Origin of the sequence: Streptomyces sp. NPDC102278 (assembly GCF_044766345.1) — a bacterium.
Taxonomy (GTDB): domain Bacteria; phylum Actinomycetota; class Actinomycetes; order Streptomycetales; family Streptomycetaceae; genus Streptomyces.
Window position 1 is genome coordinate 399,603 of the sequence record NZ_JBIWLV010000003.1, and the last position, 227,621, is coordinate 627,223.

Annotated in this window: 199 protein-coding genes, 4 tRNA genes, 1 other RNA gene, 3 pseudogenes and 1 riboswitch (1 of these 208 only partly in view); of the genes and pseudogenes, 93 read left to right on the plus strand and 114 right to left on the minus strand. The window is 72.9% G+C overall.

Going from position 1 to position 227,621, the window contains the following annotated elements:
- Window positions 1-2,041, minus strand: the 5' portion of a protein-coding gene (nirB, locus tag ACIRO3_RS10850) for a nitrite reductase large subunit NirB (protein ID WP_404134799.1). Its footprint begins 503 nt before the window's first position; only the first 2,041 of its 2,544 coding nucleotides appear in the window; it begins with the start codon at window positions 2,039-2,041; the stop codon falls past the left edge of the window.
- Window positions 2,042-2,342: 301 nt separating this feature from the next.
- Between nirB and ACIRO3_RS10855 the strand changes: the two genes are divergently transcribed.
- Window positions 2,343-3,119, plus strand: a complete 777-nt coding sequence (locus ACIRO3_RS10855; RefSeq protein WP_404134802.1) for a sulfite exporter TauE/SafE family protein — start codon at window positions 2,343-2,345, stop codon at window positions 3,117-3,119.
- Between the two features lie 212 nt (window positions 3,120-3,331).
- Here ACIRO3_RS10855 and ACIRO3_RS10860 read toward each other — a convergent pair whose 3' ends face one another.
- Window positions 3,332-3,778, minus strand: coding sequence for an anthrone oxygenase family protein (locus ACIRO3_RS10860; RefSeq protein ID WP_404134804.1), 447 nt, complete (start codon window positions 3,776-3,778; stop codon window positions 3,332-3,334).
- Window positions 3,779-3,869: 91 nt separating this feature from the next.
- Between ACIRO3_RS10860 and ACIRO3_RS10865 the strand changes: the two genes are divergently transcribed.
- A complete protein-coding gene (locus tag ACIRO3_RS10865; RefSeq protein WP_365999185.1) occupies window positions 3,870-4,448 on the plus strand; it encodes a TetR/AcrR family transcriptional regulator in 579 nt (192 codons plus the stop codon).
- A 33-nt stretch (window positions 4,449-4,481) separates the two neighbouring features.
- Here the strand turns inward: ACIRO3_RS10865 and ACIRO3_RS10870 are convergent, their stop codons facing one another.
- Together ACIRO3_RS10870 and ACIRO3_RS10875 are read right to left on the minus strand one after the other, a co-directional pair.
- Entirely contained in the window at window positions 4,482-5,114 is a 633-nt protein-coding gene (locus tag ACIRO3_RS10870; protein WP_404134808.1) for a class F sortase, read from the minus strand.
- 172 nt (window positions 5,115-5,286) lie between these two features.
- Window positions 5,287-5,829 (minus strand): hypothetical protein, encoded by a 543-nt coding sequence (locus ACIRO3_RS10875; protein WP_404134810.1) that lies wholly within the window; start codon window positions 5,827-5,829, stop codon window positions 5,287-5,289.
- A 329-nt stretch (window positions 5,830-6,158) separates the two neighbouring features.
- Here ACIRO3_RS10875 and ACIRO3_RS10880 point away from each other — a divergent pair, with 329 nt between their 5' ends.
- Window positions 6,159-6,602, plus strand: coding sequence for a gamma-glutamylcyclotransferase family protein (locus ACIRO3_RS10880; protein WP_365999183.1), 444 nt, complete (start codon window positions 6,159-6,161; stop codon window positions 6,600-6,602).
- Window positions 6,603-6,639: 37 nt separating this feature from the next.
- On the opposite strand, the gene dnaG is transcribed toward ACIRO3_RS10880, so the two are convergent.
- The 4 genes from dnaG to ACIRO3_RS10900 form a co-directional block, all read right to left on the minus strand.
- Window positions 6,640-8,550, minus strand: coding sequence for a DNA primase (gene dnaG / locus ACIRO3_RS10885; protein WP_404134812.1), 1,911 nt, complete (start codon window positions 8,548-8,550; stop codon window positions 6,640-6,642).
- Window positions 8,551-8,584: 34 nt separating this feature from the next.
- Entirely contained in the window at window positions 8,585-9,859 is a 1,275-nt protein-coding gene (locus ACIRO3_RS10890) for an FAD-dependent oxidoreductase (RefSeq protein ID WP_351376021.1), read from the minus strand.
- A 108-nt stretch (window positions 9,860-9,967) separates the two neighbouring features.
- On the minus strand, window positions 9,968-11,281 hold the full coding sequence (locus tag ACIRO3_RS10895; protein WP_361780256.1) for a deoxyguanosinetriphosphate triphosphohydrolase: 1,314 nt from the start codon (window positions 11,279-11,281) through the stop codon (window positions 9,968-9,970).
- A gap of 56 nt (window positions 11,282-11,337) precedes the next feature.
- The gene (locus ACIRO3_RS10900) at window positions 11,338-12,051 is read right to left on the minus strand and encodes a sirohydrochlorin chelatase (RefSeq protein ID WP_404134815.1); all 714 of its coding nucleotides are present in this window, start codon (window positions 12,049-12,051) and stop codon (window positions 11,338-11,340) included.
- 391 nt (window positions 12,052-12,442) lie between these two features.
- Here ACIRO3_RS10900 and ACIRO3_RS10905 point away from each other — a divergent pair, with 391 nt between their 5' ends.
- The 3 genes from ACIRO3_RS10905 to ACIRO3_RS10915 all read left to right on the plus strand — a co-directional run bounded on the left by ACIRO3_RS10905 (window position 12,443) and on the right by ACIRO3_RS10915 (window position 15,292).
- Entirely contained in the window at window positions 12,443-13,147 is a 705-nt protein-coding gene (locus tag ACIRO3_RS10905; protein WP_404134818.1) for a vancomycin high temperature exclusion protein, read from the plus strand.
- A 30-nt stretch (window positions 13,148-13,177) separates the two neighbouring features.
- Window positions 13,178-13,984, plus strand: a complete 807-nt coding sequence (locus ACIRO3_RS10910; protein ID WP_404134821.1) for a glucose 1-dehydrogenase — start codon at window positions 13,178-13,180, stop codon at window positions 13,982-13,984.
- 225 nt (window positions 13,985-14,209) lie between these two features.
- Window positions 14,210-15,292 carry an RNA polymerase sigma factor gene (locus ACIRO3_RS10915; RefSeq protein ID WP_404134824.1) on the plus strand — a complete coding sequence of 361 codons (1,083 nt, stop codon included), beginning with the start codon at window positions 14,210-14,212 and terminating at the stop codon, window positions 15,290-15,292.
- Between the two features lie 84 nt (window positions 15,293-15,376).
- On the opposite strand, the gene ACIRO3_RS10920 is transcribed toward ACIRO3_RS10915, so the two are convergent.
- The 4 genes from ACIRO3_RS10920 to ACIRO3_RS10935 form a co-directional block, all read right to left on the minus strand.
- Window positions 15,377-17,299 carry an ABC transporter ATP-binding protein gene (locus ACIRO3_RS10920; protein WP_366148117.1) on the minus strand — a complete coding sequence of 641 codons (1,923 nt, stop codon included), beginning with the start codon at window positions 17,297-17,299 and terminating at the stop codon, window positions 15,377-15,379.
- A complete protein-coding gene (locus tag ACIRO3_RS10925; protein ID WP_404134827.1) occupies window positions 17,296-19,029 on the minus strand; it encodes an ABC transporter ATP-binding protein in 1,734 nt (577 codons plus the stop codon). Before ACIRO3_RS10925 ends, ACIRO3_RS10920 begins: the two co-directional genes overlap by 4 nt.
- Before the next feature lie 137 nt (window positions 19,030-19,166).
- On the minus strand, window positions 19,167-20,615 hold the full coding sequence (locus ACIRO3_RS10930) for an FGGY family carbohydrate kinase (protein ID WP_404134830.1): 1,449 nt from the start codon (window positions 20,613-20,615) through the stop codon (window positions 19,167-19,169).
- An 85-nt stretch (window positions 20,616-20,700) separates the two neighbouring features.
- Window positions 20,701-21,006: a YtxH domain-containing protein gene (locus ACIRO3_RS10935; RefSeq protein WP_361780235.1), complete on the minus strand. Its 306-nt coding sequence runs from the start codon at window positions 21,004-21,006 to the stop codon at window positions 20,701-20,703.
- Between the two features lie 146 nt (window positions 21,007-21,152).
- Here ACIRO3_RS10935 and ACIRO3_RS10940 point away from each other — a divergent pair.
- The 3 genes from ACIRO3_RS10940 (at window position 21,153) to ACIRO3_RS10950 (ending at window position 21,560) form a co-directional block, all read left to right on the plus strand.
- Window positions 21,153-21,225: transfer RNA gene (locus tag ACIRO3_RS10940), tRNA-Asn, on the plus strand.
- Between the two features lie 5 nt (window positions 21,226-21,230).
- A tRNA-Asn gene (locus ACIRO3_RS10945) sits at window positions 21,231-21,303 on the plus strand.
- A 180-nt stretch (window positions 21,304-21,483) separates the two neighbouring features.
- Window positions 21,484-21,560 (plus strand) — tRNA-Ile (locus tag ACIRO3_RS10950).
- A gap of 123 nt (window positions 21,561-21,683) precedes the next feature.
- Here ACIRO3_RS10950 and ACIRO3_RS10955 read toward each other — a convergent pair.
- The 3 genes from ACIRO3_RS10955 to ACIRO3_RS10965 all read right to left on the minus strand — a co-directional run bounded on the left by ACIRO3_RS10955 (window position 21,684) and on the right by ACIRO3_RS10965 (window position 25,870).
- A complete protein-coding gene (locus ACIRO3_RS10955; protein ID WP_404134833.1) occupies window positions 21,684-22,655 on the minus strand; it encodes a hypothetical protein in 972 nt (323 codons plus the stop codon).
- A gap of 191 nt (window positions 22,656-22,846) precedes the next feature.
- A complete protein-coding gene (locus ACIRO3_RS10960) occupies window positions 22,847-24,463 on the minus strand; it encodes an MFS transporter (protein WP_404134836.1) in 1,617 nt (538 codons plus the stop codon).
- Window positions 24,464-24,682: 219 nt separating this feature from the next.
- Window positions 24,683-25,870: a glutamate--cysteine ligase gene (locus ACIRO3_RS10965; protein WP_404134838.1), complete on the minus strand. Its 1,188-nt coding sequence runs from the start codon at window positions 25,868-25,870 to the stop codon at window positions 24,683-24,685.
- Between the two features lie 215 nt (window positions 25,871-26,085).
- Between ACIRO3_RS10965 and ACIRO3_RS10970 the strand changes: the two genes are divergently transcribed.
- Window positions 26,086-27,348 (plus strand): MFS transporter, encoded by a 1,263-nt coding sequence (locus ACIRO3_RS10970; RefSeq protein WP_404134841.1) that lies wholly within the window; start codon window positions 26,086-26,088, stop codon window positions 27,346-27,348.
- A gap of 57 nt (window positions 27,349-27,405) precedes the next feature.
- Here ACIRO3_RS10970 and ACIRO3_RS10975 read toward each other — a convergent pair whose 3' ends face one another.
- Window positions 27,406-27,858, minus strand: coding sequence for a cupin domain-containing protein (locus tag ACIRO3_RS10975; RefSeq protein ID WP_404134844.1), 453 nt, complete (start codon window positions 27,856-27,858; stop codon window positions 27,406-27,408).
- Window positions 27,859-27,906: 48 nt separating this feature from the next.
- On the opposite strand from ACIRO3_RS10975, the gene ACIRO3_RS10980 reads away from it, so the two are divergent.
- The 3 genes and pseudogenes from ACIRO3_RS10980 to ACIRO3_RS10990 form a co-directional block, all read left to right on the plus strand.
- On the plus strand, window positions 27,907-28,788 hold the full coding sequence (locus ACIRO3_RS10980) for an AraC family transcriptional regulator (protein ID WP_404134847.1): 882 nt from the start codon (window positions 27,907-27,909) through the stop codon (window positions 28,786-28,788).
- Window positions 28,789-28,964: 176 nt separating this feature from the next.
- Entirely contained in the window at window positions 28,965-29,222 is a 258-nt protein-coding gene (locus tag ACIRO3_RS10985; protein ID WP_404134850.1) for a hypothetical protein, read from the plus strand.
- A gap of 159 nt (window positions 29,223-29,381) precedes the next feature.
- Window positions 29,382-29,876: pseudogene (locus ACIRO3_RS10990) on the plus strand (esterase-like activity of phytase family protein); the annotation flags it as partial.
- A gap of 4 nt (window positions 29,877-29,880) precedes the next feature.
- Here the strand turns inward: ACIRO3_RS10990 and ACIRO3_RS10995 are convergent.
- The 3 genes from ACIRO3_RS10995 to ACIRO3_RS11005 form a co-directional block, all read right to left on the minus strand.
- Window positions 29,881-31,227, minus strand: a complete 1,347-nt coding sequence (locus ACIRO3_RS10995; RefSeq protein WP_404134853.1) for a carboxyl transferase domain-containing protein — start codon at window positions 31,225-31,227, stop codon at window positions 29,881-29,883.
- 172 nt (window positions 31,228-31,399) lie between these two features.
- Window positions 31,400-32,266, minus strand: coding sequence for an AraC family transcriptional regulator (locus ACIRO3_RS11000; RefSeq protein WP_361780208.1), 867 nt, complete (start codon window positions 32,264-32,266; stop codon window positions 31,400-31,402).
- A 152-nt stretch (window positions 32,267-32,418) separates the two neighbouring features.
- Entirely contained in the window at window positions 32,419-33,090 is a 672-nt protein-coding gene (locus tag ACIRO3_RS11005) for a LysE family transporter (protein ID WP_404134856.1), read from the minus strand.
- Between the two features lie 70 nt (window positions 33,091-33,160).
- Here ACIRO3_RS11005 and ACIRO3_RS11010 point away from each other — a divergent pair, with 70 nt between their 5' ends.
- Complete coding sequence (locus ACIRO3_RS11010; RefSeq protein ID WP_365999230.1) at window positions 33,161-33,598, plus strand: Lrp/AsnC family transcriptional regulator; 438 nt, start codon at window positions 33,161-33,163, stop codon at window positions 33,596-33,598.
- Window positions 33,599-33,636: 38 nt separating this feature from the next.
- Here the strand turns inward: ACIRO3_RS11010 and ACIRO3_RS11015 are convergent, their stop codons facing one another.
- Both ACIRO3_RS11015 and ACIRO3_RS11020 read right to left on the minus strand, forming a co-directional pair.
- Window positions 33,637-35,211 (minus strand): GAF domain-containing protein, encoded by a 1,575-nt coding sequence (locus ACIRO3_RS11015; protein WP_361780198.1) that lies wholly within the window; start codon window positions 35,209-35,211, stop codon window positions 33,637-33,639.
- The gene (locus ACIRO3_RS11020) at window positions 35,208-36,245 is read right to left on the minus strand and encodes a rod shape-determining protein (protein WP_361780195.1); all 1,038 of its coding nucleotides are present in this window, start codon (window positions 36,243-36,245) and stop codon (window positions 35,208-35,210) included. Before ACIRO3_RS11020 ends, ACIRO3_RS11015 begins: the two co-directional genes overlap by 4 nt.
- 221 nt (window positions 36,246-36,466) lie before the next feature.
- On the opposite strand from ACIRO3_RS11020, the gene ACIRO3_RS11025 reads away from it, so the two are divergent.
- Window positions 36,467-37,168 carry a triacylglycerol lipase gene (locus ACIRO3_RS11025; RefSeq protein ID WP_366148107.1) on the plus strand — a complete coding sequence of 234 codons (702 nt, stop codon included), beginning with the start codon at window positions 36,467-36,469 and terminating at the stop codon, window positions 37,166-37,168.
- A gap of 57 nt (window positions 37,169-37,225) precedes the next feature.
- Here the strand turns inward: ACIRO3_RS11025 and ACIRO3_RS11030 are convergent, their stop codons facing one another.
- Entirely contained in the window at window positions 37,226-37,810 is a 585-nt protein-coding gene (locus ACIRO3_RS11030) for a hypothetical protein (RefSeq protein WP_404134860.1), read from the minus strand.
- 78 nt (window positions 37,811-37,888) lie between these two features.
- Between ACIRO3_RS11030 and ACIRO3_RS11035 the strand changes: the two genes are divergently transcribed.
- Window positions 37,889-38,836, plus strand: coding sequence for a hypothetical protein (locus tag ACIRO3_RS11035; RefSeq protein ID WP_404134863.1), 948 nt, complete (start codon window positions 37,889-37,891; stop codon window positions 38,834-38,836).
- Between the two features lie 18 nt (window positions 38,837-38,854).
- On the opposite strand, the gene ACIRO3_RS11040 is transcribed toward ACIRO3_RS11035, so the two are convergent.
- Entirely contained in the window at window positions 38,855-39,277 is a 423-nt protein-coding gene (locus ACIRO3_RS11040) for a MarR family winged helix-turn-helix transcriptional regulator (RefSeq protein ID WP_267797901.1), read from the minus strand.
- 110 nt (window positions 39,278-39,387) lie between these two features.
- On the opposite strand from ACIRO3_RS11040, the gene ACIRO3_RS11045 reads away from it, so the two are divergent.
- The 3 genes from ACIRO3_RS11045 to ACIRO3_RS11055 all read left to right on the plus strand — a co-directional run bounded on the left by ACIRO3_RS11045 (window position 39,388) and on the right by ACIRO3_RS11055 (window position 41,810).
- Window positions 39,388-40,410, plus strand: a complete 1,023-nt coding sequence (locus tag ACIRO3_RS11045) for an NADP-dependent oxidoreductase (protein ID WP_365999159.1) — start codon at window positions 39,388-39,390, stop codon at window positions 40,408-40,410.
- 64 nt (window positions 40,411-40,474) lie between these two features.
- Complete coding sequence (locus tag ACIRO3_RS11050) at window positions 40,475-40,897, plus strand: organic hydroperoxide resistance protein (RefSeq protein WP_053677825.1); 423 nt, start codon at window positions 40,475-40,477, stop codon at window positions 40,895-40,897.
- Between the two features lie 67 nt (window positions 40,898-40,964).
- Window positions 40,965-41,810 carry an EI24 domain-containing protein gene (locus ACIRO3_RS11055; RefSeq protein WP_404134867.1) on the plus strand — a complete coding sequence of 282 codons (846 nt, stop codon included), beginning with the start codon at window positions 40,965-40,967 and terminating at the stop codon, window positions 41,808-41,810.
- 64 nt (window positions 41,811-41,874) lie between these two features.
- Here ACIRO3_RS11055 and ACIRO3_RS11060 read toward each other — a convergent pair whose 3' ends face one another.
- From ACIRO3_RS11060 to ACIRO3_RS11070, 3 genes are all read right to left on the minus strand, one after another.
- Window positions 41,875-42,513, minus strand: a complete 639-nt coding sequence (locus ACIRO3_RS11060; protein WP_366148104.1) for a CatB-related O-acetyltransferase — start codon at window positions 42,511-42,513, stop codon at window positions 41,875-41,877.
- Entirely contained in the window at window positions 42,510-43,223 is a 714-nt protein-coding gene (locus tag ACIRO3_RS11065; protein WP_404134870.1) for a carbon-nitrogen hydrolase family protein, read from the minus strand. Before ACIRO3_RS11065 ends, ACIRO3_RS11060 begins: the two co-directional genes overlap by 4 nt.
- Window positions 43,224-43,288: 65 nt before the next feature.
- On the minus strand, window positions 43,289-43,870 hold the full coding sequence (locus tag ACIRO3_RS11070) for a TetR/AcrR family transcriptional regulator (RefSeq protein WP_365999155.1): 582 nt from the start codon (window positions 43,868-43,870) through the stop codon (window positions 43,289-43,291).
- A gap of 182 nt (window positions 43,871-44,052) precedes the next feature.
- Here ACIRO3_RS11070 and ACIRO3_RS11075 point away from each other — a divergent pair, with 182 nt between their 5' ends.
- Complete coding sequence (locus ACIRO3_RS11075; protein WP_404134875.1) at window positions 44,053-46,509, plus strand: beta-glucosidase; 2,457 nt, start codon at window positions 44,053-44,055, stop codon at window positions 46,507-46,509.
- 78 nt (window positions 46,510-46,587) lie between these two features.
- On the opposite strand, the gene ACIRO3_RS11080 is transcribed toward ACIRO3_RS11075, so the two are convergent.
- On the minus strand, window positions 46,588-47,484 hold the full coding sequence (locus ACIRO3_RS11080) for an SGNH/GDSL hydrolase family protein (RefSeq protein ID WP_404134878.1): 897 nt from the start codon (window positions 47,482-47,484) through the stop codon (window positions 46,588-46,590).
- 249 nt (window positions 47,485-47,733) lie between these two features.
- On the opposite strand from ACIRO3_RS11080, the gene ACIRO3_RS11085 reads away from it, so the two are divergent.
- Window positions 47,734-48,228: a DUF3145 domain-containing protein gene (locus ACIRO3_RS11085; RefSeq protein WP_361780164.1), complete on the plus strand. Its 495-nt coding sequence runs from the start codon at window positions 47,734-47,736 to the stop codon at window positions 48,226-48,228.
- Between the two features lie 115 nt (window positions 48,229-48,343).
- On the opposite strand, the gene fabF is transcribed toward ACIRO3_RS11085, so the two are convergent.
- From fabF to fasR, 5 genes are all read right to left on the minus strand, one after another.
- Window positions 48,344-49,609 carry a beta-ketoacyl-ACP synthase II gene (gene fabF / locus ACIRO3_RS11090; RefSeq protein WP_361780161.1) on the minus strand — a complete coding sequence of 422 codons (1,266 nt, stop codon included), beginning with the start codon at window positions 49,607-49,609 and terminating at the stop codon, window positions 48,344-48,346.
- Window positions 49,610-49,688: 79 nt separating this feature from the next.
- Window positions 49,689-49,937: an acyl carrier protein gene (locus ACIRO3_RS11095; RefSeq protein WP_053677848.1), complete on the minus strand. Its 249-nt coding sequence runs from the start codon at window positions 49,935-49,937 to the stop codon at window positions 49,689-49,691.
- Between the two features lie 55 nt (window positions 49,938-49,992).
- The gene (locus tag ACIRO3_RS11100; RefSeq protein ID WP_361780158.1) at window positions 49,993-50,997 is read right to left on the minus strand and encodes a ketoacyl-ACP synthase III; all 1,005 of its coding nucleotides are present in this window, start codon (window positions 50,995-50,997) and stop codon (window positions 49,993-49,995) included.
- A 19-nt stretch (window positions 50,998-51,016) separates the two neighbouring features.
- Window positions 51,017-51,934: an ACP S-malonyltransferase gene (locus ACIRO3_RS11105; RefSeq protein ID WP_361780155.1), complete on the minus strand. Its 918-nt coding sequence runs from the start codon at window positions 51,932-51,934 to the stop codon at window positions 51,017-51,019.
- An 89-nt stretch (window positions 51,935-52,023) separates the two neighbouring features.
- Window positions 52,024-53,193 (minus strand): fatty acid biosynthesis transcriptional regulator FasR, encoded by a 1,170-nt coding sequence (fasR, locus tag ACIRO3_RS11110; RefSeq protein WP_267797948.1) that lies wholly within the window; start codon window positions 53,191-53,193, stop codon window positions 52,024-52,026.
- Between the two features lie 164 nt (window positions 53,194-53,357).
- Between fasR and ACIRO3_RS11115 the strand changes: the two genes are divergently transcribed.
- Window positions 53,358-54,014 carry a pirin family protein gene (locus ACIRO3_RS11115; protein WP_361780152.1) on the plus strand — a complete coding sequence of 219 codons (657 nt, stop codon included), beginning with the start codon at window positions 53,358-53,360 and terminating at the stop codon, window positions 54,012-54,014.
- A gap of 23 nt (window positions 54,015-54,037) precedes the next feature.
- On the opposite strand, the gene ACIRO3_RS11120 is transcribed toward ACIRO3_RS11115, so the two are convergent.
- Window positions 54,038-54,853, minus strand: coding sequence for a serine hydrolase domain-containing protein (locus tag ACIRO3_RS11120; RefSeq protein ID WP_404135318.1), 816 nt, complete (start codon window positions 54,851-54,853; stop codon window positions 54,038-54,040).
- 63 nt (window positions 54,854-54,916) lie between these two features.
- On the opposite strand from ACIRO3_RS11120, the gene ACIRO3_RS11125 reads away from it, so the two are divergent.
- Both ACIRO3_RS11125 and ACIRO3_RS11130 read left to right on the plus strand, forming a co-directional pair.
- Window positions 54,917-55,309: a MerR family transcriptional regulator gene (locus tag ACIRO3_RS11125; protein ID WP_404134884.1), complete on the plus strand. Its 393-nt coding sequence runs from the start codon at window positions 54,917-54,919 to the stop codon at window positions 55,307-55,309.
- Window positions 55,306-56,328, plus strand: coding sequence for an aldo/keto reductase (locus ACIRO3_RS11130; RefSeq protein WP_404134886.1), 1,023 nt, complete (start codon window positions 55,306-55,308; stop codon window positions 56,326-56,328). Before ACIRO3_RS11125 ends, ACIRO3_RS11130 begins: the two co-directional genes overlap by 4 nt.
- A gap of 26 nt (window positions 56,329-56,354) precedes the next feature.
- Here ACIRO3_RS11130 and ACIRO3_RS11135 read toward each other — a convergent pair whose 3' ends face one another.
- The 3 genes from ACIRO3_RS11135 to ACIRO3_RS11145 all read right to left on the minus strand — a co-directional run bounded on the left by ACIRO3_RS11135 (window position 56,355) and on the right by ACIRO3_RS11145 (window position 59,336).
- Window positions 56,355-57,185 (minus strand): DUF4429 domain-containing protein, encoded by an 831-nt coding sequence (locus ACIRO3_RS11135; protein ID WP_404134889.1) that lies wholly within the window; start codon window positions 57,183-57,185, stop codon window positions 56,355-56,357.
- A 94-nt stretch (window positions 57,186-57,279) separates the two neighbouring features.
- Entirely contained in the window at window positions 57,280-58,428 is a 1,149-nt protein-coding gene (locus tag ACIRO3_RS11140) for an alpha/beta hydrolase (protein ID WP_404135321.1), read from the minus strand.
- A gap of 245 nt (window positions 58,429-58,673) precedes the next feature.
- Window positions 58,674-59,336: a TetR family transcriptional regulator gene (locus ACIRO3_RS11145; protein ID WP_365999148.1), complete on the minus strand. Its 663-nt coding sequence runs from the start codon at window positions 59,334-59,336 to the stop codon at window positions 58,674-58,676.
- 238 nt (window positions 59,337-59,574) lie between these two features.
- On the opposite strand from ACIRO3_RS11145, the gene ACIRO3_RS11150 reads away from it, so the two are divergent.
- On the plus strand, window positions 59,575-61,062 hold the full coding sequence (locus ACIRO3_RS11150) for an MFS transporter (protein ID WP_404135324.1): 1,488 nt from the start codon (window positions 59,575-59,577) through the stop codon (window positions 61,060-61,062).
- Window positions 61,063-61,258: 196 nt separating this feature from the next.
- The gene (locus tag ACIRO3_RS11155) at window positions 61,259-61,654 is read left to right on the plus strand and encodes a peptidase inhibitor family I36 protein (RefSeq protein ID WP_361780134.1); all 396 of its coding nucleotides are present in this window, start codon (window positions 61,259-61,261) and stop codon (window positions 61,652-61,654) included.
- Here the strand turns inward: ACIRO3_RS11155 and ACIRO3_RS11160 are convergent.
- Window positions 61,635-62,468: a potassium channel family protein gene (locus tag ACIRO3_RS11160; protein WP_404134893.1), complete on the minus strand. Its 834-nt coding sequence runs from the start codon at window positions 62,466-62,468 to the stop codon at window positions 61,635-61,637. The genes ACIRO3_RS11155 and ACIRO3_RS11160 overlap by 20 nt on opposite strands.
- Before the next feature lie 131 nt (window positions 62,469-62,599).
- A complete protein-coding gene (aceE, locus tag ACIRO3_RS11165) occupies window positions 62,600-65,332 on the minus strand; it encodes a pyruvate dehydrogenase (acetyl-transferring), homodimeric type (RefSeq protein WP_361780128.1) in 2,733 nt (910 codons plus the stop codon).
- Between the two features lie 461 nt (window positions 65,333-65,793).
- On the opposite strand from aceE, the gene ACIRO3_RS11170 reads away from it, so the two are divergent.
- From ACIRO3_RS11170 to ACIRO3_RS11195, 6 genes are all read left to right on the plus strand, one after another.
- On the plus strand, window positions 65,794-66,228 hold the full coding sequence (locus ACIRO3_RS11170) for a DUF3052 domain-containing protein (RefSeq protein WP_404134896.1): 435 nt from the start codon (window positions 65,794-65,796) through the stop codon (window positions 66,226-66,228).
- 189 nt (window positions 66,229-66,417) lie between these two features.
- Window positions 66,418-66,876 carry a peroxiredoxin gene (locus ACIRO3_RS11175; protein ID WP_351376132.1) on the plus strand — a complete coding sequence of 153 codons (459 nt, stop codon included), beginning with the start codon at window positions 66,418-66,420 and terminating at the stop codon, window positions 66,874-66,876.
- Window positions 66,877-67,049: 173 nt separating this feature from the next.
- Window positions 67,050-67,625, plus strand: a complete 576-nt coding sequence (locus ACIRO3_RS11180) for a TerD family protein (RefSeq protein ID WP_053677874.1) — start codon at window positions 67,050-67,052, stop codon at window positions 67,623-67,625.
- A gap of 124 nt (window positions 67,626-67,749) precedes the next feature.
- The gene (locus ACIRO3_RS11185; RefSeq protein WP_361780119.1) at window positions 67,750-68,325 is read left to right on the plus strand and encodes a TerD family protein; all 576 of its coding nucleotides are present in this window, start codon (window positions 67,750-67,752) and stop codon (window positions 68,323-68,325) included.
- A 25-nt stretch (window positions 68,326-68,350) separates the two neighbouring features.
- Window positions 68,351-69,466, plus strand: a complete 1,116-nt coding sequence (locus ACIRO3_RS11190) for a DUF475 domain-containing protein (RefSeq protein ID WP_361780116.1) — start codon at window positions 68,351-68,353, stop codon at window positions 69,464-69,466.
- A 143-nt stretch (window positions 69,467-69,609) separates the two neighbouring features.
- Window positions 69,610-70,362, plus strand: coding sequence for a Tellurium resistance (locus tag ACIRO3_RS11195; RefSeq protein ID WP_361780114.1), 753 nt, complete (start codon window positions 69,610-69,612; stop codon window positions 70,360-70,362).
- A 118-nt stretch (window positions 70,363-70,480) separates the two neighbouring features.
- On the opposite strand, the gene ACIRO3_RS11200 is transcribed toward ACIRO3_RS11195, so the two are convergent.
- Window positions 70,481-71,248 (minus strand): TerD family protein, encoded by a 768-nt coding sequence (locus ACIRO3_RS11200; RefSeq protein WP_361780111.1) that lies wholly within the window; start codon window positions 71,246-71,248, stop codon window positions 70,481-70,483.
- Window positions 71,249-71,441: 193 nt separating this feature from the next.
- On the opposite strand from ACIRO3_RS11200, the gene ACIRO3_RS11205 reads away from it, so the two are divergent.
- The 4 genes from ACIRO3_RS11205 to ACIRO3_RS11220 all read left to right on the plus strand — a co-directional run bounded on the left by ACIRO3_RS11205 (window position 71,442) and on the right by ACIRO3_RS11220 (window position 76,776).
- A complete protein-coding gene (locus ACIRO3_RS11205; RefSeq protein WP_404134901.1) occupies window positions 71,442-72,608 on the plus strand; it encodes an HpcH/HpaI aldolase/citrate lyase family protein in 1,167 nt (388 codons plus the stop codon).
- Between the two features lie 92 nt (window positions 72,609-72,700).
- A complete protein-coding gene (locus ACIRO3_RS11210) occupies window positions 72,701-75,277 on the plus strand; it encodes a phosphoribosyltransferase (RefSeq protein ID WP_404135327.1) in 2,577 nt (858 codons plus the stop codon).
- Window positions 75,274-76,095: an HAD family hydrolase gene (locus ACIRO3_RS11215; protein WP_404134903.1), complete on the plus strand. Its 822-nt coding sequence runs from the start codon at window positions 75,274-75,276 to the stop codon at window positions 76,093-76,095. The genes ACIRO3_RS11210 and ACIRO3_RS11215 overlap by 4 nt, the downstream gene beginning before the upstream one ends.
- An 18-nt stretch (window positions 76,096-76,113) precedes the next feature.
- Entirely contained in the window at window positions 76,114-76,776 is a 663-nt protein-coding gene (locus ACIRO3_RS11220; protein WP_361780102.1) for an O-methyltransferase, read from the plus strand.
- Between the two features lie 57 nt (window positions 76,777-76,833).
- Here the strand turns inward: ACIRO3_RS11220 and ACIRO3_RS11225 are convergent, their stop codons facing one another.
- The 3 genes from ACIRO3_RS11225 to ACIRO3_RS11235 all read right to left on the minus strand — a co-directional run bounded on the left by ACIRO3_RS11225 (window position 76,834) and on the right by ACIRO3_RS11235 (window position 79,339).
- On the minus strand, window positions 76,834-77,058 hold the full coding sequence (locus ACIRO3_RS11225; protein ID WP_361780099.1) for a zinc ribbon domain-containing protein: 225 nt from the start codon (window positions 77,056-77,058) through the stop codon (window positions 76,834-76,836).
- 159 nt (window positions 77,059-77,217) lie between these two features.
- Window positions 77,218-77,865, minus strand: coding sequence for a DUF4383 domain-containing protein (locus ACIRO3_RS11230; RefSeq protein ID WP_404134907.1), 648 nt, complete (start codon window positions 77,863-77,865; stop codon window positions 77,218-77,220).
- A gap of 226 nt (window positions 77,866-78,091) precedes the next feature.
- Window positions 78,092-79,339 carry a hypothetical protein gene (locus ACIRO3_RS11235; protein WP_361780093.1) on the minus strand — a complete coding sequence of 416 codons (1,248 nt, stop codon included), beginning with the start codon at window positions 79,337-79,339 and terminating at the stop codon, window positions 78,092-78,094.
- A gap of 105 nt (window positions 79,340-79,444) precedes the next feature.
- On the opposite strand from ACIRO3_RS11235, the gene ACIRO3_RS11240 reads away from it, so the two are divergent.
- The 3 genes from ACIRO3_RS11240 to ACIRO3_RS11250 all read left to right on the plus strand — a co-directional run bounded on the left by ACIRO3_RS11240 (window position 79,445) and on the right by ACIRO3_RS11250 (window position 80,989).
- Window positions 79,445-79,516: transfer RNA gene (locus tag ACIRO3_RS11240), tRNA-Val, on the plus strand.
- A 585-nt stretch (window positions 79,517-80,101) separates the two neighbouring features.
- The gene (locus ACIRO3_RS11245; protein ID WP_404134910.1) at window positions 80,102-80,749 is read left to right on the plus strand and encodes a hypothetical protein; all 648 of its coding nucleotides are present in this window, start codon (window positions 80,102-80,104) and stop codon (window positions 80,747-80,749) included.
- Window positions 80,750-80,764: 15 nt separating this feature from the next.
- Window positions 80,765-80,989 (plus strand): DUF2277 domain-containing protein, encoded by a 225-nt coding sequence (locus tag ACIRO3_RS11250; RefSeq protein ID WP_361780078.1) that lies wholly within the window; start codon window positions 80,765-80,767, stop codon window positions 80,987-80,989.
- 135 nt (window positions 80,990-81,124) lie between these two features.
- On the opposite strand, the gene ACIRO3_RS11255 is transcribed toward ACIRO3_RS11250, so the two are convergent.
- The 6 genes from ACIRO3_RS11255 to ACIRO3_RS11280 form a co-directional block, all read right to left on the minus strand.
- Window positions 81,125-81,619, minus strand: coding sequence for a hypothetical protein (locus ACIRO3_RS11255; RefSeq protein ID WP_404134916.1), 495 nt, complete (start codon window positions 81,617-81,619; stop codon window positions 81,125-81,127).
- Window positions 81,620-81,910: 291 nt separating this feature from the next.
- On the minus strand, window positions 81,911-82,543 hold the full coding sequence (locus ACIRO3_RS11260) for a DedA family protein (RefSeq protein WP_404134918.1): 633 nt from the start codon (window positions 82,541-82,543) through the stop codon (window positions 81,911-81,913).
- Window positions 82,544-82,702: 159 nt separating this feature from the next.
- The gene (locus tag ACIRO3_RS11265) at window positions 82,703-84,370 is read right to left on the minus strand and encodes an alkaline phosphatase D family protein (protein ID WP_404134921.1); all 1,668 of its coding nucleotides are present in this window, start codon (window positions 84,368-84,370) and stop codon (window positions 82,703-82,705) included.
- Window positions 84,371-84,628: 258 nt separating this feature from the next.
- Window positions 84,629-85,273 (minus strand): HNH endonuclease family protein, encoded by a 645-nt coding sequence (locus ACIRO3_RS11270; protein ID WP_404135330.1) that lies wholly within the window; start codon window positions 85,271-85,273, stop codon window positions 84,629-84,631.
- A gap of 841 nt (window positions 85,274-86,114) precedes the next feature.
- Complete coding sequence (locus ACIRO3_RS11275; RefSeq protein ID WP_404134923.1) at window positions 86,115-86,804, minus strand: HAD-IA family hydrolase; 690 nt, start codon at window positions 86,802-86,804, stop codon at window positions 86,115-86,117.
- Between the two features lie 687 nt (window positions 86,805-87,491).
- Window positions 87,492-87,665, minus strand: a complete 174-nt coding sequence (locus ACIRO3_RS11280) for a peptidoglycan-binding domain-containing protein (RefSeq protein ID WP_361781259.1) — start codon at window positions 87,663-87,665, stop codon at window positions 87,492-87,494.
- Window positions 87,666-88,938: 1,273 nt separating this feature from the next.
- On the opposite strand from ACIRO3_RS11280, the gene ACIRO3_RS11285 reads away from it, so the two are divergent.
- On the plus strand, window positions 88,939-91,203 hold the full coding sequence (locus tag ACIRO3_RS11285; RefSeq protein ID WP_404134927.1) for a DHA2 family efflux MFS transporter permease subunit: 2,265 nt from the start codon (window positions 88,939-88,941) through the stop codon (window positions 91,201-91,203).
- Between the two features lie 31 nt (window positions 91,204-91,234).
- Here the strand turns inward: ACIRO3_RS11285 and ACIRO3_RS11290 are convergent, their stop codons facing one another.
- Entirely contained in the window at window positions 91,235-91,753 is a 519-nt protein-coding gene (locus ACIRO3_RS11290; RefSeq protein WP_404135333.1) for a GNAT family N-acetyltransferase, read from the minus strand.
- A 176-nt stretch (window positions 91,754-91,929) separates the two neighbouring features.
- Between ACIRO3_RS11290 and ACIRO3_RS11295 the strand changes: the two genes are divergently transcribed.
- A complete protein-coding gene (locus ACIRO3_RS11295; protein WP_361781268.1) occupies window positions 91,930-92,325 on the plus strand; it encodes a nuclear transport factor 2 family protein in 396 nt (131 codons plus the stop codon).
- 215 nt (window positions 92,326-92,540) lie between these two features.
- On the opposite strand, the gene ACIRO3_RS11300 is transcribed toward ACIRO3_RS11295, so the two are convergent.
- Window positions 92,541-92,870, minus strand: coding sequence for an antibiotic biosynthesis monooxygenase family protein (locus ACIRO3_RS11300; protein ID WP_404134930.1), 330 nt, complete (start codon window positions 92,868-92,870; stop codon window positions 92,541-92,543).
- Between the two features lie 166 nt (window positions 92,871-93,036).
- Between ACIRO3_RS11300 and ACIRO3_RS11305 the strand changes: the two genes are divergently transcribed.
- Window positions 93,037-95,031: a bifunctional glycosyltransferase 87/phosphatase PAP2 family protein gene (locus ACIRO3_RS11305; protein ID WP_404135336.1), complete on the plus strand. Its 1,995-nt coding sequence runs from the start codon at window positions 93,037-93,039 to the stop codon at window positions 95,029-95,031.
- Between the two features lie 96 nt (window positions 95,032-95,127).
- On the opposite strand, the gene ACIRO3_RS11310 is transcribed toward ACIRO3_RS11305, so the two are convergent.
- Complete coding sequence (locus ACIRO3_RS11310; protein WP_361781271.1) at window positions 95,128-95,493, minus strand: DUF6193 family natural product biosynthesis protein; 366 nt, start codon at window positions 95,491-95,493, stop codon at window positions 95,128-95,130.
- Between the two features lie 188 nt (window positions 95,494-95,681).
- Window positions 95,682-96,926 (minus strand): cytochrome P450, encoded by a 1,245-nt coding sequence (locus tag ACIRO3_RS11315; protein ID WP_404134934.1) that lies wholly within the window; start codon window positions 96,924-96,926, stop codon window positions 95,682-95,684.
- 242 nt (window positions 96,927-97,168) lie between these two features.
- Here ACIRO3_RS11315 and ACIRO3_RS11320 point away from each other — a divergent pair, with 242 nt between their 5' ends.
- Entirely contained in the window at window positions 97,169-98,338 is a 1,170-nt protein-coding gene (locus ACIRO3_RS11320; RefSeq protein ID WP_404134936.1) for a steroid 3-ketoacyl-CoA thiolase, read from the plus strand.
- Window positions 98,339-98,578: 240 nt separating this feature from the next.
- Here ACIRO3_RS11320 and ACIRO3_RS11325 read toward each other — a convergent pair whose 3' ends face one another.
- The 7 genes from ACIRO3_RS11325 to ACIRO3_RS11355 form a co-directional block, all read right to left on the minus strand.
- Window positions 98,579-98,983 (minus strand): transglycosylase SLT domain-containing protein, encoded by a 405-nt coding sequence (locus ACIRO3_RS11325; protein WP_361781280.1) that lies wholly within the window; start codon window positions 98,981-98,983, stop codon window positions 98,579-98,581.
- Between the two features lie 386 nt (window positions 98,984-99,369).
- Window positions 99,370-100,275 carry an ECF transporter S component gene (locus ACIRO3_RS11330; protein WP_404134939.1) on the minus strand — a complete coding sequence of 302 codons (906 nt, stop codon included), beginning with the start codon at window positions 100,273-100,275 and terminating at the stop codon, window positions 99,370-99,372.
- A complete protein-coding gene (locus ACIRO3_RS11335; RefSeq protein WP_404134942.1) occupies window positions 100,272-102,080 on the minus strand; it encodes an ABC transporter ATP-binding protein in 1,809 nt (602 codons plus the stop codon). Before ACIRO3_RS11335 ends, ACIRO3_RS11330 begins: the two co-directional genes overlap by 4 nt.
- Entirely contained in the window at window positions 102,077-103,354 is a 1,278-nt protein-coding gene (locus ACIRO3_RS11340) for an energy-coupling factor transporter transmembrane component T (protein WP_404134945.1), read from the minus strand. Before ACIRO3_RS11340 ends, ACIRO3_RS11335 begins: the two co-directional genes overlap by 4 nt.
- Window positions 103,351-104,052 carry an SCO2322 family protein gene (locus ACIRO3_RS11345; RefSeq protein ID WP_404134947.1) on the minus strand — a complete coding sequence of 234 codons (702 nt, stop codon included), beginning with the start codon at window positions 104,050-104,052 and terminating at the stop codon, window positions 103,351-103,353. The genes ACIRO3_RS11340 and ACIRO3_RS11345 overlap by 4 nt, the downstream gene beginning before the upstream one ends.
- On the minus strand, window positions 104,052-105,302 hold the full coding sequence (locus ACIRO3_RS11350) for a prenyltransferase/squalene oxidase repeat-containing protein (protein ID WP_404134950.1): 1,251 nt from the start codon (window positions 105,300-105,302) through the stop codon (window positions 104,052-104,054). Before ACIRO3_RS11350 ends, ACIRO3_RS11345 begins: the two co-directional genes overlap by 1 nt.
- Before the next feature lie 132 nt (window positions 105,303-105,434).
- Window positions 105,435-105,514, minus strand: a riboswitch (cobalamin riboswitch).
- 92 nt (window positions 105,515-105,606) lie between these two features.
- Window positions 105,607-106,647, minus strand: coding sequence for an MBL fold metallo-hydrolase (locus ACIRO3_RS11355; RefSeq protein ID WP_404134953.1), 1,041 nt, complete (start codon window positions 106,645-106,647; stop codon window positions 105,607-105,609).
- Window positions 106,648-106,872: 225 nt separating this feature from the next.
- Between ACIRO3_RS11355 and ACIRO3_RS11360 the strand changes: the two genes are divergently transcribed.
- Together ACIRO3_RS11360 and ACIRO3_RS11365 are read left to right on the plus strand one after the other, a co-directional pair.
- On the plus strand, window positions 106,873-108,354 hold the full coding sequence (locus tag ACIRO3_RS11360) for an aldehyde dehydrogenase (protein WP_361781301.1): 1,482 nt from the start codon (window positions 106,873-106,875) through the stop codon (window positions 108,352-108,354).
- A complete protein-coding gene (locus ACIRO3_RS11365; protein ID WP_361781454.1) occupies window positions 108,354-108,587 on the plus strand; it encodes a ferredoxin in 234 nt (77 codons plus the stop codon). The genes ACIRO3_RS11360 and ACIRO3_RS11365 overlap by 1 nt, the downstream gene beginning before the upstream one ends.
- A 98-nt stretch (window positions 108,588-108,685) precedes the next feature.
- Here the strand turns inward: ACIRO3_RS11365 and ACIRO3_RS11370 are convergent, their stop codons facing one another.
- Complete coding sequence (locus ACIRO3_RS11370; protein WP_404134957.1) at window positions 108,686-109,357, minus strand: TetR family transcriptional regulator; 672 nt, start codon at window positions 109,355-109,357, stop codon at window positions 108,686-108,688.
- A gap of 227 nt (window positions 109,358-109,584) precedes the next feature.
- Here ACIRO3_RS11370 and ACIRO3_RS11375 point away from each other — a divergent pair, with 227 nt between their 5' ends.
- The 3 genes from ACIRO3_RS11375 (at window position 109,585) to ACIRO3_RS11385 (ending at window position 112,784) form a co-directional block, all read left to right on the plus strand.
- Window positions 109,585-110,898 carry a glycosyltransferase family 4 protein gene (locus ACIRO3_RS11375; protein ID WP_404134959.1) on the plus strand — a complete coding sequence of 438 codons (1,314 nt, stop codon included), beginning with the start codon at window positions 109,585-109,587 and terminating at the stop codon, window positions 110,896-110,898.
- A gap of 72 nt (window positions 110,899-110,970) precedes the next feature.
- The gene (locus tag ACIRO3_RS11380) at window positions 110,971-111,705 is read left to right on the plus strand and encodes a class I SAM-dependent methyltransferase (RefSeq protein ID WP_329445540.1); all 735 of its coding nucleotides are present in this window, start codon (window positions 110,971-110,973) and stop codon (window positions 111,703-111,705) included.
- The gene (locus ACIRO3_RS11385; protein ID WP_404134962.1) at window positions 111,702-112,784 is read left to right on the plus strand and encodes a prenyltransferase; all 1,083 of its coding nucleotides are present in this window, start codon (window positions 111,702-111,704) and stop codon (window positions 112,782-112,784) included. Before ACIRO3_RS11380 ends, ACIRO3_RS11385 begins: the two co-directional genes overlap by 4 nt.
- A 36-nt stretch (window positions 112,785-112,820) precedes the next feature.
- On the opposite strand, the gene ACIRO3_RS11390 is transcribed toward ACIRO3_RS11385, so the two are convergent.
- Window positions 112,821-113,123 (minus strand): hypothetical protein, encoded by a 303-nt coding sequence (locus ACIRO3_RS11390; RefSeq protein WP_404134965.1) that lies wholly within the window; start codon window positions 113,121-113,123, stop codon window positions 112,821-112,823.
- A gap of 114 nt (window positions 113,124-113,237) precedes the next feature.
- Here ACIRO3_RS11390 and ACIRO3_RS11395 point away from each other — a divergent pair, with 114 nt between their 5' ends.
- Together ACIRO3_RS11395 and ACIRO3_RS11400 are read left to right on the plus strand one after the other, a co-directional pair.
- Window positions 113,238-113,891 (plus strand): hypothetical protein, encoded by a 654-nt coding sequence (locus ACIRO3_RS11395; protein ID WP_366000247.1) that lies wholly within the window; start codon window positions 113,238-113,240, stop codon window positions 113,889-113,891.
- 103 nt (window positions 113,892-113,994) lie between these two features.
- Window positions 113,995-114,384: a hypothetical protein gene (locus ACIRO3_RS11400; RefSeq protein WP_404134967.1), complete on the plus strand. Its 390-nt coding sequence runs from the start codon at window positions 113,995-113,997 to the stop codon at window positions 114,382-114,384.
- 14 nt (window positions 114,385-114,398) lie between these two features.
- Here ACIRO3_RS11400 and ACIRO3_RS11405 read toward each other — a convergent pair whose 3' ends face one another.
- From ACIRO3_RS11405 to ACIRO3_RS11430, 6 genes are all read right to left on the minus strand, one after another.
- Window positions 114,399-115,409: an LLM class F420-dependent oxidoreductase gene (locus ACIRO3_RS11405; RefSeq protein WP_361781322.1), complete on the minus strand. Its 1,011-nt coding sequence runs from the start codon at window positions 115,407-115,409 to the stop codon at window positions 114,399-114,401.
- A gap of 146 nt (window positions 115,410-115,555) precedes the next feature.
- Complete coding sequence (locus tag ACIRO3_RS11410) at window positions 115,556-116,383, minus strand: hypothetical protein (RefSeq protein ID WP_404134971.1); 828 nt, start codon at window positions 116,381-116,383, stop codon at window positions 115,556-115,558.
- 137 nt (window positions 116,384-116,520) lie between these two features.
- Window positions 116,521-117,507, minus strand: coding sequence for an N-acetylmuramoyl-L-alanine amidase (locus ACIRO3_RS11415; RefSeq protein WP_404134973.1), 987 nt, complete (start codon window positions 117,505-117,507; stop codon window positions 116,521-116,523).
- A gap of 111 nt (window positions 117,508-117,618) precedes the next feature.
- Window positions 117,619-118,260: a class I SAM-dependent methyltransferase gene (locus tag ACIRO3_RS11420; RefSeq protein ID WP_404134975.1), complete on the minus strand. Its 642-nt coding sequence runs from the start codon at window positions 118,258-118,260 to the stop codon at window positions 117,619-117,621.
- Window positions 118,261-118,370: 110 nt separating this feature from the next.
- The gene (locus ACIRO3_RS11425; RefSeq protein WP_404134978.1) at window positions 118,371-120,188 is read right to left on the minus strand and encodes a protein kinase; all 1,818 of its coding nucleotides are present in this window, start codon (window positions 120,186-120,188) and stop codon (window positions 118,371-118,373) included.
- A gap of 95 nt (window positions 120,189-120,283) precedes the next feature.
- Window positions 120,284-120,700 (minus strand): ATP-binding protein, encoded by a 417-nt coding sequence (locus ACIRO3_RS11430; protein WP_404134980.1) that lies wholly within the window; start codon window positions 120,698-120,700, stop codon window positions 120,284-120,286.
- A gap of 84 nt (window positions 120,701-120,784) precedes the next feature.
- Here ACIRO3_RS11430 and ACIRO3_RS11435 point away from each other — a divergent pair, with 84 nt between their 5' ends.
- From ACIRO3_RS11435 to ACIRO3_RS11455, 5 genes are all read left to right on the plus strand, one after another.
- Window positions 120,785-121,633 carry a helix-turn-helix domain-containing protein gene (locus tag ACIRO3_RS11435; protein ID WP_404134983.1) on the plus strand — a complete coding sequence of 283 codons (849 nt, stop codon included), beginning with the start codon at window positions 120,785-120,787 and terminating at the stop codon, window positions 121,631-121,633.
- Complete coding sequence (locus ACIRO3_RS11440) at window positions 121,593-121,850, plus strand: DUF397 domain-containing protein (RefSeq protein ID WP_404134986.1); 258 nt, start codon at window positions 121,593-121,595, stop codon at window positions 121,848-121,850. The genes ACIRO3_RS11435 and ACIRO3_RS11440 overlap by 41 nt, the downstream gene beginning before the upstream one ends.
- A gap of 395 nt (window positions 121,851-122,245) precedes the next feature.
- Entirely contained in the window at window positions 122,246-124,393 is a 2,148-nt protein-coding gene (locus ACIRO3_RS11445; RefSeq protein ID WP_404134989.1) for an acyl-CoA dehydrogenase family protein, read from the plus strand.
- A gap of 16 nt (window positions 124,394-124,409) precedes the next feature.
- Window positions 124,410-125,615 (plus strand): lipid-transfer protein, encoded by a 1,206-nt coding sequence (locus tag ACIRO3_RS11450; RefSeq protein WP_404134992.1) that lies wholly within the window; start codon window positions 124,410-124,412, stop codon window positions 125,613-125,615.
- Between the two features lie 119 nt (window positions 125,616-125,734).
- The gene (locus ACIRO3_RS11455; protein ID WP_404134995.1) at window positions 125,735-127,936 is read left to right on the plus strand and encodes an FG-GAP repeat domain-containing protein; all 2,202 of its coding nucleotides are present in this window, start codon (window positions 125,735-125,737) and stop codon (window positions 127,934-127,936) included.
- Window positions 127,937-128,047: 111 nt separating this feature from the next.
- On the opposite strand, the gene ACIRO3_RS11460 is transcribed toward ACIRO3_RS11455, so the two are convergent.
- Window positions 128,048-128,407 (minus strand): DNA-binding response regulator, encoded by a 360-nt coding sequence (locus tag ACIRO3_RS11460; RefSeq protein ID WP_361781352.1) that lies wholly within the window; start codon window positions 128,405-128,407, stop codon window positions 128,048-128,050.
- A gap of 265 nt (window positions 128,408-128,672) precedes the next feature.
- On the opposite strand from ACIRO3_RS11460, the gene ACIRO3_RS11465 reads away from it, so the two are divergent.
- From ACIRO3_RS11465 to ACIRO3_RS11475, 3 genes are all read left to right on the plus strand, one after another.
- Entirely contained in the window at window positions 128,673-129,527 is an 855-nt protein-coding gene (locus ACIRO3_RS11465; RefSeq protein WP_404134997.1) for a MaoC/PaaZ C-terminal domain-containing protein, read from the plus strand.
- A gap of 76 nt (window positions 129,528-129,603) precedes the next feature.
- Window positions 129,604-130,680, plus strand: a complete 1,077-nt coding sequence (locus ACIRO3_RS11470; protein WP_404135000.1) for a Zn-dependent alcohol dehydrogenase — start codon at window positions 129,604-129,606, stop codon at window positions 130,678-130,680.
- Between the two features lie 23 nt (window positions 130,681-130,703).
- Window positions 130,704-131,675: a 3-oxoacyl-ACP reductase gene (locus ACIRO3_RS11475; RefSeq protein ID WP_404135003.1), complete on the plus strand. Its 972-nt coding sequence runs from the start codon at window positions 130,704-130,706 to the stop codon at window positions 131,673-131,675.
- 74 nt (window positions 131,676-131,749) lie between these two features.
- Here ACIRO3_RS11475 and ACIRO3_RS11480 read toward each other — a convergent pair whose 3' ends face one another.
- Complete coding sequence (locus tag ACIRO3_RS11480; RefSeq protein ID WP_404135006.1) at window positions 131,750-132,898, minus strand: hypothetical protein; 1,149 nt, start codon at window positions 132,896-132,898, stop codon at window positions 131,750-131,752.
- Window positions 132,899-133,176: 278 nt separating this feature from the next.
- On the opposite strand from ACIRO3_RS11480, the gene ACIRO3_RS11485 reads away from it, so the two are divergent.
- The 3 genes from ACIRO3_RS11485 (at window position 133,177) to ACIRO3_RS11495 (ending at window position 136,081) form a co-directional block, all read left to right on the plus strand.
- Window positions 133,177-134,034, plus strand: a complete 858-nt coding sequence (locus ACIRO3_RS11485) for a Nif3-like dinuclear metal center hexameric protein (RefSeq protein WP_404135009.1) — start codon at window positions 133,177-133,179, stop codon at window positions 134,032-134,034.
- Window positions 134,035-134,378: 344 nt separating this feature from the next.
- Window positions 134,379-134,774: a C4-type zinc ribbon domain-containing protein gene (locus ACIRO3_RS11490; protein ID WP_361781366.1), complete on the plus strand. Its 396-nt coding sequence runs from the start codon at window positions 134,379-134,381 to the stop codon at window positions 134,772-134,774.
- Window positions 134,774-136,081, plus strand: a complete 1,308-nt coding sequence (locus ACIRO3_RS11495; RefSeq protein WP_404135013.1) for a bifunctional RNase H/acid phosphatase — start codon at window positions 134,774-134,776, stop codon at window positions 136,079-136,081. Before ACIRO3_RS11490 ends, ACIRO3_RS11495 begins: the two co-directional genes overlap by 1 nt.
- An 82-nt stretch (window positions 136,082-136,163) precedes the next feature.
- Here ACIRO3_RS11495 and rnpB read toward each other — a convergent pair.
- Window positions 136,164-136,565, minus strand: an RNA gene (rnpB, locus tag ACIRO3_RS11500) — RNase P RNA component class A.
- 77 nt (window positions 136,566-136,642) lie between these two features.
- Between rnpB and ACIRO3_RS11505 the strand changes: the two genes are divergently transcribed.
- Window positions 136,643-137,377 (plus strand): MerR family transcriptional regulator, encoded by a 735-nt coding sequence (locus ACIRO3_RS11505; protein WP_366000262.1) that lies wholly within the window; start codon window positions 136,643-136,645, stop codon window positions 137,375-137,377.
- Window positions 137,374-138,213, plus strand: a complete 840-nt coding sequence (locus ACIRO3_RS11510) for a hypothetical protein (protein ID WP_404135017.1) — start codon at window positions 137,374-137,376, stop codon at window positions 138,211-138,213. Before ACIRO3_RS11505 ends, ACIRO3_RS11510 begins: the two co-directional genes overlap by 4 nt.
- An 84-nt stretch (window positions 138,214-138,297) precedes the next feature.
- On the opposite strand, the gene ACIRO3_RS11515 is transcribed toward ACIRO3_RS11510, so the two are convergent.
- Both ACIRO3_RS11515 and ACIRO3_RS11520 read right to left on the minus strand, forming a co-directional pair.
- A complete protein-coding gene (locus ACIRO3_RS11515; protein ID WP_404135020.1) occupies window positions 138,298-138,540 on the minus strand; it encodes a helix-turn-helix domain-containing protein in 243 nt (80 codons plus the stop codon).
- A gap of 619 nt (window positions 138,541-139,159) precedes the next feature.
- On the minus strand, window positions 139,160-140,602 hold the full coding sequence (locus ACIRO3_RS11520) for an RNB domain-containing ribonuclease (protein ID WP_404135023.1): 1,443 nt from the start codon (window positions 140,600-140,602) through the stop codon (window positions 139,160-139,162).
- Window positions 140,603-140,704: 102 nt separating this feature from the next.
- Here ACIRO3_RS11520 and yaaA point away from each other — a divergent pair, with 102 nt between their 5' ends.
- Window positions 140,705-141,505, plus strand: coding sequence for a peroxide stress protein YaaA (gene yaaA / locus ACIRO3_RS11525; RefSeq protein WP_404135026.1), 801 nt, complete (start codon window positions 140,705-140,707; stop codon window positions 141,503-141,505).
- 91 nt (window positions 141,506-141,596) lie between these two features.
- On the opposite strand, the gene ACIRO3_RS11530 is transcribed toward yaaA, so the two are convergent.
- Together ACIRO3_RS11530 and ACIRO3_RS11535 are read right to left on the minus strand one after the other, a co-directional pair.
- Window positions 141,597-142,346, minus strand: a complete 750-nt coding sequence (locus ACIRO3_RS11530; protein ID WP_404135029.1) for a bifunctional DNA primase/polymerase — start codon at window positions 142,344-142,346, stop codon at window positions 141,597-141,599.
- A 155-nt stretch (window positions 142,347-142,501) separates the two neighbouring features.
- Window positions 142,502-143,170 carry a TetR/AcrR family transcriptional regulator gene (locus ACIRO3_RS11535; protein WP_361781387.1) on the minus strand — a complete coding sequence of 223 codons (669 nt, stop codon included), beginning with the start codon at window positions 143,168-143,170 and terminating at the stop codon, window positions 142,502-142,504.
- Window positions 143,171-143,273: 103 nt separating this feature from the next.
- On the opposite strand from ACIRO3_RS11535, the pseudogene ddaH reads away from it, so the two are divergent.
- Window positions 143,274-144,110 (plus strand): annotated as a pseudogene (ddaH, locus tag ACIRO3_RS11540) (dimethylargininase); the annotation flags it as partial.
- Between the two features lie 75 nt (window positions 144,111-144,185).
- Here ddaH and ACIRO3_RS11545 read toward each other — a convergent pair.
- Both ACIRO3_RS11545 and ACIRO3_RS11550 read right to left on the minus strand, forming a co-directional pair.
- On the minus strand, window positions 144,186-145,205 hold the full coding sequence (locus tag ACIRO3_RS11545; protein ID WP_404135032.1) for a small ribosomal subunit Rsm22 family protein: 1,020 nt from the start codon (window positions 145,203-145,205) through the stop codon (window positions 144,186-144,188).
- 85 nt (window positions 145,206-145,290) lie between these two features.
- Window positions 145,291-146,625: a multidrug effflux MFS transporter gene (locus tag ACIRO3_RS11550; protein ID WP_404135034.1), complete on the minus strand. Its 1,335-nt coding sequence runs from the start codon at window positions 146,623-146,625 to the stop codon at window positions 145,291-145,293.
- Between the two features lie 107 nt (window positions 146,626-146,732).
- On the opposite strand from ACIRO3_RS11550, the gene ACIRO3_RS11555 reads away from it, so the two are divergent.
- The 3 genes from ACIRO3_RS11555 (at window position 146,733) to ACIRO3_RS11565 (ending at window position 149,036) form a co-directional block, all read left to right on the plus strand.
- A complete protein-coding gene (locus tag ACIRO3_RS11555) occupies window positions 146,733-147,494 on the plus strand; it encodes an SDR family oxidoreductase (RefSeq protein WP_404135037.1) in 762 nt (253 codons plus the stop codon).
- A gap of 111 nt (window positions 147,495-147,605) precedes the next feature.
- Complete coding sequence (locus ACIRO3_RS11560; protein ID WP_361781398.1) at window positions 147,606-148,469, plus strand: PhzF family phenazine biosynthesis isomerase; 864 nt, start codon at window positions 147,606-147,608, stop codon at window positions 148,467-148,469.
- A gap of 6 nt (window positions 148,470-148,475) precedes the next feature.
- Window positions 148,476-149,036 (plus strand): GNAT family N-acetyltransferase, encoded by a 561-nt coding sequence (locus ACIRO3_RS11565; protein ID WP_361781401.1) that lies wholly within the window; start codon window positions 148,476-148,478, stop codon window positions 149,034-149,036.
- 11 nt (window positions 149,037-149,047) lie between these two features.
- Here the strand turns inward: ACIRO3_RS11565 and efeU are convergent, their stop codons facing one another.
- The 4 genes and pseudogenes from efeU to ACIRO3_RS11585 form a co-directional block, all read right to left on the minus strand.
- A complete protein-coding gene (gene efeU, locus ACIRO3_RS11570) occupies window positions 149,048-149,932 on the minus strand; it encodes an iron uptake transporter permease EfeU (RefSeq protein WP_404135041.1) in 885 nt (294 codons plus the stop codon).
- A gap of 27 nt (window positions 149,933-149,959) precedes the next feature.
- A complete protein-coding gene (gene efeB, locus ACIRO3_RS11575; RefSeq protein WP_404135044.1) occupies window positions 149,960-151,276 on the minus strand; it encodes an iron uptake transporter deferrochelatase/peroxidase subunit in 1,317 nt (438 codons plus the stop codon).
- Between the two features lie 33 nt (window positions 151,277-151,309).
- Window positions 151,310-152,446: an iron uptake system protein EfeO gene (gene efeO, locus ACIRO3_RS11580; RefSeq protein ID WP_404135047.1), complete on the minus strand. Its 1,137-nt coding sequence runs from the start codon at window positions 152,444-152,446 to the stop codon at window positions 151,310-151,312.
- Between the two features lie 256 nt (window positions 152,447-152,702).
- Window positions 152,703-152,921, minus strand: a pseudogene (locus ACIRO3_RS11585) (hemin ABC transporter ATP-binding protein); the annotation flags it as partial.
- A 278-nt stretch (window positions 152,922-153,199) separates the two neighbouring features.
- Between ACIRO3_RS11585 and ACIRO3_RS11590 the strand changes: the two are divergent.
- Complete coding sequence (locus ACIRO3_RS11590; RefSeq protein ID WP_404135050.1) at window positions 153,200-153,856, plus strand: PhzF family phenazine biosynthesis protein; 657 nt, start codon at window positions 153,200-153,202, stop codon at window positions 153,854-153,856.
- A 111-nt stretch (window positions 153,857-153,967) separates the two neighbouring features.
- On the opposite strand, the gene ACIRO3_RS11595 is transcribed toward ACIRO3_RS11590, so the two are convergent.
- Both ACIRO3_RS11595 and map read right to left on the minus strand, forming a co-directional pair.
- Complete coding sequence (locus ACIRO3_RS11595) at window positions 153,968-154,615, minus strand: biliverdin-producing heme oxygenase (protein ID WP_361781418.1); 648 nt, start codon at window positions 154,613-154,615, stop codon at window positions 153,968-153,970.
- A gap of 141 nt (window positions 154,616-154,756) precedes the next feature.
- Window positions 154,757-155,614 (minus strand): type I methionyl aminopeptidase, encoded by an 858-nt coding sequence (gene map, locus ACIRO3_RS11600; protein WP_361781421.1) that lies wholly within the window; start codon window positions 155,612-155,614, stop codon window positions 154,757-154,759.
- Window positions 155,615-155,685: 71 nt separating this feature from the next.
- Between map and ACIRO3_RS11605 the strand changes: the two genes are divergently transcribed.
- A complete protein-coding gene (locus tag ACIRO3_RS11605) occupies window positions 155,686-155,919 on the plus strand; it encodes a hypothetical protein (protein WP_361781424.1) in 234 nt (77 codons plus the stop codon).
- A gap of 67 nt (window positions 155,920-155,986) precedes the next feature.
- Here the strand turns inward: ACIRO3_RS11605 and ACIRO3_RS11610 are convergent, their stop codons facing one another.
- Complete coding sequence (locus tag ACIRO3_RS11610; protein ID WP_361781427.1) at window positions 155,987-156,592, minus strand: hypothetical protein; 606 nt, start codon at window positions 156,590-156,592, stop codon at window positions 155,987-155,989.
- A 95-nt stretch (window positions 156,593-156,687) separates the two neighbouring features.
- On the opposite strand from ACIRO3_RS11610, the gene npdG reads away from it, so the two are divergent.
- Window positions 156,688-157,392: an NADPH-dependent F420 reductase gene (npdG, locus tag ACIRO3_RS11615; RefSeq protein ID WP_404135054.1), complete on the plus strand. Its 705-nt coding sequence runs from the start codon at window positions 156,688-156,690 to the stop codon at window positions 157,390-157,392.
- Window positions 157,393-157,491: 99 nt separating this feature from the next.
- On the opposite strand, the gene ACIRO3_RS11620 is transcribed toward npdG, so the two are convergent.
- Window positions 157,492-159,561 carry a TerD family protein gene (locus tag ACIRO3_RS11620; RefSeq protein ID WP_404135057.1) on the minus strand — a complete coding sequence of 690 codons (2,070 nt, stop codon included), beginning with the start codon at window positions 159,559-159,561 and terminating at the stop codon, window positions 157,492-157,494.
- A 195-nt stretch (window positions 159,562-159,756) separates the two neighbouring features.
- Here ACIRO3_RS11620 and ACIRO3_RS11625 point away from each other — a divergent pair, with 195 nt between their 5' ends.
- A complete protein-coding gene (locus ACIRO3_RS11625; RefSeq protein WP_366000279.1) occupies window positions 159,757-159,942 on the plus strand; it encodes a hypothetical protein in 186 nt (61 codons plus the stop codon).
- A 35-nt stretch (window positions 159,943-159,977) separates the two neighbouring features.
- Here ACIRO3_RS11625 and ACIRO3_RS11630 read toward each other — a convergent pair whose 3' ends face one another.
- Complete coding sequence (locus ACIRO3_RS11630; protein WP_404135060.1) at window positions 159,978-160,775, minus strand: site-2 protease family protein; 798 nt, start codon at window positions 160,773-160,775, stop codon at window positions 159,978-159,980.
- Between ACIRO3_RS11630 and ACIRO3_RS11635 the strand changes: the two genes are divergently transcribed.
- Entirely contained in the window at window positions 160,774-164,196 is a 3,423-nt protein-coding gene (locus ACIRO3_RS11635) for an AfsR/SARP family transcriptional regulator (protein ID WP_404135063.1), read from the plus strand. The genes ACIRO3_RS11630 and ACIRO3_RS11635 overlap by 2 nt on opposite strands.
- A 64-nt stretch (window positions 164,197-164,260) precedes the next feature.
- On the opposite strand, the gene ACIRO3_RS11640 is transcribed toward ACIRO3_RS11635, so the two are convergent.
- The 3 genes from ACIRO3_RS11640 to panB form a co-directional block, all read right to left on the minus strand.
- Window positions 164,261-165,115 carry an ABC transporter permease gene (locus ACIRO3_RS11640; protein ID WP_361781442.1) on the minus strand — a complete coding sequence of 285 codons (855 nt, stop codon included), beginning with the start codon at window positions 165,113-165,115 and terminating at the stop codon, window positions 164,261-164,263.
- Window positions 165,112-166,143: an ATP-binding cassette domain-containing protein gene (locus ACIRO3_RS11645; RefSeq protein ID WP_361781445.1), complete on the minus strand. Its 1,032-nt coding sequence runs from the start codon at window positions 166,141-166,143 to the stop codon at window positions 165,112-165,114. The genes ACIRO3_RS11640 and ACIRO3_RS11645 overlap by 4 nt, the downstream gene beginning before the upstream one ends.
- A 102-nt stretch (window positions 166,144-166,245) precedes the next feature.
- The gene (gene panB, locus ACIRO3_RS11650; protein ID WP_351756859.1) at window positions 166,246-167,106 is read right to left on the minus strand and encodes a 3-methyl-2-oxobutanoate hydroxymethyltransferase; all 861 of its coding nucleotides are present in this window, start codon (window positions 167,104-167,106) and stop codon (window positions 166,246-166,248) included.
- A 298-nt stretch (window positions 167,107-167,404) separates the two neighbouring features.
- Between panB and ACIRO3_RS11655 the strand changes: the two genes are divergently transcribed.
- Entirely contained in the window at window positions 167,405-168,433 is a 1,029-nt protein-coding gene (locus tag ACIRO3_RS11655; protein WP_366149695.1) for an endonuclease/exonuclease/phosphatase family protein, read from the plus strand.
- A gap of 31 nt (window positions 168,434-168,464) precedes the next feature.
- Here ACIRO3_RS11655 and ACIRO3_RS11660 read toward each other — a convergent pair whose 3' ends face one another.
- From ACIRO3_RS11660 to ACIRO3_RS11675, 4 genes are all read right to left on the minus strand, one after another.
- The gene (locus tag ACIRO3_RS11660) at window positions 168,465-170,240 is read right to left on the minus strand and encodes an NAD+ synthase (RefSeq protein WP_366149694.1); all 1,776 of its coding nucleotides are present in this window, start codon (window positions 170,238-170,240) and stop codon (window positions 168,465-168,467) included.
- Window positions 170,241-170,310: 70 nt separating this feature from the next.
- Window positions 170,311-171,687 (minus strand): DUF4352 domain-containing protein, encoded by a 1,377-nt coding sequence (locus ACIRO3_RS11665; protein ID WP_404135069.1) that lies wholly within the window; start codon window positions 171,685-171,687, stop codon window positions 170,311-170,313.
- Between the two features lie 146 nt (window positions 171,688-171,833).
- Window positions 171,834-173,438: a multicopper oxidase family protein gene (locus ACIRO3_RS11670; protein ID WP_404135072.1), complete on the minus strand. Its 1,605-nt coding sequence runs from the start codon at window positions 173,436-173,438 to the stop codon at window positions 171,834-171,836.
- 97 nt (window positions 173,439-173,535) lie between these two features.
- Complete coding sequence (locus ACIRO3_RS11675) at window positions 173,536-174,012, minus strand: hypothetical protein (protein WP_404135075.1); 477 nt, start codon at window positions 174,010-174,012, stop codon at window positions 173,536-173,538.
- Window positions 174,013-174,084: 72 nt separating this feature from the next.
- Between ACIRO3_RS11675 and ACIRO3_RS11680 the strand changes: the two genes are divergently transcribed.
- Together ACIRO3_RS11680 and ACIRO3_RS11685 are read left to right on the plus strand one after the other, a co-directional pair.
- Complete coding sequence (locus tag ACIRO3_RS11680; RefSeq protein ID WP_404135079.1) at window positions 174,085-174,786, plus strand: DUF998 domain-containing protein; 702 nt, start codon at window positions 174,085-174,087, stop codon at window positions 174,784-174,786.
- Window positions 174,783-175,841 carry an alpha/beta fold hydrolase gene (locus ACIRO3_RS11685; RefSeq protein ID WP_404135082.1) on the plus strand — a complete coding sequence of 353 codons (1,059 nt, stop codon included), beginning with the start codon at window positions 174,783-174,785 and terminating at the stop codon, window positions 175,839-175,841. The genes ACIRO3_RS11680 and ACIRO3_RS11685 overlap by 4 nt, the downstream gene beginning before the upstream one ends.
- A gap of 115 nt (window positions 175,842-175,956) precedes the next feature.
- On the opposite strand, the gene ACIRO3_RS11690 is transcribed toward ACIRO3_RS11685, so the two are convergent.
- The 5 genes from ACIRO3_RS11690 to ACIRO3_RS11710 all read right to left on the minus strand — a co-directional run bounded on the left by ACIRO3_RS11690 (window position 175,957) and on the right by ACIRO3_RS11710 (window position 179,075).
- A complete protein-coding gene (locus ACIRO3_RS11690) occupies window positions 175,957-176,367 on the minus strand; it encodes a VOC family protein (protein WP_053682920.1) in 411 nt (136 codons plus the stop codon).
- A 10-nt stretch (window positions 176,368-176,377) separates the two neighbouring features.
- Complete coding sequence (locus ACIRO3_RS11695) at window positions 176,378-176,818, minus strand: helix-turn-helix transcriptional regulator (RefSeq protein WP_361785789.1); 441 nt, start codon at window positions 176,816-176,818, stop codon at window positions 176,378-176,380.
- Window positions 176,819-177,231: 413 nt separating this feature from the next.
- The gene (locus ACIRO3_RS11700) at window positions 177,232-177,942 is read right to left on the minus strand and encodes a DUF305 domain-containing protein (protein WP_404135087.1); all 711 of its coding nucleotides are present in this window, start codon (window positions 177,940-177,942) and stop codon (window positions 177,232-177,234) included.
- Window positions 177,939-178,592, minus strand: coding sequence for a DUF3105 domain-containing protein (locus ACIRO3_RS11705; RefSeq protein WP_361785792.1), 654 nt, complete (start codon window positions 178,590-178,592; stop codon window positions 177,939-177,941). Before ACIRO3_RS11705 ends, ACIRO3_RS11700 begins: the two co-directional genes overlap by 4 nt.
- A gap of 243 nt (window positions 178,593-178,835) precedes the next feature.
- Window positions 178,836-179,075 carry a hypothetical protein gene (locus ACIRO3_RS11710; RefSeq protein WP_404135090.1) on the minus strand — a complete coding sequence of 80 codons (240 nt, stop codon included), beginning with the start codon at window positions 179,073-179,075 and terminating at the stop codon, window positions 178,836-178,838.
- Window positions 179,076-179,410: 335 nt separating this feature from the next.
- Between ACIRO3_RS11710 and glnA the strand changes: the two genes are divergently transcribed.
- Both glnA and ACIRO3_RS11720 read left to right on the plus strand, forming a co-directional pair.
- Complete coding sequence (glnA, locus tag ACIRO3_RS11715) at window positions 179,411-180,772, plus strand: type I glutamate--ammonia ligase (RefSeq protein WP_053682889.1); 1,362 nt, start codon at window positions 179,411-179,413, stop codon at window positions 180,770-180,772.
- A gap of 272 nt (window positions 180,773-181,044) precedes the next feature.
- A complete protein-coding gene (locus ACIRO3_RS11720; RefSeq protein WP_361785838.1) occupies window positions 181,045-181,641 on the plus strand; it encodes a histone deacetylase in 597 nt (198 codons plus the stop codon).
- A gap of 216 nt (window positions 181,642-181,857) precedes the next feature.
- On the opposite strand, the gene ACIRO3_RS11725 is transcribed toward ACIRO3_RS11720, so the two are convergent.
- Window positions 181,858-183,927, minus strand: coding sequence for a PIG-L family deacetylase (locus ACIRO3_RS11725; RefSeq protein ID WP_366001024.1), 2,070 nt, complete (start codon window positions 183,925-183,927; stop codon window positions 181,858-181,860).
- Between the two features lie 394 nt (window positions 183,928-184,321).
- Here ACIRO3_RS11725 and ACIRO3_RS11730 point away from each other — a divergent pair, with 394 nt between their 5' ends.
- Window positions 184,322-187,309, plus strand: coding sequence for a bifunctional [glutamine synthetase] adenylyltransferase/[glutamine synthetase]-adenylyl-L-tyrosine phosphorylase (locus tag ACIRO3_RS11730; protein WP_366001025.1), 2,988 nt, complete (start codon window positions 184,322-184,324; stop codon window positions 187,307-187,309).
- A gap of 65 nt (window positions 187,310-187,374) precedes the next feature.
- Here ACIRO3_RS11730 and ACIRO3_RS11735 read toward each other — a convergent pair whose 3' ends face one another.
- Complete coding sequence (locus ACIRO3_RS11735) at window positions 187,375-187,998, minus strand: TetR/AcrR family transcriptional regulator (protein ID WP_404135096.1); 624 nt, start codon at window positions 187,996-187,998, stop codon at window positions 187,375-187,377.
- Between the two features lie 120 nt (window positions 187,999-188,118).
- Between ACIRO3_RS11735 and ACIRO3_RS11740 the strand changes: the two genes are divergently transcribed.
- Window positions 188,119-189,669: an APC family permease gene (locus tag ACIRO3_RS11740; protein ID WP_404135099.1), complete on the plus strand. Its 1,551-nt coding sequence runs from the start codon at window positions 188,119-188,121 to the stop codon at window positions 189,667-189,669.
- Complete coding sequence (locus ACIRO3_RS11745; protein ID WP_404135102.1) at window positions 189,591-191,177, plus strand: amidohydrolase; 1,587 nt, start codon at window positions 189,591-189,593, stop codon at window positions 191,175-191,177. Before ACIRO3_RS11740 ends, ACIRO3_RS11745 begins: the two co-directional genes overlap by 79 nt.
- Before the next feature lie 31 nt (window positions 191,178-191,208).
- Here ACIRO3_RS11745 and ACIRO3_RS11750 read toward each other — a convergent pair whose 3' ends face one another.
- The 3 genes from ACIRO3_RS11750 to ACIRO3_RS11760 form a co-directional block, all read right to left on the minus strand.
- Entirely contained in the window at window positions 191,209-192,096 is an 888-nt protein-coding gene (locus ACIRO3_RS11750; RefSeq protein WP_404135104.1) for a phosphatase PAP2 family protein, read from the minus strand.
- 95 nt (window positions 192,097-192,191) lie between these two features.
- Window positions 192,192-193,223, minus strand: coding sequence for a LacI family DNA-binding transcriptional regulator (locus ACIRO3_RS11755; protein WP_366001028.1), 1,032 nt, complete (start codon window positions 193,221-193,223; stop codon window positions 192,192-192,194).
- Window positions 193,224-193,248: 25 nt separating this feature from the next.
- Entirely contained in the window at window positions 193,249-194,880 is a 1,632-nt protein-coding gene (locus ACIRO3_RS11760; protein WP_404135108.1) for a glycoside hydrolase family 13 protein, read from the minus strand.
- A 222-nt stretch (window positions 194,881-195,102) separates the two neighbouring features.
- Between ACIRO3_RS11760 and ACIRO3_RS11765 the strand changes: the two genes are divergently transcribed.
- The 7 genes from ACIRO3_RS11765 to pulA all read left to right on the plus strand — a co-directional run bounded on the left by ACIRO3_RS11765 (window position 195,103) and on the right by pulA (window position 208,914).
- Window positions 195,103-196,377, plus strand: coding sequence for an extracellular solute-binding protein (locus tag ACIRO3_RS11765; RefSeq protein ID WP_361785822.1), 1,275 nt, complete (start codon window positions 195,103-195,105; stop codon window positions 196,375-196,377).
- Between the two features lie 8 nt (window positions 196,378-196,385).
- A complete protein-coding gene (locus tag ACIRO3_RS11770; RefSeq protein WP_361785825.1) occupies window positions 196,386-197,423 on the plus strand; it encodes a sugar ABC transporter permease in 1,038 nt (345 codons plus the stop codon).
- Window positions 197,420-198,292, plus strand: a complete 873-nt coding sequence (locus tag ACIRO3_RS11775; protein ID WP_404135112.1) for a sugar ABC transporter permease — start codon at window positions 197,420-197,422, stop codon at window positions 198,290-198,292. The genes ACIRO3_RS11770 and ACIRO3_RS11775 overlap by 4 nt, the downstream gene beginning before the upstream one ends.
- A 49-nt stretch (window positions 198,293-198,341) precedes the next feature.
- Window positions 198,342-199,943: an alpha-amylase family glycosyl hydrolase gene (locus tag ACIRO3_RS11780; RefSeq protein WP_404135114.1), complete on the plus strand. Its 1,602-nt coding sequence runs from the start codon at window positions 198,342-198,344 to the stop codon at window positions 199,941-199,943.
- Entirely contained in the window at window positions 199,931-200,947 is a 1,017-nt protein-coding gene (locus ACIRO3_RS11785) for a LacI family DNA-binding transcriptional regulator (protein WP_361785832.1), read from the plus strand. Before ACIRO3_RS11780 ends, ACIRO3_RS11785 begins: the two co-directional genes overlap by 13 nt.
- A 792-nt stretch (window positions 200,948-201,739) precedes the next feature.
- Complete coding sequence (locus ACIRO3_RS11790; RefSeq protein WP_404135119.1) at window positions 201,740-203,467, plus strand: carbohydrate-binding module family 20 domain-containing protein; 1,728 nt, start codon at window positions 201,740-201,742, stop codon at window positions 203,465-203,467.
- Window positions 203,468-203,562: 95 nt separating this feature from the next.
- Entirely contained in the window at window positions 203,563-208,914 is a 5,352-nt protein-coding gene (pulA, locus tag ACIRO3_RS11795; protein WP_404135121.1) for a pullulanase-type alpha-1,6-glucosidase, read from the plus strand.
- Between the two features lie 99 nt (window positions 208,915-209,013).
- Here pulA and ACIRO3_RS11800 read toward each other — a convergent pair whose 3' ends face one another.
- The 7 genes from ACIRO3_RS11800 to ACIRO3_RS11830 form a co-directional block, all read right to left on the minus strand.
- Complete coding sequence (locus tag ACIRO3_RS11800; protein ID WP_404135124.1) at window positions 209,014-209,538, minus strand: GNAT family N-acetyltransferase; 525 nt, start codon at window positions 209,536-209,538, stop codon at window positions 209,014-209,016.
- A 37-nt stretch (window positions 209,539-209,575) separates the two neighbouring features.
- Window positions 209,576-210,286 (minus strand): TetR/AcrR family transcriptional regulator, encoded by a 711-nt coding sequence (locus ACIRO3_RS11805; RefSeq protein ID WP_361786001.1) that lies wholly within the window; start codon window positions 210,284-210,286, stop codon window positions 209,576-209,578.
- A 102-nt stretch (window positions 210,287-210,388) separates the two neighbouring features.
- Window positions 210,389-211,438 carry a PDR/VanB family oxidoreductase gene (locus tag ACIRO3_RS11810; RefSeq protein ID WP_404135128.1) on the minus strand — a complete coding sequence of 350 codons (1,050 nt, stop codon included), beginning with the start codon at window positions 211,436-211,438 and terminating at the stop codon, window positions 210,389-210,391.
- Complete coding sequence (locus tag ACIRO3_RS11815) at window positions 211,435-212,331, minus strand: metal-dependent hydrolase (RefSeq protein WP_404135130.1); 897 nt, start codon at window positions 212,329-212,331, stop codon at window positions 211,435-211,437. The genes ACIRO3_RS11810 and ACIRO3_RS11815 overlap by 4 nt, the downstream gene beginning before the upstream one ends.
- Before the next feature lie 270 nt (window positions 212,332-212,601).
- Window positions 212,602-214,530: a hypothetical protein gene (locus ACIRO3_RS11820; RefSeq protein WP_404135133.1), complete on the minus strand. Its 1,929-nt coding sequence runs from the start codon at window positions 214,528-214,530 to the stop codon at window positions 212,602-212,604.
- 247 nt (window positions 214,531-214,777) lie between these two features.
- The gene (locus ACIRO3_RS11825) at window positions 214,778-215,578 is read right to left on the minus strand and encodes a tyrosine-protein phosphatase (protein ID WP_361785989.1); all 801 of its coding nucleotides are present in this window, start codon (window positions 215,576-215,578) and stop codon (window positions 214,778-214,780) included.
- Between the two features lie 129 nt (window positions 215,579-215,707).
- Window positions 215,708-216,337, minus strand: coding sequence for a rhomboid-like protein (locus tag ACIRO3_RS11830; protein WP_404135136.1), 630 nt, complete (start codon window positions 216,335-216,337; stop codon window positions 215,708-215,710).
- 203 nt (window positions 216,338-216,540) lie between these two features.
- Between ACIRO3_RS11830 and ACIRO3_RS11835 the strand changes: the two genes are divergently transcribed.
- Window positions 216,541-217,227 carry a hypothetical protein gene (locus ACIRO3_RS11835; protein ID WP_404135139.1) on the plus strand — a complete coding sequence of 229 codons (687 nt, stop codon included), beginning with the start codon at window positions 216,541-216,543 and terminating at the stop codon, window positions 217,225-217,227.
- Between the two features lie 74 nt (window positions 217,228-217,301).
- On the plus strand, window positions 217,302-218,747 hold the full coding sequence (locus ACIRO3_RS11840) for a PepSY-associated TM helix domain-containing protein (protein WP_404135142.1): 1,446 nt from the start codon (window positions 217,302-217,304) through the stop codon (window positions 218,745-218,747).
- Between the two features lie 129 nt (window positions 218,748-218,876).
- Here ACIRO3_RS11840 and ACIRO3_RS11845 read toward each other — a convergent pair whose 3' ends face one another.
- The 3 genes from ACIRO3_RS11845 to glnII all read right to left on the minus strand — a co-directional run bounded on the left by ACIRO3_RS11845 (window position 218,877) and on the right by glnII (window position 221,880).
- On the minus strand, window positions 218,877-219,455 hold the full coding sequence (locus tag ACIRO3_RS11845) for a winged helix-turn-helix domain-containing protein (protein ID WP_404135145.1): 579 nt from the start codon (window positions 219,453-219,455) through the stop codon (window positions 218,877-218,879).
- Window positions 219,456-219,815: 360 nt separating this feature from the next.
- A complete protein-coding gene (locus ACIRO3_RS11850; protein WP_404135147.1) occupies window positions 219,816-220,739 on the minus strand; it encodes a DUF6891 domain-containing protein in 924 nt (307 codons plus the stop codon).
- 121 nt (window positions 220,740-220,860) lie between these two features.
- A complete protein-coding gene (gene glnII, locus ACIRO3_RS11855; protein ID WP_361785972.1) occupies window positions 220,861-221,880 on the minus strand; it encodes a glutamine synthetase in 1,020 nt (339 codons plus the stop codon).
- Window positions 221,881-222,168: 288 nt separating this feature from the next.
- Here glnII and ACIRO3_RS11860 point away from each other — a divergent pair, with 288 nt between their 5' ends.
- Entirely contained in the window at window positions 222,169-223,098 is a 930-nt protein-coding gene (locus ACIRO3_RS11860; protein WP_404135339.1) for a Gfo/Idh/MocA family protein, read from the plus strand.
- A 131-nt stretch (window positions 223,099-223,229) separates the two neighbouring features.
- On the opposite strand, the gene ACIRO3_RS11865 is transcribed toward ACIRO3_RS11860, so the two are convergent.
- Entirely contained in the window at window positions 223,230-223,601 is a 372-nt protein-coding gene (locus ACIRO3_RS11865) for an ArsC/Spx/MgsR family protein (protein WP_404135150.1), read from the minus strand.
- A gap of 118 nt (window positions 223,602-223,719) precedes the next feature.
- Between ACIRO3_RS11865 and ACIRO3_RS11870 the strand changes: the two genes are divergently transcribed.
- Window positions 223,720-223,974, plus strand: a complete 255-nt coding sequence (locus tag ACIRO3_RS11870; RefSeq protein ID WP_404135153.1) for a hypothetical protein — start codon at window positions 223,720-223,722, stop codon at window positions 223,972-223,974.
- A 336-nt stretch (window positions 223,975-224,310) separates the two neighbouring features.
- Here the strand turns inward: ACIRO3_RS11870 and ACIRO3_RS11875 are convergent, their stop codons facing one another.
- On the minus strand, window positions 224,311-225,399 hold the full coding sequence (locus ACIRO3_RS11875; protein WP_404135156.1) for a PP2C family protein-serine/threonine phosphatase: 1,089 nt from the start codon (window positions 225,397-225,399) through the stop codon (window positions 224,311-224,313).
- Between the two features lie 1,029 nt (window positions 225,400-226,428).
- On the opposite strand from ACIRO3_RS11875, the gene ACIRO3_RS11880 reads away from it, so the two are divergent.
- On the plus strand, window positions 226,429-227,355 hold the full coding sequence (locus ACIRO3_RS11880; RefSeq protein WP_404135159.1) for a TIGR01777 family oxidoreductase: 927 nt from the start codon (window positions 226,429-226,431) through the stop codon (window positions 227,353-227,355).
- Window positions 227,356-227,621: the final 266 nt, after the last annotated feature.

The following is a 227,621-nucleotide window of genomic DNA, read 5'->3' on the forward strand; positions in this document are numbered from 1 at the left end:
CGGACACCGCCGACTTCAGCTTGTGCGGGGCCCGCAGGCCCCGGTAGCGCAACTCCAGGTCGATGGCCATCCGGACGCTGTCCTGCACCCCGTAGCGGCACCAGGTCTGCCCGACGCAGGACTTCACCGTCCGCAGGGCCTTGCCGTAGGCGTGCCCCGACTCGAAACCCGCGTCGACCAGCCGCGCCCAGATCCGCGGGAGCTGGTCCACGCTCGCCCCGAAGAGGTCGATGCGCTGCCCGCCGGTGATCTTCGTGTAGAGACCGAAGTCGCGGGCCACCTCGCCGATCACGATCAGCTTGTCGGGGGTGATCTCCCCGCCGGGGATGCGCGGGACGACCGAGTACGAGCCGTTGCGCTGCAGGTTCGCCAGGAAGTGGTCATTGGTGTCCTGGAGGGCGGCCTGCTCCCCGTCCAGGACGTAGCCGCTCGCGCCGAGCAGCGGGGCCAGGGAGGCGATGATCGACCCGACGGTCGGCTTGCAGACCTCGCAGCCGTCGCCGCCCCGGGCGTCCTCGCGGCCGTGGGCGTCCAGGATCTCCCGGTACGAGGTCAGCCGGCGGGTGCGGACGATCTCGTACAACTCGGCCCGGGTGAAGGGGAAACAGCCGCACAGGCCCTTGTCGGCGGCGGCCGGCAGCAGCTGTCCGATGACCTTGAGGCAACTTCCGCAGCCGGTGCCCGCCTTGGTGCACTTCTTGACCTCGGGGAGGTCGGCGCAGTCGGCGATGGTCTTCTTCGTGACGTTGTGGCAGGAGCAGATCACCGCCCCGTCCGGGAGCGCCGACGGGCCGAGCGCGACGGGCGCGCCGACCCCCGCGGGCAGCACCAATTGCTCCGGGGTGACGGGCGGCACGCTGCCGGTGAGCGGGCGCAGCAGCCCGTAGGAGTCCGCGTCCCCGACCAGGACCCCGCCGAGCAGCACCCCGTCGGGGGCGACGACCAGCTTCTTGTAGACGCCGGACCGGGCGTCGGAGTAGACGACGTCGAGGCAGCCCGGGGTGGTGCCGTGCGCGTCGCCGAAGGAGGCCACGTCCACACCGAGCAGCTTCAGCTTGGTGGACAGGTCGGCGCCGGTGAACTCCCTCGCCCGCCCCAGCAGGTCGTCGGCGGCCGTCTCCGCCATCTCGTAGCCGGGCGCGACCAGCCCGTAGACCCGGCCGTCGCAGGCCAGCGCGCACTCGCCGATGGCGTAGACGCGCGGGTCGGAGGTACGGCAGCGGGCGTCGACGCCGATCCCGCCGCGCTCCCCGACGGCCAGCCCGCTGTCACGGGCCAGTTGGTCGCGGGGACGCACCCCGGCGGAGAAGACCACGAGTTCGGTGTCCACGGTGGATCCGTCGGAGAGCCTCATGCCGGTGACCGAGCCGTCCTCGCCGGTGAGCACCTCCTGGGTGCCGACGCCGGTGTGCACCGTCAGCCCCATGTTCTCGATGGTGCGCAGCAGCGCCCCGCCGCCGCCGTCGTCGACCTGCACGGGCATCAGGCGCGGGGCGAACTCGACGACGCGGGTGACCAGCCCCAGCCCCTGCAGGGCGCCCGCCGCCTCCAGCCCGAGGAGCCCCCCGCCGACGACCGCGCCCGCGGTACGGGTCTTCGCGTACTCCTCGATGGCCAGCAGGTCCTCGATGGTGCGGTACACGAAGCAGCCGGGGGCGTCGTGGCCGGGGACGGGCGGCACGAAGGGGAAGCTGCCGGTGGCCAGGACGAGCACGTCGTACGGGAACACCCGCCCGGAGCGGGAGACGACGGTGCGGGCTTCCCGGTCGATGCGCTCGGCCGGGTCCCCGAGGTGCAGGTCGATCCCGTGCTCGGCCATGAACCCGTCCGGGACCATCGACAGGTCCTCGGGGGTGCTGCCGGAGAAGTACGAGGTCAGGTGGACCCGGTCGTAGGCGGGTCGGGGCTCCTCGCACAGCACGGTGACCCGGTGCGTGGCCGTGGCCCCGCGCTCGGCGAGGGCCTCCAGGTAGCGCTGGCCGACCATGCCGTGGCCGATGAGGACGATGGCGGGGGTGGGCGTGGGCGTGGCTGCGGCCATGATCAGGAGCCTCCGTCGTCGGTGGGCAGCTCGGTGAGCAGGGGGGACGGGCCGCTGCGGATCACCGCCGTGCACTGCCGCTTCGCTGTCATGGCACGAGCGTGCGCGGCCGCTGTTTCCCCGCCGCATCGCCGCTGTTACCCGGACGGAACGCGCACCTCAGCGCCGGGGGCGAGGGTCGGTGAGGCGTTCCTCGACGCCGCCGGCTCCCGACCGGGCGCCGAGTCGGCAAAGCTCAACCTTTGCGCAAGTTTCCGGCGATCGATGGTTCGTGCACCCATCCGTTGCCTAGGGTCGGGCCGTGCCTGACATATCCACGACCATGATCGTCGTCCTCTGCGTGGCCGCCGCCGCGGCCGGCTGGATCGACGCGGTGGTGGGCGGCGGCGGCCTGCTGCTCCTGCCCGCCCTGCTGCTCGGCCTGCCGAACGCCCACCCCGCCACCGTCCTCGGGACGAACAAGGCGGTGGCCATCGTCGGCACGGCGGGAGCCGCCGTGACGTACGTCCGCAAGGCGCCGGTGAACGTGAAGGTGGCCGTCCGCATCGGGCTCGCCGCGCTCGTCGGGTCGATGGGCGGCGCCGCGCTGGCCGGCGGCATCAGCAAGGACGCGCTGCGGCCCCTGATCATGGGCGTGCTGGTCGTGGTCGCGGGCGTGGTCATCTTCAAGCCGGGCTTCGGCGCCGCCCCCTCCACGGCGCCCGTGAGCCGACGCCGCGTGCTGCTGGCCATCGGCCTGGCGGGCCTCGGCATCGGCTTCTACGACGGCCTCATCGGCCCCGGCACCGGAACCTTCCTCGTGCTGGCCCTGACCGCGCTGCTCCACCTCGACCTGGTGACCGCCTCGGCCACCGCCAAGATCGTCAACTGCTGCACGAACGCGGGGGCGCTGGCGATGTTCGCGTACCAGGGAATGGTGCTGTGGCAGCTCGCCGCCCTGATGGCGGTCTTCAACCTGGTGGGCGGCATGATCGGGGCCCGGATGGCCCTCAGCAAGGGCAGCGGATTCGTCCGTGCCGTGCTGCTGACGGTGGTCGGGGCGCTGGTGGTGAAGCTCGGCATCGAGCAGTGGGGCTGAGCGGCCGCCCGGCCCGCGGAGCGGACGCCCCGGCCCCCTCAGCGCCCCGCCCGCAGAGCGCCCCGGGGCGGTGGGCGACCGCCGGCCCGGGCCGCACTCCCGGCCCGGGCCACACACCGTGTCCGGCCGCCCCGGCCGACCCGGGCCGCCCCGGGCCGTCCCGGCGACCCGCGCGGGATCGTGCGCCACCCGCGTGGTGTCGGCCCGCGGGCTCAGGCGAGGGCGGCGACCATCAGGGCGAACGCGGCGATGATGACGGCGACGCGGACGTAGTGGTAGCGGTCCCAGCGGTTCATCTGCTCCTTCCAGTCGGCGGGCCGGTTCTCGGCGGTCCACGTCTTGCCCCGGTTGTTGATCGGGACGAGCAGCAGGAGCGACATGACCACGCTGAGGATCAGCAGCGCGCCGGCGGTGACGAGGAGTCCGGCGCCGTCGTGGTTCCGTGCGGCGAAGGCCCAGATCGCGACGAGGACGAGCGAGCCGATGTACCAGACCGGCATGACGGCGCCGAGCATCCGGCCGCCGTGGCTCCGCCCGCGTTGGTTGCTGTCGTCGGGGAGGGCGTTGAGGATCGGGTTGATGACGAAGGCGACGGAGAACTCCACTCCCACCATCAGACCGACGATCACGGTGGTGACGATCTCAAGTGCGTCGAGCATGACTACCTTTCCTGGGACCTAGCGTTGCTAGATGATGAGGCAAAGCTAATACTGGCGCCGCTTGATTGTCTAGCGATGCTAGGATCGAATCATGTCGGTACAGGAACGCAAGGAGCGCGAACGAGCGGTCCGCGAGCGCCTCATCGTGGCGACGGCCCGCGAACTCGCCGAGCAGCAGGGCTGGGACGCGGTCACCACCCGCCGGCTCGCCGAGCGCATCGAGTACAGCCAGCCCGTCCTCTACAGCCACTTCCGCGGCAAGCGCGAGATCATCGGGGCCGTCGCCCTGGAGGGCGCCGCCGAGATGGCCGCGGCGCTGCGGGCCGCGGCCTCCGCCGCGGCCGGTCGGCGCGCCCGGGTCGCCGCCCTCGCCCGCGCCTACCTCGGCTTCGCCGAGCGCAATCCGGCGGTCTACGACGCGATGTTCCAACTCGACGGCGGCCTGGCGTTCGCCGACGAGAAGACCCCGGAGCCTCTGAAGGACGCCTTCGCCGCCCTGCTGGAGACCCTCGGCGAGGTCGCCGGGGAAGGCGTCCACCCGGGGCTGTTCACCGAGGTGTTCTGGGCGGCCCTGCACGGGCTGGCGACCCTGACCCGGGCGGGACGGCTCCCCGTGGAGGACGCCGAACGGAGAGCCGAGCTGCTGGTGGACCGGCTCGCCGTGCTCTGACGCGCCGTGGGGCGAGCAACCCCGCTACGCGCCCTAACGGGTTCCCGTCAGGTGCGCGAAGACGACCACGTTGCCCCGGTAGCCGGTGCGGGGGGAGAAGCCGCCGCCGCAGGTGATCACCCGGAGTTCGGCGCGCGGCGAAGGACCGTACACGCGGGCGTCGGGGAAGTCCTCGGCGGCGTGGACCTCCACGGCGTGGACGCTGAACACGGCTGTTTGTCCGTCCGCGCGCGCCACCTCGATCGCGGCTCCGCGGTGCAGCGCGCCCAGGTGGTAGAAGACGGCCGGACCCGTGGTGTGGTCGACGTGTCCGGCGACGACGGCCGTGCCGACGGCGCCCGGGGTGACGCCCTCCCGATACCACCCCGCGAGGTTGCGCCGGGCGGGCGGCGGCACTTGGAGGCTGCCGTCGCGCTCCAGGCCCAGCCCGGTCAGCGGGGAGTCCACGCGGATGGCGGGGATCCGGATCCGGGTGGGCGGGGAGCCCGGGAGCGGATCGATGCCGCCGGGGTACGAGGCCTGGGCGCTCAGCGTGTTCAGGGCCTCGGCGGGGGAGGGCAGCGGGGGTCCCACGGTCTCGGCGGAGCCGCTGGAGACGAGCCAGACGCCGACGCAGGCGGCCAGGGCGAGGAGCCCGCCGCGGCCGGCGGCGCGGGAGGTGTCCATGTCTGCCCCCTTGCGCTCGGCGCGGTGATCCCGCGCGCGGGGCGGCTGTGGCTGACGCGCGGCGATCCTGTGGCTGAGCCGTCGCCCGGCCCCGCGAACGGGGGGACCTCGCGGGGCGGGCGACGGTATGCGGTACCGGTCGGACCGCGGCCGAAGCCGCGGCGGGCCTCCGTCAGCTCTGCGTGCCGCTCGCCCGGCGACGCAGGAGCCAGGTACCGCACACGGCGGCCGCGGCCAGGACGGCCGCTCCCGCCGTGATCTTGGCGGGGTTGGCGGTGGTGGTCGTCCCACCACCCACCCCGGTGTTGACGTGACCCTGGGGGCCGCGTTCGGTGACGACCAGATCGCCGCTGGCGAACTTGCCGTTGGCACAGGTCACACCGATGTCGTAGGTGCCGGGCCGGTGGTGGCGGGAGACCTGGAACTGCCCCACGACGACCTCCTTGTGAGTGCCCGGGACCAGCTTGAAGCGGCCGCCGCCGACGGTGGTGGCGTCACCGTCGGCGGTACTGCCGGGACCGCACGCGTCGGTGTTCACGGTGACGGTGGCCCCGGCGGCGGCGGACTTGGGCCACACCTCCAGCGGGGCGAAGTCGCCCGCGACGAAGCCGGGCATGCCGAGGTCCGCGGCGGCGACCGCTCCGGCGACCGGGCCGGTGAAGGCGACGGCGGTCAGCGCGGTGGCGGTGAGCACGTGTGCGGTGCGTCGGCGCATGGGGACTCCTCGGGACGCGGGGTCGTGATCCCGAGGTAACCCGGGGTGGCGCCGTCGTGCCTGCTGATGCTGTGTCAGGTATGCCGGTCTGGCGGGCATCACCGCAGGTCAAGGCCGGTGTCGTGGGCATCGACGGCGCCCGTCCGGACGGGTGAACGACCTCCGATCCGCCCGTCCGCGGGCCGGCCCTCGGCGTCCCCGCGCCGGACGCCCCCGCGCCGGGAGATGGTGAGACGGCGGTGCGTACGGTGGGATCGGGCGGGGAAGTCGGGCCCGTCGGCCCGGGGCGGCCCCCGTCGAACGTCCAGTGGAACCCGAAGGAGCACCCCGTGACATCGGTCGATCGGCCGGAATCGGTCGGATCAGCCCTGCCGTTCTTCGTGTACGGCACCCTGCGGCCCGGCGAGGTCAACCACGGCCTGTTCCTGCGGGGCCGCGTCGCCGCCGAGGCCCCCGCCACGCTGGCGGACGCCGTCCTCTACCAGGGCCCCGGCTACCCCTACGCCGTCGCCCGGCCCGGCTCCGCGATACGCGGCGAGCTGATCACCCCGGCCCCGGGGCGGTACGCGGAACTGCTGGTCGCGCTGGACCTGCTGGAGGAGTACGAGGGCCCGGGCCGGCCGGGAAACATGTACGACCGGGTCGTCCGCGAGGTCCTGCTCGCGGACGGCGCCCGGGTGCCCGCGTGGGTGTACCTGGCCTCGCCGCTGGTGGCCCGGGACCTGGCGGCCTCCGGCACCGAGATCCCGGGCGGCGACTGGCTCGGCCAGTGACCGGTTACGCCCGCCCGCCGGGCGGGGCATCGAGGCGCTACAGCCCCTCGGCACCCCGGTTGCGCAGCCGCTGACCGTACTGCTGGAGCACCCACAGCTCCTCCTGGACCGCCGCCAGTTGCTCGGGCGCAGCCTGCGGGCCCAGGCGGGACAGGGTGCCCTGGATCTCGTGCACCCGGCGGTCGACCGCGCGCAGCCGGACCTGCACCAGCTGCATGCCGGCGTAGATCTCGTCCACCGTCTTCGCGTGGATGGCCTCGACCGCGAGTTCCGTGACGAGCGCCCGAACCGTGTCGTTCGGGGCGGCCTCGCGGACCCGGGCCAGATAGTCGTCGGTGTCCTGGGAGGCACCGCCGGCGTCCTGGACGGCCTGGCGGACCGCCGCGTAGGGCGGGGCGGTGAACTCGTCGATCCCGTACGCGTCGAACGCGGGGGAGACCAGGGCCGGGCGCTGGAGGGCCAACTTGAGCAGCTCGCGCTCGGTGCGGTGCGCGGGGCTGCGCAGGTTCAGCGCGGGGCCGCCCGCGGGGGCGGTGGGCGTCGGGCCCGCCTCGTACGATCCGCGGCCGCGGCCCTGTCCCTGCTGCGGTCCGCCGGGCTGGTTGCCGCGCTCGCGCGCCCAGCGGGCGAGCTGCGCGACCCGCTTGACGACGAACTGCTCGTCGCGGATGCCGAGCATGCCGGCCAGTTGGACCGCCGACTCGTGCTGGATCGCGATGTTCTTGATGTTCGCGACGACCGGCGCGGCCTCGTCGAGGGCCGCCGCCCGCCCCGCCGGGTTCTCCAGGTTGTGCCGGGACACGATGTGCCGCAGGGCGAACTCGAACAGTGGGGTGCGGGCCTCCACCAGCCCCGACACGGCGGCGTCGCCCTGCGCCAGGCGCAGGTCACAGGGGTCCATGCCGCCCGGGGCGACGGTGATCGAGGTCTCGGCCGCGAACTTCTGGTCGTCCTCGAAGGCGCGCAGCGCCGCCTTCTGGCCCGCCGCGTCGCCGTCGAAGGTGAAGATCACCTCGGCCGTGGCGTTGTCCATCAGCAGGCGCCGGAGGATCTTGATGTGGTCCCCGCCGAAGGCGGTGCCGCAGGTCGCGATGGCCGTGGTGACCCCGGCCATGTGGCAGGCCATGACGTCGGTGTAGCCCTCGACGACCACGGCCCGGGAGGTCTTCGCGATCTCCTTCTTGGCCAGGTCGATGCCGTAGAGGACCTGCGACTTCTTGTAGATCGCGGTCTCGGGGGTGTTCAGGTACTTGGGGCCATTGTCGTCGTCGCGCAGCTTGCGCGCGCCGAAGCCGACCACCTCGCCGCTGATGTCGCGGATCGGCCACATCAGCCGGCCGCGGAAGCGGTCGATGGGCTTTCCGCTGCGGCTGTCCTGGGCCAGCCCGGACGTGATGAGTTCCTTGTCGGTGAAGCCCTTGCCGCGCAGGAACCGCGTCAGGTGGTCCCAACCGGCCGGGCTGTAGCCCACGCTGAAGTGCGTGGCGGCAGCCTGGTCGAAACCGCGCTCCGCCAGGAACTTGCGGCCGATCTCGGCCTCGGCGCCGTCGAGCTGGTCGACGTAGAACTGTGCGGCGGCCTTGTGCGCCTCGACCAGGCGGATCCGCTCGCCGCGGCCGCTGGTGCCGGCGGTGTAGCCGCCCTCCTCGTACCGCAGGGTGATGCCGGCCTGGCCCGCGAGCCGTTCGACCGCCTCCGAGAAGGAGAGGTGGTCGATCTTCATGACGAAGTCGAGGGTGTCCCCGCCCGCCTGGCAGCCGAAGCAGTGGTACAGCCCCTTGCTGGGGCTGACCTGGAAGGACGGGGACTTCTCGTCATGGAAGGGGCAGAGGCCCTTGAGGTTGCCCCCACCCGCGTTGCGGAGCTGGAGGTAGTCGGAGACCACGGCGTCGATCGGGACCGCGTCCCGTACCGCCTTCACGTCGTCGTCGTTGATCCGTCCTGCCACCCGTGAAGTCTACGGCCGGGCGGCGGCAATCCCGTCAGGCCCCCTCCGCCACCACCAGGGAGGAAAGCGGAACCGACGGGTCCGAGAGCCTGCCCGGGTCCACCGGGGCCTTCGACCTGATCAGGGCCTGGATGTGCTCGGTGACATCCCACACATTCACGTTCATACCGGCCAGCACCCGGCCGTCGGACAGCCAGAACGCGATGAACTCCCGCTTCCCCACGTCCCCGCGGATCAGCACCTGGTCGTACCCGCCGGGCGGCGCGTACCCCGAGTACTCCAGGCCCACGTCGTACTGGTCGGAGAAGAAGTACGGCACCCGGTCGTAGGAGACCTCCTGCCCCAGCATCGCCCGCGCCGCGGCCGGACCGCCGTTGAGGGCGTTCGCCCAGTGCTCCACCCGCAGCCGGGTCCCGAGCACCGGGTGGTGCGCCGCCGCCACGTCCCCGACGGCGAAGACGTCCGGGTCGGAGGTGCGCAGGGACGCGTCCACCGCGATCCCGCCGCCGTGCTCCCGGTCGATCAGGGCCAGCCCCGAGGTCTCGGCCAGCGCGGTGCGCGGCGCCGCGCCGATCGCCGAGAGCACCGCGTGCGCCGGGTGCTCCTCGCCGTCGTCGGTACGGGCGGCCAGCACCATCCCGTCGTGCCCGACGATCTCGGTGAGCCGGGAGCCGAAGTGGAAGCGGACCCCGTGCTCGGCGTGCAGGTCCGCGAAGAGCCGGCCGATCTCCGGGCCGAGCACCGCGTGCAGCGGAGTGGCCTCCGGCTCGACCACGGTCACCTCGGCGCCGTAGCCGCGGGCCGCCGCCGCGACCTCCAGGCCGATCCAGCCCGCGCCCGCGATCAACAGGTGGCCGTTGTCCCGTCCCAGGCCCGCCAGGACGTTGCGCAACCGTTCGGCGTGCGCGAGCCGACGCAGGTGGTGCACGCCGGCGAGGCCGGTGCCCGGGATGTCGAGGCGGCGCGGCTCCGCACCGGTGGCCAGCAACAACTTGTCGTAGTGCAGCGCGGTGCCGTCGCCCAGCACCACCTTCTTCGCGTCCCGGTCGAGCTGCACCGCGGGCTGCCCCAGATGCAGCTCGATGTCCGAGCGCGCGTACCAGGACGGCTCGTGGACGAAGACGCTCTCGCGCTCCTCCTTGCCCGCCAGGTAGCCCTTGGACAGCGGAGGCCGTTCGTAGGGATGCTCACGCTCGTCGCCGATAAGGATCACCCTGCCGGTGAACCCCTCGGTCCGCAGCGTCTCGGCCGCCTTTGCCCCGGCCAGTCCCGCGCCGACGATGACGAATGTTCGGTGTGCGTCGACCACCTGATGCCTCCTCATAACCTCTCCGCCACATGCGACCACATGCGAGCGTCCCGCACTGAGCCTGCCCCGTGAAGGGGGAATGGCCCGATCGACTCACCCTTCGGAGCGTCAGGGCCGTCTGGTGAGACGGGCGTGAAGGGAGCGCGCGGACGCGTCGGTGAGGCAGGCGATCTGGTCGACGACGGCGCGCTTGCGGGCCTTGTCGTCCGCCGCCGCGTCGAAGGTCGCCCTGAACTGCGGCTCCAGGCCCTCGGGCGCGCGGGCGCTGAGCGCCTCGGCGAGCTCGGCCAGGACGACGCGCTGGTCGGCGCGGACCCGCTCCTGCTCGTCGCGCTGCATCACGTACAGGTCCGCGACCGCCTTGAGGACGGCGCATTCGTTGCGGGCCTCGCGCGGTACCACCAGCCCGGCGCTGTAGCGGGTCAACCGGCCCGGCCCGTACGCCTCCCGGGTCGCGGTCTCGGCGGCCGTGCAGAAACGGCCGATCAGCTGGCTGGTGGCGTCCTTCAACCGGGCCTGGGCGATGGCGGAGCCGTCGTAGCCGTGCGGCCACCACTCCTGCTCCATGAGTCTGTCCAGGGCCTCGCGCAGCTCCTCGGGCGCGGTGTCGGCCGGGACGTACCGACCGATGGCGACCTGCCAGATCGTGGCGCGCTCGGGTTCCGAGAAGAGCAGGTTCGGGTCGAGGTGACCGGCGTGCAGACCGTCCTCGAAGTCGTGGACGGAGTACGCCACGTCGTCCGCCCAGTCCATGACCTGCGCCTCGAAGCACTTGCGGTCGGCGGGCGCGCCGCGGCGCAGCCACTCGAAGACGGGCAGGTCGTCCTCGTACGCGCCGAACTTGACGGAGTCCGGGTCGGTGGGGTGCTCCCCGCGGGCCCAGGGGTACTTGGTGGCGGCGTCCAGGCAGGCCCGGGTGAGGTTCAGACCCACGCTGACGAGCTCGCCCGACGCGGCATCGGTCACGAAGCGCTTGGGCTCCAGCCGGGTGAGCAGGCGCAGCGACTGGGCGTTGCCCTCGAAGCCGCCGCAGTCCTTCGCGAACTCGTTCAGCGCCTCCTCGCCGTTGTGGCCGAACGGCGGGTGGCCCATGTCGTGCGAGAGGCAGGACGCCTCGACCAGATCGGGGTCGCAGCCGAGGGCCAGCCCCAGCTCCCGGCCGATCTGGGCGCATTCCAGCGAGTGCGTAAGGCGCGTACGGGGGCTCGCGTCCCAGTCGTACGAACGCGTACCCGGGGTGACGACCTGCGTCTTGCCGGCGAGCCGGCGCAGCGCGGCGGAGTGCAGCACACGGGCGCGGTCCCGCTGGAAGGCGGTCCGGCCGGGCCGTTTGTCGGGCTCGGTGGCCCAGCGCTCGGTGTCGGCCGGGTCGTACGGGTCGACGGGACGGGCGGGTGCGGTGGTGCCTTCCAAGCCTTCCATGGTCAGACGGTAACCGGAACCACCGTCAAGGCGGGCGATCCGACCGAACCCGGCCCCTACGCGACGGCCCGCTCCAACGGTCGTTCCCGGCGGGCCAGGGCCTCCTCGTACCGCCGCACCACCAGCCGGGCCAGCGCCGGGTGCGCGCCCAGCGGGGCCGCGGCCGGCCCGCTCGCGGCGGCCGCGCTCGCGGTGGCGAACCGGCCGGGCGCGGTGAAGTACGAGGCGACCGCGACCCGGCGCTGGCCCCCGGCCGACAACGCCCGTACGGCGTCGGGAACGCTCGGCGCGGCGGCCGAGGCGTAGCCCGGGACCACGGTGACCCCGCCGAGGCGTTCGGAGAGCAGGGCCGCGGCGAGGCGGACGTCGGCGGCGGCCTCCGGGTCGCGGGAGCCGGCGGCGGCCAGCACGACGGGCGTGCCGGGGCTCCAGCCGGCCTGCGACAGCCGCTCGTACAGGGCCTCGACCAGCAGCGGATGCGGACCCAGCGGCTCGGCGACCCGGGTCCGCAGATGGCCGGCCCGGGCGGCGGTCGCGGGGAGGTCCCGCTTGACGTGGTGCCCCCGGCTGAGCAGGAGCGGCACCAGGACGGCCTCGCCGGTGGCGCGGTCGAGGGTGTCGCCGAGCAGGGGCGGGTTCAGTTCAACGTGCCCCAGCCGGACGTCGAGCCGGGGGCGCAGCTCGCGGACCCGTTCGAGCAGGGCCTCGACGGCGGGCAGGGCACGAGGGTCGCGGCTGCCGTGGGCCACGGCGACGAGGGTGGGCTGCATGCGTGGACTCCGTGGTGCCGGGCCCCCGGGCCGTGCCGGGGGCGCAGTCCGCCGAGCTGCGTGCCGAGCTGCGCGGTGATCCGCGTCAGCAGTTCCGCGGCGGTGGCGGGAGGGAGGGGGATGGACTGGTACTCGGGAGGGTGCGCCGACTCCGTCATGAACCGATCCTGCGGGGCCGAGATTGCCGGGGCGTTGCGCAGGGGTGACGGGTCTTTACCGGGTGCTCACCGGCGGCCGTCGCAGGCTGTGCTTTCCCGTCGGTCGGGCGCCGTCCCTCCCGCCCGGCGGCCGCCGGGCGGCGCACGCCCCCGGGGCGGCCGCTGAAACCGCGCGCCCCCGCGACGCGTCCTGACACGCGACGCGTCCGACGGCACCACCGGGGGGAACACTCATGCGCGGGATCGGGAAACGGCTGCGCGGGAAACGGCTGCGGCTGCCGCTGCGCACCGTACGGGCCAGGCGGCGGGCCGTACAGGCCGTCATGGTCGGCTGCGTGCTGGCGCTGCTGCCCTCGGCCTGGACGCACGCGGCCGCCGCGCCGCGGCTGCGGACCACCGCCGACGCACCGGCGGCCGAGGTGGCCGTGGTGTTCGGAGCGGGGTTGTGGAACGGCAGGCCCACCCCGTACCTGGCCTACCGGCTCGACGCGGCCGCCGAGTTGTACCGCGCCGGCAAGGTCAAGGTCGTCCTGGTCACCGGCGACAACAGCCGGACCGGATACGACGAGCCGAACGCGATGCGCACCTACCTCACCGGGCACGGGGTGCCGGGCGACCGGATCGTCAGCGACTACGCCGGCTTCGACACCTGGGACTCCTGCGTCCGCGCCAAGGAGATCTTCGGGGTGCACCGCGCGGTGCTGATCAGCCAGGGCTTCCACATCCGCCGGGCCGTGGCCCTGTGCCAGGCCGCGGGCGTGGACTCGTACGGGGTCGGGGTCGACGACGTACACGATTCCACCTGGTACTACGGCAGCACCCGCGAGGTCTTCGCGGCCGGCAAGGCGGCGCTGGACGCTGCCCTGAAGCCCCAACCGCGCTTCCTGGGCCCGAAGGAGGAGGGGGTGTCGCGGGCCCTGGCCGCTCTGGCAGACTGACGCCACCGCCGGCGTATGCCGATTAGTCATATGCCGATCCGTTGTACGCGTCAGGGGTGTGGAACCGTGGCAGTTGTGGATCTGACCGGCAAGGTCGTCGTCGTCACCGGCGGAGCCCGGGGGCTGGGCGCGGCCGCCGCACAGACCGTCGTCGACGGCGGCGGCAAGGTGCTGATCACCGACGTGCTGGAGGCGGAGGGCGCCGAGACGGCCGCCAAACTGGGCGACGCCGCCCGCTTCCTGAGGCACGACGTGACGAGCGAGGCCGACTGGACGGCGGCGCTGGACCACGCCCTCGCCGAGTTCGGTCGCGTCGACGGCCTGGTCAACAACGCCGGCATAGCCACCGGCCAGTTCCTGGAGCACGAGAGCGTCGAGCACTTCCGCCGGGTCGTCGAGATCAACCTGGTCGGCACCTTCATCGGCATCAAGACCGCGATCCCGCTGCTGCGCGCGAACGGCGGCGGCTCCATCGTCAACATCTCCTCCGCCGCCGGCCTCACCGGCCTCGCCCTGACCGCCGGCTACGGGGCCTCCAAGTGGGGCGTGCGCGGCCTGTCGAAGATCGGCGCCGTCGAACTCGCCGAGGCGCGCATCCGCGTCAACTCCGTGCACCCCGGCATGACGCTCACCCCGATGACCGCCCAGGTCGGCATCGAGACCGGCGAGGGCAACTACCCCGGCGCCCCGATGGGCCGCGTCGGCGTCCCCGAGGAGATCGCCGCCGCCGTCGCCTTCCTGCTCTCCGACGCCGCCGGCTACATGACGGGCGCCGAACTCGCGGTGGACGGCGGCTGGACGGCCGGTCTCACGGTGAAGTACCTCACCGGCCAGTGACCCCACGCGGCGGGGCGGCCCCGACGGGTCGCCCCGCCGCGGCGTTTCCACGACCGCCGGCCTTCTCGGACATGCGTCCGATCCGCATCGGGGTTCCCGCCAAGGGGTAACCATCGGTCACGCACCGGACTCAGAAAGTGCTCGCACGCCCCTCGTGGCGGCGATGTGTCGTACCCCACACTGAGGTGCGGTGCCCCCGTCCTCGGAGCCCTGGAGGTCGCCCCCGTGCAGACCCGGACCCTGACCGTGAACGTGAGTCACCCCGCTCGGGCCGACGAAGCCGTCGAGGCAGAGGCCGAGGCCGAAGCAGTGGACGACGAGCCCGAGGTCTTGGAGCTGATCGAACAGGTGCCGGAGCAGCGCAGGCGCAGCGCGGACGGCGGGAGCGGTGGAGCGAGCCCTTCCGCCGACCTCTTCCGACAGTACCTGCGCGAGATAGGCAGGATCCCGCTGCTCACCGCCGCGGAGGAAGTGGACCTGGCACGACGCGTCGAGGCCGGACTGTTCGCCGAGGAGAAGCTGGGGAACACCCCCGGCCTCGACCTCCAACTCACCCTCGACCTGGACAAGCTCGTCGTCATGGGGCGGATGGCCAAACGCCGCCTCATCGAGTCCAACCTGCGGCTCGTCGTCTCCGTGGCCAAACGCTACGTGGGTCGCGGGCTCACCATGCTCGACCTGGTCCAGGAGGGCAACCTCGGGCTGATCCGCGCCGTCGAGAAGTTCGACTACGCCCGCGGCTACAAGTTCTCCACCTACGCCACCTGGTGGATCCGGCAGGCCATGTCCCGGGCTCTCGCCGACCAGGCCCGGACCATCCGCGTCCCCGTCCACGTCGTGGAACTGATCAACCGCGTGGTGCGCGTACAACGCCGCATGCTCCAGGAACGCGGGTACGAACCCACCGCCGAAGAGGTCGCCGCCCACCTCGAACTCACCCCCGAGCGGGTGCTGGAGGTGCTCCGCCTCGCGCAGGAACCGGTCTCCCTGCACGCCCCGGTGGGCGAGGAGGACGACGTCGCCCTCGGGGACCTCATCGAGGACGGGGACGCCACCTCGCCCATGGAATCGGCCGCCTTCTTCCTGCTCCGCGAGCACCTGGAAGCCGTGCTCTCCACCCTCGGCGAGCGCGAACGCAAGGTCGTCCAACTGCGCTACGGCCTGGCGGACGGCCGGCCGCGCACCCTGGAGGAGATCGGGCGGATCTTCGGCGTGACCCGCGAGCGGATCCGGCAGATCGAGTCCAAGACGCTCAACAAGCTGCGCGACCACGCCTTCGCCGACCAACTGCGCGGCTACCTCGACTGACGCGCGACCCCCGGCCGGTCGGACAAGCCGAAGGGGTGCCCCTTGACAAGGGCACCCCCGACACGACCGCGACGACCCGGCCGGCTAGTCGACCTCGGCCACCGCCTGCGCGAACTGCGCCGCGTACAGACGCGCGTACGCGCCGTCCGCCGCCAACAGCTCCTCGTGCGTGCCCTGCTCCACGATCGAGCCGCTCTCCATCACCAGGATCACGTCGGCGTCGCGGATCGTGGACAACCGGTGCGCGATGACGAAGGACGTACGGCCGTGCGCCAGACGCGCCATCGCCTTCTGGATGAGCACCTCGGTCCGGGTGTCCACCGAGCTGGTCGCCTCGTCGAGCACCAGGATCACCGGGTCCGACAAGAACGCCCGGGCGATGGTGATCAGCTGCTTCTCGCCCGCGCTGACCCCCGCGCCCTCGTCGTCCAGCACCGTGTCGTAGCCGTCCGGCAGGGTACGGATGAACCGGTCCGCGTGCGCCGCTCGCGCGGCCTCCTCGATCTCGGCGCGGGTCACCTCGCGCGAGGCCCCGTACGCGATGTTCTCCGCGATGGTGCCGCCGAACAGCCAGGTGTCCTGGAGCACCATGCCGATCCCGCCGCGCAGCTCCTCGCGGGTCATCTTGGCTATGTCCACCCCGTCCAGGGCGATCTCGCCGCCGGTGACCTCGTAGAACCGCATCAGCAGGTTGACCAGCGTGGTCTTGCCGGCGCCCGTCGGGCCGACGATCGCGACCGTGTGCCCGGGTTCGACCGTGAGCGAGAGGTTCTCGATCAGCGGCCTGTCCGGCTCGTAACGGAAGGCGACCTTGTCCAGGGTGACCTGGCCGCGCAGGGTCTCCGGACGCTCCGGGACCTCCGCGTCCGCCTCCTGCTCCTCGGCGTCGAGCAGCTCGTACACCCGCTCCGCCGAGGCCACGCCGGACTGCACCAGGTTCGCCATCGAGGCGACCTGCGTCAGCGGCATCGAGAACTGGCGCGAGTACTGGATGAAGGCCTGCACGTCACCGATCGACAGGGTGCCCGAGGCCACCCGCAGACCGCCGACGACCGCGATCAGCACGTAGTTGACGTTCGAGATGAAGAACATCACCGGCTGCATGACGCCGCTGACCAACTGCGCCTTGAACGAGGCCTTGTACAGCTCCTCGTTCTCCGCGGCGAAGACCGCCGCCGACTCCTTCTGCCGTCCGAAGACCTTGACCAGGTTGTGCCCCGAGTACATCTCCTCGATGTGCGCGTTGAGCGTGCCCGTGGTCTTCCACTGCGCGACGAACTGCGGCTGCGACTTCTTGCCGATCTTCGCCGCGACGAAGATCGAGACCGGTACGGTCACCAGCGCGACCAGCGCCAACAGCGGCGAGATCCAGAACATCATCGCCAGCACGCCGACGATCGTCAGCAGCGAGTTCAGCAACTGACCCATCGTCTGCTGGAGGGTCTGCCCGATGTTGTCGATGTCGTTCGTCGCCCGGCTCAGCACCTCGCCGCGCTTTTGCTGGTCGAAGTACGACAGCGGCAACCGCGACAGCTTCGCCTGGAGCTCCTCGCGCATCCGGTACACGGTGCCGTTCATGACGTGGTTCGACAGCCGCGTCGCGACCAGCATCAGCAGACCGGCGAGGGTGAAGACCACCAGCGCCCAGATCGCCACGACCCCGACGGCACCGAAGTCGATGCCCTGCCCCGGGGTGAAGGCCGTCCCGGACAGCATGTCCGCCATGCCACCCTGACCCCTGGCCCGCAGGTCGTCCAACGCCTGCTGCTTCGTGATCCCGGCCGGCATCTCCCGGCCGACGATCCCCGCGAACACCAGGTCGGTGGCATGCCCCAGGATCTTCGGGCCGACCACCGTGAACGCGACGCTGCCGATGACGGCGACGACCATGCCCCACAGCTTGACCCGGTCCTGCGCGAGCTGCCCCAGCAGCCGCTTGCCCGACCCCTTGAAGTCCATGGACCGCTGGGCCGGCCCCATCATCATTCGTCCTCCGGGCCCGCTCACGCCGCCTCCGCCTCCGTCAGCTGGGAGAGCACGATCTCCCGATAGGTCTCATTGCCGGCCATCAACTCGTGGTGGCGCCCCTCGCCCACCACCCGGCCCTCGTCGAGGACGATGATCCGGTCGGCGTCACGGATCGTGGACACCCGCTGGGCGACGATGACCACGGTCGCCTCCTGCGTCTCGCGGGCGAGCGCCGCGCGCAGCGCCGCGTCCGTCGCGTAGTCCAGCGCCGAGAAGGAGTCGTCGAACAGGTAGATCTCCGGGCGCTGCACCAGCGTGCGGGCGATCGCCAGCCGCTGCCGCTGACCGCCGGAGACATTGGTTCCGCCCTGGGCGACGGGGGCTTCGAGGCCACCCTCCAGCGCGGACACGAAATCCTTGGCCTGGGCCACCTCCAGCGCCCGCCACAATTCCTCGTCCGTGGCGTCCGGGCGCCCGTAGCGCAGGTTGGAGGCCACGGTGCCGGAGAACAGGTACGGCTTCTGGGGCACCATGCCGACCGTCTTGGCCAGCAGCTCCGGATCCAGCCGGCGCACGTCCTCGCCGTCGACCAGCACCTCGCCGCCGGTCGCGTCGAACAGGCGGGGAACCAACCCCAGCAGCGTGGACTTGCCGCTGCCCGTGGAGCCGATCACCGCCGTCGTCTCGCCGGGGCGGGCCACCAGGTCCACCCCGCGCAACACCGAGGCCTCGGCGCCGGGGTAGCGGAAGTCGGCGCCGCGCAGCTCCAACCGCCCGTGCCGCCGCAGCTCGCGCACCGGGTCGGTGGGCGGGACCACGCTGGACTCGGTGTCCAGGACCTCCTGGATGCGCTCGGCGCAGACCTCCGCGCGCGGCACCATCATGAACATGAAGGTGGCCATCATCACGGACATGACGATCTGCATCAGGTAGGCCAGGAAGGCCGTCAACTGGCCGATCTCCATGCCGCCGCTGTCCACGCGCATGGCGCCGAACCAGATGACGGCGACGCTGGAGATGTTCACCACGACGATGACGACGGGGAACATCAGCGCGAGCAGCTTCCCCGAGGCCAGCGACACACCGGTGAGCTCGGCGTTCGCCTCCCGGAAGCGCTCCTTCTCGTACGCGTCGCGCACGAAGGCGCGGATCACGCGGTTACCGGTGATCTGCTCGCGCAGCACCCGGTTCACGATGTCCAGGCGGGTCTGCATCTTCCGGAACAGCGGCCGCGTCCTGAAGACGATCGCACCGACCGACAGGCCGAGGATCGGGACGACGGCGAGCAGGACGCCCGACAGCTTCACGTCGAGGGAGAGCGCCATCGCGATGCCGCCGACGCACATGATCGGCGCCGAGACCATCAGCGTGAAGGTCATCAGCACCAGCATCTGGACCTGCTGGACGTCGTTCGTCGTACGGGTGATCAGGGAGGGGGCGCCGAAGTGGCCGAGCTCCCGCGCGGAGAAGCTCTGCACGCGGTCGAAGACGGCGGCCCGGACGTCCCGGCCGAACGCCGCCGCGGTGCGGGCGCCGTAGTAGACGGCCCCGATGTTGCAGGCGAGCTGGACGAGCGAGACACCGAGCATCAGCGCGCCGAAGCGCAGGATGTAACCGGTGTCACCGTTGACGACACCGTTGTCGATGATGTCGGCGTTCAGCGTGGGCAGGTAGAGGCTCGCACTGGTCTGCAGCAGTTGCAGCAGCACCAGCAGGGCGATGGGTTTCCGGTACGGACCCAGGTGGGTCCGCAGAAGTCGTATGAGCACGCGCAGGCTCCGGTCGGCAAGATCGAGGGGGGTTCGCTCCATCTTCGGCCAATCGGGTGCCGATCCCCACCTGTTTTCGCAAAGGCAGGTCAAAGGAGGAGGCCCCCGAGACCCGGCCAACCTTTCCGGTCGCAGCCCTAGAACGCCCCGGGGTGGATCTGGTCGCGCGTCGCGACGTACTGCCGGCGCACCGCCTGCCAGGCCGGGTAGTCCTCGTCCGGCTCGAAGACCTGCGCCGCCGGACCCGGCCAGACCGGCGGGGTGTGCGGGGCCAGGGTGCCCCGCGCCACTCCGAGGGCCCACGCCGCCTGGCGGGCCGCGCCCAGCGCCGCGTAGTCGGCCGGGGCCGGAACCACGATCTGCGTGCCGAACAGGCCCGGCGCCGCCGCCTGCACCGCGGGCAGCTCGGCCGCCGCGCCCAGCAGGAACACCCGACGGATCTCCACCCCGCGGTGCCGCAGCACGTCGAGGGCGTCGGCCAGACCGCACAGCATGCCCTCGAAGGCGGCCCGCGCCAGGTGTTCGGGCTTCATGGAGTCCCGCCGCAACCCGGACAGGGTCCCGGCGCTCTGCGGCAGGTTCGGGGTCCGCTCGCCTTCCAGGTACGGCAGGAGTACGAGGCCGTGCGCACCCGGAGTCGACTTCAACGCCAGCGCGCTCAACCCCTCCAGGTCGGTGCCCAGCAGCTCGGCGGTGCCGCGCAGGGCCCGTACGGCGTTGGAGACGTTCACCACCGGCAGGTGCATGCCACCCGCGTCGGCGAGCGAGGTGATCAGGCCGCCCGAGTCGGTCAGTGCCTGGTGGTGCACGGCCATCACCGAGCCGGAGGCGCCCAGCGACACGACCGCGTCGCCCAGGCCGAGGCCCAGCCCGAGGGCGGCCGCCATGGTCTCGCCGGTGCCGGCGGATATCAACAGCCCCTCGGGGGTGGTCCCGGCGGCGTCGGCCGGGCCCAGCACCTCGGGCAGCAGCGCCTGATGGCCCAGGGCCAGTTCGACGAGGTCGGGGCGGTAGGTGCCGGTGGCCGCCGACCAGTAGCCGGTGCCGGACGCGCCGCCCCGGTCGGTGGTGCGGCGGGCGGGCCGGCCGAGCAACTGCCAGACCAGCCAGTCGTGCGGGGACATCAGCACCGCCACCCGGCGCGCCGCCTCCGGCTCGGTACGCGCCAGCCAGGCGAGCTTCGCGATGGGCTGCGCGGAGTGCGGGACACAGCCCACGGCCTCGGCCCAACCCCGGCGACCGCCGAGCACCTCGATCAGCTCGGCCGCGGCGACCTGCCCGCGCTTGTCGTTGCCGACCAGCGCCGGACGCACGAGGGCGCCCTGCGCGTCCAAGGGGAGCAGGCCGTGCTGCTGCGCGGAGACCCCGATGGCCTGGACCCCTTCGAGGAGTCCGCCGCCGGCCGCCTCGCCGAGCGAGAGCAGCCACGCCTGGGGGTCCGTCTCGTGGGGGTTCGCGCCCCCCGGTTCGCCCGTTGGCTGCGGATGGGGCGCGTAGCCCTGGCGCAGCACGGCACCCGTGTCGGCGTCACAGACGACGATGCGAGTGAAGGTGGAAGAGCTGTCCAGCCCGGCGACTATCCCCATGCGGAGAATTCTGCCGCACGGCCCGGCGAACTCCGCCGTCGAGGAGGCCTCCCGGCCACGGGCCGACGGAGGCCTCCAGCCGGCCTCAGGTGTTGCTGGTGCCCCAGTCGTCCTCGCCGCCGGCGCCCGAGCCCCGACCGCGCAGGTTCCGGACCCGCTCGGCGAACCCCTCCGGCACCGCGTCGCCGACCTTGTCGCTCACCGCCGCGAAGGCCTTGCCCGCGAACTGGCGACCGCTCTGACCGGCCGTCTCCGCGGCATTGCGGACCGCCGGGTTCTGCGCGATCTCGCGGGCGGACTTCTTCAGCTGCTCGTACCGCTCGCGCCCGGCCCGGGTCCCGAGCACGTACCCGAGGGCCAGTCCGACCGCGAACGTGACCTTGTACCGCATGCCTGTCACCCTTCGTCGTGTGGTGCCCGGCCTGCCACCGATACCGATTGGCGGAGCACCCCCCTGCTTGCGCTAATCTATGACTCGCAACGGGCGCTCGCCCCCCGGCAAACGCCGGAGGTGGGCTGTTCGGTGCAACGCAGCAATCCCCTGTAGCTCAATTGGCAGAGCAGCCGACTGTTAATCGGCAGGTTACTGGTTCGAGTCCAGTCGGGGGAGCGCGGTCCCCTGTAGCTCAATTGGCAGAGCAGCCGACTGTTAATCGGCAGGTTACTGGTTCGAGTCCAGTCGGGGGAGCAAAGAAGAGGAGGACCCGGGAGGGTCCTCTTTTTTTGCCCTGATTCCGGAACCGGGCAGCGCTCGGCGCGGTCTCTCTGGACAGCGAAGCCGATCATGCGAGGCATCCGAGGCAGGAGATCGTATGAGCGGCTATGCTGCGGCAGACGGCGCGCACACATGTACGCGCCACGCCGTAAAGGGGCGGTAGCTCAGCCGGTTAGAGCAGCGGACTCATAATCCGTCGGCCGTGGGTTCGAGTCCCACCCGCCCCACCACAGGGCTGGTTCGCAGAAACGTTGCGACCGGCCAATCCGGTGCCTCGCCCAGCCTGCTGGGCCGAGGCACCTTCTCGTTCCAGGCCCTGTGCGCGGCCACGGCGTGGAAGACCGGCCGGGTGCTCAGTCGGGCGGGCAGGCGGTGGCCGGGTCGTCGTGGACGAGAGCGCAGACCATCTGGGCGCCGCGTCGGTGGTCCGGGTATGCCGCGAGCAGCCCTGCCTCGAAGTCGTTCCACTGGCGGGTGATCTCGGCGGTGGCGCCGGCCGTGGCGTGCCGGAAGTTGTCGCCCGTCTTCGAACGGGCGGACACGGCGGTGTCCTTGTTCAGGGCCCGGTTGTGGGCGACGCGGCCGGCGCAGTCGGCGGGTTTGACCCCGGTGGAGTCCATGTCGGGATAGCAGCCGGTGGTGAGGTCCCGGGGGATGCGCGCCCGCGCCTCCCGGGTCCACTCGGCGTCCTCCATGGCGCTGTGGCGGCGGATGTCGAGGAACGGCGCGACGTCCGTGCGTCCCAATCCGGGCGGGTTGTCGAGGCCGATCGGACCGGGGGCCGGCCGGTCCACCCAGTTGGAGTGCGAGTAGAAGTCCTCGATCTGGTGCCAGCCGCGGCCGAGCTGTTCGAGGACGGCGCATTTGGCCCGCCCCGGCTTCCCGTCCCACGCGCAGGGGGAGGACAGGTCGCTCTGGTCCGCGCGCACCTTGCCGTCGGCGTCGACGAGGCCGTCCGCGGCCCGGATCGCGCCGCGGAAGCGGGCGACGGAGGTACGGACGCAGGCGAGGAGCTCGGTGGTGGCCTCGTCCCGGGTGCGGGGGTAGTCGCGGGAGTCGAGGTAGTCGGCGTTGTCGCAGTGCAGGGGGCCGACGTCGAAGTAGGGGCGGTGGTCGTTGGCGTTGATCGCCCCGTCCCGGGCATCGGCCATCGCGGTCAGGGTCACCGGCTCCCAGGGCAGCGCGGCCCGGGTGATGGCCTCGTGGTTGGCGCCGGTGAAGGCGTGGGCGGGGCCGCTCGGCAGGGCGACCAGGGCGGCCGCCAGGAGCGCCGCGGCGACCGCGGGGACGGGCCGGCGCCGGCCGGCGAGCGGAGGAGGGGACATGTGGGGGCTCCAGGCGTCCGGGGGAGCTCTCCTGGTCGACGCCCGCGGGGCGGGCGTTCGGCGGGGATCCCGGTCCACGGCGGACGCGGTGGGCACGGCCGCCGGCGGGCCGTTCCCGGCGGCGGGAGGACAGCCCCCTTCCATGCTGCGCGCCCGCTCCGGGCTCCGCACGCGCGCGGGACGGCGGGCGGCTACGGCTCCGTCGAGCGGGGCTGGCTCGGCGGGATCCGTCGGGTGAAGAACAGGGCGAGGAGGGCGGCGAGGGCCAGGATGGCGAGCGCCGCGCGCAGGCCGTCGAGCCTGGCGTCGGCATTGGCGGCCATGGCCGCCTCGGACACCTCCGGGCTCGTGCCGGCCTCCTCCAGGGCGGTTCCCAGCTGGGCGTCGGACAGGAAGGGCGCACCGCTCTGGAGCTGGACGGTCGCCTGGCTCTTGACGCTGTCCGGGACCGCGGGGTTCGCCTCGACGTTGGTCAGGAAGGAGGCCGTGAGCGCGCCGATCATGATCGATCCGGCGAGTGCCGTGCCGATCGAGGCGCCGAGGTTGGTGACGGCGTTCTGTACGCCGCCGACCTCCGCGCTCTGGGCCTGCGGCACCGCGGACACGGTGACCGACCCCAGCTGGGACGCCAGCGCGCCCATGCCCAACCCGATCAGCAGCAGGGGGAAGGTGACGATCTCCGCCCCGGCGCCCGCGTCGAGCGCCGCCATCAGGACCACCGCTCCCGCGAGCAGCGCGAGGATCCCGAGCCGCACCACCCGCCGCGGGGAGACGTCCGGGAGGAAACGCGGGATCAGGGTCGCGGCCGCCAGCAGGCTAACCGACAGCGGCAGGAGCCGGGCGCCGGTCTCCAGCGCCGACAGGCCGAGGGCGACGGAGAGGTAGAGCGGAACGACGAAGAAGACGCCCATCTGCACGAGGTACTGGAAGAAGAACATCGTCAGGCCGCCGGTGAGCTGCTTGTTCCGCAGCATGTCGGGATCGACGAGGGGGTCCCCGTTCCGCTCGACGACCCTGGCCTCCCAACGCAGGAAGAGCCGGATCAGCAGCAGGCCGGCCAGCATCAGCCACGTCGTCAGGGAGACCCCGATCCACGAGGGCGTGTCCGCCTTCGGCTGGAACCAACCCCACTCGTCGGACCGGAGCACGCCGTAGACGAAGATCCCGAGGCCGAGCGCGGAGAGGACGGCGCCCACGTGGTCGATGCTCCGGCGCTCACCGGGCGGGGCGTCCGCGATGCGGCGTGCGAGGACGAGGATGCCCAGCACCACCACCACCTCGCCCGCGAAGACCCACCGCCATGAGAAGTACGTCGTCGCGACCCCGCCGATGAGCGGCCCGACCGCGATGGCGACGGCCCCGGCCGCCACGACGAGCCCGTAGGCGGCGGGACGGCGTTCGACGGCGAAGTTGCCGGCGACGAGCGCCACGATGGCGGGCAGGATGAGCGCCGCTCCGATGCCCTCCAGGAACGCCCAGCCCACCAGCAGCACGGGCAGGTTCGGCGCGAGCGCCGTGGTGAGGGAGCCGGCCCCGTAGATGCAGCAGCCGATCATGAACGCGCGCTTGCGGCCGATCAGCGCCCCGACCTTGCCACCGGGGATCATGAACATGGCCATCACGAGGGTGTAGGCGGTGATCGCGCCCTGGATCCCCGTCACGGTCGTGCCCACGTCCTCGGCCACCGTCGCGATGGAGACGTTCATGACGGAGCTGTCGAGCGCCATCAGGAACTGACCTGACGCGAGCGTCAGCAGGACGATTCGCGCCTTGGCCGAACTCTCGGCCGTGCTTGCCCGGGACACCATCGACGCATGGTTCCAGCCGGGCCGGGGCCCGGGGGGCTGACGCGCCCGACGGGTCGACCGGACGGAGGCGGCCGTCCCCGTGCGCGAGGTACGGGCGCGGCCCGCCGATCCGCGGCCCGCGGCCCGGGGGCCGACCCGACCCCGACCACCGACCCGGCGTCCGGGGCCGCCGGCCGGGGGCCGGCGGTTCGGGGTCGGTGGTCGGGGGGCGGCCCGTTCCTAGACGTCCTCCGTTTCGTCCGCCACGAGGCGCAGTACGTCCATCAGGTCCTGGCGGCGCGCGTACGCGACGCGTTGGCGATGGGCGCCCGAGCCGTCGCGGAGCAGGCCCGCCAGGGTCTTGGCCGCGTGGTCGAGGTCGCCGGCCGCCGCCAGTTCCGGAGCGATCCGGTCGAACAGGGCTTCCGCCAGGTCGGCCGCGGGGAGTTCGGTGCCCGAGTACGGGTCCAGGCCGAAGCCCTCCAGGCCGTCGTGGGCCGCACGCCAGCGGGCCAGGCGCAGTACGTCGTCCCGCACCGGTGGGTCGGGGAGGTGTTCCGCGATCTCGCGCAGGGCCGTGGCCACCAGGGCGCGGGCCAGTTCCGCCTGGAGGATGGCCGCGTCGATGTCCCAGGACATGTCGGGCGCCCGGATTTCGAGCGTCGGCCAGTGCCCGGACGGGCGAAGGTCCCAGTAGACCATCTTGGTGTCCAGGGCCGCCCCGGAGCCGAGCAGGGTCTGTACCGAGCGCCGGAAGTGGGCCGTGGACGTGAAGTGCGGGGGCAGGCCCGCCGAGGGCCACCCCGCCCAGGCCATCGCGCGCCAACTGGAGTGGCCGGTGTCACGGCCGCCCCAGAAGGGCGAGTTGGCCGCCAGCGCGATCAGCGTGGGCAGCCAGGGTCTGACCCGGTTGGACACCGCCACCGCGGTGTCCACGTCGAGCGTTCCGATGTGGATGTGGCGTCCGCAGCTGACCAGGGTGTCGGTCAGCGCGCCGAACCGGCGGTGCTGTTCGCGCTGGCGGGGTTCGTCGTCGGTCAGGTGCAGCGGTCCCTCCACGGCCAGGATCGGCGAGGGCGCCGCCAACAGCCGACAGCCGTGGGCGCGAGCCGCCGCGCCGAGCGAGCGCCGCAGGGCGGCGAGCTCCGCGCGCAGGGTGACCGCCGAGTCCGCGATCGGGGTGGCGATCTCCACCTGGTAGCGGGTGCCCTCGGGGTGCAGTTCGTGCGGAAGCCCCGCGGCGGTGGCGAGGACGAGGGGTGCGGCCGGGACCACGCGCAGGGTGCGGGCGTCGACGAGGAGGAACTCCTCCTCGACCCCGAGCGTGAGGGGCGCCGTGTCGCCGCCCATGAGGTGCAGCCCCGCCTTGCCCGCGGTGCGGATGCCGGTGTGACTGGTGCTCGTGGTGCTGTTGCCAGGTTCGATCACTACGCCTCCCTGGACATACGAGTCTTTTCATCATGAGTCGAGCGGGAGGCGAGGAGGGTACGCCGATTCGGTCAAATGTCCGGTGCCGATGGCGAGTTAGCGGCAAGCTCCGACTCGGGGTGGGGTGCCCGCTTCGCGTGGGACCGCTGTTGCGCCGGCGTGAACAGGCGGGAAAAGGACGAGGGCCGCGCGCGCGTCGCTGGTTATCATCCGATGTGACCGGTACGACGTCCCCTCCCCGACCCGAGCGGCGCATATTCGCCGACCTGACCCCGCTGCGCACCTCCCCGGACTACCGGCGGCTGTGGGTCGGCGGGACCATCTCCTGGATGGGCCAGGCGATGACCGCCCTGGCCATCTCCCTCCAGGTCTACGAGATCACCGGGTCCAGCTTCTCGGTCGGGCTCGTCGGGCTCTTCTCCCTCGTACCGCTCGTCGTCTTCGGTCTCTACGGCGGCGCCATCGCGGACACCATGGACCGGCGCAAGCTCGGCCTCCACAGCTCCACGGGACTGGCGGTCCTGTCCGTCGCGCTGGCCGCCGCCGCGCTCCTCGACTACCACCGGGTCTGGCTGCTCTACACGATCGTCGCGCTCCAGGCGGTCTGCGGGGCGCTCAACGGGCCGGCCCGGTCGGCGATGATCCCGAGGCTGCTGCCCCCCGAGCAGCTTCCGGCGGCCAACGCGCTGGGCTCCGTCACGATGACCTCCGGCACGATGATCGGGCCGGTGCTGGGCGGGCTCGTCGTCGGCTGGTGGGGGTACCAGGCCGCCTACCTGCTCGACGCCGTCACCTTCTGCGCCGCCCTCTACGCGATGTGGCGGCTGCCCTCGATGAAGCCCGACCGGGCCGAGGGGGTCCGGGGCCGGGCCTCCGTGCTGGACGGCCTGCGGTTCCTCGGGACCAGGCCCAACATCCGGATGACCTTCTTCTCGGACATGGCGGCCATGGTGCTGGCGCACCCCCGAGCGCTGTTCCCGGCGATCGCCGGACTCTGGTACGGCGGCGACGCCAAGACCGTCGGCCTGTTGGTGGCGGCTCCGGCCGTCGGGGCGCTGCTGGGCGGGGTGTTCTCCGGCTGGTTGGGACGGATCCGGCGGCACGGCCTGGCCATCCTCCTGTCCGTCGCCGCCTGGGGGCTGGCCATCGCCGTCTTCGGGCTGACCCGCAACCTGTGGCTCGGGCTGTTCTTCCTTGCCCTCGCCGGCTGCTCCGACACCATCTCCATGGTGTTCCGCTCCACGATGATGCAGGCCGCCAGCCCCGACGAGATGCGGGGCCGGCTCCAGGGGGTCTTCATCGTGGTCGTCGCGGGCGGGCCCCGGCTCGGGGACTTCCTCGCCGGGACCGTGGCCGACCTGACCTCCCCCGCCGTGGCCATCACGGGCGGGGGACTGGCCTGCGTCCTGGTGGTGGGGCTGCTGGCCGCGTGGTGGCGGGGGTTCGCCCGGTACGACGCCAGGTCGCCGCAGGCCTGAGCGCGGGCCCGGGGCCGGGTCGGGGCCGGTGCGGGGTCGTGGGCGGCGCCGGCCGGTTCAGGCGTCCAGCGGCTCACGGGTGCGGGGGCCCGGACGGTCGCCGGTGTTGGTGGTGCCGGTCGGCTCGAACAGCAGGATCGACACCTCCTCGGCCGCCGTCGGGCAGTGCTCGACGCCGCGCGGGACGACGTACAGCTCGCCCGGTCCGAGGACGACGTCCCCGTCGCGGAGGCGGATCGTGAGCGTGCCGGCGACGACGAGGAACAGCTCGTCGGTGTCCTCGTGCGCGTGCCAGACGAACTCCCCCCGCAGCTTGGCGATCTTGACCTCGTAGTCGTTGACCCGGGCGATCCGGCGCGGGGCCCAGTGCTCGGTGAAGGCGGCCAGCTTCCGCGCGATGTCCACCGTGCCCGTCGTGGTCGTGGTCGTGGTCGCGGGCGGCTTCGGCGTCGCGGCCGCGTTCGTGGTCGGGGCGGGAGCCGGTGTCGGGTGGGGCGTCGGTGTCGTCATGCGCCCAGGCTGCTCCTCGCGGACGGGCCGGTCTTGTACGTTCCTGACATGGCCGCGATACGTCCGCGCAGCACCGTCACCGCCTGGCAGCCGCAGGTCGAGGGGATCGCCGAGGTCTTCCACGCCCGGTTCACCGAGCACGCCTACCCGGCCCATGTCCACGACACCTGGACCCTGATGATCCTGGACGGCGGGCGGGTGGACTTCGCGCTCGACCGCGCACGGCACGGCGCCGGGGTCGGCGACTGCGTCATCCTGCTGCCGCCCGCGGTGGCGCACGACGGGCGGACCGTCACCGAGATCGGCTTCCGCAAACGGGTGTTGTACGTGGACACCTCCGTGCTGCCGCAAGCGCTCACCGGGGCGGCCGTGGACTCCCCGCTGCTGCGGGACCCGGCGCTGCGGGCGCGGGTGCACGGACTGCACCTGGCGCTGGGGGAGCCGGACCCCTTCGAGGCGCAGTCCCGACTGGCCTTCGTGGGCGAGCGGTTGCGCGCCCGGCTCGTCGGACACGGCGCGAGCCCGCGCGAGGAGCCGGGCGGGGCGGGGGTCGCCGCGCGGCTGCGCGAGCTGCTCGACGCGCGGATCCAGGAGGGGATCACCCTGGAGGAGGCCTCCGCCGTCCTGGGGCACGTCCATCCCACCGCGCTGATCCGCGGCTTCCGGAAGGCGTACGGGCTGCCGCCGCACCGCTACCTGACGGGGCGGCGGGTGGAGCGCGCGCGCGGGCTGCTGCTCGCGGGCATGCCGGCGGCGGACGTGGCGACCGCGGCCGGTTTCCACGACCAGGCGCACCTGACCAGGCACTTCCGGCGGCACGTGGGGACCAGCCCGGTGCGGTTCGCCCGGTCCGGGCCGGCCGGCGGTACCGGGCCCGGCGTCGGACCCGCCGGTTCCGGCGTCGGACCCGCCGGTTCCGGCCGGATGTGAAGGGAAGTTGGCGGGTTCGTCGCCATCGTGTTGCCGGGGCCTCCCCTTCCTTTCGATTCGGCATAGGGCAGTTCGGCAGTCCACTCCGCGCGGCTTCGCCCACCCCGCAGCTCCGCCCACCCCCGCCGCTTCGCCCTGCCGCTTCGCCCCCGCCCGGTTCGGGAGGAAGGCCTCCCATGCGCCTTCGCACGCTCGTCACCACCGCGGTCGCCACCGCCGCGCTCTGCGCGGTGCTCGTCCCGCCCGCCGTCGCGACCACCCCGGCCGCCCGGGAGCGGGCGGCCTGCTCGCCCCGCATGTCCGTCGCGGGCTACTCGGACGCGCTCGACAAGACCACCGTCGACGGGAGGTTGGTCGGTGGTCTGTCCGGACTCTCGCTCGACAAGTACGGCAGGATCGCCGCGATCTCCGACAAGTCGGGGCTTACACGCTGAAGGTCGGGCGCGGGAACACCCCGACGGCCACCGCCACCGCACGGCTGCCGCTCACCGACGGCGCCGGAAAGGTTCTGGACTAGGAGGGCGTCGTCGTCGACCGCGACGGCAGCTACCCGGTCACAGACGAGTTCGCCCCCGCGATCCGGCGCCCCGGTCGGGACGGCCGGCCCGCAACGGATCCAGACCTGGGAGCGCGGCCGGAACGGGCGGTTCGTCCTGGGCCGGCAGTACGCGTACCCCGTGGACGCCGGACACGGGCTCGTGGAACTCGCGCCGACCCGAGACGGCCGCCTGATCGTGCTGGAGCGGGGCTTCACCCAGCAGTTCGCGATCACCGTACGGCTGTACGTGGCCGACCCGCTCGGGGCGACGGACACCTCGAAGGTGGACACCCTGGGGGCCGGGCCGGGGCTGCGGGTCGCGCGCAAGACCCTCCTCGGCGACTTCGACGACTGCCCGACGCTCGGGGCCCCCTCGAAGCTGCCGCAGAACCATCCCCTCGTGGACAACATCGAGGGAATGGTGGTGAGCGACCACGACGGGTTCGGGCGACTGCGACTGTTGCTGGTCAGCGACGACGACGAACTGCCCCAGCAGGTCACCCGGTTGTACGCGGTCGACGTGCGGTTGCCCGCACGCACCCGGCGCTGATCCCTCAGGGTCGCGCCGCGACCACGCCGCGCGCCACCCCCAGGGCCACCAGGTCCTGGGGGCGGACGCGGAGCTGGTCCGCGGTGGCCGGGGCCTGGTCGGCGGGACGCTTGAGGATGGCCGCCGCCAACTCCGGCGCGATCACCGAGAAGTAGCTGTCGGGGGTGACCCAGGTGTTCCCCGGCGCGGCCAGGGCGAGAGCCCCGCCCGAGCCGCCCTCGCCGATCAGCAGGGTGGTCACCGGCACCGCGGCCCCGGCCACCGCCGCGAACGTGTCCGCGATGGCCGCGCCTGCGCCCGCGTGTTCGGCGGCGGCGTCGTTGGCCGCGCCGGGGGTGTCCACCAGGGTCAGCACGGGGATCCCGAGCCGGTCCGCGAGGCGGATGACCCGGGCGGCCGTCCGGTAGCCCGCCGGGCGGGTGGCGGTGCCGCACTGGGCGGCGTACGCGACGGCCCGCCCCTCCCGCAGTCCGAACCCGCACAGCATCCCGGGATCCGTGCCGCCGGCCCGGTCCCCCGACAGGGGCAGGCGCAGCGCGAAGTACGCGTCGAGGTACGCCCGGGCGCGGGGCCGGTCCGGGTGCCGGGCCTGGCCGACCGCCTCCCAGCCGGTCGCGGGCGGCGACGCGTCCGCCAGCGCGGCCGGGGGCTCCACCGGCTCCGTCGACCGGGGCGCGGCCAGCAGACGCAGCCAGTCCGTCACGGTGGCGGGCAGCGACGCCGCGGGCACCACGGCGTCCACGTGCCCGGCCGCGTACTGCCCCTCGGCGGTGTAGGCCGCCGGGTCCGCGTCGGCCGGCCGTACCCGGGAGCCGGCGAAGCCGACCTGTGCCCCGGGAAGCGCGAGCACCACGTCGGCGCCCGCCCCCAGGGTCGCCCAACCGCCGCCCGTGGTCGGGTCCCGCAGGACCGCGATCTGCGGAAGTCCGGCGGCGCGGGTCAGCACGGACTGCCCGGCCACCCGCTGGAGTTGGGTCAGGGCGAGCATCCCCTCCTGCATCCGGGAACCACCGGTGGCGATCAGGGACACCAAGGGGAGCCGGTGCGTGCGAGCGTGGCTGTACGCGGCTTCGAGCCGGTCTCCGGTGCGCTCGCCCAGGGACCCCCCGAGGAAGCCGAACTCGAAGGAGATCAGGGTCGCCTCGTGCCCGCCGATGCGGACGGTCCCGGTGACGACGGACTCCCGTTCGCCGGTCCGCAGCTCGGCGCGGGCGCGGGAGTCGTCGTACCCGCTCCACGCCAGGGGGCCGTCGGCCGGCGACTCCCGCGGCGGAACGGGGAGTTCGACGAAACTGCCGGGGTCGGCGAGGGAGGCGATGGCCGCGCGGGCCGAGAGGCGGGTCGTGGTCACGGGCTCACCCTAGAGGGTGGGGAAGATCCCCGCCGGGCCGGACCGGGCGATCTCCGCCGGGCCGGCCCGGACCGGATCAGTCCCTGAGCGGCCCGGCCTTGAGCGGCCCGGCTTTGAGCGGCCCGGCCTTGAGCGGCCCGGCCTTGAGGGGCCCGGCCTTGGCCGGCCCCGGTCAGGAGCCGGAGCGTTCCACCGGGATCCACAGCTCGGCGTCCGCCCGCTCCCCGTCCGGCGACAGCCGCACGCGCAGGATCTCCGGTCCCGGCCTGCTCCGGTACGGGTTCGACGGGAACCACTGCGTGAACACGTCCCGCCACAGGTACTGGAGCGCGTGCGGGAACGGGCCGGAGTTCTCGAAGACGGCCCACGTACCCGCCGGCACGTCCAGGGCGTCCAGGTCCGGCGGCACCTCGCCGCCGGTCACCACCCCGTGGTAGTAGTCGAGTTCGGTGCCCTCGGCCCGGCTCGGGTCGAGCTGGTCGCTCACCGCGACGATCCCCGCCGGCTCCTGGTCGGACAGCTCCGCGACCCGTCGCAGCGTCCGCGGGTCGATGCCGCGGATGAACGCGGCGATGGCCGGGTTCGCCCCCTCGTGGACGAGGGGCACGCGGGCCTTGAGGCCGGCCACCCGGAACTCCGTCTTCTCCGTGATCCTGTACCGCATGCTGCTGCTCCCTTCGACGATGAGGCGGAAGGACATCCGGGGCTGGGAACTCAGCGTCGCGCCCGTCCGACGGGCTTCACCCGGGCCGACGCCGTGCACGGCGCGGAACGCGCGCGCGAAGGCCTCGCCCGACCCGTAGCCGTGGCGCGTGGCCACGTCCAGCAGGGTCCGTTCGCCGGCCAGTACCTCGGCACCCGCCAGGGTCAGCCGTCTGCGGCGCACGTACTCCGAGAGCGGCATGCCGGCCAGCGCGGAGAACATGCGCCGGAAGTGGTACTCCGACGTCACCGCCACGCGCGCCAGTTCGGCCATGTCGATCGGCTGGTCGAGGTGCGACTCGATGTGTTCCATGGCCTGGTTCAGGCGCTCCAGCATTCCCGGACTCCTTCCCTTACGAGGACTCACGCTAGGGCGGGGCCATCCTGTCGCACCCGACATCCTGTGCCCGTCCCGGTCTGCCCGCCCCGCCCGGACCGCGCCCCCGGACCGCCCGCCCGCCCGGGCCGCCCGCCCGGATCGAGGTCGGCTCAGGTCCGGGGGAGGGGGAAGGCGATCCTCAGCGCGTAGGCGGCGACGAGACCGTGACCGAGGCGGAAGGTCCAGACGCGGACGGCGGGGGAGACCCGGGCCCCGGCGAACGAGCCGAGGGCGACGAGGAACTGCTGCCAGAGGAGGGAGGCGAGGGCGACGCCCGCGAGGAAGGCCGCCCCGGTCGGGCCGGTGCGCAGACCGCCGCCCTGGGCGGTGGTGAGGGCCGCGAAGTAGAGCGCGGTCGTGGGGTTCACGGCGGTGAGGGCGACATACCGGCCGAAGGTCCTGGCCGGCCGGGAGGGCCCCGCCCCGCCCACCGACGGGACCGGTGCGGCGGGTGCGGCGGCAGCCGTGGGCGCCGTGGATCCCGCGGGCGCGGCCGTCGCGGAGCGCAGCCCCCGCGCGGCGATGACCAGCAGGATCAGAGCCGACGCCAGGCGCACCCAGGCCTCGACGGGCTGGACGTGGGAGGCGACCCAGGGCCCCAGGGCGGTGGCGAGCGCCGCGTAGCCGAGGTCCACCGCCGCGATGCCCGTCGCCGCGGCGACGGCCGCACGGCGGCGCCGCATCGCCTCCTGGAGCAGCAGCACGCTCATCGCGCCCATCGGCATCGCCACGCCCAGGCCCGCCACCGCCCCCGCCACCGCGGGGCCCGTCAGTTCGCTCATGCCCGTGAGGGTGCGTCGGGTGGCCCCGCGCACGGCGGCGGACATCGGCCCGCGCTGCGACAATCGCGGCATGGACCGTCTCGACAGGGAGATCCTCGGCATCCTGCAGCAGGATGCGCGGATCTCGTACCGCGATCTCGGCGTCCGCGTCGGACTCAGCGCCAACGCCACCGCCGACCGCGTGCGCCGGATGCGCCGGGACGGGGTGATCCTCGGATTCACCGTCGTCGTCGACCCGGCGGCCGACACCCGGGGCGGGCTCGTCGTCTTCATCGACCTCACGCTGCGCCAGGACGTCACCAACGAGGAGTTCGAGCAGCGGGTCGCCAGGCTGCCCGGCATCACCGAGGTCGTGCACGTCACCGGGGAGTACGACTACCTCGTACGGGCCCGGGCCGCCGACGCGACGGCACTCGACACGCTGTTGCGCCGCCTCAAGCGGGAGACCGGGGTGGCCCAGTCCAGCACCCGCATCGCCCTGCGCGCCGCGAACACGCCGGCGAGCTGAAACGACGGAACACGTTCGGCGAGCTGAAACGACGGAACCTAGAGCGGGGACTCCCACGTCAGCGTCGTGCCCCGGGCGCCGGTCTCCGTGCGGCCGTCGTCCGAGACCGTCAGCCTGACCCGGTTCGAGGCGGCGTCCACCCCGACCCGGATGGAGGTGACCTCGGCCCGGCGGTGGGCCGCGGCCAGCGCCCCGCGCAGGGTGGACAGCAGGTCTCCGGCCACCGGTTCCGTGAGCAGGGCGTCCACGGCGCCCTCGAAGTGCACGGACGGTTGGAAGCCCAGCAGCACCGCCGCGCCGCCCGTCTCGCGCAGTACCCGGCCGCGGAAGGTGGTCGGGGCGTCGGTGGGCGGTTGCTGGAGGGCGAAGATGGCCGTGCGGACCTCCTGGATCGTGGAGTCCAGTTCGTCGACCGCCCGGCCGAGTTCGTCGCCGACGGTGTCCCCGGCGGGGGCGGCCGCCGAGCGCTTCTTGGTGCTCTCCAGCATCATCTCCGTCGCGAACAGCCGCTGGACCACCAGGTCGTGCAGGTCCCGCGCGATCCGGTCGCGGTCCTCGTACACGGCCAACTGCTCCCGGTCGTGCTGCGCGTCCGCCAGTACGAGCGCCAGCGCGGCCTGGGAGGCGAACTGCGAGGCCAGCAGCCGGTCCACCGCGTCGTACGGCCGTCCGTCCCGCTCCCGGGGCAGGGCCAGCGTGCCGATCAGCCGGCCGCCGCTCTGCAACGGGAGCATCATGCTGGGGCCGAACCGCACCCGCACGTGCGTGGTCATCCGCGGATCCGTCGCCGAGTCCTCTATGAAGACCGGTTCACCGCTCAGGAGTTGCTCCAGGACCGCCGAGCCGGGGGCGATGGCGGTGCCGATCATGTCGCCGGCGTCGCCGGGCGTGGAGGCCGCCACGATCTCCATGCCGCCCTCGGGGGTCGGCTGGAGCACCACGCCGGCCGCCGCGTCCGCGAGCAGGCGGGCCCGTTCGGCCACGCACATCAGCGCGTCCGCCGCCGGACGGCCCGCCAGCAGGGCCGTGGTCACGGCGGCGGCGCCCTCGATCCAGCGTTCCCGGCGGCGCGCGGTCTCGTACAACCGGGCGTTGCCGATCGCTATCCCCGCCTGCGAGGCCAGGACGCGCAGCAGCGCCAGGTCCTCGTCCGTGAACGGGCCGCCGCCGTGCTTCTCGGTGAGGTACAGGTTGCCGAAGACCTCGGTGTGCACCCGGATGGGCACCCCGAGGAAGCTGCGCATGGGCGGGTGGCCGGGCGGGAAGCCCACCGAGCGGGGGTCGCGGGTGAGGTCGTCCAGCGCCAGGGGCCGGGCGTCGCCGATCAGCACTCCGAGCACCCCGGAACGGCCGTCGGGCAGCCGGGGGATCGCGGCCCGTTCGGCCTCGGTCAGTCCGGCGGTGAACAGCTCGGTCAGCCGGGCGCGCTCGGGGTCGACGACCCCGAGCGCCCCGTAGCGGGCGCCGCACAGTGCGGCGGCCGACTCCACGATGTGCTGGAGGGTGGTGCGCAGCTCCAGTTCGGAGCCGACCGACAGCACCGCCTCCAGCAGGGCGGGCAGGGCGGACCGTTCGGCCGCGTCGGCCGCGGTCTCCTTCGGATCCAGCGTCATCCGGCCAGCGGGTTGAGAACCATGGGGGCGATCTTTCCTTCGAGCATCGCGCCGAGACCCAGTACGGCGCACACGTCCGGCCGTTCCGCGATGGCGACGGGCATCCCGGTCGCGTCCCGCAGCATCTGGTCCAGGCCCGGCAGCAGGGCGCTGCCTCCCACCATCATGATCCCCCGGTCCGTCAGGTCCGCGACCAGGTCCGGCGGGCAGTCCCGCAGGACCTTGCCGATCCCGTCGAGCACGGCGGTCAGCGGGGTGAAGATCGCGTCGCGGACCGCGGCGGTGTCCACCTGTACCGAGCGGGCGAGCCCGGTGGCCACGTCGCGGCCGTGGATGAGGGTGGAGGCCGGGCCGTCGGGGGTGATGCCGTTGCCGTGCAGGGCCAGCTGGAGCGGCCGGACGGCCTGACTGGGCAGCATCAGCTCGTGCGCGTGCCGCAGGTGCTGGACGATGGCGTGGTCGATGGCCTCGCCGCCGACGGGGATCCGTTCGGCCGTGACGATCGAGCCGAGGGAGAGGACGGCCACCTGCGTGGCCGCCGCCCCGCACACCATGATCATCGTCGCGGTCGGCTGCTCCACGGGCAGGCCGCAGCCGACGGCTGCCGCGATCAGGGTGTCGACGAGTTCGACACGCCGGGCACCGAGCCCGACGAGCGTCTCCACGGTGGCCCGCTGGGCCAGGGGGTCGGCGTCGTGCGGAGTGCAGGCGGCGGCCCGCAGCCGGGGCTTGCGGCGCAGCGCGCGCCGCAGCTTCTCGCCGAGGAGGTGACGCAGCATCCGCTGGGCCATCTCGATGTCGACGACGGTGCCGCCGGAGACGGGGCGCACGACCCGGATGTAGTCGGGCGTGCGGCCGGTCATCCGTTCGGCGAAGGTGCCCACGGCGATGAGTGCACCGGTCCGGGTGTTCACCGCGGCGCAGCTGGGCTCGTCGACGACGAGGCCGGCGCCCTTCACGTACACGCGGGTCCTGGCCGCCCCCAGGTCGACGGCGACGTGGCAGCGGCGCAACTGCTCAAGGCTGACGGTCACGGCGGATCCTCCCGAGTGCGCTGACGCAAGGAGACCGGCGGGTGCCGGTCGCATTCCATATCTTCTCGGGTAAATGGGGTATACCGCCCGTTGGAATGCTCCGGGTGGGGTGTGCCTGATGGGCCGAGAGGTGCTGCACGGGGGTGGATTTCTGTACCGACAGGCAGCACGATGCGCGCACCGTCCGCGCTACTCGCGCGTAACAAGGTAAGGGGGACCCGATGCTGACGCCCCGCCAGAGATTCCTGGCGCTCCTGACGCTCTGCCTGGCCCTGCTCGCACCCTTCCCGGCCCAGGCCGCCGACCGGGCCGCCCCCCGGCAGGCCCCCACCCGGAATCCGGTGGTCCTGGTGCACGGTTACAACGCCGACCCCGGCGTCTGGGGCTCGCTGCGGGAGGACCTGCGCGCCGACGGGTACGCCGACGCGGAGCTGTATTCCTGGGGGTACGACACCCACCAGTCCGTCAACGAGGTCCTCTCCGGCAGGCTCGGCGCGTACGTCGAGCAGGTCCGCCGGGAGACCGGCGCCGCCCGCGTGGACATCGTGGCGCACTCCTTCGGATCCCTCGTCAGCCGTTGGTACGTCACGTACGGCGGCGGCGGCGCGACCGTGGACCACCTGGTCTCGCTGGCCGGCCCCAACCACGGCACCTCCATCGCCTGGGGCTGCGCCCTGTGGGACCAGGCGTGCCGGGACATGACGCCCGGTTCGTACGTCGTCAAGAACCTGGCCGCCGGCGACGAGACACCGGGGGCGGTCGGCTACGCCACCTTCTGGTCGAACTGCGACGAGGTCGTCAACCCCGACAACAGCGTCCCGCTGACCGGGGCCGCCAACACCCCCGTCGGCTGCCTGGGGCACAACGACCTGCTCGGCGACGACGCCACCTCGGCGGGCGTCCGGGCCTTCCTGCGCTCCTGACCCCGGCCTTCCTGCGCTCCTGACCCCGGCCGTCCCGCGCTCCTGACCGCGCCCCGGTCAGCTCCCGCCGGGCCGGACCTCCTGGAGCAGTCCGTACGTGAACTCCGCGACGTACGGCGCCCCCGACGCGGCGAACGCGAGCCGCCACCGCGTCGGGGCGGTTCCCTCCATCGGCCGAACCGGGGCGAACGCCCGCGCCACCTCGTCCACCGTCGCGGACCAGGGCAGCAGGTCCGCCGCCGTCTCCAGGACGGGCGCCGGCGCGCCCGGGGCCCGAATCAGCCACTCGTTCCACACCGCCCCATCGGGCGCGGCCAGCACCTCGAAGCGCAGGTCGGGCCAGAGCGGCACCGGCCACAGCAGGGCCTCGCACTCCAGGTCGCCGATCCTGCGGCGCCCGGTGGACTCCGCCGGGCCCAGCACCGACCGGTAGCGGGCCAGCGCCCCGCGCGAACGCGGCGACCTGACCATGGCCTGCCAGCGCCTGTTCGCCTCCCGCTGCTCGGCGAGCGAGGCGCCGAGGCGCAGCCGGGCCTCCTCGGCGAGGTCCGGCCGGAAGTCGGCCATCCTGCGCAGCAGTACCAGTTGGAAACCGGCCGCGCCGAAGGGGGCCGGGGCGCTCGGACCGTGGTTCAGCGTCATGGAGTCAACGATTCCACACAGAATCCTTACGTTCCCGGGACCCGGATGTGCTCCCTCGCCGCATAACCTGCGGGCGCCATGAACTTCTGCCACGCCTGCCGGAGACACCTCAATGGCGCACTGGCGTGCGCCGGGTGCGGAACCCCGGCCGAATACCTGACCCCCGCGGCCCCGACCGCCCCCGCCGCCCCGGCCGGGTACGACCCGCAGGTCGCCCCGCCGCAGCCCGGGTACACCGGGTACGCCGATTCCGGCCACCCGGAGCCGGGACACGCGCCGCAGTACGAGCAGCCGCAGTACGCGCAGCCGGGGTACGGGCAGCCGGGGTACGCCGAGCCCGGGTATCCGGCGTCCGAGTACGCGGCGTCCGAGTACGTCGACCACGCGGCGCCCGGGTACGTCGAGCCCGGGTATCCCGAGCCGGTCCGGGAGCGGCCCGAGGCCTCCGACGTGTACGTCGACTCGCTCGTCACCCTGTCCGGCCCGCCCGACGGCCGGTCCGCCGCACGGCGCCGCACCGCGAACCGCAGGAGCCGGACCGTCCTCGCCGTCGGGCTCGGGCTGGCGCTGGCCACCGGCGGGTCCGTGGCACTGGCCCGGATGGTGACGGACGAGGAACGCACCGACCGGGCGACCGAGGTCGTGCTGACCGACGACGCGGGACCGCAACAGCCGGTCCCGGCGCCCGCCCTGCCGAGCACGGACGCGCCCTCGGCGCCGTCGAAGGGCACCGGAGGCACGAAGGCCTCCGTGATCGCCACCAGGACGGCCGGGTCCACCGCCTCGCCGAGCGGTTCCGCGGAGCCGGGGCCCGAGGTGAGCGCGTCCGCTTCCCGGGAGTCGTCGCCGTCACCGTCCCGCACCGGCGGCCCGGGGCCGGGGCCGTCCGCGAAGCCCTCGACCTCGGGGCAGCCTTCGCCGAGCACGTCGTCCGGGACCGCGCAGCCGAAGCCCACGGCGACCCCGAAGCCCACCCCCACGCCGACGCCCACCAAGAGCGAGTGCTGGATCTGGTTCCTCTGCTGAGGGGCGGGGAGCCGGGCCTCAGCCCAGCATCCTCCTGAGCAGGTCCCGCAGGGCCGTCCGCTCGGCCGTGGACAGGCCGGCCAGCGGCTCGCGCGCGAAGTCCAGCGACTCGCGCAGCCGGTCCGCGGTCTGAAGGCCCTTCTCGGTGGCGGCGGCCAGCTTCACGCGGCGGTCGGCCGGGTCCGGGCGCCGCTCCACCAGGCCGCGGCTCTCCAACCGGTCCACGATGCCGGTGACGTTCGACGGCTCGCACTTCAGCTTCTGCGCGATCTTGCGCATGGCCGTCGGCTCCAGGGAGAGCAGGTTCAGCACTCTGGCCTGGGCTCCTGTGAGCTGGTGGCTGGCTGCCGCGTGCTCGTATTCCTGGTGGTAGCGGGCCACGACGTCGCCGATGAGCTCGACGACCTCAAGGGTCAGTGGGTCTGCGCGACGACTGGGCATGGATCCAGCGTACCCATTTACTTGACAACATGAAATATCCAGGAGCATGGTTGTTTCAGGTTGTGAAGCATTTCTTCCGTTCTCTTCACCCCGAGCGTCTGGAGCCCACCATGTCCGAGATCCCCGCCGTGAGCCGCGAGTGGCACCTCGTCCGCCGCCCGCAGGGCTGGCCCGTCGCCGAGGACTTCGCCCTGCGCGAGGTCCCCGTGAACGCGCAACCCTCGGCCGGCCGGATCCTGGTGCGCAACCTCCACATGTCCGTCGACCCGTACATGCGCGGCCGGATGAACGACGTGAAGTCCTACGTACCGCCCTTCCAGCTCGACAAGCCGATGGACGGCGGCGCGGTCGGCGAGGTCGTCGCCTCCGCCGACGAGCGCTTCGCGGTCGGTGACCACGTCCTGCACGGCCTGGGCTGGCGCGAGTACGCCGACCTGGACGCCAAGCACGCCACCAAGGTCGACGGCTCGCTCGCCCCGCTCTCCACCTACCTCGGCGTGCTCGGCATGCCGGGCCTGACCGCCTACGCCGGCCTCTTCGAGGTCGCCTCCTTCAAGGAGGGCGACGCCGTCTTCGTCTCCGGCGCGGCCGGCGCGGTCGGCAGCCTGGTCGGCCAGTTCGCGAAGATCAAGGGCGCGTCCCGGGTGATCGGCTCGGCCGGCTCGGACGAGAAGGTGACCCTCCTCACGGAGAAGTACGGCTTCGACGCCGCCTTCAACTACAAGAACGGCCCCGTCGCCGAGCAGCTGAAGGAAGCCGCCCCCGAGGGCATCGACGTCTACTTCGACAACGTCGGCGGAGACCACCTGGAAGCCGCGATCTCCTCCCTCAAGGTGCACGGCCGCGCCACCCTCTGCGGCGCCATCGCCCAGTACAACGACACCGAGCCCGCCCCCGGCCCGCGCAACCTCGTGCAGGTCATCGGCAAGCGCCTGCGCCTGCAGGGCGTGCTGGTCGGCGACCACGCCGACATCCAGGAGCAGTTCGTCCAGGACGTCGCCGGCTGGCTGCGCTCGGGCGAGCTGCGCTACGACGAGACCGTCCAGGAGGGCGTGGAGAACGCGACCGAGGCCTTCCTCGGAATGCTGCGCGGCGAGAACACCGGAAAGATGATCGTTTCTTTCACCGGTTAGGCTCACTGCACACCGTCGTGATCGTGGGCGCGAGTCACGGCGATTACCAGGAGGATCTTCTTACATGTCCATCCAGCAGTCCGATGTCGCGTACACCGCTGTCGCCACCGCCGAGAACGGCCGTGACGGCCGCGTCGCCACCAACGACGGCAAGCTCGACGTCGTGGTGAACCCGCCGAAGGAGCTCGGTGGCAGCGGCGCCGGCACCAACCCGGAGCAGCTGTTCGCCGCCGGCTACAGCGCCTGCTTCCAGGGCGCCCTGGGTGTCGTCGCCAAGAACGAGAACGCCGACATCTCCGGTTCGACCGTCACCGCCGAGGTCGGCATCGGCAAGAACGACGACGGCTTCGGCCTGATCGTCAAGATCTCGGCGTCGATCCCGAACGTGGACGCCGCCACCGCCAAGGACCTCATCGAGAAGGCCCACCAGGTCTGCCCGTACTCCAAGGCGACCCGCGGCAACATCACGGTCGAGCTGGCCGTCTGATCCGCACCCCGCACGTCGCGAAGGCCGCGCCCTCAAGGGGGCGCGGCCTTCGCCGTAAACTGCGCGCATGAGTGCTTTCGCGGGGGGATTGCGGTACCTGCTCGCCGGACAGCGGTGGGTCTTCGGCCACGGACGGTGGTTCGGCGTCGGCCTGCTGCCGGGACTGGTGGCGCTGGTGCTGTACGCGGGCGCCCTCATCGGGCTGGGATACGGGGCCGACGACCTCGCCGGTTGGCTGACCCCCTTCGCCGACGACTGGGGTTCGCCCTGGCTGAGCCTGTTCCGGGGTTTCCTGACCGCGCTGGTCTTCAGCCTCGGACTCTTCCTCGCGGTGATCACCTTCACCGCCGTGACCCTGCTGGTCGGCCAGCCCTTCTACGAGTCCCTGTCCGAGCAGGTCGACCGGGCCGAGGGCGGCGAGGTCCCCGAGTCGGGCCGCACCCTGTGGCAGGACCTGTGGATCTCCGCCCGTGACAGCGTCCGGCTGCTGGGCCGGGTGGTGCTGTACGGGATCCTGCTGTTCGCCCTCGGGTTCATCCCGGTGATCGGGCAGACCGTGGTCCCGGCGATCGGCTTCTGCGTCTCCGGCTACTTCCTCACCCAGGAACTCACCTCGGTCGCCCTCCAGCGCCGTCGCGTCGACCTCGACGAGCAACTGGTCCTGCTGCGGGGCCGGCGCGCGATGGCGCTCGGCTTCGGCGTGCCGCTGGTGCTGGCGTTCCTCGTCCCGCTGGTGGCCGTGTTCCTGATGCCGGGCGCCGTGGCCGGGGCGACCCTGATGGCCCGCGACCTGGTGGGCGCGGACACCGGCCCAGAGGGCCCCGAGGGGGGAACCGGCACCGACGAACCCGCCCAGGGTCCTGCGGCGCCGCAGGCCACCGGCTTCGGCCCGCCGCCGCCCGCCTACTCCTAGGCCGTCTCTTTCGGATCTTGCCGGGGCCGACAAGATCCGAGAGAGACGACCCAGGCCGGGCGAATCAGGGGGCGGCCGCCTCCAGCGCGTCCACACTGCCCGACATCACGGTCCGCACGTGCCGGGTGAGGTGTTCGACCGGCCAGTCCCACCAGGCGATCGCGAGGAGCCGGGCGACGTCCGCCGCCTCGTACCGGGAGCGGATCAACCGGGCCGGATTGCCGCCGACGATGCCGTAGTCCGCGACGTCGTCCACCACGACCGCGCCGGAGGCGATCACGGCTCCGTGGCCGATCCGCACTCCCGGCATCACCATGGCGCCGTGTCCGAACCAGACGTCGTTGCCCACCACGGTGTCCCCGCGCCCGGGCAGGTCTGTGATCAGGTCGAAGTGCTCGGCCCAGTCGCCGCCCATGATGGGGAACGGGAACGTCGAGGGCCCGTCCATCCGGTGGTTGGCGCCGTTCATGATGAAGCGCACCCCGGTGCCCAGCGCGCAGAACCTCCCGATGACCAGTCGCTCCGGCCCGTAGTGGTAGAGCACGTTGCGCGTCTCGAACGCCGTCGCGTCGTCCGGGTCGTCGTAGTAGGAGTAGTCGCCCACCTCGATCAGCGGGGACGTCACCAGCGGCCGGAGCAACACCACGCGCGGCTGTCCCGCCACGGGGTGGAGCACCGACGGATCGGGCGGAACGGGGCTCACGCCGGCACCTCCGCCGTCACCACGCCCTGCGTGTGGTCGTCCGCCTCGACCAGCGCCGAACCGTCCGGGGCCCAGACGGCCGCCCCGCCGCAGCCGGTCCACGGGCCGGCCGGCCCGACGTGGTTGGCGAGGACCACGTACAGGCCGTGCTCCTTGGCGATCCCCGGGTAGACGGTGGTCCGCTCCGCGACCCCGGCGCCCGTCCCGTAGAGGGAACTCGCCAGGTGGACCGAGCAGCCGTCGGCCGCGCCCCGGCCGGGCAGGTCGGGGAAGTGGTTGTCGAAGCAGACGCCCAGGCAGAAGCGGACCCCGCCGAGTTCGAAGCGCCCGTCGACGGAACCGGGCGCGAAGGCGTCCCCCTCGTGCTCGAACAGGTGCTGCTTGGCGTACGTCGTCACGTGCGCGCCGTCGGCGTCGTGGATCAGGGTCGCGATGGCCGGCAGCGGTCCGTCGGTGCGCAGGGCGGCGTTGACCGCGGTGGCGATCCCGACGGAGCGCAAGGGGTCCAGTCTCGGATCGTCGGGGCCCGTCAGCCACAGGCCGGGGTCGGCGGTCAGCGCCTCGATCTCGTAGCCGGTCAGGGCCAGTTCGGGCAGGACGACGAGTGCGGCGCCCTGGTCGCGGGCCGCGGCCGCGAGGGCGGCGGCCTTCGCGGAGTTGGCCTCGACATCGGCCGGGACGCAGGTCATCTGGGCTGCGGCTATCCTCATGCGCTCAGCATGCCGGCCCGGCCGCCGTCCCGTCCGGCGGGGCCGTGCGGGTCGCCGGGGGGCCGCTAGGGGGTCGCGGAGGTCCCCCGAAGCAGCGTCAGGAACGAGCGGAACGCGGCCGGCATGTCCACCGACTCGGGGGAGAGCAGCCACTGGTACTGGAGGCCGTCCATCACCGCCGTGAGCAGGGGCGCCGCCTGCTCGGGGGTGAGGCCCGAGGGCAGCCGGTCCCCGAACTCGGCCCGCAGCACCGCGGCCATCTCGCCCCGGACCTGCGCGTACCGCTCGGTGAAGAACCGCCGGGCCGGGTGCCCGTCGGTGACGCTCTCGCCCAGCAGCGCCGAGAAGGTCTGCACGATGCCCGGCCGCATCGCGTTGTAGTCCACCAGCGAGGCCAGCAGGTCCAGCCGCCAGGTGTCGGCGGAGGCGCGCGAGCCGCCGCCGGTGTCCCAGCGGTCGCGTTCCTCCAGCACCGCGACGAGCAACGCCTCCTTGGTGGGGAAGTGGTGCAGCAGCCCCTGTTGGGTCAGACCCACCCGTTCCGCCACGGCGCCGAGCGACGCCCCCCGGTAGCCGCGTTCGGCGATCACCTCGACCGCCGCGCGGACGATGTCGCCGCGCCGCTCCTCGCTCCTCGCCCTGACCATGGCCCGGCACTCCCTCCGACGCGCACCCCTGCTCGCAGGACCGTACGCGATCCACGCCCGACAAGCCGAGATCACGAAAGAATAACGAACCCTACCGCCCACCAGGTATCGGGTCCACGATGGGCACGCACCGCACCGCACCGCGCACCCGCACGCACCGCACTCGATGAGGAGGCTCGGCCGTGACCGATGCCGAACAGGTCCGCCACGACACCGCGGAAGCCGCACGGGACAAGCTGGATCTCGACACCAAGGCCCGGCTCCTCGCCGGCCAGGACATGTGGTCGCTGCCCGCCCTCCCGGAGATCGGCCTGGGCTCCCTGGTCATGTCCGACGGCCCCATCGGGGTGCGCGGCGTGCGCTGGACCGCCGACGACCCCTCCATCGCCCTGCCGTCCCCGACCGCGCTCGCCGCCGCCTGGGACCCCGCCCTCGCCCGCCGCGCCGGCCGGCTCCTGGCCCAGGAAGCGCGCCGCAAGGGCGTCCACGTCCTCCTCGCCCCCACCGTCAACCTGCACCGATCCCCGCTCGGCGGCCGGCACTTCGAGTGCTACTCCGAGGACCCGTACCTCACCGGCACCATCGGCACCGGCTACGTCCAGGGCGTCCAGGACGGCGGCGTCGGCACCACCGTGAAGCACTTCGTCGGCAACGACGCCGAGACCGAGCGCTTCACCGTCGACTGCGTGATCGCGCCCCGTCCGCTGCGCGAGCTGTACCTGGCCCCCTTCGAGGCCATCGTCACCAACGCCCACCCCTGGGGCATCATGACCTCCTACAACCGGGTCAACGGCACCTCGATGACCGAGAACCGGTACCTGGTCAACGAGGTCCTGCGCGCCGAATGGGGCTTCGACGGCTACAACGTCTCCGACTGGATGGCCGCCCGCTCCACCACCGGCGACATCCTCGGCGGCCTCGACGTGGCCATGCCCGGCCCGCAGACCGTCTACGGCCCCGCCCTCGCCGAGGCCGTCCGCGCCGGTGAGGTACCCGAGTCCGCCGTCGACGACGCCGTGCGCAACGTCCTGCGGCTCGCCGCCCGCGTCGGCCTCCTGGAGGGCGCCCCGGCCGTCGTCACCGCCCCCCCGGCCGCGATCGACGGACCGGCCCTGGCCCGCGAGATCGCTGCCCGCGGCATCGTCCTCGTCCGCAACGAGAGCGTCTCCGGCGGGCGGCGCGCGCTGCCCCTCGACACCGGCGCCGGCCGCACCGTGGCCCTCCTCGGCGCCGCCGCCCGCGACGCCCGGGTCCTCGGCGGCGGCTCCGCCACCGTCTTCCCCGAGCGGATCGTCTCCCCGCTGGACGGCCTCGCCGCGGCCCTGCCCGAGGGGACGCTCACCTTCTGCGTCGGCGCCGACCCCAGCGAGGAACTCGTCCCCGCCGACAAGGGCTTCGACCTGCGGGCCGTCTGCCGCGACGCCTCCGGGGCGGTCCTGGGCGAAGGCGGCCTGCCCACCGGGCAGGTCCAGTGGATCGGCGACGACCTGCCCGAGGGCGCCACGTACGAGACGATGGCGAGCATCGAGGTCACCGGCACCTTCCTGCCGCGCGAGAGCGGCGAGCACGCCTTCGGCACCCGCGGCCTCGGCGCCTTCGCCCTCGCCGTCGACGGCCGCACCCTGTGGGACGGCGTCCAGGAGATGGGCGACGAGGCCGACCCCTTCGAGGCCTTCTTCGGAGCCCCCAGCGAGCGCGCCCGCGTCCCGCTGACGGAGGGGGAGCCCGTCGAGGTGTCGCTGACCTTCCAGGTCCCCGACACGACGCGTCTGCCGCTGCGGGCCATCATGTTCTCCCTGCTCCACCTCGGCCCCCGGCGCGACCCGGACGAGCTCATCGCCGAGGCCGTCGCGGCCGCGCGGGCCGCCGACACCGCCGTGGTGGTCGTCGCCACCACCGAGCGCGTGGAGTCGGAGGGGTTCGACCGCACCGACCTGACCCTGCCCGGCCGGCAGAACGACCTGGTCGCGGCCGTCGCCGCCGCCAACCCGAACACCGTGGTCGTGGTCAACGCCGGTTCCCCCGTGGAACTGCCCTGGCGCGCGGACGTCGCGGCCGTGCTCCTGACCTGGTTCCCCGGGCAGGAGGGCGGCGCCGCGCTGGCCGACGTGCTCCTCGGGGAGGTGGAGCCCGGCGGCCGGCTGCCCACCACCTGGCCCGCCGCGTTCGCCGACGCGCCCGTCACCGAGGTGACCCCGACCGACGGCAGGCTGGAGTACCGCGAGGGGCTCCTCATCGGCTACCGGGCGTACGAGGCCCGGGGCGTGGTCCCCGGCTACCCGTTCGGCCACGGCCTCGGCTACACGGACTGGACGTACGAGTCCCTGGAGGTCAGCGGCGCCACCGCCCGGGTCCGCCTCGCCAACACCGGCACCCGGACCGGCCGCGAGGTCGTCCAGGTCTACCTCGCCCCGCTCGCCGACCCCGTCGAGCGCCCCGCGAGCTGGCTGGCCGGCTTCGCCTCCGTCGAGGCGGGCCCCGGCGAGAGCGTCGAGGTCGAGATCGAGCTGCCCGACCGGGCCTTCGAGATCTGGGACAAGGACACGCGCGACTGGCGGCGGATCGGCGGCGGTTACGAGGTCCGCGCGAGCCATGCCCACGGCGACACCCGGCTGACGGCGACCCTCGACATCGGGTGACCCGACGCATGGCCGGAAAACACCCATGAACCGGACCGGGGGAGGGCCCTGACGCCCACCCCCGGTCCGTACCAACCGTCAACGTGGCGGCTCTGCCGCCGTCACCTGTCGGTGCGCGAGTTCGGCCAGCCGAGCCTGCCCGTTCTTCCCCGGATGGAAGAAGTCCCAGCGACTCAACTGCTTCGCCGAGAACGGGTACTGGAACACCGCGCCCCCGTCGTAGCGGCAGAGGGAGTCCTTCGCGCAGACCTCGCGCAGTACCTCGTTGTACTCGACCACCCGCGCCCGCACCTCCTCCCGCCGCGAGGTCGCCCCCGTCGCCAGGGAGAGCGGATCGGCCAGCATCGACTGGCAGATCCCCAGCTTCCAGATCTGGCGCACCATCGGCAGGTCCTTGCCCTGCTCCCACAGCCGCTGGAGGTCCGGCACGGAGGAGACGTACACCTGCGAGGTCGGGGACGCCGCCCGCAGACCGGCCAGCGCCCTCTCGAAACCGGCCCGGAAGTCGGCCACCGAGGTCATCGACGAAGTCAGCGGCCGGCAGGCGTCGTTGGAGCCCACCATGACCGTGACCAGGTCGGGCTTGTGCGCGGCCGCCGACGCCAGCTGCCCCGGCAGGTCCGCCATGCGCGAGCCGGTCACCGCGTGGTTCCAACTGCGCGCGGGCGCCTCGGCGGCCCCGATCAGGCGGGTGGCGAGGGAGTCCACCTCGGGGTCGTCGCCGGTGGCCCAGGAGACCTCCGGGCAGTCCGCCAGCACCGAACAGGCGTCGAAGCCGCGCGTGATGGAGTCGCCCACGGCGGCGATCGAGGCCGGCGCGGTGTTCCAACGGGGACGGGCCTGCGCCCCCCGCTCGCCCTCGGACGCCGGCTCGCCACCGTCACACCCCGTGACCACCCCGGCCAGCACGGCGACCGCCGCGACCGCGCCCGTCAGCTTCCGACGCGCGCGGCGGCGTGGAGCGGTGGTGCCCATCGGGTGGTCCCTCCTTCGACGCACCGGGTCCTTCCGGGGCGTCCTGCTGAGTGAATGCTCTGTGTTCGCGGGGTTTGGAGCGACCGTACGTCACACCGGGGCCCCCCGCGCACGGTAGCTTTTTCCCGTGGCGTTTCGGCCGCACGTCCCACGACGCAATGTCAGATCATTTCCGGTAAATTACATCACGTCACATACTGTCCGTTTTCTGGAGTTTATTCCCGACCTCGTCCCACACTGGAGGTCCCGGTGACGACACGTGGAGTTCTGTACGTGCATTCCGCGCCGCGTGCGCTCTGCCCGCACGTGGAATGGGCTGTTGCGGGCGTACTCGGGGTGCGGGTGAACCTCGACTGGATCAGACAGCCCGCCTCCCCCGGCACCTGGAGAGCCGAGTTCTCCTGGCAGGCCGAAGCGGGCACTGCGGCGAAACTCGCCTCCGCCCTGCGCGGCTGGCACCTGCTGCGCTTCGAAGTGACCGCCGAACCCTGCTCGACCGCCGAGGGCGAGCGGTACAGCTCCACCCCGGAACTCGGCATCTTCCACGCCGTCACCGGAATGCACGGCGACATCCTCGTTCCCGAGGACCGGTTGCGCGCCGCCCTCGTCCGATCCGCGCACGGCGAGAGCGACCTGGAGGCCGAGATCGCCAAACTGCTCGGCAAGCCCTGGGACGACGAGTTGGAGCCGTTCCGCCACGCAGGCGAGGGCGCCCCGGTGCGCTGGCTCCACCAGGTGGTCTGACCCCGCGACCGGTCCGACCCCGCGACGCGCCGACGACACGCGAGAGGGGCCCCGCCCGGCAACCGCCGGGTGGGGCCCCTCTCTCATGGGGCGTGCCTCATGGTGCGTGCGCGACTCAGACGGAGCGGAACGCCAGCGAGACGTTGTGGCCGCCGAAGCCGAAGGAGTTGTTGATCGCGGAGACCGGACCGTCGACGGGCAGCTTGCGCGGCTCGCCGCGGACGATGTCCGCGTCGATGTCGTCGTCCAGGTCCTCGACGTTGATCGTCGGCGGGGCGATCCGGTGGTACAGCGCCAGCACGGTCGCCACCGTCTCGATGCCGCCGGCGCCACCCAGCAGGTGACCGGTCATCGACTTGGTCGCGGAGATCGCGATGTGGTCGAGGTCGTCGCCCAGGACCTTGCGCAGGGCCTTCAGCTCGGCCGTGTCCCCCTGCGGGGTGGACGTGGCGTGCGCGTTCAGGTGGACCAGCTCGGCCGGGTCCAGACCCGTGTTGTCGAGCAGGTTCCGCAGCGCGGCGGCCACGCCGCGGCCCGTGGGCTCCGGCTGCGCGATGTGGTGGCTGTCCGCGGACAGACCCTGACCCAGGACCTCGCAGTACACCCGGGCACCGCGCGCGGCGGCGTGCTCGGCGGACTCCAGGATCACGACGCCGGCGCCCTCGCCGAGGACGAAGCCGTCACGGGCCTTGTCGTACGGGCGCGAGGCCTGCTCGGGGTGCTCGTTGTTCTTGGACATCGCCATCATGTTGGCGAACGCGGCGATCGGCAGCGGGTGGATCGCCGCCTCGGTGCCGCCGGCGACGACCACGTCGGCGCGGCCGGTACGGATCATCTCGACGGCGTAGCCGATGGCCTCGGCACCCGAGGCGCAGGCGCTGACCGGGGTGTGAACACCCGCGCGGGCGTTGACCTCCAGGCCGACGTTGGCCGAGGGGCCGTTCGGCATGAGCATGGGGACGGTGTGCGGGGAGACCCGGCGCACACCCTTTTCCTTCAGTACGTCGTACTGGTCCAGCAGGGTCGTCACGCCACCGATGCCGGAGGCGATCACGGTGCCCAGACGCTCGGGCGCGATGGACTCGTCCTCGCCGGCCGGGGCGGTGTAACCCGCGTCGGCCCAGGCCTCACGGGCCGCGATGACGGCGAACTGCGCCGAGCGGTCCAACTTGCGGGCCAGCGGACGGGGCAGTACCTCACTCGGGTCCACGGCGGCCTGCGCGGCGATACGGACCGGCAGTTCGGCGAAACGCTCGCCCTCCAGGGGCGATACGCCGGAACGGCCGGCAAGCAGACCTTCCCAGGTCGAAGCGCTGTCGCCACCCAGCGGAGTGGTTGCGCCGATACCGGTGACGACCACGGTGCGATTGGTCGGGCTCACAGGAATTCTTTCTCCACGTCTCAGGGGGTGCTGAATTGTCACGGCGCCACCGCCAGGTGGCGACAAACGCTCGTCAGGCTCAGGCCTGGTTCTTCAGGATGTAGTCGGCGGCGTCGCCGACCGTCTTGAGGTTCTTGACGTCCTCGTCCGGGATCTTGACCTCGAAGCGCTCTTCGGCGGCGACGACGACCTCGACCATGGACAGCGAGTCGACGTCCAGGTCGTCGGTGAAGGACTTGTCGAGCTGGACGTCCTCCTGCGGGATGCCCGCGATCTCGTTGACGATCTCCGCGAGACCTTCGAGGATCTCTTCCTGCGTGGCGGCCATGTGGCGCTCCTTCTTTAGCTGACTGGATGTTCAGGGAGGGAAAGGGATCCCGACCCTAGGGGAGGGTAACGACCGTCGCGGCGTAGACGAGTCCCGCCCCGAAGCCGATGACGAGCGCCGTGTCGCCGCTCTTCGCCGCACCGGTCGCCAGGAGCCGCTCCATCGCGAGCGGAATCGAGGCGGCCGAGGTGTTGCCGGTGGTCTCGACGTCACGGGCGACCGTGACGTGCTCCGGCAGCTTCAGAGTCTTCACCATCGAGTCGATGATCCGCATGTTTGCCTGGTGCGGAATGAAGACGTCCAGGTCGTCCGCGGTGATCCCGGCCGCGTCGAGCGCCTGCTGGGCCACCTTGGCCATCTCGAAGACGGCCCAGCGGAAGACCGCCTGACCCTCCTGCGTGATGGCCGGGAACTTCTCCCCGCCGTCCTTGCCGAGGTACTCGTCCCACGGCACGGTCTGCTTGATCGTCTCGGACTTGTCGCCCTCCGAACCCCACACCGTGGGGCCGATGGCCGGCTCGTCCGAAGGGCCGACGACCACGGCGCCGGCGCCGTCGCCGAACAGGAAGGCCGTCGCGCGGTCCTCCAGGTCGGTGAGGTCCGAAAGCCGCTCGACACCGATGACGAGGACGTACTGCGCCGACCCCTCCACCACCAGGCCCTTGGCCAGGGTCAGGCCGTAACCGAACCCGGCACAGCCTGCGGAGATGTCGAAAGCGGCGGGCTTGACGGCCCCGATCCGGTGCGCGATCTCGGTCGCGACGGCCGGGGTCTGCTTGAAGTGCGACACCGTGGAGACGATCACGGCGCCGATCTGCTCGGGGGAGACGCCGGCGTCGGCCAGCGCCTTGCCGGAGGCCTCCACCGACATCGCGGCGACGGTCTCCTGCGGCGACGCCCAGTGCCGGGTCGCGATGCCGGAACGCGAACGGATCCACTCGTCGGACGAGTCGATCGTCTCCAGGATGACCTCGTTGGGCACCACGCGGACCGGGCGGTAGCCGCCCACCCCGAGGATGCGGGCGTACGGGGAGCCCTTGGCCGGCTTGATCTTCGACATGCTGTGTGGGCTCCTTCTCTCAGACCGCGTGCTCGGCGAGGAGCGCGGCGGCCTTGTCGAGATCGTCCGGCGTCTTCAGGGCGACGGCCGGCACGCCCTTGAGCGCACGCTTGGCCAGCCCCTGCAGGGTGCCGCCCGGGCAGAGCTCGACGATCCCGGTGACGCCCAGTTCGGCGAACGTCTCCATGCACAGGTCCCAACGGACCGGATTGGCCACCTGGCCGACCAGGCGGGCGACGACGTCGGCGCCCGTGGTCACGACCCGACCGTCCTTGTTCGACACGTACTTCAGCGCCGGGTCCGCCGGGGTGAGGGCCTCGGCGGCCTTCTCCAGCGTGGCGACCGCGGGCGCCATGTGGTGGGTGTGGAACGCGCCCGCGACCTTGAGGGCGACGACCTTCATGGAGCCCTCGGGCTTGTCGGCCACGAGGGCGGCGATCTGCTCCACGGTGCCGGCGGCCACGATCTGGCCCGCACCGTTGATGTTCGCCGGGGTCAGCCCCAGCTTCTCCAGGTGCGCGACGACCACGTCACGGTCACCGCCCAGCACCGCGGCCATGCCGGTCTCGGTGACGGCGGCGGCCTCGGCCATGCCGAGCCCCCGGGTGCGTACGAACGACAGCGCGTCGTCCTCGCTCAGCACACCGGCGTACGCGGCCGCCGTGATCTCACCGACGCTGTGACCCGCGACCGCGCCGAAGGCGGTCGTGGTGCCGAGCGCGGAGGCGGACAGCAGACCCGCGGCGACCAGCAGCGGCTGGGCCACCGCCGTGTCGCGGATCTCGTCCGCGTCGGCCTTCGTGCCGTAGTGGGCAAGGTCGAGCCCGATGGCGTCGGACCACCCCGCGACGCGCTCGGCGGCGCCGGGGAGTTCGAGCCAGGGAGTCAGGAAGCCGGGCGTCTGAGCGCCTTGGCCTGGAGCGACGAGTACGAGCACCCTCACACTCTCTCTTGTATGTGGCCCGCGCCGCCCGTGGGGACAGGGACGAAGAACCGACGGGGTAATTGTTGATGTCCGACAAAAGTCTAGGACTGGGGATCGCCGTCGGCCAGACGCCCCAGGATCAATGCGATCCGCAACGTGAACGCAGAACGGACATCGGAGGGTGACCAGCCGGTGACGTCGGTCACACGTCGGAGCCGGTAGCGCACCGTGTTGGGGTGTACGAACAGCATCCGCGCGGCCCCCTCCAGACTGCTCGCCTGCTCCAGATAGACGCTCAGCGTCTCCAGGAGCGCCGAACCCGCTTCCTCCAGTGGTCTGTAGATCTCCTCCACCAACTGTTCCCTCGCCGAGGGATCGGAGGCGATCGCGCGCTCGGGCAGGAGATCATCCGCCAGAACGGGGCGCGGCGCGTCCTGCCACGCCGTACAGGCCTTCAGCCCGGCCGCGGCGGCCTGCGCCGACTTCGTCGCGTTCAGCAGGTCCGGGACCACCGGACCCGCCACCACGGCGCCCGCCGCGAACGGCCCGATCAGGGACTTCGCCACCTGCATCGGGTTGTCGCTGCCGCCCGCGATGACCACCAGCCGGTCGCCCAGCACCCCGGTGAGGACCTGGAGCTTGTGGTGCCGGGCCGCGCGCCGGATCGCCTCGACCGTCAGTTCGCTGTCCCCGTCCGGGGCCGTGCCCAGGACGACGCACACGTGCTCCGGCGAGTTCCAGCCCAGCGCCGCGGCCCGGGACAGGGCGCCCTCGTCGGCCTCGCCCGAGAGCACCGCGTTGACGACCAGGGACTCCAGGCGGGCGTCCCACGCCCCGCGCGCCTCGGCCGCCTGCGCGTACACCTGGGCCGTCGCGAAGGCGATCTCCCGGGCGTACACCAGCAGCGCCTCCCGCAGGATCGACTCGTCGCCGGGGGCCGCGACCTCGTCGATCGCGGTCTCCATCACCTCGATCGTCGTACGGACCATCTCCACGGTCTGCCGCAGCGTGATCGCCCGGGTCAGTTCGCGCGGAGCCGTGCCGAACACGTCGGTGGAGATCGCCTGCGGGGTCTCCGGGTGCCGGAACCACTCCGTGAACGCGGCGATGCCCGCCTGGGCGACCAGGCCGATCCAGGACCGGTTCTCCGGCGGCATCGCCCGGTACCACGGCAGGGTCTCGTCCATGCGCGCGATGGCGTTGGCGGCGAGCCGACCGGAGGACTTCTCCAGCCTGCGCAGCGTCGCGGTGTGCGGATGGGCGGGATGCACGGCATGCGCCGGGTGCGCGGGGCTGGTCTCGGGAGAAGGCTCACGTTCGGGTTGGGGCACGGGACAAGACTGCCCTATCGGCGCCCCGACGCGGACTCCGGTCCCGCGCCGCAGCGCCCGCGCCCCGAGTCGCGCCTCGGCCGGCGGGGTCTACGGTGGCCTTCATGATTGATGTACGCCGCGCCGCCGACCGGTACGAGGGCGGGGACCCGGCCGCCGGGATCACCACCCGGCACGCCTTCTCCTTCGGATCCTTCTACGACCCGGACAACATCCGCTTCGGCCCGGTGCTGGCCTGCAACGAGGAGACCCTGCGGCCCGGCTCCGGCTTCGAGGAGCACGCGCACAGCCACACCGAGATCGTCACCTGGGTGGTCGAGGGCGAGCTCACCCACAAGGACAGCGCCGGCGGGCACAGCGGGCAGGTCCGCCCCGGCGACGTACAGCACTTCGGCGCCGGTTCCGGGGCGCGGCACGTCGAGCGCAACGACGGGCCCGAGCGGCTGCGGTTCGTACAGACCTGGCTCGCCCCGCTCGTCGCGGGCGGCGAGCCCTCGTACACCCTCGTCCGGGACCTCGCCGACGACACCGGCTACGAGATCCCCGCCGCCGGCGCCGTGCTGCGCGTGCGGCGCCCCGGCGCGGGCGAGCGGATCCCGGTACCGGCCGCCGAGCGGGTCTACCTGCACGTCGTCCACGGGGACCTGCGGATCGACGGCGAGGAACTGGGCCCCGGCGACTCGGCGCGGATCACCCGCGAGAGCGGACTGGAGATCACCGCGGGCTCCCCGGGGGAGCTGCTGATCTGGGAGCTGCCGTAGCGGCCGCCCTTTGATCCGGCGGGTCAGGAACGCAGCTCGGCGAGGACCGCGTCGGTGAACGGGGTCCAGACCTCCACGGCCCACGGGCCGAAGGCGCGGTCGGTCAGCGCCACGCACGCGGCGCGCGCGTCCGGGTCCACCCACAGGAACGTGCCCGACTGGCCGAAGTGTCCGAAGGTCCGGGGCGAGGACGTGTGACCCGTCCAGTGCGGGGACTTGCCGTCGCGGATCTCCATCCCGAGCCCCCAGTCGTTGGGGGACTGGTGCCCGTAGCCCGGCAGGACGCCCTTGAGCCCCGGGTGCACGACGGCGGTGGCTTCGGCGACGGTGCGGACGTCGAGCAGCCGGGGAGCCTGGAGCTCGGCGGCGAAACGCGTCAGGTCGCGGACGGTGGACACGCCGTCCTTCGCGGGGGAGCCGTGCAGGGCGCTCGACACCATGCCCAGCGGTTCGAAGACGGCCTGGTGCAGGTAATCGGCGAAGGGGATCCCGGTGGCCTTCGCGATGTGGTCGCCCAGCACCTCGAAACCGGCGTTCGAGTACAGCCGGCGCTGCCCGGGAGGACCCGTCACGCGGTGCTCGTCGAAGGCCAGCCCGCTGGTGTGCGCGAGCAGGTGACGGACCGTGGAACCCTCCGGTCCGGCCGGTTCGTCCAGCTCGATCGCCCCCTCCTCGTACGCGACGAGGGCGGCGTACGCGGCGAGCGGCTTGGTCACCGACGCCAGCGGGAACGGGTGGTCGACGGGGCCGTGCGAACCGGCCGTGCTCCCGTCGGCGCGGACGATCGCCGCGGCGGCCGTCGTCACCGGCCAGCTGTCGACGATCCGCAGGCTTTCCAGGCTGTTCTCCATGCGGCCGAGCCTACTTGCCTGGAGTGCACTCCAAGGTTTTAGCGTGGGGTCATGAGCCTGACGCAGACGCGGTACACGATCAGCGAGGTGGAGGCCCGGACCGGTCTGAGCCGGCACACACTGCGCTGGTACGAACGGATCGGCCTGATGCCGCACGTGGACCGCTCCCACTCGGGCCAGCGGCGGTTCACCGACAAGGACCTCGACTGGCTGGCCTTCGTGGGCAAGCTGCGCGCCACCGGGATGTCGGTGGCGGACATGGTCCGGTACGCGGAACTGGTCCGCGAGGGCGCGCACACCGTCGACCAGCGGCGCGAGCTGCTGGAGCGGACGCGCCACGAGGTGCGGTCGCGGATCACGGAGCTGACCGACGCGCTCGCCGTACTGGACTGCAAGATCGGGATGTACTCGATGGGCACGACGACGGGGAAGGCACGGCCATGACGGAGCACGACGAGGTCATCGAGCGGGTCGAACTGGGCGAGGGGGGCCCGCTGGTGGGCGTCCAGGGCCTGGGCTGCATGGGCATGAGCGAGTTCTACGGGGACACCGACGAGGCGGTCGCCCGGCAGACCCTGGAGGCGGCGCTGACGGCGGGGGTCACCCTCATCGACACCGCGGACGTCTACGGGCGCGGGCGCAACGAGGAGTTCATCGCGCCGTTCGTGGCCGCCCACCGCGACGAGATCACCCTGGCCACGAAGTTCGCCATCGAACGCAACGACGACCCGCATTACCGGGGCGTCCGCAACGATCCCGCGTACGTCCGGCAGGCCGTCGAGGGCAGCCTGCGCCGGCTCGGGACCGATGTCATCGACCTCTACTACATGCACCGGCGCGACCCGGACGTGCCGTTCGCCGAGTCGGTGGGCGCCATGGCGGAGCTGGTACGGGAGGGGAAGGTGCGGTACCTGGGGCTGAGCGAGGTCACCGGGGCGGAACTGCGCGAGGCGCACGCCGTGCACCCGATCACGGCGCTCCAGTCGGAGTGGTCGCTGTTCAGCCGGGACGTGGAACGCAGCGCGGTCGGTGCGGCGGCGGAGCTGGGCGTGGCCTTCGTGCCCTACTCCCCGCTCGGGCGGGGCTTCCTCACCGGGGCGTTCGCGGACGCGGGCACCGACCTGTCGGCGGACGACTTCCGCAAGCACCAGCCGCGGTTCACGGGCGAGAACGCCAAGACCAACGCGGCGCTGCTGGCCCCCGTCCGGGAGATCGCGACCGTCCACGGGGCGACGCCGGCGCAGATCGCCCTGGCATGGGTGCAGCAGCGGGCCAAGGTGCACGGCCTCCCGGTGGTCCCGATCCCGGGCACCCGCAAGCCGGCCCGGCTCGCGGAGAACGCCGCCGCCACCCGCATCACCCTGACGGCCGCCGAACTGGTGCTGCTGGAACCGATCGCCTCCCAGGTGGCGGGCGACCGCTACCCCGACATGAGCTCCACGTCGGCGGCGCGGGAGGGCTAGGGTTTGTCCTTCGGATCAGGCCGGGCTCAGGCGTCGGCCGCGAAGCGGTCGCGCAGGGCCGCGTACTCGGCGTCGGTGAGCAGGCCCGCGCCGTGCAACTCGCTCAGGTGCCGCAGCCGCTCGTCGACGTGCGGCTGCGCGGGCGAACCCACCGGAGCCCGACCGCCGACGGCGGCCAGGACGGACGCCGCGAACGGCAGCGACTCGTGGACCGCCCCGTACCCGATCCCGAACACGGCGGCCGCCAGGTCGTGGTCGGGCCGCGCGTCGCCGGCGGCGACACCGTCCCGGGGCAGGAGCCGCAGGTGGCCGTCCGGGCCGTCGGGGGAACGCCATTCGACCCCGCCGATCGAGGCCAGCGGATACCGCTGGTCGCCCGCCTTCCACTTGGTGCTGCTGGCGCCCGTGCGCGACCACTGGAAGGTGACCGCCGAACCGTCGAAGCCCACCCGCGCGTCGTACGCCTTCAGATGGACCGGTGGTTCCGGGGCGCGGACCAGGAAGCGGTCGGCCGGTTCGGCGGGTCCCAGCCGCCCCCGCAGGGCGTCGACCAGCGACGCCGCCTGCGGTGCCCGACCGCCCGGCAGGACCAGCCGGTACGGATCACAGACTTCCTTCAGTTGTCCCGCCGCGGCCTCCATCAGCGGATCCGCCCCGGGGCGCGGCACGGCGCGCAGAACCGCCGTGTCCCGTTTCCCCCCGGTCACGGTCACCTCGGACAGCGCCTCCAGGGGGATGTGTCGTTCCCCCAGGGCGTACCAGAGCCTCGGTGTGCGCAGCCCCCTCGTGAAGCGGATGATCACCGAGTCCGAATCGAACTCCCACACGGCATGGTTTCCGGCCAATACATCCCCCATGCGGCACATCGTAGAGGGACGGGCCCCCGCGCGTCCCCTGGCCGCCGGAACGGTTTCCCGTACGCCGTCCGCAACAGGACCCGGAAAGCCCTCGTCAGCCCTCGCCGGTCACGGTCTGTGGCGGAATCCCGCTGCCGCAGCCGTCGGCACCGCTCGCGCACACGACGGAACCGAAGGTGCCGGTTCCGATCTTGGCGAAATTGTCCAACGAGGCCGTACCTGGCTCGAAATAGCCGTTGTGGCTCCCCGCCCCCGCCGAGGAGAGCCGGCGCGCGCCGAAGGCCCGGGAGACCGGATCGGCCCCGTGGCCCACCCCGCCGACCTCCAGGTGCGGTACGTCGGCGATCCAGTCGCCGGGATCCCGCGTCGCCCACACCCGTGCGCGCGTGTCCAGGTCGGCCGCGCTCGACGCGCGCATGCCGGGACTGCCCGCCACCACCACGTCGGTCACCCGCGCCGGCAGGTGGTGCGCGGCGACGCCGCACACCACCGACCCGTAGCTGTGGCAGAACAGCGCCACGCTCGCGTCCCCGGGCAGGGCGGTGGCCAGCGACTCCAGTCGGGCGGCTCCGTCCACGGCCAGTCGGCCCGTCGCGGCGTCCACGCCCACGCCTATGGGCGCGGTGTACCCGGCCCAGGCGATGACGGCGGTCCGGCCGTCGGGCGCGGCCGCGCGCTCGGCCTCGTACAGGGACTGCGCCATGCCGACGGGGGCGGTGAGCCGGCGCCGGCTGCGCTCGAAGGTGACCACGTCGGTGTCGACCCCGGGCACGATCACCGAGACGCGGCGCGCCCGGTCGAGGTCGCCGAAGACCTCGGCGACGAGCCCGTCGCCGGTGGGGTCGAAGGTGAGGATCTGCCGGTCGGGATCCGCGAGGGACTCGAAGCGGTGCACGCGACGGGTGGCCTCGGCCCGGTCGGTCGGGGTCACCCCGACGTCCCGGCTGCGGGCCTCCTCGACGCGTCGGGCCTGCTCCAGACCGCGCAGGTTGGCCCGATAGCGGGTGGTGGCGGGGACGCCGTCGAGGTTTCCGACGACGAGCGGGTATCCGTCGGCGAGCCGGGCGCGCTGGGCGCCGTCGAGGCTGCCGAAGAAACGGGCCACCGTGCGCACGGGCGCGTCGGCGGGCGGTAGTGGGCGGCCGTCGATGCGGGCCACGGCCCACGCCGAGAGCGCGACGGCTCGCGCCGAGACGCCCGACTCGGGGCGGTGGACGGCGGTCCAGCCCGTGGTCACCAGCATGACGAGGACGACCGCCAGCACGAACAGGGTGCGCAGGGCGGCGGGGCGCTCGGAGGCGCCGGCGAGGTGGTGGACGGGGCCGGGCAGGTTCACTGGAGCCAGCCTAGGATGCCGTTCGAGCCAGTGGCGCGCCAGGTGACGGGCGTCACCGCCGACCGTGTCACACTCGCGTGATCCACCCCGCCCGCCGACGCGTCGTGCCTCGCCCGGCACCTCGGCCCGCGGCTCGCCGTACGCACCGCCCGCTACGCGGGCCGCCGCCAGTCCGCGGCCAGCGCCGGCCCGATCTGGTCCAGGTACGCCTCCGTCATCCGGCGGATCGCGGCCACACTGGTGTCCTGGCCCTGGCCCCACAGGCGGCCGGTGACCCGCATCACCCCGGAGAACGCGGCGACGGCCACCCGGGGACGCGGGTCGACGTCCAGGTCCAGGCCCTCGCGGGCGGCGATCAGCCGGGAGATCTCCTCCTCCAACTCCGTGGAGCGCCGCAGGTGGACGGCGAGCAGGGCCGGCGTGGACTCGATGAGCTGGTAGCCGCGCATGTACAGGTCGACCGGGACCACCTCGGAGATGGCCTCCTCGATGGTGTCCCAGGCGGCGAGCACCGCGTTGCGCATGGCCTCCAACGGCCCCTCGGCGGCCGGGCGGGCGCGCAGTTCGGCGACGAAGTGGGACTCGACGATGTCCTGGACGGCGAACGCGACCTCCTCCTTGTTCGCGAAGTAGCGGAAGAAGGTGCGCTGGGAGACGTCCACCGCGTCGGTGATCTCGTCGACGGTCGTGTGCTCGTAGCCCTGCGCGATGAAGAGGAGCAGGGCGGCGCGCAGCAGCGCGTCCCGGGTGCGCCGTTTCTTGCGCTCGCGCAGTCCGGCCGCCGGGGAAGCCGGGGCGGGCCGCAGGTCGGTCATCACCGTGGGTTCCCTTTCTGACGCTCAGTGAGCGGTCAGGGTACCTGTGACCGACCTGACAGTTACTGTCTCGTTAAGCCGTTTGTGAAGTGTCAGTCGCTGTCACTAGCCTGTTCGCATGACTAGTCAGATCACCGTCAAGGACCGGGGACCCGCCGGGGAACCGGGCCCCGCAGCGGCCCGCACCGGACTGCGCGGCCACCCCTGGTTGACCCTCTTCGCCGTGGCGATCGGCGTCATGATGGTCACCCTCGACGGCACGATCGTCGCCGTCGCCAACCCCGCGATCCAAAAGGACCTCGGCGCCTCCCTCGCCGATGTGCAGTGGATCACCAACGGCTACCTGCTCGCCCTCGCGGTCTCCCTGATCACCGCCGGCAAACTCGGCGACCGCTTCGGGCACCGGCAGACCTTCCTCATCGGCATAGCCGGCTTCGCGGTCTCCTCGGCCGCCATCGGACTGTCCACCGGCGTGGAACTCGTCATCGGCTTCCGCGTCGCCCAAGGCCTCTTCGGCGCGCTGCTGATGCCCGCCGCGCTCGGCCTGCTGCGCGCCACCTTCCCCGCCGAGAAGCTCAACATGGCCATCGGCATCTGGGGCATGGTCATCGGCGCCTCGACCGCCGCAGGCCCCATCGTCGGCGGCCTGCTCGTCGAGCACGTCAACTGGCAGTCCGTCTTCTTCATCAACGTGCCCGTCGGCATCGTCGCGCTCGCCTTCGGCCTGTTCATCCTGCTCGACCACCGCGCCGAGAACGCCCCGCGCTCCTTCGACCTCCCGGGCATCCTGCTGCTGTCCGGCGCGATGTTCTCGCTGATCTGGGCCCTCATCAAGGCCGCCGAATGGGGCTGGGGCGACGCGAAGACCCTGCTCTTCCTCGCCGCCTCCGTGATCCTGTTCGTGCTCTTCGCGGTCTGGGAGAGCAAGGTCGCCGAACCGCTGATCCCGCTCGGCATGTTCCGCTCCGTGCCCCTGTCGGCCGGCACCGTCCTCATGGTGCTGATGGCCTTCGCCTTCATGGGCGGCCTGTTCTTCGTCACCTTCTACCTGCAGAACGTGCACGGCATGAGCCCGGTCGACAGCGGCCTGCACCTGCTGCCGCTCACCGGCATGATGATCATCGGCTCCCCGCTGGCCGGCGCCGCCATCACCAAGGTCGGCCCGCGCGTCCCGCTCGTCGCCGGCATGGTCGCCACCGCCGTCGCCTGCTTCGGGATGGCCCGCCTCACCCCGGACACCGCCACCCTCACCATGTCGATCTGGTTCGCCCTCCTCGGCCTCGGTCTCGCGCCCGTCATGGTCGGCGCCACCGAGGTCATCGTCGGCAACGCCCCGCTGGAGCTGTCCGGCGTGGCCGGCGGCCTCCAGCAGGCCGCCATGCAGGTCGGCGGCAGCCTCGGCACCGCCGTCCTCGGCGCGGTCATGGCCGCCACCGTCAGCGACTCGTTCGGGGACAACTGGACCAAGGCGCAGCTCCCGCCGCTCACCCCCGAACAGCTCGACCTCGCCGAGAAGGGCGTCCAGGTCGGCATCGCCCCCGTCCCCGAGGGAGTCCCGGCCGAGGTCGCCCGGGCGATCACCACCGTCGCGCACGACACGTTCGTGTCCGGCATGAGCACCGCCTTCACCGTGGCGGGCGTGGTCGCGGTCCTCGCCGCGGTCGTGGCCTGCTTCACCAAGCGCGGCGAGAACGCCGCCGCGGGCGCCGGCGCGGCCCACGTCTGAGCCGGCCCGAAGCCCTCGCGACGGCGTCAACCCCGTACGCCCGACAGCCCCGCCGGACGGTTCCGGCGGGGCTGTCGCCTATCCGGGTGGACCCGCCCGCGCCCCCTTCCGCCCGACCGTCGCCGCAGGTCAGCGTGGTGCCATCGGAAACCCGGAAACGGTCCGGGACCCCGTGTCCACAAGGAGTTGACCCGTCATGCGTACGAGTTTCCCCACCCGCCCCAGCACGTTCCTGGCCGCCGTCGTCCTCGCCGCCACCGCCCTGATCCCCGGCACGGCCACCGGCGCACACGCCGCCGGGCCACCGACCCTCGCGGCCTGCGCCCCCGGTCAGCTGTGCCTGTGGGCCAAGCCGGACTTCAAGGGCGCCAAGCAGGCCCACGAACTCAGCACCGTCAGCATCAACAGCTGCACCGCCCTGCCTCCCGGGACCAGCGCCCAGTCCCTCGCCAACCGGGTCGGCCGCCCGGTGACCACCTACCAGTCGGCCGAATGCGCGGAGACCGGGGAGTTCCAGACCTACCCGGGCGACGGGGTCTGGCTGCCCTCCTCGCCCTACCAGGTCAGGGCGTTCAAGGTGTGGGAGCGGTAGCCCCGCGCGCGAGCGGGGAGCCCGGCCGGTCGGCCTCCGGCGCGGCGATCGCGAGACCGCCGGCCGCGTGCTCCCCGAGCGGACCGGTCCCCGCGCCGCCGAGCCGGGCGACCTCGGCGCGCAGGGCCCGCACCTCGGCGGTCAGCTCGGCGATCGCCGCGGTCTGGGCCCGCTCCACCCGGTCGTCCCGCTCGAAGCGGGAGATGAACCAGGCCGCGATGTTCGCCGTGACCACACCGAGCAGGGCGATCCCGGACAGCATCAGCCCGACCGCCAGCAGCCGACCGAGACCGGTCGTCGGGGAGTGGTCCCCGTAGCCGACCGTCGTCATCGTGGTCACGGACCACCACAGGGCGTCCCCGAGGTTCTTGATGTTGCCCTCGGGGGCGTCCCGCTCCACGCTCAGCACGGCGAGCGAGCCGAACATCAGCAGCCCGACCACCGAGCCCGCCACGTACGTCGTCAGCCGGATCTGCGGAGCCATGCGGGCCCGCCGACCCACCAGCATCAGCGTGGACACCAGGCGCAGCAGGCGCAGCGGCTGGATCATCGGCAGCAGCACTGCCGCCAGGTCCAGCCAGTGGGTCCGTACGAAGGCCTTGCGGGCCGGCGACAGGAACAGCCGTACGAGGTAGTCGGCGGCGAAGGCCCCCCACACCACCCACTCCACGTGGGTACAGGCCCGGTGCACGCCCGGACCCGCGTCGGGCGCCACGATCGGCACGGCATAGGCGACGGCGAACGTCAGGGCGAGGACGAGCAGCGGAGTCTGCGTCCGCCGCTCCCACCGCGACTGCCGGGAGGCTTCCTTCATGCCCAGCATCGTAAGGAATGCGTAAACCCCGTGAGACCGGCGACCGGGACCGGCGACCGGAGACCGGAGAAGGGAGCGGGGCCGGGGCATCCGCCCCGGCCCCGCCCACGATGATCAGCCCGTCCCGGGCATCAGGCGTCGCCGCCCGCCGGACCCGGGTCGGCCGCCGTGACGTCCAGCAGCTGGTAACGGTCGATCGCCTGCTTCAGCAGCGAACGGTCGATCTTCCCCGCCTTCGCCAGCTCGGTCAGCACCGCCAGCACCACCGACTGCGCGTCGATGTGGAAGAACCGGCGCGCCGCGCCCCGCGTGTCCGCGAAGCCGAAGCCGTCCGCGCCCAGCGAGGTGTACGCGCCCGGCACCCACCGCGAGATCTGGTCCGGCACCGACCGCATCCAGTCCGAGACCGCCACGAACGGCCCCTCGGCACCCGACAGCTTCCGGGTCACGTACGGGACGCGCTGCTCCTCCTCCGGGTGGAGCAGGTTGTGCTCCTCCACCGAGACGGCCTCGCGGCGCAGCTCGTTCCAGGAGGTCGCCGACCAGACGTCCGCCTTGACGTCCCAGTCCTCGGCCAGGACGCGCTGGGCCTCCAACGCCCACGGCACGGCCACGCCGGAGGCCATGATCTGCGCCCCGATGCTGCCCGCCGCACCGGCCGAGACCCGGTGGATGCCCCGGAGGATGCCGTCCACGTCCACGTCCGCCGGCTCGGCGGGGTGCTGGATCGGCTCGTTGTAGACCGTCAGGTAGTAGAAGACGTCCTCCGCGTCGGGTCCGTACATCCGCCGCAGACCGTCCTTGACGATGTGCGCGATCTCGTACCCGTACGCCGGGTCGTACGCCACACAGCCCGGGTTGGTCGACGCCAGCAACTGGGAGTGACCGTCGGCGTGCTGGAGGCCCTCACCCGTGAGGGTGGTTCGACCCGCCGTCGCACCGAGGACGAAACCGCGCGCCAACTGGTCGGCCATCTGCCAGAACTGGTCACCGGTGCGCTGGAAACCGAACATCGAGTAGAAGACGTATACCGGGATCAACGGCTCGCCGTGCGTCGCGTACGCGGAACCGGCCGCGATCAGCGAGGCCGTGCAACCCGCCTCCGAGATGCCGTCGTGCAGCATCTGCCCGGTCGGGGACTCCTTGTAAGCGAGCAGCAACTCGCGGTCGACCGCCTCGTACTGCTGACCCAACGGGTTGTAGATCTTGGCGCTCGGGAAGAAGGCGTCCATGCCGAAGGTGCGGTACTCGTCGGGCGCGATCAGCACGAACCGCTTGCCGATCTCCTTGTCCCGCATCAGGTCCTTCAGGATGCGGACGAAGGCCATCGTGGTGGCGATCGACTGCTGACCCGAACCCTTCCTGGCCGCCGCGTACGTCTTCTCGTCCGGCAGCTGGAGCGGCTTCGCCCGCACCACACGGGTCGGCACGTAGCCGCCGTGGGCGCTGCGCTGGTCGTGCATGTACTGGATCTCGGGGGAGTTGCGGCCCGGGTGGTAGTACGGCGGCGCGCCGCCCTCCAACTGGGCGTCCGTGATCGGGATGTGCAGGCGATCACGGAAGCGCTTGAGGTCGTCGACCGTCAGCTTCTTCATCTGGTGCGTCGCGTTGCGGCCCTCGAAGTTCGGGCCCAGCGTCCAGCCCTTGACCGTCTGCGCCAGGATCACCGTCGGCTGGCCCTTGTGGGCCTTGGCCGCCGCGTACGCCGCGTAGACCTTCTTGTGGTCGTGACCGCCGCGACCCAGGTGCTGGATCTGGTAGTCGGTCATGTTCTCGACCATCGCGCGCAGCCGCTGGTCGCCACCGAAGAAGTGCTCGCGGATGTACGCCCCGGACTCGGTGGCGTACGTCTGGAACTGCCCGTCCGGCGTCGAGTTCATCTTGTTGACCAGGATGCCGTCGCGGTCCTGCGCCAACAGCGGGTCCCAGGAACGGTCCCAGATCAGCTTGATGACGTTCCAGCCGGCGCCGCGGAACTGCGACTCCAACTCCTGGATGATCTTGCCGTTGCCGCGCACCGGGCCGTCGAGCCGCTGGAGGTTGCAGTTGACGACGAAGGTCAGGTTGTCCAGGCCCTCGCGGGCGGCGATGGACAACTGCCCCAGCGACTCGGGCTCGTCCATCTCGCCGTCGCCGAGGTACGCCCACACGTGGGACTTGGAGGTGTCCGCGATCCCGCGCGCCTGCATGTACCTGTTCATCCGCGCCTGGTAGATCGCACCGAGCGGACCGAGGCCCATCGAGACGGTCGGGAACTCCCAGAAGTCCGGCATCAACCGCGGGTGCGGATAGCTGGACAGGCCGTACGGCGCCTTCGACTTCTCCTGCCGGAACGCGTCGAGCTGCTGCTCGGAGAGCCGGTCGAGGAGGTAGGCGCGGGCGTAGATGCCGGGGGAGGCGTGGCCCTGGAAGAAGATCTGGTCGCCGCCGTCCCCCTCGTCCTTGCCCCGGAAGAAGTGGTTGAAGCCCACGTCGTAGAGGGAGGCCGAGGAGGCGAAGGTCGCGATGTGACCGCCGACGCCGATCCCGGGACGCTGGGCGCGCGAGACCATGACGGCCGCGTTCCACCGGGTCGCGTTCAGGACCTTGCGCTCGATCTCCTCGTTGCCGGGGAAGAACGGCTCGTCCTTGGTGGCGATCGTGTTGACGTAGTCCGTGCTGCGCATCTCGGGCACGGCCACGCGCTTCTCGCGGGCCCGCTCGATCAGCCGCAGCATGAGGTAGCGGGCGCGTTCACGGCCCCGCTCGTCGACGGCGGCGTCCAGAGAGTCGAGCCACTCCTGCGTCTCCTCCGGATCGAAGTCCGGGACCTGACTCGGCAGGCCGCCAATGATGATCGGATTGCGATCGGATGCGGAAGCCACGCTGTTCCTTCGCTGTCGGGGGAGTCGTGCCTTGGGTCGCCGCCTCCCATGGTCTTACGCTCGGCCGAAATCTTCACCTCTACCGCTGGGTAACCCCTGGAAACTCCGGGCATCGCGAGTGGAGCGGGACAGAAGCGGCGGTGGGCGGGTGACGAGCGGGTACGGCCAAATCGCAACCTTACGCCCAAGACGATCAGCCGGTTCGTAAGGCCGTTCGCCCCTCAAACAGGCGGGAAAGTCCCCAAGCGGCGTCGAATGAGGCGCAATGGTGTGGGATGAATCACCCGGGGTACGCGGGGGAAGGCTGAAAGTTGCGGCGAGACGGCCGCAATCGTCACCGTTTCGACGGTCTCGGCGGCCGGGTACTTGCGCGATCCGCCGCGCCCGTGTGGACTACGCCCAATGCTGCGCGTACGCGCGCCGCCGAAAGACATTCACCGAACATGAGCAGGAGGCACCCCGTGAGCGCGACCGCGGACCACGCGGAGACCAGTCTGGTTTCCAGGCTGGGTTTCGAGTCCGAACAGGTGGTCCAGGAGATCGGCTACGACGACGACGTCGATCAGGAATTCCGTGACGCCGTCGAGAGTCACATCGGCAACGATCTCGTCGACGAGGAGTACGACGACGTCGCCGATGCGGTGCTGCTCTGGTTCCGGGACGAAGACGGCGACCTGACGGACACGTTGGTCGATTCCATCAACTTGGTGGAGGACGGCGCACTGATCCTGCTGCTGACCCCCAAGACCGGTCGTTCCGGCTACGTCGAGGCCAGCGACATCAGCGAGGCCGCCGAAACGGCCGGCCTGTCGCAGACCAGGAGCGTCAGCGTCGGCAAGGAGTGGGCCGCCACCAGGTTGGTGACCCCCAAGTCCGCAGCCAAGTCCAAGCGCTGAGCCGCGCCCCGCAGCCAAGCGGACGACGCACCCCGCCCACCGGAATCGACACCGGTCGGCGGGGTGCGTTCGTTGCGCTCCCCGGTCCCGCCGTCGACGTGGCGTCCGGCGCCGGTGCGACCACAGGGCCTAGGCTGCACTCACCCGAACAGCTCAACGCGCGCATGCGGAAACGAAGGGATGCGACAGATGGCGATCGAGGTCGGCGACAAGGCCCCGGACTTCGAACTCAAGGACAACCACGGTGCCACCGTGCGGCTCTCCGACTTCCGGGGGGAGAAGGCCGTGGTGCTGCTCTTCTACCCGTTCGCCTTCACCGGCGTCTGCACCGGCGAGCTGTGCGAGCTGCGCGACCGGTTGCCCCGGTTCCAGAACGACGACGTGCAGTTGCTGGCCGTCTCCAACGACTCCGTGCCGACCCTGCGGGTCTTCGGCGAGCAGGAGAACCTGGAGTACCCGCTGCTCTCGGACTTCTGGCCGCACGGCGAGACCTCGCGCGCCTACGGCGTCCTCGACGAGGAGAAGGGCTGCGCGGTCCGCGGCACCTTCATCATCGACAAGGACGGCATCGTGCGCTGGACTGTCGTCAACGGCCTGCCCGACGCGCGTGACCTGAACGAGTACATCAAGGCCCTCGACAGCCTCTGAGGGCCCCGAAGGGCCCCGAGGCCAGATCGCGGGCCTCGTTCCGGGCATTGCCCGGGGCATTGTTCCGCACGAAAATCAGTTACAGGCGGGAACCCGTCACTAGGATCGCAACGTTGATCCGGTAGCAACCGCACGACGGGGCCCCGCCCCACACAAAACCTTATGGAGGACCCGTGGGAGTCAGCCTCAGCAAGGGCGGCAACGTCTCGCTGACCAAGGCCGCGCCTAACCTGACGGCGGTCATCGTCGGTCTCGGCTGGGACGCTCGCACCACCACCGGTGTCGACTTCGACCTCGACGCCAGCGCGATCCTGACCAACGACCAGGGCAAGGTCGCCAACGACTCGAACTTCGTGTTCTTCAACAACCTGAAGAGCCCGGACGGCTCGGTCGAGCACACCGGTGACAACACCACCGGTGAGGGCGAGGGCGACGACGAGGCGATCAAGGTCAACCTCGCCGGCGTCCCGGCGGACGTGTCCAAGATCGTCTTCCCCGTCTCGATCTACGAGGCCGAGAGCCGCCAGCAGAGCTTCGGCCAGGTCCGCAACGCGTACATCCGCGTCGTGAACCAGGCCGACAACACCGAGCTCGCCCGCTACGACCTCTCCGAGGACGCCTCGACCGAGACCGCCATGGTCTTCGGCGAGCTGTACCGCAACGGGGCGGAGTGGAAGTTCCGCGCCATCGGCCAGGGGTACGCCTCGGGCCTGCGCGGCATCGCGCAGGACTTCGGCGTCAACGTCTGAGCCTCAGCTCCACGGCCGCTCCCGCGGCCGCACCCCGTCCGGCGCCGTGCACTGTGTGTACGGCGCCGGACCGGCTTGTACCACCGGCACCGCCATCACCACGTCGTCCGGGGAGGACCACAACATGGGCGTCACACTCGCCAAGGGGGGCAATGTCTCCCTGTCCAAGGCCGCACCGAACCTCACCCGGGTTCTGATCGGACTCGGCTGGGACGCGCGCTCGACCACCGGGGCGGACTTCGACCTCGATGCCAGCGCGCTCCTGTGCAACAGCGGCCGGGTGCTCGGGGACGATTACTTCGTCTTCTACAACAACCTGACGAGCCCCGACGGCTCCGTCGAACACACGGGGGACAATCTCACCGGCGAGGGTGACGGTGACGACGAGTCGATCATCATCGACCTCAGCAAGGTGCCGGCCCACGTCGACAAGATCGTCTTCCCGGTCTCGATTCACGAGGCGGAGGCCCGCCGGCAGAGCTTCGGCCAGGTCAGCAACGCCTTCATCCGCGTGGTCAACCAGGCCGACGGCCAGGAACTGGCCCGCTACGACCTCACCGAGGACGCCTCCAGCGAGACCGCGATGATCTTCGGCGAGGTCTACCGGTACGGCGGCGAATGGAAGTTCAGGGCCGTGGGGCAGGGGTACGCGTCGGGGCTCCGGGGCATCGCTCTAGACTTCGGGGTCAACGTTTCGTAAAGCCGTACAACACGATGGGGTGCCAGTGGTTCTCAAAACCTTCGGCTGGTCGTTCGCAGTCACTGCGCTCGGTCTGGTCGCAGCGGTGTTCTACGGGGGGTGGACCGCTTTTGGAATCGTGGCGATCCTTTCGGTCCTCGAGATCTCGCTGTCCTTCGACAACGCGGTGGTCAACGCCGGGATCCTGAAGAAGATGAGTGCCTTCTGGCAGAAGATCTTCCTCACGATCGGCGTGCTCATCGCGGTCTTCGGCATGCGACTGGTCTTCCCCGTCGTGATCGTCGCGATCAGCGCCAAGATCGGTCCTGTCGAGGCCGTCGATCTCGCCCTCAATGACAAGGACATGTACCAGCAGCTGGTGACGGACGCTCACCCGTCCATCGCCGCCTTCGGTGGCATGTTCCTGCTGATGATCTTCCTCGACTTCATCTTCGAGGACCGGGACATCAAGTGGCTCGCGTGGCTGGAGCGCCCGCTGGCCAAGCTCGGCAAGATCGACATGCTGTCCGCGTGCATCGCGCTGATCGTCCTGCTCATCACCTCGATGACCTTCGCCGCCAACGCCCACCAGCACGGCGGGACACATGTCGACAAGGCACAGACCGTCCTGATCTCCGGCATCGCCGGTCTGATCACCTACATGGTCGTCGGTGGCCTCTCCGGCTACTTCGAGAACAAGCTGGAAGAGGAGGAGGAAGCCGAACACGAGGCCGAGGAAGAGGCCAAGAGGACCGGCAAGCCCGTCTCGGCGGTCGTCATGGCCGGCAAGGCCGCGTTCTTCATGTTCCTCTACCTCGAAGTCCTCGACGCCTCGTTCTCCTTCGACGGGGTCATCGGCGCCTTCGCCATCACCAACGACATCGTGCTCATGGCCCTCGGCCTCGGCATCGGTGCCATGTACGTCCGGTCGCTGACGGTCTACCTGGTCCGCCAGGGCACCCTCGACGACTACGTGTACCTGGAGCACGGCGCGCACTACGCGATCGGCGCGCTCGCCGTGATCCTGCTCGTCACGATCCAGTACGAGATCCACGAGGTCATCACCGGCCTCGTCGGTGTCATCCTGATCGCCTGGTCCTTCTGGTCCTCGGTGCGCCGCAACAAGCGCCTGGAGCTGGAGGAATCACCCGCCGAGGCATGACCGCGGCGTTAATGCGGAACGCTCCACTTGCGGGGCGGCCCAAGGGTCCCTCCCGGACGAAGTCCGGGGGGCCACGGACCCGGCGGGCCGCCCCGCTTCCGTACGCGCAGGGGACATCGGGGATACAGGGGCAAGGGGGGAAGATGAGTTTCTTCGAGGGGTTCTTCGACGGCATCAGGGGCGCCCGGGCCATGCGGTTCGACTCGGGCCACGCCTCGTCCAACGCGATCGAGCTGACCAAACGACATCCGACGGTGTCGCTCACCAAACAGCAGGCGGTGCACGGCAATCTGCGCGTGAACCTGTCCTGGCGGATGCGCACCTCCGACATAGGAGGCCGGTCCGGCCAGAGCGGCCGGCTCTTGCGCCACCCCTTCAAGCTGTTCAAGCCGGACATGGTGCAGGCGCACACCCAGGGCATGGTCAACGTCGACCTCGACATCGGCTGCCTCTACGAACTCGCCGACGGCACCCGGGGCGTGGTCCAGCCGCTGGGGAACCTGCACGGGGACATCAACAGCCCGCCGTTCGTGAAGCTCAGCGGCGACGACCGGTTCGGGGCCCCGTCCGGCGAGACCATCTTCGTCAACCTCGACCACGCCGAGGAGATCAAGCGGCTGCTCGTCTTCGTCTACATCTACGACCAGACCCCGGCCTTCGACCGGACGCACGCCCTGGTCACCCTCTATCCGACCACCGGGCCCCGGATCGAGATCCCGTTGGAGGAACGACACCCGCAGGCCCGCTCCTGCGCGGTGGTCTCCCTGGAGAACGTCAAGGGGGAACTGATCGTCCGCCGCGAGGTGAAGTTCGTGTACGGGTTCCAGGCCGAACTGGACCGCCTGTACGGGTGGGGGCTCCAGTGGGGGCGCGGCTACAAGAGCACCAAGGCCTGATCGCGAGCCGCTGCGGCGCGGGCCGCGAGCCGCGGGCGCGGGCGCGCCCCGTGTCGATGGTGGCGCCGCGGCCCGGGGCCGTCCTCGGGGCCGTCTCCGCAGGCGGCCCCGAGCCGGGTCAGCGGCGGATGAACTGCGGGCCCTGCACCGGCAACCGGAACGTCGGATCGCCGCCCGGACCCGGCACCGGGGCGGGGGAGACCGGCTGCGGGTACCCGTACGCGGGCTCGACGGCCGGCGGGGCCTGGGTCGGCGGCGCGGGCGGCGGGGTCGGGGGTCGCATGGCGGCCGTCCGGTCCTCGCTCGGGCCCGCGGAGGGGCTCGCGGCGGCCTCGGCGGCGTTCTCGTCGACCGAGATCCCGTGATCGGTGGCCAGTCCGACCAGGCCGTCCGAATAGCCCTCGCCGAGCGCCCGGAACTTCCACCCGTCCCCGCGGCGGTACAGCTCTCCGCAGATGAGGGCCGTCTCGGCGCCCGTCTCGGGGCGCACCTCGAAGTAGGCCAGGGGCTCGGCGCCGCCGCTCGGGGTGGCGTCGTACAGCAGGATCCGCAGGTCCCGGACCCGCTGGAAGGGGACGTCCTCGGCGGAGGCCACCACCAGGATGCGGTCCACGGACGGGGTCACGGCGCGCAGATCGGCCTGCACGGCGTCCGTGATCGCGTCGCCGATCTGCTTCTTGCCCAGTCGCCACACGGCCCCCGAGGGGTGCCTGGGCTGGTTGTAGAACACGAAGTCCTCGTCCGAGCGCACGCGCCCGTCCGCTCCCACGAGCAGCGCGGAGGCGTCCACGTCGGGCACCTCGGGCCCGGTGGTCCACCGCAACACCGCCCGGACCGCCACGGCGGCCACCGGGATGTTCGAGCCCTTCTGCATCGCGTGCGTCATGCCCGTCATCCTGCCCTCCCGGGCATGACCTGGACAATGCGGCCCCCCGTAGGCCCTTGTACCGAACGCAAGAGCTGGGCATGGTGCAAGAGGGTTACCTGAACTTCATGTGCTTGAGGAACTCTTGACTCAGGTTCGTACGTACTATTACCGGCCACGCCAGTTGGGCCGCCGAGCAGTACGGGGGAAGCACATGCGTCACTTCGGGCACATTTCGCCCACGGTCCGCAAGGACCTGTTCCACCAGGAGCCGGTCGAGTTCACCGCCGCCTCCCCCTCCCGCCTGCTCGCGGCCGCACTCGGCGCCACCCTCTACAGCCCCGCCACCCGCCCCCACCTCGCCGCCGACATCCGCAAACAGGCCGCCCGCGGAGTCCTCTCCATGGTCCTCTGCCTGGAGGATTCCATCAGCGACGCCGAGGTCGGATCCGGCGAGACGAACCTGATCCGTCAGTTCGAGGCACTCGACGCGCAGGAGGACGAGCTCCCCCTGCTCTTCATCCGCGTCCGCACGCCCGAGCAGATACCCGACCTGGTGCGCCGACTCGGCGGCACGGCCCGGCATCTGGCCGGATTCGTACTCCCGAAGTTCACCGAAACCCGGGGGACGGCCTTCCTCGACGCCGTGGCCGACGCCGAGAACCGCAACGGGCTGCCACGCCTGTATGCCATGCCCGTCCTGGAAACCCCGGACCTGCTGCACCTGGAAACCCGCGTCGAGGCCCTCGCCGGCATCTCCCGCACGGTCAACCGGTACCGCGAGCACGTCCTGGCCCTGCGCCTGGGCGTCACCGACTTCTGCTCCGCGTACGGACTGCGCCGCACCCCGGACATGACCGCCTACGACGTGCAGATCGTCGCGGGCGTCATCGCCGACGTGGTCAACGTGCTCAGCAGGGCCGACGGCACCGGCTTCACCGTCACCGGCCCCGTCTGGGAGTACTTCCGCAGCCAGCAGCGCCTCTTCAAGCCGCAGCTGCGGCGCAGCCCCTTCCTGGAGGAGGGCGTCGAGGAACTCCGCACCGCCCTCATCGAACACGACCTGGACGGCCTGCTGCGCGAGATCGAGCTCGACCGGGCCAACGGGCTGCTGGGCAAGACCTGCATCCACCCCGCGCACGTCACGCCCGTCCACGCCCTGTCGGTGGTCTCCCACGAGGAGTTCAGCGACGCCCAGGACATCCTGCGCCCCGAGCGCGACGGCGGCGGCGTGATGCGTTCCGCCTACACGAACAAGATGAACGAGGTGAAGCCCCACCGGGCCTGGGCAGAGCGCACCATGCTGCGCGCGGAGGTCTTCGGTGTGGCGCGCGAAGAGGTCGGCTTCGTCGACCTGCTCACGGCCGGGCTCCAGGTGTGAGACCGCCCGTGACCGCGGACAATCTTCAAGACGTTCAACAAGACGTCCAACAAGATGTCCAACAAGACGTTCAAGACGAGAGAGGGAAGACGATCGAAGAGGTGTGGTCGGGAACCTGGGTCGCGGACCGGCTGGGCGTCGGCCTGGAACGGCGCGGAGGCGAGGGAGCACCGGGCTCGTCCGTCGCTTCCGGGTCGGGCGGGGAACCGCCGCTGGAGGAGCTGCTCGGGCTCGCGCTGCGGCGCAATCCCAAGCGGGCCCACCTGCTGGTCTCCCGGGTCCTGGGCAAGCACGTCCCGCAGTCCCCGGCGGTCGTCCACGGCGCCGGGTTCGGGCTCGGGGAACGGGTGAGGAAGCTCCTCGGTGACGACGCGGCCGCCCGCGCGGTCGTCCTCGGGTACGCCGAGACCGCCACCGGACTCGGCCACAGCGTCGCCGACGGCCTCGGGCTCGCCCCGTACCTGCACTCCACCCGCCGCCCCGTGCCGGGCGTCGCGCAGGCCGGCGGCTTCGAGGAGGCCCACTCGCACGCCACCTCGCACCTGCTGCTGCCCGAGGACCCGGAGCTGCTGGCCGGCAGCGGCCCGCTGGTCCTCGTCGACGACGAGTTCTCCACCGGCAACACGGTCCTGAACACCATCCGCGACCTGCACGCCCGCCACCCGCGCGCGCACTACGTCGTGGTCGCCCTCGTGGACATGCGCTCCGAGGCCGACCGCGGCCGGCTCGACGCCTTCGCCGCCGAGCTGGGCGCCCGCGTCGACCTCGTCGCCCTGGCCTCCGGGACCGTGCGGCTTCCCGACGGGGTACTGGCCAAGGGGCAGGCGCTGGTCGAGGAGCACGAGACGACCGAGGACGCCGCGGCTCCGGGCGTCGACGGGTCCGCCGCCCCCGTCCGGCGGGTCGCACTGGACTGGCCCGCCGGGGTGCCCGACGGCGGCCGGCACGGTTTCACCCCCGCGCACCGCGCCCGGCTGGAGGCCGCCCTGCCCGGCCTGGCCGGACGGCTGGCCGAGGCCCTGGACGAGACCCTCGCCGAAGCCTCGGACACGGATCGCGGTGCGGATCGGGGCGTCGTTTCGGGCCCGGCACCCGTACGGGTCCTCGTCCTCGGCAACGAGGAGCTGATGTACGCGCCGATGCGGCTCGCGCTGGCCCTGGAGGAGTCCTGGGCCGCCGGCCCCGCGCCCGGCACCGGGGCGACCCGCGAGGTCCGCTTCTCCACGACCACCCGCTCGCCCGTGCTCGCCGTCGACGACCCCGGCTACGCCATCCGCAGCCGTCTGGTCTTCCCGGCGCACGACGCCCCGGCCGACGGGCCGGGCGACCGCTACGCCTACAACGTCCGGGGCGCCGCGGGCGGTGGCTTCGACGCCGTCGTGGCCGTCGTGGACTCCCACGGCGACACCGCCGCCCTGCACGCCCCCGATGGGCTCCTGGCCCGGCTCGCCCCGCACACCGGGCGGGTCCTGCTGGCCGTCGTACCGTCGTACACGCCCCCCACCCCGTCCGAGCGGCAGGAGCCGATCATGACCGAGCCCCTGCGCGGGCCCGCCTTCTCCTCCTACGCCGCCGAGGACGTCGGCTGGCTGCTCCAGGACTTCTCCGACGTGGAACTGGAGGCCCCCACCGAGGAACGCGAGGAGGCCATCCAGGCGGGCGGCGCGCACTACGCCGAGTCCCTGCCCGTGGAATACCAGCCGTCCCCCGCGTACCAGGAGCTGTACCAGAGCGCGCTGACCGCCTCCGCGGCCCGCATCGCGCGCGCCGTCGGCACCGTCACCGAAACCGTCCTCGCCGAACGCTCCCCGTCCCCGGTCCTGGTCTCCCTGGCCCGCGCCGGCACCCCCGTCGGCGTGCTGATGCGCCGATGGGCCCAGGCCCGGCACGGCCTGGACCTGCCCCACTACGCCGTGTCCATCGTGCGCGGCCGGGGCATCGACGCCAACGCGCTGCGCTGGCTGGCCGCCCACCACGACCCCGCCGACATCCTCTTCGTCGACGGCTGGACGGGCAAGGGCGCCATCACGCGCGAGCTCGCCGCCGCCCTGGCGGAGTTCGACGGCTTCGATCCGGAGATCGTGGTCCTCGCCGACCCCGGCTCCTGCGTGCCCACGTACGGCACGCGCGAGGACTTCCTCATACCCTCCGCCTGCCTCAACTCCACGGTCTCCGGCCTCATCTCACGTACGGTGCTCCGCGCCGACCTGGTCGGACCCACCGACTTCCACGGCGCGAAGTTCTACCGCGAACTCGCCGGATCCGACGTCTCCGTCGACTTCGTCGACACCGTCGCCGCGCACTTCGACGAGGTGGCCGACTCCGTCGACGACGAGGTCAAGGAGCTGCTCGCGACCGACCGCACCCCCACGTGGGTGGGCTGGGCGGCCGTGGAACGCATCAGCGAGGAGTACGGCATCCACGACGTGAACCTGGTCAAGCCCGGCGTGGGCGAGACGACGCGGGTGCTCCTGCGCCGGGTCCCGTGGAAGATCCTGGCCAAGCGCGGCGCCGGAGCAGACCTCGACCACGTACGCCTGCTCGCCGAGCAGCGGGGGGTGCCGGTCGAGGAGGTGGACGGGCTGCCCTACACGTGCGTGGGGCTCATCCACCCTCGTTTCACGCGCGGCGCCACCGGCGCCGACGGAAAGGCTGTGTCCGCCAAGTGACCGTCCTCGTAGCCAGTGACCTCGACCGTACGCTCATCTACTCCACGGCCGCCCTCGCGCTGACCATGCCCGACCCGGTGGCCCCCCGGCTGCTGTGCGTGGAAGTGCACGAGCACAAGCCGCTGTCGTACATGACCGAGACGGCGGCGGGGCTGCTGACGGAGCTGTCCGCGGACCCGGGCGTCGTCTTCGTGCCGACCACGACGCGCACCCGCAAGCAGTACCAGCGGATCCGCTTCCCCGGCCGCCCGGCGAAGTACGCGATCTGCGCCAACGGCGGACAGCTGCTGGTCGACGGGATCCCCGACCGGGACTGGCGCCGGGACGTCGCGACACGGCTGGCCGAGGAGTGCGCCCCGCTGGAGGAGGTCCAGGCCCACCTGCTGGCCACGGCGGACCCGGCGTGGCTGCGCAAGGCGCGGATCGCCGAGGACCTGTTCGCGTACCTGGTCGTCGAGCGGGAACTGGTCCCGCCGGAGTGGCTCAAGGCACTGGCGGAGTGGGCCGAGGACCGCGGCTGGACGGTGTCCCTCCAGGGCCGCAAGATCTACGCCGTTCCGCGCCCGCTGACCAAGAGCGCCGCCATGCGGGAAGTCGCCCGGCGCACGGGCGCGACCATGACGCTGGCCGCCGGCGACTCGCTGCTGGACGCCGACCTGCTGCTGGCCGCGGACCGGGGGTGGCGACCGGGACACGGCGAACTCGCCGACGCCGGCTGGACCGCGCCGTCGGTCACCGCCCTGACCGTGGGAGGCGTCCTCGCGGGCGAGGAAATCGTCAGGGCTTTCCGGCGGGCGACCGATACGACGGGCCGCTGACTCGGCAGACTGGTGCCCATGACCAAGGGCAACAGCACCAAGATCACTGATGAGCTGTACCGGTACGTGCTCGCGCACAACCCCCCGCTGGACGCGGTCCAGCGGGGGCTCGTCGCGACCACCTACGAGAAGTTCCCGGACAGTGCGGGGATGCAGTCGGCCGAGGAACAGGGGCCGCTGCTGGCCTTCCTGGTCCGCCTGACCGGCGCCCGGCACATCGTCGAGGTGGGTACCTTCACCGGCTTCTCCTCCCTGTCGATGGCACAGGCGCTGCCGGCCGACGGCAAGTTGATCGCCTGCGACGTCTCCGAGGAGTGGACGGCGTACGGACGCGAGGCCTGGGAGGCCGCGGGCGTCGCCGACCGGGTCGAACTGCGGATCGGCAAGGCACTGGACACCCTGTCGGCCATGCCGAGGGAACCGCACATCGACATGGCCTACGTGGACGCCGACAAGGAGAGCCAGATCGCCTACTGGGAGGAACTCGTGCCGAGACTGCGGCCCGGCGGGCTGATCGTCACCGACAACACGCTGTTCCACGGGTCCGTACTCGACGAATCCGCCACGGGCTCGGCGGCGGGCGTTCGCGCGTTCAACGAACACGTACGGGCGGACACCCGCATGGAATCCGTGATGCTGGCGATCTCGGACGGCCTGACGCTGTCGCGCAAGGCGGCCTGACGCTGTCGGGCAGGGCGGGCTGACGCGGTCGCGCAGGGCGGCCTGGTCGCGGCCGGCTCAGCCGCAGCCGCCTCCACCGCAGCAGCCGCCTCCGCCTCCACCCATGGGGGCGGGGGCGGGCGCGCCGCCGCCCGAGGATCCGCCGACGGCGACGGCGGAGAGCAGTTTCACGGTGTCGGCGTGCCCGGCGGGGCAGTCGGCGGGGGCGGACGACTCGGCCATCGGACGACTCACCTCGAAGGTGTCGTCGCAGGTCCGGCAGCGGTATTCGTAACGAGGCATGCGGACAGGCTACGCAGTGCGCAGGCCGTCCGGTATCCCACGGCGGGCGTACGCGCCGCCGGATTGGCCCACCAGGGGTTGGCCCCCCGGGTCGGCCCATCAAGGGCTGTCCGCCGAGTCGGCCGCCAAGGGCTGTCCGCCGAGTCGGCCCACCAGGGGCTATCCGCGGAAACCGTTCCTGGACCGCGCCCGCTGCTCGCGGGCCGCCTGCTCGGGGTGGCGCGCACGCCAGTACGGATTGTCGTGCGGCAGCGCGCTGCCCACCCGCCCGTACATCCCGAACCACATCAACATCACGCCGACCACGAAGCTGAACAGCACGTTCGGGATGTGGAAGGCGAGGAAGTTCATTCCGGTGTCCAGCAGCGCGAGGTTCACGAACCCACTCGCGATGAACAGCACGCCCAGCACGATGTTGAGCGTCGAGGCGAAGTTCCCGCCCACCACCATCCCGCCGATCAGCAGCAGCCCGACGAGGATCGACAGGACGCTCAACGCCCCGTTCGTGTTCAGCGTGAGAACCGTGTCGCCGCCCGTGTCGAAGAAACCGACCCGGTCGATCAACCCCAGGATCCCGAAGACGATCAACAGCACCCCGGTCAGACCCGCACCCACCCGGTACACCCTGCTCAACCGGTGATCCACGGGAAGGTGCTCGTCCAGCCGGGTCCGGACCGGCCGACGCACGCGCCGCCCCGTCTGTCGCGGCTCCGCCTGGCCTGGCCCCGTAGGGCTGCCTGGCCCCGTAGGGCTTCGCCCCGTGCGGCGCGGCCCCGTCCGGCTCGGCCCCGTGTGCGTGGTGGCCATGATCGGGCCTCCTCTGCCTCGGGCCGCACGCCCGACGGCGGCAACCGCGGGTGCCCTACCCTCAGCATCCGCCGCCCCGCGGCGCACGACAACCTCAGCGGTGCTGCCCGCCGTGCCCGCGCCGCTCGGCCGTGACCCTGACCCCTGACCCCGACACGGTGGCGGTCAGCCCGGTCAGCCCGGTCAGCCCGGTCAGCCCGGTTGCCCGGTCGCCCGGATGGCCGGGTCACTGGCCGTGGCCGCGCTGCTCCCGGATGTCGGCGACCACCCGGTTCACGGACGCCCGCACACCCTCCATCTCCTGAAGGAAATGCCAGTAGTCCGGATGCCGCCCCTCCAAACCCGAGAGCGCCCGGTCCATCCGCGCCACCGACTCGTCCAGCGGCCCCGCGTGCCGCGGATCGGGCACACTGCGGCCCTCCATCGCCAGCCGCTGCGCGTCCCGGATCGCGAACCGCGTCCGCCGCACCTCCTCCTGCGGATCCCGCGCCACCGCCTCCAACCGCGTCAAGCGGTCCTGCGCCGCCGACACCGCCTCGTCGGTCATGTCCAGCGAACCGCGCACCGCCTCGATCGACGCCGCCACGTCCGCCCACCGCTGCTCGTCCCGCGCCCGGCCCGCCTCGGCCAACCGCTCCTCCGCCTGCGCGACCTCCCGAACCGCTTGGTCCGGCACGTGTTGCAGGTCCTGCCAACACGCCGCCGAGAACCGCCGCCGCAACTCGCTGAGCACCGGATCCACCCGGTCCGCCCGATTGCGCAACGCCTGCGCCCGGGTCCGCAGACTCACCAGCCGCCGATCGATCTCGGCCGCACGCGCCGGCAACCGCGCCGCCTCGGCCCTGACCCCCTCGGCGTCCCGAAGTATCCGGTCCGCCCGCTGCACCGTCTCCTGCACGCCGTGCCGGGCGGCGCCTTGGTTCAACTTGGTCAGCTCCGGACCCAGCGCCGCCAACCGCGCCGCCAGATCGTCCGCCCGCATCCCCTTGCCGCGCACCTCGTCCAGCGCGTCGCTCGCCGCCAGCAGCGCGGCCTTCGCCCGCTCCCGCGCCGGCGCCACCCGCGCCAACTGCGTCTCCGCCTTGTCCAACAGCGGCCGCAACCCCTGCTCGAACCGCTCCAGCTCCCCCTTGACCCGGATCAGCTCGTCCCGCGCCCGCGTCAACTCCTGCGTCGCCCGCGCCGCGACCGAGGCCTCCAGCTCGACCCGGTCCAAGTCGTGCGCGTCCACCGCCTCGATGTACACGTGACTGACCTCGTCGATCCGCCGCCCGAGCGCGGCGAACCCCTCCGTCGCCCGCAGCGCGTCCGGCGAACCGTCCGCCGCGGCGATCGTCTCGATCGAGATCCGCAGGTCCCGCTGCGCCGTGTCCAGGTCGTAGAACGCCGCCGCGGCGGCATCCTTCGCCGCCTGCGCGTCCGCCCGCCGACTCTCGTCCCGCCCACCGAACCACCGCCGGGATGCCGTCGTCACAATCCCTCTCCCGTACCGCGTCCGCCATGCCCCGCTCCATTCTCCCCCACGGGAACGGGTTTGCGTGGGGGGTGCGCCCGCCATGTAGGCTGTCCACTCATCCACGGGTGCGTAGCTCAGGGGTAGAGCGCCGCTCTTACAAAGCGGATGTCGGCGGTTCGAAACCGTCCGCGCCCACCGGTACGAAGGCCCCCAACCGATCATGGTTGGGGGCTTTCGTGTGCCATCTCGGCCCCCCCCGGCAGCCGTGTGGGCCGTAGGGCATGCCACCGGGTTTGCGGCTTCGCTCGCCCTGCACGGTCCGGTCGGATGTGGGTCTATACCGCCCCCTCTGCGCCGACGCGTCGACACCTTGCCACCGTCCCCTTCCCGTGCGTCCTTTCTGGGCCTCGGTGTTCTCGGGCACCGTGCGAGGGGAGCCGGCATCGGTGAGCGAGGAGGGTGCGAGGTGACGCGACCGAGGTGCGGCGCGGTCACGAAGAGTGGGAGTCGTTGTCGGAACAAGGCGCTCATCGGGAGCGGCCAGTGGGTCAGGCATCAGGGGCGCCGGACTCGACGGGGGAGTGCGCGGGCGGAGATCGAGCAGGCCCAGGCGCGGATGCGGGAGCTTCGGAAGAGGAAGTGGGCTTGGTGGTGACGCCAACGTGCTGAGGGGGCAGCGGAGTTGACGGCCCGAGTTGACGGCCTTGCTTCGGCGGATGTCCGTGAGGGCGGGGTGGGGGCCGTCTTGGCGGGGGGTCGGGGGCGTGGGATGGTCGGAGAATGGGGGAGTGGGTCTTAGCGGGGATCGCGGTGTTGGTCGCCGGCGCGGTGTACGTCGTGGCGGAGCGGGCCGCGGGGGCGGCGTTCGAGCGGCGGCGGGACGCGGAGCGGGCGCGGTTGCTCGCGCGGACGGGGTCGCAGGCGCCGCCCGAGCCGGAGGCGCGCGATCCCAAGTACGGGGACACCGGATGGCTCGTACCGAGGACGGTCGGGCGGCCCGCGCAACCGGGTGATCGGCACGACGACTTCACCCCCCTCCTCGTCGAGTACTACGCCTACGGGCTGACGCAGGCGCGGAGCAGCTTCGTGACCAGCCAGCGGTTCGCCGGCGTGGGGGCGGCCATCCTGCTGCTGGGGGTGGCGCTGGCCGTGTGGAAGGCGGAGAGCAGCGGGGAGCTGTACCTCGGCGTGGTGACCAGTTCGGTCGGCCTGGTCGTCACGCTCATCGGGCAGCTGTTCCACCGACGGGCCGACATCGCGCTCCGGCACATGGCCGACCAGAGCGCCTCGCTGCGGGACGACAGGCGGGCCGCCGAGTCGATGGCGCAGGCGGTCGGGCTGTTGGAGGAGGTCACCGACCCCGAGCTGAAGGGGCGGCTCCAGGCCGGGTTGATCATGAAGCTTTCCGGGGCCGAGCTGCCCCGGTAGCGGGATAGTGGAGGCATGTGCCGTTCCATTAAGACCCTGCGCCCGCCCGTCCTCCCCGAGAAGGCCACCGAGGAGGAGATCCGCGCGGCAGCGCTCCAGTACGTGCGCAAGGTGTCCGGCTTCCGGGCGCCCGCCGCACACAACCAGGAGGTGTTCGCCGCAGCCGTCGACGCCATCGCCGAGGCGACCCGGGACCTGCTGGACGGTCTCCAGGTCAGGGGAGCCCACGCCGCTTCCTGAGCCGGTGGGTCTACGCCCGGCGGGCGTGAGCCGGGCGGGTCTGTGCAGGGCGGGTCTGTGCAGGGCGGGCGTGAGCCGGGCGGGTCTCCGTCCTGTGTCGGGCCGTCCTGTGGCGTCCGCGGCTGCTGCCGCCGTTCAGGCGGTCCGCTCCGTGCGGCGCCGGATCACCCACGCGCCGGCGCCGAGGGCGACCGCGACGAGTGCCCCACCGAGGGCGATGCTGCCCGGGCCCATCGTGTCGATGCTGCCGCCCAGGCCGCCGCGGGCGGCGCCCGTGGCCACGTTCAGGGTGACGGTGACCCGCTCGCCGCCGCTGCCGCCGCACTCGTAGGTGACGGGGTGCGAGCCGGTGCGGGCGCTGCGGTGGACGGTGGCGCTGCCGAACAGGTTGGTGGCCTCCAGGTTGCCCGGCGTCAACTGGACATCGGGGAACGCGGAGGAGGTGGCCCGGCCGGTCTTGGTGCCGCAACCCTGGACGTTCAGGCTGACCCGACCGCCGGGAGCGACGGTGTACGGGGACAGGGTAGCCGTGGGGCGGGCGTAGGCCAGGGTGACGGGTGTGACGGCGGCGACGACGAGCGTCGCGGCCGCGCCTCTCATCAGGTGGTGCCGGATGCGGGTGGCGGGCATGGAGAGAACTCCTCGGGCTCCTCGAAACGGCGCGGCCAGGGCACGGATGTGACGCGGATTCGGTCGCGCACCGTGCTGTGGACGCTAGAAGCCCAGCCCGGCGGCGGCGATCGCTGTCGGGTGAACGGGTGACACACCACCCCCACCCGGGCTAGCGGGCCGCCGTACGGGTGACGCGCAGCGTGCGCCCGAGCCGTCCGCCACCGGTACGGCGGCCCGGGTGGTCAGCACATCCACCTCCTGCGCCCCGACCCGAGGTATGTGCGGTACGGGCACCCGTGCCGTACGGGATCAGGCCGCCGCGGCGGAGCCCGGCCCCGGGCGGCGCAGCAGGAACGCCGCCAGCGAGCCCGCCGCGAACAGCGCGATCAACGACACCGCGGTACCCAGCCACGTCGTGCCCAGCCACTGCGTGCCGAAATAGCCCAGCGCCACGCTGTACCCCGCCCAGGTCATGCCCGCCAGGACCGACCAGGGCAGGAACTCCTTGACCTTGCGCTGGGTCTTGCCCGCACCCAACGACACCACCGAACGGCCCGCCGGGGCGAACCTGGCGATCACCACCAGGGCGCCGCCGCCACGCGCCAGAGCCACCCCCAACCGCTCGTGGGCCCGGGTCAGCCGACGAGAACGGGCGATCGCCCGGTCCAACCGGGCACCCCCGCGCCGCGCCAACCGGAACGCGGCCATATCCCCCAGCACCGAAGCCGACGTCGCGATCACCAGCAACGCCATGATGTCCGGCACCTGCTCGGGAACCGGCGTCGGCGAACCCGCCGCTCCGGCGGCGGCCGCGGCGGCGGCCGCAGTGATCACCAACACCCCGCTCGGCAACACCGGCAGGAAAACGTCGAGCACGACGGACACCGCCACCACGGCGTAAATCCAGGGGCTTGTGGTCAGCGACCCCAAGATCTCAAGCAAGTGGTACTCCCCAGTCCGAAGCGCCGCGTCGTCGCGGGGAGCGGCAGGGGCGGCTTGACAGCCAGACAGCGTACGCCTGGGAGTGACCCCCCGGATCCCCGGGGTGACGATACGACGACTCCCCGAGGCCCGGCTTGTGGCTTCTTCCGGACGCGCACGTCAACGGGACTCGGTCAGCTCACGATCCAGAACGGACGTCAGCCGAGCCTTCGAACCGCGCCCCCACCCCGTCCGGGCCTGGTCCAGGCGGAGCCGTGCCGTGCGACCCGCCAGTTCCAGCGTCATCAACTGATTCCCGAACCAGGGGCCGCCCGTACGCCGCCAACTCAGCGGCGGCCGACCCGTCCGCCCGTGCCGGGAGAACCCGCGACCCAGCCACCGCCCCACCCGCGACCAACCCAGCCGGAAACCCCACTTCACGGCCATGTGGATGGAGTTGTGCACGGGCGAGCACGTCAACTGGAACACCCGCGCCGTACTCGGTATTCGGGGCTCCGCCACATAAGCGTGGTGCACGTCGCCCGAGAGCACGCACACCGTCGCCGGTGCCCGCGGCCCCGTCCCCACCTCCTCGATCAGATCACTCAGCGCCGCGAAGGACCCCGGGAACGCCGCCCAGTGCTCCAGATCGCTGCGCCGCCGCAGGTCCTCCCCGATCCGCGCCCACCGGGGCCCCCGCTCCCCACGACACAGGGCGGCGTTCCACACTTCCGCGTCATGGATCAACGGCGGCATCAGCCACGGCAGCGAGGACCCGATCAGCAGGTGGTCATAGCCGCCGTGCCCGTCCAGGGCGTTGTCCCGCAGCCACTCCTGCTCGGCCGGGTCGAGCATCGCCCGCCGGTCCTCGGCCAGCACCCGCGCGGCGCGCGTGTCCACCATCAGCAGCCGCGAGCGGCCGAAGTCCCGCCGGTAGCTCCAGCGGGCCGAGCCCGGATCGGCGTCGGCCGCGGCGGCGAAGGCCCGCAGGGCGTCCGTGCCGTCGGGGGTGGCGCGTACCGCCTCGTACAGAGGGTCCGCCTCCAACTCGGCGGGGGAGAGGTTGCCGAGGTGCTGGTGCACCCAGTACGACATCAACCCGCTCAGCACCCGCTCCGACCACCAGGGCGTCGCCCGCATCTCCGCCAGCCAGGCCGCGCTGGTGTTCCAGTCGTCGATGACGTCGTGGTCGTCGAAGACGTGCAGGCTCGACACCGTCGACAACAGCCAGCGGATCTCCGGGTCCAGCCAGGATTCGTAGTACAGCCGGGTGTATTCCTCGTAGTTCGCGACCTGCGCGCCCGGCGCCTCGCGCAGGTCCCGGCGGGCCGCCAGCCACCGCTTCGTCGCCCGCGAGAGGTGGTCGGCGTACACCTGGTCGCCGAGCAGCAGCAGGACGTCCGGTCTGATCGCTTCCGGATCGGCCGCCAGCCGCGCCGCGAGGGTGTCCAGCGCGTCCGCGCCGTGCGGCCCGCGCCGGTCGGCGGGCGGCGCGGCCTGCCGGCACGATCCGAACGTCACCCGCAGCCCAGGAGCGGGCCGGCCGGGCCCCGCGACGGCGGGCGCGGTGATGGTGCTGGGCGGGAAACCGCTGTCGGGCAGCGGCCACACCCGGGCTCCGTCGAGCCGGACCTCGTACGCGCTGGTCGTGCCCGGGGTCAGGCCGGTGACCGGGACCAACGCGTAGTGATGGCCCTCTATCTGGAAGGTGTGCGCACGGCCGCCCGCCCCGTCCGCGCACCGCACCTCGGCCGTGCACGGGCGGTCCGCCTCGACCCATATGGTCGCGGCGCCGCCCGTGTCCCAGTCGACGTAACGCAGCAGCGGCCCCAGACGCAGTCCGGCCATGAGACTCCCCCTCCTTCATGTCCCCTTCGATCACGGTACGGGGTGGAGGGGGGCCCTGGCCTCCCCCTGGCGGGGGAGAAAGATCGGCCTCCGCTCGGGGCCGTGGGGCGGGGTCAGGTCTGCGGTCGGCCCACCGGCCGAACGGCTGGCCGGCGGGCCGGCGGGCCGGCTGGCCGGCGGGCTGGTCGGCCGAACGCTCGCCCTGCCGTCAGCGGTTGTTCAGGCGGTTGTCAGGCCGTCGTCAGGTGCCGCCGGCCGTCAGCAGCCGTTGAGCACGTTCGACAGGGCGGTCTTCTCACCGGAGTCCATCTTGAGGCCCCAGTACTGCTTCACCTGGACCCACATCCGGGCGTACGTACAGCGGTAGGCGGTGCGCGAGGGCAGCCACTTGCCGGGGTCGAGGTCGCCCTTGGCCTGGTTGACGTTGTCGGTGACCGCGATGAGCTGCGGGCGGGTGAGGTCGTTGGCGAACTGCTGACGCTTCGACGTGGTCCAGGAGGCGGCCCCCGAACGCCAGGCCTCGGCGAGCGGGACCATGTGGTCGATGTCGATGTCGGACGCCGCGGTCCAGGTCGCACCGTCGTACTCGGAGTACCAACTGCCGCTGACGGCGGCGCAGGCGGAGTCCTGTACGACGTTCACCCCGTCGCGTTTCAGGACCGTCTCGCGGGTGTTGCAGGTACCGGAGACGGTGCTCCAGTGCGGGAACAGGTCACGGCTGTAGCCGCTGAGGGAACCTTCCGCCGCGGGTGTGACGGTGGCCAGGTACGAACGGGCGGCCGCGGCGCTGATGGGGGCGGGCGGGGAGGCCTGGGCGGCCGGGGCGCTGACGAGGGTGGTCAGGGCGGCGAGAGCGGAGGCCGATGCGAGCACGCCGATTCGACGCGCGTAGACGGAGGGTATGAGGGCCATGAGGGCTCCCTGGTTGCGGGGGGTGGTGGCCGTGCGACCCCGGTGGGGCGCGGCCATGGTTGCGGCGCCGGATGTCGTTCGGGTGGGCGTCAGGTGACAGGTTGCCGACATGGGCACGTCACATCAAGGCGTCCAACGGCCCACAGATGTGCGGAAGTTGTGATTCCGGGCCGAAGGGTGGGGGCGATCCGGGGTCAACGTCGTAAACCGGACGCGTGGAGTCGTTGAGCTGGCCGACCTGCCGACCTGCCGACCTGCCGACCTTCCGACCTTCCGATCTGCCGACCTGGCGGCTGCGTCGGCTGCGTTGGCCGCATTGGCCGCGCTGTGATCGGTCGCGGCGGAGTGCGTGGCGAGCCGACCTCGGCGTCGGAGGTGGCGGGCCCCGCGCGGCGAGGCTGGGCCGGGAGGGCCTTCGGGTCGGGGACGCTCCGGCGCGGGGCGCGGGGCGCGGACGGACGAGCGGGTGGGTGCTTGGTACGGCGCTCGGTCGGGTGCGGGGCGGGGCGCGCGGACGGGCTCGCGGGTGGTGAGGCCGGCGTTCCGGTCGGGCGGGGGTCGGGTGGGGGCCGGATCGGCGTGGTGGATCCGGTGGGCCGGAGGTGCGCGGCGGAACGGTGTGGCGGAACTCGACCGCGAAGGAGGTGCCCGGGCTCAAGACCTCGTCGGTTGCGTGGCCGCTCGGGCCGGCGGGGGCGGACCGTGAGGGCGGGGTGTGCGGGTCGAGGTGTGTACGCGAGGGCCGGCCGCCCGCCCGCCGACTGCCTGCGGGTACGCGAAAAGGCGCGCGGCCCGGTGGTGAACCGGGCCGCGCGCCTTTACGGCCGGTGGGTCAGGCGGCGGGGGTGAGCGTGAGGTGGATGGTTCCGTCCGGGGTGGAGTGGACGCGGACCGACGTCAGGTCGGGCACGTGGGCCGTGGGGCCGTGGGCGGCGGCCCGGGAGCCTATGCCGATGACCCGCATCCCGGCGGCCTGGCCTGCGGCGATACCTGCGGCGGAGTCCTCGAAGACGATGCAGTCGGCCGGATCCACGCCCAACTCGGCCGCGCCCTTGAGGAAGCCCTCGGGGTCGGGCTTGCTGGCTCCGACCGACTCGGCCGTCACCCGTACGGCGGGCATGGGCAGGGCGGCGGCCGTCATGCGCGCCCGGGCCAGCGCGGCGTCGGCGGAGGTGACCAGCGCGTGCGGGAGACCCGCGATCGCGGCCATGAACTCCGGGGCGCCGCCGACCGGGACCACGCCGTCGGTGTCGGCGGTCTCGCGGGCGAGCATCTCGACGTTCTCGGCGTGGTTGAGCTCCATCGGGCGCTCCGGGAGCAGGATGGCCATCGTGGCGTAACCCTGACGGCCGTGGACCACCTTGAGGGCCTCGCGCGGGTCGAGCCCGTGGGACACGGCCCATTCGCGCCAACAGCGTTCGACCACCGCGTCGGAGTTGACGATGGTGCCGTCCATGTCCAGGAGCAGGGCCCTGGCGGTGAGGACGGTCGGGGTCGGGGCGGTGGCGGTGCTGGCCGGCATCGGCGGGGCTCCAGACGGGGCGGGAAAAAGAACAAGTGGTTCCGCCCACCGGTCAGGGAGTGAAGGCGGAACCACTTTGTTCCCGCACGATACAAAATCTGGGGCGGTCCGCGCCACCGTGCGCTGGACGGGGAGGCCTCCCGGAGCGGTGTGTGGTGTTCGGTGCGGGAGGTTGTGACCCCAACTCGGGTTGCTACGCGGTGAGTTGGGAATCCGACCGGCGGCTCGACGGCGGTGGGCGGTGACGAACGGCACACGAGTCGGGTGGGCCGTCGGGTCCGCAAAAGGCCGTTCCGGGGGCGCGCCCGCCGGTTGCGGCGTGGTGGCACGGCGCAGGTGGCGCGGTGATCGCGGGTGCGGGTGTCTCGGGCGTACGGGGGTGGGGTATGAGTATGGCTTTGGCGGCGGGAACCCCGGTGCGTCGGCCGTCGAGGGGCCGGAGGCGAGCGACGGGTCGGCCCCCTGCGCCTCAGGGTGCGCAGGGCGGCGGGGGGCGGCGTGGGGCCTGGTCGGACGGGGCCCGACCGGGCGGTTCGGAAGGCCGCTCGACGGGGTGCTGCGGGGCGCCCGAGTACGTACGTCGGATACTCGGGCGCCGCTCTCCTCGTTTCCAGGCGTGGCGGTTTTCAGGCGTGGAGCGGGATGCGATGGGACAGGCCGGGCCCGACACGTTGCGCAAGGGCCCGCCTAGCCCTCCAGGGCGCGGCGGGTGGCGGGGCCGTAGACGCCCCAGGGGTCACCTTGTATGTCGTTGTACCACTGGAACTCCGACACCGCGTTCTCCACCGACCGGCCGTACCGGCCGTCCATCCTGCCGCGGTACAAGCCCTGCCCCGTCAGGAGTTGCTGGAGCTTCTTCACCTCCGCGCCGGAGTCTCCGTACGCCAGGGTCGGTCCCTGCGGCGGGGGCGGCGGGGGCGACTGGGAATTGGGGGTACGGCTGGGAGTCGGCGCAGGGGTCGAGGCGGGCGGGGCGGTGGAACGGGACGGGCTCGGCGTGGCTGAGGGCGACGCGGAACGCGACGCGCTCGCACTCGGTGACGACGAACGGGACGCGGAAGGTGACGGCGAGGCCGACCGGCTCGGCTTCGTGCTGGGCGAAGCCGCCGTGGGACCGGTCGGAGGCAGGCTCGTCACGGGGCCCGACGGCTTCGCGTCCAACAGCGCGGTGTCGGTCTTCCCGGGCTCCGAGGCCCCCCCGAGCGCCAGCGCGAGAGCGGTACCGCCCAGGGCCACCACGGTGCAGGCGCCGGCCAGGAGCAGGACGAGTCGCTTTCGCTTCCTCGGGCCCCCACCCCCACCCCCTCCACCGCCGAGTCCCGCGTGGGGACCCTCCCCGAAGGCCGGACCCGGCCGCGCGGCACGACTCACGTCGTGGTCCGCGTACGGGCCCACGCCGTAGCCCGGGCCCGTGGCGTAGCCCGCGGCCATGGCGTACGTCCGGCCCGCGTCCGGACCGGCGCCAGGGCCCGCGTACGGGCCAACGCCGTACCCGGGGCCCGCGTCGTGGTCCGAGTTCGCCCCGTACCGGGCGCCCGGCGCCGCGCCGTGGCCCGCGTCCGGGTTCGTACCCGGGTGTCCCGGGCCCGGCCGGTCGCCGTACTCCGAACCTGCGGCGTAACCCTGGTCCACGCCGTACCCGGGACCGGCGGCGTACCCCGGACCCGCGCCGTGGCCCGCCCCCGGGGCTGTACCGGGGTGGCCCGCGCCCGGCCGGCCGCGGTGACCCGCCCCCGCACCCGTCCCGGGGCCCGCGCCTGGCCTGTGGGCCGCCCCGGGTGCTGCTCCGCTCCCGGGGGCGCTCCGGGTGGTGCCCGCGGGGGCCCCTCCCAGGTGGCCGGGGGTCGGGCCGTCCGCTGTGGGCGGGCCCGGGTGAAGGGGGACCGTGTGGTCCGTCCAGGCCTGTCGCGACTGCGGCGACACGGGCACGGGTATGCCGTACGCCGGGGTGTCGTGCGCGGGCGCGGGTGCCGGGGGGACCGGGGGCAGCGACTCCGTCGGCGCGTCGCCGGGCGGGCCGAACGGGCTGCCGGCCGACGGACGGGTCGGATCGGCCATCGCCCCCAGCACCGGTTGGGGGGACGCCGGGGCAGGACCCGACTGCCCGGGGTCGGACAGGGACACGTATGGGCGGATGCGCAGGGGGTTGAAACCCGCCCCCGGCGCGCACTCGCAGCCGACGCCCTCGGCGCCGCAATCTGGACAGCGCTCAGCGCTCACTGGAACCCTCCCTGGCCACTGCCTGCGATTATGCAGACCCGCCAGCCCCGGCCCAACCCTCCCGAGAGGCCATAACCGGACACACCGCTCAGGATGGAGATTGTTGATCCGGCCTGAGGAGGAGTCGATGGCCCAGGATGTGACCGCATCGGCCGTGCAACCCGGCCCCGGCGGTGAGCGCGCCTCACGCGACGTACTCGTTTCCATCGGCGCCCTGCTGCTGGGGCTGCTGATCGCCGCACTCGACCAGACCATCGTGTCCACCGCCCTGCCGACCATCGTCAGCGAACTCGGCGGCATGGAGCACCTGTCCTGGGTCGTCACCGCCTACATGCTCGCCTCCACCGCCGCCACGCCGCTGTGGGGCAAGCTCGGTGACCAGTACGGGCGCAAGAGGCTGTTCCAGTACGCGATCGTGATCTTCCTGGTCGGGTCCGCGCTGTGTGGGATCGCCCAGGACATGGCGCAGCTCATCGGCTTCCGCGCCCTCCAGGGTCTGGGCGGCGGCGGACTGATGGTGTTGTCCATGGCGATCGTCGGAGACATCGTCCCGCCCCGTGAACGCGGCAAGTACCAAGGGCTCTTCGGCGCCGTCTTCGGCGCGACCAGCGTCCTCGGGCCGCTGCTTGGCGGCCTGTTCGTGGACCATCTGACCTGGCGCTGGGTCTTCTACATCAACATCCCCATCGGTCTCGTCGCCCTCGCCGTCATCGCCGGGGCCCTCCACATTCCGGTGCGCTCCACGAAGCACACCATCGACTACCTCGGCACCTTCCTGATCGCCTCTGTCGCCACCTGCCTCGTTCTCGTCGCCTCCCTCGGCGGGACCACCTGGGCCTGGGGTTCGCCCCAGATCATCGGTCTGGCCGTACTCGGCGCGGTCCTCCTGGTCGCCTTCGTCCTCGTCGAGCGGCGGGCCGCCGAACCGGTCCTGCCGCTGAAGCTGTTCGCGATCCGTACGTTCACCCTCTGCTCGGTGATCAGCTTCGTCATCGGCTTCGCGATGTTCGGCGCGATGGTCTACCTGCCGACCTTCCTCCAGATCGTCCGGGGCGTCTCGCCGACGATGTCCGGCGTGCACATGCTGCCGATGGTGTTCGGCCTGCTGATCTCCTCCACCGTCTCCGGGCAGATCGTCAGCCGTACCGGACGCTGGAAGGTCTTCCCGATCGCCGGCACGGGCGTCACCGCCGTCGGACTGCTGCTCCTGCACCAGCTGCAGCGCACCAGCTCCGACTGGGAGATGGGGATCTACTTCTTCGTCTTCGGAGCCGGGCTCGGTCTGGTCATGCAGGTCCTCGTCCTCGTCGTGCAGAACGCGGTCAGCTACGAAGACCTCGGAGTCGCCACCTCCGGCGCCACCTTCTTCCGCTCCATCGGCGCCTCCTTCGGCGTCGCCATCTTCGGCACGATCTTCACCAACCGCCTCGACGCCCAGCTCACCTCCGCCCTGGCCGGCGCCCAGCTGCCGCCCGGTGTGACCGTCGCCCGGCTGGAGGCCGACCCGCGGGCCATCGGAACACTCCCCGCCGACCTGCGCACCCGGGCGCTCGACGCGTACTCCACCTCCATCACCGACGTCTTCCTCTACGCCGTTCCCATGGTGCTGGTCGCCTTCGTGGTGGCCTGGTTCCTCAAAGAGGACAAGCTCCGCGGCTCCGTCACCGCACCCGATGTGACCGAGACCCTCGCCTCCAACCCCGTCCAGCGCTCTTCACACGACGAGGTCGCCCGCGCCCTGTCGGTGCTCGGGACCCGCGAGGGCCGCCGACACGTCTACGAGAAGATCACCGCGAAGGCGGGCTACGACCTGCTGCCCGCGTCCAGCTGGATGCTGCTGCGGATCAAGAAGTACGGATCCACGGATCCGTCGGTGCTAGCCGACCGCACCGGCGTCCCGATCAAGGCGATCACGGACGCGGCTCGACAGATCGAGGGGCGCGGACTCGCGGTACGCGACGGACTGTCCCTGATCCTGACCGACCCGGGTCGGGAAAGCGCCGCGCGGCTGGCCGCCGCCCGGCAGGAATCGCTCGCCGAACTGCTCGGTGATTGGTGGGGTCCCGACCGGCCGACCGACCTGATCAAGCTGGTCGAGGAACTCAACGCGGAGTTGTGCGGTTCCGACTCCGAGGAGCCCTACGACGCCCTGCCCCGCCGGGACCACGCCGCCCCCTGAGCCCCGCCCTGCCCACACCCCCTCTGCCGCCCTACACGAGGGGCTTCTCGAACCAGTGCTCCGCGTAGGGGCCGGAGCTGTACGCCGGTATCTCCGCGTACCCGTGCCGCGCGTACAGGGCCCGGGCCTCCACCAGGTCGGATCGGGTGTCCAGGCGCACACGCTCGGCGCCCAGCGCCCGGCCCGCGTCCTCCAGGGCGGCGAGCAGCGCCGCCCCGCCGCCGGTGCCGCGGGCGCGACGGTCGACGTACACCCGGGTGAGCTCGGCGGTGACGGGGTCCAGCAGCCGTATGCCGCCGCAGGCCAGGGCCCGGCCGTCGAGCCTGCCGACGACGAACCGGCCCGTGGGTGGCCGGAGGCCGTCGTCCGGGAAGTCCAGCAGCCCCTGATCGATCTCCGCCTCGGTGACGGAGCGTTTCCAGTACCGGCCGGCGACCTCCGCGTAGTACGCGCGGCGCAGAGACGTTGCGTCGGGAGTGGTGAACGGCTCCGGGGCGACCGTCCAGGTGCCTGTGGTCGTGCCCGTGGTCGTGCCCGTGGGCGTGCCCATGGGCGTCGCCGGGGCCGTGCCCGTGGTTGCGGTGATCGCTTCGGTTTCGCTGTTCGTGGCGTTGTTCATGGCGTCATTGTGCGAGAGGGGAGGGGAGGTCTGCGTTGGAATATCCACAGGGGCGGGCCGATGATAGGAAAAAGGACAAACCGTGCACATGGAGGGCGTGAACCGTCATGTCGGAGCATCCTGACTGTGCCCTGATCCGCCGCGGCTACGAGGCCTTCGGCAAGGGCGACCTGGAGGCGTTGGGCGCGATGATGACGGCCGACGTCATCCACCACATGCCGGGCAACAACCCGCTCTCGGGCCATCACAAGGGCCGGGACGCCGTCATGGACCTCTACCGTCGCCTCGCGGAGGAGACGAACGGGACGCTGCGACTGCGGCTGGAGTCCGTTCTGGCGGACGGCCGGGGCCATGTCATGAGCTTCCACACGGCGCGCGGTGACCGGGGCGACCGGGGGATCGAGATCCGTGAGGGGCTGTTCTTCACGATCGTCGGGCACAAGATCACCGACATCGACGGGTGCACCGAGGACATCGACGAGGCCGACTCGTTCTGGGCCTGACCTGCTGACCTGCTGACCTGCTGACCTGCTGACCTGCTGACCTGCTGACGTGCTGACCTGCCGGTCTGCTGATGTGCCGGTCCCCGGCCTGCGACCCGCCTGACCTGCCCGGCCGACAACCCACGGGGGCCCGGGGCCACGGCCCCGGGGCCCCGGGGATTGCCGTCACGCCGTCACGCCGTCACGCCGTCACGCACCCACGCGCCCGCGCTCGTTCAGGCCTGCTTCGGCGCCGCCTGCTGGACGACTTCGAAGGACCACACCGAGGACCCGGAGGCCGCCGGCTTCGGTCGCTCGCCGCCACCCGCGCCGCCGCCCTGGTGGGCCGCCTTCATCGGGCCGTCCATCCACGCCTGGAAGTCCTCCTCGGAACGCCACCGGGTGTAGACGAGGTACTGGTCGGTGCCCTCCACGGGGCGCAGCAACTCGAACCACTCGAAGCCGTCCGAACCCTCCACGGCTCCCGCCCGTGAGGCGAAGCGCTGTTCCAGCACCTCTCGCTGCTCGGTCGGCACAGCCAGTGCGTTGATCTTCACGATGCTCATGAACGCCATCCTAGGGAGCCGCGGGAGATATCGTCCTCCGGGTAATCAAGTGGTGCGTGGGGCGCGGCAGCCGGGTGAAGTCGAGGTTGCGGCCGACAGGGCGGGAGGCCTGCGAGGCGTGGCTGACGCGGCAGAGCACAGCGGTGGCAACGGACATGCCGGGGTCATGGACGATCGCGGCAGACCGGGAGCGTTGCACCTCCTGCTGTGGGCGCTCGCGGGCGCCCTCGCGGTCAGGCAGGCGGTCGCCGTGTCGCGGGTGCCGGCGGCGCAGTGGCTCGACGGCTTCCACCTCCCGGCCGGCCTGCCGGGCTCGCTCTACGAGAGCGGATCCGGCCGGTTCACCGGTACCCCTTTCGCGGGACTCGTCCTGAAGCCGCTGGTCGGTCTGGCGGCGCCGTCCCTGGAAGTGGCCTGGACCTGCGTCACCCTGCTGTTCGTCGCCGCGATCGGGCTGGTCGCCGCGCGCGCCCTGCCCGAGCCGGTGCCCCGGCGCGCCGCGTTGCCGGCCGCGCCCGTGCTGGTCGCCCTGCTGATGGTCTCGCTGCCCGTCCGCGAGGCCGCGTCGCCGGGCCAGACCGCCGTCCTGCCCGTGCTGTTGGTGCTGCTCGCCGTCTTCCGGGTGCCCGGTGAACGCCCCGCCGGGTTCCTCGTCGGCCTCGCGGCCGCCCTGCAACCCGGACTGCTCCTGTTCGCGCCGCTGTTGTGGCTGACCGGGCGCCGCCCCACCGCCGGGGCCGCCGCCGTGACCTTCGCGGGCGCCACCGCCCTGTCCTGGGCCGCGCTGCCGCGCGACTCGTGGACGTACTGGGTCGAGCACCTCGCCGGTACCGGCCTCGGCGGCGCCCCCGGGGGCGCCGGCAACCAGTCCGTGCACGGCGCGTTGCTGCGCCTTGGTGTTAGCGGACCCGTCGAGATCGCCCTGTACGCGGCCCTCGCGGGACTGGTCCTGTGGATCGCCCTGCGCCGCGCGGTCCGGTACGCCCGCGACGGCCAACTGCTGCTCGCCGTCGCGATCACCGGCTGCGCGGCCGTCGCCGTGGCCCCGGAGGGCTGGCGCCACCAACTGCTGTGGGTGCTGCTCGCCGTCGCCGGCAAGGTGGGCCGGCGGGCCGCCGACCGGAGCGTCTGGCCGGTCGCCGTCGTGCTCGCCGTGATCCTGCCCAGCGCCGTGCTGCTGCCGAACCTGGGCGCGCTGGCCGTCGTACGGGACAACGTGCTGTTGCTGACCGCCCTCGCGGCGGCGTGCGCGGTACCGTTCCTGCCGCGTACCTCGCCGTACTGGCGCGAGCCCGTGCCCACCGCCTACGGCCGGCCCGCCCCCGCGCGCTGGTCCCGGGTGCCGCTGCTGCCGTTCTGGCGCCGGGTGATGTCCCGCCCGAACCTGCTGCTGGAACTGCTGTTGATACGGGTCGGCTACTCGATCTACTCGCACATCCGGGCCGCCGCCACCGCCGGCCGCGACCTCGCGGAGGCCAACGGCAGCCGGATCCACGGCATCGAGAAGGCGCTCGGCATCGACATCGAGCACGCCGTGAACCACGCCGTGGTGAACACGCCCTGGCTGGAGGCGTTCTTCGACTTCTACTACACCTCCTTCCACTTCGTGGTCCCCATGGGGATCCTGGCGGTCCTGTACTGGCGCCGCCCCGCCGACTACCGCTGGGCGCGCGCCTCGTTGGGGCTGGCCACCGTCCTCGCGCTCGTCGGTTTCTGGCTGTACCCGCTCGCGCCGCCGCGCCTGATGCCGGGCCTCGGGTTCATCGACACCGTGCACGGGGTGCAGGACCTGGCGAACCCGCAGTACGGGGCGATGACCGCGATCTCCAACCAGTACGCGGCGATGCCCTCGCTGCACTTCGGCTGGTCGCTGTGGTGCGGGATCGTGGTCGTCGTACTCGCCCCGAAGGGCCGGCAGAAGCTGCTGGGCGCCCTGCACCCGCTGATCACGGTGTGCGCGATCGTGGCCACCGCGAACCACTGGGTGCTCGACGCGGTCGGCGGAGCGCTCGTCGTCGGCGCCGGGTTCGGGCTGGTCCACGTGCTCTCCGGGCCCCGCGGCGCGCAGGGCGGGACCGAGGCCGGGGTGACGCTGCCGCGGCCCCGGACCCCCGAGCAGGAAGGCAGCGGCCACCCGGCGGGGGAGCGCACCACCGCCTGACGACGGGTCCGGGGAGGACGCGCGCCCGGTACGGTGCTCCCGCCGGTCCCCGGAGCGGCGGCGGCGAGGCGGCCGGTCCGGCGGGAGCGCGGGGTGCTACTCCGGCGGGATGTGGGAAACCACGAGGGCGATGGCCGCCTCGGCGGTGTCCGCCTCGCCGATCACGTTCGTCATGCGGGGCCCGCGCACCCGGAACCGGCCGTCGGCCAGCGGCTCGACCGCAGGCACCCCGACGTTGAACGGGGGGCTCGTACGGGAGCTGAACCACAGGGTCCAATGGCTGGTGAACGGGTAGAGCCGTCTGAGTCCGGGCTCTTTCGAGGCCGCTTCTATCAGTGCCAGGACGCCCTGACCCATGATCTTGGAATCGGCTCGGTCGAGCATCAACTGCCACGTCAAGGGCATCCGCTGCCAGCGTGCTTCCACGGCGTCGACGGGCCCGCGTTCGTCCTGAAGGTTCATCCGCGCAGTGTGCCGCGCCACCGGCTCCGGGACAACGGCCAGGAAGGTCACAACCGGCCAGGAAGGTTACAACCGGCCAGGAAGGTCACGACCGACCAGGAAGGTCACGGCCGACCAGGAAGGTCACGACCGGCGGACGGCAGGGGCCGGGCGTGGGTGGAGCGGCCCCTGCCGCCCCGGGTCGCGGGTCAGCCGCGGCTGACCCGGAGCTCCTTGATGCCGTTGAGCCAGGCGGCGCGCAGCCGCCGCGGCTCCTCGCCGGCCAGGCGCAGGTCGGGCAGGGCGTCGGCGAGCGCGTTGAAGATCAGGTCGATCTCCATGACGGCCAGCGACTTGCCGAGGCAGAAGTGCGGGCCGCCGCCCCCGAAGCCCAGGTGGGGGTTGGGGTCACGGGTGATGTCGAAGGCGTCCGGGTTCTCGAAGACCTCGGGGTCGTGGTTGGCGGAGGAGTAGAACATCCCCACCCGGTCGCCCGCCTTGATCTTCTGGCCGCCCAGTTCGGTGTCCTGGGTGGCGGTCCGTTGGAAGGACACCACCGGGGTGGCCCAGCGCACGATCTCCTCCGCTGCCGTGGCCGGCCGCGTCGCCTTGTACAGCTCCCACTGCTCGGGGTGGGTCAGGAAGGCGTGCATGCCGTGGCTGATGGCGTTGCGCGTGGTCTCGTTGCCCGCGACCGCCAGCAGCAGCACGAAGAAGCCGAACTCGTCGGAGCCCAGGTTGCCCTGGCCCTCGGCCGCGACCAACTGCGTGACGATGTCCTTGGCGGGACACTTCTTGCGCGCCGCCGACAGGTTCATCGCGTAGCCGATGAGTTCCATGGCCGCGTTCGAGCCGACCTCTTCGGTGATCGCGTACTCGGGATCGTCGTAGGCGATCATCTTGTTCGACCAGTCGAAGATCCGGAGCCGGTCCTCCTGCGGTACGCCGATCAGTTCGGCGATCGCCTGGAGCGGGAGTTCGCACGCCACCCGCGTGACGAAGTCGAAGCTGCCGTCGGCGGAGAGGGCCGCCGCCTCCTCCACGATCTTCCGCGCCCGGTCCCGCAGGGCCTCCTCCAGGCCGCGGATCGCCCGCGGGGTGAATCCGCGCTGCACGATCTGACGGACGCGGGTGTGTTCCGGCGGATCCATGTTCAACATGATCAGGCGCTGGGCATCAATCTGTTCGCGCGCGATGTGCTCGTTGAAGCGGATGATCGCCGTGTTCGTGGTCGAGGAGAACAACTCGGGGTGCGTGGAAACGTACTTGACGTCCGCGTGCCGGGTGACGGCCCAGTAGCCCTCGTCGTCGAAACCGGTGATGCCCCGCCGCTGTGGGCACCACCACACGGGGGCGGTCTGCCGGAGCTGTGCGAACTCCGGGAAGGGGACCCGGTCCTGGAGGAGGTCGGGGTCAGTGGCGTCGAAGCCTTCGGGCAGCGCGGGGCAGGGCATCGGGCGACTCCAAGGTCTGACGGCCCATCAGAAGATGGCTCGAAGGTAGTAACGAGTTCTAGAAGTGACAAGGGCTCCGGCGCCAAGTGTTGCGTGTGGAATCCGTGGAAGCCGCGTGCAAGACCCTTGCGTGCCGGGCCTCCAGGTCATAAGACTGCGGATGGAACTAGAACGCGTACTAGTTCAGGGCGGGGCGCCGGGACGGCCCGCCGCGCCGGTACCGTGCAGGAGAGGACGAGCTCATGGCCGCGGAACCCGTCATCGTCGAAGCCGTACGCACCCCCATCGGAAAGCGCGGGGGCGCGCTCGCCAACCTTCATCCCGCCTACCTGCTCGGCGAGACCTACCGCGAACTCCTCGCCCGAACCGGAATCCAGCCCGACTGCGTCGAGCAGATCGTCGGCGGCACCGTCACCCACGCCGGCGAGCAGTCGATGAACCCCGCCCGCAACGCCTGGCTGGCCATGGGCCTGCCGTACGAGACCGCCGCGACCACCGTGGACTGTCAGTGCGGCAGCTCCCAGCAGGCCAACCACATGGTCGCCAACATGATCTCCGGCGGGGTCATGGACATCGGCATCGCCTGCGGGGTCGAGGCCATGAGCCGGGTCCCGCTCGGCTCCGGCTCCAAGCACGGCCCCGGCAAGCCCTTCCCCGACGAGTGGAACGTCGACCTCCCGAACCAGTTCGAGGCCGCCGAGCGCATCGCCCGCCATCGGGGACTGACCCGGCAGGACGTCGACACGCTGGGCGTGCTCTCCCAGGAACGGGCGGCGACCGCCTGGGCCGAGGAGCGCTTCAAGCGCGAGACGTTCGCCGTGCAGGTGCCGACCACCGAGCCGGAACAGGCCGCCGGCCAGGGCATGTGGCGGCTGGTCGACCGTGACGAGGGACTGCGCGACACCTCCATGGAGGGCCTCGCCCGACTCAAGCCGGTCATGCCGACCGCCGTGCACACCGCCGGGAACTCCTCGCAGATCTCCGACGGGGCCGCCGCCGTGATGTGGGCCTCGCGCAAGATGGCCCGCGCGCTGAAACTCAGGCCGCGCGCCCGGATCGTGGCCCAGACGCTGGTCGGGGCGGACCCGCACTACCACCTGGACGGGCCGATCGACGCGACCCGGGCCGTGCTGGGCAAGGCCGGGATGTCCCTGCGGGACATCGACCTCGTCGAGATCAACGAGGCCTTCGCCTCCGTCGTCCTCAGCTGGGCCCAGGTCTTCGACCAGGACCTGGAGAAGGTCAACGTGAACGGAGGCGGCATCGCGCTCGGCCACCCCGTCGGCGCCACCGGCGCCCGGCTGATCACCACCGCGCTGCACGAGCTGGAACGCCGCGACAAGGAGTTCGCGCTGATCACCATGTGCGCGGGCGGCGCGCTGGCCACCGGCACGATCATCCAGCGGCTGTAACGGCCGCGGCCGCGTCACCACCGCCGCGCGAGCGGCCTCGGACCCCCTGGGATGGGACGCCGAAGGCCCCGTCGGCCGGACCTGGGGAGGCCGGCCACCGGGGCCTTCGCGTGTCTGTCACCGCCTTGTGGGCGGGTTCCGCGGCGCTGCGCGGAGGATGTTGTTCTCGTCGCCTTGTGGGCGGGAAGTCGTGCGCCGCCTCGCGGGCGGGTCCTGCGGCGTCCGCTGCCACTGGTCGGCTTAGTACCAGTGGTGGGACTGCCAGAAGTTCCAGGCGCCGACGGGGCTGCCGTAGCGGGAGTTCATGTAGTCCAGGCCCCACTTGATCTGGGTCGCCGGGTTGGTCTTCCAGTCCGCGCCCGCGGAGGACATCTTCGACGCCGGCAGGGCCTGGACCAGGCCGTACGCGCCGGAGGAGGAGTTCGTGGCGGTGTGGTTCCAGCCGCTCTCGTGAGAGACGATCTTGGAGAACGCCGCGAACTGGGCCGGGTCCTTGATCATCTGCTGCGCGATGGACTTGGCGTTCATCGGGGCCGCCTGGGCCGGGACCGCGGCGAGCATGGAACCGGCGACGCCGAGGGCGAGGACGGAACCGGCGATGGCCTTCTTGGAGGCGGTGATGCGGCGGATGACGGTGTTGGACACGGAATGGCCTTCCGTAGGGAACGGGGACGGCCGCAAGCACGCCGAGGACGTGCGTGAGCCACTCACGCGGGGGAGAGGGGTTCGTCGGCGGGGGGTGAAGCACCCCTGCCGCCTTGCGACTCATCCAGTTCTACAGACGCCCCGACGGCCTGGCAACGACCCCACTTACTAGCGCTCCTCGCAGACGGGGTGGTTCGACCCCCCTGCCCGACGGGCGTGGTTCGCGCAGGTCGGGGCCCGCCCAAAGGGGGTGAAGCGGGACCCTTGGAAGCTACTAGCCCCCTTCGTATGTGACCTGCGTCCTGTGGGGCGGGTCACCGGCGGAGGGCTCGAATCTCACCGTCCGTGGTCGGGCGTACCCCATTTCGAGGTGGGCTCGAAACGGACTAAACCCCCGAATCGAAGGAAATCGGGGCATCGAAGGCGGCTTTCCGAGTCGCCCGCCGCAGCGCCTTCAGCAGCGTGGCGCCCAGGGTGAGGGTCAGGACGACGGTCAGCGCCGCCCGCCCCAGGTCCCAGCCCAGCGAGGTCGCCAGACAGTACGCGACGAACCGCGCCAGGTTCTGCGGCACCGGGTCCCCCGGGTGGAAGGAGACGCCCTGGCCCATGCCCTGCAGGATCACCCACCCCTGGAGGTTCATGATCGTGCCGTAGGCGAACGAGCCCACGAACCCGTACGCCGCGAGCATTCCGAGCTCCCACCGGCCCCGGATCCGGTCCGGACCGGGCAGCAGGCCCGCCCCCAGCGAGAACCAGCCCAGCGCCAGCATCTGGAACGGCATCCACGGCCCCACCCCACCCGTGAGCAGGGCGGACGCGAACATCGTCACCGAGCCCAGGACGAAGCCGAAGCCCGGCCCCAGCACCCGGCCGCTCAACACCATCAGGAAGAACATCGGCTCCAGACCGGCCGTGCCCGCGCCCAGCGGTCTGAGCGCCGCACCGACGGCGGCCAGTACGCCGAGCATCGCGACGGCCTTGGCGTCCATGCCGTTGTCGGCGATCGTCGCCACGACGACCGCGACCAGGAGGGGCAGGAGCGCCGCGAAGAGCCACGGGGCGTCCTGGGAGTGGGCCAGCCCCGACTGGCGGTCGGCGAGCAACGGCCAGCCGAAGGCGACGATGCCGATGAGGGTGACCAGGACCAGGGCGGCGGCTGCGCGGGGACCGATGCGGACGGGGCGGGCGGAACGGGTGGCGGGGCGGGCGGCGGCGCGGACGGGGCCGGCCGGGCCCGCCGGACCGGCCTTGCCGGCGGCGCTGGTGGTACCAGTGGTACGCGCAGTGCTCATGGGGTGAGGCCCCCCGTCGTGCCGTCGGCGGCGGTCCCAGCGGAGAGGGCCCGCGCGACCTGGGACACCGTGAGCCACCGTCCGGGCGCCAGGATCTTGGCCACCTGCGGCGCGAAGGCGGGCGAGGAGACGACCACCTCGGCCGTGGGACCGTCCGCCACGATCTCCCCACCGGCCAGGATCACCACCCGGTGCGCCAGCTCGGCGGCGAGCTCCACGTCGTGCGTGGCCAGGACGACGGCGTGCCCGGCGGCGGCGAGACCCCTCAGGATCTCGATCAGCCGCGCCTTGGCGGCGTAGTCCAGGCCGCGGGTGGGCTCGTCGAGCAGCAACAGGGCCGGCTCGCCGGTCAGGACCAGGGCCAGGGCCAACGCGAGGCGCTGCCCCTCGGACAGGTCCCGGGGGTGGGTGTCGTCGGGGACGTCGGGCAGCAGGGCCGTCACCAGGCCCCGGCACGTGCCGGGCGCCGCGCCCGCGTCGGAGTCGGCCGCCGCGCACTCGGCGGCGACCGTGTCGGCGTAGAGGAGGTCGCGCGGGTCCTGCGGGACCAGGCCGACGCGGCGGACCATCTGCGGCGGCGGCGTGCGGTGCGGGATCCGGCCGCCGACGAGGACCTCGCCGGCGGCCGGCTCGATCGTGCCGACGAGGGTCGCGAGCAGGGTGGACTTGCCGGCGCCGTTGCGGCCCATGAGGGCGACGGTCTCGCCGGGGGCGATCGCGAGGTCGATCCCGTGCAGCACCTCGGCCCGGCCGCGGCGGACGGACACGCCCGAGACCGCGGCCGGCGTCGGGGCCGTCGCGGCACCGGCACCGGCACCGACGGCGGCAGCGGTCGCGGGCGGGAAGCGGCGCAGCAACCGGGCCAGCCGGCCGGGGCCCCGGGTGCGGCTCTCCGCACCCGGCCCCTTCGCGGCACCGCCCCCCGCCGCGCACCCCGCCCCCACCCCGACGCCCGCGTACGCCGCCGGGACGGGATCCGTCCCCGCGGCCTGCGGCAGGCCGGACCTCAGCGGGCCGGCCAGGCGGCGGGCGTCGCGGACCGACAGGGGCAGCGGGGACCAGCCGGCGAGCCGGCCCAGGGAGATCACCGGCGGGTGCACCGGGGAGATCGCCATGATCTCGGCCGGGCTCCCCAGGACGGGGGCCGCGCCCGGCGACGGGAGGAGCAGCACCCGGTCCGCGTACTGGACCACCCGTTCCAGGCGGTGTTCCGCCATGAGCACCGTGGTGCCCAGGTCGTGCACCAGTCGCTGGAGCACCGCCAGGACCTCCTCGGCCGCCGCCGGGTCCAGCGCCGAGGTGGGCTCGTCCAGGACCAGCACGCGCGGGTGCGGGGTCAGCACGGAGCCGATCGCGACCCGCTGCTGCTGCCCGCCGGACAGGGTGGCGATGGGGCGGTCGCGGAGTTCGTTGAGGCCCAGCAGGTCGAGGGTCTCCTCGACCCGGCGGCGCATCACCGCGGGCGGGAGCCCCAGCGACTCCATGCCGTAGGCCAGCTCGTCCTCCACCACGTCCGTCACGAAGTGGGCCATCGGATCCTGGCCGACCGTGCCCACCACGTCGGCGAGCTCGCGCGGCTTGTGCGTGCGGGTGTCGCGCCCCGCGACCGTGACCCGGCCGCTCAACCGGCCGCCCGTGAAGTGCGGGACCAGCCCGGAGACCGCCCCCAGAAGTGTCGACTTGCCGACACCGGACGGGCCGACCAGCAAGGTCAGCTCCCCTTCCGGCACGACGAAGTCCGCGCCGGCGAGCGCGGGGCCCGGGGCTCCCTCGTAGGTCACCGACACCTGCTCGAAACGGATCACTGCGACGCCTCCTTCGGCGGAACGGGTGCCACGAAGGCGGGAAGCAGGCCGATGAGGATCGCGGCCGCCGGCCACAGCGGAAGCGTGGGCGCGACCAGGGGCACGACCCCGGGGCGCAGCGCCTCCGGATCCCGGGTGCCCGCGTAGATCAGCAGGGCCGCGACCGCCGCCCCCGACCCGGCGACCAGCCAGGCCCGCGGGCCCCAGCGGTCGGGCCGGTACCGGGTGCGGACGCTGCGCCGGCCGCCCAGGCGCAGCCCCGCCAGGGCCAGGACCAGCCCGACGAGGAGCAGCGGCAGACCGAACGCGGCGCCCTCCGCCGCGAGCAGCCCGTACGTGCCCGCGCACATGCCGAGGAGCCCGCCGAGGGTCAGCGCGTTGGTGGTGTGCCGGACCGCGGGCGGGACCTGCGCCGTGCGCCCGTACCCGCGCGCGTCCATCGAGGCGGCCACCGCCACCGAACGTTCCAGCGCGCCCTCCAGGACCGGCAGGCCGATCTGGAGGACGGCCTTCACCCCGCCGGTGGGGCGACCGCGCAGCCGGCGGGCGGTCCGCAGCCGCACCACGTCCGCGACCATGTTCGGCGCGAACGTCATGGCGACGACCACGGCGACGCCCGCCTCGTAGAGCGCGGCCGGCAGGGACTTCAGCAGCCGGGCCGGATTGGCGAGCGCGTTGGCGGCGCCCACGCAGATGAGGAGGGTCGCCAGCTTCGCGCCGTCGTAGAAGGCGAAGACCAGCTGCTCGCCGGTCACCTCGCCGCCGAGGCGGATGCCCTGCGCCCAGGCCGGCAGGGGAAGCTCCGGCAGGGTGAAGAGGGGGTGCGAGCCGGGCAGCGGGGAGCCGAGCAGCATGGAGAAGACCAGGCGCAGGCCGATGACGAACAGGCCGAGCTTGACGAACGCCCCGTACGAACGCGCCCACGGCGCCGAGGTCCGGCGGGCGGCGACCACGTAACCGGCCACACCGACGATCAGGCCGAGGAGGAGGGGATTGGTGGTCTGGGAGGCGGCCGTGGCCAGCCCGAGGGCCCACAGCCACCAGGCCCCCGCGTGCAGGGCGTTCCCCCGACGCGCCTCGGGGGCCAGGTGCCGCCCCTTCTTGTACGCGGGCCCGTGCGGGTCGCTCTTCGCCGCCGCGAGCCGGCTCCGCCCGGGCGGTGTCACGTCGCCGACCAGCGCGCCGTGGACGGTCCCCGACACGTCGGCGGAGACGGACGTGGCCGCGGAACCGGCACCGGACGCGGCGTCGGGCGTGCGCGCCGGCTCCTTCATCGGGCGCGGCGGCGGGACTGCCAGACGCCGGCCGCGGCCAGCGCGGCCACCGCCACGACGCCCACGACGAGACCCGCCGAGGGCCCACCGGACCCGCCCGAGGACGACGCCGAGGACGAGGACGGGGCGGAGGAAGAGGAAGAGGACGCCGACGGATTCCGCCCGGCGTCGTCGGCGACCGGCTCGCCGCAGCCCTGCCGCGGGTACCCGGAGATCCCGCACAGCATCGCCGAGCCGTTGTAGCGCAGCGGCTTCGCGACCGCCGCCAGGGCCTGCGCCGTGGTGGCGTCCGGCGCCACCACGGCGCAGGCCGTGCGCGGCTCGGACCGCGGCGGGGTCTCGCCCGAAGGGGCCTGCGCCGGAAGTCCGAAGTCGATGACCAGCGCCACCCGCTTGCGGCCCTGCTCGGCGGGGGTCGCGGAGCAGACGGAGTCGAAGTCGGCGTCGGCGCGCGGCTGCCCGGACCGGTCCCCGGCGTCCTTGCTCACGCCGAAGCGGAACCCCTGCACCGAGCCGTCCGCCGGGCGCGCCGTCGAGGGGCCCTGGGTGGCGTACGACCAGGAACCGTTCGCACCGCCCTCCCAGAACGACCAGTAGCGGTAGCTCGACGCCACCGCCGGGGCGGAGGCGAGCAGCACGAGGAGGACGCCGAAGGCGAGGGCGAGCGCCGGGAACCGGTGAGCGGGCAGCCCGCGCATCAGAGCCGGTTCTTCTTCCGGCGACCGCTCAGCAGGATGCCGATGCCCATGCCGGCCGCGGCGCCCGCGCCGATGATCCACCAGAGGTTCCGGTTGCCGGTGCCCTCGTCGTCCTTCTTCTTGTCGGCGTTCTGGGAGGCCTGTGCCTTCGGGGTCGCCGACTGCGGCGCCGGGCCCGTGGCGTTCAGCGCGGCCACCAGGTCGGTGGAACCGAAGGCCTTCGGGTCCGTGCCCGTGGCGTGCGCGGTGAGGATCAGGGTGCCCAGGGCCGCCGGGTTGCCCTTGGACCACTCGGCCGAGTTGGCCTTCAGCCACTCCAGCGCGCCCGCCGCCGACTGCTTGTGTCCGGCGGCGGCCAGGGCGATCACCGCGTCCGCGGTGTTGCCGGTGTCCGGGGTGGGCTGGTCGGCGCCCGGGGTGACGGCGGTGAGGTGGCCGTCCTTCTTCAGGGCCTCGGCCAGGTTCCCGGCCGCGCCCTGGGCGGCGCCCGCCGGATCGCCGGCGGTCGCCGGGCAGGCGAGCGCGGCGGCCGGGGTGTCCGCGGCGGCCGGGGCGACGACCGCGCCCTTGCCGAGCGCGGCCAGCGTCGCGGCGGCGGTCGCGTCGGCGTTCGCCGCGAGCTTGCCGTCGGTGGGCTGGTACCCGAAGGCGCCCCGGTCGGCGGCCGGCTCGGCGGAGCAGCCCAGCTGGAAGGAGAGCAGGCCGTCGTACGCGGACTTGCCCGCCTTCGACTTCACGTCGGCGGGCTTCTCGCCCGCCACGGCCAGCGCGCTGATGACGATCGAGGTGGAGCTGCCCTCGCTGGGGGAGCCGGGGACGTAGGCCCAGCCGCCGTCCTCGTTCTGGACGGACTTCAGCCAGTCCACGCCCTTCTTCACCGCCGCGTCGTGGCCGCCGAGCGCCCCCAGCGCCTGGACGGCCACCGCGGTGGCGTTGGTGTCGAGCACGGTCTTCGCGTCGCACGCCTTCGAGGCGTCGGCGCGGAACGAGGCGAACCCGCCGTCGGCGCACTGCTGCCCGACGAGCCAGTCCACGGCCTGCGCGGCCGGCTGTACGCCGACGGTCCGCTGGGCGAGCAGCGCGAACGACTGGCGCCACACGCCGTCGTACGTCGGGTCGGCCTTGCCGAACAGGCCCGAGGGGACGACCGGCGCCGGTGAGGGGGAGGGGGCGGCGAGGGCCGCGGGGGCGGCACCCGCGCAGAGCACGGCGGAGGCGGCGAGCGCGGCGGCGCTGCGTCGAACGTTCATGGTGGGGCGGGTGCCTCTCGTGCGGGGGAGAACGGAGGCAGGCACACGCGGGTACCGGGCTCCGGCTCCGTTTACCTCGACGGTGCCGGCCGCCGGAAGCCCCGGCGGCGCGAGCCGCGCACCTCCGGTACAGGGCATTCCGGCTCCCCGCCCCGAGGTCGCGGGGGTGGGTCACGGTTGCGGGTCAGCGCCGGATTCGCACCGGCTTCCCCCCGTACGGAAGTGTGGACGACGGGCCCACTCTACCGGCCCGTCGCCGTCGCGGACCGGGGCGTGGGGCCCTGAGCCCCTTACCGCGCCCCGTTCACAGCGCCCGGTACGTCACCGGGTCGCTGCCCGGCACCGCCTCCGCCCGGCCTTGTTTCACCAGCCGCCGCAGGTGCGCCTCCGCCTCGGAGACGGCGATGTTCCGGGAGCCGTACGGGATCTGCTCCCAGGGCCGGTTCCACTCCATCCGCTCCGCCAGCTCCCAGGGGGTCAGGGGCGTGGCGAGGAGCCCCCACAGCCCGGTCAGTCGCTCCTCGTGGTGGTCCAGGAGTTCGCGCACGCGGGCCGGGGCGTCGGTGAAGGGGTGCTGGTGGGCCGGGAGCACCTCGGCGGGCTCCAGCCGGCCGACGCGTTCGAGGGAGTCGAGGTAGTCGCCGAGGGGGTCGGTGACCCGGTGCTCGGACGGGTCCTCGTACAGGCCGATGTGCGGGGAGATGCCGGGCAGCAGGTGGTCGCCCGAGAACAGCCGGCCGTTGCCGGGGAGGCCCGCGGGGTGGGCCTCCTCCAGGTGGAGGCAGACGTGGCCGGGAGTGTGGCCCGGGGTCCAGATCGCGCGCAGCCGCCGCCCGGCGAGGGGCAGCAGTTCGCCGGGGACGATCTCCCGGTCGGGGACGGCCGCGCGCAGGCCCGGCAGGGTCCGCGTGCGGCCGCTCGCGCGGGCCGCCCGCAGGGGGGCGATGTGCTCCTCGGGGGCCCCGGCGACGGCCAGCTTCTCGCTCATGTAGTCGAACCAGACGCCCGGTTCGGCGGAGCGGGTCCGCACGACGACCTCGGTGTCGGCGGCGTGCATGGCGATCCAGGCGCCCGACGCCTCCCGGACCCGGCCGGACAGGCCGTGGTGGTCGGGGTGGTGGTGGGTGATGACCACGCCGTGGACGTCGGCGATCGGGATCCCGAGGGCGTCGAGCCCGGCGACGAGGGTGTCCCAGGACTCCGGGTCGTCCCAGCCGGTGTCGACGAGGACCGGACCGCGGTCGGTGTCGAGGACGTGGACGAGGGTGTGTCCGAGGGGGTTGTCGGGGATGGGGACCTTGATGCCCCACACGCCTCCGCCGTGGTCGGTGACCTGAGGTGTCACGAGGGCTCCCTGTCTGCCGGCTGTCCGGCGGTCGTCCGCCCGGACACGATAAAGAGAACTTGTTCCAGTAGTCGCCCAAGTCGACCATCTCTCGGGGTTTCTGGCTACCCGTCGGATGCCGGATGGATCTTCTCCGCCGTTCCGTCCTGGCCGTGGACTCCTGGAACTAGAACTGGTATCAGTTCTGGAACGTCACGCCGCAGGTAGCCGCAGGAGGCCTCAGCCATGACCGAGCTCGTGGAACACGGACAACTGTTCATCGGCGGGGAGTGGACGGACCCGCTGGGCACCGACACCATCCGGGTCGTCTCCCCGCACACCGGCCAGGTCATCGGCAGCGTCCCGCACGCCACCGCCGCGGACGTCGACCGCGCCGTCGCCGTCGCGCGCAAGGCGTTCGACGAGGGCCCCTGGCCCCGGATGTCCCTCGACGAGCGGATCGCGGTCGTCTCGCGGATCAAGGACGCCATCGCGGTGCGGCACGAGGAGATCGCCCGGTCGATCAGCTCTCAGAACGGCTCCCCGTACTCGTGGTCCGTCCTCGCCCAGGCCCTGGGCCCGATGATGGTCTACGACGCCGCGATCACGGTGGCGCGCGACTACCCGTACGAGGAACACCGCCAGGGCGTGCTCGGCCCCATCCTGGTCCGACGGGAGCCGGTCGGCGTGGTCGCCGCCGTCATCCCCTGGAACGTCCCGCAGTTCGTCGCCGCCGCCAAGCTGGCGCCCGCGCTGCTGACCGGGTCCGCGGTGATCCTCAAGCCCTCGCCGGAGTCCCCGCTGGACTCCTACATCCTCGCCGACATCGTCCGCGAGGCCGGGCTGCCCGAGGGCGTGTTGTCGATCCTGCCCGCCGACCGGGAGGTCAGCGAGTACCTCGTCGGGCACCCCGGCATCGACAAGGTGGCCTTCACCGGATCGGTGGCCGCCGGCCGGCGCGTCATGGAGGTCGCCTCCCGCAACCTCACCCGGGTCACCCTGGAACTGGGCGGCAAGTCCGCCGCCGTGATCCTCCCGGACGCCGACCTGGAGACCACCATCGCCGGCGTCGTCCCGGCGGCCTGGATGAACAACGGCCAGGCCTGCGTGGCCCAGACCCGCGTCCTCGCCCCGCGCGCCCGGTACGCGGAGGTCGCCGACGCGCTCGCCGCCGCCGCCGGCGCGCTGGTGGTCGGCGACCCGCTGGACCCGGCGACGCAGCTCGGCCCGCTCGTGGCCCGCCGTCAGCAACAGCGGTCCCTGGACTACATCCGGATCGGACAGGAGGAGGGCGCGAAGGTCCTCGCCGGCGGCGGCCGCCCCGCCGGGCTGGAACAGGGCTGGTACGTCGAACCCACCCTGTTCGGCGACGTGGACAACTCCATGCGCATCGCGCGCGAGGAGATCTTCGGCCCCGTGGTCTGCCTGATCCCCTACGGCGACGAGGCCGAGGCCGCGCGGATCGCCAACGACTCCGAGTTCGGACTCAGCGGCAGCGTCTGGACGGGCGACGTGGAACACGGCATCGACTTCGCGCGCGGGGTGCGCACCGGCACGTTCAACGTCAACACCTTCAGCCTGGACATGCTCGGACCGTTCGGCGGCTACAAGAACAGCGGCGTCGGGCGGGAGTTCGGCCCCGAGGGACTGAGCGAGTACCTGGAACACAAGATGATCCACCTGCCCGCCGGGTACCAGCCGCCCGCCGCCCCGGGAACGGACGCGTGATGGGGGACCGCTGGCAGGTGGAGGTGGACCGGGGGGTCTGCATCGGCTCCGGCATGTGCGTGAACCACGCCCCGGCCGGCTTCACCCTCGACTCGGCGCGCCAGTCCCACCCTGCCGCCCCCGAGACGGACGCGAACGAACCGGTCCTGACGGCCGCCGAGGGCTGCCCCGTCGAGGCGATCACGATCACCCTGCTGGGCAGCGGGGAGGCGGTGTTCCCGCCGGAGGAGTAGGGGCGGGTGGGCCCCGCCCCGCCGACGCCCCACGCCGCCGACGCCCCACGCCACCGACGCCCCGCCCCACCGACGCCCCATCCCGCCCTACGGCAGGATCAGGACTTTTGCGCCGCCTTGGACCGGGCCGGGGCGCGTACCGAGGACGGGGCCGGGGCCGGTGTCGTCAGGTCGATCAGGCGGCACACCGTCTCGATGTCGATCTTGACCTGGGCGATCGAGGCGCGGCCCGACAGCCAGGTGATCAGCGCCGAGTGCCAGGTGTGCTCGATCACGCGCACCGCCGACAGCTGCTCCGCCGTCGGCGGGGCGTCCAGGCCCATCGCGTCCAGGATGATCGCCGTGGTCAGCCGCGACACGGTGTCCACCTCGGGGCTCACGCTGCGGTCGGCGAACGTCAGGGCGCGCACCATCGCGTCGGCGAGGTGGGGTTCGCGCTGGAGGGCGCGGAAGGCGCCCATCAGGGTCTCCGCGACCCGGGCCGCCGGGTCGTCGCCCGCCGGCGGGCGCTTGCGGAGCGTGGTGTGCATGTGTTGGAGCTGGTCCTGCATGGTGGCGACCAGCAGGTGCACCTTGGACGGGAAGTAGCGGTACAGGGTCCCGAGCGCCACGCCGGCCGCCTCGGCGACCTCCCGCATCTGGACCGCGTCGAAACCGCCCCGGCCGGCCAGTTGGGCGCTGGCGTGCAGGATGCGGCGCCGGCGCGCCTCCTGGCGCTCCGTCAGGGGCGGGGACGCCGGTGTGGTCACGGCCTTCGCTTCCGCTGTCATCTGTCCCGTTCCAAGGCGTTCCGTGTCGTTGCGCCGGCCGTTTTGGGGCTGATCGGAGGCCAGCATGTCAGGCGTCGCAGTCGTGGCGCGAATCACCTGCTCCGCCTCTTACGGTGGGGTTTCCGGCCGGTAGATTCAATGCTCTCAGACGGATCAAGTCTGAAACTTGTTCTACATTATCCGAGCGGTTACGCTCCGGCGAAAGTGCAGGGAGAAGGGGGCCGAGAGTGACCGCAGAGGCCGTGGTGACGAGCCCTTTCGCGAATTCCGCCACCGAAGGTGACCGCCCGTTGCGCATCGCACTCCTCACTTACAAGGGGAACCCGTTCTGCGGCGGCCAGGGCGTCTACGTCCGCCACCTTTCGCGGGAGCTCGTCCGGCTCGGCCACAGCGTCGAGGTCATCGGCGCGCAGCCCTACCCGGTGCTCGACACCGGGGCCACGCTGACCGAGCTGCCGAGCCTGGACCTGTACCGCAGCCCCGACCCGTTCCGTACGCCCAAACGGGCGGAATACCGGGACTGGATCGACGCCCTCGAGGTCGCCACCATGTGGACCGGCGGTTTCCCCGAGCCCCTGACGTTCTCGCTGCGCGCGCGCCGGCACCTGGCCGCGCGCGCCGGTGACTTCGACGTCATCCACGACAACCAGACGCTCGGGTACGGGCTGCTGGGGGATCTCGGCGCACCGCTGGTGACGACGATCCACCACCCCATCACCGTGGACCGCACGTTGGACCTGGCCGCCGCCAAGGACCGCAAGAAGCGGCTCTCGGTGCGCCGTTGGTACGGGTTCACGCGCATGCAGGGCAGGGTGGCCCGCCGGCTGCCGTCCGTGTTGACCGTCTCCGGGTCCTCGCAGGTGGAGATCGCCGAGCACCTGGGCGTCCGGGGCGAGCGCATCCACGTGGTGCACATCGGCGCCGACACCGACCTGTGGTCGCCCGACGCGTCCGTGGCCGAGGTGCCCGGGCGGATCGTGACGACCTCCAGCGCCGACGTGCCGCTGAAGGGGCTCGTCCACCTCGTGGAGGCGCTCGCGAAGCTCCGCACGGAGCGGCCCGACGCGCACCTCGTGGTCGTGGGCAGGCGTGCCGAGGAGGGGCCGGTCGCCCGCGCGATCGCCACGTACGGACTCCAGGACGCCGTCCGCTTCGTCAAGGGCATCACGGACGCCGAGCTCGTCGACCTGGTGCGCGGCGCGCAGGTGGCCTGCGTGCCCTCGCTGTACGAGGGCTTCTCGCTCCCGGCGGCCGAGGCCATGGCCACCGGCACCCCGCTGGTCGCGACCACCGGCGGGGCGATCCCCGAGGTGACGGGGCCCGACGGGGAGACCTGTCTGGCCGTGCCGCCGGGTGACGCGGGCGCGCTCGCCGCCGCGCTGGGCCGGCTGCTCGGCGACGCCCCGCTGCGCGAGCGGCTCGGCGCCGCCGGGCGCGAGAGAGTCCTGAGCCGGTTCACCTGGGCCAAGGCCGCCGAGGGGACCGCGGTGCACTACCGGGCCGCCATCGAACAGGCCGCCCGTACGCGTCGTGCGCGCTGACCTCTCGCCGATGAGTCATCCCCGTTCCGAGTTCCACCCCGTACACCCCCGCGACCGCGAAGGCAGGACCACGTGCTGACCGTCGATTTCTCCCGGTTCCCGCTCGCCGCAGGCGACCGCGTGCTCGATCTGGGCTGCGGCGCAGGCCGGCACGCCTTCGAGTGCTACCGGCGCGGCGCGCAGGTGGTCGCCGTGGACCGCAACGGCGAGGAGATCCGCGAGGTCGCCAAGTGGTTCGCCGCGATGAAGGAGGCCGGCGAGGCGCCGGCCGGTGCCACCGCCACCGCCATGGAGGGCGACGCGCTGGCCCTGCCGTTCCCCGACGAGTCCTTCGACGTCGTGATCATCTCCGAGGTGATGGAGCACATCCCCGACGACAAGGGCGTGCTCGCCGAGATGGTGCGGGTGCTCAAGCCGGGCGGCCGGATCGCGATCACGGTGCCGCGGTACGGCCCGGAGAAGATCTGTTGGGCGCTCAGCGACGCCTATCACGAGGTCGAGGGCGGTCACATCCGCATCTACAAGGCGGACGAGCTGATCGGCAAGATGGAGGCCGCGGGCCTCAAGCCGTACGGCACGCACCACGCGCACGGCCTGCACTCCCCGTACTGGTGGCTGAAGTGCGCGTTCGGCGTCGACAACGACAAGGCGCTGCCCGTGAAGGCGTACCACAAGCTGTTGGTCTGGGACATCATGAAGAAGCCGCTGGCCACGCGCCTCGCGGAGCAGGCCCTGAACCCGGTGATCGGCAAGAGCTTCGTGGCGTACGCGACGAAGCCGCACCTTCCCGTGGACGCGGCGAAGTGACCTCTCCCGGGCGTACCGAACACCTGGTCCTGGACGGCGTGTTGACCGCCGAGCAGGCAGCCGGGACCGTGGCGGGCATCCTCGCGGCGCAGCGGGCGGACGGGGCCATCCCGTGGTTCCGCGGGCACCACCTCGATCCGTGGGACCACACCGAGGCCGCGATGGCCTTGGACGTGGCCGGCGAGCACGAGGCGGCGGAGCGGGCCTACGCGTGGTTGGCGCGGCACCAGAACGAGGACGGTTCCTGGTTCGCGGCCTACGCCGACCGGCCGGAGGGCGTGGACACGTCCGCCCCGCAGGACTTCAGCCGCGAGTCGAACTTCGTCGCGTACATCGCGGTGGGCGTCTGGCACCACTACCTGGCGACCGGCGACGATCCCTTCCTGGACCGGATGTGGCCGGCCGTGTACGCGGCGGTGGAGTTCGTGCTGGGGCTCCAGCAGCCGGGCGGCGAGATCGGTTGGAAGCGGGAGGCGGACGGCGCGGCCGTCACCGACGCGCTGTTGACCGGTTCCTCGTCGATCCATCAGGCGCTGCGGTGCGCGCTGGCCATCGCGGACCACCGCGAGGACCCGCAGCCGGACTGGGAGTTGGCGGCGGGCGCGTTGGGGCACGCGATCCGGCGGCACCCGGAGCGGTTCCTGGACAAGTCCCGCTATTCGATGGACTGGTACTACCCGGTGCTGGGCGGGGCGGTGACCGGGCCGGAGGCGACGGCGCGCATCGAGGAGCGGTGGGCGGAGTTCGTCGTCCCGGACCTCGGGGTGCGGTGCGTGCTGCCGAACCCGTGGGTCACGGGCGGGGAGTCCTGCGAACTGGCCCTGGCGCTCTGGGCGTCGGGGGAGTCCGACCGGGCGCTGGAGATCCTGCGGTCGATCGGGCACCTGCGGGCCGACAACGGCATGTACTGGACGGGGTACGAGTTCGTGGACCGGGCGGTGTGGCCGGTCGAGCAGACCACCTGGACGGCCGGGTCGTTGCTGTTGGCCGTCGCCGCGCTGGGCGGGGACGAGGCGACGGGCGAGGTCTTCGGCGGGCTGAACCTGCCGCGGGGGCTTGAACCGGACTGCTGCGGTTGAGCGTGTGGGGCCCGCGCGCCCCACACGCCCCGTACGTCAGCGGCGGGAGAGTCGGCTCGCCAGAGCGTGGCCGATGAAGAGGTAGACGATGGCCGCGAGACCGTAACCGACGACGACCTGGACCCAGGCGCGGTCGAAGGTGAACAGGTCGTAGGACCAGCCGGCCAGCCAGGTCGCCGCGTCGTGGACGAGGTCGACGAAGGCGTTGCCCTGGTTGGCGTCGAGCAGGAACAGCAGGATCCACAGGCCGATCACCAGGGCCGCGATGTCTGCCACCAGGGCGACGGCCCGGCCCGCTGAACTGCTTCCTCGGGTGTGTACTCGGGTGTGTGTGGGCATGCACCCCGTGTTGCCGCGCAGGCGCGCCGCAAACCCCCGAACGGGTCCCCCAAGTGGCGGAGCCCCACGGCCCGGGTGAGGGTGCGGAGGACACCTCAGTCCCCGGAGGCAACTGTGTCCGTACCCAGAACCGTTCGATTCCGTCGTGCCGTCACGTCGGTGCTCCTGTCCTGCGCGCTGCTGGCCGGCGCCACCGCCTGCGGCTCCGACGGGGGCGGCAAGGCGAAGACCACGAGCGAGGACGTCTCGCTGTCCGCGGCCACCGCGGCCGACCAGGCGGCCGCGGAGGCCTCGGCCGTCGAGGTGCTGGCGGCCGAGGAGGCCGCCGCCGCGACTCCCGCGCCGAGCACGTCCGCCGAGAAGCAGAAGTTCGCCAAGACCCGCTTCGTCGCGAACGCCGGTCTCGCGGCCGGCGCGACGTACCAGTGGATCGTCAAGCCGTACCAGGCGGGCAAGTTCAAGAAGGGCGCGAAGGGCCGTACGTTCGCGCTGATCAAGGCGGGTCTGGCGGGTGCCTTCGCGTACAACCGGCTGAAGGCGGCGACCGACAACGCCAAGGGCGATCCGCTGCTGTCCAAGGCGGTGGCCCCCCTGACGGCGGGCATCGAGTCGCTGAAGGGCCTGGCCACCAAGCTCCGCAAGGGCCAGGCGGGTGACGCCGACATCGGCGCCTTCGAAGGCGTCATCAACGGCGTCAAGGACGCCGGCAAGAGCGCGGGGGCCGTGGTGACCGACAAGGTTCCCAGCACCTCCCAGCTCGGCGGCTGACCGGCCGCGTCCCCGGGCGGGCCCTGGGTCGGGAGGCGTCGCGGCCCCCGACCCCGGGCCCGCCGGCACGCGCCGGCCGGCCACGGCTGTTTCAATGGGGCGCGTGATCGAGTTCGTGGTGGCTGCCGCAGCGGTGGCCGGGATCGGGTGGCTGGTGCGGCGCAAGCACCGCGAGCGGCAGGCCGCCGGGGTGGTGCCCGGGCTGCCGGGCATGGCGCGGCTGCCCGCCGGCGAGGGGCGCTGGCGGATGGGCCGGCTGTACGTGGACGGGGGAGCGGCCCGCTGGGAGCCGCAGCGGGGTTCCGCGGTGGAGCTGACCGGCGCCCGGGCCATCGCGGTGCGGGCGCCCTCCGTGAAGGAGGGCATGACCATCAACCCGGGCTCGCGGATCGTCACGTGCGCGTACCCGGGCGGCGCCGACATCGAGATCGCGGTGATGGCGCTGGACCTGCGGGAGTTCCTCGACGCGGTGCCGCGGGCGGAGCAGGTCTGAGCCGGTCCGAGCCGCTACGTGTTCAGTTCCGCGAGGACCCGCAGGGTGTGCGGGTCGGGGGCGGTGAGGAGCAGGTCGGTGACGGGGCCCTCGCGCCACAGGTCGAGGCGTTCGGCGATCCGCTCGCGGGGGCCGATCAGGGAGATCTCGTCGGCGAACGCGTCGGGGACGGCCAGGACGGCCTCCTCCTTGCGGCCGGCGAGGAACAGTTCCTGGATGCGGTGGGCCTCCTCCTCGTAGCCCATCCTGGCCATCAGGTCGGCGTGGAAGTTGCGGGCCGCGTGCCCCATGCCGCCGATGTAGAAGCCGAGCATCGCCTTGACGGGCAGGAGGCCCTCGGCGACGTCCTCGCAGACGTGGGCCCGGGCCATCGGGGCGATCATGAAGCCTTCGGGGAGGTCGGCGAGGGAGGCCCGGTACACGTCGGTGCGCGACGGCGACCAGTACAGGGGGAGCCAGCCGTCGGCGATCTTGGTGGTCTGGGCGATGTTCCGGGGGCCCTCCGCGCCGAGCAGGATCGGCAGGTCCGCGCGCAGCGGGTGGGTGATCGGCTTGAGCGCCTTGCCGAGGCCGGTGCCGTCCTCGCCGAGGTACGGGTGGTGGTGGAAGCGGCCGTCCAGGGCGACGGGGGCCTCGCGGCGCAGGACCTGGCGGATGACGTCCACGTACTCGCGGGTCGCGGTGAGGGGGGAGGCGGGGAAGGGGCGCCCGTACCAGCCCTCGACGACCTGCGGGCCGGACAGGCCCAGGCCCAGCGTCATCCGGCCGCCGGAGAGGTGGTCCAGGGTGAGGGCGTGCATCGCGGTGGCGGTGGGGGTGCGGGCGGACATCTGGGCGATGGCGGTGCCCAGGCGGATACGCGAGGTGTGCGCGGCGATCCAGGTCAGCGGGGTGAAGGCGTCGGAGCCCCAGGCCTCTGCGGTCCACACCGAGGCGTATCCGAGGTCCTCGGCCGCGGTGGCGAGGTCCAGGTGGGTCGGGTTGGGGCCGCGCCCCCAGTAGCCGAGTGCCAGTCCGAGGCGCATGTGGGGTTCCCTCCGCGAAGCCGCCGACAGCTCCCGCCATTTCTGACGGTGCGTCAGGTGACTGTAGGGCACGACCACCGTCCCGGGAAGACCGACGGCCCCCGCCCGGGAGGGCGGGGGCCGTTCGGCCGTGCGGGCGAGGGGTGTCAGCCGCGCTGGATGTCCGACGTCTCGTTCAGCACGCCGCGTCGACCGTCCTGCGTCTGGGCGATCAGCGTGGACGGGCCGCGCTGGTCGACGGCCAGGTACCAGGTGCCCGGCGCGAGTTCCGCGATCGGGTTGTGCGAGCCGTCCTCGGGGAACAGGGACCGGGGCACCGGCACCGCGAACCAGAACGGGGTGAAGTCCGCCGCCGGGGCGGGCGCCGCGTCCTGCGGGGCCGGGGCGGGCGTGGGGTTCGGCTGCGGGGCGCCGCCGTAGGGCGGTACGGGCTGCGGGGTCTGCCCGTACGGCTGCGGCTGCTGGCCGCCCGGGTAACCGTAGCCGGCACCGGGCTGCTGCTGCCCCAGGGGCTGGCCGCCGTACGGCGGGACGGCGGCGGGCCGGGACTCCGGCACGAGCGTGCCGGCCAGCGCGGGCACCTTCGCGCCGAACAGCGCCACGCCGGCCAGGGCCAGGGTGGCGAGGAAGGCGATGATGCTGCCGGCGCCGAGGTCGGCGCCGCTCGGGCAGGTGATCAGGGACCACAGGGCGGCCCAGGCCGCCGCGACGGCCAGAACGGCGCCCCATGCCTGCATGGGCAGCCCGGCGAGCTGGCGGCCCTGCGGCAGGAAACGGCCCGCGAGGATCAGGCCGGCCGCGATGAAGCCGAGCAGGAAGACCGTCGGGAGCACCAGACGGTACACGTCGGTGTCCCAGGCGCTCGGCGTGTCGATGCCGGTCGCGGAGTAGAAATCGAGGAACGAGGCGATGAACAGCAGCACCGCTGCTCCGATCACCACGCCGTCGCCTCGAGTGAGGGAGCGGATGTTCACGTCTTAGGTGTCCTTCTCGGTCTCGGTCGTCTCGTGGTGCCGCGGTCGCAGATCAGGACTGGAGCGGGGCGGGCGGCACCATGGTACGGAGGTTTTCCGTGACCGAACGGACCGGGGCGGCGGGCGCCCCGGTGGGACTACCCGCCGAGGAATCCGACGATGCCGTCCGCGATGCCCTGCGCGGCCTTCTGGCGCCACTGCGGACTCGTCAGTTGCGCCGCGTCCTTGGCGTCACGCATGTTGCCGCATTCGATGAACACCTTGGGGCGAGTTGAGAGGTTCAGTCCGCCCAGATCGTCACGGACCACCAAACCCGTTCCGGAACCGAGGTAGTTGGCGGGGCCGGAACCGGTGGTGCGGGCGAAGTTGTTCGCGATGCGTTCGCCCAGCAGCCGCGAGGGCTCGATGATCTTCGCGGTGTCCGCGCCACCGCCCTTGACCTTGGCGGGAAGGATGATGTGGTAACCGCGGCTGCCCTCGGAGACCCCGTCGGCGTGGACCGAGACGACGGCGTCCGCCTTGGCCTCGTTGCCGATCCGGGCCCGCTCGTCGATGCAGGGACCCCAGGGGCGGTCGGCTCCGGCCTCGTGGGTGAGGACCACCTTCAGGCCCTTGGACTCCAGGACGCTGCGCAACCGGCGGGACACGTCCATGGTGAACTCGGCTTCCATGTAACCGGAGTTCGTGGTGGTGCCGGTGGTGTCGCACTCCTTGAGGTTGGTGCCGATGTCCACTTGGCGGTCGATCTCTCGGGTGTGCTTGAAGTTGCCCGTGTTGTGGCCGGGGTCGATGACCACCGTCCGGCCGGTGAGCGGCGCCTTGCCGGCGGCGGGGGAGCCGGAGGGGCTGCCGCTCGGGGCGGGGCTCGCGGGAGTGGACTCGGAGGCCGTGCTCGGCTTCGCGTCCGCGGGGGACGCGTGGGACGCGGGCAGCGGCGACGCCTGCGGTCGGTGGTCGTCCTGCCCGTTCCCGGTCAGGACCTGGGTCAGGACCCAGCCCGCCAGACAGGTCGGGGCGAGGGCGGCGGCCGCGACCGCGAGGGTGGAGCGGCGCGTGAACCAGTGCCGGTCCGGACTGACCGAGGAGCCGGACTCGGGGGGCGGGGAGCTGTCGTCGTAGCGCACCCGGCGATGCTAGGCCGGCCGCCCGCCGCCCGGACGGACCGTGCTCCATCCGGGGGCGTGGTGTGTTTGTATGCCTGGCGGTGTTCCGGTTCCACGCCCTGGTCGGTGGGGCTATATGCCCTGGTCGGTGCGGCGCAGCACCCGCAGCGAGTCCGTGACCGAGATCTCCTCGAAGGCCCCGGAGGCCAGCGCCCGCAGATAGATCCGGTACGGGGCCTGGCCGCCGTCGGCCGGGTCCGGGAACACGTCGTGGATCACCAGCGTGCCGCCCACCGCCAGGTGCGGGGCCCACCCCTCGTAGTCGCCGTTCGCGTGCTCGTCGGTGTGCCCGCCGTCGATGAAGACCAGGCCCAGCGGGCCGCCCCAGGCCGCGGCGACCTGCGGGGAGCGGCCCACGATCGCGATCACGTGATCCTCCAGACCCGCCCGGTGCAGGGTGCGGCGGAAGGTGGGCAGCGTGTCCATCAGCCCGATCTCCGGGTCCACCACCGACGGGTCGTGGTACTCCCAGCCCGGCTGCTGCTCCTCGCTGCCCCGGTGGTGGTCGACGGTGATCGCGGCCACCCCGGCCGAACGGGCGGCGTCGGCGAGCAGGATCGTGGAACGCCCGCAGTACGTGCCGACCTCCAGGAGCGGCAGCCCGAGCGCCGCCGCCCGGGTCGCCGCCTCGTGGAGGGCGAGGCCCTCGCCCACGGGCATGAAGCCCTTGGCCGCCTCGAAAGCGGCGAGGGTCTCCGGCTTGGGGCTGGCCATGGTGTTCCTCCTGAGCTGCGGGTGAGTGGCCGCCCATGCTGCCCTACCGCCCGGTAGGACGCCACGGCCGGGGGCCCGCCCGTACGTCCCCCCGTACGCCCGCCGCGCGGTCAGCGGCCGAAGAGACGGGACAGGCCGCCGCCGAGGTCGGAGCGCCGGTCCTCCCACAGCATCCGGCGGAAGTCCGCCCGGATGTCGGTCACCTCGCGGGTCAGCCAATGGGTGTTGCCGGCGGTGAGGTGGAGCCGGTGCAGCAGCGGCTTGAGGAGGGCCAACGCGCGGGCGGGATCGCCGGCCTCGCCGATGCTCCGGGCCACCCGGTACGCCACCTCCGCGTGGCCGCGTTCCGCCAGGGCCTCGGGATCGGGGTACAGCCGCAGGTACAGCGGGGCGGCGGTGGCGTAGTCGCCGAGCAGCCAGGCGGCGTGCGCCAGTCGGCGCCGTACGTCCGGCAGGACGGGGCTGTCGGCGGGCAGCCGTCGTTCGAGGTCGGGCAGCAGCGGGCCCAGCCGGTCACGCTCGCCCCGCGCCTGCTCCGGCGTGCGCGAACCCCACTCCCCGACCAGGCCGGCGTCACCCCGCCGACGGGCCCCGGCCAGGTGGTAGCGGGCGGTCAGCGTGACCGGATCGTCGGCGCCGAGGACCCGGCCCGCCTGCTCGATGATCTCGCGCAGTTCGTCCTCGTGGCGGCGGCCGTCGCCGGGCCCGTGCGCCGCGGCCTCACCGACGTACGCGGCGCGCGCGGCGATGGTGTCGGGGTGCTCCAGGCCGAGCACCCGCATCATCCTCGGCAGGATGCGCTCCAACTCCGTGACGGACTGCCCCCGCACGACCATGGCCCGGTGGTACGCGGCCCGCACGGTCAGGGCGTCGTGCGCGCCGAGCTCCTCCGTCAGGTCGGCGACCAGCGCGCCCAGCCGCTCCGGGAGATCGGCCGGGGCGTCCTCAAGCAGCAGGCTCAGCCGTCGCCCCAACATCGCCCGGACCGGATCCCCGGCGGCGGTGTGCACGGTCGGGGAGTAGGCCGGCGGGGGCGGCCACGAAACGGCCGGGGCCGCCGGGGCGGGGACGGGGACACGGGCGGGCGCGGGTACCGCGCCCCGGGCGATCTCCGCCAGCCGCAGGCTCACCTCCCGCGCGGTCGCCGGACGCTGCCGGGGGTCCTTGGCGAGCAGGTCGAGCACGAGGGGGTCGAGCGCGGCCGGCAGCCCCTCACGCAGCGAACCGGGTGCGGGCGGCTCCGTCGTGAGGTGCTGGGCGAGGAGCTCGTGCATCTCCTGCGCGGGGAAGGGACGGCTGCCGGTGAGCAGCTCCATGAGTACGCAGCCGAGCGCGTACAGGTCGGAGCGCCCGTCGACGGGCACCCCGTTCGCCCCGCCGGTCCAGCGCTCCGGTGCCATGTACGGGAAGGACCCGATGATCATGCCCGTGGCGGTGAGCGCCGTACCGGGGCCGCCCTGGGCCTTGGCGATGCCGAAGTCGAGGACCTTCGTCGCCCCGCCCTCGGTGACCATCACGTTGGCCGGCTTGATGTCCCGGTGGACGATCCCGGCGTCGTGCGCGGCCCCGAGCGCGTCCGCGATCCGCATGGCCCAGTCGAGCGCGTCCGCGAGCGGCGGTACGCCGGTGTCCAGGACCTCGGCCAGGCTGCGACCCCGGAGCAGTTCCATCACCAGGAACACCGCGTCGCGCCCGCCGTGTTCGGTGCGGCCGAAATCGTGGATGGTGGCGATGTTGGGGTGCGCGAGATTCCCGGCGAGGCTCGCCTCCCGCTCGAACCGGCGGGTGGCCTCGGCGGTCTCCGGGTATCCGATCTTCACGGCCACCCGGCGGCCCACCCGGGCGTCCCTCGCCCGCCAGACCTCACCGAATCCGCCCCGACCGAGCAACTCCTCCAGCTCGTACCGGTCTTCGATCACTTCCCCCACGCCCCCGACCCCCGTCACCCTGCTCCGCCCCCTCGGCAGGAGCATTATCTCCGAGCGCCGAGGGATCCCGAGTGCGGTCGGGCGGGGTCAGTGCCTCACCCGTCGCACTCGAACCACACCGTCTTTCCGGTGGGACTCGGGTCCGCGCCCCACCGGTCGGTCACCGCCTCGATCAGCAGCAGCCCGCGTCCGCCCTCCGGGAGTTCCGCAGCGCCGGTCGGCCGCACCACGCGGGGGAGTGCGGGGCAGCCGTCCGACACCTCGACCCGCAGACCGCCCGGCCGGCACAGGATGAGTACGGAACACCCCCGGCCGGGCACGTGGCGCACCACATTGGCGATCAGCTCGGTCAGCGCCAACTCGGCCGCGTGCGTCAGCGGGGCCAGACCCCAACTGGCGAGGTACATGCGCAGGATGCGCCGCATGTGGCGGGCGGAGTGCTCACTGACGGTGAACCCCATCCGGTAGCTCTCGTCAACTTCGCCAGCTGAATACTCAGTTGTGCCATTCATGGGACCAGCGTGGGGTGATCTGGTTACGCTCGGCTACGGACCGAACCGAACGCCGCACGGCGTGTACTTGGAGGTGACCGCTCCATGGTCAACATCCGTGATCTCGATCCCAGTGCCTCGGCCCTGGACTACTACGGCTCCGAACTGCGCCGCCTGCGGGAGGGGGCGGGACTGAAGCAGGGGCAGCTGGAGAGCGTCCTCTACTGCGCGGGCTCGCTGATCGGGCAGATCGAGACGGCGCGAAAGGTCCCGACCAGGGGCTTCTCGGAGCGGGTGGACGCCGCGCTGGACACCGGTGGGCTGTTCAGCCGCCTGGTGGGGCTCGTGCTGCGAAGTCAACTCCCGACGTGGTTCCAGGCGTACGCCGAGATGGAGGCGAAGGCCGCGTACATCTCCACCTTCCAGGCGCAGTTGGTCTACGGACTCCTTCAGACCCCGGAGTACGCGCGGGCGGTGCTGGGGGTGCGCACGGACGGGGACCTCGACGCGAAGGTGGCCGCCCGAATGGAACGGCAACGGATACTCGACCGCGAGAATCCGCCATTGACGTGGGTCGTGCTGAGCGAGGCCGCACTGCACCAGGAGATCGGCGGTCGGGAGGTCATGCGAACTCAACTGGCGCACCTGTTGGGTCTGCGGAGGCGCGAGTGGATGCAGGTGCAGATCCTGCCGTTCGAGGCGGGCGCCCATGCGGGGCTCCCCGGCACCTTTACCACTTTGCGGTTCGACGATGACCCGGATCTCGTCTACACCGAGGACTTCGTCCAGGGCCATATGACGGCCAATCCGCAAGCCCTCAGGGAGGGTTCGCTCCGTTACGATCACCTGCAAGCCGCCGCTCTCTCCGTGGAGGACTCGGCGGCACTGATCGCCCGCGTAATGGAGGAGCGTTATGGACACCATCCAGAACCTGACGGGCGCGCGGTGGCGTAAGTCCTCGTACAGTTCCGACACCGGCGGCGAATGCGTCGAATGCGCCCCGCTCGGCGGCGACTGGCGCAAGTCCAGCTACAGCAGTGACACCGGCGGCGACTGCGTCGAAATCGCCGCCCGGCCCCACCTGATCGCCGTCCGGGACTCCAAGAACCCCGACGGCCCCGTCTTCACCGTCGCCCCCGAGGCCTTCGCGCTGTTCGTGCGCGGCGTCTGAGGCGGCATCCGGCGCGAGGCCTCGGCCTCGCGCCGGATCGTTCCTTCCCCGGCACGTCCAGGAGACGAGGGGACGCGCCGCGCGGTGAGTTCCGCGCGCCCCCACCATCCCGACCGGCAGCGCCTCGTTCTGGCAGGCGGCGGTCCCCCCGTGGCGCGCGCACGGCGGCCGGCGGCACGGCCCGCCCGCCACGCCCGCCGCCACCCCCCGAGGGCGCCCCCCCCGCCCCCTCCCGGCGATGTCCGGACAGGGGCGGTGTGCCCGAGGTGCCCGCATCATCCGACACCTGACCTACACCTGACCTTCCGTCAGAATGGAACGTGTTCTACTCTGGCCCGCGATCAGGGGGACGCCCGGCGCCTGCCGGGAGTGTCGGAGAGGCGGCAGGGATCCGTATGGGCATCGGAATCACGCGGGAACAGCAGGAGTTGGCCGAGGCGGTGCGCGGCTGGGCGGCGCGGACCGTGCCCCCCGAGGAGGTGCGCAAGCTGCTGGACGGCCCGCCCAGGACCGGGGTGCGGCCCGCGTACTGGGACGCGCTCGCCGCCGCCGGACTGCTCGCACCCCACCTGGAGGGCGGGACCCTGCTCGACCTCGCCGTCGCCGTGGAGGAGGCCGCCCGGGCCGCCCTGCCCGGGCCCTACCTCGCCGGCGCCCTCGCCTCCGTCCTGCTGGACCGGGCGGGGGCGGGCGAACTGGCCGCCGCCCTGGCCGACGGCACCCGCGTCGGGGCCGTCGCGCTGGGCCCCGGCAGTCTCACCGCCGTCGCCGTCGAGGGCGGCGGCCACCTCCTCGACGGCGTCGCGCCACCCGTGCTCGGCGCCGGGGAGGCCGACCTCGTCCTGCTCGCCGCGGAGGCGGCGCACGGCACGTGCTGGTTCGCCGTGGACGCCGCCGCCCTGGACATCCGTACGCACGAGAGCGCCGACCCGACCCGGCCCACGGCCGAGGTGCGCGCCCGCGCGATCACCGTGGCGCCCGGCCGGCTCCTGGCCCTCGACGCGGCCTTGGTCCGGGACCTGGCCTGTGTCCTGTTCGCCGCCGACGCCTGCGGCACCGCCGCCTGGGCGGTGCACACCGCCGCCGGGCACGCCAAGACCCGCGAGCAGTTCGGTCGGCCCATCGGACGGTTCCAGGGCGTCAAGCACCTGTGCGCCGACATGCTGGTACGCCTCGAACAGGCCCGGGCCCTGGTCTGGGACGCCGCCCAGGCGGCGGACGAACCGGCCGAGGTGCGCTCGCTGGTGGCCGCCCTGGCCGCCGCGACCGCGCTCGACGCCGGCCACTCCTGCGCCAAGGACTGCATCCAGGTGCTCGGCGGCATCGGCTTCACCTGGGAACACGACGCGCACATCCACCTGCGCCGGGCGATCGTCGCCCGGCAACTGCTCGGCGCCGGGGACGGACACCGGCTGCGGGCCGTACGCCTCGCGGCCGGCGGGGCGCGGCGCGAACTGCGGCTCGAACTCCCCGCGCGGGCCGAGGACCACCGCGCGAAGGCCCGAGCCGCCATCGAGGACGCGCGCGGGCTCGACCCGGTCGCCGCCCGCCGGATCCTGGCGCCCACCGGATACGCGGCCCCCCACCTCCCGCCACCGTACGGACTCGGCGCCGGGCCCGTCGAACAGCTCGTCGTACAACAGGAGTTGGTGGCGGCCGGTGTCAAGGTCGCCGACCTCGGCATCGCCACCTGGGTCGTGCCCTCGCTGCTCGCCCACGGAACCCCCGCGCAACAGGACGCCTATCTGCCGGCGACCCTGCGCGGGGACCTCACCTGGTGCCAGCTCTTCTCCGAACCGGGCGCGGGCTCCGACCTGGCCTCGCTCCGCACCAGGGCGGAGCGGACCGAGGACGGCTCGTGGAGGATCAACGGGCAGAAGGTGTGGACGAGTTCCGCGCACACCGCCGACTTCGGGATCCTGCTCGCCCGCACCGACGCCACCGCGCCCAAACACAAGGGCCTCGGCTACTTCGTCGTCGACATGACCACCCCCGGCATCGACGTCCGGCCGCTCAAGGAGATCACCGGCGAGGCCCTCTTCAACGAGGTCTTCTTCGACGACGTGCTGCTGCCCGCGGACGCGCTGGTCGGGGCGGCCGACGGAGGCTGGAAGGTGGCCCGCAACACCCTCGGCAACGAACGCGTCCACATGGCCGACCAGATGAGCTTCGACACCGGCCTGGAGGCGCTGATCGCGCGGTCCGCCGCACTCGACGGCTCGTACCGCGCCCGGATCGGCGCGCTCGCCGCCGAGGCGCACGCGCTCGCCTGCATCGGCCTGCGGACCACCCTCCAGCAGGTCTCGGGACTGGAGCCGGGCGCGGGCGCGTCCGTACGCAAACTCGTACAGACCCCACACCAGCAGAAGACCGCCGAACTCGCCCTGGAGCTCCTGGGCCCGGCGGGCGCGGTGCGGGAGGGGGCCGGGGAGCGGGCGGTGCACGGAATGCTCATGTCCCGCTGCCTGACCATCGCCGGAGGCACCACGCAGGTCCAGCTCAACGTCGTCGCCGAGCGGATTCTCGGCCTTCCCAGGGACTGAAGGGGCGGTAGGGCACATGAAGTCGTACATCGTGGGCGTCGGCATGACGAAGTTCGAGAAGCCGGAGTCGAGGGACTGGCAGTACTGGGACATGGTGCGCGAGGCCGGATCCGCGGCGCTGGCCGACGCGGGCATCGGGTACGACCTGGTGGAGCAGGTGCCGGTGGGCCACTGCTTCCAGGCCTCCACCGCCGGCCAGCGGGCCGTGTACGAACTGGGGCTGAGCGGCGTCCCCGTCTACAACGTCAACAACAACTGCGCGACGGGCGCCACGGCGCTGATGATGGCCCGGCAGTTCGTCGAGGGCGGGATCAACGACTGCGTGCTGGCGCTCGGCTTCGAGAAGATGAAGCGGGGCGCGCTGGGCGGCGGAGCCGACGGCGGCGACTTCAAGTCCTCCCCGGTCGCCCGGCACTACGGGATCATGGCCACCGGACACGGCTTCGAGATGTCCCCGCCCACCGCGCAGATCTTCGGCAACGCGGCGCGCGAGCACATGGAGCGGTACGGCACCACGGCCGCGCAACTGGCGGCCGTCGGCGAGAAGAACCACCGGCACTCGGCGAACAACCCGCACGCGCAGTTCCAGGACGTGTACTCGGTCGAGGAGATCCTCGCGGCGAAGCCGATCCACGCGCCACTGACGAAGCTCCAGTGCTCGCCGACCTCCGACGGGGCCGCGGCCGCCCTGGTGGTGTCGGAACGGTTCGTCGTCGCGCACGGCCTCCACGACAAGGCGGTGGAGATCGTCGGCCAGTCGATGACCACGGACACCGCCGAGTCCTTCGCGTCGGGGTCCTGCATCGACGTGGTCGGCAAGCCCATGTCGGCGGCGGCCGGCCGGGCCGTCTGCGAGGCGTCGGGGCTCGGCATCGAGGACGTGGACGTCATCGAACTTCACGACTGCTTCTCGATCAACGAACTGCTGACCTACGAGGCGCTCGGCATGTGCGCGGAAGGGGCCTCGGGCAAACTCGTCGAGAGCGGGGCCACGACCCACGGCGGACGGTGGGTGGTCAACCCGTCGGGCGGTCTGATCTCGAAGGGGCACCCGCTGGGCGCGACGGGGCTGGCGCAGGCGGCGGAACTGGTCTGGCAGCTGCGCGGCGAGGCCGGCGCCCGACAGGTCCCAGGGGCCCGCGTCGGCCTGGCCCACAACATCGGCCTGGGGGGCGCGGCGGTCGTGACCCTGCTGCGTCGCGAGACCCCGCCGTCGAAGTAGCGCCGCTCAGCCGGGGGTCGGTCGATCGGGAACCAGACACGCGTACAACTTTTCGCCACATCAGGAGTCACACAGGTGTGGCGCATGGTGCGCCTGGTGCTCTTGAGGGAGAAGTGAACGTGGCTCACGCCCGCTCGACCCGGCGGCGGATCCTCGCCGCCACCACCGTCGTTCTCGCCGTCACGCTCGGCGCCGGCGCGCTCTGCGCCCCGGCGAACGCCGCCGCCACCCCGGCCGGCGCGACGGCGAAGGCGGCCGCGGCGAAGACCGCCGCCGACGCCATCGGCTTTCCGAAGAACTCCAAGCTGACCGACGCCGGACTGACCGGCTTCGTGTCGAGGCAGGAGGGAACGTTCGACAAGCGCTGGACGCGCTACTCGAACGGCGCCTCGCAGGGCTACGGCTCCACCACCGTCCTGCGGTCCTCCAAGACCGCGGACTACCTGGTCTTCCCCATGCACTACCAGGTTACCCTCCGGAACCTGAGCACGATGTCCGCGCTCGACGTCCCCGTCGGATCGGCCGGCGGCGGCGCCGCGTACGCCGGATCGGCGGCCGACGCCGTCTTCACGACGTCCGCGGACGGCACCGTGCTGCGCAAGCACACGCACCCCACGGAGGGGAACGGCACCGTGACCGTCACCGGCCTCCCGGCGGGCGCGAGCGGCATCGCGGTCGCCCCGGGCACCCCGGAGGACGCCTACGTCACGTTCACCGTCGGCACGGTCGCGAAGTGGGGCCTGCTCGACCTCGCCACGGGCGCCGTCGACGAGATCCACGACCGTACGCCCGGCGCCGCCGGCGGCGCCGTCGCCGTCTCGCAGACGCACGTCGCCTGGACCGAGGGCGACGCCACCGACAAGCCGGCGGTGTTCCTCATGGAGCGGGCCACCGGGACCGTCCGCGAGGTCCCCGTCGAGGACGCGTGGTCCAACGACCTCCAGATCGGCCTGGTCGGCGGCTGGGTGGTGTACGGCGAGGCGGGCGGCCTCTCCAACGCCGACACCAACCCGCTGTACGCCCCCACCGCGTACGACCCGGCCACCGGGACGAAGGTGAAGCTGCTCGACCACCTCACCTCGTCCGCGGCCACCCCCGACGGCCTGTACGTGCGCGGAGGCACCGTCGCCCAGGGCGAGGGCCTCTACAAGATCGTGCCCGGTGCGGGCGGGACGCCGTCCGTCACCCTGGTGGCCACCACCGGCGAGCCCACCAAGGTCGTCGTCACCGAGAACCGGGTCCCCGCCGTCGTCGACCTGGACCAGAACGGCGGCGAGATCCACCTCGGTTGGGGACTGTCCCGGAGCACCGCCGAGGCGGATCTCACCCTGCGCCACGTCCGGACCGGCCTGACCCGGGCACTCTCGATCAGGCACCCCGAGACCCCGGACGCGACGTTCCGCTGGGACGGCACGATCGGAGCGGACCGCGCGAGCGCGTACAACGGCGACTACACCTGGGAGTTGGCTGTCCGGCCGCTGAACGGCATCGGCCCGTCCACGACCGCCTCCGGCACGTTCACCGTCACCCGCAAGAGCGCGCCGCACGACTTCGACGACAACGGCAGCACGGACGTGCTCTCCCGCGACGCCTCCGGCCGGCTGTGGCGCAGCGACACCACCTTCTCCAAGGAGTTCGGCCAACTGACGGCCCAGCCGCGCCAATCGCTCGGCGCCGGCTGGGACGTCTTCGACCGGATCGAGGCGACGGGGGACCTCGGCGAATCGGCGTTCGGCGACCTCGTGGCCCGGGACAAGGCCGGCGTGCTGTGGCTCTACCCCGGCACGGGCCGCGGCGGATTCGGCACCCGCGTCAAGATCGGCGGGGGCTGGCAGATCTACGACAAGATCGCCGCCGGCAGCGACCTGAACGCAGACGGGCGCGCCGACCTGCTCGCCACCGACACCGCCGGGGCGCTCTGGCTCTACAAGGGCACCGGCTCCGCCACCGCCCCGTTCGCCGCGCGGACGAAGCTCGGCGAGGGCTGGGGGATCTACAACGAGCTCACGGCCGTCGGCGACATCGCGGACACCCCGGCGGGCGACCTCCTCGCCCGGGACAAGGCCGGTGTCCTGTGGCTGTACGCGGGCAAGGGCGACGGGACCTTCGCGCCGCGTACGAAGCTCGGCGCCGGCTGGAACGAGTACGGCCAACTCGTCGGCATCGGCGACGGCGACCGCGACGGCCGCCCCGACCTGCTCGCCTCCGGAGCGGCGGCGCAGTACCTCTACGGGGGCACGGGCAACGTGAACGCGCCCCTGCGGGGCAGGCAGCTCGCGTCCCTGCCGAACGTGAACGACCCCGGCAGTCTCATCGCCTGACCACCCCGCCCGACCCGGCCGCCCCGGCCGCGCCCCCACCCGGGGGTGCGGCCGGGGCGGTCCGCGTTCCGGGGCGCGGATGGCGGATGGCGGATGGCCGATGGCGGGGCGTTAGGGGCCCGCCAGGGCCGGGTCGACGACCGTCTCCCCCCGCGAGGCGCGACGGACGGACTCCGCCAGCTCCTCGATCGGGCCGTCGCGCAGGATCAGCCCCGCCGCCCCCGCGGCCAGGACGGCGTCCCGCAGCCCCGGATGCGCGGACCCCGTCATCAGCAGGACGGCGCACTCCGGATCGTCGGCCAGCAGGGCCGCCGCCGCGTCCAGTTCCTCGACCAGGGCCACCGCGGGACGGCTCATGGCCGAGGCCACCACGTCGATGTCCGGTTGCAGGCCGAGCCGCAGCGCCAGGGCCGGGTTCGGCGGATCCAGCAGCACCCGCAGCGATCGGGCGGGTCGGGAGGCAACGGGCATTTCGTCCACCCTGCCAGGGTAGGCCCCCCGTCCCGTCGGGGCAGGACTTCCGTCCGGTCGAAAAGGGATCTGACGTGAAGTCAGGAGTCTTCCCAAGTGCTGGGGCGTGCGTTATACATTCCCTCACCGGCCCTAGAACGCGTTCTAGAACGAGTCGCGGAGTCGGTCCCGCATACGACCTCGGTGCGGCCGACGGTGCGGACGGCCGCACCGAGGTCTTCCACTCGGTGGAAGCACGAACGACACACAAGGAGCAGCATCCTCAATGCCGATCGATGCCGCGAAGGCCCTCGCCGCCGCCCCCCGCCGGGGGGACATCGCCTGGGACCACAAGGACATCCAGCTCTACCACCTCGGCCTCGGCGCCGGCCGCCCGGCCACCGACCCCGACGAGCTGCGCTACACCCTTGAGTCCAAACTCCACGTCCTGCCCAGCTTCGCCACCGTCGCCGGCGCCGGCATGGCGATGCTCGGCGGCCTCGCCGCCCCCGGGATCGACGTGAACCTCGCCGCCGTCCTGCACGGCGGACACTCCATCGAGCTGCACCGGCCGATCCCCGTCAAGGGACAGGCCACCTCCAGTTCCCACGTCGCCGCCATCCACGACAAGGGCAAGGCGGCCGTGATCGTCCTGCGCTCCGAGGTCGGCGACGCCGACGGGCCGCTGTGGACCAGCGACGCGCAGATCTTCGTACGCGGCGAAGGCGGCTTCGGCGGGGAGCGCGGCCCCTCCGTCAAGGAGGAGGCGCCCGACCGGGAGCCCGACCGGACCGTCGAGCGGCACATCCGCGAGGAGCAGGCACTGCTCTACCGGCTGTCGGGCGACTGGAACCCGCTGCACGCCGACCCGGAGTTCGCCAAACCGGCCGGCTTCGACCGGCCGATCCTGCACGGCCTGTGCTCGTACGGGATGACCCTCAAGGCCGTCGTCGACGCCGCGCTGGGCGGCGACGTCACCCGGGTCCGCGCCTACCGCACACGCTTCGCCGGGATCGTCTTCCCCGGCGAGACCCTGCGCATCCGGATGTGGGAAGAACCCGGCCGGGTGCGGGTGTCGGTGACCGCCGTCGAACGGGACGACGCGCCGGTCCTCGCCGACACCGTCGTCACACACGCGTAAGCGCAGAGCACGCGTGAGCGCAGAGCACGCGTGAGCGTCGGGCACGCGCCCACCACACGACCCAAGGAGCCGCACCGTGCGCGCAGCACTGCAGAGCGAGATCGGTCAGGACAAGCTCGAAGTCGTCGACGACATGGAGGCCGTGGGTTTCGGCCCCGGCAAGGTCAGGATCCGGATCAAGGCCACCGGCCTGTGCCACTCCGACCTCTCCGCGATGAGCGGCGTACTGCCGCAGCCGGCCCCCTTCATACCCGGCCACGAGGGATCGGGCGTGATCACGGACGTCGGCGACGGGGTCACCGGCCACACGATCGGTGACCGGGTCCTGGTCTGCTGGCTGCCGCCGTGCGGGCACTGTCCCTCCTGCAAGCGGGGCCAGGGCCACCTGTGCCTGGAGGCGTTCGGGAACGTCGCCACCCCCAACTTCCGGCGCGGGAGCGACGACATCTTCGGCTTCGCCGGCACCGGCACCTTCGCCGAGGAGATGGTCGTCCCCGCCGGGTGCGCCGTACCGATCCCCGACGACGTCCCCTTCGACATCGCCGCCCTGATCGGCTGCGGCGTCACCACCGGACTCGGCGCCGCCATCAACACGGCCAAGGTCGAAGCCGGCTCCTCGGTCGCCGTCATCGGCTGCGGCGGCGTCGGCATCTCCGTCATCCAGGGCGCCAAGGTGCAGGGCGCCGCCCAGATCGTCGCCGTCGACCCGGTCGCCTCACGGCGCGAGGCGGCGCTGCGCTTCGGGGCGACCGAGGCGGTCTCCCCGGACGCCTTCGGCGACTCCAGGAACCGGATCACCGCGGGCGAGGGCTTCGACTACGTCTTCGAGGTGGTCGGCAAGTCCGCGACCACGCAGATCGCCTACGAGATGACCCGCCGCGGCGGCTCCGTCGTCGTGGTCGGCGCGGGCGCCCTCGACGACACCTACTCGATCAACATGTTCTCGCTGTTCTTCGACGAGAAGAAGATCCTGCCGTCGATGTACGGAGGCGGGGACGTCCTGCGGTCGTACGAGCGCACCATCGCCCTGTGGCGGGCCGGGCGGGTGGACCTCGCGGGCCTGATCACCCACCGGGTCCGGCTCGGCGAGATCAACGACGCCCTCGACCAGATGCGCACCGGCGTCGCCCTGCGCACCTGCATCGAACTCTGAAGCCCGAGAGAGGAACCGTACGGATGTCACTGCCACTTGAGGGACTCTCCGCGATCGTCACGGGGGCGGGCCGGGGCCTCGGCCGGGCGGAGGCGATCGAACTCGCCCGGCTCGGCGCGAGCGTGGTCGTCAACGACTTCGGCCAACCCGGCCGCGACGGCTCGGGGGAGGCCTCGGCCGCCCCGGCGCAGGAGGTGGCCGCGGAGATCCGCGCGGCGGGCGGAGCCGCCGTCGCCCACCTCGGCGACGTCGCCGACTTCGAGCAGGCCCGCGAACTGGTCGAACTGGCCGTGAGCAGCTTCGGCAAGCTCGACGTCCTCGTCAACAACGCGGGCATCCTGCGCGACCGGATGGTCTTCTCGATGTCGGAGGCCGAGTGGGACTCGGTGATCCGGGTCCACCTCAAGGGGCACTTCAACACCACGCACTTCGCCTCGGTGCACTGGCGCGAACGTTCCAAGGCGGCCGGCGGCCCGGTCTACGGCCGGATCGTCAACACCTCGTCCGAGGCCTTCCTCGGCGGTTCGGCGGGCCAACCGAACTACGCGGCGGCCAAGGGCGGCATCGTCGGCCTCACCACCTCCACCGCCCTGGCCCTCGCCAAGTACGGGGTGACGGCCAACGCGATCTGCCCGCGCGCCCGCACCCGCATGACCGAGGACGTCTTCGCCGGCTTCCAGGTCCCGCAGGACGGCAGACTCGACGCCCTCGCCCCCGAGCACGTCTCCCCGCTCGTCGGCTACCTGGCCTCGCCGGCCTCGGCGAAGGCCAACGGGCAACTGTTCGTGGTGCACGGCGGGATCGTCGTCGTGATGGACCGCCCCAAGCCGGCGGCGAAGTTCGACACCACCAAGGAGGCCTTCTCCTACGAGGAACTCGACGAGGTCCTCACCCCGCACTACGACGCCCGCCCGGCGAACGAGACCTTCGCGGCCACGGAGGTGCTGGGCCTCAAGCACGACCGACCCGCACACGACCGGCCCGCACACGACTGACCCGCGACCGACACGCACCCGACCGACCCGCACCCGACCGACCCGCGGGCCGCCGGCGCCCCGCGTACGGGCCCTCAGCGCAGCGGTGCCTGCTGGAGCGGCACCGGGCGGGGCGCCGCCGGCGGGGCCGGGTCCACGTGCACGGGTGCCGCTGCCGCCGCCACCGGCTCCGCCTCGACCGGCTCCGAGCCGGCCGGGGCCACCCGGACCGGGGGCGGCGGGGCGCTCGGCCGGGCCAGGGTGGCCACGCCGCAGGGGACCTCCGGCGTGGCGTACGGGAGGCGCAACCGGCCCTCGGCGGTCCACAGCCCGCCACCGAGCCAGCCCACCGGGGCGGCCGACCGGAAGACCCGCCGGTCGGCGGGCCGCCACAAGACGATCCCCTCGGGCACGCGCAGCGCCACCGCGCAGGTCTCCGGCATCAGCGCCTGACCCGGCTGCACCGCGAACGGCACCGCGTCCGCCGGCCGCAGGCACTCCGGGAAGCGGACCGGGCGGGAACTGCCCAGGACCCCCCAGCCGAGCCGGGGCTCGCCCGGCGCGTCCGAACGGATCAGCAGCAGGCCGCTGTCCGGGGCCGCCGACACCAACCGGTCGTCGCTGTCCTGCGAGATCTGCAGCAGCGGGGTGACCTCCCCGCCCCGACCCAGGTCCACGGCCACGGTCTTGGTGCGGCCGTCCAGTTCACGGTCCAGGGCCAACAGGCGGCCCGTCCGGTCCAGCCAGGCGCCGCCCGAACAACGACCGGGTACGCGAGCCACGCGCTCCGGGCCGAACGCGCTCCCGGCCACCTGCCAGACGGTGGTCTCGTCCGCCCCCACCTCCAGGGCGAAGGCGTGGACGCCGTCCGGGGACGGCGGCAGCAGGCTCACCCGTACGTCCCCGGTCGCCGGCTGCACGGCCCCCAGCGGCCGTTCCCCGGTGCGCGGGCCCCCGCCGCCCGCGGACCCGACGGCCCCCGTCGGGTACAGCAGCGCGAACGCGTGCCGGTCCGCGACCCGGCGGTGGATCAGCACCCGCCCGTCGGCGAGCGGCGACACCTCGCTGTCCGCCTCCTCCGGCTGCGAGAGCGGCAGCGGCACCGCGTACGGCTCGGGTCCGGAGAGGGTCCAGCGCTCCGGGTAGCGGGCCTCGCCGTCCCCGGCCAGCCGGGCCGCGTACGACCCGTCCGCGGCGATCGTGAACGGGGCCGTCGTCGTCATTTCGATGGCACAGACAGTCATCCGGGCCGTCACCTCCGGTGAGGAAGCTAGTTTTCGCGCCTCTCACCGAACAACACCAGCAACCGCGCTTCACACGTACGGGTGGCCGGGCGCTCGTTCACCCCTGGCCGAGACCGACAGTGTGCTGTGTCATTTCGGGCGGTTTGGGGTGAGGGAGGCGGGTCCCTGGACTCTCCCCGGACGTTCGGCGCAGACACCCCGCGACACCCGGCGACCCCCCGCCGGGACGGCCCGACGTCGAGCACGGGGCCGGTCCGGGCGGACGGTAGCCTTGGGCCGTGCCCCGTCTCTCTGAAGTCATCGCCGCGCTGGACGTTCTCTGGCCCCCCTCGCGGGCCGAGGAGTGGGACGCGGTCGGAACCGTCTGCGGCGATCCCGACGCCGAGATCTCCCGCGTCCTGTTCGCCGTGGACCCCGTCCAGGAGATCATCGACGAAGCCGTGAAGCTGGGCGCCGACCTGGTCGTCACCCACCACCCCCTCTACCTGCGGGGCACCACCACCGTCGAGGCGGGCACCGTCAAGGGCCGCGTCGTGCACACGCTGATCAAGAACGACATCGCGCTGCACGTCGCCCACACCAACGCCGACACCGCCGACCCCGGGGTCTCCGACGCCCTCGCCGGCGCCCTCGACCTGCGCATCACCGGCCCCCTGGTCCCGGACCCCACCGACCCCGAGGGCCGTCGCGGCCTCGGCCGGATCTGCGAACTGGACCACCCCGAGACCCTGCGCGAGTTCGCCGCCCGCGCCGCCGCCTGGCTGCCGGACACCGCCCAGGGCATCCGCGTCGCGGGCGACCCGGACGCGCCGATCCGCACCGTCGCCGTCAGCGGCGGCTCCGGCGACAGCCTCTTCGAGCACGTCCGCGCCGCGGGCGTGGACGTCTTCCTCACCTCCGACCTGCGCCACCACCCGGCGTCCGAGGCCCGCGGGCAGAGCCCGCTCGCCCTCGTCGACGCCGCCCACTGGGCCACCGAGTGGCCCTGGTGCGAGCAGGCCGCCGCGCAGCTCGACGCGATCTCCGAGCGCCACGGCTGGGGTCTGCGGACCCACGTCTCGCGCACGGTCACCGACCCGTGGACGGCGCACGCGCCGTCCGTGACCTCCCCTTCTAACCCTGGAGCCCCCAACTGAACGCCGAGCCCGCCGACCAGATCCGACTTCTCGACGTCCAGGCCCTGGACGTCCGGCTGTCTCAGCTCGCCCACAAGCGCAAGTCGCTGCCCGAGCACGCCGAGGTCGACACCCTGACCAAGGACCTCACCCAGCAGCGCGACCTGCTCGTCGCCGCCCAGACCCAGGCGAAGGACGCCGCCCGCGAGCAGACCAAGGCGGAGCAGGACGTCGACCAGGTCCGCTCGCGCGCGGCCCGCGACCAGCAGCGGCTCGACTCGGGCGTCGGCGTCTCGGCCCGCGACCTGGAGAACCTCCAGCGCGAGGTCGTCCTGCTCGCCAAGCGCCAGGGCGACCTGGAGGACGTGGTCCTGGAGGTCATGGAGCGGCTGGAGGCCACGCAGGGGCGCGTCACCGAGCTGACCGAGCGGGTCGCCTCGCTGGAGGTCAAGGTCGCGGACGCCACCGAGCGCCGTGACGCGGCCACCGGTGAGATCGACGCCGAGGTCGCCGGCATCGCCAAGGACCGCGAGGTCATCGTCGGCGCCATGCCGCAGGCGCTCATGGCGCTGTACGAGAAGATCCGCGTCAAGCAGGGCGGCGTCGGCGCCGCGCGCCTGTACCAGCGCCGCTGCGAGGGCTGCCGCCTGGAACTCGACATGGCCGAGGTCAACGAGATCAAGGCCGCGGCCCGCGACCAGGTCGTCCGCCACGAGAACTGCGGCCGCATCCTCGTCCGTACGGCCGACTCGGGCATCTGATGCCGCGGTTTGTCGTGGAAGCGGACGGCGGCTCCCGGGGCAACCCGGGGCCCGCCGGCTACGGCGCGGTCGTCCTCGACCCGGCGACGGGGGAGACCCTGGCCGAGCGCGCCGAGTACATCGGCGTCGCGACGAACAACGTGGCGGAGTACAAGGGCCTGATCGCCGGGCTGCGCGCCGCGCACGAACTGGCGCCGGACGCGGTGGTCCTCGTCCGCATGGACTCCAAGCTGGTCGTCGAGCAGATGTCGGGGCGCTGGAAGATCAAGCACCCGGACATGAAGCCCCTCGCGGCGCAGGCGGCGAAGATCCTGCCCCGCTCGCAGGTGACGTACGAGTGGATCCCGCGCGAGGAGAACAAGCACGCGGACCGGCTCGCCAACGAGGCCATGGACGCCGGCAAGCGCGGCGGGCAGTGGGAGCCGTCGGGCTCCACGGCCGTCTTCGACCGGAGCGCCGCGCGCGCCCTGGCGACCCCGCCGGTCTCCGGACCGCCCGGGGACGCCGCGGCCGGCGCGGCCGCCGTCCGGGCGGCGCTCGCCGCCTCGGCGGCCCCGGGCGCGACCGCCGACACCCTGTTCGCGGAGCCCGACCGGTTCGCGGAACCCGACCCGTTCGCCGAGTCCGCCGAGGAGGCTGCGGCCGCCGCGCCGACGACCGGCGCCGGCTGGGGCCCCGACCTCGGCGCGCCCGCGACCCTGGTGCTGCTGCGGCACGGCGAGACCGCCCTGACCCCGCAGAAGCGCTTCTCCGGCAGTGGGGGCACCGACCCCGAACTCTCCCCGGCCGGCCGTCGGCAGGCCGCCGCGGTCGCCGAGGCGCTGGCCGCGCGGGGCACCGTACAGGCCGTCGTCAGCTCCCCGCTGCGACGCTGCCGGGAGACCGCCCAGGCGGTCGCCGACCGGCTCGGCCTGCCGGTGGCGATCGAAGAGGGCCTGCGCGAGACGGACTTCGGCGCGTGGGAGGGCCTGACCTTCGCCGAGGTGCGGGACCGCTTCCCCGACGACCTCCAGGCCTGGCTGGACTCCCCGAGGGCCGCCCCCACGGGCGGCGGCGAGAGCTTCGCCGTCGTCACCCGCCGGGTCTCGGCCGCGCGCGACCGGCTGGTGTCCGCGCACGCGGGCCGGACGGTGCTGGTCGTCACGCACGTGACCCCGGTCAAGACGCTGGTGCGCCTCGCGCTCGGCGCCCCGCCGGAGTCCCTGTTCAAGATGGAGCTGTCCGCGGCCTCCCTCTCGGCGGTGGCGTACTACGCCGACGGCAACGCCTCGGTGCGGCTGCTGAACGACACCGGCCACCTGCGCTGACACCGTCGCGCGCCCCGCCCGGGGCCGCCCGCCCACACAAAACCGCCCTGGCCGGGGAAACCCCTGGTCAGGGCGGTGGCGCAGAACGACACAAGCTGTACGCCGGGTTCTGTCGCCCGGTGACCTCGCGGTCGCCGGGGAGACGGCCATCCATCTAGGACCGGCGTTGCCGCCGGCCTCGTGCGGTCTACCCGCGGACTCGGGCGGGCAGCCCTCGATCGTCCGCGCAGAGCCGTCCGGAGACGACTCCTCTTGACCTTGCTCCGGGTGGGGTTTACCTAGCCGCCTGAGTCACCTCAGGCGCTGGTGGTCTCTTACACCACCGTTTCACCCTTACCGAGGACCGAAGTCCCCGGCGGTCTGTTTTCTGTGGCACTGTCCCGCGGGTCACCCCGGGTGGCCGTTAGCCACCACCCTGCCCTGTGGAGCCCGGACGTTCCTCGGCGGGATCCGAGGATCCCGACGCGGCCGCCCGCTTGTGTCGTTCTGCGTGACGACCATGCTACCGGCACCCCCGCGCTCGCTTGACCTTGACGTAGCGGCAGGGTTTCTACTGGCCTCATGCGGATCGGAGAGATCGCCGCGCTCGTCGGGCTCACCACCCGGGCGATCCGGCACTACCACCATGTCGGGCTGCTCCCGGAACCGGAGCGGCGCCCCAACGGATACCGGGCCTACACCGTGCGCGACGCGGTCCTGCTGGCCCGGGTACGCCGGCTCACCGAGATCGGGCTGAGCCTCGACGAGGTCCGGGACGTCCTCGCGGACGACGCGGGCCGCGAACTGGCCGACGTACTGGCGGAACTGGACGCCGACCTGGCCCGGCAGCAGGCCGAACTGGCCGCCCGCCGCCAGCGCCTCGCCCTGCTGCTCGCCGCCCCGCCCGGGGAGGTCGAGCCGCTGTCGCCGGCGCTCGCCGCCCTGCTCTCCAAGGCTCCGGCGACGGACTCGCCCAGCGCCGCGCTGGACCGCGAACACCTCACGCTGCTCGACGGCACGGGCGCGCTCGGCGAGGAGGTCTACGCCCTGCTCGGGACACTGGCCGCCGATCCGGCCGTCCTCGGCCTGTACGAGCGACTCGACGCGCTGGCCGACGCGCGAAGCGACGACCCGCGGATCGTCCCCCTCGCCGAGGCCCTGGTGGCGGCCGTGCCCGACGAGGTGTTCGCGGCGATCCCGTCGCAGGGGCCGGTTCCGCACGGGTTCAAGGAGGCGCTGCTCGCGGAGTACCCGCCGGCGCAGGCGGAAGTCGTGCGCCTGGTCATGGAGGGGTTCATCGAAAGGGGTAGGGGATGAGGGCGGTCCGGGCGGCCCGGGCGGCGGCGGCCGTCGTCGTACCGGGGGAACTCGCGCTGGTGGTGTGCCTGGTGGCCGGGGTGCGGCCGCCCGGTTGGGTGCCGGTCGCGGCCGAGGCGCTGGTGCTCGGGGTGCTGCTGCTGGAGGCCCGGGTGCTGCGCGGACTGTACGTCGAGCGGCGCGAGCGGGGCGCCGCCCCCGGGCAGGCCTGGCGGGGAGCGGTGCGCGAGGTGGTCCCGGTCCCCGTCCGGCTGCTGCTGCTGCACGAACTGCGGGCCGCGGCCTCGCTGGGGCGGTGGCTCGGGCGCCGTGCGCCGCACGGCGTCGCCGCCGGCGACGTGCCCGCCGGGTACACCGGCCCGCAGACGGCCATGATGTACGGGCTGCTCTTCGTGTCGGTGATCGAGACCGTCGCGCTCGCCCACCTGATCCCCTGGCCGGCCGTGCACCGGGTGGTGCTCGTGCTCGACGTGTACGGGGTGGTGCTGCTCCTCGCGATGCACGCCGCCTGCGTGGTGCGACCGCACGTGGTCGGCGCCGACGGATCCCTGCGGATCCGGTACGGGGCCCTGTTCGACCTCACCGTCCCGCCGGACGCGGTGGCCTCGGTCCGGGTCGAGCGCCGCTACCCCGAAGGCCGGCTGGTCACCCTGGACGAGGACGAGGGGCTCCTCGACCTGATCGTCGGAAGCCAGACCTCGGTGACGCTGGAACTGAATCGCCCGGTGCCCTTCGTCCGTCCGCTGGGCGGGGCCGCCCGGGCCCGCACTATCCGCTTCCACGCCGACGATCCGCGCGCGCTGGTCACCGCACTGCGCCGGCTCACACCCCCGTGACGAGCCGACGCAGCGCGGGGTCCTGCGCCGAGCGTGGCAAGTCGCGGCGGCCCTGTCTTGTCAAAAACGGCACGCGCGGCCGATTCACAGCAGCACGCTCGTGATCCAACCCGGCGTCCGGTCCAGCGCCGACCCCGGAGGCAGGCCCCCGCGCAGCGACGCGAAACGGGCGGGCGGCAACCCCGTCATGGCCTTCACGTCGCGGCCCGGGTGGGCCTGGTCGTGGTAGCCGCAGGCCGCCGCGACCCGGGCGGGCGCCTCCCCGGCCGCGAGCCGGCGCAGCGCGTGCTGGAGGCGGAACACCCGGGCGACGGCCTTCGGCGACAACCCGACCTGCTCGCGGAACCGGACCCGCAGCGTGCGGGCGCTCCAGCCCGATCCTCGAAGTGCACCATGGGATGCCGAACAGCCGGTAGGCGCCCAGCGGGCTCATGTTCACCTCCAGGCCGTGCACCCGGCCCGCGTGCACCCCGAGCGCCGGACCGTTGCGGGGGCCGCTGATCAGGGCGCGGGAGGCGGGCATCAGCCGGGCCGCGCCGAGCCCGTCGCCCGTGAGCCCGGTGCCCCCGCCGTCGGCCCCGAGGGGGTTGGCGCCCGCTCCGGTGCGGGCCACCCACAGGCCCTCGCTGAAGGTGAAGATGAGCGTGACGAGACCGGTGGGCAGCTCCAGCCGGCGCCGGGGGACCGTGAACTCGGTACGGAATCCCGTGTAGTTGACGATGTGGGGGCGCAGCGCGGGAGCCGGCGGTCGGGTCAGGGGCCGGATCGGTGTCCGCGCGGGCCGGGGCGGGGGAGGACGGAGCGCCGACGGGCGCGCGGGAAGGTCGACGGCATCCATCCGCTGTCCCTCCCCCGAGGCGTCGCACGGCTCCGGTCCTGCGGCGCCGTGGGCCGATGATGACAGGAGCCGGGGCCGGTGGCCATGGCCGACGGCGGTCGGAGCGGGTCAGGCCGGGGCGAACAGGATCCGCGCCGTCCCCAGGTCGGCCTCGGTCAGTCGGACCCTGATGCGTTCGCCGAGCGGCAACGCGTCGGCCGGGGACTCGACGCGGCCGACCACCGCCGGTTCCTCCAGGTGGACCGTGCCCACCAGCGGCTCCCGTTCCTTGACGTCGATGACCACCGCCTCGAAGGTGTCGCCGACGTGCCCCGCGAGCAGGGCGGCCTCGACCAGGTTCACGGACTCCCGTTCCACGGTGTTGGCCAGCCGGTTGCCCTCCGCCATCTCGCGGGGGAGCCCCTCCAGCGCGTCGAGCGCCCACGCGGGCGGCGCGACGCCGGCCGCCGCCGCGACGCACAGCTCGCCGGTGTAGCGGTCGACGAGCCGCCGCAGGGGAGCGGTGCAGTGCGTGTACGGGGCGGCCACCGCCGCGTGCAGCAGGGGATCGGGGGTCCGCCCCTCGGTGAAGACCGTGTACCCGGCGCCGCGCAGCAGGGTCGTGCACTCCTGGAGGAAGGCGGCGTGGTTCGGCAGCCGAGGGTCGAGGGAGCGGACGAGTTCGGCGTACGGGACGTGGTGGGGCCAGTCGATCCGCAGGGCCTTCGCCACCCGGTGCAGCCGGCCCACCGCGCCGTCGGGGGCGGAGGGGAGGGTGCGCAGGATGCCGGCGCCGGCGGCGAGCATCAGTTCGGCGGCCGCCATGCCGGTCATCAGCGACATCTGGGCGTTCCAGCCGTCGGCCGGCAGCGGCATCCGGTAGGCGGGGGTGTACGCGCCGTCGTGTTCGACGATCTCCTGGTCGGGCACGTTGAGGGAGATTCCGCCGCGTTCGGTCTCCAGTGCCTCGCGGCGCACCCCGATGTCCTTGAGCAGCGCCACGGCCTCCTCCGCGGTACCGGAGTCGATGGCCCGCTGGACGCCGGCGTAGTCGAGCTTGGCGCGGCTGCGGACCAGGGCGCGCCGCACCTCGGTGGTCTCCACCCGGCCGTCGCCGTCCAGGTCGAACCGCCACAGGAGCGCGGGCGCGTCCTGGTCGGGCAGCAGGCTCGCCGCGCCGTCCGAGAGCACGGCCGGGTGCAGGGGCACCTTCCCGTCGGGGAAGTACAGGGTGGTGACACGGCGGTGCGCCTCGACGTCGAGGGCGCCGCCGGGGGTGACGAAGGCGGCGACGTCGGCGATGGCGTAGTGCACGCGGTAGCCGCCGCCGGGCCGCCTCGCCAGGTGCATGGCCTGGTCGAGGTCGAGGGAGGTCGGCGGGTCGAGGGTGAAGAGGGGGAGGTCGGTGGCGTCGTGCTCCGGCAGGCGCGGGTCCCGCGCGACCCGCTCCGCCTCGGCGAGGACCTCGGCGGGGAACTCCCGCGGCACGTCGAGCTTCGTCCGCAGGTCACGCAGTGCGGCCCGCAGTGCAGCCCCGTCTGCGCCGGTCATGTGCAGGTGACGGCGTGGCATGGACCGAGCCTATGGCCGGGCGGCCTTGCCGGCGCGTCGAGCCGTCTACCCTGGCTCGGGGGCCGCACCCCCTGCGCCGTGTCGTACTGAAGGAGAACCACCGTGCTCGTGCTGCTGCCGCCCTCCGAGGGAAAGGCCGCCGGAGGCTCCGGCGCACCGCTGAAGCCGCAGACGTTGTCGCTGCCGGCACTGGCCGGGGCGCGGGCGGCGGTCCTGGAGGAACTGGTCGAGCTGTGCGTCGGCGACGAGTCCAAGGCGCGCGAGGTCCTGGGCCTCAGCGAGGGGCTGCGGGGGGAAGTCGCGAAGAACGCCGGGCTGCGGACGGCCGTCGCGCGACCGGCCGGCGAGATCTACACCGGGGTCCTCTACGACGCGCTCGGCCTGGCCACCCTGCCCGAGTCCGCCGCCCTGGCCGCCGAGCGGTCGCTGCTGGTGTTCTCGGGGCTGTGGGGCGCGGTACGGGTCACCGACCGCATCCCGTCCTACCGGTGCTCCATGGGCGTCAAACTGCCGGGCCTGGGGGCGCTGGGCGCGTACTGGCGGGAGCCGATGGCGACGGCGCTGCCGGCCGCCGCCGGGGACGGACTGGTGCTGGACCTGCGGTCCTCGGCCTACGCCTCCGCGTGGAAGCCCAAGGGCGAGGTCGCGGGCCGGACCGCCACGGTGCGGGTGCTGCACGCGCAGATGGTGGACGGCGTGGAGAAGCGGTCGGTGGTCAGCCACTTCAACAAGGCCACCAAGGGACGGCTGGTCCGGGACCTGTTGCTCGCCGGGGCGGCCCCGGGGTCGCCCGCGGAACTGGTGACGGCCCTGCGCGACCTCGGCTACGCGGTGGAGGCCGAGGCCCCCGCGAAGCCGGCGAAGGCGTGGTCCCTCGACGTGGTCGTGACGCAGATCCACTGAGCGGCCGGCTCCCGCGGCCCGCCCGGACCCCGCGCCCGGACCCCGCGCCCGAGGAACGCGGGCGGGGCCGGTACGGCCCGGAACCGCGCTCTCAGCGTCCCAGGGGCCAGGCGACGGCGGCCGGCGTCTGGGCGGCGGTGCCCGCGTAGAGGGCGCAGGCGTCCGTGAGTGTCTCCAGCAGCGTCAGCGGGTCCGGCAGCGGGTGCTCCATGCCGCGCAGCCAGCCGACGGAGAGGTCACCGGGGAGGGCGGCCGGCGGGACCAGGACGTAGCTGCCCCGGCAGTGCCAGCGCAGGCCCGGGTGCTCGTCCATCGTCTCGGGGTGGCAGTCCAGCTCGCACGGCCACCACTCGTCCTCGTCCTCCGGGGTGCCCCGGGTGGCGGTGAAGAACAGCATCCGCGCCTGTTCGCCCGTACCGCCGGACTCGGCGACCGGGCCCACCTCGACGCCGGCGGCCAGCAGCCGGGTGAGCGCGTCGCGTCCGGCCTCCAGCGGGACGTCCAGGACGTCGTGGACCATGCCGGTCGCGGTGATGAAGTTGGCCTGGGGCTCGTTGCGCGCCCACCGCTCGATCTGCGCGCGGTCGGTGGTCGACTGGGTCTGCCAGGCGAAGGAGACGGGGTGCCGCGCCGGAGTGGGACAGCCGATGCGGTCGCACGAACAGCGGTAGCCGGCGGGATGGGCGGCGGGGGCGATCGGGAGGCCCGCGGCGGCGACGGCCAGCAGCAGGGCTTCGCGTTCCTTGCCGGGGTCCTCCGGAGTGGGTTTCGGCCGGCGGCGCAGCCACTGGGAAATCCTGCTCTGCTCGCCGCGTTGGACGCGGCCGGACTCAGACCCCATCAATCCCCTCACCTCACCGTTGCCCCGGCAGACCCTCACATGGTCCCACCATCCCGGACTCCGGGTGACCGCACCCCCGAACTCGGGGGGCCCACATAACCACAGAATCAGGCCATATGTTCTCGGCCCCCGGTACGGCCCCGGCCGGCCGACTGTCAGGCGGTGACTTTTCCCACCCCGCCGACGCCGCGCAGCACCGTGTCCACGAGGGCGTCCGCGTAGGCGTGCGTGAGCGGCGCCGTCCGCATGAGCCAGCGGTGCGTCAGCGGCCCCACCAGCAGTTCCACCGTCAGCCGCAGATCGGCGTCCGGCGCGATCCGGCCCGCCTCCCGCGCCGTTCGCAACCGTGCCTCGTACAGGGCGAGCCGGGGCTCCAGCAGCTCCTCGGTCATACGTGCGCCCAGCTCCGCGTCCGTGGCGCCGGCGGCGGTCAGGGCGCGCGCGGCGGCCCCGTACTTCTCGTCGTTGAACTCGTCCACCGTCGCCCGCAGGACGTGCTTCAGGTCGCGGGCGAGGTCCCCGGTGTCCGGGAAGCCGGCCCACTCGACGTCCGCCTCCGCCTCGCCGGCCAGCGCGAGCGAGGCGTCCAGCAGCACCGCCGCCTTGGACGGCCACCAGCGGTAGATGGTCTGCTTGCCGACCCCCGCGCGGGCGGCGATGGCCTCGATGGTCAGCCGGTTGTAGCCGACCTCCCCGACCAGGTCGAGGGCGGCGTCCAGGATGGCCCGCCGGGACCGGTCACTGCGGCGGGCGGCGTCCGGGGCCTTCGCCTTCGGGGTGCGGGCCTTGGTGTCCCGCGGCTCCGGTGCAGGGGTGTCGTTCATACGGCCAACGTATCAATGCGAGACGTTTCGTCTTGTGTTTCGGTCATTGAGCTGAACCACCCGGTCAGTTCACTGCGCGGTTCCCCCGCAGGAGAGACGATTCTCTCCTCATCACCGTGAGGAGCCTTCTTTGCGCAGAGACGCCACACCCCGGCGGTACCTGATGTGCCCACCCGCGCACTTCAAGGTCACGTACTCCATCAACCCGTGGATGGACCCCACGAAACCGGTGGACCTGCCCCTCGCACTGGCCCAGTGGGAGGACCTGAGGGACCGCTACCGCGCCCTCGGCCACACCGTCGAGACCCTCGTGCCCGACCCCGACCTGCCCGACATGGTGTTCGCCGCGAACGGCGCCCTGGTCGTCGACGGCCGCGTCCTCGGGGCCCGGTTCGCCTACCCGGAACGCACGGCCGAGGCGGAACGCCACCTCGACTGGTTCCGCGCCCACGGCTTCACGGACATCCGCGAGCCGTCCCACGTCAACGAGGGCGAGGGCGACTTCGCCGTCACCGCCACCTACATCCTGGCCGGCCGGGGCTTCCGGTCCAGCCCCCTCTCGCACGACGAGGCCCAGGAGTTCTTCGGCCGCCCGGTCATCGGCCTCGACCTGGTGGACCCCCGCTACTACCACCTCGACACGGCCCTGTCCGTACTCGACGGGGACGAGGTCATGTACTACCCGCAGGCCTTCTCGCCGGGCAGTCGGGCCGTGCTCAGACGCCTCTTCCCGGACGCCCTCGTCGTGGAGGACCGGGACGCGGCGGCCTTCGGGCTGAACTCCGTCTCGGACGGGCTGCACGTGCTGCTCCCACAGGCCGCGACGGGCCTGCCGGCGCCCCTGCGGGACCGGGGCTTCGAACCGGTCCCGATGGACCTGGGCGAACTGCTCAAGGGCGGCGGCAGCGTGAAGTGCTGCACCCAGGAGCTGCGGATGTAGCGGCGGCCGACGTGGCGCGGGAGGGTCCGCCGCAGACGGACGTCACCGGGCGGGCGAGTCCGGGGGAGACGGACGTCACCGGCCGGGCGGCGGCCACTCCTGTCCCCAGTCGGCGTCCCGCGCAGCCTTGTACAGGTCACCGTGGCGCTTGGTCACGGTGGCCCGGGTCAGGCCCTCGCCCTCGCCCGTCCCCGGCGGACCGCACAGGTCCAGCAGGACGAGCCCCTTGCGGATCTGCGGCCTCCGCGTGATCCGGGAGGTGGCCGGCTCGACGGGGAAGCGGGTCGCGGCCACGTAGGCGAACTTCTCGTCCTCGTACGGCAGGGAGCCGCCCTTGACCTGACGGTGCAGGGAGGAGCGGCTGACCCGGGTCGAGAAGTGACACCAGTCCTGCCCGACCTCGATCGGGCAGGTGCCGTCGTGCGGGCAGGGCGCGGCCACCGTCAGGCCGGCCTCGATCAACTGCTCGCGGGCCTCGCGCAGGCGCAGGTACCCGTCCGGGGTGCCCGGCTCGATCAGCACCACCGCCCGACCGGCGCGCGCGGCCTCCGCGACGACGGCCCGGCGGGACTCCACCGTCAGCTCGCCCAGCACGTACGACACGGTCACCAGGTCCGCGTCGGGCAGCGCGATCCCGGACCCGATGACGGCCCGGCGCCACTCGGCCGCGCGGAGCGCAGGCGAGCCGGAGGCCGCCGCCAGTTCCCGACCCAGGAGCAGCGCGGGTTCCGCCCAGTCCAGCACGGTCGTCTCGCGCGGCCCGTCCCAGGTGGCGTCCACGGCCCAGGTCGCGGATCCGGTGCCGCCGCCCACGTCCACGTGCGAGGCCGGGACCCACTCCGGGGCCGCCTCGGCCAGGCCGTCCAGCGCGGACCGCACCGCCTCGAAGGTGGCCGGCATCCGGTACGCCGCGTACGCAGCCACGTCGGAGCGGTCGCGCAGCACGGGTGCGTCGGTGGGGGTGGTGCCCCGGTAGCTGGCGATGAGCCGCTCCACGGCGGCGCTGGTCTGCTTCGGGGGGAGCCCGGCGAGGAGCCCGCCCAACGCGGACCGGAGGGTGTCGGCGGTGGTGGGTGCGGGGGCGGAGGCGTTCACCCACGAAGTTTACGGCGCCGCGCGGGACCCGATGACGCGGTGGGCGCGCCGCCGGCCCAGGGCCGTCCCCGGGCGGCGCGCGGTCCTACGCGGCGGTCATCGGCGCACGGGTGCGCCACGGCCGGCACAGGCCCAGGAAGCAGGCCACCGCGAGCAGTGAGCAGGACAACTGCACCACCGCCATCGGCACCGCCGTGTCCTCGCCCGCGATCCCGACCAGCGGGGAGGCGATCGCCCCGACCAGGAACGAGGAGGTGCCCAGCAGCGCGGAGGCCGACCCGGCGGCGTGCGGGGTGCGCATCAGCGCCTGCGCGTTGGTGTTCGGCAGCAGCAGGCCCATCGCCGACATCAACACGAACAGCGCGGCGGCCATCGGGATCAGCCCGACCTCCCCGAAGGCCCCGGTGGCCATCAACAGCAGGGCCACCGAGGCGACGGTGATGATCGCGAGCCCGGCGCCGAGGGCCTTGTCCAGGCTGACCCGGCCCACCAGCAGCTTCCCGTTGATCTGACCGACGATGATCAGGCCGACCGAGTTGACGCCGAACAGCAGGCTGAACGCCTGCGGCGAGGCCCCGTAGATCTCCTGCACCACGAAGGGCGAGGCGGAGATGTACGAGAAGAGCACCGCGAAGGCGAACCCGCCGGCGAGGGTGTACCCGGCGAAGACCCGGTCGCCGAGCAGCCCGCGCATGGTGCGCAGCGCCGCGCCGACGCCACCGGTGTGACGGCGCTCGGGAGGCAGGGTCTCGCCGAGCCCCCGCCACACCACGAGGGTGAGCGCCGCGCCGACGGCGGTCAGGACGACGAAGACCCCCCGCCAGTCGGCGACGCGCAGGATCTGGCCGCCGATGAGCGGGGCGATGATCGGGGCCACCCCGGATATGAGCATCAGGGTGGAGAAGAACCGGGCCATCTCGACCCCGTCGTACAGGTCGCGGACGACGGCGCGCGCGATGACGATGGCGGCCGCGCCGGCCAGCCCCTGGAGGAGCCGGAAGGCGATCAGCAGCTCGGTGGTCGGGGCGAGGGCGCAGATCGCGGTGGCCAGGACGTAGACGACCATGCCGATGAGCAGCGGGCGGCGGCGCCCCCACTTGTCGCTCATCGGACCGATGACCAGCTGGCCCAGCGCCATGCCGGCCAGGCAGGCGGTCAGGGTGAGCTGGACGGTGGCGGCCGGGCTGTGCAGGGCGTCGGTGACCTGCGGCAGGGCGGGCAGGTACATGTCCATGGACAGCGGGGGCAGGGCGGTCAACCCGCCCAGGATGAAGGTGACGAGCAGGCCGGTGCGCCGCGCGGCCTTCAACGGCGCCGCGTTCAGCGGGGCGGCGCCGACGGTCGGGACCGCGCCGGCGACGGGGACCGAGTCGTGCGGCGACTCCTCCGAGGGGGCCGTCGAGGGGCCTCTCTCCGACATGCGGAACTCCAGTCTTTTGTCTTCTTTTCGCACCCCTGAGCGATCCATGCTCTCAGCTGTCGGAACGCCCGTGGACCCGTGTCCCGTGTGACGTACCCTGCGGCCCCATGAACGCACGTGGAAACAAGATCGCCGTGGTGACCGGGGCGGGCTCCGGCATCGGCCGCTCCGTCGCCCTCGCCCTGGCCGGCGCCGGCTGGTCGGTGACCGTGGCCGGCCGTCGCCCCGAGCCCCTGGAGGACACCGCGCAGGCGGCCGGCGCCGGCGCGGACGTGCTGTGCGTACCGACGGACGTCAGCCACCCGGACGAGGTCGGCGCCCTGTTCGAGACGGTACGGGACCGCCACGGACGGCTCGACCTGCTCTTCAACAACGCCGGCACCTTCGGCCCGGCCGGTGTCGCGCTGGAGGACATCACGTACGAGGCCTGGCGGTCCGTGGTGGACGTCAACCTCACCGGATCCTTCCTCTGTGCCCAGGCGGCCTTCCGCGTGATGAAGGCCCAGGACCCGCAGGGCGGCCGGATCATCAACAACGGCTCCATCTCGGCGCACGTGCCGCGCCCGAACTCGATCGCCTACACCGCGACCAAGCACGCGATGACCGGCCTGACGAAGTCGCTGTCGCTGGACGGCCGGCCGTACCGCATCGCGTGCGGCCAGATCGACATCGGCAACGCGGCCACCGAGATGACCGAGCGGATGCGGACCGGCATCCTCCAGGCCAACGGGCGACTGGAGGTGGAGCCCGTGATGGACGCCGCCGACGTGGCCCGCACCGTCCTGCACATGGCGGAACTGCCCCTGGAGGCGAACGTGCAGTTCGCGACCGTCATGGCGACCGCCATGCCCTACATCGGACGCGGCTGACCCGCCGCCGCGACCACGCGGGCGCGAACCCGGGACCACGCCGGCGCGGACCCGGGACCACGCCGGGGCGGATCCGGGAATGCGCTCCCGTCCCCGGAAGTTGAGCCGATCATGACGACCGAAGTGCTGCGCTACACGGCTTTCTCCGGCGACCCGGCGGGCGGCAACCCCGCCGGGGTCGTCCTCGACGCGGCCGGTCTGGACGGGCCCGCGATGCTCGCGATCGCCGCCGGGCTCGGCTACAGCGAGACGGCGTTCCTCACCGACCCGCCCCGGGACCTCGGCGGCGAACCCGGCCGCGCCTTCACCGTGCGGTACTTCAGCCCCAAGGCCGAAGTGCCGTTCTGCGGGCACGCCACCGTGGCCACCGCCGTCGCCCTGGCCGAGCGGATCGGACCCGGTGAACTGCTGTTCGCGACCCGGGCCGGAACCGTCCCCGTCTCGGTCACCGCCGAACCGGGCGAGGGCCTGCGCGCCACCCTGACCAGCGTGGAACCGCACGTCGAGGAGATCGCCGACGCCGACCTCGCCGAGGCGCTGGCCGCACTGGACTGGCCGGCGATCGACCTGGACCCCGCGCTCCTGCCCAGGATCGCCTACGCCGGCGCCCGCCACCTGGTGATCGGCGCCGGCACCCGCGCCCGACTCGCCGACCTGTCCTACGACTTCGCCCGCCTGGAGGCGCTGATGCGCCGCCTGGACCTCACCACCGTCCAACTCGTCTACCGGGAGAGCCCGACCGTCTTCCACGTACGCGACCCCTTCCCCGTCGGCGGCGTCGTCGAGGACCCCGCCACGGGAGCCGCCGCGGCCGCCTTCGGCGCGTACGCCCGCGAGGCCGGCCTGGTCCCGGCGCAGGCGCTCCTCACCCTCCACCAGGGCGAGGACATGGGCCGCCCCGGAACCCTCACCGTCGAACTGCGCCCCGGCGACCCCCGGGTGCGGGTGGGCGGGGCCGGCGTGCGGATCGCGTAGGGCGGGGTGCTGCGCGTCGAGACGTACGAGACGCCGCCCGCCGGGCTCGCCGCCCAGGTCCGGGCGCTGGAGGAGCGGGCCTGGCCGGGCGCCGGCGCCGGCCACGACCCGGCCCTCGCGCCCCGCACGGTGCTGCTGGTCGACGGGGACGGCACGGTGGCCGCCTCACTGGCCCTGCTGCGCAAGGAGATCCACCTCCCCGGCCGGACCTGGCGGGCCGCCGGGCTCAGCGGGGTGGTGACCCGGCCGGAACTGCGCGGGCGGGGTGTCGGCGGGCGCCTGGTCGCGGCCGCCCGGGCCGAACTGGCCGCCGACCCCGAGGTGGACCTGGCCCTGTTCAGCTGCGATCGACCGCTCGGCCCGTTCTACGAGGCGGCCGGCTTCGAACGGCTCCCGGGCACGGTCCTGGTCGGCGGCACCCCCGCCGACCCCCTGGCCACCGACGCCCCGGGCTTCGACAAGACGGTCCTGGCGGCCTTCCTCGGCCCCGACCCGGAGTCGGCCCGTACGGCCTTCACCGGGATCCGGGTCCCGTTGTACCCGGGGACGATCGACCGCCTCTGGTGAGCCGTTCGGCGTCAGTCCCGGGCCCGCCGGCGCGCCTGGTCGCCGCCCTGCCCCGTCGAAGTCGGCGTCGGCGGCGTCGCTGTCGCCGACCCCCGACCGAATCCCGCCGGGGCCAGGAACAGGTTCAGGACGACCACCAGGTACACGGCCCACACGACCAGTTGGAAGACCGTCGGGTCCGGCTGGAAGTTGAACGTGCCCTTCAGCAGGGTCCCGTACCAGCTGTCCGGCGGGATCGTCTCGCTGATGTCGAAGGCCTTGTTCGACAGGCCGGGCAGGAAATCGGCCTCCTGGAGGTCGTGGACCCCGTACGCGAGCACGCCCGCCGCGACCACGACCAACAGCCCGCCGGTCCACTTGAAGAACTTGGCGAGATCGATGCGCAGCGCGCCCCGGTAGAACAGCCAGCCCAGCAGGATCGACGTCGCGATGCCGAGCAGCACACCGGTCAGTGGGCCCGCGCCGTCACCGGCGGCCTTCACCGAACGCCACACGAACAGCGAGGTCTCCAAGCCCTCCCGGCCGACGGCCAGGAACGCGGTGGCCACCAGCGCGCCCGTGCCCATCGCGAGGGCGGCGTCCAACTTCCCGTGCAGTTCGGCCTTCAGGTGCCGCGCGGTGCGCTTCATCCAGAAGACCATCCACGTCACCAGGCCCACGGCGACGATCGACAGGGAACCGCCGATCGCCTCCTGCGCCTCGAACGTCAACTGCCGGGTGCCGAACTCCAGGCCCGCGCCGAAGGCCAGGCTCAGCCCGGCGGCCAGCCCCACCCCGAGCCACAGCGGCCCGAGCTTGTGCTTGTTCCCGGTCTTCACCAGGTACGCGATCAGAATGCACACGACGAGACTGGCTTCCAGCCCCTCGCGCAGACCGATCAGATAGTTGCTGAACACGTGGATCCTCCTACGCGCCCACGGGAACTACGCGAACAGCGCCCGACCCCACCAGTCGTCCTTGTCACGGACGCCCGGCGGGACGGCGAAGACGGCCGAACCCACGTGCTGGATGTATTCGTTGAGCGAGTCGTTCCTGGCCAGCTCCCGCTGGATCGGCACGAAACCCTTGCGGACGTCCCGCTGGTACGCCAGGAAGAACAGTCCGGCGTCGAGCCGGCCCAGCCCGTCCGTGCCGTCGGTGAAGGAGTAGCCGCGGCGCAGGATCGTCGCGCCGCCGTTGGTGTCGGGGTGCGCGAGGCGGACGTGCGCGTCCGGCTTCATCGCCTTCAGGAAGGGCTCGTCGCGCTCCCTGGACTTGCCGACGGGGGCGCCCTCGCCCTTGTCGCGGCCGATGATGTCCTCCTGCTCCCGCAGGGAGGTGCGGTCCCAGGTCTCGATGTGCATCCGGATGCGCCGCGCGACGAGGTACGAACCGCCGGCCATCCAGTCGGAGCCGTCCGAGGCGCCCGCCCAGACGAACTTCTCCAGCGCCTCCCGGTCCGTGCCCGAGATGTTCCGGGTGCCGTCCTTGAAGCCCATCATGTTGCGCGGGGTCTGCGCGTCCGGGGTCGTCGAGGAGGTCTTGCCGAAGCCGAGCTGGGACCAGCGCATCGCGATCCTGCCGAAGCCGATCCGGGCGAGCTGGCGAATGGCGTGCACCGCGACCTGCGGATCGTCGGCGCAGGCCTGGACGCACAGGTCGCCGCCGGAGCGGGCCGCGTCCAGGTTGTCGCCCGGGAACAGCTCCAGGTCCACCAGCGCGGCGGGGCGCCTGCCCTCCAGCCCGAAGCGGTCCTTCGCGAAGAGACCCGGGCCGAATCCGATGGTCAGGGTGAGCCGCGAGGCCTTCAGGCCCAGCGCCTCGCCCGTGTCGTCCGGCGGAGCCTCCGGCAGGCCGCCGAAACCGCCCTCGCCGACCGGGAGCCCGGCCGTCATCAACCGGGCCGCCTGTGTCCACTCCTTGAGGAGCGCGACGAGCTCGGCCCGGTCCTTCGTCGTCACGTCGAAGGCCGCGAAGTGCAGGCGATCCTGGACGGCGGTCGCGATGCCGGCCTGGTGCTCGCCGTGGAACGGCACGGCCGACCCCGCCGAGGCGGTCGGCACCACGTCCGGGTCATCGCCGAACACCGCGACCGCACCGCCGGCCGCGGCCGCGCCGAGCGCCAGCCCGGCGCCGCCCCAGCCGAGCACGGCACGCCGCGAGGGCGCGGCGGGGCCGCCGGCCGTCGGCGCGCCGGCCTCCGGGCCGTCTCCGGGCCGTGGCTCCGGCGTTCCCGCCGGCTTCGACGTCGACTCCGCCATCCTCGTACTCCCGTCCGCTCCCGTAATCCCTGGTTACTTCGCGACCGAGGCGGCGAGCTTCGACAGCGGCTCGGCCAGCGCGTTGACCGCGTCCGAGAGCTCCTTGCGCTCCGAGTCGCCGACCTTGTCGTACGAGACGAAGTCGTAGCCCGTCTTGTCGGCGCGGTACTTGTCCAGCAGCGTGTTCAGCGCCGCGAACCGGGCCTCCAGGATCTTCGCGAGTTCCGGGTCGTTCTTCGAGGCGATCGGCTTCAGCAGCTGGTAGGCCTTCTCCGCGCCCTCGACGTTGGCCTTGAAGTCGACCAGGTCGGTGTGGCTGAAGAACTCCTCCTCGCCCGTCACCTTGCCGGTGGCGACCTCGTCCAGGAGCTCCTTGGCGCCGTTCGCCATCGAGGTCGGGGTGATCTCGGCCGTGCCGACCTTCTTCTGCCACACGGTGAGGTCGGCCATCAGGGTGTCCGCGAGCTTCTTCTCCGGCTCACCGAGCTTGCCGTCCTTGAACACGGCCTTCTCCAGCGTGTGCCAGCCGGTCCACTCCTGGTTGGCCTCCAGGTCGGCCTCGCGCAGGTCCACCTTCGGGTCCAGGTCGCCGAAGGACTCGGCGACGGGCTCGGTGCGCTCCCAGCCGATGCGCGAGACGGCGTACGCCTTCTTCGCGGCCTCGACGTCGCCGGCCTTGACCGCGTCCGCGAAGGCCTGCGCCTTGGGCAGGGTCTCGTCGGCCTGGGCCTGCACGTACGTGCGGTACTGGGCGACCGCGGCGTCCATCTCCGGGCTCCGCTTGGCGACGGCGCCGCCGGTGGCCTTGACCGCCTGGCGGATGCCGTCGCCCTTCATGCCGGGCTTGCAGGCGATCTCGTAGTCGCCCGCCTTGATCTCGGCGGTGATGGAGGCCTTGGTGCCGGGGCCGATGTTCTCGCGCTCGGCGACGATGCGGTCGTCGGGGAAGAGGACGTAGACCTCGGTGACCTTGGAGCCCTTGTTCTCGACGTCGACGGTGATCTTGCCGGCGGGGAACTCCTTCTTGGAGACCTCGCAGGCGCTGTCCGAGGCGGCGACCTTGATCGCACCGTCGCCACCGGCGTCGCCCTTCTCCGCGCAACCCGTGACGGCGGTGAGCGTGGCCATGGCGGCAGCCGCGGCGAGAACGGTGAGGCGAGCGGGTCGCATGGAGGCTCCTGGCGAGGGGTAAGGGCTGGTGAGGCGGACCTAACTTAACCGAGGCTTACCTGACTCATACCCGACAGTCCAGTGATACAGCTCTCACCTTCCGCCGCCGGACACGAGGCCGTCACGGCCACTCCATGACGACCCCATGGGCAGGTCAAGCCGGGGTCAAGCCCGGCTCCGCGTTCCACCCGACGGAACGCGCCGGCCCTGTCGCCGCACGGCCCGTGATCATCGCCGACCAGCCGGCGCGAGCGGCTCAACCGCGGATCGAAACCACGAGCGGGGCTCCGCCGCGCGGATGCGGGAACACCTCCACCGGTTGCCGGTAGACCCGGTCCAACAGGCCGTCCTCGAACACCTCGGTCGGCGGCCCGTCCACCGCGATGCGCCCGTCGTGCAGCACCGCCACCCGGTCGGCGTACGCCGCCGCCAGACCCAGGTCGTGCAGGACGGCGACCACCGCGTCCCCGGCCGCCCCCGACGCCACCGGCGGCTCCACCACCGGCGGTTCGACCTCGGGCGGCGCCGGCGCCACGGGCGGTACGGGTACCACGGGCGGTACGGGCGCCACGGTCGGCGGCGGCGGCAGCGTCGGCGGGAGCGCGGGCGGCAACCTCGCCTCCATCGGCGCCGAGATCCCGGCCGGAGCCCTGCCCGGAGCCTCCGGCGCGGTGATCGCGGCCGGCGCCGGCGCGGTCCTCCTCGCCCGCAGGCGGCGCACGACCCAGGGCTGAGCCGTGCTTGAATGCCCGCGTGAACGATCTCGACGTGCTCCAGGTCTTCTGCGCGGGCGACGGCCGGTACGGCAACCTGCTCGGAGTCGTCCGCGACGGCCGCACCTGTCCGGACGACGCGTCCCGGCAGGCGCTGGCCGCCGAACTCGGCTACAGCGAGACGGTGTTCGTCGACGACCCCGAGCGCGGGGTCGTCGACATCCGCACCCCCGGCACGCGGCCGGCCTTCGCCGGACACCCGCTGGTCGGCGTCGCCTGGTTGCTCGACATCGAGGAACTCCAGCCGCCCGCCGGCCCCGTCTGGGCCCGCGACGACGGGGAGTTCACCTGGATCACCGCCCGCCCGGAATGGGTCGAGGGCAAGCGCACCGAGCAGTACGCGTCCGCCGCCGAGGTCGAGGAACTGCCCGCCCCGCCGCCGGGCGAGGGCTGGCTGTACGCCTGGGCGTGGGAGGACGAGACCGCGGGCCGGGTCCGGGCCCGGGGCTTTCCGCGCCGCCCCGACGGCGCCGTCGTCGAGGACGAGGCCACCGGGTCGGCGGCGATCCTGCTCACGGCCCAGCTGAACCGCGCCCTGAACATCACCCAGGGCGCCGGCTCCCAACTCCTCGCCGCCCCCGGCCCGGACGGCACGGTCGAGATCGGCGGACGCGTGCGCTTCGCCCCCGTGAACTGAGCACCCGGACCGACCCGTTCACGTGCTTCGGCGCCCGGACACGGGGAAGGGGCGGCCCTCGGCGGGTCCGCCCCCATCCCTGCTCGTGCACCGGTCGGTCCCGGAGGTCGCTCACGCGCTGAGCGGGAACTCCCGGCCCAGCTCGCGGAAGACGGCGCCGTTGAAGTCGAAGGCGCGCTTGCACTCGTCGATGATCCGCTGCTTCTCCAGGTCGTCCGCGGAGATCGCGTCCAGCAGCTCCCGGTAGGCGCGCTTGAAGGCGGCCGGGTTGGAGATGTCCGCGAACACGTAGAAGCGGACGCCGTCGCCCTTGCGCTCGAAGCCCCAGGTGCGCTCCGCCTTGTCCCGGATGATCTGCCCACCGGACAGGTCGCCCAGGTAGCGGGTGTAGTGGTGGGCCACGTAACCGCCGGGCCAGTCGGCCGCGCACTCGGCCACCCGGGCCGCGTACGCCTCCGTCGCCGGCAGCGCCACCAGCGACTCGCGCCACGCGGGGCCGCGCAGGTGCGCGAGGTCCCGCTCGATCTCGGTCAGGCGCATCAGCTCGGGCTGGATGAACGGCCCGGCGACCGCGTCGTCCTTGAGCGACTCGGCCGCGTCCTCCAGGGCCCGGTACACGAACCACAGCTGCTCGGTGTAGCGGGCGTAGGCGTCGACGCCCAGCCGGCCGCCCAGCAGATCGCTCATGAACGTCGAGGTCTCGGCCTCCGTGTGCTGCTCGTGCGAGGCGACACGGATGACCGTGGAGAAGGCGTCCAAGGCGGACCTCCGAGGAATCGGGGGATGAGAAGGCGTGGCGACACCGCCGCCACACCCCGATCCTCGTACTTAGGCTTGCCTAAGTCAATGTGTTCCCGACGTCCTGTCGGTAAAAAATCGCCCGGCCCGAAGGCGCGTCCGCTACGGCAGCGTGAGGATCTCCGTTCCCGTGTCGGTCACGACCAGTGTGTGCTCGAACTGCGCGGTCCGCCTGCGGTCCTTCGTGACGACCGTCCAGCCGTCGTCCCACATGTCGTACTCGTGGGTACCCAGCGTGAGCATCGGCTCGATCGTGAAGGTCATGCCGGGTTCGATGACCGTGGTGGCGTGCGGGCTGTCGTAGTGCGGGACGATCAGGCCGGAGTGGAAGGACGTGCTGATGCCGTGCCCGGTGAAGTCCCGGACCACCCCGTAGCCGAAGCGCTTCGCGTACGACTCGATGACCCGACCGATGATGTTGATCTGCCGGCCGGGCTTGACCGCCTTGATGGCCCGGTTCAAGGCTTCGCGGGTGCGCTCCACCAGCAGGCGCGACTCCTCGTCCACCTCCCCGCACAGGTAGGTGGCGTTGTTGTCGCCGTGGACCCCGCCGATGTAGGCGGTCACGTCGAGGTTCACGATGTCGCCGTCGCGCAGGACGGTCGAGTCGGGGATGCCGTGACAGATGACCTCGTTCACGGAGGAACACAGGGACTTGGGGAACCCCCGGTAGCCCAGCGTCGAGGGGTAGGCCCCGTGGTCGCACATGTACTCGTGGGCGACCTTGTCGAGCGCGTCGGTGGTCACCCCCGGCGCGATGTGCTTGGCGGCCTCCTCCATCGCCTGGGCGGCGATCCGGCCGGCGATGCGCATGGCCTCGATGGTCTCGGCGGTCTGCACCTCCGGTCCGGTGTACGGAGTGGGCGCGGGCTTGCCCACGTACTCGGGCCGGCGGATGTTTCCGGGAACGGAACGGACGGGAGAGAGCTCGCCTGGTACGAGCAGCGACTGGCCAGACATGCAGGCGAGTGTATCCAGCGGTGATGGGGCAAGCTGGCGACAGAGAGCGGTACGAGAGGAGCCCGAGGACGATGGCCCTGTTCAAGAAGCGCCAGGTCGGCAAGCCCGGCGAGTGGTACTACTGCCTGGTCCACAAGAAGGTCGAAGAGGGCCCCGACTGTCCGGCGAAGGACCGTTTCGGCCCGTACGCCACGCCCGAGGAGGCGAACCACGCCATGGAGACGGCGCAGGAACGCAACCTCGAATGGCAGAACGATCCGAAATGGAACGACAAGACCCGTGAGGCGGACGAGGAAACCCCCTGAGCCGAGGCGGGCGGGGCGAGGGGCGGGGGAGCCTCCCACGCGGCGGTCCGTCGCCGGCGGGCACCCCTCACCAGCGGCCGGGCGGCGGCGCGGTCAACTGATCGGCCAGCCGCGCCAGCCGGTCCCGCAGCCGCCGCGAGCCCCGCGGCCCCGGCGGGCCGTTCTCCCCGGCCGCCGCGCTGACCAGGTGCTGCACCGTGTCCAGGTCCAGCTCGGCGGTGGCACCCGGCACCGACAGCGCCTCGTGCGCCAGCGTCCCCAGATCGGGATCGCCGCCGTCCAGGGACAGCACCGTCGCCCCGGCCCGCCGCGCGTCGTGCACCCGCTCCAACAGGCCCGCTCCGGGCTCCTCCGGGGCCACCACCAGCAGCGTGTGCCCGCGCCGGGCCGCCTCCAGCCGGCTCAGCCCCACCGACAGGTGCGGGGGCTCGCCCGGCAGCACGCGGTGTCGTACGAGCGTCGGCGCCAGCTCCGGCAGCCCCGACCACGCCGCCTCGTCCACCAGGTGCGCGGCCATGTGCCACGGCTCGTACCGCTCCGTCCCCACCAGCAGCAGGGACCCGCCGGACGGCACCACCGCGCGCCGCAACGAGCCGGCGAAACCCCGGGCGGCACCCGGCCACCGCGTGCCGGCGAGAACCTCGCGCAGCAACGCCACCCTCACGGCATCCATGGCGGGCATCCTGCACCACGGAAAGGACGCGCGGGTGCGATACCGGCGGCTCCCGTCCGTTCGACTGACACGTACTCGGCAGTACTCTCGCCCCCATGAATTCCTCAGACAGCACGCAGAAGCCGCCGGCCAAGGACCCCCGGGACCTGCCCGACGTCTCAGGCCTCGTCGTCGGCGTCCTCGGCGGTACCGGCGACCAGGGCCGCGGCCTCGCCTACCGGTTCGCCCGGGCCGGCCAGAAGGTGATCATCGGCTCCCGCGCCGCGGACCGCGCACAGACCGCGGCCGAGGAACTCGGCCTGGGCGTCGAGGGCGCCGACAACGCCGACTGCGCGCGCCGCAGCGACATCGTGATCATCGCGGTGCCGTGGGAGGGCCACGCCAAGACCCTCGAAGCACTGCGCGAGGACCTCGCCGGCAAGCTCGTGGTGGACTGCGTCAACCCGCTCGGCTTCGACAAGCAGGGCGCCTACGCCCTCCCGGTCGAGGAGGGAAGCGCGGCCCAGCAGGCCGCGGCCCTGCTCCCCGACTCCCGGGTCACGGCCGCCTTCCACCACCTCTCGGCGGTCCTGCTCCAGGACGAGACGGTCGAGGAGATCGACACCGACGTGATGGTCCTCGGCGAGTCCCGCGCCGACACCGACCTCGTCCAGGCCCTCGCCGGCCGCATCCCGGGCATGCGCGGCGTCTTCTCCGGCCGCCTGCGCAACGCCCACCAGGTCGAAGCCCTGGTGGCGAACCTCATCTCCACCAACCGCCGCTACAAGGCCCACGCGGGCCTGCGCGTCACGGACGTCTGACCCGCCCGCGCCCGGACCGGGGCACGAGCCGCCCCGGGCGGGGCACGGCCGCGCCCGCGGTGCCGCCCGGGGCGCCCGAGCGGCACCGCCCCGGGGCGGTCAGCCGCGCCGGCCTGCCCGCACGTCGAGCGGGCCCAGCCGTGCCACGACGCCCTGGTGGAACCGCGCCACGGCGTCGTCGACGCTGCGGATGAAACCCGACTCCGTGTTGCCGCGCGTATTGCCCATTCCCTTGATGAGCGTCAGCCGGAACCCGGACAGCGGCGCCCCGTCCCTGGGCAGCAGGTTCCCCGGCTCCGGCCGCAACCGCTCCAAGGTGCCGCGCGCCCCGCTCCCGCCCTCGACCAGGCTCTCCACATGGAGATCGGCCGGCGCCTCGGCCAGCATGCGAACCAGCTTCTTCACCGAGACCAGCGCGGAGGACCCCTCCGGGGCGGGCACGTCCATCGAGGTCCGCACCTTGCCCGTCCGCAGGTCGGCGGTCACGGCGATGACGCCGATCGTGCCGTCGACCCGCAACTCCGCCGCCAGCCGGCCGTCCGCGCACAGCGTGTCGGCCGCGGCGAGCCGCCGCTCCCGCGGATCGCTGCCCCGCCGGGCCCGTTGCACCGGGAGGGCCTTCTGTCCCAGCTCTCCGCCCAGCCGAAGACAGACCTGGCGGATCAGCCGCTCCCAGCTCTCCACCACGTCGACGGCCCGCTCGTCACCCGGGTTGAGGGTCTCGTCCTCGATGCCCTTGCGGACGGGTACCCAGGACGGTCCCATGTTCTGGAACCCGTGACAGCCGGAGTTCTCGTGCCGGAGGTACTCCAGCAGTTCCTGGAGCAGCCAGGCGTGTGCGGGGTTGCCCACGCCCTCGTGGCGGATCAGGAGCTGGGCCTGGTGGGCCACCTCCGCCCACGACAGGTGCCAGAGGCTGACCTTGTGCTTGCGCCGCCCGTCGATCTTGACATCGACCACGGGGGCGCCGTCGAGGGCCACGTCGTTGGAGAGCGTGATGACGGCCTCGTAGCCACGCCGCGCGGCGATGTCCATGTACGCCTGGACCTGCTCGGCCCGGAGCGCGTTCCCGTTGGTCTTCGTCTCCACGAGTGCGGTCCAGAGCTTGCCGGCGCGCTCGATCCGGATGACACCGTCCGGCCGGCGGGGCGCGTCGCCGTGGGGCAGCGACACCTCCGTGAAGGTCTGCGTCCGACCGGCGGGGGCACCGAAGGCGGCCGTGAGCCGACGACCCAGCTCGGGTACCTGCGTCATGACGGCGAGCAGCACCGAGGTCGCGCGCACCTCCCGTTCCCGGTCGCTCTTGAGGCTGGGCACCGGGAAGAGCCGAGCCGGCTGCCAGGAGTCGTTCTCGGCCAGGGACTTCCTGGCCACCTTGGGCAGCGTGATCTTCTTCCTGGTCGACCGGGCGTCCCCGACGGCGGACCCGCCCCGGCCGCGGGACTGCGCGGGGACGCGGGCGACCGCCGGACCGGCTTCGGCCGGAGCGTCCTCGGCCGGAGCCTCCTCGGCCGATCCGACGGGCGCTACGGGCGCGGGCGCGACCGGCTCGATCGGGGCGGGAGCCGCGCCGGCCGTCGTGGCGCACGGCCCGGCTTCCGGGGTCGCGGGGGAGTCCTCGTCCTCTTCGAGGACGGAGATGCCGAAATCCGTGGCGAGGCCGGCCAGGCCGGTCTCGTACCCCTGTCCCACGGCCCGGAACTTCCACTCCGCGCCCCGCCGGTACAGCTCGCCGAAGACGAAGGCGCTCTCCACGCCCGCGTCGTCGATGGAGAACCCGACCAGTGGCTCGCCGGAGCGGTCCGCGATCGTCATCCGCAGGTCGTCGAGGTCCCCGAAACGGGCGTCACCGTACTGGCTCGCCGCCACCACGATCCGCGCGACGTCCGCCGGCACGGCCGTCAGGTCCAACCCGATGCGGTCCTCGTCGCCGCTTCCGGTCGGTGTCTTGCCGAGCAACTGGACGCTGCCGTCCTCGGCCGCGGGGTGGTTGTAGAAGTAGAAGTCGTCCTCCGAGCGGACCTTGCCGTTCGCGTCGAGCAGCAACACCGACACGTCGGCGTCGCCGGCGCCCGAGGTGCTGGTCCAGCCCAGACTCACGACCACGGCCCCGGCGTCCTCGCCGAGGGCGGTCAGACTGACGTTCGCACCCTTTGTCATCTCCCGCATGGCTTCCCCCCGGTCGTCCGGCTTCGCCCGCTCGGACGGAGCTTCGCGCACCGTATCCAGCCGGCCCCCCGGCCCTCAGGTGAAGGGGGAAATGGGCGGGATGTCCCGAGGGGGTGGCGGCGACCGGCGCCGGGGTGGGATGGGGGACACTGGGGGAGCCTGACCCCGTTCCGTGTCGCCGAGGAGCCGTGCCGCATGCCCCGCCTTGCCGTGTTCGCCGTTGTCGTCTGTGCCCTGTCCGTGGCCGCGGCCGTGGTCGCCTTCGTCGAGGGCAGCTTCCTCGGCATCATCTGGGTGCTGCTGGCCGGTCTGACCTCCAACATGGCCTGGTACTACGTACGCAAGGCCAAGGCCGACAAGGGCGCCCGCGCGAACGGCTGACCGGGCACACGGCCCTCGGGGCCCGGTCCGGTCACCTAGCCCGCCGGGGCGCAGTAGCCGTCCGCGTCCTGCCAGAAGCGGTAGAGGTCGCGGCCGCAGTACGTCTCGAACTCGGACACGCCGAGCGCGTCGAGGATGCCGCTGACCGCGCCGAAGAAGAACGCGTTGACCTCCGGGATCCACAGCAGCGCGAACACGCCGAGCAGGGCGAACGGCGCCAGCGGCGCCACCTGTCGGCGCACCCCGTGTGACAGCCAGGGCTCGATGACCCCGTAGCCGTCCAGGCCCGGCACCGGCAGGAAGTTCAAGATCGCCGCCGAGACCTGGAGCAGTGCCAGGAACGCCAGCGCGAAGCGGAACGGCATCGGCACCCCGTCCAGGGCGTCCAGCCAGAACGGCGCGGTGCACACCACGGCGAAGGCCACGTTCGTCAGCGGGCCCGCGGCCGAGATCAGGCTGTGCTTCCAGCGGCCGCTGATCCGGTCGCGCTCGATGTACACGGCGCCACCGGGCAGGCCGAGACCGCCCAGGATCACGAAGATCACCGGCAGCACGATGCTGAGCATCGCGTGCGTGTACTTCAGCGGGTTCAGCGTCAGGTAGCCCTTGGCGCCGACCGTGATGTCGCCGCCGTGCAGGGCGGTGCGGGCGTGCGCGTACTCGTGCAGGCACAGCGAGACGACCCACGCGGCCGTGACGAACAGGAACACCGCCAGGCCGGTGCTGGTCGAGTACCCCGTCCACACGGCCCAACCGGTCACCGCCATGACGGCGACGATCCCGAGGAAGACGGAACTGATCTGCCGCTCGCCGCGGCTGCCTTGGTGACCCATGCGGCGAAACCTATCCCGGGCACGGCGCAGGGTGTCCCTCGGGTCCGGCGACAATGGGCCGGTGCGTTACGTGATTCTCGGGACGGCCCAGGCCCTCACCGACGACGGCGACCCCGTCGCCGTCGGCGGGGCGCGCCTGCGCGCCCTCCTGACCGCCCTCGCCCTGCGGCCGGGCCGCACCGTGCCGGTCGAGTCGCTGGTCGCCGAGGTGTGGGACGGGGACCGGCCGGCCGACGCGCCGGCCGCGCTCCAGGCCCTGGTGGCGCGGCTGCGCCGGACGATCGGGCACGCCGCCGTGCGCTCCGGGGAGGGCGGCTACCGCCTGGCCGCCACCCGCGAGGAGGTGGACCTGTACCGCTTCGAACGGCTGGCGCGGGCCGCCGCCGCCGAGCGGGACCCGGCCGCGGCCGCGGCCCTGTACGACGACGCCCTCGCCCTGTGGCGGGGCCCCGCGCTGGCCTCGCTGCCGGACGCGGCCGGGGAGTCCGCGCGCTGGGAGGCCGTACGGGCCGACGCGCGCCGGGGGCGCCTCGGCGCGGCCCTCGCCCTGGGCGAGGCGGAGCGGATCCTGCCCGAGCTGACCGCGCTGTGCGCGCAACACCCGCTGGACGAGCCGCTGCGGGCCCTGCGGATCCGCGCCCTGGACGCGGCGGGCCGCCCGGCGGAGGCGCTGGCCGCCTACGAGGACGTACGCCGGGACCTCGCCGACCGGCTGGGCGCCGACCCGGGCCCGGAGCTGCGCGCCCTCCACGCCGCCCTGCTCGCTCCGCCGGACCCCGCGCCCCACGCACCGCGCCCCCCGTACCCGGGAGCGCCCGCCCCGCACCCGGCGGGGACCGCCCCGCACCCCACCACGCCCGCCCCGGCCCCCGCCGGGACCGGTCCCGGGGGGAATCTGCGGGCCCGCCTGACCACCTTCGTCGGCCGCGAGGGCGACATCCGCGTCATCGGCGCCGACCTGGCCCGGTCCCGCCTCGTCACCCTGCTCGGGCCCGGCGGCGCCGGCAAGACCCGGCTGTCGCAGGAGGCCGCCGAGGCGCACGCCGCCGCCGGCCGGCCCGACGGGATGTGGCCCGACGGGGTGTGGCTCGTCGAACTGGCCCCCGTGGACGACCCCGACGACGTCGCCGAAGCGGCCCTGGCCGCCCTCGGGGCCCGCCAGACCAAGCTGCGCGGCGCCGCCGCCGAGGAACTGCGCGCGCTGACCGAGCGGGGCGGCGACGACCCGCTCGCCCGACTCGCCGAACACTGCGGCCGGCGCGACCTCCTGCTGCTCCTCGACAACTGCGAGCACGTCATCGGGGCCGCCGCCGTCCTCGCGGAACGCCTCCTCACGCACTGCCCCGGCGTGCAGATCCTCGCCACCAGCCGGGAACCCCTCGGCGTGCCGGGGGAGTGGCTGCGCCCGGTGGAACCGCTGCCCGACCCCGTCGCGCTGCGGCTGCTCGCCGACCGCGGCGCCGCCGCCCGGCCCGGCTTCCGCGTCGAGGACGACCCGGCCGCCGCCGCGGAGATCTGCCGCCGCCTCGACGGCATGCCGCTGGCCATCGAACTGGCCGCCGCCCGGCTGCGCCTGCTCACCCCCCGCCAGATCGCCGACCGGCTCGACGACCGGTTCCGCCTCCTCACCGGCGGCTCCCGTACCGTCCTGCCCCGCCAACAGACCCTGCGGGCCGTCGTCGACTGGTCCTGGGACCTGCTCGACGCGCCCGAACGGGCCGTCCTGCGACGGCTCTCCGTCTTCGCCGGCGGCTGCGACCTCGCCGCCGCCGAGGCCGTCTGCGCCGGCCCCGACGCGGACGCGGTCGTCGACGCGCTCGGCTCCCTCGTGGACAAGTCCCTCGTCGTCGCCGCCCCCGGCCCCGACGGGGACATGCGCTACCGGCTGCTGGAGACCGTCGCCGAGTACGCCGCCGAGCGCCTGACCGAGGTCCCCGAGGACCGCGCCGACACCGAGCGGCGCCACCTCGTCCACTACCGCGAACTCGCCCGCACCACCGAGCCCCTGCTGCGCGGGCACGGCCAGCGCGCGGCCGCCGAGCGGCTCGCCACCGAATACGAGAACCTCCGTACCGCGCTGCGCCGGGCCGTCGCCGCCAAGGACGTCGGCGAGGTGCTCTGCCTGGTGCACTCCCTCGTCTGGTACTGGCACATGCACGATCTGCGCGCCGAGTCACGTCACTGGGCGGACGCCGCCGTGGCCCTCGGCCCGGACCCCTTCGCCGCGCCCGTCACCCCCGCGGAACCGGTGTACGAGCGGCTCGTGGATTCGCCCCCGCCCTACACGGGCGAACTGCTCACCGAGGCCTGGCGCGGCGCCCGGATGATCCAGCTCACCGCCCGCGACCAGAACAGCGGCAGCTGGAACTCACCGGAGGTCCGCGTCCAGGTCGAGGGCATGATCGCGGCCTACCGCCCCGGCCTGCCCCAGACCTGCCGGTTCCCCACCGCCCTGTGGATCTACGCCGTGATGATCATGGGCGATCCGGAACTGCTCCGGCGCGTCATCGACGAGACCGTCGAGACCACCCGCGCCCTCGGCTACCGCTGGGAGTTGGGCTCCGCGCTCCAACTGCGCGCCAACATCCGGGCGAACCGCGCCGCGTCGTTCGGCGGCGCCGCCCGCGACGCCGAGGAGAGCCTCGCGCTCTTCCGCGAGCTGGGCGACGACTGGGGCTGCGCCGAAGCGCTGTCCGCCCGGGCCGAAGCCCTGGAGAAGCGCGGCGAGTACGCGTTGGCCGCCGCCGACTTCCGGGCCGCGATCGAGCACGCCGAGCGGCTCGGCGCACCGGCCCAGGTGACGGTCCTGCGGGTGCGGATGGCCGGCACCCTCGCCGAGGAGGGCCGGCTGGAGGAGGCGGAGGAGATCCTGACCGGGCTCCTCGCCGTCATCCGCCAGTACCGCAACGAGGCCCTGCCGGCCGCCCGCATGTTCCTCGCCGGGCTCTACGGCCGCACCGGCCGTCTCGTCGAGGCCCGCGCCGAACTCACCTCCCTGCGCGAGGAGTTCGCCTTCGGCGCGTACGCGATCTTCGACGGCTTCCTGCTCGGGGTGCTGGCCTGGCTCGACAACAAGGAAGGCCGGCACGAGGAGGCGCTGGCCCTCGTCCGGGAGGCCGCGACCACCGCCCGGGACCCGATGGCGCTGATGGTGGCCCCGCAACTGCCGGCCGTCCACCTGTTGATCGCGGCCGTGTCCCTCACGGGGCTCGGCGGTCCGCGCCGGGAGTACGACGCCGCCCGGCTCCTCGGCGCCTACCGGGCCCTGGTGCCGCTCGGTCACTTCCCCGTCACCACCGAACGCGAGGACGCCGCCCTCGTCGAGGAGTCGGCGAGGGCGGCGCTGGGGGACACCGCGTACGAGGCGGCGTACGCCGAAGGCGGTGGCCTCACCCTGGAGCAGGCCACCGCCCTCGTCTGAACCGTCCGCCTGCGCCGGGCCCCGGGAGAACGCTTGCCGCGCCTGCCCGGCGGACTCGCGCGGGTCAGGTCTTGTGACGGAACTTGCGGACCGCGAGCGGCATGGTGATCGCGGTGATGGCGACCGACCAGATCAGGGTCATCGTCACCGAATGGGCGACCGGGCCCCCGTTCATCAGGCCGCGCGCCGCGTCGGCGAGGTTGGACAGCGGGTTGTAGTCGGTGAAGGCCTGCAACCAACCCGGCATGGTCGTCGGGCTGGCGAAGATCGAGCTGCCGAACTGCAGCGGCATCAGCACCAGCATCGCCATGCCCTGCACGGCCTGGGCCGTCTTCATGGTCAGACCCAGCAGGATGAAGATCCACATCAGCGAGGCGCCGAAGACGGCCGACAGGCCGATGGCGAGGAACAGGTCCAGCACCGAGGTCTTGATGGACAGCCCCAGGATGAAGCCCATGACGAGCAGGATCGTGATGGCGACCAGCATCCGGCCGAGTTCCACCACGATCTTCGCGATGAGCACCGACGAGCGGGCGATCGGCATGGACCGGAACCGGTCCATCACGCCCTTCTTGAAGTCGTCGTTGACCCCGGTGCCGACCGCCATGGCGATGTTCATGCCCATCATCGCCATCAGGCCGGGCACCAGATAGTTGACGTACTCGCCCTGGTTCCCCTTGCCGGAGATCGCGCCGCCGAAGACGAACACGAACAGCAACGTGAAGATGATCGGCATGAACAGGACGTCGAACATCGACTCGGGGTCCTGCTTGATCTGCAGGGCGTTGCGGCGCACCAGGGCGCCGATGTGCCGCAGGTTGGCCCGCAGGCCGATCCGGCCCTCGTCGGGCAGGTCGTGCGGCGCGGCGTCCGGGACGGTCGCGGTACTGCCGGGCTTGGACGTGGTGACGGTGCTCATGCCGCGACCTCCTCGGTCTGCTGGGCGGGAACGGAGTTCTCGGCGGACGGCTTCTGGCCCGTGATGGACAGGAAGACCTCGTCGAGGCTGGGCAGGTGGGTGCCGAGGTCGGCGATCGCGTAACCGCGGCCGGCCAGCAGCCCGATCACCGCGGTCAGCTGCTCGTCGCTCAGGATCGGGACCAGCAGCACGCCCTCGTCCGGTACGGCCTGGGAACCGGCCACACCGTCGAGACCGGCCTCCGACAGGGCGCGGGCCATGCCCGGCAGATCGGAGGCGGCGGCGGGACGGATCTTCAGCGTGCGGCCGCCGACCCGGGCCTTCAGCTCGTCCACCTTGCCGTTGGCGATGACCTTGCCCTTGTCGATGACCGTCAGCTCGCTCGCGAGCTGCTCGGCCTCCTCCATGTACTGGGTGGTCAGCAGGACGGTGGCGCCCTCGGCGACCATCCGCTGCACCTCGTCCCACACCTCGTTGCGGGTGCGGGGGTCCAGACCGGTGGTCGGCTCGTCCAGGTACAGCACGGCCGGGCGGCCGATCATGGAGGCGGCCAGGTCGAGCCGGCGGCGCATGCCGCCGGAGTAGTGCATGACCGCCTTCTTGGCGGCCTCCGTCAGCGAGAACCGCTCCAGCAGCTCGTCGGCGCGGGACCGGGCCTCCTTGCGGGGCAGGTCCAGCAGCCGGCCGATCATGTAGAGGTTCTCCCAGCCGGAGAGCTTCTCGTCGACCGAGGCGTACTGACCGGTGAGGCCGATGGTGCGGCGCAGCTGCCGGGGCTGGCGGACCACGTCGAAGCCCGCCACCGTCGCCCTCCCGGCATCCGGGGTGATCAGGGTGGACAGGACGCGGACCAGGGTGGTCTTTCCCGCCCCGTTGGGCCCGAGGACCCCGAGCACGGTGCCCTCACGGACATCGAGGTCCACGCCGTCGAGGGCCTTGGTCTCGCCGTAGTGCTTGACCAAGCCCCGGACCTGTACGGCGTGCGAGCCGCTCGGGGAAGTCTTGTCGTTTCGCGTCATGGACACCATGGGACCAGCCGCCACTGACAAAGCACCGACAGCCGACCGACAACGGGCCCGCGCGCAGCCGTCGGCCGCCGACGAAGACGTCGGCGGCCGACGGCGGCGAACCTAGTGGAAGGCGTGCTCGGCCTGCGGGAACGTTCCGCCGACCACGTCCTGCGCGAACGCCTTCGCCGCGTCGCCCATGGTCTGCCGCAGGTTCGCGTACTGCTTCACGAACTTCGGCATCTTCCCGCCCGTCAGACCCATCATGTCGGTCCACACCAGCACCTGGGCGTCGCATTCCGAGCCGGCGCCGATGCCGACCGTCGGAATGTGCAGGGACCGGGTGACCTCGGCGGCCAGCTCGGCCGGCACCAGTTCCAGCACCACCGCGAACGCGCCCGCGTCCTGCGCCGCCTTCGCGTCGCGCAGCAACTGGTGCGCCGCCTCGTCACTGCGGCCCTGCACCCGGTAGCCCATGGCGTTCACGGACTGGGGGGTCAGACCCAGGTGGGACATGACCGGGATGCCGGACTGCACGATCAGCTCGGTCTGGGCCAGCGAACGCTCGCCGCCCTCCAGCTTCACCGCGCCGACCCCGGCCTCCTTGACCAGCCGCGTCGCGCTGCGCAGCGCCTGCACGGCGCCCTCCTGATAGGAACCGAACGGCAGGTCGCCGACGATCAGGGCGCGGCTCGTGCCGCGTACGACGGCCGCCGACAGCAGGGTCATCTCGTCCATCGTCACGGGGACGGTGGTCTCGTAGCCGAGGTGACAGTTGCCCATCGAGTCGCCGACGAGCATGACCGGAATGCCGGCCTCGTCGAACACGGACGCGGTCATCGCGTCGTACGCGGTGAGCATCGGCCACTTCTCGCCGCGCTCCTTGGCCAGGGCCAGGTCGCGGACGGTGATGCGGCGGGTCCCCGTGCCCCCGTACAGGGTGGGGCCGGAGGTCTCGCGGGCAGGCGAAACGACATGCGTCATGGCTACTGCTCCTTGTGTCATCTCGAGGCGCCCTCACGGCGTCCCCGGACTCACCCACCATGGTGGCACTGGTCGGCCCCGACACGGAAGTGGCGCGATGACCGGTCCGTCACATTCGCCGCCCCTCCCGGGCCGCGCCGCGCCCAATGTGCGCGTTTCGTGACAAGCGGAACCCTGACCGCACGGCCGTTCGTCCTCACGGAGGTACGGCCGGCAAGGACGGCACGGATCTGCTTCGAACATCGCCTAGGGTCAAGGGGCGGGGACGGAGCGCGAGCACGGCAGCGAGGGCAGTGGAATGGCACAGGCGTACATGACGGAGACGGGAAACGGCGGCTCGGAGCCCGAGCCCTCCCGATCCGGTCTCCGACGCCGACTGGCCGACCTGCGCCGAGACCGGGGGATCTGGCGCCGGGGACTCGTCACCGCGGGCCTCGCCGCGCTGGTCTCGCTCGTGATGATCTTCCACGCCGACCTGCCGAACGACGTGGGCAACCTCGGCAGCCTCACCGAGACCTTCCTGCCCTGGCTGGGGCTGGCCGTGCCGGTCCTGCTCGTCACCGCCGTGATCCGCAAGTCCGCGACCGCGCTGATCTCGATACTGTTGACCGCCGCGGTCTGGGCGAACCTGTTCGGCGGCCTGGTCACGGACAAGTCCGGCGGCGGCGGCAACCTGATGGTCGTCACCCACAACGTGGACGCAGACAACGCCGACCCGCGCGGCACCGCCGAATCCGTCGCCGGCTCGGGGGCCGACGTGCTGGCGCTCACCGAGCTCAAGGCCGGCGCCGTCCCCGTCTACGAGAAGGCCCTGGCCGGCGTGTACAAGTACCACGCCGTCGAGGGCACGGTCGGCGTGTGGAGCAAGTACCCGCTGTCCTCCAGCGCCCCCGTCGACATCAAGATGGGCTGGACCCGGGCCATGCGCACCACCGTGGACACCGCCCACGGCCGGGTCGCGGTCTTCGTCGCCCACCTCCCCTCGGTCCGGGTGAAGCTCAACGCCGGATTCACCGCCAACCAGCGCGACAACAGCGCCGACGCGCTCGGCGCCGCCCTGGCCTCCGAACCGCTCAAGAAGGTCGTCCTGCTCGGCGACCTCAACGGCACCATGAACGACCGCGCCCTGTCCGAGGTCACGTCCCAGATGCGCTCCACCCAGGGCGCGGCGGGCGACGGCTTCGGCTTCAGCTGGCCCGCCGGATTCCCGATGGCCCGCATCGACCAGATCATGGTGCGCGGGATCACCCCCGACGCCTCCTGGACCCTGCCGCGCACCGGCAGCGACCACCTCCCGGTCGCGGCGCGGATGACCGTCAAGGACTAGGGTCTGTCTTTCGGATTTGCCGGGCCCCCTGTCACGTCCTGCCTGCCGCGGGCTGCGTCCGCTCGCGCCAGCCGTTCGTGATCGGCAGCCGGCGGTCCTTGCCGAAGCCCTTCGCGGAGATCTTGGTGCCCGGCGGGTACTGGCGGCGCTTGTACTCCGCCGTGTCCACCATCCGCAGCGTCCGGGCGACCAGCTCGGCGTCGAAACCGGCGGCGACGATCGAGTCCAGGCCCTGGTCGCGGTCCACGTACATCGCCAGGATCGCGTCGAGCACCGGATAGTCCGGCAGCGAGTCCGTGTCCACCTGGCCCGGGCGCAGCTCGGCGCTCGGCGGCTTCACGATCGAGTTCTCCGGGATCGGCGGGGTCTCGCCCCGCTCGGCGGCGGCCCGGTTGCGGTACCGCGCGAGCCGGAAGACATCGGACTTGTAGACGTCCTTGATCGGGCCGTAGGCCCCGACCGAGTCGCCGTACAGGGTGGAGTAACCGACGGCCAGCTCGGACTTGTTGCCCGGGGCCAGCACGATGTGACCCTCCTGGTTCGAGAGCGCCATCAACAGCGTGCCGCGCAGGCGCGACTGGAGGTTCTCCTCGGCCAGACCGGTCAGCGCCAGGGACCCCATGTAGGCGTCGAACATCGGCTCGATCGAAACCGTCCGGAAGTTCAGGCCGGTCCGTTCGGCCAGGCCGGCCGCATCGCCCCTGGAGTGGTCCGAGGAGTACTTGGAGGGCATCGAGACGCCGTACACGTTCTGCGCGCCGATCGCGTCGCAGGCGATCGCGGCGACGAGCGCCGAGTCGATGCCGCCCGAGAGGCCGATCAGGACCGAGCGGAACCCGTTCTTCAGGACGTACGCGCGCAGTCCCACGACCAGCGCGTCGTAGACCTCCTCCTCGTCGTCGAGGCGGTCGGCGTACCCGCCGGGCACGACCGGCCCGTACGCCTGCACCGGCTCCTCGGACAGGATCACGCGGTCGATCCGCAGCCCGTCGTCCACGACGCCCTCGGGCGCGTCGGGCCGGGCTGCCGGCAGGTCCAGATCGACCAGCACGCAGCCCTCCGAGAACTGCGGGGCACGGGCCACGACCTCGCCGGCGGCGTCCACGACGATCGAGTCGCCGTCGAAGACCAGCTCGTCCTGGCCGCCGATCATCGCCAGGTAGGCGAGGGTGCAACCGGCCTCCCGGGCCCGCCTGCGGACCAGTTCGAGGCGCTGGTCGTCCTTCTCGCGCTCGTAGGGGGAGGCGTTGATCGACACCAGCAGACCGGCCCCGGCGGAGCGGGTGGCGGGGACCCGGCCGCCGTCCTGCCAGAGGTCCTCGCAGATCGCCAGCGCCACGTCCACGCCGCGCACCCGGATCACCGGCTGGGTGTCGCCCGGCACGAAGTACCGGAACTCGTCGAAGACCCCGTAGTTGGGCAGGTGGTGCTTGGCGAAGCGGAGGACGACCCGCCCTCCGTGCAGCACGGCGGCGGCGTTCTCCGGGGAGCCCGCCGGACGCCCGAGCCGCGGCGCGGCCTTCTCGGTGCGGTCCAGGTACCCGACGATCACCGGCAGCTCGCCGAGGCCCTCGGCGGCCAGCCGCTCCGCGAGTTCACGCAGCGCCGTACGGGAGGCTTCGACGAAGGAGCCGCGCAGGGCGAGGTCCTCGACGGGGTATCCGGTGAGCATCATCTCCGGGAACGCCACCAGGTGGGCCCCCTGCTCCGCGGAGTGCCGCGTCCAGTGGACGACGGAGTCGGCGTTTGCGGTGATCTCGCCGACGTGCGAGTCGATCTGATTCAGAGCGAGGCGAAGTTGAGGCACGGGCCCAGTCTAATCGTCTTTCTGACGCGATGTCCTGGAGCCCGGCCTCTTTCCCGTTCCGCGGGTCGGGTCAGCGGATCGGGCCGGCGAACTTCACGGGGTCGAGCAGGAGCCCGGGGGAGATCTCCGCGCGGATGGTCCTGGCGCCCTTCGGCACCTCGTACGCGGCGCTCCCGGTGGCGGTCGCGCCCGGCGCCACGGCGCCCGCGATCGTCTTGGGCATGTGTCCGTCGAAGACGGACTCGGCGGCGCGGCCCTGCTCGTCCGTGACATCGGGCTGGGCGTAGAACACCGTGACGGGCTTCTTCGACGTGTTGGTGATCGTGATGTCGAACCTCACCGCGTTGTCGACGTCCGCGAAGCCGCTCTCGGAGACGTACTCCACCGGTGCGGACAGGGAGACCTTCAGGCCGTTCGCGTACGTGTGGCTCTCGCCGAAGGACAGGGGGGTGCTGAAGCCAGGGCCGGTGGCCGGCTCGTCGCCGGGGAAGTCGTACGGCGAGGAGAAGGACGGCTTGGGGTACGGGCTCGGGTCGGTGTACGGCGTGTCCCAGCCGCGGCTCGGCCGGCTGTCCACGACCTTGTCGACCTCGTCGGCGACCTTGACGGTGAAGTAGAACCCGGCGACCGAGGCGAACAGGCTGAGCACGCCGAGGATCGTGCCCCACAGGGACATCGCCTTGCGCGGGGCGCCCCGGGAGGCGCTGACCATGGCCGCGATGCCGAGACCGAGGCCGGTCAGGCCGATGAGCGTGCCGATCCAGAAGAAGAACGGGGTGAGGGCCACCAGGACGGCGACGAGGCCGAGCACCAGCGAGGCGACGGCCAGACCGTTGCCCTTCTCCTGGACGGCCCCGGGGTATCCCGGGTACCCGGGGTAGCCCGGAGGGCCGGGAGGAACCCCGTACCCGGGCGGACCCGCGTATCCGCCGGGCCCGGCGGGCGGCGGCCCGGCGAAGCCCTGGTCGGCGGGCGCGCTCCAGGGATTGGCGGGTTCGGCGGAGGCCTGCGGCCCGGGCGCGGGGGCGCCGAAGGCACCGGCCGGCGGGCCGGGCGTCAGCGGGGCGAAGCCCGACGGCGGCGTCGGCGGGGCGGGGGCCGGCGGGGCGGCCGGGGCGGTCGGAACGGGGGCCGGCGGGGCGTCGGCGGGCTCCGGGGCCGGGGCGTCGGCGGGCGCGGGCTCCTTCGTGAGGGACGGCCCCGGGGTGGGGGACGGCTCCTTCGCGAGGGACGGCCCCGGGGTGGGGGCGTCGGCGGGCGCGGGCTCCTTCGCGGGGGACGGCTCCGGAGCGGGGGACTTGCTCAGCGACGGGCCCGACGCGGGCGCCGCGCCGGGGGAGTCGGTCGGCGACGGGCCCGGCGGGGCCGCCGCCTCGGGTATGGGCGTCCCCGCCGGCTCCGTCGGCGGACCGGTCGGGCTGTCGGGCGGGTTCGGGGGCGTGCTCATGCCTGGGGGCGTCCTTCGGGGCGTGGCGGCGATGACCACCCACCCTGCCACGCGCCCCGACCCCCTCCAACCCGATTCCGTCTCCCGGCCGGTGGGCCGGGAGACGGAAGGACCGTCACCCGGGGCGCGTTGTCGGATCCCGTTCGCTAGCGGCGGTAGCCCAGGACCGTCATCATCCCCGCCTCGGCGTGGTACACGTTGTGGCAATGCACCATCCACAGACCGGGGTTGTCGGCGTCGAACTCCGCCGTGAGGGTCCCGTTCGGCAGGATGACCGCGGTGTCCTTGCGCGCCCCGCCCGCCCCCGCGCCGAGGGCGAAGGTGTGCCCGTGCAGGTGCAGCGGGTGCCACATCGTCGTGGAGTTGGTGAACTCCAGCCGGACGCGTTCGCCCGCCTTCACGGGATGCCGCCGGTCCGGCGCGTACGGCTTGCCGTCGAAGGCCCAGTCGTAGGCCGCCATGCCGCCCGTGAGCCTGATCCTGACCGTGCGGTCCGCCGGCCGGGGGGCCGGTACGGCCGGCTCGGCGGCCCGCAGCGCGTCCGCCGTCAAGGGCCGGCCGGCCAGTTCGGCGGGCCGGGTCGCGGCGGTCGGCGGCGCTCCCGCGCCGGTACGGAGCACGGCGAGCGCCGAGGCGCCGGCGCCCTTGCCCTCGGCGAGCGCGGTCAGCGGGAAGACCCCGTCGCCCGCGGTGACCAGGACGTCGTACCGCTCGCCCATGCCCAACAGCAGTGAGCGGGCCTTGACGTGCCGCACCGGGAAGCCGTCGGTGTGGGTGACCGTCAGTTCGTGTCCGCCGAGGGCGATCCGGTAGGCCGTGTCCCCGCCCGCGTTGACGATCCGCAGCCGGATCCGGTCCCCGGGCCGGGCCGAGAAGACCGACGGGTCCTGCGCCACCCGGCCGTTGACCAGGTGGTACGGGTACGCGACGTCGCCGGCGTCCTTGCCGAGGACGTCACTGTCCCCGCCCATGAGGACACGGGACGGGCCACCGCCGGCGTCGGGGGCCGGGGCGGAACCGTGGCCGGCGTGACCGCCCGCGCCCGCGCCGCCCATGCCCTTGCGGAGCTCGGCGAGGACCCCGTCCGGGGTGGACCCGTCCACACCGTCGAGCCAGTCGTCCAGGACGACCACCCACTCCTTGTCGTACGCGAGGGGCTCCCTGGGGTCCTCGACGATCAGCGGGGCGTACAGGCCGCGATCCTGCTGGACCCCCGAGTGCGGGTGGAACCAGTACGTCCCCGGGTGCGGGACGGCGAACTCGTACCGGAACGAACCGCCCGGGGCGACGTCCCGCTGCGTCAGCCCCGGGACCCCGTCCATGTCGTTGCGCAGGGCCAGGCCGTGCCAGTGCAGGGACGTGGCCTGCGGGAGGTTGTTGGCCAGGGTCAGGGCGAGGGTGCCGCCCGCGGTGACCCGCACCTCCTGGCCCGGCAGCCGGTCCCCGTACGCCCAGGAGCGCACGGTGCGCCCGCCGCCCAGGTCGAGCGAGGCGGCGGTGGCGGTGACGCGGACCTCGGTGCGCGGGCCGGCCGCCGCCCGGGCGGCCTCCGCGGCCCGGACCTCCGGGCCGGCCGGGTCGACGTAGCCGTCGGTGGACCCGGCGGAGGCGCCGCCGGGGTTGGTCGCGTCGTGGTCCATGGAGCCGTGGTCCGCGGCCGGGCCGCCGCCGGAGCAGGCGGCGAGCAGGCCCGAGCCGGCGACGGCGAGTCCGGTGCCGAGCACGGCACGGCGGGTGGGAAGGGAACGCATGGGTGTACCTCGCGGTGTGGCGATACGGGTGGATGGGCGCCGAGTGCCGCCTCCCCCACCGCCGTTCGGGCGGGCGGGGGCGGCGGCGGGGCCCGTCCTATACGCGCAGTACCGCCAGCCGGCGCAGGATTTCCCGGGGCGCGGGCGGATCCGGGCCCGCCGGCGCGCGGGCCGCCGCCGCGCCGCCGCCGGCCCCCGGGCGCGCGGGCCGGCGCAGGGCCGAGCCGCCGAGCGCGAGGAGCACCAGCCCGGCCAGGACGGCCAGGCACACGGACATCGGGTCCATCGCGGGCCCGGGGGCGGGCCGGGTCTGCGGCCGCCCGGCCGGCGGCGGGTCCGAGGCCGCCGGGGCCCGCGACGCCGCCCCCACGGCCGCGTCCGTGTGAGGCGACCCCCCGAGGTGATGTGCCACACCCGCGTCCGGCCGGGCAACGGAGTGGGCGGCGGGCGCGTCTTGCCCGGTGTGGGAATCGGCCGGATGGCCCCACGTGTGCATCGTGACGATTCCCAGCAGCAGGACGGCGAGCAGCGTCAACCGGGGCCACCGGGCGGCTCGTCGGGCGCTGCGCGTCATGAGTGGAACCCTACCCGGGGTGGGTATCCGAGCGTCGGACCGGCCCCGTACCTGCTTAGGATCAGTCGCACCATGTCCAGACAAGACCCGTCCGCGCGGAACGCCCTGCCGGTCGCCGTCCTCATCGGACTCGGCGCCACCGCCTACACCGCGTGGGTGCTCGAAGTCGTGCTCTCGACCGGGCTCAACCCCATCGAGACGTACGTCAGCGAACTCGCCGCACAGGACCAGCCACTCGGCGGCCTCTTCCGCGCCACCGACTTCACCGCCGGCCTGCTCGTCTTCGCCGGCGGCCTGCTCGCCCTCCTGCGCCTCGCGCGGTACGCCGACTCCCGCCGGCCCTGGGCCGTCATCGGCTGGGCCGGCGTCACCCTCTTCGGCGCGGCCACCGCCGCCGACGCCTGGCTGCCGCTGAGCTGCCGACCCACCGTGGACCCCGAATGCGCCGCCCGGGAGACCGCCGGACTGGTACCGGCCACCCACCAGGCCCACGCCGTCAGCAGCAGCCTCGCCATGACCGGCGCCCTCGTCGGGATCGTGGCCCTGACCTTCGCCGCCCGCCGCTACGGCCGGCTCGCGCCGCTCGGCCGCCACGGGCCCGTCCTCGTCGCGCTGGAACTGCTCGCCACCGCCTGGACCATGACCGCCATCGCCCTGTTCACCGCCGGCCGCGGCACGTGGGCGCTCGGAGCCGGCCAGCGGCTCCAGGTGCTGATCGTCGCGCTCTGGCTCGGACTGCTGGCGTACTCCGTGCACAGGGAGCGCCGTACATGAGCACGCCCACCCCGTCCACGAGCCCGTCCGCCCCGTCGAGGGGCCCGGCCGTCCCGCCCACGACGGCGCGCGCGGCCCCGGGCGGGCTGTTCGTCCGCCCGGCCGGCGGTGACGGCGTCGTCCTGCACGCCGTCGTCGAGGGCAGCGGTCCCGTCGTCGTGCTCAGTGCCGGGCTGGCCATGGCCTGGTTCGACTGGGATCCCGTCGCGGAACTGCTCGCCGCCGCGGGTCGGACCGTCGTCACCTTCGACCGCCCCGGACACGGACTGAGCGGCCCGGCCGTCGCACCGGCCACCGCCGCCGGGGAGGCTCACCGGATCGCCGGGCTGCTGGACGCGCTGGGCCCGCGCCTCGCCGGGGCCGGGGTGGGTGCCGGGGCCGGGTTCGGTGCCGGGTTCGGTGCTTCGGGCGCCGGCGGCCCGCGTCCCGGGGGCGGGCCGGTCACCGTCGTCGGGCACTCCATCGCCGGGTTCCACGTCGAGGCGTTCGCCCGCCTGTGCCCCGAGCGGACCGCCGCCGTGGTCCTCGTCGACGCCAGTGTGGAGGAGGACCCCCGTACGGTCCTGCCCGCCGCGCTGCGGCACGGCGCCGCCCGTGCGCTCGGCCGCGCCGTGACCGCCGTCGGACTGCCGGCCGCGCTCGGCCCGGCCGCCCGGCGCGCCGTCGTGCGGGCATCGCGGGTCGGCGGGGGCGACCCGGCCGCGCGGGACCTCGTACGCCGCTGCTACCGCACGGGCCGGGTCTGGCGCGGAGCCCTGTGGGAGAACGCCGGGTACCTCGACGCGGCCGCGGAGGTGCTCGCGCTGGGGGAGACCCACCCGCTGACCGCGCCCGCCACCGTGCTCGCCGGGCGCGACGGAACGGACGGGCGCGGGGCCCTGCGGTGGCTCGACCGGCAGGCGGGCCTGGCCGACCGGCTCGGGGCCCGCCTCGACGTCGCGGAACCCGCCGGGCACCTGGTCATGATGGATCGCCCGCACCAGGTGGCGCGGGCGATCCTCGACGCGGCCGACCCGGACCGGCGGGCGGCCCGGGCCCCCTCCGGCGACTCCTGAACGGGGGAGGGCCCGGGACCGGCCGTCGGGGCTACGCCTTGGGGGCTACGCCTCCGGGGGTCAAGCCTCCGGGGTTGCGTCTTCGGGGCTGAGCCTGCGGGGTTACGCCTTGGGGCTATGCCTTGGGCGCCTGCGAGATCCGCACCATGTTCCCCGAGGGGTCCCGGAAGGCGCAGTCGCGCGGACCCCAGGGCTGGTCGATGGGCTCCTGGAGCACCTCGGCGCCGGACGCCCGCAGCTTCTCGAACGTCGCGTCGAGGTCCCCGGCACGAAAGACGGTCATCGGCAGGAGCCCCTTGGTGAGCAGCTCCTGGAGGGCGTCGCCGTCGGCCTGCGAGCGGCCCGCGTGCGGCTCCGACAGCACGATTTCCAGGTCCGGCTGGTCGTCGCTGCCGAGGGTGACCCAGCGGAACCCGCCCGAGGCGACGTCGTTGCGCGACTTCAGGCCGAGGGCGTCGCGGTAGAACGCGAGCGCCTCGTCCACGTCGTTGACGGTGATGTGGCAGTACTGGAGTGAGATGGTCATGCGACCCACGCTAGGGCGCCGGGTCGCGGACCGCTTCTCCGTTCCTGCTCGGCAGGTCCCGGGTCGGCCTGGTCGTCAGTTTGGCCAGGCACGCGGGCATCGCCGCGACCGCCGAGTGCTCCCGGGCGCGGTACGCGCTCGGGGTCTCGCCCACCAGCTCGGTGAACCGCGAACTGAACGAGCCGAGCGAGGTACAGCCGACCTCCATGCACGCGTCCGTGACGCTCGCGCCCGCCCGCAGCAGCGCCATCGCGCGCTCGATGCGGCGGGTCATCAGGTAGCTGTACGGCGTCTCGCCGTAGGCCGCGCGGAACCGTCGGGAGAAGTGCGCCGGCGACATGAGCGCGTGGCGGGCCATCGTCGGCACGTCGAGGGGGCGCGCGTACTCCCGGTCGATCAGGTCCCGTGCCCGGCGCAGGTGCGCGAGGTTGGCGAGATCCTGGGGGTCCATGAGACGGACAGTACACCGGCCCTCCGGGGCCCGTCGGCCCGTCCCTGGACCGCGAGGACGGGGCGGGGGCTCGGGGGGAGGTGCGTGCCGGAGGGGGTCCGGCGCCGGGCCGGCAACGGGCGCCCGGGGCTGTCGGCCGGCGCCCGGGTCCACCGGGCCGGCGTAGACCCGCTCGGTCCACGTCGCGATCTGCTCGTCGGAGAGGTGCTTTGCCAGATCGGCCTCGCTGATCATGCCGACCAGCTTCCCGGTGCACGTGTGCACGTGTGTGCACGTGGTACGTGGTGCACGGGGTGTACGGGGTGGACGGGGTGGACGGGGTGTACGGGGTGTACGCGGTGCGACTCCGCGGAGCGCGGAGCACGCCCGCAGGGGTGAGAGGTCGCCTCCCACCACCGTACGAGCGTGTCCCGTCAGCCGCGCGGCGCGGCCCCGCGCCGCTTCAACATGTCCGCCATCAGCGTGAGCTCCGACTGCTGCGCCGCGACCATGCCCTCGGCCAGCTTCCGCTCCGCCGGGGTCTCGCACAGGGTGGCGCAGCCCCGGGCCATGGCGACCCCGCCCTTGTGGTGATCGGTCATCAGCTGGAGGTACAGCACCTCCGCGTCGCGGCCCTCGACCGCCCCGAGCCTCGTCAGCTCCTCCTTGGTGGCCATGCCCGGCATCAGCGCGCCGGGCTTGGCCGCGCCCATGTCGTGGCCAGCGGTGCCCCCGTGCCCGGCGTGCCCGGCGCCCTCGCCCCCGGTGCCCATCCAGGACATCGGCGGCTCGTCGGCGAGCACCTTCGGCAGCCCCCACAGGTCCAACCAGCCCAGCATCATCCCGCGCTGGTTGGCCTGTGTGTTGGCGATGTCGTAGGCGAGGCTGCGCACCGCCTCGTCCCGGGTGCGGTCGCGGACGATGAAGGACATCTCCACCGCCTGCTGGTGGTGCACCGACATGTCCCGGGCGAAGCCGGCGTCCGGTGAGTACAGCGCCGGCGCGCGGGAGGACGTACCGCCGTCGCGGTCGCCGTCGCCGCCGTTCGCGGTGGCCACCGTCGCGCCCACCGCGAACAGCACGGCGAGGACCACGGCCGCGCCGGACACCCAGTACGTCCGGTGCGCGCCGTTCGCGCCGGTCACTTGTCGGCCAGTCCGTTGGTGCAGGCCGCGCCCGGCTCGGGGGTCTGCGGGCCCTGGACGTACTTGGTGAAGAACTGCGCCACCCGCGGGTCGTCGGCCTTCTCCACCGTCAACTGCTTGCCCCACGCGCTGAGCATGATGGCGCCGGCCTGCTCCTTGACGGGGCTCATCATCGTGTACGGGGTCTTGCCGACCTTCGCGGCGAGCGTGTCCACGTCGGCCTTGGCGGCCTTCTCGTTGTACGTCACCCAGACTGCGCCGTGCTCCAGCGAGTGGACGGCGTTCACCTGCGGCAACGGGTTGGCGTAGACGTCGCCGTCGCAGTTCGTCCAACGGGGGTGGTGGTCGCCGCCGACCGGCGGGTTCATCTCGTACTTCACGACCGTCTCGACGTGGTTGCGACCCAGCTTCTGGGCATCCCACGTCTGCTCGCCGCTGACCGGCGCCTTGCGGGCCGCGTCGGCGTCCTTCTCCTTCTGCTTCTGGCCGAGCAGCACCCATGAGCCGAAGCCCACGAGCGCGGCCACGACGGCCGTGGAGGCCGTGATCGCGATGATCTTGTTGCGCCGGTCGCGCGCCTTGTCCGCCCGACGCATCTCGGCTATGCGCGCCTGGCGGTCGTTCTGGTCCGGGGAGGTCCTGCTGGCCATGTGCCCTGGTTCCTTCTGCTGAGGGGGGTGGGGAGGTGTCCGTGGTGCCGCGCGGCGCGGCGCGGCGCTCGTGCCGCCGTGGTGCCGCGCGGCGCGGCGCGGCGCTCGTGCCGCCGTGGTGCCGCGCGGCGCGGCGCGGCGCTCGTGCCGCCGTGGTGCCGTGTGGCGCGGCGCTCGTGCCGCCGTGCTGCCGTGGTGCCGCGCGGCGCGGCGCTCGTGCCGCGTGGCACGGCGCCGGGCCCGTCAGGTCCGCAGCACCTGGAGGGCGTACAGGTCGGGGGCGCGCGCCAGCGTCCCGGGCGGGCGGACCGGCCCGGCGTACGCGAGGTCCGCGACGGCCGCGGACCCGGTCTGCGACACGGTCACGGCGGGCGGCGGGGCGGGCAGCACCGCCGGGGTCACGTGGGAGTGCGGGGCGCAGCCCGGAAGCTCGTACGGGGCCACACAGACGGCGTGCGGCGCGCCCGGCGCGTCGTGGGCCACCGGCCGGGCGTGTCCCACGCCGGCCCGCCCGCAGAGGAACACGGCGCCGCACAGCACCCCGAACGCGAGGAGCAGGACGGCACGCCGAGCGGCGGGGGCACCGTGGCCCCCGCGTTTCCCGTGCCTCCGGCCCCCCACGCAACCCCCCACGCAGCCCCCCATGGGCGCAGATGGTAATGCTCATGACCGCTCCGAGGTCAGTGCGGGGGTGCCACGAGCTTTCCGGGGTGCGTAATGTGGCGGAAACCACGGGTGGTGATACTGGACCGGCCCGACTGTGCTCCCCCCTCCGGGGGAGGTGGTGCACAGGCCGTCTGAACTGCGAGGATGAAGGCATGGACAAGCAGCAGGAATTCGTCCTCCGGACGCTTGAGGAGCGCGACATCCGCTTCGTGCGCCTGTGGTTCACCGACGTACTGGGATTCCTCAAGTCCGTCGCGGTCGCACCGGCGGAACTGGAGCAGGCCTTCGACGAGGGCATCGGCTTCGACGGCTCCGCGATCGAGGGCTTCGCCCGGGTCTACGAGTCCGACATGATCGCCAAGCCGGACCCGAGCACCTTCCAGATACTGCCGTGGCGCGCCGAGGCCCCGGGGACCGCGAGGATGTTCTGCGACATCCTCATGCCGGACGGGTCCCCGTCGTACGCCGACCCCCGCTACGTCCTCAAGCGCATCCTGAACAAGACCTCCGACCTGGGCTTCACTTTCTACACCCACCCCGAGATCGAGTTCTTCCTGCTGAAGGACAAGCCGCTGGACGGCACCCGCCCCGTCCCCGCCGACAACTCGGGCTACTTCGACCACACCCCGCAGAACGTCGGCATGGACTTCCGCCGGCAGGCCATCACCATGCTCGAATCGATGGGCATCTCCGTCGAGTTCAGCCACCACGAGGGCGCCCCCGGCCAGCAGGAGATCGACCTCCGCTACGCCGACGCGCTCTCCACGGCCGACAACATCATGACGTTCCGCCTGGTCATGAAGCAGGTCGCGCTGGAACAGGGCGTCCAGGCCACCTTCATGCCCAAGCCGTTCTCGGAGTACCCGGGCTCGGGCATGCACACCCACCTCTCGCTCTTCGAGGGCGACCGCAACGCCTTCTACGAGTCGGGCGCCGAGTACCAACTCTCCAAGGTCGGCCGCTCGTTCATCGCGGGCCTGCTGCGCCACGCGGCCGAGACCGCCGCCGTCACCAACCAGTGGGTCAACTCCTACAAGCGCATCTGGGGCGGCTCCTCCCGCACCGCCGGCTCGGGCGGCGAAGCCCCCTCGTACATCTGCTGGGGCCACAACAACCGCTCCGCCCTGATCCGCGTCCCGATGTACAAGCCGGGCAAGACGGGCTCCTCGCGCGTCGAGGTCCGCTCGATCGACTCGGGCGCCAACCCCTACCTGACGTACGCCGTGCTCCTGGCGGCCGGCCTCAAGGGCATCGAGGAGGGCTACGAACTCCCGGCGGGCGCCGACGACGACGTCTGGGCCCTCTCCGACGCCGAACGCCGCGCCATGGGCATCGAACCCCTCCCGCAGAACCTCGGCGAGGCGATCTCCCTGATGGAGCGCAGCGAACTGGTCGCGGAAACCCTGGGTGAGCACGTCTTCGACTTCTTCCTGCGCAACAAGAAGCAGGAGTGGGAGGAGTACCGCTCCGAGGTCACCGCCTTCGAACTCCGCAAGATGATGCCGGTGTTGTAGCGCGGGTCGCGCCCTGACGGGTGCGCTCCACATGTCGGGCCGACGGTCGATGACCGTCGGCCCGACGTCGTCCCGCGTGGCGGACCGCCGAGCGGCGCCCGCCGCGCGCACGCGCGCGGTCGTACCTGGACCAGCACGTGCCGAGGCCCGAGACGACCCGCCCCCGGGCTCGGGTGGGGGAGGATGGGGGCGTGACTGTGCACGCGGTGGTTCCGCTCAAGGTGGGGGCGCGTGTTCCCGGGCGGGTCTGGTACGCGTCCTACGGCTCCAACATGCACATGGACCGTCTCAGCGCCTACCTCGCCGGGGGTCGGCCGCCCGGGGCGACGCGGACCTACCCGGGCTGTCGGGACCACCGGGCCCCGGAACGGTCGATCGCCGTGGAACTCCCGGGGTGCCTGTACTTCGCGACCGAGTCCGCGGTGTGGACGGGCGGGCGGGGCTTCCACGATCCGACGGCGCCCGGCCGGATGCGGGCCCGCGCGCACCTGGTCACGGTGGGCCAACTGTCGGACATCGCGGCCCAGGAGATGTACGGGGCGCCCGGAGCCGACCTGGACCTGGCGCCGGTGTTGCGGGCCGGGCGGCACGCGGTGGGGCCGGGGCGCTACGAGACGCTGCTCTGTCCCGGCGCCGTCGAGGGGATCCCGGTCCTGACGTTCACCGCGCCCTGGGCCCTCGCCGACGTCGAGCCCGTGCCGCCGTCGGCCGCGTACCTGCGGTACCTGGCCGGCGGGCTGCTGGAGTCGGGGCCGTGGCAGGAGCGGGACATCGCCGACTACCTCGCGGCCTGTCCGGGAGCGGCCGGCCACTGGACCCCGGCCCGCGTCCTGGAACTGCTGACCCAGACGAGGGACCCCGGCCAGTGACCCCCGGCCAGTGACCCCCGGCCGGCAACCCCCGACCAGCGACCCCCAACCCCCAGCCAGTGACCCCCGGCCGGCAACCCCCGACCCCCGGCCGGCAACCCCCGACCCCCGGCCGGCAACCCCCGGCCGGGTGACTGCCGCCCGTCGACCTGGCGCCCCGACCTCGATCCCTCCGGCCCCAACCCCTCCGGCCCCGATCCGTCCCGCCCGCCCCCGTCACGGGGTCGGGGCGACCGCCGGGTGCCAGAGCGGGCGGACGATGCCGGCGGCCTCGACCGTGGTGACGTGGAGTGCGGCGTCCAGGCCCAGGACCGCCGTCGTCGAGCCGCCCGACGCGTCGACGAAGCCCGAGGGGGCGCCCGCGAAGAGCACCTTGGACTCCTTCCACGCCTGCGGCCCGCCCATAGTGGTCGTGCCGGCCGTCCCGGTGTCCGCGCGGCCCGTCAGGACCCGGCCCGCGACGCCGACCGCGCCGTAGCCGGCCCGGCCGCCCGCCTCGGTGATGGCGGACACCGTCGGCTTGCCGGGGGCCGCCGTGACCAGTGCGCTGCGCACCACGCCCGAGTCGGGGCGGCGGAAGTAGAGGCGTACGCCGTCGGCTTCGGGGGCCGCGGTGAGCGGGATCGTGGTCGGGGGGAGGTTCGTGGGGAGGGGGCCTTGGAGCGGCGCGCCCGGAGTGGGCTGGATCCACGCCAGGACGGTGCGCCTGGTCGCCGCGTACACGTGGCGGCGTCCCTGCGAGTCCACCGCCGTGACCGGCTCGCCCTGGAGGTCCTGGCCGCCCAGGCGCTGCCAGGCGGTGAAGGTGCCGGACGGCTGCTCGGTACGGGAGCGCAGGGTGTGGCGCGCGTCACGGACGTACACCGTCATGCGGCCGGCCGGATCGAAGCTCGCCAGGGGCGAACTGATCGCCGACGTGCCGGACTCGTCGTTCGTCTCGGGGGTGCCGAGCGAGCGCCAGTCCCCGAACGGGCCGCCCGGCGCGGTCTGGACGGCGTACACGATCTCGCGCCGGTAGTCCGCGGGGGCCGGGCCGAGGACGGTGCGGGTCCCGAGGACGGCGACGCGGCCGTCGGGGAGCCGGGCGGTGTTCGCTCCCGGGTCGATGCCGGTGCCGGGGAGGAGCGAGGGGCCCGTCCAGGCGCCGGCGGGGTCGCGGGTCCAGACGGCCATCCGGCCGTCCAGCGGGGCGAAGGCGTACAGCGTGCCCGGCGTGCCCTCGACCATCCAGGAGGTGGTGTCGGCGCGGGCGTAGCGCATGGACTGGGCCCAGTTGGAGCCGTAGGGGCTGCCCGCCACCTTGCGGTCGCCACAGCCCGAGGGGCTGCCGCAGTAGTTCTCCATGTCCTGCCAGGCGTACGTCTTCAGGTAGCCGACCTTGCTGTCGACCGTCTGGGGGTCGAGCACGTGCGGGAGGCTGCCGTTGAGGTATCCGAGGTAGCTCTGCACCGAGAAGTGCGGGCGGTCGCTCACCTGGCGGGCGTACGCGGTGGTGGCCGCCTGCGCGAACCGGGCGGCGTACATGTGGTCCTGGTGGTCGGTGTAGCGGCCGGTCCGCTCGTTGCGGCCCGGCGTCGGGTCCAGCGTGCGTATGGTCGTCGGCTTGTAGCGGGTGAGCACGCCGACCATCGTCTGTATGAGCTGGTCCTTGGTGTACGTGTACGCCTGCTTGACCGGGCTGCCGGAGGCCAGTTGGGGACCGAGCGCGGGTATCTTCCCGTTCCACAGGCCGTGCAGGCTGAAGGGGTTGTCGTTCGACCCGTGGCGGGCCTCGCGCATCTGGATCCAGACCAGGTTGACCCGGGGCACGGCGACGAGGACGTCGAGCTCGGCGTGGCCGCCGCCGGCGGTGGGTATGACCGTGCGCTTCCACGGGCTCGTGCGGTCCCCGGTGGCCATCTGCGCGTACGCGCCGCGTATGCCGTTCTGTCGGGCCTCGGAGTAGTGGTCGCGGTCGGCGGGCTGCGCGGGGTCCTTGGCGGCGCCGCCGAGTGCCTGGTTGCGTCCGTCGGCCTCGCCGGAGGTGAGGTAGACGGTGGTGAGCGGGGTACCGGCGAGCAGGGACCGGGAGAGGTCCGGGTTCATGAAGAACAGGTCGTCGTCGGGGTGGGCCGCTATCTGGACGACGGAACCGGTGGTGGTGCTCGTGCGGACGAGCGGGGCCTCTGCCTGGCCGGCCTCGGCGGAGGTCTGCTGGTCGGTGGCCACGGCCAGCGCGCCCGTGGCGCCGATGGTCAGCACGGGGAGCAGCGCGGCGAGGAGCAATCGGCGACGGGTCGTCCGCATCAGTCACGCCTTGGGTTCGTTCCGGGCGGAGGGAAGTCCGCCGAGCAGTCGGGTCGATCAATGAGAGGTCAACACGGCGAACTTGGTTCACCGAAGTGACCGACGTCTCATGCTTTTCGGAAGTGACCCCGCATGATTGTGCCTTGTGCGATTTTGTGGTCGTACGTCGCCCCCACCGTGTAGGGGGCATGCGGATGTGGTGGAGACCACTGATACATCCCCATGGATCGTCAGATAAACGGACAAAGCCGCCTCGTGGTGTGTGTCGCATATGTGACGCATCTGTACCGACGTGCCGCCCCCCGCGCCCCCGGTGAGCCGACCGCCCGCTCCGGCTAGGCTCGCCCCAGAGCCGGCCGGGCCACCGGCGGCGACGCACGCGGGAGGCGGCGGGATGACAGTCCCGGGACGCAGGAGCAGCACCTTCATCCGGCTGCTCCGCAGCGGGTTCACCGACCCCTCGGGCGCCGCCCGACTACTCGACGCGGACGCGCTGTCGGCCGTACGGGCCGACCCCGTGCTCCTCGACGCCCTCGGAGCCACCGCCGACCCCGACCTCGCCCTCCTCGGGCTCGTCCGGCTCGCGGAGGCGCAGAGCGCCGAGGAACTCCCCGTGCTCCTCGACACACTCGTCAGCGCCAAACCGCTGCGCGACCGACTGCTCGGCGTACTCGGCGCCTCCGAGGCCCTCGGCGACCACCTCGCCCGCCACCCGCAGGACTGGCAGGCCCTGGTCACCTACGAGGCGGCCGACCTGCACCCGGGACTCGCCGAGTTCGAGCGCGGGCTCGCCGACGCCCACGACCCCGTCCAACTGCGCGTCTCCTACCGCCGCTGCCTGCTCTCCATCGCCGCCCGCGACGTCTGCGGCACCACCGACGTCCAGCAGGTCGCCGCCGAACTCGCCGACCTCGCCACCGCCACCCTGCGCGCGGCCCTGCGCATCGCCACCGCCGCGGCCCCCGAGGACGCGGCCCGGTGTCGACTCGCCGTCATCGCGATGGGCAAGTGCGGGGGCAACGAACTCAACTACGTGTCCGACGTGGACGTGATCTTCGTCGGGGACAGTCCGAACGGCGAGGACGAGGGCCAGGCCGTCCAGGCCGCCACCCGCCTCGCCTCCCACCTGATGCGGATCTGCTCCGAGACCACCGTCGAGGGCACCATCTGGCCCGTGGACGCGAACCTCCGCCCCGAGGGCAGAAACGGTCCGCTGGTCCGCACCCTCGCCTCCCACCTCGCCTACTACCAGCGCTGGGCCAAGACCTGGGAGTTCCAGGCCCTGCTCAAGGCCCGGGCCGTCGCCGGCGACGAGACGCTCGGCGGCGAGTACATCGAAGCCATAAGCCCCCTCGTGTGGCAGGCCGCCGAACGCGAGAACTTCGTACCCGACGTCCAGAAGATGCGCCGCCGCGTCGTCGACAACATCCCCGCCGCCCAAGTCGACCGCGAACTCAAACTCGGCCCCGGCGGCCTGCGCGACGTCGAGTTCGCCGTGCAACTCCTCCAACTCGTCCACGGCCGCACCGACGCCACCCTGCACTCCGGCACCACCCTCGACGCCCTGCACGCCCTCGCCGCCGGCGGCTACGTCGGCCGGGCCGACGCCGCCCAGCTCCACGACGCGTACCGCTTCCTGCGCACCATGGAACACCGCATCCAGCTCTACCGGCTGCGCCGCACGCACCTCGTCCCCGCGGACGAGAACGACCTGCGGCGCCTGGGCCGCTCCATGGGCCTGCGCACCGAACCCGTCGCCGAACTCAACAAGGCATGGCGCCGGCACGCCTCGGTGGTCCGACGCCTGCACGAGAAGATCTTCTACCGGCCGCTCCTCGACGCCGTCGCCCAGCTCGGGCCCGGCGAGGCCCGGCTCTCCCCGCGCGCCGCCGGCCAGCGCCTCGAAGCCCTCGGCTACGCCGACCCCGCGGCCGCCCTGCGCCACCTCGAAGCCCTCGCCTCCGGAGTCAGCCGCAAGGCCGCCATCCAGCGCACCCTGCTCCCGGTCATGCTCGGCTGGTTCGCGGACTCCGCCGACCCCGACGCCGGCCTGCTGAACTTCCGCAAGGTCTCCGACGCCCTCGGCAAGACCCCCTGGTACCTGCGCCTGCTCCGCGACGAGGGCGCCGCCGCCGAGAACCTCGCCCGCGTCCTGTCCGCCGGCCGGCTCGCCCCCGACCTGCTGATGCGCGCCCCCGAGGCGGTCGCCCTCCTCGGCGACCCCGAAGGCCTCCAGCCCCGTACCCGCGAGGCCCTGGAACAGGAGGTGCTGGCCGCCGTCGGCCGCGCCGAGAACGCCGAAGCCGCCGTCGCCGCGGCGCGCGGCGTGCGCCGCCGCGAACTGTTCCGCACCACCGCCGGCGACATCATCGGCTCCTACGGCACCGAGGACAACCCGGCCGAGGAAGACCACGGGGCACTCGTCGACCGGGTCGGCTCAGCCGTCTCCGACCTCACCGCCGCCACCATCGCCGGAGCCCTGCGCGCCGCCGTGCGCGCCGAATGGGGCGACACCCTGCCCACCCGGTTCGCCGTGATCGGCGTCGGCCGCTTCGGCGGCCACGAACTCGCCTACGGCTCCGACGCCGACGTGCTCTTCGTCCACGAACCCCGCGAGGGCGTCGACGAACAGGAGGCCGCGAAGGCCGCCCAGGCCGTCGTCTCCGAAATGCGCAGACTCCTTCAGCTGCCGTCCGCCGACCCGCCCCTGCTCATCGACGCCGACCTGCGCCCCGAGGGCCGCTCCGGCCCACTGGTGCGCACCCTGCCCTCCTACGCCGCCTACTACCGCCGCTGGTCGCTGACCTGGGAGTCCCAGGCCCTGCTGCGGGCCGCGACCGTCGCCGGCGACCGGGAACTCGGCGCCCGCTTCATCGACCTGATCGACCCGCTGCGCTACCCCGTGGAGGGCCTCGGCGACGACGCCGTACGCGAGATCCGCCGGCTCAAGGCCCGCATGGAGTCCGAGCGGCTGCCGCGCGGCGCCGACCCGACCCTGCACACCAAGCTCGGTCGGGGCGGGCTCAGCGACGTCGAGTGGACCGTCCAACTGATGCAGATGCGGCACGCCTGGGCCGAACCCGGCCTGCGCACCACCCGGACCCGCGAAGCCCTCGCCGCCGCCCACGCCGCCGGGCTGATCCCCACCGAGGAGGCGCAGATCCTCGACGAGGCGTGGGTGCTCGCCACCCGGGTCCGCAACGCCGTGATGCTGGTGCGCGGCCGGGCGGGGGACACCTTCCCGTCCGAGGCGCGGGAACTGGCCGCCGTCGGCCGCTACCTCGGCTACGCCGAGGGCACGGCCGGCGACATGCTGGAGGACTACCGCCGCATCACCCGCCGGGCCCGCGCGGTGGTGGACGAACTCTTCTACGGCTCCTGACCCCGGCTGCTCCACGGCTCCCGACCCCGGCCCCGCCCGCGGCCCGCCCGGCACCGCCCCGGCCCTCAGGCGGGCGGGGTCGCCAGGAGACCTCGGGCGTACGCCAGGAACGCGGCCAGGCCCAGGTCGAAGGCGGCGTCCGCGCGCCCCGGCGCCCCGGCCGCCGCCCCGTGCACGGCCAGCGCCCCGGCCAGCAGCGGGGTCCCCGGCGTCGGTTCCCACATCGCCTCCGGGGCCGCCAGGTCCAGCGCCGAGCCCAGCACCAGGTTCTCCAGCCCGGTCAGCAGCGGCATGACCCGTTCCACCGGGAAGCCCGCCGCCAGCAGCAGCGCCACGGCCCGCTCGTACTGCGCGAGCACCATCGGCGCCCGGACCGGCGTCGTCATCAACAGCGGGATCGCCTTCGGACAGGCGGCGAAGGCGGCCCGGTAGGACCGCGCCCAGGCCTCCAGGGCCCGGTCCCAGGGGCCGCCCTCCAGCGAGCCGCCGTCGATCGCGGCGCAGACCCGCTCGCGTACCAGCTCCACCACCCCGGCCCGACCGTCCACGTGGTGATACACCGAAGCGGTCTGCACCCCCAGCGCCCGGGCGATCTGCGGAACGCTGAACTCACCCTGATCCGCCACCAGTTGCAGTGCGACCGTGCCGATCCGCTCCCGGTCGAGCATGGGGGTGCGCGGCCGTGCCATCGATTTTCTCCCGCCGTCAGGTCTTCCCGTACGCCAAAACGGGAGGCTACATTGCCGCAAACCGAAAGCCTTTAGGTTTTCCTTCCCCGTCGCCCGCCGTTCGCAGAAGGGTGCCTCCGCATGCCCCAAACGCCGGAACCGCCGGCCGCCGGAACCACCCCCGTCCCGCGCCGCGCCACCCTCGGCACCGCCGACATCTCCTTCTTCGTCGTCTCGGCGGCCGCCCCCCTCACCGTCATGGCCGGCGTCGCCCCCGTCGCCATCCTCCTCGGCGGCATCGGCGCCCCCGCCGGATACCTCCTCGCCGGGCTCACCCTCGCCGTCTTCGCCGTCGGCTTCACCACCATGAGCCGCCACGTCCGCAGCGGCGGCGCGTTCTACGCGTACATCACCCGCGGCCTCGGCAAGCACGTCGGCATCGGCGCCGCCCTCCTCGCCCTCGTCGGCTACAACGGCATGGAGATCGGCGTCTACGGCCTCCTCGGCACCACCACCGCCGACACCGCCCACGCCCTCTGGGGCCCGGACGTCCCCTGGCTGCCCGTCTCCCTCGTCGGCCTCGCCCTCATCTGGTACGGCGGCTTCCGCTCCATCGACTTCGGCGCCAAACTGCTCGGCGTCCTGCTCGTCGCCGAGACCGGCATACTCGTCCTGCTCGCCGCCGGAGTACTCCTCCAGGGCGGCGCCCACGGCCTGTCCGCCGGCTCCTTCGCACCCGGCGCGATCCTCGTCCCCGGCACCGCTGCCGTCCTGGCCTTCGCCTTCGCCGCCTTCACGGGCTTCGAGTCCACCGTCATCTACCGCCGCGAGGCCCGCGACCCGGACCGGACCATCCCGCGCGCCACCTACATCGCCGTCGCCTTCCTCGGCCTCTTCTACGCCTTCATCGTCTGGACCGTCATCCAGGCCTTCGGCGCCGACGCCGTCGTCGCGGCCGCCGCCGAGGACCCCGGCGGCCTCTTCTTCGCCGCGATCAGCACCTACGTCGGACCGTGGGCCGCCGACCTGATGCACGTCTTCATCGTCACCAGCGTCATCGCCTCCCTCCTCGCCTTCCACAACGCCATCAACCGCTACGGCCTCGCCCTCGCCGAGGAAGGCGTCCTGCCCGCCGCCCTCGGCAGGATCCACCCCCGACACGGCTCCCCGTACGTGGCCGGCGTCGCCCAGACCGTCCTCGGCGCGGTGATCGTCCTCGGATTCGCCCTCGCCGACGCCGACCCGTACCAGCAGTTGCTGCTCTGGGTGAACACCCCGGGCATGATCGGCCTCATGGCACTGATGCTGCTGGCCGCCATCGCCATCCCCGTCTACTTCCGCCGCGTCCCCCACGACGAAGGCCCCTGGCGAACCCTGATCGCGCCGGTCGCCGCGGCCGCCCTGCTCACCGTCGCGATCTTCCTGGTCACCTCCAAGGTGGACCTGTTCACCCTGGCCTCGCCCACCGTCAACACGATCCTCGTGGCCGTCGTCCCCGCCGTCTTCCTCGGCGGACTCGGCCTCGCCCGCCGCCTGAAGAAGCGCCGCCCCGAGATCTACGCCCGCTTCGCCGAAGAGCCCACCACCCGCGTACACCCCGAAGGAGAAGAGCCGTGCCCGCTGCCGACACCGTCCTCACCGGAGCCCGCGTCCGCACCCTCGACCCCGACCGCCCCGAGGCCCGCGCGGTAGCCGTCCGCGACGGCGAGATCCTCGCCGTCGGCGACGAGAACGACGTACGGCACTGGCGCGGACCCGCAACCGAGGTGATCGACCTCGACGGCGCCACCCTCACCCCCGGCCTCACCGACGCCCACAGCCACCCCGTCTGGGGCATCGAGATGGCCACCGGCACCGACCTCTCCGCCGTCCGGGACCTCGACCAACTCCGCGCCGCCCTGCGCACCGCCGACCGCGGACCCGCAGGTTGGATCGTCGGCCACGGCCTCGACCACAACGCCTTCGGCGGCCGCCCCGTCGACCGCTCCCTCATCGAGGACGCCCTCGCCGGCGCCCCCGCCTTCCTGCGCCTGTACGACGGCCACTCCGCCCTCGCCTCCGAAGCGGCCCTCCGGGCCGCCGGCATCACCGGGCCGCGCACCTTCGCCCAGCGCTCCGAGATCGTCTGCGACGCACAGGGCCGACCCACCGGCCACCTCGTCGAACACGCCGCGATGGACCTGGTCGGCGCCCTCGTCCCCAAGCCCTCCTCCGCCGAGCGCCGAGGCCGCCTCCTCGCCCTCCTCGCCGAGATGGCCGCCGGCGGACTCACCGGAGCCCACGTGATGGACCTCGGCGACGGCGACGTACCGGCCCTGCTGTCCACCGTCGAGTACGAGGGCGACCTGCCGCTGCGCCTGCGGCTGTCCCCCTGGTGCATGCCGGGCGCCGGCCCCGACGAACTGGAGGAACTGATCGAACTCCAACTCCTCCGGGGCCGCCACTGGCGGATCGGCGGGGTGAAGTTCTTCATGGACGGCACCGTCGAGGGCGGAACGGCCTGGCTGGAACACGCCGACTGCCACGGCCAGGGCACGGACGCCTTCTGGCCCGACCCGCGCGCCTACTCCCGGGCGGTACGCACCCTCGACGCGGCCGGCGTCGCCACCGCCACCCACGCCATCGGGGACGCCGCCGTCCGGCACGTCCTGGACACGGTCGCCGACCTGGGACCGCAGACCCGGGCGCGGCACCGGATCGAGCACATCGAGACCGTCCCCGACGGCCAGCTGAAGCGGTTCGCGGAACTCGGGGTGATCGCCTCGATGCAGCCGCCGCACACCGCGTACACCCGGGCCGACCACAGCGACGAATGGTCGAAGCGACTCGGGGACGACCGGGCGGCCCGGGCCTGGCGCTGCCGGGACCTGCGCGACGCCGGGGCGGTGCTCGCCCTCGGCTCCGACTGGCCCATCGCCCACCACGACGCCCGTCGGGTCCTGGCGATCGCCCGCAGCCCCCTCGGCGCGGCCTCGACGGGAGCCGCCCTCACCGGGCTGATGGCACTGGAGGGCATGACCTCGCACGCCGCGCTCGCGGCCGGGGAGGAGAGGGTGGCGGGCCGCGTCGCGGCCGGCTTCCGGGCGGACCTGACGGCCTTCGCCCTCGACCCGGTGGACTCGGCGCCGGACGAAGTGGCCGAGGCGCCGATCCGACTCACGATGTCGGGCGGCCGGATCACGCACCGCGCGGGCCGATGAGGCGCGGGCGCGGCACAGCGCGGTAGAACGGTCAGCGCGAGAGGCGGTTCGCCAGCGCCGCCGCCACCGGATGCCGATCCACGGCCCGGGGGTGGCGGGGCAACCGGTGCGGGAGCGACCCGTACCAGGCGCGCGAGAGCGCGTATCCGAAGGCCAGGCAGAGCATGCCGCCCACGGCGTCGAGCCAGAAGTGGTTCGCGGTGGCCACGATGACGACCAGCGTCGCCGTCGGGTACAGCAGGCCCAGGATCCGGACCCAGGGAGCCGAGGCGATCGCGAAGATCGTCAGCCCGCACCAGAGCGACCACCCTATGTGCATCGACGGCATGGCGGCGTACTGGTTCGACATGTGCTTGAGGTTGCCCGAGGCCATGGAACCCCAGGTGTGGTGCACCAGCACCGTGTCGATGAAGTCCTGCCCGTTCATCAACCGGGGCGGCGCGAGCGGGTAGAAGAAGTAGCCGACCAGGGCCACGCCCGTGGTGGCGAAGAGCACCGTGCGGGTGGCCGCGTAACGCCCCGGGTGAAAGCGGTAGATCCACACCAGCACACCGATGGTCACGACGAAGTGCAGCGTGGCGTAGTAGTAGTTCATGCCGACGATCAACCACGTCACCGAGTTGACGGCATGGTTGATCGACTGCTCCACGGCGATGCCCAGGGTGCGCTCGACGCCCCAGATCCAGTCGGCGTTCGCCAGCGCGACCGCCTTCTGCTCCGGGACGGCGTTGCGGATCAGCGAGTACGTCCAGTAACTGACCGCGATCAGCAGGACCTCGAACCAGATCCGGGGCCGGCGGGGCGAGCGGAGCCGGGTGAGCAGGGAACGATCGGCGGCCGGGCGGGCCTCGCTCTCGGTCACGGTGGGTGACGAGACGTCCGTCCGGGTTTCCAGTGTCTTCACGCTCGCTTCACCCATGGGAGAGGAGTCTGCCAGATGCGTACTCGCCTTCGATCATCCCGTGGGACCGTCTTCGACCCGCCCGCTCCACCCCGGGGATGACGGGATCCCCCTCAGGGCGTACGCCGCTGCCTGGGCCCCGACGCGGTCGACCCGCGGACCACCAACTCGGGAAGGAAGACGAACTCGCTGTGCGGGGCCGGCGTACCGCCGATCTCCTCCAGCAGGGTCCGGACCGCCGCCTGCCCCATGGCCTGCACCGGCTGCCTGATCGTGGTCAACGGTGGATCCGTGAACGCTATGAGAGGGGAGTCGTCGAAGCCCACCACCGACACGTCCTGCGGAACCCGCAGACCCCGCTGCCGCGCGGCCCGGATCGCACCGAGGGCCATCATGTCGCTCGCGCACACCACCGCCGTGCACCCCCGCGCGATCAACGCGGTCGCCGCGGCCTGGCCACCCTCCAGCGTGTACAGCGAGTGCTGGATCAGCTCCTCGATCTCGGCCTCGCCGAGCCCCAGCCGTTCCTTCATGCCGAGCCGGAAACCCTCGATCTTGCGCAACACCGGCACGAACCGCTTCGGGCCGACCGCCAGACCGATCCGCGTGTGCCCGAGCGCCGTCAGGTGCGTCACCGCGAGCTGCATCGCCGCCCGGTCGTCCGGCGAGACGAACGGAGCCTGGACCTTGTCGGAGAAGCCGTTGATCAGGACGTACGGAACGCCCTGCCCGCGGAGCTGGTCGTAGCGCCCCATGTCGGCCGTGGTGTCGGCGTGCAGACCGGACACGAAGATGATCCCGGAGACCCCGCGGTCCACCAGCATCTCCGTCAGCTCGTCCTCGGTGGACCCGCCGGGCGTCTGCGTGGCCAGCACCGGGGTGTACCCCTGCCGGGTCAGCGCCTGCCCGATGACCTGCGCCAGCGCCGGGAAGATGGGGTTGTCGAGTTCGGGGGTTATCAGACCGACGAGCCCGGCGCTGCGTTGGCGCAGCTTCACGGGCCGCTCGTAGCCCAGCACGTCGAGCGCGGCCAGCACGGACTCGCGGGTGCCTGCGGCCACACCGGGCTTGCCGTTGAGCACGCGGCTGACTGTGGCTTCGCTGACCCCCGCCTGGGCTGCGATGTCGGCTAGCCGTGCGGTCACGGGATTGGACTGTACCGGTCACACGTCACAATGCCCACCACGTGCACGAGTCCGCGGGCAACAGGACACTGCGACCGTCCGTTTCCACGGGCGCGCTGGAGAGCACCGGCCGCCCCGGCGAGGGGAGTTGGAGCGCCCGGGAGCGGGTGTTGAGGGTGCAGGCGAAGCCGGGGCGGGTGAACAGCAGCACCCCTTCCGGAGCGGGCAGCCACGTCAGGCCCCCCGCGTCCGGGGAACCGAGCCCGGGCAACGCGCGCCGCAGCTCCAGGGCCGCCCGGTACAGCTCCAGCGTGGAGTGCGGGTCGCCGGTCTGCGCGGCGACGCTCAGCCCCGCCCAGTCGGCGGGCTGCGGCAGCCAACTGCCGCCCGGCCCGAAATCGTACGGAGGCGCCTCGCCGGACCAGGGGATCGGAATCCGGCAGCCGTCGCGCAGCCCGTCCTGCCCCGACCCGCGATGGAACGCGGGGTCCCGGCGGACGGCGTCGGGGAGGTCGGTGACCTCGGGCAGACCGAGTTCCTCGCCCTGGTAGACGTACGCCGACCCGGGCAGCGCCAACATCAACAGCGCGGCGGCCCGCGCCCGGGCCAGACCCCGGGCGCCACCCCCGTAACGGGTGACGTGCCGCACCACGTCGTGGTTGGACAACACCCACGTCGTCGGCGCGCCCACCGAGGCGGTGGCGGCCAGGGACTCGTCGATGACGACCCGCATCGCCACGGCGTCCCACGGGCAGTTCAGAAAACGGAAGTTGAAGGCCTGGTGCAGCTCGTCGGGCCGGACGTACAGAGCGAGCCGCTCCGAGGTCGGGGCCCAGGCCTCCGCCACCCCGATCGCGACCCCCGGGCGCGGGCCCTCGTGCGCGTCGAGGAGCCGCCGCCAGGAACGGTGGATCGCGTGGACCCCGTCCTGGTCGAAGAAGGGGAGCGGCTCGGTGCCGATCAGGGTGGCCTGGGCGGCGTGACCGATGTCGGGCAGCCCGGGCGCCTTGACCATGCCGTGCGCCACGTCCACCCGGAACCCGTCCACGCCGAGGTCCAGCCAGAACCGCAGCACGTCCGCGAACTCGGCGGCCACCTCCGGGTGGTCCCAGTCCAGGTCGGGCTGCTCGGGCGCGAACAGGTGCAGGTACCACTCGCCGTCCTCGACGCGGGTCCACGCGGGACCCCCGAAGATCGACTCCCAGTCGTTGGGCGGCAGCTCGCCGGCCGCGCCCCGCCCCGCCCGGAAGTGGTACCGCCCCCGGGCGGCGGGATCCTCCAGGGCCGCCCGGAACCAGGGGTGCTCCGCGGAGGTGTGGTTCGGCACCACGTCCACGATGACCCGCAGCCCCAGGGCGTGCGCGGCCCGCAGCAGCTCGGCCGCGTCGCAAAGGTCGCCGAAGAGCGGATCGACGGCCCGGTAGTCGGCGACGTCGTAGCCGCCGTCCGCCTGCGGGGAGACGTAGAAGGGGGTCAGCCACACGGCGTCGACCCCCAGGCGGGCCAGGTGGGGGAGCCGCTCGCGCACCCCGTTCAGATCGCCGACGCCGTCGCCGTCACTGTCGGCGAAGGAGCGCACGTACACCTGATAGATGACGGCATCGCGCCACCAGCCGTCGCCCGCGCCGGTGTCGCTGGAAGCGCTTGCAAGCCGGGGCGCGGTCAGCTCATGGGTCATGCCGGGGTCAACGCGGGGACGCACCCCCTGGTTGCGGGCCCGTGGACTCGAAGTCGGCTCGAACGAACAGCAAGCTGCGGCAACCGTACGGACACACGGATGTAACGATCACCATCGCTTGCAGAAAATTGCCGCAAGGTCTTTCGGTCGGCTTTCAGTCTTGTTACGTTCCTGGCAACTCGGGACCGCGAGGAAGCGGCCGGGATCATCGAAGGAGTTCATATGCGGCGTGGCATAGCGGCCACCGCGCTGGTCGCGGCCCTGGCGCTCGCGGCGACGGCTTGCAGCGGTGACAGCGGGAACGACAACGGCGACACCAAGGCCGGCGGTGAGCTGACCGGCACGGTGACGTGGTGGGACACCTCGAACGACGCCGAGAAGGCCAGCTTCCAGAAGATCGCCGAGGCGTTCACCGCGAAGCACCCCAAGGTCACCGTCAAGTACGTCAACGTCCCGTACGGCGACGCGCAGAACAAGGCCAAGAACGCCTTCACCAGCGGCTCCGAGGCCCCTGACGTGATCCGCGCCGACGTCGGCTGGGTCGCCGACTTCGCCTCCCTCGGCTACCTCGACGAGGTACCCGCCGAGACCGCCAAGAAGGTGGACGCGGAGTTCCTCCCGCAGGCCGCGGCCAGCGGCAAGTACGAGGGCAAGACCTACGCCGTCCCGCAGGTCATCGACACCCTCGGCCTCTTCTACAACAAGAAGATGCTCGCGGACGCCGGCGTCAAGCCCCCCACCACCCTGGAGGAGCTGAAGACCGCCTCCGCCGCCATCAAGGCGAAGACCGGCAAGGCCGGCCTGTACCTGCGCGGCGACGACTCCTACTGGTTCCTCCCGCTGATCTACGGAGAGGGCGGCGACCTCGTCGACGCGAAGACCAAGACGGTCACCGTCGACAACGCCGCCGGCGTCAAGGCCTTCAAGACCGCCCGCGACCTGGTCACCTCCGGCGCGGCGATCACCAACGCCACCGACGGCTGGGTCAACATGCAGACCGCCTTCAAGTCGGGCGAGGTCGCCATGATGATCAACGGCCCCTGGGCCGTCGCCGACAGCTACGCCGGCGACCAGTTCAAGGACAAGGCCAACCTCGGCGTCGCAGCCGTCCCGGCCGGCTCCGTCAAGGCCGGCGCCCCGCAGGGCGGCCACGACCTCGCCGTCTACGCCGGCTCCAAGAACCGCGCCGCCGCGCACGCCTTCGTGGAGTACATGACCTCCCAGGAGGTCCAGGTCCAGTCCGCCAAGGACCTGAGCCTGCTCCCGACCCGCACGGCCGCCTACGAGCAGCCGGACGTCAAGGGCAGCGAGATGGTCCAGTTCTTCAAGCCGGCCGTCGACAAGGCCGTCGAACGCGCCTGGATCCCGGAGAACGGCTCCCTCTTCGAGCCGCTGAAGGTCGAATACACCAAGGCGGTCACCGGGGCGGCAAGCCCCGAGGACGCCGCCAAGGCGGCCGGCGTCGAGTTCCGCAAGATCCTCAAGGGCTGGAAGTAGACAAGACCATGGCTGCTCACACCAGCCAGTCGGTGGCGAAGGCCGCGGGCAACGATGACGGCGCCGAGAGCGTCGACATCGCGGCCCGCGGCCGGAGCCGCAGGACTGACAGCGGGAATCGCGGTGGCTTCAAGCGCGCGCTGGCCACCCACTGGTACGCCTGGACGATGATCACCCCCGTGGTGCTCGTCCTCGGCGTCATCATCGGCTGGCCCCTCGTCCGCGGCGTCTACCTGTCGCTGACCGACGCCAACGAGCGCAACGTCGGCCGCACCATCGGCGCCAACCACATCGAGGCCACCTACGAGTTCGTCGGCCTCGACAACTACGCGGCCGTCCTCTCCGACCCGGTGTTCCTGCAACGGCTGGTGTGGACGGTCAGCTGGACCGTCCTGTGCGTGTCGATCACCTTCGCGCTCGGACTGGCCCTGGCCACCATGCTCAACCGGGACTTCAAGGGACGCGCCGCCTACCGGATGGCACTCATCCTGCCCTGGGCCGTGCCCGGCTTCGTCTCCGTCTTCGCCTGGCGGTTCCTCTTCAACCGCGACAACGGCATCCTCAACAAGCTGCTCGACGGCGGCGGCATCGCCGCCATCCCGTGGCTCGACGACCCGACGTGGGCCAAGGTCTCCGTCATCACCGTCAACGTCTGGCTCGGCGTCCCCTTCATGATGGTCGCCCTCCTCGGCGGCCTCCAGTCCATCCCCGGCGAACTCTACGAAGCCGCCGAGATGGACGGCGCCACCCCCTGGCAGCGGTTCCGGCACATCACCCTGCCCGGCCTGCGCGCCGTCAGCATGACCGTGATCCTGCTCTCCACCATCTGGACCTTCAACATGTTCCCGGTGATCTTCCTGCTGACGCGGGGCGGACCGGGCGACTCCACCGAGATCCTGGTGACCCAGGCCTTCCGCCAGGCCTTCGTGGCCAGCCCGCGCGACTTCGCGGGCTCCGCCACCTGGGGCGTGCTCATCCTCGCCCTGCTCATGATCTTCGCGCTGGTCTACCGGCGCTCGCTGCGCAAGCAGGGAGAGGTGTGGTGACCGTGTCGACCGCCACGAACAAGGAACAGGGGGCCGGACCCCGCCGGGGACGCCGCTCCCCGACCGCCTCCGTCGGACTGCACGCCACCCTGGTCGTCGCGTCCGTCATCGCCGTCTTCCCGGTCCTGTGGGTCCTGCTGACCTCGATCAAGCCCGCGAAGCACGCCATCAGCACCGACTTCGTGAAGGAACCCACCCTCGACAACTACCGCTACCTGGTGGAGTCGACCTCCTTCTTCTCCTGGTTCGCGAACTCCGTCCTCGTCGCCGGCGTCACCACGATCCTCGGCGTGTTCATCGCGGCCACCACCGGCTACGCCGTCAGCCGGTTCAAGTTCCCCGGCATGAAACCGCTGATGTGGACCCTGCTCATCACGCAGATGTTCCCCATGGCCATCCTCATCGTCCCGCTCTACAACCTCATGGGACAGCTCGGCCTGCTCAACCAGCCCGTCGGCCTGATCATCACGTACCTCACCATCGCCGTGCCCTTCTGCGCCTGGATGATGAAGGGCTTCTTCGACACCATCCCGGTGGAGATCGACGAATCCGGCCGGGTCGACGGCCTCAACCCCTTCGGCACCTTCTGGCGACTGATCCTCCCCCTGGCCAAGCCCGGCCTCGCCGTGACCGGCTTCTACGCCTTCATCACCGCCTGGGGCGAAGTCGCCTACGCCTCCGCCTTCATGGTCGGCGACGAGAACCTCACCCTGGCCGGCGGACTGCAGACCTTCGTCACGCAGTACACCTCCAACTGGGGAGCGATGACAGCCGCCTCGGTCCTCATCGCCATCCCCGCCGCCGTCTTCTTCCTCTTCGCCCAGCGTCACCTCGTCGCCGGGATGACCGCAGGCGCGACCAAGGGCTGACCACCCCTGCCTGCTCCCGCATCACCGGCCCGATCTCTTCAAGGACGACATGACCCAGCACCTCGCCGACGCCCTCCCCACCACGACCGGTACCCAGCCCGGCTGGTGGAGAGAAGCGGTGATCTACCAGGTCTATCCGCGCAGTTTCGCCGACTCCAACGGGGACGGCATGGGGGACCTCGAAGGCATCCGGAGCCGACTGCCCTACCTCAAGGAACTGGGCGTCGACGCCGTCTGGCTCAGCCCCTTCTACGCCTCCCCGCAGGCCGACGCCGGATACGACGTCGCCGACTACCGGGCCATCGACCCCATGTTCGGCACCCTGCACGACGCCGACGCCGTGATCCGCGAAGCCCACGCCCTGGGCCTGCGCATCATCGTGGACCTCGTCCCCAACCACTGCTCCGACCAGCACGAATGGTTCAAGCAGGCGCTCCGCGAAGGGCCCGGATCCCCGCTGCGCGAACGCTTCCACTTCCGGCCCGGCCAGGGCGACGACGGATCCCGACCCCCCAACGACTGGGAGTCGATCTTCGGGGGTCCCGCGTGGACCCGCGTCGAGGACGGCGAGTGGTACCTGCACCTCTTCGCACCCGAGCAGCCCGACTTCAACTGGGAACACCCCGCCGTCCAGGACGAGTTCCGCTCCATCCTGCGGTTCTGGCTCGACCTCGGCGCCGACGGCTTCCGCATCGACGTCGCCCACGGCCTCGTCAAGGCCCCCGGCCTGCCCGACCTCGGCCGCGACGAGCAACTCAAGCTCCTCGGCAACCAGGTCCTCCCCTTCTTCGACCAGGACGGCGTCCACGAGATCTACCGCTCCTGGCGCACCGTCCTCGACGAGTACGCCGGCGACCGCATCGGCGTCGCCGAGGCCTGGACCCCCAGCGCCGACCGCACCGCGCTGTACCTGCGCCCCGACGAACTCCACCAGGCCTTCAACTTCCACTACCTGAACACCGGTTGGGACGCCGAGGCGCTGCGCTCCGCCATCGACGACTCCCTCGACGCCATGCGGCCCGTCGGCGCGCCGACGACGTGGGTGTTGTCCAACCACGACGTGGTGCGGCACGTCACCCGTTACGGGGGTGGCGCCCGGGGTCTGGCCCGGGCGCGGGCCGCCGCGCTGTTGATGTTGGCGCTGCCCGGGTCGGCGTACGTCTACCAGGGCGAGGAACTCGGTCTGCCCGAGGTCACCGACCTCCCCGACGCCGTCCGCCAGGACCCGTCCTTCTTCAAGGAGAACGGCCAGGACGGGCTGCGCGACGGCTGCCGCGTACCGATCCCGTGGTCCGGCGAGCAGGCCCCGTACGGCTTCGGCAGCGGCGGCAGCTGGCTGCCGCAGCCCGCCGACTGGGCCGGCCTGAGCGTCGAGGCGCAGACCGGCGACCCGCACTCCACGCTGGAGCTGTACCGGGCCGCGCTGCGCATCCGCCGCGAGCGGGACGACCTGGGCGCGGGCGACTCCGTGCACTGGCTGGAAGCCCCCGAAGGCGTACTGGCCTTCCGTCGCGGCGCGTTCACCTGCACGGTCAACACCACCGGTGAGCCCGTACGCATGTACCTGCCGGGCACGGCGCTGCTGGCCAGCGCCGAGCTGACCGACGCGGACGTACTGCCCGGCGACACGGCGGTGTGGTGGCAGGGGTGACCAACCCCCTCAGGCTGACGGACATCGCCGCGCAGGCCCAGGTCAGCGAGGCGACCGTCAGCCGCGTCCTCAACGGGAAGGCGGGCGTCGCGGCCGGCACCCGGCACAAGGTGCTGGCCGCGCTCGACCTGCTGGGCTACGAACGCCCGGTGCGGCTCAAACGCCGCAGCAACGGTCTCGTCGGCCTGCTCATCCCGGAGCTCACCAACCCCATCTTCCCGGCGTTCGCGCAGGTCATAGAGCAGGCGCTGGCGGGGCACGGGTACACGCCGGTGCTCTGTACCCAGACGCCGGGCGGGGCCACCGAGGACGAGCTGGTCGAACAACTGGAGGAGCGGGGGGTCACCGGCATCGTCTTCCTGTCCGGCCTGCACGCCGACTCCACCACCGACCCCTCGCGCTACCAACGGCTCGCCTCCCGGGGAGTGCCGTTCGTCCTGATCAACGGCTTCAACGAGCACGTCAACGCGCCCTTCATCTCCCCGGACGACCGGGCGGCCGCCGACATGGCCGTCCGGCACCTGGAAGACCTCGGGCACCGCCGCATCGGCCTGGCCATCGGGCCGACGCGCTACGTCCCCTCGGCGCGCAAGGAGGCCGGCTTCACCGCCGCCCTGCCCTCGGCCGCCGCCGAAGGGCTCATCCAGCGCACCCTGTTCACCGTCGAGGGCGGCCACGCGGCGGGCGGAGCCCTGCTCGACCGCGGGTGCACCGGCATCGTCTGCGGCAGCGACCCGATGGCGCTCGGGGTCATCCGCGCGGCCCGCGAGCGGGGGCTGCGCGTACCGGAGGACGTGTCGGTCGTCGGTTTCGACGACTCCCCGCTGATCGCCTTCACGGACCCGCCGCTGACAACGGTCCGCCAACCGGTCCGCGCGATGGCGACGGCCGCGGTGGGCGCCCTGCTCGAAGCGGTGTCGGGAACGCCCGTCCAGCGCACGGAGTACGTCTTCCAACCGGAACTGGTGGTGAGAGGCTCGACGGGCCAGGGGCCGGGGGACTGAGCGGGGGCTTCGTGCGGGTGGGGGCTTCGTGGGTGGGGCGGGGGTGGGGGTGGGCGGTGCCCTGCCGGGTCGGGGGTGTGAGGGGTTGGGGGGATCCGAGGGAGAGCGGGCCCGTCGGAGAAGGGTGGGGAGACTCCGTTCGCAGGACCCGCTCAAACAGCACATCAAGATGTGACGGGCGGCCCCGCCCGAGGTCGCGACAGATCGCTACACCCTTGCTCTCGGCCAAGCGTCTGCAACCCGTCGTGCGCTGGACATAGGCCGCGACAGGACGTTGTTCGGTGGGACTCGGCTCGGCGTCTGCGGCCCACCTGTGGTCGGGGACAAGCCACCCGAGGCCATGACGTGGCGCCCTGCCTGCTTGCCGTGAGGGCTTGACGGCAACAGAAGACGGTCCAGTCGTTCCTGATTGACGTCAAGCGCCCAACGATCCACCGGTGCGCCCCTGATCACCCGCAGGCGCCTCTCCCCTGCGCACGCACCTCCCGGACCGCTGCTTGTGCCCAGCCCCAGGCGGCCTGTAGACGCTGAGCCGAGAGCAAGTGTGCTGACGGGACGCCCCCAACCCCTCACAGCCCCGATCCGGCGGGGCACCGCCCACCCCACCCCCGCCCCACCCACGAAGCCCCCACCCGCACGAAGCCCCCCGCCCCCCACCCCGGCGGCGTTCCGGCACAAGTCGGGACACCTCGACGAAACAATTCTGCAATCCCTTGCGCAAGCTCTTGCAGGGGTTCGGCCTGGGGCCTACCGTCGCTGCAATCCCCACCTCTTCCGCCAGGAGGCCCCCGCATGCCTGCCAGAGCCGTCAGTGCTGCAAGAACCGCCAGAGCCACAACCCTGTTCGCCGCCACCGCACTTGTCGCCGCGTCCTTCACCGTTCAGGCCCCCCGGGCGGTCGCCGCCGCCCCCGGCGCCAAGGACGTCACCGCCGTGTTGTTCGAGTGGCGCTTCGACTCCGTCGCGCGGGCCTGCACGGACAGCCTGGGGCCCGCCGGGTACGGGTACGTCCAGGTGTCGCCTCCGCAGGAGCACATCCAGGGCGATCAGTGGTGGACTTCGTACCAGCCCGTCAGCTACAAGATCGCGGGGAGGCTCGGTGACCGGGCGGCCTTCAAGGCGATGGTCGACACCTGTCACGCCGCCGGCGTGAAGGTGGTCGCCGACTCCGTCATCAACCACATGGCGGCCGCCGACGGCGTCGGGACGGGCGGCTCTTCGTACACGAAGTACGGCTACCCCGGCCTCTACTCCGGCGCCGACATGGACGACTGTCGGGCGACGATCTCGAACTACCAGGACCGGGGCAACGTCCAGAACTGCGAACTGGTGCAGCTCGCCGACCTCGACACCGGTGAGGACCACGTGCGCGGCCGGATCGCCGGCTACCTCAACGACCTGCTCTCCCTCGGCGTCGACGGTTTCCGGATCGACGCGGCCAAGCACATGCCGGCCGCCGACCTCGCCAACATCAAGTCCCGACTGACCAACCCGGCCGCCTACTGGAAGCAGGAGGCGATCTTCGGGGGCGGCGAGGCCGTGTCGCCGTCCGAGTACCTCGGCACCGGGGACGTGCAGGAGTTCCGCTACGCCCGCGATCTGAAGCGGGTCTTCCAGAGCGAGAACCTCGCCCACCTGAAGAACTTCGGTGAGGCGTGGGGGTACATGCCCTCCGGCCAGTCCGCCGTGTTCGTCGACAACCACGACACGGAGCGCGGCGGTGACACGCTCAGCTACAAGGACGGCTCCGCCTACACCCTCGCCAACGTGTTCATGCTGGCCTGGCCGTACGGTTCGCCGGACGTGCACTCCGGTTACGAGTGGAGCCAGAAGGACGCCGGTCCGCCCAACGGAGGCTCGGTGAGCGCCTGTTACGTCGACGGTTGGAAGTGTCAGCACGCCTGGCGGGAGATCTCCTCCATGGTGGCCCTCCGCAACGCCGCGCGCGGCCAGTCCGTCACCGACTGGTGGGACAACGGCGGCGACCAGATCGCGTTCGGGCGCGGCGCCAAGGCGTACGTGGCGCTCAACCACGAGGGTTCGGCGCTGACGCGGACCTTCCAGACGTCCCTCCCGGCGGGCGGTTACTGCGACGTCCAGAGCGGACGGACGGTCACGGTCGACTCGGCCGGCCGGTTCACGGCCACCCTCGGCGCCGGCAGTGCGGTCGCCCTGCACGTGAACGCCCGTACCTGCGCCGGTGGCACGACCCCGCCGCCCGCCGCGGAGGCCGGCGCCTCGTTCGCCGTGAACGCCTCCACGGTCCTCGGCCAGAACATCCACGTGACGGGTGACCGGGCCGAGCTCGGGAACTGGAACGCCTCCGTCGCGCCGAAGCTGGACCCGGCGGCCTACCCGGTGTGGAAGCTCGACGTCACGCTCCCGCCCGGCACGTCCTTCTCGTACAAGTACGTGCGCAAGGACGCCTCCGGGAACGTCACCTGGGAGAGCGGCGCCAACCGCTCCGCCACCGTCCCCGCCAACGGCCGGGTCACGTTGACCGACGCCTGGCGCAACTGATCCCGCCCCCGAACCAGGGCCGCCCGGCACCTCACCCCCCGCCACCGCCGGGCGGTCCTCGTCCCACGCAGACACGTGACCGAGGAGTCCTTGCCTTGATACGCCCCGCCGCGGGGGTGCTCGCCGCCGCCCTGGCCGTGACGCTCCTGCCCGCCCTCCCGGCCTCGGCCGCCTCCCGGCCGCCGGCCCCGCCCTCGGACGCCGCGATGGCGGCCGAGCCGGCCCGCCACGACCTGACCCGGGAGCAGTTCTACTTCGTCCTCCCGGACCGGTTCGCGAACGGTGATCCGCGCAACGACCGGGGCGGGTTGACCGGCTCCCGGCTGGAGACCGGTCTGGATCCGACGGACAAGGGCTTCTACCAGGGCGGTGACCTCAAGGGGCTGACGGACCGGCTCGACTACATCAAGGGGCTCGGCACGACGGCCATCTGGATGGCGCCGATCTTCAAGAACCAGCCGGTGCAGGGGGCGGGCCCCGATGCCTCGGCCGGCTACCACGGCTACTGGATCACCGATTTCACGCAGGTGGATCCGCACTTCGGCACCAACGCCGACCTGGAACGGCTGATCGACAAGGCGCACGGGAAGGGGATGAAGGTCTTCTTCGACGTCATCACCAACCACACCGCCGATGTCGTCGATCATCGCGAGGCCTCGCGCGGCTACCTCTCGAAGGGCGCCTTCCCGTACCTGACCAGGGACGGGGTGCCCTTCGACGACTCCGACTACGCCGACGGGAAGCGGAAGTTCCCCGCGACGGACGCCGACTCCTTCCCGCGCACCCCCGTCGTCCCCGACGCGAAGAAGAAGGTCAAGGTCCCGGCCTGGCTCAACGACCCGTCGATGTACCACAACCGGGGCGACTCCACCTTCGCCGGCGAGTCCTCCGAGCAGGGCGACTTCTCGGGCCTGGACGACCTGTGGACCGAACGTCCCGAGGTGGTCGACGGGATGGAGAAGATCTATGAGAAGTGGGTCCGGGACTTCGACATCGACGGCTTCCGCATCGACACGGTCAAGCACGTCAACACCGGGTTCTGGACGCGGTGGGCCACCGCCCTCGACGCGTACGCGGCCAAGCGCGGACGCGAGGACTTCTTCATGTTCGGCGAGGTGTACTCCGCCGACACCGCCGTCACCTCCCCGTACGTGACCCGCGGCCGGCTCGACGCCACCCTGGACTTCCCGCTCCAGGACGCGATCCGCGCGTACGCCTCCCAGGGCGCGGGGGCCTCGCGGATGGGCTCCGTACTGGGCGACGACCACCGGTACACGACCGACAAGGCGAACGCCTACGAGCAGGTCACCTTCCTCGGCAACCACGACATGGGCCGCTTCGGGACCTTCCTGAAGCAGGACCGGCCCGAGGCGGGGGAGCGGGAGCTGCTGGACCGCTACCGGCTGGCCAACGAGCTGATGTTCCTCTCCCGGGGCAATCCGGTGATCTACTCCGGTGACGAGCAGGGTTTCACGGGCGCCGGCGGCGACAAGGACGCCCGCCAGCCCCTCTTCGCCTCGCGGACCGCCGACTACCTGGACGACGACCAGCTCGGCACGGCGCGCACCCACGCGAGCGACGCCTACGATCCGGAGCACCCGCTCTACCGGCAGATCAGTGCTCTCGCGAAGCTGACCCGGGACCACCCGGCCCTGCGGGACGGCGTCCAGAGCGCGCGCCTCGACACCGACTCCGTCCACGCGGTCGCCCGGACCGACGCCCGTACCCGTACCGAGTACCTGGTGGCCTCGAACAACGCGACCGGGCCCCGCACCGTGGAGCTCGACGCGCCCGCCAGCGCCGGCTACCGCACCCTCTACGGCGGCGCCCCCTACGCCGGGACCGTCCGGGCCTCCGCCGCCGGCAAGCTCACCGTCACCGTCCCCGCGCTGGGCTCGGTGGTCCTGGGGGCCACCGCCCCCCTGGCCCCGCCCGCGACCAGGCCTGCCCTGACGCTGAAGGCCCCGGCCGCCGGCGCCACCGGCACCGTCGAGTTGTCCGCCGAGGTCACCGGAGGTTCCCTGAACCGGGTCGTCTTCGCCGCCCAGGTCGGCGCCGGGAAGTGGCAGGTCCTCGGCTCGGCCGACCACGCCCCGTACAAGGTCACGCAGCACGTCACGGCCGCTCCCGGTACCCCGCTGCGCTACAAGGCGGTCGTCGTCGACTCCGCCGGTCGCACCGCGAGCGCCCTCGCCGAGTCCGTCGCCGGCCAGGCCCCGCCCGCCCCGGCCCCCGGCGCGACGCAGCGCGAGTACGCGGTGGTGCACTACAACCGGCCCGACGGCGACTACGCGAACTGGCGGCTGTACGCCTGGGGCGACATCGCCGAGGGCGAGGCCACGCCCTGGCCGGAGGGGCACGCGTTCACCGGGCGCGACGCGTACGGCGCCTTCGCGTACGTCCGCCTCAAGCCCGGGGCCTCCTCGGTGAACTACCTGGTCATCGACAAGGACGGCAACAAGGACGTCGCCGCGGACAGAACCGTCGACGTGACGAGGACCGGCGAGATCTGGCTCGAACAGGGCAAGGAGGCGGCCCGCACCGAACGCCCCGCCCAACCGCCCCAGGACACCACCAAGGCCGTCCTGCACCACCAGCGCCCCGACGGCGCGTACGACGGCTGGGGGCTGCACGTCTGGGCCGGCGCCGCGCACCCCACCGACTGGTCGAAGCCCCTGCCGCCCACCCGCTTCGACTCCTTCGGCGCGGTCTACGAGGTCCCGCTCGCCGAAGGCGCCCAGAGCCTGAGCTACATCCTCCACAAGGGCGACGAGAAGGACCTGCCCACCGACCAGTCGCTGGACCTGAAGGCCACGGGCCTCGAGGTCTGGATGCTCGGCGGCAAGGAGCGCTACCTCCTCCCGCAACCCGCCGGTTCGGCCGCCGCCCTGGACCTCGCCAAGGCCGAGGCCGTCTGGATCGACCGCGACACCGTCGCCTGGAAGGCCCCCGAGGCCGCCGCCTCCCTCCAGCTCCTCGCCTCCCGCGAGGGCCGGATCACCGTCGACGACGGAAGGCTGCGGGAGGAGGGCGCCGCCTGGCTGCGCCTGAACCGCTCCGAACTCACCGCCGCCCAGCGCAAGAAGTTCCCGCACCTGGCCGCGTACGCCGCCTTCACCGTCGACGTCCGCGACCGCGACCGGGTCCGCGAGGCACTGCGCGGCCAACTCGTCGCGAGCGCCCGCGCCGCGAACGGCGCCGTCCTCGCCGCCACCGGCGTACAACTCGCCGGCGTCCTCGACGACCTGTACGCCACCACGGCCCCGCTCGGCCCCGTCTTCAAGGACGGCCGGCCCACCCTCTCGGTCTGGGCCCCCACCGCCCGGAAGGTCTCCCTCGAACTCGACGGCCGTACCGTCGCCATGCGGCGCGACGACGCCACCGGCGTCTGGTCCGTGCGCGGCGAGCGGAGCTGGACCGGCAAGCCGTACCGCTACGACGTCACCGTCTGGGCCCCCAGCACCCGCCGGATGGTCCGCAACCTGGTCACCGACCCGTACTCCACCGCCCTGACCACCGACTCGGCCCGCAGCCTGGCCGTGGACCTCACCGACCCGAAGCTCGCCCCGACCGGCTGGCGGGGCCTCAAGAAGCCCGCGCCCGTCCCCTTCACCTCCGCGCAGATCCAGGAGCTCCACATCCGGGACTTCTCCGTCGCGGACCGCACCAGCACTCACCCCGGCCAGTACCTGGCCTTCACCGACACCGGCTCGGCCGGCATGCGGCACCTGCGCGACCTCGCCGCCGCCGGCGCCTCCTACGTCCACCTGCTGCCGGCCTTCGACATCGGCACCATCCCGGAGGAGCCCGGCGACCGCACCGAACCCGCCTGCGACCTGAAGGCGTACGCCCCCGACAGCGAACAGCAGCAGGCCTGCGTGAGCGCCGGCGCCGCGAAGGACGCCTACAACTGGGGCTACGACCCCCTGCACTACACCGTGCCCGAGGGCTCCTACGCGAGCGACCCGAACGGCACGGCCCGCACCGTCGAGTTCCGCAGGATGGTCCAGTCGCTGAACGGCGCCGGACTGCGCACGGTCATGGACGTGGTCTACAACCACACGGTGGCCGCCGGGCAGTCGGACAAGTCCGTCCTCGACCGGATCGTGCCCGGCTACTACCAGCGGCTGCTGCCCGACGGCGCCGTGGCCACCTCCACCTGCTGCGCCAACACCGCGCCGGAGAACGCCATGATGGGCCGGCTCGTCGTCGACTCGATCGTCACCTGGGCCAAGGAGTACAAGGTCGACGGCTTCCGCTTCGACCTCATGGGGCACCACCCGAAGGACAACATCCTGGCCGTGCGCAAGGCCCTCGACGCACTGACCGTCGCCAAGGACGGGGTCGACGGCAAGCGGATCGTCCTCTACGGCGAGGGCTGGAACTTCGGCGAGGTCGCCGACGACGCCCGGTTCGTGCAGGCCACGCAGAAGAACATGGCCGGTACCGGCATCGCCACCTTCTCCGACCGCTCGCGCGACGCGGTCCGCGGCGGCGGCCCCTTCGACGAGGACCCCGGCGTCCAGGGCTTCGCCTCCGGACTGTTCACCGCCCCCAACTCCTCGCCCGCGAACGGCACTCCCGAGGAGCAGCGGGCCCGGCTGCTGCACGCCCAGGACCTGATCAAGGTCGGGTTGACCGGCAACCTGGCCTCGTACGCCTTCACCGACACCACCGGCCGCCGGATCAAGGGCTCCGAGCTGGACTACAACGGCGCCCCCGCCGGCTACGCGGCCGCCCCCGGCGACGCCCTGGCCTACGCCGACGCCCACGACAACGAGTCCCTGTACGACGCCCTGACCTTCAAGCTCCCCCAGGGCACCCCGGAGGCCGACAAGGCCCGCATGCAGGTCCTCGCCATGGCCACCGCGACCCTCTCGCAGGGCCCGGCGCTCTCCCAGGCCGGCACGGACCTGCTGCGCTCGAAGTCCCTGGACCGCAACTCCTTCGACAGCGGCGACTGGTTCAACGCCATCCACTGGGACTGCCGCGACGGCAACGGCTTCGGCCGGGGCCTCCCGCCGGCCGCCGACAACCGGCCCAAGTGGCCGTACGCGAAGTCCCTCCTGATCGGCCAGGCCCCCGGCTGCCCCGAGACCACCGGAACCTCCGCCGCCTACCGCGACCTGCTCAGGATCCGTACGACGGAGCCGGCTTTCGCCCTCACCACGGCCGACGCCGTCCAGCGGACCATCGGCTTCCCGCTCTCCGGGACCGAGGAGACCCCCGGAGTGATCACCATGACCGCCGGTGACCTGGTGGTGGTGTTCAACGCCACCCCGGCCGGTCAGTCCCAGCGGGTGGCCGACCTCGCCGGCCGGGCCTACGCGCTGCACCCGATTCAGGCCGCGGGCTCCGACGCCGCCGTGAAGGGGGCCGCGTACGACACGCGGGCGGGGCGGTTCACCGTCCCGGCCCGGACGGTCGCGGTCTTCAAGCGCGGCTGACCGGACCTTCGCTTTCCGCTGCGGCGGCGTCGGACCCGGTCCGGCGCCGCCGTCGCGCGTGGTGCGGGCGGCGGGGGCCGGACGCCGTGCGCGGGGGCGTCAGACGTCGAGGCGCCGCTCCAGCAGGATCACCCCGTACACCCGGCCGTCCTTGCCCTGCTTCGAGGGGTATTCGCCGACCACCCGGTAACCCGCGCCCTGGTAGTACGCGAGCAGCCGCGGGTTGGTGGACACGCAGTCCAGCCGGGCCCGCTCACGGCCGGTGCGGGCGATCCGGTGCTCGGCGTGTTCGAGGATCCGCATGCCCGCGCCGGCGGGCGCGGCGCCCCGCTCGATCATCAGCCGGTGGACGTAGCCGGCGACCGGAGGCTGGACGCCCCACGCCTCCTCGTCGGACCACCACAACTCGTAGGCTCCCACGACCCGTCCGTCGGCGTCCTCGGCGATCCACACCTCGCCCTCGCGGACCTTCGCCCGGAAGTGCTCGGCGTCCTTGTCACCCGGCTTCCACTGGTCGATCCCGTTGGCCCGCATCCACCGGGCGGCCTGGTCGTACAGCTTCACCAGCGTGCCGGCGTCCTTCTCCACGGCCTGCCGGAACAACATCCCGTCGTCAATGATCACTCGGGCATTATTCCGCCACCCGGCCGCCACGTCATGATCAGCGTGAACGCGGGACCGTGGTCGGCACGATCGCCGCCAGCCGTCCGACCAACACCCCGAACGGCCCGTCGGCCGGTTCGTCGGCCAGGATCCGGACCAGGATCCCCGCCATCTCCTCGTCGTACGCGGCGCTCACGGCGGCCAGCGCGGCGAAGTCGTGCACCAACTGGAGCTCCAACTCGTTGCGGGGGATCTTCCGACCGTCGAGCCAGATCAACGCCGTGGACTCGGCGAGCGAGACCCAGGTGCGGACGACGAGTTCCATCCGCGCGGGCGGCTTCTCGATCCGCAGGTGCGTGATGATCTGCTCGTACGCGGCCTGCCGCACCTCGTCGATCATCGCGTTGGCCCGGCTGCTCCCGGCCGCCGGCCCGCCCCGCATCAGCGCCGAGAACCCGGGCCCGTGATCGTCGACGAACGCGAAGAACCGGCCCATGACCCGCAACAACCGCGCCCCGAGCGGCCCGTCCTGCGGCTCGACGAACCGCTGCGCGAGCTCGTCGGCGGCCCGCCGCAACGCGGCCTCGTACAGGCTGAGCTTGCCCGGAAAGTAGTGGTAGACGAGCGGCCTCGATATCCCGGCCGCCGCCGCGATCTCGTCGATCGACACATCGTCGGGCGACCGGTGGCTGAACAGCTCCAGGGCCACCCCGATCAGCTGCTGCCGCCGCTCCTCGACACCCATCCTGCGCCGCACCCCGGTTGTCATGCGGACACCATACTTCGCCCGCCACACCCCCTGACCAGAGCGCCTTCCCCCACGACCGCCGGCGACGGCGGCGGAGGGGAATGCGACGGGTCGCGGCGGCCGCTACAGGTCCAGGACCAGGCGGTCCGAGGTCGCGCGGGAGACGCACAGGAGCATCGAGTCCTCCCGTTCCCCGTCCGTGAGGAGTTCGTCGCGGTGGTCGATCCCGCCCGCCAGCACCCGGTGTTGGCAGGTGCCGCAGAAGCCCTGCTCGCAGGAGTACGGGGTGTTCGGCAGCTCCCGACGGACCGCCGCCAGGGTGCTCTCGTCCGCGGCGACCTCCACCGTGCGGCCCGAGCGGCTCAACTCCACCGTGAACGGGCGGGTCGGGCCGCCCGTGGTCGCGGTGGGGGCGAAGCGCTCCAGGTGGACCGGTACGGAGGCCGGGGCCGCGGCCCGTACCGCCGCCATCAGCGGTTCCGGCCCGCAGCAGTAGACCAGCGTGCCCGGGGCGGCCGAGGTGACCGGGCCCAGGTCGGGCAGGCCGCTCTCGTCCTGCGCGAGGACGGTGACCCGGTCCCCGTACGCGGCGAGTTCCGCGAGGAACGGCATCGTGGCGCGGCTGCGGCCCCCGTACAACAGGGTCCAGTCGGCGCCCGCCGCGTCGGCCGCCCGCAGCATCGGCAGGATCGGGGTGACGCCGATCCCGCCCGCCACGAAGACGTACGAGGACGCCGGCGCGAGCGGGAAACGGTTGCGGGGCGGGCGCAGTTCCAGCTCCGCGCCCTCCACGAGCTGCGCGTGCGCCTCGCGGGAGCCGCCCCGGCCGTCCTCGACGAGCCGGATCGCGATCGTGTAGCGGCCCCGGTCGGCGGGATCCCCGCACAGGGAGTACTGCCGCACCAGGCCCGAGGGCAGCGTCACGTCCACGTGCGCCCCCGGGGTCCAGGCGGGCAGCTCCGGCGATTCCAGGGTCAACCGCAGCACGCCGTCCGCCGGTTCGGTGCGGGCGACGATCAGAGCGCGCAGCGCGCGACGCGGGGAATATCCCGATATCGGGGTCTCCAGGGCCGGCAGCGGCCACAGCGGTGAGCGGCCTATGCGCCCCCGCAGGGCGCGCCGGGTCAGCAGGGCGGCGCCCGCGACGGCGGTGACGGTCAGGGCGCGCCTCACGGCCGCACCCCGCCGTTGGCGCCCGGAGAGGACGCCAGATAGGCCTCGGCCTGCGCGGTGGACCCCTCCTGCGAGGGATGGTACGTACGGGAGAGGTACGTCGGGATCGATTTCAGCATGGCCCCCGTCGAGGGCAGCACACCCTGCTGTCCGGCCCGGAAGAACTGACCCAACGAGGCTTTGGCCGCCGGTAGTTCGGGATCGTTCTCCATGAAGAAGCGCGCCCCGCGCTGCCACAGGAAGGCGAGCGCCGCGAAGGCGGTGGCCCAGGTCCGGGCCCGACGCCGGTAGCCGCCGTCGACGTGCATGAACAGGTCGAAGGCCACCGAGCGGTGTTCCACCTCCTCCGCGCCGTGCCAGCGCAGCAGGTCCAGCATCATCGGGTCGGCGCCCCGCCGGTCCAACTCGGCCGCGTTGAGCACCCAGTCGCCCAGGAACGCCGTGTAGTGCTCGATGGCCGCGATCATCGCGACCCGTTCCATGAGCCACCAGGCGCGGGCCTTGCCCGGCGGGAGCGTGCGGTCTCCCAGCAGCTTCTCGAAGAGCCAGTCGACCTGGGCCGTGTACGGCGTCGGGTCCAGGCCCAACCGCTTGAGGTGGGGGAGCACGTCGTCGTGCGCGGCGGCGTGCATGGCCTCCTGGCCGATGAAGCCGACGACGTCCGCGCGCAGCCGCTCGTCCGTGATGAGGGGGAGCACCTGCTTGTAGACGTGGACGAACCAGCGTTCGCCGGCGGGGAGCAGCAGGTGCAGCACGTTGATGGTGTGCCCGGCGAAGGGATCGCCGGGCAGCCAGTGGAGCGGGGTCGCGTCCCAGGAGAAGGAGACGTTCCGCGCCTGGAGGTCCATGTGTTCCGACGCCACGGGGGCGGGCGCGAGCGGCGTATTAGACATGGCGTCAATGTACTGAGGGGTAGCGAGATGGAAAACCCCTCTGCGCCGACTTCCTGCCGACGTACGACGACACCGCCCCCGACGCGCCAACCCCGACGCGCCACCCCTAGGCCGTCTCTTTCGGATCTTGCCGGGGCCGCGGCGCCCGGTACCGCCCCTGGCGGCGTTGTCGGGGCACCCGAGTACGTCCAGTACACGGGTGCCCCTCCGCCTTGCCAGGCACGGCACCGGACACCGCGACCTCGACCGACAAGATCCGAAAGAGACGACCTAGCGCAACACCCCCGCCTTCGTGCCGTCGGTCAGCTTGCCCGACAGGTCCACCTGGGCGCCCGCCGGCGCCTTGACCGCCAGTCGATTCCCGGTCGCGGCCCCGTTGACCCCGGCGCCCTTGACCGACAGCGAGGCGAACTGGGCACTGCCCGCCGCCACCACGTACCACTGGCCCGCGCGGGACTTCCACAGGACGCCCGCCAGCACCCTCGGCTCCCGGGGCCCGCACGCCGGCGAGCCCTCGGCCTTGGCGGCCTGGGCCGCCGGCGGCCCGCCCGGCGCCAGGAACTGGGCCTGCACCCGGTCCGCCGTGCCCTGCCAGGTCTCCGCCCGGGTGCACAGCCAGGTCGCCGTGCCCTCGCGCTCCGGCAGCGGCTGCTTCGCGTACGTCCACGCGTTGACGCTGCGCACCCCGTGCGAGCGGACCGAGGGCAACAGGCAGGCGGTCCGCGCCCATTCGCCGAGTTCCGCCGCCTCCGTCACGTTCCGCTCGGCGCCCGGGGCGCCCGAGGTGAGGCGGGCCGGGGTCAGCTCGCCGAGGTCCGTGACCAGCCTCGTGGCACCGTCACCGGTCAGCGCCAGCGCGTTCCAGCTCGTGCACTTGCCCCCGGGCGCGGGGCCCACGACGGGCGGGGTGACCCCGTCCGGGGTGAGCTCGAGTGCCGTCGGGGCCTCACCGGGCTTGAGCAGGTCCCGCAGTGCCGCGCCGCGCACCCAGGGCGCCGTCAGATAGCGGACGTTGCCGTCGACCCGGCTGAGCACCAGCCCGGTCGCGGTGTCGGCCGAGGCGCCGTCGGTCCGGGCGAAGTCCAGCGCGGCTCCGGTGGTCCCGGAGCGGGGCTCCGCGTACCGGATCACGCGCAGCCCGTCGTACAACAGGACCACGACCGCCTGGTCGACGGCGCCCGCGTACAGCAGCTGCGGCGGGCCCATCGGCGGGCCGGTCGGGCTCCCGGGGGTGGCCGAGACCACGACCGAGGAGCCGGGCCTGGCCCAGACGGCGAGCGCCCGGCGCAGCAGTTCCGTGTCGTCGACGCGGTCGCCGCGGGCGGGCCAGCCCGAGTAGTCCGTACGTGAGGACGTACGCCAGACCGTGGCCGCGGTCCGCACCAACTGCTCTGGATCCAGCGCCTGTTCGGCGGCGGCGTTGCGCGCGTACGAGGGCGCGGCGGGCCCGTCCGACCCCCAGCCGCCGCCCGGCAGCGCGAGGAGCGCCCCACACACCGCGAGGGCGGCCGCGCCGGCCAGGGCGGCCCGGACGAAGCGCCGCCGACGCAGCAGGTCGGTGGGGCGCGCCTGGAGCACGCACGGGTCGAACTCGGGGGAGGCGAACAGCCCGTCGTGCACCGGATCCCCGGACTCCGCGATCGCCGCCGCCGGGTTCGCGACCCCGGCCTCGGTCAACACCCGCAGCACCTCCGGCTCGGGCAGCCCCTCCAGCGCCCGCAGGACGCAGGCCGCGCGGCCGGGGCCGTTCAGGGTCGCCAGCCACTGGTCCAGCGCCAGTTCCTCGGCCCCGCCCGAGCGGGGGAACAGCCGCAGCCCCCACACCTGGGGCAGCACCGGCGGCAGTTGCCCGCGCAGTGGGAGCGCCCGGAACGTCAGCGGGATCCCCGCCTCCAGCGCGGAACGCAGCACGCGCAGCCGGACGTACGCGTACCCGGACTCCGGGCCGCCCTCCCCCCGCTGAGCCGGCACCCCGCCGCGCACCGTGCCGGGGTCCGAGCCCCGGCGTCCGCGCGGGAGCGCCCGTTGGGTCAGGGAGTGGGCGGTGAGCACCCGCCGGTTGCGGCCGAGGGCGGGCGGCAGCACCAGGTAGGCGAGCCGCACCAGCCGCGGGTAGTGCTCGACGATGGCGGCCTCGGCCAGTTCGACGTCGGGGGTCACGGGAGGAAGGGGGCGGGTGGCGGTATCCGGCGCAGTCACGTTCAGCAGAACGAGCGAATCGTCCGATGGTCACCCGTCCCCAGCGCACGCGTTCGGGCCCGTGCGCCGGCGCCGCCGGGGGGTGTCAGTGCCGTTCACGGACGGCTCCCGACGAGCTCCCGGCGAGCTTCCGGCGGCTCGGGGCGGCCCCGGGCGGCCGCCCCGGCGGCCCCGGACGCGGCCCGGACATGGCCCCGGACGTCGAGCGCAGGCGACGGGCTCAGGCGACGGGGCGCCGGCGACGGGCTCAGGCGATGAGACGGGCCCGCAACGCCTCGACGGTCTCGTCGGCGACGCCGAGGCCCTCGCGCACGTACTTCTCCATCGAGCCGTACCGCGTCTCGACCTCCCTGAGGGCTGTCTCCAAGTAGGAGGGGAAGACCCCGATCAGGGCCAGCGCGATGTCCGGGTCCCCGCCGGCCGCCGTGAAGCCCTCGATCATCCGCGCGAAGGCCCGCTTCACCGCGGGATTGACCGAGAGGTACTCCTCCATCAGGGTCTCCTCGTCGGCGCCGAGCAGCGACAGGATGACGGTCGCGCCCCAGCCCGTACGGTCCTTGCCCGCCGTGCAGTGGAACAGCAGCGGGCCCGCCTGCGGGTCGGCCGCCTCGGTGAGCAGCAGCCGGTACGCCGCCTGCGCGGAGGCGGACCCCACGAACGACCGGTACACCTCGCCGAAGATGGCCTGGGCCTTGCCCCCGCCGAGGTGCTCCTCGGCCACGACCGGATCGGACAGCAGGTCCTTGAGCTGCGCGGCGGCGGGCACGCCGCCCACCCCGGCCCGCATCTTGTCCGCCAGCACGTCGCTGACCAGCAGGCGTGCCCCGGCCGGCAGTCGGTCGGGATGGTCGGCCCGCTCGGCGTCGCTGCGGAAGTCGATGACCGTACGGATCCCCAGCGCGGCCACCGTCGGGTCGGCGTCGAGGTCGAGCCGGTCGAGCTGGCCCGAGCGCAGGACGAGCCCGGGGCGCACGGTGCGGCCGCCGGAGAGCGGGGTGCCGCCGAGGTCGCGCAGGTTGGCGACGGTGGTGGACGGGGTGGCGGTCATCGTGGCGGCTCCAGCGCTGGGCGGATCGGGCGGATCGGGCGGGTCGGGCGGGTCGGGCGGGTCGAGTGGGTCGCGTGGTCGAGTGGGGACGAGAGGGGAGGCAGGAGGGGTAAGAGGGGGCGGGTCGGGTCACACGGCGCGCGTGAGGGTGCTGCCCCGCGGCCCCGCCCCGGAGAGGCGGTCGACCGCCAGCGAGAGGCCGATCCCCACCCCCAGGGCCACCAGGTGACCGACGTCGGTGAACGTGCGACCGCGCTTCCACACCGGCTGCGCGGCGAGTGCCAACAGGCCCACCCGGGCGACGCCCCGCACCGCCCCGCGCGGCAGCGCGGAGGTCAGGACGCCCAGCACCGTGTTCAGTCCGTAGCTCGTGCCCACGTCCAGCGCCCGCCGGGTCTCGGTGTCCGCGGTGCGCCGCAGCACGGAGTGGACGAGCAGGGTGGCGCAGGCGTGCCCGAAGAGGAAGGCCGCGGCCGTCCACCAGGCCCCGTACGCGTACTCCGCGTACCCGAGCACCGCCACCAGCAGGAGCGCGTAGGGCAGCGGCATCGGCTCCTCGACGACGAGGGCGCTGCTGAGCAGCGTCCCCCAGTGGCCGGCGTCGAGGTTGTCGACGTTCGTCGAGCAGCCGCGCAGCACCCGTTCCCGCTCGTACGGGGCCAGGCGTTCCATGGCATGGGCCCCGAGCTGGACCCCGCCGGTGTAGGCGACGGCGACGGAGCCGGGGGGAAGGGGCCGGGACCAGGACAGTGGATTCACTCGAACATGATCGGACACGGCCCCGTCGCGGGCGGCACCGGCCCTCGTGGGAGCATGACCCGGACATGTCCGAAACTCGCGCGCCGCTCCGCGCCACACGGGCCGCGATGTTCGCGGCGGTGTGCGTCGCCTTGGCTGCGGTGGGGCATTCGTACATGTCGGGAATGAACATTCCCCTTCATGGCCTTCTCGGTGCTTTCGGGGTGATCGGCTCACTCGCGTGGCTCGCCGCCGGGCGACGGCGGGGGCCGGTGGGCATCACGGCCGGGCTGCTCGCCGCGCAGGGCATGCTGCACCTCGCGTTCTCCGGGAGCCAGGGCGCCCACGCCGCGTCGATGCCGATGTCGATGCCCGCGACGGGGGCTACCGGCCCGACCGGAACGCCCCCCGCCCACCACCACGCCGCCGGCACGGACATGGGCGCGACGGGCGCGGGAGGCGCCGCCACCGGCCCCCACGGCATGACCCCCATGGGCGACACAGCCGACATGACCGACATGACCGGGATCGCCGACATGGCGGGCCTGGCCGATCTCGCCGACCTGGCGGGGACGGCCGGGCACGGGCACGGCGGCCTCGGGATGATCGCCGCACACGTGCTGGCCGGGCTCTTCTGCGCCGGGTGGCTCGCGTGGGGCGAGGCCGCCGTCTTCCGGCTCGCCGGCGCCCTCGGGGCCGCCGCGCTCCTCGCGGCCCGGCCGCTGTCCCGTGCGCTCGCGCTCGTCCGTACGCGCGTGGCCCTCGTACCGGCGCCGCCCGCGCACTGCCCTGCGTACGAGCGGCCGCGCTCCCTGCGCGGGGCCGTGCACGCCCACGCCGTGGTGCGCCGCGGCCCGCCGGAGCGGCGCGACACCCGAGCCACGGCCCCCGGCCGTCCTGCCCGCGCCTGACCGGCGCACCCTCCTCGGCGAGGGGCGAGACCCGGGGGTCCTCACCCCTGTCTTCGCCAACACCTAGGACCGACATGTCCCTTGACGAGATTCAGGACGCCCCCGCCCGGGGCGCCGAGGAACCACCCCGACGCACCGCCGGAGGCTGGGCCGCGCTGCGGCCGTTGCTCCTGCGGATGCATTTCTACGCCGGGCTGCTGATAGCCCCGCTGCTGTTCATCGCCGCCACCACCGGGCTGCTCTACGCCGCCTCCTGGCAGGCCGAGAAGATCGTCTACGCCGACGAACTGACCGTCCCCCGCGTCGGCGAGAGGGCCCTGCCCCTGAGCGACCAGGTCCGGGCCGCCCGGGACGCGGAGCCCGGGGGCGAGGTCACGGCCGTCTGGCCCGCGCCCGACGCCGACGACACCACCCGGGTGATCATGGAGAAGAAGGGGCTCGCGGAGGGCGAGACCCTGACCGTGTTCGTCGATCCGTACACCGCCGACGTGCGCGGGCAGCTCACCACCGCCGGCGACGCGCTGCCGCTGCGGGCCTGGCTGAGCGAGTTCCACTCCAGCCTCCAGCTGGGGGAGTTCGGCCGCAACTACAGCGAACTCGCCGCCAGTTGGCTCTGGGTGGTCGCCCTGGGCGGACTCGCCCTGTGGGTCGGCCGCCGGCGCACCCGCGCGGCACGGCTCGTCCTCCCGGACCGGTCCGCCACCGGCCGTCGCCGCACCCTGTCCTGGCACGGGACGGTGGGCCTGTGGGCCGTGGCCGGACTGGTCGTCCTCTCCGCGACCGGCCTGACCTGGTCGAAGTACGCCGGTGAGAACATCGGGCAGCTCCAGGACCGCCTGGGCGGGGCCACCCCGTCCGTCACCGCGACGCTGAACGCCGCCGGGGCCGCCGGCGGGGCGGACGAACACGCCGGGCACGTCATGACCGACGGCATGGAGATGCCCCCGCCCGCGCCGACCGCGGACGTGGGCATCGACGAGGCCGTCGCCGCGGCCCGGGCCGCCGGCGTGAGCGAGGACCTGCGCGTGACCCTGCCCGCCCGGGGCAAGGGCTACGTCGTGAAGGAGACGGACAAGCAGGTGCCGGTGCACCTGGACGCCGTCGCCGTGGACCCGGCCGACGGCACGGTCATGGACGAACTGCGCTTCGCCGACCACCCCCTGCTCGCGCAGGCGACCCGCTTCGGGATCGACCTGCACATGGGTCTGACCTTCGGTCTCGCCAACCAGATCGCGCTGGCCGCGCTCGCCGTCGCGGTGATGTTCCTGGTGTTCTGGGGCTACCGCATGTGGTGGATGCGCAGGCCCACGAAGGACCGCGGGCTGTCGGTCGGCCGCGCGCAGCCGCGCGGGGCCTGGCGACGGTTGCCCGCGACCACGCTGCTGCCGCTCGCCGCGGTGACGGCGGTGGTGGGTTGGTTCGTGCCGATGCTCGGGCTCAGCCTGGTGGCGTTCCTGCTGCTCGACGGCGTGCTGGGGTTCGTGAAGCGCCGCCGGGCGGGAGCGGTGACGGAGGCGTAGCCCCGGCCGGTCCGGGTCCCGACGCCGCGACGGGTCGGGGCCCGGACCGGGACGTGCGACGACCGCGGGCCCGTACTCCCCCTCGCGCGTACGGGCCCGCGGTCGGCCGGAGTGCGTCCGGCGTACGGCTCAGGGGGCGTACTTGTAACCCACGCGGCGCACGGTCTGGATCGCGCCCCGGTGGGCCGTGCCCAGCTTGCGGCGCAGACGGGCGATGTGGACGTCCACGGTGCGGCCGTCGCCCACGTGTCCGTAACCCCAGACGGTGGTGACCAACTGGTCCCGGCTGTGCACCCGGTGCGGGTGTGCCACCAGGTGGGCCAGCAGCTCGAACTCCAGGTAGGTGAGGTCCAGCACCTGGCCGTCGACCTCGGCGGTGCGCTGCGCCGCGTCGATGCGGACCAGCGCGTCACCCGTGGGGGCGGCCGGCGCCGCGGCGCGGGTCGCGGCGGGAACGGAGTGCGGGGCGAAGGCGATCGGCTGCTGGTCGGCCGGCACGAGGACCAGGTAGCCGACCATCGGCGGCTGCCCCGGCAGGGTCGGCAGCGTGTGCTGGGGCGCGGGCAGCCAGGTGGCGCCCGGCGGCAGCAGGTCCACCACGCGGGCCACCTCGTCCCGGTCCACGGCCCGCAGTCGGTGGCGCGGACTGGGCGGGAAGGTCAGGGGGGCGGCGGAACCGGCGGACGTGAGGGTGCGGGGGTTCGTCATGAGTGGTCAGCTCTTTCACGCGGAGTGTCGGCAGGAGACGTGCGTACGTCGTCGATGTCGTACCGCGCAGACCGAAGGCCTCGGGAGAGGTCGTCTGTGAGAGGTCCCGGGAGGCTTTAGAGGGCCGGCGCGTTCTTCGCGCGGCAACACACCCGGTCGAAATCATGATCCTGACGGGAAGGCCAGAACGGCTCGAGGTCGCTGCGACCTGACGAGGTGTACGAGACGTACGAGTGGCTGGCCATGGCCTCATTCAAGCAGATGTACGGGGCCCCGGGCAGACCCCGTCTCACTCCATGGATCGGAATCTCATATTCCGCGACCTCGGCGTGAACGAGGTGTCACCATCGCGACAAATCGTCAGCCCGTCAGGCGTTTGCGCCAGTCCGTGCCGGTCACGCGGATCGCCTCCCCGGCCGACCCGTCCCAGGCCCACCGGAGCCCCGCCGCGTCCAACGCGGCCAACACCTCCCGTCCCACCGAGACCGTCTCCTCGTCGCCCGCGTCGAAGGCCCCGTAGTACAGGTGCAGATCGTGGCCGGCCGCGACGCTCTCCGTGCACTGGGTGTGGAAGAAGACGAACCCGCGCGCGTCCCGCTCGCGCTCCTCCCAGATCTCCCCCTGGCCACAGTTGCGGCAACAGGTGAAGTTCTCCCGGGCGGTGACTCCGGCGCGGTCCAGGGCCTCGAAGGCGCGGGTCAGCCGCTCCGGATCCGTCTCGCCCGCCCAGGCGGCCTGCTCCGCGACCCGCTCCCGCCAGAGCCGGTGCACCAACACACGTGCCTGTGGCCGGGACACCGGCCGGACGCCGTCCTTCACCAGGTACTCCTCGGCGTGCTCGATCAGCTCCGGCACCCCGTCGTAGCCGCACCGCAGGACGAGCCGGACCCGCTCCTCCAACCGCTCGCGCACGGAGTCCTCCAACGCCGGCGGCTCCGGTTCGACGGGGAGGTCCAGCGCCTCCCAGGCCGGGCCGAGTTCCCAGCCCTCCTCCTGCCGCGCCCAGCCGGCCATGACCCGCCCGACCTCGCCCGGCGTGGACAGGTACGCCTGGAAGTGCCGGTCGGCGGAGCCCTCGCGGTGCTCCAGCTGGTACGCGCGGAGGCCGGTGTCGTCCGCCTCGTGCCAGACCTGGATGAACACCTCCGGGTCGGCGGGGCGCCGTTCGACGGTGAGGAAACGGTCCCCCGGAGCGCCGATGCGTTCCAGCAGTTCGGCCAGGGTGCGCGTGGAGGGGCGGTCGTGGGCGTCGCCGCGCTCGGTCCTGATTCTGATCGGCAGCATGGGGGACACCGTGCCAGAGGGCACCGACGACGGCGCCCGCCGTGCCTGTCGGCTCGGCGGGCGCCGTCGCGCGTGCGGTGGGGTCCCGACCCGGTTCCGGCCCGGGATCCGTGCCGGGGTGTTACAGCAGGCCGTCCTTCTCCAGGGCGGTGCAGCAGGTGTCCGTGATGAGGCGGGTCACCACGTACGGGTCCACGTTGGCGTTGGGACGGCGGTCCTCGATGTAGCCCTTGCCGTCCTTCTCCACCTGCCACGGGATGCGCACCGAGGCGCCGCGGTCGGAGACCCCGTAGCTGTACTCGTTCCAGGGGGCGGTCTCGTGCAGTCCCGTCAGGCGCTCGTCGATGCCCGCGCCGTAGTTCTTGACGTGGTCCAGCGGCTTGCTGCCCTCGCCCAGGGACTCGCAGGCGGAGATGATCGCGCGGTAGTCCTCGCGCATCGCCTTCGTGGAGAAGTTGGTGTGCGCGCCCGCGCCGTTCCAGTCGCCCTTGACCGGCTTCGGGTCCAGGGTCGCGGAGACGTCGAAGTCCTCGGCCGTGCGGTAGAGCAGCCAGCGCGCGATCCACAGCTGGTCGGACACCTCCAGCGGGCCGACGGGGCCGACCTGGAACTCCCACTGGCCGGGCATGACCTCGGCGTTAATGCCGGAGATGCTCAGGCCCGCCGCGAGACAGTGGTCGAGGTGCTTCTCGACGATGTCGCGGCCGAAGATCTCGTCCGAGCCGACGCCGCAGTAGTAGCCGCCCTGGGCGGCCGGGAAGCCGTTGACCGGGAAGCCGAGCGGGCGGGCACCGTCGAAGAAGGTGTACTCCTGCTCGATGCCGAAGATCGGCTCCTGGCCGGCGTACTTCTCGGCGATCGGACGGAGCAGCGCGCGCGTGTTCGACTCATGGGGGGTCATGTCGATGTTCATGACCTCGCACAGGACGAGGACGTGGTCGCCGCCGCGGATCGGGTCGGGGCAGGAGAACACCGGCTGCAACACACGGTCGGAGGCGTGACCCTCGGCCTGGTTGGTGCTCGATCCGTCGAAGCCCCAGATCGGCAGCGCGTCGCCGTCCGCGAGGATCCGCGTCTTGGAGCGAAGCTTGGCCGTCGGCTCCGTGCCGTCGATCCAGATGTACTCAGCCTTGTAACTCACGGGCCCCATCCTTCGGTGCGTCGCTCCGGCGCAGACTTCGCGGGTGTCGCGTTCGCGGTGCTGCGTGTGCGGTGCTGCGGTTGCCTGCCGTCGGCTCGCCGGTCGCGGCGCTGCGATCGCGTGCTGCGGTGGTGACCGCAGCGTGCCCGTACGCGATTTCCCTTCCGTTGCCCGTGTGTGAACCCCGTGTTACCGAGATGTCCGCCGCAGGTGGGAACGGTCGTGCGGGTCGGCGGGGGCACACCCGTCCGAGTGCGGCAGACTGAGCGGGTGAGCATTTCGTACGATTTGAACTCCGCCGGTGATTCCTCCGTGGACGCCGCCGAGAGCCCCCGACCCCGGGTCGGCCTGCTGGGCACCGGCCCCTGGGCCCAACGCACCCACGCGCCCGCCCTCGCCGCGCACGCCGGCTCCGACTTCGTCGGGGTGTGGGGCAGGCGCCCCGAGGCGGCGGCCGAACTCGCCCGCGCCCACGGCGTGAAGGTGTACGAAGACCCCGACGAACTGTTCGCCGACTGTGACGTCGTGGCGTTCGCCCTGCCACCGGACGTACAGGCTCCGCTCGCGGTCCGCGCGGCCGCCGCGGGATGCCATCTGCTGCTCGACAAGCCCGTCGCGACGACGGTCGAGGACGCCTCGGCCGTGGCCGCCGCCGCGACCGGGCACGGGGTCGCCTCGGTCGTCTTCCTGACCCTGCGGTTCGCCCAACCGACCGCCGGATGGGTCGAGGAGCAGACCGGGCGGTCCGGCTGGTTCACCGCCTCCGCCCACTGGCTCGGCGCCCTCTACCCGCCCGACGGGACCCCCGGCGCCTACCCCGACTCGCCTTGGCGCAAGACCAAGGGCGGACTGTGGGACGTCGGCCCGCACGCGCTGTCCGTCCTGATCCCGGTGCTGGGCGACGTCACCGCCGTCTCCGCCACCCGGGGCCCCTCCGACGTGGTGCAACTGGCCCTGCTCCACGCCTCGGGCGCCGCCAGCACCGCGGTGCTCAGCCTGGGCGCACCGCACGCGGCCGCCGGGGTCGGGCTGCAACTGCGCGGAACCGAGGGGGTCTTCGACCTGCCCGAGTGGAGCGACGTGCCCGGCGCCTACGGCCGCGCCCTGGACGCGCTGCTCGCCGCGGCCCGGTCGGGCGTGCCGGACGCGCGGGACGCGGGGTTCGGGCTCCGGCTGACGGAGATCCTGGCCGAGGCGGAGCGCCGGCTGGACGCGTGAGTCGCTGAGGGACGGCCGGGCGCCGGGCGCGCCCGACCGGTCCCGGCCCGGCCCCGCCGCTCGTCCTTCGCCCCGCGCCCGACCGGTCCCGCCCCCCGCCGCTCCCGCTCCGGCCCGCGCCCGACCCCCGCTCAGGCCCTGCGGGACAGGGCCTCACGCACGGCCTCGTCGGTGCGGGCGACCACGGCCGTGCCGTCCTGCGCGGTGATGATCGGGCGCTGGATCAGCTTCGGGTGCGCGGCCAGGTGGGCGATCCAGCGGGCCCGCGCCGCGTCCGTCTCCTCGCGCGGCAGGTCCCGTACCCCGCTCTCCCGGGCCAGCGGGTCGGAGGTGCGCGTGATGTCCCAGGGTTCCAGCCCGAGGCGGCCCAGCACCTCGCGGATCTCGGCCTCGGACGGCACGTCCTCCAGATACCGGCGCACCGTGTACTCGGCGCCCTCCGCGTCCAGCAGGGTCAGCGCGGCGCGGCACTTGGAACAGGCGGGATTGATCCAGATCTCCATGCGCGCAAGCCTAACGAGGGCTCGTGCCGAGCCGGTCTGGCCAGGCGCTTTTGTCAGTGCCCCCCGGTAAAATCGAAGGAGAACGACAGGAAGCCAACTACCGTTTGGGAGGCTGTAGATGGCCGCTGCCGCGATCATTTCGATGCCCAAGAAGAAGCCGCTGCCCGCGGGTCTGCCCCGCGAGTGGTACGAGAGCCACAACCGCCGCCTGAAGGCGATGCGGCTGGCGATCTCGCTGCTCGACACCGGGACCTACGACGCTCGACGCGCCACCAACCGCAAGATACGGACGATGGCGGTGCGGGTGGGGATCCACCGGCCGTCCAACGTCACCTGCAAGATGGTGCGCGCCTTCATCCGCGACGGCGGCTGACGGCTCGACGCCCTCTGGTGGCCGCGGCGGCGCGACGCCGCGGCCACCGGCCCGCACGGGCACCGGCCCGCACGGGCACCCGGGTGGGCCCGCCGGGGGACGGCCTTGGGGCGCGGGGGAGCCCGTCAGGCGCTCGCGTCGCCCGTGACCGGTCGGAACCCCGGGCAGGCCGAACGCGATCGTTCCGGCGTGCTCGAGGCGCCCCCGACTCGTCCCGGGCGGTGAGGACCAGGTGCGCGTTCTCAAGGCCGCGCCCCGGCTTCGCCACGCGGATCGAACACGTCCGATGATCTTGTCCTGTCCGCAACGGTCGGCCCGCCCGCCCGGAAGCCGCGATCACGGTTCCATGGCGGGCAGGGACAGGAGCAGGACCGCCACGTCGTCGCGCGGGCCGCCCGCCGTGAAGGCCTCCAGGTCGCGCCACACCGCCTGCACGAGGCCCTCGGGGTCGTTCGCCAGCACCGGGATCCGGGAGGCCAGCGGGTAGAACTCGCCGCCCGCGTCGCGGGCCTCCGTCACCCCGTCCGTGTGCGCGAGCAGCCGGTCGCCCGGCAGTAGCGGAACCTCGGTCACCTTCGGAAGCTCGCCCCCCGTGAGGCCCAGGCCCAGCGGGGGTCCCGGCTCCACGGCCAGTTCCGCGGTCGTGAAGCCGCGGAGCAACAGCACGGGCGGATGCCCGCACGACACGATCCGTACGAGGTCCAACCCGGGCGGGAACTCCAACAGCACCGCCGTCGCGAACAACTCGGCGTGCCGGATCGAGGCGGCCGTCGCGTCGGCCACCAGCCGCCGGTCCAGCCGGGCCGCGACCGCCGCCAGCTCGGGATCGTCCAGCACCGCCTCCCGGAAGGCACCGAGCAGCGCGGCCACCGTACCGACCGCCGCCAGACCGTGGCCCTGGACGTCGGCCACCACCGCCCGTACGCCGTACGGCCCGGTCCGTACGTCGAACAGGTCGCCGCCGACCAGCGTGCCGCGCTGCGCCGCCCGGTAGAGACCGCGGCAGCGCACCGGACCGACCTGGTCCGGTACCGGTGGCAGCACCGCGAGCTGGGCCGCCTCGGCGACGGTCCGGACGCTGACCAGCTGGTCGTCGCGGCGCCGTCGTACCAACGAGATCACCACGCTGAGCAGGCCGACCACGGCCACGGTGGCCAGGTCCGAGCCGCGGGCGTGGGCGACGCCGATCTGGGGGACGCCGAGCAGCACGAGGACCAGGACGGCGAAGGCGAAGGTTCCCAGGGGGCCGTACGAGAACGCCGCCACCGCGGGCAGGGCCGCCAGGAAGTAACCCAGCTCCACGTCGCCAGGGGTCAGCCACTGCGCGCAGCACAGCACCACCACGGCCGCGGCGGGCGCGAGCCTGGCCCAGCGGGGTGGCGGCGTCCCGTGCAGCCTGCCGGGGTCCTCGCGTCCGCGTCTCACCCCTCCACCCTGATCCCGGGCCGCCGGCGGCGCACCCCGGGTGAGCGCAGGGCGGCCCCCGAACCGCCCTGCGACCCGACCCGGCCCCGCCCCTTCCCCTGCCCCGGGCCCCGGTCCTGCCCCGCCCCGGCCCCGCCTCGGCCTCGGCCCCGGGCCGGCCCCGGTCCTGCCCCGCCCTGGCCCGCCCCGGGCCCCGGCCTGGCTCCGCCCCGGCCGGCCCGGCCCCGCCCCGGCCCTTCCCCTGCCCAGCCCCGGCCGGCCCGGCCCCGCCCCGGCCCTTCCCCTGCCCCGCCCCGGCCGGCCCGGCCCTTCCCCTGCCCCGGCCCCGCCCCGGCCCGGCCCCGCCCCGGCCCGCCCCGGCCCGGCCCCGCCCCGGCCCGGCCCGGCCCGGCCCCGCCCCGGCCCGGCCCCGGCCCGCCCCAGCCCCGCCCCGGCCCGCCTCGGGCTCCGGCCCCGGCCTGGCCCCGCGCCGGCCCCGCCCCGGCCTGGCCCCGCCCCGGCCCGCCTCGGCCCCGGCATGGCCGGCCCCGCGCCGGCCCGGCCGCAAGCCCCGGCCCGGGCCGCCTCGGGCCCCGGCCCCGCCTCGGCCTCGGCCCCGGGCCGGCCCCGCCTCGGCCTCGGCCCCGGGCCGGCCCCGGTCCTGCCTCGGCCCCGGGCCCCGGTCCTGCCCCGGCCCCGGGCCCCGGGCCCGCCCCGGCCCGGGCCGCCTTGGGCCCCGGCTCCGCCCCGGCCCGGCCCCGCCGCTGCCCCGCCCCCGCCGCTGCCCCGCCCCGGCCCCGGGCCCCGGGCCCGCCCCGGCCCGGCCCGCCTTGGGCCCCGGCTCCGCCCCGGCCTGGCCCGGCCCCGCCGCTGCCCCGCCCCGGCCCGCCTCGGGCCGCGGCCCCGGCGCACCGGCCCGCCTCGACCCCGCCCCGGGCCCCGCCCCAGCCCGGCCTGGCCCGGCCCCCGGGCCTGGCTCCGGCGTGGATCCCCGGGCGCCACGCCCCCGGTCGTCGGTCCGCGAGCCCCGCGGGCGGGCAGACTGGCGCCATGCGCATCGCGGTCACCGGAGCATCCGGCCTCATCGGCAAGGTCCTCGTACGGTCCCTCCAGGCGGACGGCCACGAGGTGGTGCGCTTCGTACGCCGCCCCGCGGCCGAGCCGGACGAGGCGACCTGGGACCCCCGGCGCGGGTACGTGGACCCCGCCGGCCTGACCGGCTGCGGCGCCGTCGTCCACCTGGCCGGGGCCGGGGTCGGCGACCACCGGTGGACGGCCGCGTACAAGAAGGAGATCCGCGACAGCCGCGTCCTCGGCACCGCCGCCATCGCCCGGACCATGGCCGACATGGCCGAGCCGCCGCCGGTACTCGTCTGCGGAAGCGCCATCGGCTACTACGGCGACACCGGCGACCGCTTCGTGGACGAGGACTCCCCGGCGGGGCAGGGGTTCCTGCCCTCCGTCTGCGTCGAGTGGGAGGCGGCCGCCGCACCGGCCCGGGAGGCCGGCGTCCGTACCGTGTTCGCCCGCACCGGCCTGGTCGTCGCGGCCGACGGCGGGGCGTGGGGCCGGTTGTTCCCCGTCTTCAAAGCCGGCGTCGGCGGACGGCTCGGCAACGGCCGCCAGTACTGGTCGCACATCTCGATGCACGACGAGGTCGCCGCCCTGCGGTACCTCGTCACCGCGTCCGGGCTGTCCGGCCCGGTGAACCTGACGGCCCCCGAGCCGCGGACCAACCGTGAGGTCACCGCGGCGATGGGCCGGGTGCTGCACCGCCCGACGGTGTTCGCCGTACCGGCGCCCGTCATGCGGGTCGTGCTCGGCGAGTTCGCCGGGGACGTGCTGGGAAGCCAGCGGGTGCGTCCCACCCGGCTGTTGGAGTCCGGCTTCGTCTTCCGCCACCCGGGCGTCGACGAGGCGATCATGGCCGCGCTCGCCCAGGAACGGGTCGCACCGCAGACTCGTCGGCTGCGGTAGCCCTACGCCCCGCGCCCGGAGCCCCGAGCCCCGCGCCCGGAGCCCGGAGCCCCGCGCCCGGAGCCCCGAGCCCCGAGCCCGGAGCCCCGCGCCCGGAGCCCCGAGCCCCGAGCCCGGAGCCCCGCGCCCGGAGCCCCGCGCCCCGAGCCCCGCGCCCCGCGCCCGGAGCCCCGAGCCCCGCGCCCGGAGCCCCGAGCCCCGAGCCCGGAGCCCCGAGCCCCGAGCCCGGAGCCCCGAGCCCGGAGCCCCGAGCCCCGCGCCCCGAG

Coding starts and splice junctions, on each gene's coding strand:
- ACIRO3_RS11100 (WP_361780158.1), bottom strand. CDS start 50,997: ATGTCGAAGATCAAGCCGGCCAAGGGCTCCCCGTACGCCCGCATCCTC.
- ACIRO3_RS11750 (WP_404135104.1), bottom strand. CDS start 192,096: ATGGGTGAAGCGAGCGTGAAGACACTGGAAACCCGGACGGACGTCTCG.
- ACIRO3_RS11195 (WP_361780114.1), top strand. CDS start 69,610: ATGAGTTTCTTCGAGGGGTTCTTCGACGGCATCAGGGGCGCCCGGGCC.
- ACIRO3_RS11535 (WP_361781387.1), bottom strand. CDS start 143,170: ATGAACGACACCCCTGCACCGGAGCCGCGGGACACCAAGGCCCGCACC.
- ACIRO3_RS11850 (WP_404135147.1), bottom strand. CDS start 220,739: ATGCTGCCGATCAGAATCAGGACCGAGCGCGGCGACGCCCACGACCGC.
- ACIRO3_RS10900 (WP_404134815.1), bottom strand. CDS start 12,051: ATGCAGCCCACCCTCGTCGCCGTGGCCCACGGCAGCCGCGACCCTCGT.
- ACIRO3_RS11740 (WP_404135099.1), top strand. CDS start 188,119: ATGCCCCAAACGCCGGAACCGCCGGCCGCCGGAACCACCCCCGTCCCG.
- ACIRO3_RS11040 (WP_267797901.1), bottom strand. CDS start 39,277: ATGCCCAGTCGTCGCGCAGACCCACTGACCCTTGAGGTCGTCGAGCTC.
- ACIRO3_RS11080 (WP_404134878.1), bottom strand. CDS start 47,484: ATGGGCACCACCGCTCCACGCCGCCGCGCGCGTCGGAAGCTGACGGGC.
- ACIRO3_RS11205 (WP_404134901.1), top strand. CDS start 71,442: ATGCGTCACTTCGGGCACATTTCGCCCACGGTCCGCAAGGACCTGTTC.
- ACIRO3_RS11370 (WP_404134957.1), bottom strand. CDS start 109,357: ATGACAGCGGAAGCGAAGGCCGTGACCACACCGGCGTCCCCGCCCCTG.
- ACIRO3_RS11725 (WP_366001024.1), bottom strand. CDS start 183,927: ATGCGGACGACCCGTCGCCGATTGCTCCTCGCCGCGCTGCTCCCCGTG.
- ACIRO3_RS11430 (WP_404134980.1), bottom strand. CDS start 120,700: ATGAATGGCACAACTGAGTATTCAGCTGGCGAAGTTGACGAGAGCTAC.
- ACIRO3_RS11245 (WP_404134910.1), top strand. CDS start 80,102: ATGGGGGAGTGGGTCTTAGCGGGGATCGCGGTGTTGGTCGCCGGCGCG.
- ACIRO3_RS11505 (WP_366000262.1), top strand. CDS start 136,643: ATGCGGATCGGAGAGATCGCCGCGCTCGTCGGGCTCACCACCCGGGCG.
- ACIRO3_RS11730 (WP_366001025.1), top strand. CDS start 184,322: ATGACAGTCCCGGGACGCAGGAGCAGCACCTTCATCCGGCTGCTCCGC.
- ACIRO3_RS11310 (WP_361781271.1), bottom strand. CDS start 95,493: ATGAACCTTCAGGACGAACGCGGGCCCGTCGACGCCGTGGAAGCACGC.
- ACIRO3_RS11130 (WP_404134886.1), top strand. CDS start 55,306: ATGACGGAGCACGACGAGGTCATCGAGCGGGTCGAACTGGGCGAGGGG.
- glnA (WP_053682889.1), top strand. CDS start 179,411: ATGGACAAGCAGCAGGAATTCGTCCTCCGGACGCTTGAGGAGCGCGAC.
- ACIRO3_RS11420 (WP_404134975.1), bottom strand. CDS start 118,260: ATGGCCAGCCCCAAGCCGGAGACCCTCGCCGCTTTCGAGGCGGCCAAG.
- ACIRO3_RS11475 (WP_404135003.1), top strand. CDS start 130,704: ATGTCACTGCCACTTGAGGGACTCTCCGCGATCGTCACGGGGGCGGGC.
- ACIRO3_RS11630 (WP_404135060.1), bottom strand. CDS start 160,775: ATGGGTCACCAAGGCAGCCGCGGCGAGCGGCAGATCAGTTCCGTCTTC.
- ACIRO3_RS11620 (WP_404135057.1), bottom strand. CDS start 159,561: ATGCGGGAGATGACAAAGGGTGCGAACGTCAGTCTGACCGCCCTCGGC.
- ACIRO3_RS11345 (WP_404134947.1), bottom strand. CDS start 104,052: ATGCGCGGGCTGCCCGCTCACCGGTTCCCGGCGCTCGCCCTCGCCTTC.
- ACIRO3_RS11405 (WP_361781322.1), bottom strand. CDS start 115,409: ATGCGCCTCGGACTGGCACTCGGCTACTGGGGGCGCGGCCCCAACCCG.
- ACIRO3_RS11305 (WP_404135336.1), top strand. CDS start 93,037: ATGGACGATCGCGGCAGACCGGGAGCGTTGCACCTCCTGCTGTGGGCG.
- ACIRO3_RS11610 (WP_361781427.1), bottom strand. CDS start 156,592: ATGGATGCCGTGAGGGTGGCGTTGCTGCGCGAGGTTCTCGCCGGCACG.
- efeO (WP_404135047.1), bottom strand. CDS start 152,446: ATGCGACCCGCTCGCCTCACCGTTCTCGCCGCGGCTGCCGCCATGGCC.
- ACIRO3_RS11000 (WP_361780208.1), bottom strand. CDS start 32,266: ATGCTGGAGCGCCTGAACCAGGCCATGGAACACATCGAGTCGCACCTC.
- npdG (WP_404135054.1), top strand. CDS start 156,688: ATGAATTCCTCAGACAGCACGCAGAAGCCGCCGGCCAAGGACCCCCGG.
- ACIRO3_RS11255 (WP_404134916.1), bottom strand. CDS start 81,619: ATGCCCGCCACCCGCATCCGGCACCACCTGATGAGAGGCGCGGCCGCG.
- ACIRO3_RS11880 (WP_404135159.1), top strand. CDS start 226,429: ATGCGCATCGCGGTCACCGGAGCATCCGGCCTCATCGGCAAGGTCCTC.
- ACIRO3_RS10930 (WP_404134830.1), bottom strand. CDS start 20,615: ATGGGGATAGTCGCCGGGCTGGACAGCTCTTCCACCTTCACTCGCATC.
- ACIRO3_RS11135 (WP_404134889.1), bottom strand. CDS start 57,185: ATGGGGGATGTATTGGCCGGAAACCATGCCGTGTGGGAGTTCGATTCG.
- ACIRO3_RS10960 (WP_404134836.1), bottom strand. CDS start 24,463: ATGGTGTCCCGGGCAAGCACGGCCGAGAGTTCGGCCAAGGCGCGAATC.
- ACIRO3_RS11530 (WP_404135029.1), bottom strand. CDS start 142,346: ATGGGGTCTGAGTCCGGCCGCGTCCAACGCGGCGAGCAGAGCAGGATT.
- ACIRO3_RS11140 (WP_404135321.1), bottom strand. CDS start 58,428: ATGCTGGTGACCACGGGCTGGACCGCCGTCCACCGCCCCGAGTCGGGC.
- panB (WP_351756859.1), bottom strand. CDS start 167,106: ATGACGCATGTCGTTTCGCCTGCCCGCGAGACCTCCGGCCCCACCCTG.
- ACIRO3_RS11340 (WP_404134945.1), bottom strand. CDS start 103,354: ATGAAGGAGCCGGCGCGCACGCCCGACGCCGCGTCCGGTGCCGGTTCC.
- ACIRO3_RS10975 (WP_404134844.1), bottom strand. CDS start 27,858: ATGACGACACCGACGCCCCACCCGACACCGGCTCCCGCCCCGACCACG.
- ACIRO3_RS11350 (WP_404134950.1), bottom strand. CDS start 105,302: ATGAACGTTCGACGCAGCGCCGCCGCGCTCGCCGCCTCCGCCGTGCTC.
- ACIRO3_RS10985 (WP_404134850.1), top strand. CDS start 28,965: ATGCGCCTTCGCACGCTCGTCACCACCGCGGTCGCCACCGCCGCGCTC.
- ACIRO3_RS11390 (WP_404134965.1), bottom strand. CDS start 113,123: ATGCCCACACACACCCGAGTACACACCCGAGGAAGCAGTTCAGCGGGC.
- ACIRO3_RS11055 (WP_404134867.1), top strand. CDS start 40,965: ATGAGTGCTTTCGCGGGGGGATTGCGGTACCTGCTCGCCGGACAGCGG.
- ACIRO3_RS11665 (WP_404135069.1), bottom strand. CDS start 171,687: ATGAGCACGCCCCCGAACCCGCCCGACAGCCCGACCGGTCCGCCGACG.
- ACIRO3_RS11720 (WP_361785838.1), top strand. CDS start 181,045: ATGCACATGGACCGTCTCAGCGCCTACCTCGCCGGGGGTCGGCCGCCC.
- ACIRO3_RS11125 (WP_404134884.1), top strand. CDS start 54,917: ATGAGCCTGACGCAGACGCGGTACACGATCAGCGAGGTGGAGGCCCGG.
- ACIRO3_RS11550 (WP_404135034.1), bottom strand. CDS start 146,625: ATGTCGGAGAGAGGCCCCTCGACGGCCCCCTCGGAGGAGTCGCCGCAC.
- ACIRO3_RS11025 (WP_366148107.1), top strand. CDS start 36,467: ATGCTGACGCCCCGCCAGAGATTCCTGGCGCTCCTGACGCTCTGCCTG.
- ACIRO3_RS11495 (WP_404135013.1), top strand. CDS start 134,774: ATGCCGCGGTTTGTCGTGGAAGCGGACGGCGGCTCCCGGGGCAACCCG.
- ACIRO3_RS11825 (WP_361785989.1), bottom strand. CDS start 215,578: ATGACCGCCACCCCGTCCACCACCGTCGCCAACCTGCGCGACCTCGGC.
- ACIRO3_RS11840 (WP_404135142.1), top strand. CDS start 217,302: ATGTCCCTTGACGAGATTCAGGACGCCCCCGCCCGGGGCGCCGAGGAA.
- ACIRO3_RS11295 (WP_361781268.1), top strand. CDS start 91,930: ATGTCGGAGCATCCTGACTGTGCCCTGATCCGCCGCGGCTACGAGGCC.
- ACIRO3_RS11200 (WP_361780111.1), bottom strand. CDS start 71,248: ATGACGCACGCGATGCAGAAGGGCTCGAACATCCCGGTGGCCGCCGTG.
- ACIRO3_RS11285 (WP_404134927.1), top strand. CDS start 88,939: ATGCGCAGGGGGTTGAAACCCGCCCCCGGCGCGCACTCGCAGCCGACG.
- ACIRO3_RS11050 (WP_053677825.1), top strand. CDS start 40,475: ATGTCCATCCAGCAGTCCGATGTCGCGTACACCGCTGTCGCCACCGCC.
- ACIRO3_RS11560 (WP_361781398.1), top strand. CDS start 147,606: ATGACGACCGAAGTGCTGCGCTACACGGCTTTCTCCGGCGACCCGGCG.
- ACIRO3_RS11605 (WP_361781424.1), top strand. CDS start 155,686: ATGGCCCTGTTCAAGAAGCGCCAGGTCGGCAAGCCCGGCGAGTGGTAC.
- ACIRO3_RS11480 (WP_404135006.1), bottom strand. CDS start 132,898: ATGACTGTCTGTGCCATCGAAATGACGACGACGGCCCCGTTCACGATC.
- ACIRO3_RS11460 (WP_361781352.1), bottom strand. CDS start 128,407: ATGCCCGTTGCCTCCCGACCCGCCCGATCGCTGCGGGTGCTGCTGGAT.
- ACIRO3_RS10910 (WP_404134821.1), top strand. CDS start 13,178: ATGCCGATCCGTTGTACGCGTCAGGGGTGTGGAACCGTGGCAGTTGTG.
- ACIRO3_RS11450 (WP_404134992.1), top strand. CDS start 124,410: ATGAAGTCGTACATCGTGGGCGTCGGCATGACGAAGTTCGAGAAGCCG.
- ACIRO3_RS11360 (WP_361781301.1), top strand. CDS start 106,873: ATGACCGAGCTCGTGGAACACGGACAACTGTTCATCGGCGGGGAGTGG.
- ACIRO3_RS11155 (WP_361780134.1), top strand. CDS start 61,259: ATGCGTACGAGTTTCCCCACCCGCCCCAGCACGTTCCTGGCCGCCGTC.
- ACIRO3_RS11625 (WP_366000279.1), top strand. CDS start 159,757: ATGCCCCGCCTTGCCGTGTTCGCCGTTGTCGTCTGTGCCCTGTCCGTG.
- ACIRO3_RS10905 (WP_404134818.1), top strand. CDS start 12,443: ATGCGCGGGATCGGGAAACGGCTGCGCGGGAAACGGCTGCGGCTGCCG.
- ACIRO3_RS11065 (WP_404134870.1), bottom strand. CDS start 43,223: ATGAGGATAGCCGCAGCCCAGATGACCTGCGTCCCGGCCGATGTCGAG.
- ACIRO3_RS11655 (WP_366149695.1), top strand. CDS start 167,405: ATGGCACAGGCGTACATGACGGAGACGGGAAACGGCGGCTCGGAGCCC.
- ACIRO3_RS11440 (WP_404134986.1), top strand. CDS start 121,593: ATGGACACCATCCAGAACCTGACGGGCGCGCGGTGGCGTAAGTCCTCG.
- ACIRO3_RS11445 (WP_404134989.1), top strand. CDS start 122,246: ATGGGCATCGGAATCACGCGGGAACAGCAGGAGTTGGCCGAGGCGGTG.
- ACIRO3_RS11705 (WP_361785792.1), bottom strand. CDS start 178,592: ATGGCCAGCAGGACCTCCCCGGACCAGAACGACCGCCAGGCGCGCATA.
- ACIRO3_RS10870 (WP_404134808.1), bottom strand. CDS start 5,114: ATGGACACCTCCCGCGCCGCCGGCCGCGGCGGGCTCCTCGCCCTGGCC.
- ACIRO3_RS11780 (WP_404135114.1), top strand. CDS start 198,342: ATGACCCAGCACCTCGCCGACGCCCTCCCCACCACGACCGGTACCCAG.
- ACIRO3_RS11300 (WP_404134930.1), bottom strand. CDS start 92,870: ATGAGCATCGTGAAGATCAACGCACTGGCTGTGCCGACCGAGCAGCGA.
- ACIRO3_RS11185 (WP_361780119.1), top strand. CDS start 67,750: ATGGGCGTCACACTCGCCAAGGGGGGCAATGTCTCCCTGTCCAAGGCC.
- ACIRO3_RS10980 (WP_404134847.1), top strand. CDS start 27,907: ATGGCCGCGATACGTCCGCGCAGCACCGTCACCGCCTGGCAGCCGCAG.
- ACIRO3_RS11760 (WP_404135108.1), bottom strand. CDS start 194,880: ATGACCCATGAGCTGACCGCGCCCCGGCTTGCAAGCGCTTCCAGCGAC.
- ACIRO3_RS11220 (WP_361780102.1), top strand. CDS start 76,114: ATGACCAAGGGCAACAGCACCAAGATCACTGATGAGCTGTACCGGTAC.
- ACIRO3_RS11225 (WP_361780099.1), bottom strand. CDS start 77,058: ATGCCTCGTTACGAATACCGCTGCCGGACCTGCGACGACACCTTCGAG.
- ACIRO3_RS11770 (WP_361785825.1), top strand. CDS start 196,386: ATGGCTGCTCACACCAGCCAGTCGGTGGCGAAGGCCGCGGGCAACGAT.
- ACIRO3_RS11845 (WP_404135145.1), bottom strand. CDS start 219,455: ATGACGAACCCCCGCACCCTCACGTCCGCCGGTTCCGCCGCCCCCCTG.
- ACIRO3_RS11635 (WP_404135063.1), top strand. CDS start 160,774: ATGCGGCGAAACCTATCCCGGGCACGGCGCAGGGTGTCCCTCGGGTCC.
- ACIRO3_RS10865 (WP_365999185.1), top strand. CDS start 3,870: ATGTCGGTACAGGAACGCAAGGAGCGCGAACGAGCGGTCCGCGAGCGC.
- ACIRO3_RS11015 (WP_361780198.1), bottom strand. CDS start 35,211: ATGACGCTGGATCCGAAGGAGACCGCGGCCGACGCGGCCGAACGGTCC.
- ACIRO3_RS11290 (WP_404135333.1), bottom strand. CDS start 91,753: ATGGGCACGCCCACGGGCACGACCACGGGCACGACCACAGGCACCTGG.
- ACIRO3_RS11150 (WP_404135324.1), top strand. CDS start 59,575: ATGATGGTCACCCTCGACGGCACGATCGTCGCCGTCGCCAACCCCGCG.
- ACIRO3_RS11815 (WP_404135130.1), bottom strand. CDS start 212,331: ATGTCTAATACGCCGCTCGCGCCCGCCCCCGTGGCGTCGGAACACATG.
- ACIRO3_RS11435 (WP_404134983.1), top strand. CDS start 120,785: ATGGTCAACATCCGTGATCTCGATCCCAGTGCCTCGGCCCTGGACTAC.
- ACIRO3_RS10875 (WP_404134810.1), bottom strand. CDS start 5,829: ATGCGCCGACGCACCGCACACGTGCTCACCGCCACCGCGCTGACCGCC.
- ACIRO3_RS11265 (WP_404134921.1), bottom strand. CDS start 84,370: ATGGCCGGACTGCGTCTGGGGCCGCTGCTGCGTTACGTCGACTGGGAC.
- ACIRO3_RS11095 (WP_053677848.1), bottom strand. CDS start 49,937: ATGGCCGCCACGCAGGAAGAGATCCTCGAAGGTCTCGCGGAGATCGTC.
- ACIRO3_RS11675 (WP_404135075.1), bottom strand. CDS start 174,012: ATGACGCGCAGCGCCCGACGAGCCGCCCGGTGGCCCCGGTTGACGCTG.
- ACIRO3_RS11510 (WP_404135017.1), top strand. CDS start 137,374: ATGAGGGCGGTCCGGGCGGCCCGGGCGGCGGCGGCCGTCGTCGTACCG.
- ACIRO3_RS11865 (WP_404135150.1), bottom strand. CDS start 223,601: ATGGAGATCTGGATCAATCCCGCCTGTTCCAAGTGCCGCGCCGCGCTG.
- ACIRO3_RS10860 (WP_404134804.1), bottom strand. CDS start 3,778: ATGCTCGACGCACTTGAGATCGTCACCACCGTGATCGTCGGTCTGATG.
- ACIRO3_RS11365 (WP_361781454.1), top strand. CDS start 108,354: ATGGGGGACCGCTGGCAGGTGGAGGTGGACCGGGGGGTCTGCATCGGC.
- ACIRO3_RS11005 (WP_404134856.1), bottom strand. CDS start 33,090: ATGAGCGAACTGACGGGCCCCGCGGTGGCGGGGGCGGTGGCGGGCCTG.
- ACIRO3_RS11045 (WP_365999159.1), top strand. CDS start 39,388: ATGTCCGAGATCCCCGCCGTGAGCCGCGAGTGGCACCTCGTCCGCCGC.
- efeB (WP_404135044.1), bottom strand. CDS start 151,276: ATGGCGGAGTCGACGTCGAAGCCGGCGGGAACGCCGGAGCCACGGCCC.
- ACIRO3_RS11320 (WP_404134936.1), top strand. CDS start 97,169: ATGGCCGCGGAACCCGTCATCGTCGAAGCCGTACGCACCCCCATCGGA.
- ACIRO3_RS11030 (WP_404134860.1), bottom strand. CDS start 37,810: ATGACGCTGAACCACGGTCCGAGCGCCCCGGCCCCCTTCGGCGCGGCC.
- ACIRO3_RS11735 (WP_404135096.1), bottom strand. CDS start 187,998: ATGGCACGGCCGCGCACCCCCATGCTCGACCGGGAGCGGATCGGCACG.
- map (WP_361781421.1), bottom strand. CDS start 155,614: ATGTCTGGCCAGTCGCTGCTCGTACCAGGCGAGCTCTCTCCCGTCCGT.
- ACIRO3_RS11520 (WP_404135023.1), bottom strand. CDS start 140,602: ATGCCACGCCGTCACCTGCACATGACCGGCGCAGACGGGGCTGCACTG.
- ACIRO3_RS10955 (WP_404134833.1), bottom strand. CDS start 22,655: ATGTCCCCTCCTCCGCTCGCCGGCCGGCGCCGGCCCGTCCCCGCGGTC.
- ACIRO3_RS10895 (WP_361780256.1), bottom strand. CDS start 11,281: ATGGAAGGCTTGGAAGGCACCACCGCACCCGCCCGTCCCGTCGACCCG.
- ACIRO3_RS11670 (WP_404135072.1), bottom strand. CDS start 173,438: ATGCGTTCCCTTCCCACCCGCCGTGCCGTGCTCGGCACCGGACTCGCC.
- ACIRO3_RS11035 (WP_404134863.1), top strand. CDS start 37,889: ATGAACTTCTGCCACGCCTGCCGGAGACACCTCAATGGCGCACTGGCG.
- ACIRO3_RS11555 (WP_404135037.1), top strand. CDS start 146,733: ATGAACGCACGTGGAAACAAGATCGCCGTGGTGACCGGGGCGGGCTCC.
- ACIRO3_RS11645 (WP_361781445.1), bottom strand. CDS start 166,143: ATGGTGTCCATGACGCGAAACGACAAGACTTCCCCGAGCGGCTCGCAC.
- ACIRO3_RS11765 (WP_361785822.1), top strand. CDS start 195,103: ATGCGGCGTGGCATAGCGGCCACCGCGCTGGTCGCGGCCCTGGCGCTC.
- ACIRO3_RS11315 (WP_404134934.1), bottom strand. CDS start 96,926: ATGCCCTGCCCCGCGCTGCCCGAAGGCTTCGACGCCACTGACCCCGAC.
- ACIRO3_RS11230 (WP_404134907.1), bottom strand. CDS start 77,865: ATGGCCACCACGCACACGGGGCCGAGCCGGACGGGGCCGCGCCGCACG.
- ACIRO3_RS11010 (WP_365999230.1), top strand. CDS start 33,161: ATGGACCGTCTCGACAGGGAGATCCTCGGCATCCTGCAGCAGGATGCG.
- ACIRO3_RS11330 (WP_404134939.1), bottom strand. CDS start 100,275: ATGAGCACTGCGCGTACCACTGGTACCACCAGCGCCGCCGGCAAGGCC.
- ACIRO3_RS11275 (WP_404134923.1), bottom strand. CDS start 86,804: ATGCCGGCCAGCACCGCCACCGCCCCGACCCCGACCGTCCTCACCGCC.
- ACIRO3_RS11175 (WP_351376132.1), top strand. CDS start 66,418: ATGGCGATCGAGGTCGGCGACAAGGCCCCGGACTTCGAACTCAAGGAC.
- ACIRO3_RS11465 (WP_404134997.1), top strand. CDS start 128,673: ATGCCGATCGATGCCGCGAAGGCCCTCGCCGCCGCCCCCCGCCGGGGG.
- ACIRO3_RS11870 (WP_404135153.1), top strand. CDS start 223,720: ATGGCCGCTGCCGCGATCATTTCGATGCCCAAGAAGAAGCCGCTGCCC.
- ACIRO3_RS11690 (WP_053682920.1), bottom strand. CDS start 176,367: ATGACCATCTCACTCCAGTACTGCCACATCACCGTCAACGACGTGGAC.
- ACIRO3_RS11790 (WP_404135119.1), top strand. CDS start 201,740: ATGCCTGCCAGAGCCGTCAGTGCTGCAAGAACCGCCAGAGCCACAACC.
- ACIRO3_RS11695 (WP_361785789.1), bottom strand. CDS start 176,818: ATGGACCCCCAGGATCTCGCCAACCTCGCGCACCTGCGCCGGGCACGG.
- ACIRO3_RS11680 (WP_404135079.1), top strand. CDS start 174,085: ATGTCCAGACAAGACCCGTCCGCGCGGAACGCCCTGCCGGTCGCCGTC.
- ACIRO3_RS11685 (WP_404135082.1), top strand. CDS start 174,783: ATGAGCACGCCCACCCCGTCCACGAGCCCGTCCGCCCCGTCGAGGGGC.
- ACIRO3_RS11250 (WP_361780078.1), top strand. CDS start 80,765: ATGTGCCGTTCCATTAAGACCCTGCGCCCGCCCGTCCTCCCCGAGAAG.
- ACIRO3_RS11115 (WP_361780152.1), top strand. CDS start 53,358: ATGATTGATGTACGCCGCGCCGCCGACCGGTACGAGGGCGGGGACCCG.
- ACIRO3_RS11160 (WP_404134893.1), bottom strand. CDS start 62,468: ATGAAGGAAGCCTCCCGGCAGTCGCGGTGGGAGCGGCGGACGCAGACT.
- ACIRO3_RS11805 (WP_361786001.1), bottom strand. CDS start 210,286: ATGACAACCGGGGTGCGGCGCAGGATGGGTGTCGAGGAGCGGCGGCAG.
- ACIRO3_RS11070 (WP_365999155.1), bottom strand. CDS start 43,870: ATGGTCAGGGCGAGGAGCGAGGAGCGGCGCGGCGACATCGTCCGCGCG.
- ACIRO3_RS11145 (WP_365999148.1), bottom strand. CDS start 59,336: ATGACCGACCTGCGGCCCGCCCCGGCTTCCCCGGCGGCCGGACTGCGC.
- ACIRO3_RS11640 (WP_361781442.1), bottom strand. CDS start 165,115: ATGAGCACCGTCACCACGTCCAAGCCCGGCAGTACCGCGACCGTCCCG.
- ACIRO3_RS10935 (WP_361780235.1), bottom strand. CDS start 21,006: ATGCGGTACAAGGTCACGTTCGCGGTCGGACTGGCCCTCGGGTACGTG.